216 protein-coding genes, 4 tRNA genes, 4 pseudogenes and 1 riboswitch (1 of these 225 only partly in view) are annotated in these 225254 nt (G+C 72.0%); of the genes and pseudogenes, 124 read left to right on the forward strand and 100 right to left on the reverse strand.

Annotated features, from left to right (window positions below):
• Positions 1–58 precede the first annotated feature (58 nt).
• The 8 genes from infA to truA all read left to right on the forward strand — a co-directional run bounded on the left by infA (position 59) and on the right by truA (position 4859).
• Positions 59–280, forward strand: a complete 222-nt coding sequence (gene infA, locus H7827_RS18110; protein WP_003948620.1) for a translation initiation factor IF-1 — start codon at positions 59–61, stop codon at positions 278–280.
• A 39-nt stretch (positions 281–319) separates the two neighbouring features.
• On the forward strand, positions 320–433 hold the full coding sequence (rpmJ, locus tag H7827_RS18115; RefSeq protein ID WP_009740505.1) for a 50S ribosomal protein L36: 114 nt from the start codon (positions 320–322) through the stop codon (positions 431–433).
• Between the two features lie 211 nt (positions 434–644).
• A complete protein-coding gene (rpsM, locus tag H7827_RS18120; protein ID WP_030736247.1) occupies positions 645–1025 on the forward strand; it encodes a 30S ribosomal protein S13 in 381 nt (126 codons plus the stop codon).
• Positions 1026–1092: 67 nt separating this feature from the next.
• Complete coding sequence (gene rpsK, locus H7827_RS18125; protein ID WP_019433438.1) at positions 1093–1497, forward strand: 30S ribosomal protein S11; 405 nt, start codon at positions 1093–1095, stop codon at positions 1495–1497.
• A 28-nt stretch (positions 1498–1525) separates the two neighbouring features.
• Positions 1526–2152: a 30S ribosomal protein S4 gene (gene rpsD / locus H7827_RS18130; RefSeq protein WP_030736244.1), complete on the forward strand. Its 627-nt coding sequence runs from the start codon at positions 1526–1528 to the stop codon at positions 2150–2152.
• Between the two features lie 137 nt (positions 2153–2289).
• Positions 2290–3312 (forward strand): DNA-directed RNA polymerase subunit alpha, encoded by a 1023-nt coding sequence (locus H7827_RS18135; RefSeq protein WP_386541059.1) that lies wholly within the window; start codon positions 2290–2292, stop codon positions 3310–3312.
• A 109-nt stretch (positions 3313–3421) separates the two neighbouring features.
• Positions 3422–3922: a 50S ribosomal protein L17 gene (gene rplQ, locus H7827_RS18140; protein ID WP_432746519.1), complete on the forward strand. Its 501-nt coding sequence runs from the start codon at positions 3422–3424 to the stop codon at positions 3920–3922.
• Between the two features lie 97 nt (positions 3923–4019).
• Positions 4020–4859, forward strand: a complete 840-nt coding sequence (gene truA, locus H7827_RS18145; RefSeq protein WP_432746521.1) for a tRNA pseudouridine(38-40) synthase TruA — start codon at positions 4020–4022, stop codon at positions 4857–4859.
• Between the two features lie 36 nt (positions 4860–4895).
• Here the strand turns inward: truA and H7827_RS18150 are convergent, their stop codons facing one another.
• Positions 4896–6026 (reverse strand): FAD-dependent oxidoreductase, encoded by a 1131-nt coding sequence (locus H7827_RS18150; RefSeq protein WP_432746523.1) that lies wholly within the window; start codon positions 6024–6026, stop codon positions 4896–4898.
• A gap of 55 nt (positions 6027–6081) precedes the next feature.
• Between H7827_RS18150 and H7827_RS18155 the strand changes: the two genes are divergently transcribed.
• The gene (locus H7827_RS18155; protein WP_432746525.1) at positions 6082–6768 is read left to right on the forward strand and encodes a TetR/AcrR family transcriptional regulator C-terminal domain-containing protein; all 687 of its coding nucleotides are present in this window, start codon (positions 6082–6084) and stop codon (positions 6766–6768) included.
• Between the two features lie 41 nt (positions 6769–6809).
• Here H7827_RS18155 and H7827_RS18160 read toward each other — a convergent pair whose 3' ends face one another.
• Entirely contained in the window at positions 6810–7673 is an 864-nt protein-coding gene (locus H7827_RS18160; protein WP_432746527.1) for a hypothetical protein, read from the reverse strand.
• Between the two features lie 38 nt (positions 7674–7711).
• The gene (locus H7827_RS18165) at positions 7712–8251 is read right to left on the reverse strand and encodes a hypothetical protein (RefSeq protein WP_432746529.1); all 540 of its coding nucleotides are present in this window, start codon (positions 8249–8251) and stop codon (positions 7712–7714) included.
• Positions 8252–8311: 60 nt separating this feature from the next.
• Between H7827_RS18165 and H7827_RS18170 the strand changes: the two genes are divergently transcribed.
• The 4 genes from H7827_RS18170 (at position 8312) to glmM (ending at position 12608) form a co-directional block, all read left to right on the forward strand.
• Entirely contained in the window at positions 8312–9931 is a 1620-nt protein-coding gene (locus tag H7827_RS18170) for an ABC-F family ATP-binding cassette domain-containing protein (protein ID WP_432746531.1), read from the forward strand.
• 219 nt (positions 9932–10150) lie between these two features.
• Entirely contained in the window at positions 10151–10594 is a 444-nt protein-coding gene (gene rplM, locus H7827_RS18175) for a 50S ribosomal protein L13 (RefSeq protein ID WP_030736222.1), read from the forward strand.
• 41 nt (positions 10595–10635) lie between these two features.
• Positions 10636–11151: a 30S ribosomal protein S9 gene (rpsI, locus tag H7827_RS18180; protein WP_030736219.1), complete on the forward strand. Its 516-nt coding sequence runs from the start codon at positions 10636–10638 to the stop codon at positions 11149–11151.
• 101 nt (positions 11152–11252) lie between these two features.
• Entirely contained in the window at positions 11253–12608 is a 1356-nt protein-coding gene (glmM, locus tag H7827_RS18185; protein WP_386541071.1) for a phosphoglucosamine mutase, read from the forward strand.
• 73 nt (positions 12609–12681) lie between these two features.
• Here glmM and coaA read toward each other — a convergent pair whose 3' ends face one another.
• A complete protein-coding gene (gene coaA / locus H7827_RS18190) occupies positions 12682–13653 on the reverse strand; it encodes a type I pantothenate kinase (RefSeq protein WP_046723701.1) in 972 nt (323 codons plus the stop codon).
• Between the two features lie 60 nt (positions 13654–13713).
• Between coaA and H7827_RS18195 the strand changes: the two genes are divergently transcribed.
• Together H7827_RS18195 and H7827_RS18200 are read left to right on the forward strand one after the other, a co-directional pair.
• Positions 13714–14481 (forward strand): glucosamine--fructose-6-phosphate aminotransferase, encoded by a 768-nt coding sequence (locus H7827_RS18195; protein ID WP_432746533.1) that lies wholly within the window; start codon positions 13714–13716, stop codon positions 14479–14481.
• The gene (locus H7827_RS18200) at positions 14478–14846 is read left to right on the forward strand and encodes a holo-ACP synthase (protein ID WP_386539812.1); all 369 of its coding nucleotides are present in this window, start codon (positions 14478–14480) and stop codon (positions 14844–14846) included. Before H7827_RS18195 ends, H7827_RS18200 begins: the two co-directional genes overlap by 4 nt.
• Before the next feature lie 146 nt (positions 14847–14992).
• Here H7827_RS18200 and H7827_RS18205 read toward each other — a convergent pair whose 3' ends face one another.
• Entirely contained in the window at positions 14993–16552 is a 1560-nt protein-coding gene (locus H7827_RS18205) for an NAD(P)H-hydrate dehydratase (RefSeq protein WP_432746535.1), read from the reverse strand.
• A 50-nt stretch (positions 16553–16602) separates the two neighbouring features.
• Between H7827_RS18205 and alr the strand changes: the two genes are divergently transcribed.
• Both alr and tsaE read left to right on the forward strand, forming a co-directional pair.
• Positions 16603–17760 (forward strand): alanine racemase, encoded by a 1158-nt coding sequence (alr, locus tag H7827_RS18210; RefSeq protein ID WP_432746537.1) that lies wholly within the window; start codon positions 16603–16605, stop codon positions 17758–17760.
• Positions 17761–17770: 10 nt separating this feature from the next.
• Entirely contained in the window at positions 17771–18265 is a 495-nt protein-coding gene (gene tsaE / locus H7827_RS18215) for a tRNA (adenosine(37)-N6)-threonylcarbamoyltransferase complex ATPase subunit type 1 TsaE (RefSeq protein ID WP_432746539.1), read from the forward strand.
• A 37-nt stretch (positions 18266–18302) separates the two neighbouring features.
• Here tsaE and H7827_RS18220 read toward each other — a convergent pair whose 3' ends face one another.
• A complete protein-coding gene (locus tag H7827_RS18220; protein ID WP_432746541.1) occupies positions 18303–18866 on the reverse strand; it encodes a L,D-transpeptidase in 564 nt (187 codons plus the stop codon).
• Positions 18867–18997: 131 nt separating this feature from the next.
• On the opposite strand from H7827_RS18220, the gene tsaB reads away from it, so the two are divergent.
• From tsaB to H7827_RS18255, 7 genes are all read left to right on the forward strand, one after another.
• A complete protein-coding gene (gene tsaB / locus H7827_RS18225; protein ID WP_375878600.1) occupies positions 18998–19663 on the forward strand; it encodes a tRNA (adenosine(37)-N6)-threonylcarbamoyltransferase complex dimerization subunit type 1 TsaB in 666 nt (221 codons plus the stop codon).
• Positions 19660–20160 carry a ribosomal protein S18-alanine N-acetyltransferase gene (rimI, locus tag H7827_RS18230; RefSeq protein ID WP_432746543.1) on the forward strand — a complete coding sequence of 167 codons (501 nt, stop codon included), beginning with the start codon at positions 19660–19662 and terminating at the stop codon, positions 20158–20160. Before tsaB ends, rimI begins: the two co-directional genes overlap by 4 nt.
• A gap of 11 nt (positions 20161–20171) precedes the next feature.
• Positions 20172–21302 carry a tRNA (adenosine(37)-N6)-threonylcarbamoyltransferase complex transferase subunit TsaD gene (gene tsaD, locus H7827_RS18235; protein ID WP_432746545.1) on the forward strand — a complete coding sequence of 377 codons (1131 nt, stop codon included), beginning with the start codon at positions 20172–20174 and terminating at the stop codon, positions 21300–21302.
• A 17-nt stretch (positions 21303–21319) separates the two neighbouring features.
• Positions 21320–21550, forward strand: coding sequence for a hypothetical protein (locus H7827_RS18240; protein WP_386539816.1), 231 nt, complete (start codon positions 21320–21322; stop codon positions 21548–21550).
• Positions 21547–22737 (forward strand): mandelate racemase/muconate lactonizing enzyme family protein, encoded by a 1191-nt coding sequence (locus tag H7827_RS18245; RefSeq protein ID WP_432746547.1) that lies wholly within the window; start codon positions 21547–21549, stop codon positions 22735–22737. The genes H7827_RS18240 and H7827_RS18245 overlap by 4 nt, the downstream gene beginning before the upstream one ends.
• On the forward strand, positions 22734–23243 hold the full coding sequence (locus tag H7827_RS18250; RefSeq protein ID WP_432746549.1) for a methylated-DNA--[protein]-cysteine S-methyltransferase: 510 nt from the start codon (positions 22734–22736) through the stop codon (positions 23241–23243). The genes H7827_RS18245 and H7827_RS18250 overlap by 4 nt, the downstream gene beginning before the upstream one ends.
• Before the next feature lie 80 nt (positions 23244–23323).
• On the forward strand, positions 23324–23992 hold the full coding sequence (locus tag H7827_RS18255) for a TetR/AcrR family transcriptional regulator (protein ID WP_432746551.1): 669 nt from the start codon (positions 23324–23326) through the stop codon (positions 23990–23992).
• 54 nt (positions 23993–24046) lie between these two features.
• On the opposite strand, the gene H7827_RS18260 is transcribed toward H7827_RS18255, so the two are convergent.
• The 3 genes from H7827_RS18260 to H7827_RS18270 all read right to left on the reverse strand — a co-directional run bounded on the left by H7827_RS18260 (position 24047) and on the right by H7827_RS18270 (position 25459).
• Positions 24047–24502, reverse strand: coding sequence for a DUF7144 family membrane protein (locus tag H7827_RS18260; RefSeq protein ID WP_386539803.1), 456 nt, complete (start codon positions 24500–24502; stop codon positions 24047–24049).
• Between the two features lie 77 nt (positions 24503–24579).
• The gene (locus H7827_RS18265; RefSeq protein WP_432746553.1) at positions 24580–25215 is read right to left on the reverse strand and encodes a GAP family protein; all 636 of its coding nucleotides are present in this window, start codon (positions 25213–25215) and stop codon (positions 24580–24582) included.
• Positions 25216–25386: 171 nt separating this feature from the next.
• Positions 25387–25459: transfer RNA gene (locus H7827_RS18270), tRNA-Arg, on the reverse strand.
• Positions 25460–25565: 106 nt separating this feature from the next.
• Here H7827_RS18270 and H7827_RS18275 point away from each other — a divergent pair.
• Complete coding sequence (locus tag H7827_RS18275) at positions 25566–26873, forward strand: L-fuconate dehydratase (RefSeq protein WP_432746555.1); 1308 nt, start codon at positions 25566–25568, stop codon at positions 26871–26873.
• Between the two features lie 107 nt (positions 26874–26980).
• On the forward strand, positions 26981–27379 hold the full coding sequence (locus H7827_RS18280; protein ID WP_400012149.1) for an NUDIX domain-containing protein: 399 nt from the start codon (positions 26981–26983) through the stop codon (positions 27377–27379).
• 105 nt (positions 27380–27484) lie between these two features.
• Here the strand turns inward: H7827_RS18280 and H7827_RS18285 are convergent, their stop codons facing one another.
• The gene (locus H7827_RS18285) at positions 27485–28498 is read right to left on the reverse strand and encodes a sigma-70 family RNA polymerase sigma factor (RefSeq protein ID WP_030736161.1); all 1014 of its coding nucleotides are present in this window, start codon (positions 28496–28498) and stop codon (positions 27485–27487) included.
• A gap of 418 nt (positions 28499–28916) precedes the next feature.
• Between H7827_RS18285 and H7827_RS18290 the strand changes: the two genes are divergently transcribed.
• The 3 genes from H7827_RS18290 to H7827_RS18300 all read left to right on the forward strand — a co-directional run bounded on the left by H7827_RS18290 (position 28917) and on the right by H7827_RS18300 (position 32973).
• Positions 28917–30173, forward strand: a complete 1257-nt coding sequence (locus H7827_RS18290) for a M6 family metalloprotease domain-containing protein (RefSeq protein WP_432746558.1) — start codon at positions 28917–28919, stop codon at positions 30171–30173.
• Positions 30174–30253: 80 nt separating this feature from the next.
• Entirely contained in the window at positions 30254–31753 is a 1500-nt protein-coding gene (locus tag H7827_RS18295) for an FtsW/RodA/SpoVE family cell cycle protein (RefSeq protein WP_432746560.1), read from the forward strand.
• The gene (locus H7827_RS18300; RefSeq protein ID WP_200366554.1) at positions 31750–32973 is read left to right on the forward strand and encodes a M20 metallopeptidase family protein; all 1224 of its coding nucleotides are present in this window, start codon (positions 31750–31752) and stop codon (positions 32971–32973) included. The genes H7827_RS18295 and H7827_RS18300 overlap by 4 nt, the downstream gene beginning before the upstream one ends.
• 255 nt (positions 32974–33228) lie before the next feature.
• Here H7827_RS18300 and H7827_RS18305 read toward each other — a convergent pair whose 3' ends face one another.
• Positions 33229–34023, reverse strand: a complete 795-nt coding sequence (locus H7827_RS18305; RefSeq protein ID WP_432746562.1) for a universal stress protein — start codon at positions 34021–34023, stop codon at positions 33229–33231.
• A gap of 210 nt (positions 34024–34233) precedes the next feature.
• Here H7827_RS18305 and H7827_RS18310 point away from each other — a divergent pair, with 210 nt between their 5' ends.
• The 5 genes from H7827_RS18310 (at position 34234) to H7827_RS18330 (ending at position 40434) form a co-directional block, all read left to right on the forward strand.
• Positions 34234–34890 (forward strand): TetR/AcrR family transcriptional regulator, encoded by a 657-nt coding sequence (locus H7827_RS18310; protein ID WP_432746564.1) that lies wholly within the window; start codon positions 34234–34236, stop codon positions 34888–34890.
• 94 nt (positions 34891–34984) lie between these two features.
• A complete protein-coding gene (locus H7827_RS18315) occupies positions 34985–36520 on the forward strand; it encodes an MFS transporter (RefSeq protein WP_432746566.1) in 1536 nt (511 codons plus the stop codon).
• A gap of 148 nt (positions 36521–36668) precedes the next feature.
• A complete protein-coding gene (locus tag H7827_RS18320; RefSeq protein ID WP_432746568.1) occupies positions 36669–37430 on the forward strand; it encodes a DeoR/GlpR family DNA-binding transcription regulator in 762 nt (253 codons plus the stop codon).
• Positions 37427–38374, forward strand: a complete 948-nt coding sequence (gene pfkB / locus H7827_RS18325; protein WP_432746570.1) for a 1-phosphofructokinase — start codon at positions 37427–37429, stop codon at positions 38372–38374. Before H7827_RS18320 ends, pfkB begins: the two co-directional genes overlap by 4 nt.
• Entirely contained in the window at positions 38371–40434 is a 2064-nt protein-coding gene (locus H7827_RS18330) for a PTS fructose transporter subunit IIABC (protein ID WP_432746572.1), read from the forward strand. The genes pfkB and H7827_RS18330 overlap by 4 nt, the downstream gene beginning before the upstream one ends.
• Before the next feature lie 15 nt (positions 40435–40449).
• Here the strand turns inward: H7827_RS18330 and H7827_RS18335 are convergent, their stop codons facing one another.
• Positions 40450–40827, reverse strand: a complete 378-nt coding sequence (locus tag H7827_RS18335; protein ID WP_386539790.1) for a VOC family protein — start codon at positions 40825–40827, stop codon at positions 40450–40452.
• A 103-nt stretch (positions 40828–40930) separates the two neighbouring features.
• Here H7827_RS18335 and H7827_RS18340 point away from each other — a divergent pair, with 103 nt between their 5' ends.
• A complete protein-coding gene (locus H7827_RS18340) occupies positions 40931–41296 on the forward strand; it encodes a winged helix-turn-helix transcriptional regulator (protein ID WP_432746574.1) in 366 nt (121 codons plus the stop codon).
• Positions 41297–41305: 9 nt separating this feature from the next.
• Here H7827_RS18340 and H7827_RS18345 read toward each other — a convergent pair whose 3' ends face one another.
• The 3 genes from H7827_RS18345 to H7827_RS18355 form a co-directional block, all read right to left on the reverse strand.
• On the reverse strand, positions 41306–42160 hold the full coding sequence (locus H7827_RS18345) for a bifunctional 5,10-methylenetetrahydrofolate dehydrogenase/5,10-methenyltetrahydrofolate cyclohydrolase (protein ID WP_432746576.1): 855 nt from the start codon (positions 42158–42160) through the stop codon (positions 41306–41308).
• A complete protein-coding gene (locus H7827_RS18350; RefSeq protein WP_386539787.1) occupies positions 42157–42759 on the reverse strand; it encodes a cyclodeaminase/cyclohydrolase family protein in 603 nt (200 codons plus the stop codon). Before H7827_RS18350 ends, H7827_RS18345 begins: the two co-directional genes overlap by 4 nt.
• Positions 42760–42963: 204 nt before the next feature.
• Positions 42964–44124 (reverse strand): P1 family peptidase, encoded by a 1161-nt coding sequence (locus H7827_RS18355; RefSeq protein WP_432746578.1) that lies wholly within the window; start codon positions 44122–44124, stop codon positions 42964–42966.
• A 90-nt stretch (positions 44125–44214) separates the two neighbouring features.
• Here H7827_RS18355 and H7827_RS18360 point away from each other — a divergent pair, with 90 nt between their 5' ends.
• Positions 44215–44889: an AMP-binding protein gene (locus H7827_RS18360; protein WP_432746580.1), complete on the forward strand. Its 675-nt coding sequence runs from the start codon at positions 44215–44217 to the stop codon at positions 44887–44889.
• Positions 44890–44916: 27 nt separating this feature from the next.
• Here the strand turns inward: H7827_RS18360 and H7827_RS18365 are convergent, their stop codons facing one another.
• Positions 44917–45411 carry a MarR family winged helix-turn-helix transcriptional regulator gene (locus H7827_RS18365; RefSeq protein WP_432746582.1) on the reverse strand — a complete coding sequence of 165 codons (495 nt, stop codon included), beginning with the start codon at positions 45409–45411 and terminating at the stop codon, positions 44917–44919.
• 118 nt (positions 45412–45529) lie between these two features.
• On the opposite strand from H7827_RS18365, the gene H7827_RS18370 reads away from it, so the two are divergent.
• On the forward strand, positions 45530–45940 hold the full coding sequence (locus H7827_RS18370; protein ID WP_030736113.1) for an organic hydroperoxide resistance protein: 411 nt from the start codon (positions 45530–45532) through the stop codon (positions 45938–45940).
• 29 nt (positions 45941–45969) lie between these two features.
• On the opposite strand, the gene mscL is transcribed toward H7827_RS18370, so the two are convergent.
• From mscL to H7827_RS18395, 5 genes are all read right to left on the reverse strand, one after another.
• The gene (gene mscL / locus H7827_RS18375) at positions 45970–46524 is read right to left on the reverse strand and encodes a large conductance mechanosensitive channel protein MscL (RefSeq protein WP_432746585.1); all 555 of its coding nucleotides are present in this window, start codon (positions 46522–46524) and stop codon (positions 45970–45972) included.
• 81 nt (positions 46525–46605) lie between these two features.
• Positions 46606–47250 (reverse strand): hypothetical protein, encoded by a 645-nt coding sequence (locus tag H7827_RS18380; protein ID WP_432746587.1) that lies wholly within the window; start codon positions 47248–47250, stop codon positions 46606–46608.
• Positions 47251–47339: 89 nt separating this feature from the next.
• Entirely contained in the window at positions 47340–48179 is an 840-nt protein-coding gene (locus tag H7827_RS18385) for an S-methyl-5'-thioadenosine phosphorylase (protein WP_030736103.1), read from the reverse strand.
• Positions 48176–48547 (reverse strand): FmdB family zinc ribbon protein, encoded by a 372-nt coding sequence (locus H7827_RS18390; RefSeq protein ID WP_432746589.1) that lies wholly within the window; start codon positions 48545–48547, stop codon positions 48176–48178. Before H7827_RS18390 ends, H7827_RS18385 begins: the two co-directional genes overlap by 4 nt.
• A gap of 109 nt (positions 48548–48656) precedes the next feature.
• Positions 48657–50222: a potassium/proton antiporter gene (locus H7827_RS18395; RefSeq protein WP_432747999.1), complete on the reverse strand. Its 1566-nt coding sequence runs from the start codon at positions 50220–50222 to the stop codon at positions 48657–48659.
• Positions 50223–50478: 256 nt separating this feature from the next.
• On the opposite strand from H7827_RS18395, the gene H7827_RS18400 reads away from it, so the two are divergent.
• On the forward strand, positions 50479–53226 hold the full coding sequence (locus H7827_RS18400) for a penicillin acylase family protein (RefSeq protein ID WP_432746591.1): 2748 nt from the start codon (positions 50479–50481) through the stop codon (positions 53224–53226).
• Between the two features lie 93 nt (positions 53227–53319).
• On the opposite strand, the gene H7827_RS18405 is transcribed toward H7827_RS18400, so the two are convergent.
• Positions 53320–53937 (reverse strand): 5-formyltetrahydrofolate cyclo-ligase, encoded by a 618-nt coding sequence (locus H7827_RS18405; RefSeq protein WP_386533705.1) that lies wholly within the window; start codon positions 53935–53937, stop codon positions 53320–53322.
• A gap of 54 nt (positions 53938–53991) precedes the next feature.
• On the opposite strand from H7827_RS18405, the gene galU reads away from it, so the two are divergent.
• From galU to H7827_RS18440, 7 genes are all read left to right on the forward strand, one after another.
• Positions 53992–54906 (forward strand): UTP--glucose-1-phosphate uridylyltransferase GalU, encoded by a 915-nt coding sequence (gene galU / locus H7827_RS18410; RefSeq protein ID WP_030736084.1) that lies wholly within the window; start codon positions 53992–53994, stop codon positions 54904–54906.
• Positions 54899–56206, forward strand: coding sequence for a molybdotransferase-like divisome protein Glp (gene glp, locus H7827_RS18415; RefSeq protein WP_432746592.1), 1308 nt, complete (start codon positions 54899–54901; stop codon positions 56204–56206). The genes galU and glp overlap by 8 nt, the downstream gene beginning before the upstream one ends.
• Positions 56203–56682: a cyclic pyranopterin monophosphate synthase MoaC gene (moaC, locus tag H7827_RS18420; RefSeq protein WP_432746593.1), complete on the forward strand. Its 480-nt coding sequence runs from the start codon at positions 56203–56205 to the stop codon at positions 56680–56682. Before glp ends, moaC begins: the two co-directional genes overlap by 4 nt.
• Positions 56679–57179, forward strand: coding sequence for a molybdenum cofactor biosynthesis protein B (locus H7827_RS18425; protein ID WP_400012176.1), 501 nt, complete (start codon positions 56679–56681; stop codon positions 57177–57179). Before moaC ends, H7827_RS18425 begins: the two co-directional genes overlap by 4 nt.
• A complete protein-coding gene (locus tag H7827_RS18430; protein ID WP_200366577.1) occupies positions 57176–57802 on the forward strand; it encodes a GNAT family N-acetyltransferase in 627 nt (208 codons plus the stop codon). The genes H7827_RS18425 and H7827_RS18430 overlap by 4 nt, the downstream gene beginning before the upstream one ends.
• Before the next feature lie 128 nt (positions 57803–57930).
• On the forward strand, positions 57931–58872 hold the full coding sequence (gene sepX, locus H7827_RS18435; RefSeq protein ID WP_432746594.1) for a divisome protein SepX/GlpR: 942 nt from the start codon (positions 57931–57933) through the stop codon (positions 58870–58872).
• Between the two features lie 52 nt (positions 58873–58924).
• Positions 58925–58998: transfer RNA gene (locus tag H7827_RS18440), tRNA-Ala, on the forward strand.
• Between the two features lie 236 nt (positions 58999–59234).
• Here the strand turns inward: H7827_RS18440 and H7827_RS18445 are convergent.
• The 3 genes from H7827_RS18445 to H7827_RS18455 all read right to left on the reverse strand — a co-directional run bounded on the left by H7827_RS18445 (position 59235) and on the right by H7827_RS18455 (position 62070).
• A complete protein-coding gene (locus tag H7827_RS18445; RefSeq protein WP_432746595.1) occupies positions 59235–59951 on the reverse strand; it encodes a hypothetical protein in 717 nt (238 codons plus the stop codon).
• Positions 59905–60819, reverse strand: coding sequence for a hypothetical protein (locus tag H7827_RS18450; protein ID WP_432746596.1), 915 nt, complete (start codon positions 60817–60819; stop codon positions 59905–59907). The genes H7827_RS18445 and H7827_RS18450 overlap by 47 nt, the downstream gene beginning before the upstream one ends.
• 234 nt (positions 60820–61053) lie before the next feature.
• Positions 61054–62070 (reverse strand): hypothetical protein, encoded by a 1017-nt coding sequence (locus H7827_RS18455; protein WP_432746597.1) that lies wholly within the window; start codon positions 62068–62070, stop codon positions 61054–61056.
• A 24-nt stretch (positions 62071–62094) separates the two neighbouring features.
• Between H7827_RS18455 and H7827_RS18460 the strand changes: the two genes are divergently transcribed.
• Entirely contained in the window at positions 62095–62373 is a 279-nt protein-coding gene (locus H7827_RS18460; protein WP_432746598.1) for a helix-turn-helix domain-containing protein, read from the forward strand.
• 204 nt (positions 62374–62577) lie between these two features.
• Here H7827_RS18460 and H7827_RS18465 read toward each other — a convergent pair whose 3' ends face one another.
• Positions 62578–63093, reverse strand: coding sequence for a hypothetical protein (locus H7827_RS18465; RefSeq protein ID WP_432746599.1), 516 nt, complete (start codon positions 63091–63093; stop codon positions 62578–62580).
• A gap of 315 nt (positions 63094–63408) precedes the next feature.
• Here H7827_RS18465 and H7827_RS18470 point away from each other — a divergent pair, with 315 nt between their 5' ends.
• The 3 genes from H7827_RS18470 to H7827_RS18480 all read left to right on the forward strand — a co-directional run bounded on the left by H7827_RS18470 (position 63409) and on the right by H7827_RS18480 (position 67558).
• On the forward strand, positions 63409–63930 hold the full coding sequence (locus H7827_RS18470; protein ID WP_432746600.1) for a hypothetical protein: 522 nt from the start codon (positions 63409–63411) through the stop codon (positions 63928–63930).
• Between the two features lie 588 nt (positions 63931–64518).
• On the forward strand, positions 64519–65343 hold the full coding sequence (locus tag H7827_RS18475; RefSeq protein WP_432746601.1) for a hypothetical protein: 825 nt from the start codon (positions 64519–64521) through the stop codon (positions 65341–65343).
• 634 nt (positions 65344–65977) lie between these two features.
• The gene (locus H7827_RS18480) at positions 65978–67558 is read left to right on the forward strand and encodes a fused MFS/spermidine synthase (RefSeq protein WP_432746602.1); all 1581 of its coding nucleotides are present in this window, start codon (positions 65978–65980) and stop codon (positions 67556–67558) included.
• On the opposite strand, the gene H7827_RS18485 is transcribed toward H7827_RS18480, so the two are convergent.
• The 3 genes from H7827_RS18485 to H7827_RS18495 form a co-directional block, all read right to left on the reverse strand.
• Complete coding sequence (locus tag H7827_RS18485) at positions 67547–68701, reverse strand: hypothetical protein (RefSeq protein ID WP_432746603.1); 1155 nt, start codon at positions 68699–68701, stop codon at positions 67547–67549. The two genes, H7827_RS18480 and H7827_RS18485, sit on opposite strands and share 12 nt — an antisense overlap.
• Positions 68701–69453: a polyprenol monophosphomannose synthase gene (locus H7827_RS18490; RefSeq protein WP_432746604.1), complete on the reverse strand. Its 753-nt coding sequence runs from the start codon at positions 69451–69453 to the stop codon at positions 68701–68703. Before H7827_RS18490 ends, H7827_RS18485 begins: the two co-directional genes overlap by 1 nt.
• 105 nt (positions 69454–69558) lie before the next feature.
• Positions 69559–70644: an epoxide hydrolase family protein gene (locus tag H7827_RS18495; RefSeq protein ID WP_432746605.1), complete on the reverse strand. Its 1086-nt coding sequence runs from the start codon at positions 70642–70644 to the stop codon at positions 69559–69561.
• Positions 70645–70779: 135 nt separating this feature from the next.
• Between H7827_RS18495 and H7827_RS18500 the strand changes: the two genes are divergently transcribed.
• Positions 70780–73134, forward strand: a complete 2355-nt coding sequence (locus tag H7827_RS18500; RefSeq protein ID WP_432746606.1) for a right-handed parallel beta-helix repeat-containing protein — start codon at positions 70780–70782, stop codon at positions 73132–73134.
• Positions 73135–73200: 66 nt separating this feature from the next.
• On the forward strand, positions 73201–74706 hold the full coding sequence (locus tag H7827_RS18505) for a cytochrome P450 (protein WP_432746607.1): 1506 nt from the start codon (positions 73201–73203) through the stop codon (positions 74704–74706).
• Positions 74707–74739: 33 nt separating this feature from the next.
• Here the strand turns inward: H7827_RS18505 and H7827_RS18510 are convergent, their stop codons facing one another.
• The 4 genes from H7827_RS18510 to H7827_RS18525 all read right to left on the reverse strand — a co-directional run bounded on the left by H7827_RS18510 (position 74740) and on the right by H7827_RS18525 (position 79607).
• Positions 74740–76092, reverse strand: a complete 1353-nt coding sequence (locus tag H7827_RS18510; RefSeq protein WP_386533664.1) for a carboxyl transferase domain-containing protein — start codon at positions 76090–76092, stop codon at positions 74740–74742.
• Positions 76093–76380: 288 nt separating this feature from the next.
• A complete protein-coding gene (locus H7827_RS18515; RefSeq protein WP_386533661.1) occupies positions 76381–76863 on the reverse strand; it encodes an HIT family protein in 483 nt (160 codons plus the stop codon).
• A gap of 69 nt (positions 76864–76932) precedes the next feature.
• Positions 76933–77583, reverse strand: coding sequence for an HAD family hydrolase (locus H7827_RS18520; RefSeq protein WP_432746608.1), 651 nt, complete (start codon positions 77581–77583; stop codon positions 76933–76935).
• Positions 77580–79607 (reverse strand): transketolase family protein, encoded by a 2028-nt coding sequence (locus H7827_RS18525; RefSeq protein WP_432746609.1) that lies wholly within the window; start codon positions 79605–79607, stop codon positions 77580–77582. Before H7827_RS18525 ends, H7827_RS18520 begins: the two co-directional genes overlap by 4 nt.
• A gap of 245 nt (positions 79608–79852) precedes the next feature.
• Here H7827_RS18525 and H7827_RS18530 point away from each other — a divergent pair, with 245 nt between their 5' ends.
• The 4 genes from H7827_RS18530 to H7827_RS18545 all read left to right on the forward strand — a co-directional run bounded on the left by H7827_RS18530 (position 79853) and on the right by H7827_RS18545 (position 82879).
• Positions 79853–80581, forward strand: coding sequence for a GntR family transcriptional regulator (locus tag H7827_RS18530; RefSeq protein WP_386533655.1), 729 nt, complete (start codon positions 79853–79855; stop codon positions 80579–80581).
• A 34-nt stretch (positions 80582–80615) separates the two neighbouring features.
• Entirely contained in the window at positions 80616–81071 is a 456-nt protein-coding gene (locus tag H7827_RS18535) for a PTS sugar transporter subunit IIA (protein ID WP_386533652.1), read from the forward strand.
• Positions 81068–81349 (forward strand): PTS sugar transporter subunit IIB, encoded by a 282-nt coding sequence (locus H7827_RS18540; protein WP_019433515.1) that lies wholly within the window; start codon positions 81068–81070, stop codon positions 81347–81349. Before H7827_RS18535 ends, H7827_RS18540 begins: the two co-directional genes overlap by 4 nt.
• A 123-nt stretch (positions 81350–81472) precedes the next feature.
• Positions 81473–82879 (forward strand): PTS ascorbate transporter subunit IIC, encoded by a 1407-nt coding sequence (locus H7827_RS18545; RefSeq protein WP_432746610.1) that lies wholly within the window; start codon positions 81473–81475, stop codon positions 82877–82879.
• Between the two features lie 81 nt (positions 82880–82960).
• Here H7827_RS18545 and H7827_RS18550 read toward each other — a convergent pair whose 3' ends face one another.
• The 7 genes from H7827_RS18550 to H7827_RS18580 form a co-directional block, all read right to left on the reverse strand.
• Positions 82961–83977, reverse strand: coding sequence for an iron-siderophore ABC transporter substrate-binding protein (locus H7827_RS18550; RefSeq protein ID WP_432746611.1), 1017 nt, complete (start codon positions 83975–83977; stop codon positions 82961–82963).
• 20 nt (positions 83978–83997) lie between these two features.
• Entirely contained in the window at positions 83998–84801 is an 804-nt protein-coding gene (locus H7827_RS18555) for an ABC transporter ATP-binding protein (protein WP_432746612.1), read from the reverse strand.
• A gap of 221 nt (positions 84802–85022) precedes the next feature.
• Positions 85023–86084 (reverse strand): FecCD family ABC transporter permease, encoded by a 1062-nt coding sequence (locus H7827_RS18560; RefSeq protein ID WP_432746613.1) that lies wholly within the window; start codon positions 86082–86084, stop codon positions 85023–85025.
• The gene (locus H7827_RS18565; protein ID WP_432746614.1) at positions 86081–87118 is read right to left on the reverse strand and encodes a FecCD family ABC transporter permease; all 1038 of its coding nucleotides are present in this window, start codon (positions 87116–87118) and stop codon (positions 86081–86083) included. Before H7827_RS18565 ends, H7827_RS18560 begins: the two co-directional genes overlap by 4 nt.
• A gap of 64 nt (positions 87119–87182) precedes the next feature.
• On the reverse strand, positions 87183–87722 hold the full coding sequence (locus tag H7827_RS18570; protein WP_432746615.1) for an MSMEG_1061 family FMN-dependent PPOX-type flavoprotein: 540 nt from the start codon (positions 87720–87722) through the stop codon (positions 87183–87185).
• A gap of 54 nt (positions 87723–87776) precedes the next feature.
• Positions 87777–88028, reverse strand: a complete 252-nt coding sequence (locus H7827_RS18575) for a type B 50S ribosomal protein L31 (RefSeq protein ID WP_030736007.1) — start codon at positions 88026–88028, stop codon at positions 87777–87779.
• An 83-nt stretch (positions 88029–88111) separates the two neighbouring features.
• Positions 88112–88438 (reverse strand): WhiB family transcriptional regulator, encoded by a 327-nt coding sequence (locus tag H7827_RS18580; protein WP_200366614.1) that lies wholly within the window; start codon positions 88436–88438, stop codon positions 88112–88114.
• A 218-nt stretch (positions 88439–88656) separates the two neighbouring features.
• Between H7827_RS18580 and H7827_RS18585 the strand changes: the two genes are divergently transcribed.
• On the forward strand, positions 88657–89514 hold the full coding sequence (locus H7827_RS18585; RefSeq protein WP_432746616.1) for a putative RNA methyltransferase: 858 nt from the start codon (positions 88657–88659) through the stop codon (positions 89512–89514).
• On the opposite strand, the gene H7827_RS18590 is transcribed toward H7827_RS18585, so the two are convergent.
• The 3 genes from H7827_RS18590 to H7827_RS18600 form a co-directional block, all read right to left on the reverse strand.
• Positions 89493–90332, reverse strand: coding sequence for a protein kinase (locus tag H7827_RS18590; protein ID WP_432746617.1), 840 nt, complete (start codon positions 90330–90332; stop codon positions 89493–89495). The two genes, H7827_RS18585 and H7827_RS18590, sit on opposite strands and share 22 nt — an antisense overlap.
• Before the next feature lie 7 nt (positions 90333–90339).
• Positions 90340–91278, reverse strand: a complete 939-nt coding sequence (locus H7827_RS18595) for a radical SAM protein (RefSeq protein ID WP_432746618.1) — start codon at positions 91276–91278, stop codon at positions 90340–90342.
• Between the two features lie 509 nt (positions 91279–91787).
• Positions 91788–92021, reverse strand: coding sequence for a hypothetical protein (locus tag H7827_RS18600; RefSeq protein ID WP_432746619.1), 234 nt, complete (start codon positions 92019–92021; stop codon positions 91788–91790).
• A gap of 136 nt (positions 92022–92157) precedes the next feature.
• Here H7827_RS18600 and H7827_RS18605 point away from each other — a divergent pair, with 136 nt between their 5' ends.
• From H7827_RS18605 to H7827_RS18620, 4 genes are all read left to right on the forward strand, one after another.
• The gene (locus H7827_RS18605) at positions 92158–93006 is read left to right on the forward strand and encodes a helix-turn-helix domain-containing protein (RefSeq protein ID WP_432746620.1); all 849 of its coding nucleotides are present in this window, start codon (positions 92158–92160) and stop codon (positions 93004–93006) included.
• Positions 92982–93197 (forward strand): DUF397 domain-containing protein, encoded by a 216-nt coding sequence (locus tag H7827_RS18610; protein ID WP_432746621.1) that lies wholly within the window; start codon positions 92982–92984, stop codon positions 93195–93197. The genes H7827_RS18605 and H7827_RS18610 overlap by 25 nt, the downstream gene beginning before the upstream one ends.
• Positions 93194–93337 carry a DUF397 domain-containing protein gene (locus tag H7827_RS18615; protein ID WP_432746622.1) on the forward strand — a complete coding sequence of 48 codons (144 nt, stop codon included), beginning with the start codon at positions 93194–93196 and terminating at the stop codon, positions 93335–93337. The genes H7827_RS18610 and H7827_RS18615 overlap by 4 nt, the downstream gene beginning before the upstream one ends.
• 126 nt (positions 93338–93463) lie before the next feature.
• Complete coding sequence (locus H7827_RS18620) at positions 93464–94537, forward strand: LLM class flavin-dependent oxidoreductase (protein WP_386533614.1); 1074 nt, start codon at positions 93464–93466, stop codon at positions 94535–94537.
• Positions 94538–94549: 12 nt separating this feature from the next.
• Here H7827_RS18620 and H7827_RS18625 read toward each other — a convergent pair whose 3' ends face one another.
• The 5 genes from H7827_RS18625 to H7827_RS18645 all read right to left on the reverse strand — a co-directional run bounded on the left by H7827_RS18625 (position 94550) and on the right by H7827_RS18645 (position 101170).
• Positions 94550–96418: a Dyp-type peroxidase gene (locus H7827_RS18625; RefSeq protein ID WP_432746623.1), complete on the reverse strand. Its 1869-nt coding sequence runs from the start codon at positions 96416–96418 to the stop codon at positions 94550–94552.
• Between the two features lie 133 nt (positions 96419–96551).
• Positions 96552–98216, reverse strand: a complete 1665-nt coding sequence (locus H7827_RS18630) for an extracellular solute-binding protein (protein WP_432746624.1) — start codon at positions 98214–98216, stop codon at positions 96552–96554.
• A gap of 14 nt (positions 98217–98230) precedes the next feature.
• Positions 98231–99106, reverse strand: coding sequence for a carbohydrate ABC transporter permease (locus H7827_RS18635; RefSeq protein ID WP_432748000.1), 876 nt, complete (start codon positions 99104–99106; stop codon positions 98231–98233).
• A 65-nt stretch (positions 99107–99171) separates the two neighbouring features.
• Complete coding sequence (locus H7827_RS18640) at positions 99172–100158, reverse strand: ABC transporter permease (protein WP_386533607.1); 987 nt, start codon at positions 100156–100158, stop codon at positions 99172–99174.
• 202 nt (positions 100159–100360) lie between these two features.
• A complete protein-coding gene (locus H7827_RS18645) occupies positions 100361–101170 on the reverse strand; it encodes an exodeoxyribonuclease III (protein WP_432746625.1) in 810 nt (269 codons plus the stop codon).
• Positions 101171–101332: 162 nt separating this feature from the next.
• On the opposite strand from H7827_RS18645, the gene H7827_RS18650 reads away from it, so the two are divergent.
• The gene (locus H7827_RS18650; RefSeq protein WP_386533601.1) at positions 101333–101827 is read left to right on the forward strand and encodes a GNAT family N-acetyltransferase; all 495 of its coding nucleotides are present in this window, start codon (positions 101333–101335) and stop codon (positions 101825–101827) included.
• A 41-nt stretch (positions 101828–101868) separates the two neighbouring features.
• Here the strand turns inward: H7827_RS18650 and H7827_RS18655 are convergent, their stop codons facing one another.
• Positions 101869–102858 carry an ABC transporter permease gene (locus tag H7827_RS18655; protein ID WP_432746626.1) on the reverse strand — a complete coding sequence of 330 codons (990 nt, stop codon included), beginning with the start codon at positions 102856–102858 and terminating at the stop codon, positions 101869–101871.
• Between the two features lie 93 nt (positions 102859–102951).
• Here H7827_RS18655 and H7827_RS18660 point away from each other — a divergent pair, with 93 nt between their 5' ends.
• The 4 genes from H7827_RS18660 (at position 102952) to H7827_RS18675 (ending at position 108146) form a co-directional block, all read left to right on the forward strand.
• Positions 102952–103548 carry a TetR/AcrR family transcriptional regulator gene (locus H7827_RS18660; RefSeq protein WP_432746627.1) on the forward strand — a complete coding sequence of 199 codons (597 nt, stop codon included), beginning with the start codon at positions 102952–102954 and terminating at the stop codon, positions 103546–103548.
• A gap of 36 nt (positions 103549–103584) precedes the next feature.
• The gene (locus tag H7827_RS18665; protein ID WP_386533708.1) at positions 103585–103968 is read left to right on the forward strand and encodes an ArsR/SmtB family transcription factor; all 384 of its coding nucleotides are present in this window, start codon (positions 103585–103587) and stop codon (positions 103966–103968) included.
• Positions 103952–106666, forward strand: coding sequence for a magnesium-translocating P-type ATPase (gene mgtA, locus H7827_RS18670; protein ID WP_432746628.1), 2715 nt, complete (start codon positions 103952–103954; stop codon positions 106664–106666). The genes H7827_RS18665 and mgtA overlap by 17 nt, the downstream gene beginning before the upstream one ends.
• A gap of 88 nt (positions 106667–106754) precedes the next feature.
• The gene (locus H7827_RS18675; protein ID WP_200366637.1) at positions 106755–108146 is read left to right on the forward strand and encodes an LCP family protein; all 1392 of its coding nucleotides are present in this window, start codon (positions 106755–106757) and stop codon (positions 108144–108146) included.
• 58 nt (positions 108147–108204) lie between these two features.
• On the opposite strand, the gene H7827_RS18680 is transcribed toward H7827_RS18675, so the two are convergent.
• The 3 genes from H7827_RS18680 to H7827_RS18690 all read right to left on the reverse strand — a co-directional run bounded on the left by H7827_RS18680 (position 108205) and on the right by H7827_RS18690 (position 112486).
• Positions 108205–108750, reverse strand: a complete 546-nt coding sequence (locus tag H7827_RS18680; protein ID WP_432746629.1) for a pyridoxamine 5'-phosphate oxidase family protein — start codon at positions 108748–108750, stop codon at positions 108205–108207.
• Positions 108751–108879: 129 nt separating this feature from the next.
• On the reverse strand, positions 108880–109065 hold the full coding sequence (locus H7827_RS18685) for a hypothetical protein (protein WP_386533584.1): 186 nt from the start codon (positions 109063–109065) through the stop codon (positions 108880–108882).
• Positions 109066–109141: 76 nt separating this feature from the next.
• Positions 109142–112486: a S41 family peptidase gene (locus tag H7827_RS18690; protein WP_432746630.1), complete on the reverse strand. Its 3345-nt coding sequence runs from the start codon at positions 112484–112486 to the stop codon at positions 109142–109144.
• A gap of 178 nt (positions 112487–112664) precedes the next feature.
• On the opposite strand from H7827_RS18690, the gene H7827_RS18695 reads away from it, so the two are divergent.
• Complete coding sequence (locus H7827_RS18695; protein ID WP_432746631.1) at positions 112665–114911, forward strand: MMPL family transporter; 2247 nt, start codon at positions 112665–112667, stop codon at positions 114909–114911.
• A 167-nt stretch (positions 114912–115078) separates the two neighbouring features.
• Positions 115079–115849, forward strand: coding sequence for a hypothetical protein (locus H7827_RS18700; RefSeq protein WP_386533577.1), 771 nt, complete (start codon positions 115079–115081; stop codon positions 115847–115849).
• Positions 115850–115920: 71 nt separating this feature from the next.
• Here H7827_RS18700 and H7827_RS18705 read toward each other — a convergent pair whose 3' ends face one another.
• The 3 genes and pseudogenes from H7827_RS18705 to H7827_RS18715 all read right to left on the reverse strand — a co-directional run bounded on the left by H7827_RS18705 (position 115921) and on the right by H7827_RS18715 (position 118701).
• A complete protein-coding gene (locus tag H7827_RS18705; RefSeq protein ID WP_432746632.1) occupies positions 115921–117558 on the reverse strand; it encodes a penicillin-binding transpeptidase domain-containing protein in 1638 nt (545 codons plus the stop codon).
• A 230-nt stretch (positions 117559–117788) separates the two neighbouring features.
• Positions 117789–118207: pseudogene (locus tag H7827_RS18710) on the reverse strand (site-specific integrase); the annotation flags it as partial.
• Positions 118208–118452: 245 nt separating this feature from the next.
• Positions 118453–118701, reverse strand: coding sequence for an ArsR/SmtB family transcription factor (locus H7827_RS18715; protein WP_432748001.1), 249 nt, complete (start codon positions 118699–118701; stop codon positions 118453–118455).
• 287 nt (positions 118702–118988) lie between these two features.
• On the opposite strand from H7827_RS18715, the gene H7827_RS18720 reads away from it, so the two are divergent.
• Entirely contained in the window at positions 118989–119942 is a 954-nt protein-coding gene (locus H7827_RS18720; protein WP_432746633.1) for an NmrA/HSCARG family protein, read from the forward strand.
• A 106-nt stretch (positions 119943–120048) separates the two neighbouring features.
• Complete coding sequence (locus tag H7827_RS18725) at positions 120049–120183, forward strand: hypothetical protein (protein WP_432746634.1); 135 nt, start codon at positions 120049–120051, stop codon at positions 120181–120183.
• A gap of 112 nt (positions 120184–120295) precedes the next feature.
• On the opposite strand, the gene H7827_RS18730 is transcribed toward H7827_RS18725, so the two are convergent.
• A complete protein-coding gene (locus H7827_RS18730; protein ID WP_432746635.1) occupies positions 120296–122041 on the reverse strand; it encodes a dolichyl-phosphate-mannose--protein mannosyltransferase in 1746 nt (581 codons plus the stop codon).
• 31 nt (positions 122042–122072) lie between these two features.
• Between H7827_RS18730 and rsmI the strand changes: the two genes are divergently transcribed.
• The 12 genes from rsmI (at position 122073) to H7827_RS18790 (ending at position 134670) form a co-directional block, all read left to right on the forward strand.
• Positions 122073–122951, forward strand: coding sequence for a 16S rRNA (cytidine(1402)-2'-O)-methyltransferase (rsmI, locus tag H7827_RS18735; protein WP_386533563.1), 879 nt, complete (start codon positions 122073–122075; stop codon positions 122949–122951).
• Between the two features lie 31 nt (positions 122952–122982).
• A complete protein-coding gene (locus tag H7827_RS18740; RefSeq protein WP_432746636.1) occupies positions 122983–123270 on the forward strand; it encodes a hypothetical protein in 288 nt (95 codons plus the stop codon).
• Positions 123271–123307: 37 nt separating this feature from the next.
• Positions 123308–124150 (forward strand): TatD family hydrolase, encoded by an 843-nt coding sequence (locus tag H7827_RS18745; RefSeq protein WP_432746637.1) that lies wholly within the window; start codon positions 123308–123310, stop codon positions 124148–124150.
• Positions 124143–125003, forward strand: coding sequence for a 16S rRNA (adenine(1518)-N(6)/adenine(1519)-N(6))-dimethyltransferase RsmA (gene rsmA, locus H7827_RS18750; RefSeq protein WP_432746638.1), 861 nt, complete (start codon positions 124143–124145; stop codon positions 125001–125003). Before H7827_RS18745 ends, rsmA begins: the two co-directional genes overlap by 8 nt.
• 302 nt (positions 125004–125305) lie before the next feature.
• Complete coding sequence (locus tag H7827_RS18755; protein WP_432746639.1) at positions 125306–126241, forward strand: 4-(cytidine 5'-diphospho)-2-C-methyl-D-erythritol kinase; 936 nt, start codon at positions 125306–125308, stop codon at positions 126239–126241.
• 2 nt (positions 126242–126243) lie between these two features.
• Positions 126244–128109 (forward strand): ABC-F family ATP-binding cassette domain-containing protein, encoded by a 1866-nt coding sequence (locus H7827_RS18760; RefSeq protein WP_432746640.1) that lies wholly within the window; start codon positions 126244–126246, stop codon positions 128107–128109.
• Between the two features lie 85 nt (positions 128110–128194).
• Positions 128195–129868: a PQQ-binding-like beta-propeller repeat protein gene (locus H7827_RS18765; protein WP_432746641.1), complete on the forward strand. Its 1674-nt coding sequence runs from the start codon at positions 128195–128197 to the stop codon at positions 129866–129868.
• Positions 129865–130554, forward strand: a complete 690-nt coding sequence (locus H7827_RS18770; protein ID WP_200366663.1) for a response regulator transcription factor — start codon at positions 129865–129867, stop codon at positions 130552–130554. Before H7827_RS18765 ends, H7827_RS18770 begins: the two co-directional genes overlap by 4 nt.
• A 588-nt stretch (positions 130555–131142) precedes the next feature.
• The gene (gene galT, locus H7827_RS18775; protein ID WP_432746642.1) at positions 131143–132198 is read left to right on the forward strand and encodes a galactose-1-phosphate uridylyltransferase; all 1056 of its coding nucleotides are present in this window, start codon (positions 131143–131145) and stop codon (positions 132196–132198) included.
• On the forward strand, positions 132195–133169 hold the full coding sequence (galE, locus tag H7827_RS18780; protein ID WP_200366665.1) for a UDP-glucose 4-epimerase GalE: 975 nt from the start codon (positions 132195–132197) through the stop codon (positions 133167–133169). Before galT ends, galE begins: the two co-directional genes overlap by 4 nt.
• Positions 133166–134302, forward strand: coding sequence for a galactokinase (galK, locus tag H7827_RS18785; RefSeq protein ID WP_432746643.1), 1137 nt, complete (start codon positions 133166–133168; stop codon positions 134300–134302). Before galE ends, galK begins: the two co-directional genes overlap by 4 nt.
• Before the next feature lie 35 nt (positions 134303–134337).
• Positions 134338–134670, forward strand: a complete 333-nt coding sequence (locus H7827_RS18790) for a hypothetical protein (RefSeq protein ID WP_200366667.1) — start codon at positions 134338–134340, stop codon at positions 134668–134670.
• Here the strand turns inward: H7827_RS18790 and H7827_RS18795 are convergent.
• Positions 134640–135542 carry a sterol desaturase family protein gene (locus H7827_RS18795; protein WP_432746644.1) on the reverse strand — a complete coding sequence of 301 codons (903 nt, stop codon included), beginning with the start codon at positions 135540–135542 and terminating at the stop codon, positions 134640–134642. The two genes, H7827_RS18790 and H7827_RS18795, sit on opposite strands and share 31 nt — an antisense overlap.
• 328 nt (positions 135543–135870) lie before the next feature.
• Between H7827_RS18795 and H7827_RS18800 the strand changes: the two genes are divergently transcribed.
• The 3 genes from H7827_RS18800 to H7827_RS18810 all read left to right on the forward strand — a co-directional run bounded on the left by H7827_RS18800 (position 135871) and on the right by H7827_RS18810 (position 138761).
• Positions 135871–136521 carry a LuxR C-terminal-related transcriptional regulator gene (locus H7827_RS18800; RefSeq protein ID WP_030735897.1) on the forward strand — a complete coding sequence of 217 codons (651 nt, stop codon included), beginning with the start codon at positions 135871–135873 and terminating at the stop codon, positions 136519–136521.
• Between the two features lie 183 nt (positions 136522–136704).
• Positions 136705–138084 carry a hypothetical protein gene (locus tag H7827_RS18805; RefSeq protein WP_432746645.1) on the forward strand — a complete coding sequence of 460 codons (1380 nt, stop codon included), beginning with the start codon at positions 136705–136707 and terminating at the stop codon, positions 138082–138084.
• A gap of 29 nt (positions 138085–138113) precedes the next feature.
• A complete protein-coding gene (locus H7827_RS18810; protein ID WP_432746646.1) occupies positions 138114–138761 on the forward strand; it encodes an eCIS core domain-containing protein in 648 nt (215 codons plus the stop codon).
• Between the two features lie 18 nt (positions 138762–138779).
• On the opposite strand, the gene H7827_RS18815 is transcribed toward H7827_RS18810, so the two are convergent.
• Both H7827_RS18815 and H7827_RS18820 read right to left on the reverse strand, forming a co-directional pair.
• Positions 138780–140942: an ATP-binding protein gene (locus H7827_RS18815; protein WP_432746647.1), complete on the reverse strand. Its 2163-nt coding sequence runs from the start codon at positions 140940–140942 to the stop codon at positions 138780–138782.
• Positions 140943–141071: 129 nt separating this feature from the next.
• Positions 141072–142070, reverse strand: a complete 999-nt coding sequence (locus H7827_RS18820; RefSeq protein WP_432746648.1) for an arsenic resistance protein — start codon at positions 142068–142070, stop codon at positions 141072–141074.
• 147 nt (positions 142071–142217) lie between these two features.
• Here H7827_RS18820 and H7827_RS18825 point away from each other — a divergent pair, with 147 nt between their 5' ends.
• Positions 142218–142478: a CopG family transcriptional regulator gene (locus H7827_RS18825; RefSeq protein ID WP_432746649.1), complete on the forward strand. Its 261-nt coding sequence runs from the start codon at positions 142218–142220 to the stop codon at positions 142476–142478.
• Positions 142475–142918 (forward strand): PIN domain-containing protein, encoded by a 444-nt coding sequence (locus tag H7827_RS18830; protein WP_200366677.1) that lies wholly within the window; start codon positions 142475–142477, stop codon positions 142916–142918. Before H7827_RS18825 ends, H7827_RS18830 begins: the two co-directional genes overlap by 4 nt.
• Positions 142919–142930: 12 nt before the next feature.
• Here H7827_RS18830 and H7827_RS18835 read toward each other — a convergent pair whose 3' ends face one another.
• The 3 genes from H7827_RS18835 to H7827_RS18845 are packed head-to-tail and all read right to left on the reverse strand — an operon-like array spanning position 142931 to position 145200.
• Positions 142931–143662 (reverse strand): nucleotidyltransferase domain-containing protein, encoded by a 732-nt coding sequence (locus tag H7827_RS18835; protein ID WP_432746650.1) that lies wholly within the window; start codon positions 143660–143662, stop codon positions 142931–142933.
• A gap of 55 nt (positions 143663–143717) precedes the next feature.
• A complete protein-coding gene (locus H7827_RS18840) occupies positions 143718–144650 on the reverse strand; it encodes an SDR family NAD(P)-dependent oxidoreductase (RefSeq protein ID WP_432746651.1) in 933 nt (310 codons plus the stop codon).
• Positions 144651–144702: 52 nt separating this feature from the next.
• On the reverse strand, positions 144703–145200 hold the full coding sequence (locus tag H7827_RS18845) for a MarR family winged helix-turn-helix transcriptional regulator (protein ID WP_432746652.1): 498 nt from the start codon (positions 145198–145200) through the stop codon (positions 144703–144705).
• 87 nt (positions 145201–145287) lie between these two features.
• On the opposite strand from H7827_RS18845, the gene H7827_RS18850 reads away from it, so the two are divergent.
• The 4 genes from H7827_RS18850 to H7827_RS18865 all read left to right on the forward strand — a co-directional run bounded on the left by H7827_RS18850 (position 145288) and on the right by H7827_RS18865 (position 148754).
• Positions 145288–146109, forward strand: a complete 822-nt coding sequence (locus H7827_RS18850; RefSeq protein WP_432746653.1) for a trans-aconitate 2-methyltransferase — start codon at positions 145288–145290, stop codon at positions 146107–146109.
• Complete coding sequence (locus tag H7827_RS18855) at positions 146106–146249, forward strand: hypothetical protein (RefSeq protein WP_432746654.1); 144 nt, start codon at positions 146106–146108, stop codon at positions 146247–146249. The genes H7827_RS18850 and H7827_RS18855 overlap by 4 nt, the downstream gene beginning before the upstream one ends.
• A gap of 121 nt (positions 146250–146370) precedes the next feature.
• A complete protein-coding gene (locus H7827_RS18860) occupies positions 146371–148206 on the forward strand; it encodes a rhamnogalacturonan lyase (protein WP_432748002.1) in 1836 nt (611 codons plus the stop codon).
• A gap of 143 nt (positions 148207–148349) precedes the next feature.
• Positions 148350–148754, forward strand: a complete 405-nt coding sequence (locus H7827_RS18865) for a rodlin (RefSeq protein WP_030735870.1) — start codon at positions 148350–148352, stop codon at positions 148752–148754.
• 202 nt (positions 148755–148956) lie between these two features.
• Here H7827_RS18865 and H7827_RS18870 read toward each other — a convergent pair whose 3' ends face one another.
• Together H7827_RS18870 and H7827_RS18875 are read right to left on the reverse strand one after the other, a co-directional pair.
• Positions 148957–149652 carry a TetR family transcriptional regulator gene (locus H7827_RS18870; RefSeq protein ID WP_386539233.1) on the reverse strand — a complete coding sequence of 232 codons (696 nt, stop codon included), beginning with the start codon at positions 149650–149652 and terminating at the stop codon, positions 148957–148959.
• A 7-nt stretch (positions 149653–149659) separates the two neighbouring features.
• A complete protein-coding gene (locus H7827_RS18875; protein ID WP_386539235.1) occupies positions 149660–150733 on the reverse strand; it encodes an acyl-CoA desaturase in 1074 nt (357 codons plus the stop codon).
• Positions 150734–150987: 254 nt separating this feature from the next.
• Here H7827_RS18875 and ppc point away from each other — a divergent pair, with 254 nt between their 5' ends.
• The 4 genes and pseudogenes from ppc to H7827_RS18895 all read left to right on the forward strand — a co-directional run bounded on the left by ppc (position 150988) and on the right by H7827_RS18895 (position 154761).
• Positions 150988–153741 (forward strand): phosphoenolpyruvate carboxylase, encoded by a 2754-nt coding sequence (ppc, locus tag H7827_RS18880; protein ID WP_386539236.1) that lies wholly within the window; start codon positions 150988–150990, stop codon positions 153739–153741.
• Positions 153742–153883: 142 nt separating this feature from the next.
• A pseudogene (locus H7827_RS18885) lies at positions 153884–154351 on the forward strand (DUF5753 domain-containing protein); the annotation flags it as partial.
• 2 nt (positions 154352–154353) lie between these two features.
• Positions 154354–154542 carry a DUF397 domain-containing protein gene (locus H7827_RS18890; protein WP_364242739.1) on the forward strand — a complete coding sequence of 63 codons (189 nt, stop codon included), beginning with the start codon at positions 154354–154356 and terminating at the stop codon, positions 154540–154542.
• A gap of 24 nt (positions 154543–154566) precedes the next feature.
• Entirely contained in the window at positions 154567–154761 is a 195-nt protein-coding gene (locus tag H7827_RS18895) for a DUF397 domain-containing protein (protein ID WP_432746655.1), read from the forward strand.
• Here the strand turns inward: H7827_RS18895 and H7827_RS18900 are convergent.
• Positions 154727–155871 (reverse strand): annotated as a pseudogene (locus H7827_RS18900) (dihydrofolate reductase family protein). The gene H7827_RS18895 and the pseudogene H7827_RS18900 sit on opposite strands and share 35 nt — an antisense overlap.
• Complete coding sequence (locus H7827_RS18905; RefSeq protein ID WP_432746656.1) at positions 155864–156601, reverse strand: helix-turn-helix domain-containing protein; 738 nt, start codon at positions 156599–156601, stop codon at positions 155864–155866. The pseudogene H7827_RS18900 and the gene H7827_RS18905 overlap by 8 nt, the downstream one beginning before the upstream one ends.
• A gap of 154 nt (positions 156602–156755) precedes the next feature.
• On the opposite strand from H7827_RS18905, the gene H7827_RS18910 reads away from it, so the two are divergent.
• The 4 genes from H7827_RS18910 (at position 156756) to H7827_RS18925 (ending at position 159428) form a co-directional block, all read left to right on the forward strand.
• Positions 156756–157511: a hypothetical protein gene (locus H7827_RS18910; RefSeq protein ID WP_432746657.1), complete on the forward strand. Its 756-nt coding sequence runs from the start codon at positions 156756–156758 to the stop codon at positions 157509–157511.
• A gap of 21 nt (positions 157512–157532) precedes the next feature.
• Positions 157533–158426, forward strand: coding sequence for an aminoglycoside phosphotransferase family protein (locus tag H7827_RS18915; RefSeq protein ID WP_432746658.1), 894 nt, complete (start codon positions 157533–157535; stop codon positions 158424–158426).
• An 83-nt stretch (positions 158427–158509) separates the two neighbouring features.
• The gene (locus tag H7827_RS18920; RefSeq protein ID WP_386539245.1) at positions 158510–158857 is read left to right on the forward strand and encodes a class I SAM-dependent methyltransferase; all 348 of its coding nucleotides are present in this window, start codon (positions 158510–158512) and stop codon (positions 158855–158857) included.
• Positions 158858–158885: 28 nt separating this feature from the next.
• Positions 158886–159428, forward strand: coding sequence for an HAD domain-containing protein (locus H7827_RS18925; protein WP_432746659.1), 543 nt, complete (start codon positions 158886–158888; stop codon positions 159426–159428).
• Positions 159429–159484: 56 nt separating this feature from the next.
• Here H7827_RS18925 and H7827_RS18930 read toward each other — a convergent pair whose 3' ends face one another.
• The 3 genes from H7827_RS18930 to H7827_RS18940 all read right to left on the reverse strand — a co-directional run bounded on the left by H7827_RS18930 (position 159485) and on the right by H7827_RS18940 (position 160801).
• On the reverse strand, positions 159485–160186 hold the full coding sequence (locus tag H7827_RS18930; protein ID WP_432746660.1) for a hypothetical protein: 702 nt from the start codon (positions 160184–160186) through the stop codon (positions 159485–159487).
• Positions 160187–160256: 70 nt separating this feature from the next.
• Positions 160257–160478: a FitA-like ribbon-helix-helix domain-containing protein gene (locus H7827_RS18935; RefSeq protein WP_432748003.1), complete on the reverse strand. Its 222-nt coding sequence runs from the start codon at positions 160476–160478 to the stop codon at positions 160257–160259.
• 5 nt (positions 160479–160483) lie between these two features.
• On the reverse strand, positions 160484–160801 hold the full coding sequence (locus H7827_RS18940; RefSeq protein ID WP_432746661.1) for a hypothetical protein: 318 nt from the start codon (positions 160799–160801) through the stop codon (positions 160484–160486).
• Positions 160802–160883: 82 nt separating this feature from the next.
• Between H7827_RS18940 and H7827_RS18945 the strand changes: the two genes are divergently transcribed.
• Positions 160884–161828 carry a DMT family transporter gene (locus H7827_RS18945; RefSeq protein ID WP_432746662.1) on the forward strand — a complete coding sequence of 315 codons (945 nt, stop codon included), beginning with the start codon at positions 160884–160886 and terminating at the stop codon, positions 161826–161828.
• A gap of 10 nt (positions 161829–161838) precedes the next feature.
• Here the strand turns inward: H7827_RS18945 and H7827_RS18950 are convergent, their stop codons facing one another.
• The 7 genes from H7827_RS18950 to H7827_RS18980 all read right to left on the reverse strand — a co-directional run bounded on the left by H7827_RS18950 (position 161839) and on the right by H7827_RS18980 (position 169976).
• Complete coding sequence (locus H7827_RS18950) at positions 161839–162321, reverse strand: hypothetical protein (protein ID WP_432746663.1); 483 nt, start codon at positions 162319–162321, stop codon at positions 161839–161841.
• Between the two features lie 44 nt (positions 162322–162365).
• On the reverse strand, positions 162366–162953 hold the full coding sequence (gene pth / locus H7827_RS18955; RefSeq protein ID WP_030735837.1) for an aminoacyl-tRNA hydrolase: 588 nt from the start codon (positions 162951–162953) through the stop codon (positions 162366–162368).
• 60 nt (positions 162954–163013) lie between these two features.
• Entirely contained in the window at positions 163014–163598 is a 585-nt protein-coding gene (locus H7827_RS18960; protein WP_432746664.1) for a 50S ribosomal protein L25/general stress protein Ctc, read from the reverse strand.
• 174 nt (positions 163599–163772) lie between these two features.
• Positions 163773–164750: a ribose-phosphate diphosphokinase gene (locus tag H7827_RS18965; protein WP_030735832.1), complete on the reverse strand. Its 978-nt coding sequence runs from the start codon at positions 164748–164750 to the stop codon at positions 163773–163775.
• Positions 164751–164882: 132 nt separating this feature from the next.
• Complete coding sequence (gene glmU / locus H7827_RS18970; RefSeq protein ID WP_432746665.1) at positions 164883–166349, reverse strand: bifunctional UDP-N-acetylglucosamine diphosphorylase/glucosamine-1-phosphate N-acetyltransferase GlmU; 1467 nt, start codon at positions 166347–166349, stop codon at positions 164883–164885.
• A 131-nt stretch (positions 166350–166480) separates the two neighbouring features.
• Positions 166481–168994 (reverse strand): SUKH-4 family immunity protein, encoded by a 2514-nt coding sequence (locus tag H7827_RS18975; RefSeq protein ID WP_432746666.1) that lies wholly within the window; start codon positions 168992–168994, stop codon positions 166481–166483.
• Positions 168995–169001: 7 nt separating this feature from the next.
• Complete coding sequence (locus H7827_RS18980) at positions 169002–169976, reverse strand: HNH endonuclease (protein ID WP_432746667.1); 975 nt, start codon at positions 169974–169976, stop codon at positions 169002–169004.
• A gap of 163 nt (positions 169977–170139) precedes the next feature.
• Here H7827_RS18980 and H7827_RS18985 point away from each other — a divergent pair.
• Positions 170140–170547: pseudogene (locus H7827_RS18985) on the forward strand (YwqJ-related putative deaminase); the annotation flags it as partial.
• Positions 170548–170622: 75 nt separating this feature from the next.
• Entirely contained in the window at positions 170623–171126 is a 504-nt protein-coding gene (locus H7827_RS18990; protein ID WP_432748004.1) for an SUKH-3 domain-containing protein, read from the forward strand.
• Between the two features lie 68 nt (positions 171127–171194).
• On the opposite strand, the gene H7827_RS18995 is transcribed toward H7827_RS18990, so the two are convergent.
• The 4 genes from H7827_RS18995 to H7827_RS19010 form a co-directional block, all read right to left on the reverse strand.
• A complete protein-coding gene (locus H7827_RS18995) occupies positions 171195–172178 on the reverse strand; it encodes a nucleoside triphosphate pyrophosphohydrolase (RefSeq protein ID WP_432746668.1) in 984 nt (327 codons plus the stop codon).
• Complete coding sequence (locus tag H7827_RS19000; protein WP_386539266.1) at positions 172175–172834, reverse strand: SurA N-terminal domain-containing protein; 660 nt, start codon at positions 172832–172834, stop codon at positions 172175–172177. The genes H7827_RS18995 and H7827_RS19000 overlap by 4 nt, the downstream gene beginning before the upstream one ends.
• Positions 172835–172958: 124 nt before the next feature.
• Positions 172959–174284: a DUF6716 putative glycosyltransferase gene (locus tag H7827_RS19005; RefSeq protein ID WP_432746669.1), complete on the reverse strand. Its 1326-nt coding sequence runs from the start codon at positions 174282–174284 to the stop codon at positions 172959–172961.
• A gap of 64 nt (positions 174285–174348) precedes the next feature.
• Complete coding sequence (locus H7827_RS19010; protein WP_432746670.1) at positions 174349–175476, reverse strand: acyltransferase family protein; 1128 nt, start codon at positions 175474–175476, stop codon at positions 174349–174351.
• A gap of 235 nt (positions 175477–175711) precedes the next feature.
• Here H7827_RS19010 and H7827_RS19015 point away from each other — a divergent pair, with 235 nt between their 5' ends.
• From H7827_RS19015 to H7827_RS19025, 3 genes are all read left to right on the forward strand, one after another.
• Positions 175712–178309, forward strand: coding sequence for an ABC transporter permease (locus H7827_RS19015; RefSeq protein WP_432746671.1), 2598 nt, complete (start codon positions 175712–175714; stop codon positions 178307–178309).
• A gap of 67 nt (positions 178310–178376) precedes the next feature.
• Positions 178377–178997 carry a TetR/AcrR family transcriptional regulator C-terminal domain-containing protein gene (locus tag H7827_RS19020; RefSeq protein WP_432746672.1) on the forward strand — a complete coding sequence of 207 codons (621 nt, stop codon included), beginning with the start codon at positions 178377–178379 and terminating at the stop codon, positions 178995–178997.
• A 93-nt stretch (positions 178998–179090) separates the two neighbouring features.
• On the forward strand, positions 179091–179687 hold the full coding sequence (locus tag H7827_RS19025; RefSeq protein WP_432746673.1) for a Uma2 family endonuclease: 597 nt from the start codon (positions 179091–179093) through the stop codon (positions 179685–179687).
• Here the strand turns inward: H7827_RS19025 and H7827_RS19030 are convergent.
• Positions 179677–180174, reverse strand: coding sequence for a hypothetical protein (locus H7827_RS19030; RefSeq protein ID WP_432746674.1), 498 nt, complete (start codon positions 180172–180174; stop codon positions 179677–179679). The genes H7827_RS19025 and H7827_RS19030 overlap by 11 nt on opposite strands.
• Positions 180175–180391: 217 nt before the next feature.
• Between H7827_RS19030 and mfd the strand changes: the two genes are divergently transcribed.
• On the forward strand, positions 180392–183934 hold the full coding sequence (gene mfd / locus H7827_RS19035) for a transcription-repair coupling factor (protein ID WP_432746675.1): 3543 nt from the start codon (positions 180392–180394) through the stop codon (positions 183932–183934).
• Positions 183935–184059: 125 nt separating this feature from the next.
• Here mfd and H7827_RS19040 read toward each other — a convergent pair whose 3' ends face one another.
• A complete protein-coding gene (locus H7827_RS19040; protein WP_432746676.1) occupies positions 184060–184692 on the reverse strand; it encodes a hypothetical protein in 633 nt (210 codons plus the stop codon).
• A gap of 178 nt (positions 184693–184870) precedes the next feature.
• Here H7827_RS19040 and H7827_RS19045 point away from each other — a divergent pair, with 178 nt between their 5' ends.
• The 3 genes from H7827_RS19045 to H7827_RS19055 all read left to right on the forward strand — a co-directional run bounded on the left by H7827_RS19045 (position 184871) and on the right by H7827_RS19055 (position 188690).
• Entirely contained in the window at positions 184871–186754 is a 1884-nt protein-coding gene (locus H7827_RS19045; protein WP_432746677.1) for an N-6 DNA methylase, read from the forward strand.
• A gap of 176 nt (positions 186755–186930) precedes the next feature.
• Positions 186931–187428: a hypothetical protein gene (locus tag H7827_RS19050; protein ID WP_432746678.1), complete on the forward strand. Its 498-nt coding sequence runs from the start codon at positions 186931–186933 to the stop codon at positions 187426–187428.
• Positions 187425–188690, forward strand: a complete 1266-nt coding sequence (locus H7827_RS19055) for a serine/threonine-protein kinase (protein WP_432746679.1) — start codon at positions 187425–187427, stop codon at positions 188688–188690. Before H7827_RS19050 ends, H7827_RS19055 begins: the two co-directional genes overlap by 4 nt.
• 87 nt (positions 188691–188777) lie before the next feature.
• Here H7827_RS19055 and H7827_RS19060 read toward each other — a convergent pair.
• Positions 188778–188850: transfer RNA gene (locus H7827_RS19060), tRNA-Gln, on the reverse strand.
• 190 nt (positions 188851–189040) lie between these two features.
• Between H7827_RS19060 and H7827_RS19065 the strand changes: the two genes are divergently transcribed.
• The 8 genes from H7827_RS19065 (at position 189041) to H7827_RS19100 (ending at position 197695) form a co-directional block, all read left to right on the forward strand.
• Positions 189041–190414, forward strand: coding sequence for a sensor histidine kinase (locus H7827_RS19065; protein ID WP_386541781.1), 1374 nt, complete (start codon positions 189041–189043; stop codon positions 190412–190414).
• The gene (locus H7827_RS19070) at positions 190395–191675 is read left to right on the forward strand and encodes a cytochrome P450 family protein (protein ID WP_410469062.1); all 1281 of its coding nucleotides are present in this window, start codon (positions 190395–190397) and stop codon (positions 191673–191675) included. Before H7827_RS19065 ends, H7827_RS19070 begins: the two co-directional genes overlap by 20 nt.
• A 241-nt stretch (positions 191676–191916) precedes the next feature.
• A complete protein-coding gene (locus tag H7827_RS19075) occupies positions 191917–192867 on the forward strand; it encodes a transglycosylase family protein (RefSeq protein ID WP_432746680.1) in 951 nt (316 codons plus the stop codon).
• Positions 192868–193209: 342 nt separating this feature from the next.
• Positions 193210–193355, forward strand: a riboswitch (cyclic di-AMP (ydaO/yuaA leader).
• 3 nt (positions 193356–193358) lie between these two features.
• On the forward strand, positions 193359–194048 hold the full coding sequence (locus H7827_RS19080) for a transglycosylase family protein (protein WP_432052825.1): 690 nt from the start codon (positions 193359–193361) through the stop codon (positions 194046–194048).
• A 271-nt stretch (positions 194049–194319) separates the two neighbouring features.
• Positions 194320–195600, forward strand: coding sequence for a phosphopyruvate hydratase (gene eno, locus H7827_RS19085; RefSeq protein WP_030735770.1), 1281 nt, complete (start codon positions 194320–194322; stop codon positions 195598–195600).
• A gap of 94 nt (positions 195601–195694) precedes the next feature.
• The gene (locus H7827_RS19090; protein WP_200366718.1) at positions 195695–196201 is read left to right on the forward strand and encodes an FtsB family cell division protein; all 507 of its coding nucleotides are present in this window, start codon (positions 195695–195697) and stop codon (positions 196199–196201) included.
• 4 nt (positions 196202–196205) lie between these two features.
• Positions 196206–196760: a DUF501 domain-containing protein gene (locus H7827_RS19095; protein ID WP_432746681.1), complete on the forward strand. Its 555-nt coding sequence runs from the start codon at positions 196206–196208 to the stop codon at positions 196758–196760.
• Positions 196761–196771: 11 nt separating this feature from the next.
• Positions 196772–197695, forward strand: coding sequence for a Ppx/GppA phosphatase family protein (locus H7827_RS19100; protein ID WP_030735763.1), 924 nt, complete (start codon positions 196772–196774; stop codon positions 197693–197695).
• Here H7827_RS19100 and H7827_RS19105 read toward each other — a convergent pair.
• A complete protein-coding gene (locus tag H7827_RS19105; protein ID WP_200366719.1) occupies positions 197692–197832 on the reverse strand; it encodes a hypothetical protein in 141 nt (46 codons plus the stop codon). The genes H7827_RS19100 and H7827_RS19105 overlap by 4 nt on opposite strands.
• Before the next feature lie 287 nt (positions 197833–198119).
• Between H7827_RS19105 and H7827_RS19110 the strand changes: the two genes are divergently transcribed.
• Positions 198120–199511: an NAD(P)/FAD-dependent oxidoreductase gene (locus H7827_RS19110; RefSeq protein ID WP_432746682.1), complete on the forward strand. Its 1392-nt coding sequence runs from the start codon at positions 198120–198122 to the stop codon at positions 199509–199511.
• Positions 199512–199559: 48 nt separating this feature from the next.
• Here H7827_RS19110 and H7827_RS19115 read toward each other — a convergent pair whose 3' ends face one another.
• The 6 genes from H7827_RS19115 to H7827_RS19140 form a co-directional block, all read right to left on the reverse strand.
• On the reverse strand, positions 199560–199775 hold the full coding sequence (locus H7827_RS19115) for a hypothetical protein (protein WP_432746683.1): 216 nt from the start codon (positions 199773–199775) through the stop codon (positions 199560–199562).
• Positions 199776–199913: 138 nt separating this feature from the next.
• The gene (locus H7827_RS19120; protein WP_432746684.1) at positions 199914–200339 is read right to left on the reverse strand and encodes a hypothetical protein; all 426 of its coding nucleotides are present in this window, start codon (positions 200337–200339) and stop codon (positions 199914–199916) included.
• 511 nt (positions 200340–200850) lie between these two features.
• Positions 200851–201069 (reverse strand): hypothetical protein, encoded by a 219-nt coding sequence (locus tag H7827_RS19125; protein WP_432746685.1) that lies wholly within the window; start codon positions 201067–201069, stop codon positions 200851–200853.
• 23 nt (positions 201070–201092) lie between these two features.
• A complete protein-coding gene (locus tag H7827_RS19130; RefSeq protein ID WP_432746686.1) occupies positions 201093–205493 on the reverse strand; it encodes an RHS repeat-associated core domain-containing protein in 4401 nt (1466 codons plus the stop codon).
• Between the two features lie 55 nt (positions 205494–205548).
• Positions 205549–205872: a hypothetical protein gene (locus tag H7827_RS19135; RefSeq protein WP_386536680.1), complete on the reverse strand. Its 324-nt coding sequence runs from the start codon at positions 205870–205872 to the stop codon at positions 205549–205551.
• Between the two features lie 25 nt (positions 205873–205897).
• Positions 205898–206539, reverse strand: coding sequence for a hypothetical protein (locus tag H7827_RS19140; RefSeq protein ID WP_432746687.1), 642 nt, complete (start codon positions 206537–206539; stop codon positions 205898–205900).
• A 156-nt stretch (positions 206540–206695) separates the two neighbouring features.
• Between H7827_RS19140 and H7827_RS19145 the strand changes: the two genes are divergently transcribed.
• Positions 206696–208006 carry a class I SAM-dependent methyltransferase gene (locus H7827_RS19145; RefSeq protein ID WP_432746688.1) on the forward strand — a complete coding sequence of 437 codons (1311 nt, stop codon included), beginning with the start codon at positions 206696–206698 and terminating at the stop codon, positions 208004–208006.
• On the opposite strand, the gene H7827_RS19150 is transcribed toward H7827_RS19145, so the two are convergent.
• Positions 207993–210527: an ABC transporter permease gene (locus H7827_RS19150; RefSeq protein ID WP_432746689.1), complete on the reverse strand. Its 2535-nt coding sequence runs from the start codon at positions 210525–210527 to the stop codon at positions 207993–207995. The genes H7827_RS19145 and H7827_RS19150 overlap by 14 nt on opposite strands.
• A gap of 73 nt (positions 210528–210600) precedes the next feature.
• Positions 210601–211380 (reverse strand): ABC transporter ATP-binding protein, encoded by a 780-nt coding sequence (locus H7827_RS19155; RefSeq protein WP_200366735.1) that lies wholly within the window; start codon positions 211378–211380, stop codon positions 210601–210603.
• A 458-nt stretch (positions 211381–211838) separates the two neighbouring features.
• Here H7827_RS19155 and H7827_RS19160 point away from each other — a divergent pair.
• From H7827_RS19160 to H7827_RS19170, 3 genes are all read left to right on the forward strand, one after another.
• Positions 211839–211920: transfer RNA gene (locus tag H7827_RS19160), tRNA-Leu, on the forward strand.
• A gap of 648 nt (positions 211921–212568) precedes the next feature.
• Positions 212569–213195 (forward strand): TetR/AcrR family transcriptional regulator, encoded by a 627-nt coding sequence (locus tag H7827_RS19165; protein WP_386536659.1) that lies wholly within the window; start codon positions 212569–212571, stop codon positions 213193–213195.
• Positions 213196–213320: 125 nt separating this feature from the next.
• Complete coding sequence (locus H7827_RS19170; RefSeq protein ID WP_386536656.1) at positions 213321–214184, forward strand: Bax inhibitor-1/YccA family protein; 864 nt, start codon at positions 213321–213323, stop codon at positions 214182–214184.
• Positions 214185–214261: 77 nt separating this feature from the next.
• On the opposite strand, the gene H7827_RS19175 is transcribed toward H7827_RS19170, so the two are convergent.
• The 6 genes from H7827_RS19175 to H7827_RS19200 form a co-directional block, all read right to left on the reverse strand.
• On the reverse strand, positions 214262–214567 hold the full coding sequence (locus tag H7827_RS19175; protein WP_364247328.1) for a hypothetical protein: 306 nt from the start codon (positions 214565–214567) through the stop codon (positions 214262–214264).
• Positions 214568–214670: 103 nt separating this feature from the next.
• The gene (locus H7827_RS19180; protein WP_386536653.1) at positions 214671–215144 is read right to left on the reverse strand and encodes a carboxymuconolactone decarboxylase family protein; all 474 of its coding nucleotides are present in this window, start codon (positions 215142–215144) and stop codon (positions 214671–214673) included.
• Positions 215145–215270: 126 nt separating this feature from the next.
• Positions 215271–215579: a nuclear transport factor 2 family protein gene (locus H7827_RS19185; RefSeq protein ID WP_432746690.1), complete on the reverse strand. Its 309-nt coding sequence runs from the start codon at positions 215577–215579 to the stop codon at positions 215271–215273.
• Between the two features lie 71 nt (positions 215580–215650).
• A complete protein-coding gene (locus H7827_RS19190; RefSeq protein ID WP_432746691.1) occupies positions 215651–216550 on the reverse strand; it encodes a hypothetical protein in 900 nt (299 codons plus the stop codon).
• 252 nt (positions 216551–216802) lie between these two features.
• Positions 216803–218023, reverse strand: a complete 1221-nt coding sequence (locus H7827_RS19195) for an acetyl-CoA C-acetyltransferase (RefSeq protein WP_386536644.1) — start codon at positions 218021–218023, stop codon at positions 216803–216805.
• Between the two features lie 140 nt (positions 218024–218163).
• Positions 218164–219282 (reverse strand): SGNH/GDSL hydrolase family protein, encoded by a 1119-nt coding sequence (locus tag H7827_RS19200; RefSeq protein ID WP_432746692.1) that lies wholly within the window; start codon positions 219280–219282, stop codon positions 218164–218166.
• Positions 219283–219472: 190 nt separating this feature from the next.
• On the opposite strand from H7827_RS19200, the gene H7827_RS19205 reads away from it, so the two are divergent.
• On the forward strand, positions 219473–220870 hold the full coding sequence (locus tag H7827_RS19205; RefSeq protein ID WP_200366747.1) for a cystathionine beta-synthase: 1398 nt from the start codon (positions 219473–219475) through the stop codon (positions 220868–220870).
• A gap of 305 nt (positions 220871–221175) precedes the next feature.
• Here the strand turns inward: H7827_RS19205 and H7827_RS19210 are convergent, their stop codons facing one another.
• Positions 221176–221637, reverse strand: a complete 462-nt coding sequence (locus H7827_RS19210; RefSeq protein WP_432746693.1) for a hypothetical protein — start codon at positions 221635–221637, stop codon at positions 221176–221178.
• Positions 221638–221737: 100 nt separating this feature from the next.
• On the opposite strand from H7827_RS19210, the gene H7827_RS19215 reads away from it, so the two are divergent.
• Positions 221738–222598, forward strand: coding sequence for a MurR/RpiR family transcriptional regulator (locus H7827_RS19215; RefSeq protein ID WP_386536637.1), 861 nt, complete (start codon positions 221738–221740; stop codon positions 222596–222598).
• A 57-nt stretch (positions 222599–222655) separates the two neighbouring features.
• Here the strand turns inward: H7827_RS19215 and H7827_RS19220 are convergent, their stop codons facing one another.
• A complete protein-coding gene (locus tag H7827_RS19220; RefSeq protein WP_432746694.1) occupies positions 222656–224002 on the reverse strand; it encodes a diaminopimelate decarboxylase in 1347 nt (448 codons plus the stop codon).
• Between the two features lie 109 nt (positions 224003–224111).
• Here H7827_RS19220 and hutU point away from each other — a divergent pair, with 109 nt between their 5' ends.
• On the forward strand, positions 224112–225254 hold the 5' portion of the coding sequence (hutU, locus tag H7827_RS19225) for a urocanate hydratase (protein WP_432746695.1). 519 nt of this gene lie beyond the right edge of the window; only the first 1143 of its 1662 coding nucleotides appear in the window; its start codon is at positions 224112–224114; its stop codon lies beyond the right edge, outside the window.

The raw sequence follows: 225254 nt of genomic DNA on the forward strand, positions 1-225254 counted from the left end.
GCACCCATGCGTTCAGGGCTGTCCAGGTAGCCGATCCCGGAAGGTGAAGCGCTCAAGTATGGCCAAAAAACAAGGGGCCATCGAGATCGAGGGCACTGTTGTCGAGTCCCTGCCGAACGCGATGTTCAAGGTAGAGCTCCAGAACGGGCATCAGGTCCTCGCGCACATCAGCGGCAAGATGCGGATGCACTACATCCGTATTCTTCCCGACGACCGGGTCGTGGTGGAGCTTTCTCCCTACGACCTGACCCGCGGGCGGATCGTCTACCGCTACAAGTAAATCCAGATCGTTCGTACCGACTCGGAGAACCTCACTCTCATGAAGGTCAAGCCGAGCGTCAAGAAGATCTGCGACAAGTGCAAGGTGATCCGCCGTCACGGGCGGGTCATGGTCATTTGCGAGAACCTGCGCCACAAGCAGCGCCAGGGCTGACGCAGACCGCCACCGCCTCGTACTCGTAGCAGTTCTTCGCGCGACGCCGCGACACGCATATATGTAGATACGCAGACACCCGACCCCTCGCCATTCAGCGCGGGGACGACACCCCCGGTCGGAGGCCGGGGACCCGGCTCGTAAAACTTCGTGAGTCTTACGGGAACGGTGCTGCGGAAGACCTCCGAAGAGCCCATCAGGAGCCACATTCATGGCACGCCTCGCAGGCGTCGACCTCCCGCGTGAAAAGCGCGTCGAGGTTGCCCTCACCTACGTCTTCGGCATCGGGCGCACCCGTGCTCAGGAGACCCTTGCCAGCACCGGGGTGAACCCCGACACCCGCGTGCGCGACCTTGCCGAGGAAGACCTCGTCAAGCTCCGCGAGTACGTGGACGCCAACCTCAAGACCGAGGGTGACCTCCGTCGCGAGATCCAGGCCGACATCCGCCGCAAGGTCGAGATCGGCTGCTACGAGGGTCTGCGTCACCGCCGCGGCCTGCCGGTCCACGGTCAGCGCACCAAGACCAACGCGCGTACCCGCAAGGGCCCGCGTCGCGCGATCGCCGGCAAGAAGAAGCCGGGCAAGAAGTAGTCCGCACCGGACGCTGTTCCAGCGGTCCGTGTTGTAGGACCGACCACCTCCACAGGAGTACGTGTATATGCCTCCGAAGGGCCGTACGGCTGGCGCCAAGAAGGTGCGCCGCAAGGAAAAGAAGAACGTTGCCCACGGGCACGCTCACATCAAGAGCACGTTCAACAACACCATCGTCTCGATCACGGACCCGTCCGGGAACGTGATCTCGTGGGCCTCCGCCGGCCATGTCGGCTTCAAGGGCTCGCGCAAGTCCACCCCCTTCGCCGCACAGATGGCCGCCGAGAACGCGGCCCGGCGGGCGCAGGAGCACGGCATGCGCAAGGTTGACGTCTTCGTGAAGGGCCCCGGCTCCGGCCGTGAGACCGCGATCCGCTCGCTCCAGGCGACCGGGCTCGAGGTCGGCTCCATCCAGGACGTCACCCCCACCCCGCACAACGGATGCCGCCCGCCCAAGCGCCGCCGCGTCTGACCAGGCCGAAGTAGGAGACAGATAGACAATGGCGCGTTACACCGGGGCCGACTGCAAGCGATGCCGTCGGGAGAAGCAGAAGCTCTTCCTCAAGGGGAGCAAGTGCGAGAGCGCGAAGTGCCCGATCGAAATCCGTCCTTACCCCCCGGGTGAGCACGGACGCGGGCGCACCAAGGACAGCGAGTACCTGCTTCAGATGCGTGAGAAGCAGAAGTGCGCGCGGATCTACGGTGTTCTTGAGAAGCAGTTCCGCGGCTACTACACCGAGGCCAACCGGCAGCAGGGCAAGACTGGCGAGAACCTGCTGCGGATCCTCGAGTCGCGACTGGACAACGTCGTCTACCGGGCCGGCTTCGCCAAGTCCCGGGACCACGCCCGTCAGCTGGTGCGGCACGGCCACATCCTGCTGAACGGCCGGAAGAACGACATCCCCTCGGCGCGGGTGTCCCCGAGCGACATCGTCGAGGTGCGGGAGTCCTCCCGTAACCTGACGCCGTTCGAGGTCGCCAAGGCCGAGGCCGGCGACAAGACCGTGCCGGCGTGGCTGGAGTCCATTCCGTCGCGTCTGCGGGTGCTGGTGCACGCGCTGCCCGAACGCCAGGTGATCGACACCCAGGTGCAGGAGCAGCTGATCGTGGAGCTGTACTCCAAGTAGTGGTGTGGGCGGAGTCACCCGGGGAGACCGGGGGCTCCGCCCGTACTCTTGAAACACATCGTGCGGTGTTCCGGCTGTCGGACACCGCTGTCGGGCTCGGCATCAAATAGTGGGTGCCGAAGACTGGAGTTCTTTTCATGCTGATCGCTCAGCGTCCCTCTTTGACCGAAGAGGTCGTCGACGAGTTCCGCTCCCGGTTCGTGATCGAGCCGCTGGAGCCCGGCTTCGGGTACACGCTCGGTAACTCCCTGCGGCGCACCCTGCTGTCCTCCATCCCGGGTGCGGCCGTCACCAGCATCCGTGTCGACGGCGTGCTGCACGAGTTCTCCACCGTGCCGGGCGTCAAGGAGGATGTGACCGACCTCATCCTCAACATCAAGCAGCTGGTCGTCTCCTCGGAGCACGACGAGCCCGTGGTGATGTACCTGCGCAAGCAGGGTCCCGGCCTGGTGACCGCGGCCGACATCGCCCCGCCGGCCGGGGTCGAGGTTCACAACCCCGACCTGGTGCTGGCGACCCTGAACAACAAGGGCAAGCTGGAGATGGAGCTGACCGTCGAGCGCGGTCGCGGCTACGTCTCCGCCGTCCAGAACAAGGCGGCGGGCCAGGAGATCGGCCGGATCCCGGTCGACTCGATCTACAGCCCGGTGCTGAAGGTGACCTACAAGGTCGAGGCCACCCGTGTGGAGCAGCGCACCGACTTCGACAAGCTGGTCGTCGACGTCGAGACCAAGGAGGCCATGCGTCCGCGCGACGCCATGGCGTCCGCCGGCAAGACCCTGGTCGAGCTGTTCGGCCTGGCGCGTGAGCTGAACGTCGACGCCGAGGGCATCGACATGGGCCCCTCGCCGACCGACGCGGCGCTCGCCGCCGACCTGGCGCTGCCGATCGAGGAGCTGGAGCTGACCGTCCGCTCCTACAACTGCCTCAAGCGTGAGGGCATCCACTCGGTGGGCGAGCTGGTGGCCCGCTCCGAGGCCGATCTGCTGGACATCCGGAACTTCGGTGCCAAGTCGATCGACGAGGTCAAGGCGAAGCTGGCCGGCATGGGCCTGGCCCTCAAGGACAGCCCGCCCGGATTCGACCCGACCACCGCCGCCGACGCCTTCGGGGCCGAGGACGACGGGGACACGGGCTTCGCGGAGACCGAGCAGTACTGACAGAGCGGTACTGAGCGGCCCTCGCGGCTGACAGTGGCCACTGCTGACCAGTGGCGCCCTGACACCGGTACCTGACACGGCCGGTGCAGACAGATGAAGGAGACAGACCATGCCGAAGCCCACGAAGGGTGCCCGGCTCGGTGGCGGCCCCGCCCACGAGCGGCTCATGCTGGCGAACCTCGCCACCGCGCTGTTCGAGCACGGCCGGATCACCACCACGGTCGCCAAGGCCCGCCGGCTGCGTCCGGTCGCCGAGCGGCTGATCACCAAGGCGAAGAAGGGCGACCTGCACAACCGTCGTCAGGTGATGCGCACCGTCACCGACAAGAGCGTCGTGCACACCCTCTTCACCGAGATCGGTCCGCAGTTCGCGAACCGTCCGGGCGGCTACACCCGGATCACCAAGATCGGCAACCGCCGCGGGGACAACGCCCCCATGGCCGTGATCGAGCTGGTGGAGGCCCTCACCGTGCAGCAGGAGGCGGTCGGCGAGGCCGAGGCCGCCACCAAGCGTTCGGTGAAGGAGACCGAGGCGACCGAGGCCGCCGAGGCGACCGAGGCTCCGGCCGAGGCCAAGGCCGAGGAGAAGAAGGACGAGACCGAGGCCTGATTCCGGTCCTGGTTGGTCTGTGCCGCTGGGCCTGTCACCCTTTCGGGGGAGACAGGCCCAGCGCCATGTGGGGCGTGCGGAGGAGAGGAAGTAGCGGGTGTCCGAGACGGTTCGGGTACGTCTTGACGTGTCCTACGACGGCGCGGCGTTCTCCGGCTGGGCGCGCCAGCGGGGGCGGCGCACCGTACAGGAGGAGCTGGAGGAGGCGCTGCGGGTCGTCACCCGCTCGGCGCGGGGGTACGAGCTGACGGTGGCCGGCCGTACCGACGCCGGGGTGCACGCGCGCGGCCAGGTGGCCCACGTGGACCTGCCGGCGGAGGTGTGGGAGGAGCAGCGGGAGAACCTGCACCGCCGCCTGACCGGCCGGCTGCCGCAGGACGTACGGGTGCGCCGGGTCTCCCGCGCCCCGGCGGATTTCGACGCGCGCTTCTCGGCGATCTGGCGCCGGTACGTCTACCGGGTGAGCGACCATCCGGGCGGGGTGGACCCGCTGCGGCGCGGCCATGTGCTGTGGCACAACTGGCCGCTGGACATGGCGGCGATGGACGCCGCCTCCCAGCGGCTGCTGGGCGAACACGACTTCGCGGCGTACTGCAAGCGGCGCGAGGGCGCGACGACGATCCGTACGCTGCGCCGGCTCAGCTGGGAGCGCGGCGCCGACGGGGTGCTGGAGGGCACCGTGGAGGCGGACGCGTTCTGCCACAACATGGTGCGCTCCCTGGTGGGCGCCCTGCTGTTCGTGGGGGACGGGCACCGGGACCCCGAGTGGCCGGGGAAGGTGCTGGCGGCCGGGGTGCGCGACTCGGCGGTGCACGTGGTGCGCCCGCACGGGCTGACCCTGGAGGAGGTCGGCTACCCGGCGGACGACCTGCTGGCGGCCCGCAGCCGGGAGGCGCGCAACGTACGCACCCTCCCGGCGTCGGCGGGCTGCTGCTAGACGCGATGGCTCGGCCCCGATGGGGCGCCGGCGATCTCAGCCCGCGGGGGCGGGTTCGGCGGGCCCCGTGGTGAAGAAGCGGACGAGATCCGCCGCCGCGGTGGGGGACAGCATCATCGCCTGGATCCGGGCGGACATCTCGGCGATGGGGCCGATCCTGGTGAACATCCCCTCCTCGTAAGCCCGGATCGCCTCCTCGGGGCCGGCGGGGCCGGCGGCGAGCCGGGCGGCGAGTTCGGCGCCGTCGAGCATGGCCTGGTTGGCCCCCTCGCCGACCGGTGGCATGAGGTGGGCGGCGTCACCGATGAGGGTGACACCCGGTCGGCCGGGCCAGCGTGTTCCGGTGGGCATCGCTTCGATCGCGCGCGGCGCGGGCGTGCCGTCCCCGGCTTCGATGAGCGCGGTCAGCCTCGGGTCCCAGTCGCCGAACAGATCCAGCAGGGCGCGCTTGTCGCGCCAGGTGTCGAGAGGGCGGCCGTCCGGACGCATCGTGATCCCGATCCGGAGGCTGCCGTCCCCCAGGCGTTGCGCCGCCAGGATCCGCTGCCCGCCGACGCACCAGAGGTTTCCGGGGCCGACCAGCTCGGCGAGGTCGGGACGGCGCCGGTCGGCGTCCACGACGGTCAGTTCCACGAGGGTCGCCACGTGGGACAGCCGTACGTCGGCCAGCAGCGGGCGGACGACCGAGCGGGCGCCGTCCGCGCCGACGAGGAGGTCGCAGCCGGAGCGGTGGCCGTCCTGGAAGGTCAGTTCCCAGCCCCCGCCGGGTCGGGGGCTCGCCGCGGTCAGGCGGCGCCCCCACCGCACCGCGTCACCGGGGAGACTGTCGAGCAGCAGATCACGCAGGACGCCCCGGTCGATCTCGGGACGTCCGGAGAACGAGCCGGGGTCCGGCACATGGTGGACCAGGGTGCGTCCGCTCGGATCGAGAAGGCGATGTTCCTCGCCCTCGGGGCGCGCCCGCGAGCGGAACCGGCCGGCCAGGCCCGCCGCGGCCAGGGCCTGTTGGCCGGACTCCGGGTGCAGATCGAGGGAGCCGCCCTGCGGGCGCGCCGACCGGCTCGTCTCGCGCTCGTACACCACCGCGTCGATGCCGTGCCGGCGCAGAATCCGCGCCAGGGTCAGCCCGCCCAGCCCGCCGCCGGCTATCGCCACGCGCATGCCCATCCCCATCTCCTTGCCGTACACTGTATTAGTGAATACACCGTACGGTAGCGAATGGATGTCCGTCTGGGAACGGCCCGAACCTCAGCCACGCGCGGCGCCGGTGCCGTTGAGCCGCGAGAAGATCGCGGCGGCGGCGATCCGGCTCGCCGACGCGGACGGCCTGGAGGGCCTGTCCGTCCGCAAGCTCGCCAAGGAACTCGGGGTCGGTCCGATGCGGCTCTACGACTACGTGGGCAACCGGTCCGAACTCCTCGACCTGATGGTCGACGTCGTCTACGCCGGTATCGCCGAGGCCGGCCGGCGGTCCGCGTGGCGCGCCACCGTGCTGGCCATCGCCCACGCGACCCGTGACGCCGCCCTCGCACACGAGTGGTTCGCCGACCTGCTCGGCGGCAGGCCCCACCTGGGCCCCCACGCGCTCGCCGTCGGCGAGGCGACCGCGGCGGCGCTGAGCCAGGCTCCGGGCGTACGCGGCATCGACGATCTCCAGCGGGCGGTGGGCGCCCTCAACGCCTTCCTCGTCGGAGCGGTCCGCACAGAGGTCACCGAGCGGCGTACCGCCCGCGCCAGTGGCACCGACGAGGCCGCCTTCCAGGCCGCTCTCGGCCCCTACCTCACCCGCATGCTCGACACCGGCAGATACCCCACCGTCGCCCGGCTCGTCATCGAAGGTGCCCACCTCGACGCCCGGGAGACCTTCGACCACAACCTGACCACCGTCGTGGACGGCATCAGCGGCTGACCGCCCGCACCCGCGCGGCGTTCAGGTTCGGGGGCGACGCGCTAGCTGTTGTTGCGGCGCTCCTCGACGAGGGCGGAGGCCGAGGCGGACGCCTGGGTCTCGCCGCGCAGGATGATGCGGGAGAAGGCGTGGTCGTTGCCGTCCCGGGCCGCCTGCTGGGCCACGGTGCCGTCGCCGCTGTCGGGGGTGCCGTCGCTGTTGCCCGCGATCGTGAAGTAGGCGTAGCGGCCCACCTGGTTGGTGGTGGTACGGCAGCCGCCGCGCTGGCAGAACTCGGGGCTGTCGCCCGCGGTGAGCGGCAGCAGGTTGCGCGTGTAGGCGGCGTTCGCCGCCACGGCGTCGTCCTCGGAGGGGAACTGGGCGACGCCGACCGTCACGGCGGCCCCCGAGCCGGTGAAGGTGGCGCGCAGCAGGGCGGCACAGCCGTGTTCGGTGAGCACAGCACCCAGCTCGGCGCTGACGCCCTCGGTGCAGTCCTCGGTGGCGTCGGTGCCGGTCTTGGTGTACTCGCGGCCCTCGACGGTCATGGTCTCGCCCGCGTAGAACTCGTCGGCCGTAAAGGGCGCGAGGTCCTTGTCGGCATCCGCTATGAACTCGCGCGGCTTGGGCAGCGGGGGAAGACGCGTCTCCTCGAACGAGGGATCGGCGGTGGGGCTGGCGGTGGCGTCGGTGCTGGTGTCGGCGGTCTGCCCGCCGCTGTCCCCGCCCGCCTGCCCGTCGGACCCGCCGTCCTGCCGCACGATGGCGAGCGCGACGACGGTTCCCACAGCCAGCGCGGCGAGCACGCCGCCCCCGACGACGAACATCCGCTTGCGCCGCCGCTTCCGCTCCGCCTCAACGGCGAGCGCGCCCCAGTCCGGAGCTCCCTGCTGACCCCACCCGGGTGCTCCCTGCCCAAAACTCATGCACGAATCCTAGCGGCGGCCAGGCGAGGGTGTCGTTGCTAAGGGTTGACGTAGAAGAGGTAGGTGTAGGTGTCCGATCGGCGACCCTCATCGTCGATGCTGAAGACGTTGAGATGGTTCGGGCCCGTCAGGGTGGGAGTGAGCCATATTTCGGCACTTTCGCCAGGTTCGACTTCGATGGTGCGGGGCCCGCTGGTGAAGGTCGAATAGGTGAAGGCGACGACGTTGTCGGCTCCGTTGGGGCCCAGGACAAAGGCCCCCGGCTGACGGAGCGAGCCGGTGTCGGCGGGCCAGCCGTTGGTGCCGTCCGGGAATACGTCACTCACGACAGTGGGCAGCGGAGGGCGGCTGCTTTCCGCACTCACCCGGATTGTGTCGCTGGTTCCCGCCGCGGCGGGCGCGGGGGCGAGAACCTGAGGGGCGATCGCCAGGGCCAGGGCCGTAGCGAAGACGCCATATCTCGATATGACATAAGAATGTCTGATATCCATCTGTCGTGTCATGGTGATGAGAGTAAGTGAAAAGTGATCAACTTGTGCGTTCAGTGAGACATATTGGCCATCTTGAATGTGCTTCATGTTGAGGGTATGAGCCGAAACCCGGTTGGGTCGGCCTCTCCCGGCTGGGAGCATGGGGGCATGGGGCATGTTGAGGTGGCGCATCTGGAGTACGTGCTGGCCGATGGGCGGGTGCTGCTCGACGATGTGTCGTTCCGGGTGGGGGAAGGGGCCGCCGTCGCCCTCGTCGGGGGGAACGGGGCCGGCAAGACCACCCTGCTGCGGCTGATCGGCGGTGAGCTGACCCCGCAGGCAGGCGGCGTCACTGTCAGTGGCGGCCTGGCCGTCATGCCGCAGTTCGTCGGCAGTGTGCGGGACGAGCGGACCGTACGGGACCTGCTGGTGTCCGTCTCCCCGCCCCCGCTGCGCGCGGCGGCCGGGGCCGTGGACGAGGCCGAGCTGGCCGTCATGACGCGGGACGACGAGGACGCGCAGATGGCGTACGCGCAGGCGCTCGCCGACTGGGGCGAGGCGCGCGGGTACGAGGCCGAGACGCTGTGGGACATCTGCACCACGGCGGCGCTCGGCGTGCCCTACGAGCGGGCCCAGTGGCGGCAGGTGCGCACCCTGTCCGGCGGGGAGCAGAAGCGGCTGGTGCTGGAGGCGCTGCTGCGCGGCCCCGAGCAGGTGCTGCTGCTGGACGAGCCGGACAACTATCTGGACGTGCCGGGCAAGCGCTGGCTGGAGGAGCGGCTGCGGGAGACCCGCAAGACCGTGCTGTTCGTCTCCCACGACCGTGAGCTGCTCGCCCGGGCCGCCGAGAAGATCATCAGTGTGGAGCCGGGGCCCGCCGGGTCGGACGTGTGGGTGCACGGCGGCGGCTTCGCGACGTACCACGAGGCCCGCGAGAAGCGGTTCGAGCGGTTCGAGGAGCTGCGGCGCCGCTGGGACGAGAAGCGGGCCCAGCTGAAGAAGCTGGTCGTGGACATGCGGCAGTACGCCTCGCGCAGCGATGAGATGGCGAGTCGCTATAAGGCGGCGCAGACGCGGCTGCGGAAGTTCGAGGAGGCCGGCCCGCCGCAGGAGCCGCCGCGCCGCCAGGACATCCGCATGCGGCTGCGCGGCGGCCGTACCGGGCTGCGGGCCGTCACCTGTCAGGGCCTGGAGCTGACCGGGCTGATGCGGCCGTTCGATCTTGAGGTGTTCTACGGGGAGCGGGTGGCCGTCCTCGGCTCGAACGGGTCCGGGAAGTCGCACTTCCTGCGGCTGCTGGGCGGGGGAGAGGTCACTCACAGCGGGGCCTGGAAGCTGGGGGCACGGGTGGTGCCCGGGCATTTCGCCCAGACCCACGCCCACCCCGAGCTGCTCGGGCGGACGCTGCTGGACATCCTGTGGACCGAGCACGCCAAGGCGCGCGGCCCGGCCATGTCCGCGCTGCGCCGCTACGAGCTGGACCGGCAGGCCGAGCAGCGCTTCGAGCGCCTGTCGGGCGGGCAGCAGGCGCGCTTCCAGATCCTCCTGCTGGAGCTGGAGGGCAGCACGGCGCTGCTGCTGGACGAGCCGACCGACAACCTGGACCTGGAGAGCGCCGAGGCTCTCCAGGCCGGCCTGGAGGCGTACGAGGGGACGGTGCTGGCCGTCACCCACGACCGGTGGTTCGCGCGGTCCTTCGACCGCTATCTCGTCTTCGGCTCGGACGGTGTGGTAAGGGAGACGTCCGAGCCGGTGTGGGACGAGCGACGGGTCGTGCGGGAGCGGTAGCCGGGGAGCCCGCGTTTTGACCGGTGCGGTGCGGTGACGGTAATCTGCCTGGCTGAATGCGTTTGGCTTGCTCGTTCTCACGTGAGGGGCCTTGCGCCGGTCTATCTGGTCGGTTTCCAGCGGTCCCGCTTCCGGTATGCGTCACCGGGTGCGGGCGGTGCTGTGATCACCGGGTGGCCTTGTCAGGACCCATTCACTGAAGAAGCGAAGGCTACGACCGTGCGTACGTACAGCCCCAAGCCCGGAGACGTGCAGCGTCAGTGGCACGTCATCGACGCCACCGACGTCGTCCTGGGCCGCCTGGCCTCACAGGCCGCCACCCTTCTGCGGGGCAAGCACAAGCCGGTGTACGCCCCTCACGTTGACACGGGTGACTTCGTCATCATCATCAACGCCGAGAAGGTGCACCTGTCCGGCAACAAGCGGACCCAGAAGCTGGCCTACCGCCACTCCGGTTACCCGGGTGGTCTGCGGTCCATCCGCTACGACGAGCTGCTGGAGAAGAGCCCGGAGAAGGCCGTCGAGAAGGCCATCAAGGGCATGCTCCCGAAGAACTCGCTCGGCCGTCAGGTTTTCTCGAAGCTGAAGGTCTACGCGGGTGACCAGCACCCGCACGCTGCTCAGCAGCCGGTCCCGTTCGAGATCACCCAGGTCGCGCAGTAGTCCCGGCCACCCCCTAAGACGAAAAGAATCTGAGGAGCATCGTGGCCGAGCCCACCACTGACGAGACCATCGACACCGAGGTGCCCGAGGTCCAGGAGTACACCACCGAGAGCGCGCCGGAGGAGTTCGCGACCTCCGACGAGGAGTTCGCCGAGCGCTTCGGCGAGCCGCTCCCGGGCGCCGGCACCGGCCGGCGCAAGAACGCCATCGCCCGCGTGCGCATTCTGCCGGGCACCGGCAAGTGGAAGATCAACGGTCGCACCCTGGAGGGGTACTTCCCCAACAAGGTGCACCAGCAGGAAGTCAACGAGCCGTTCAAGGTGCTCGAGCTGGACGAGCGCTACGACGTGGTCGCGCGCATCTCCGGTGGCGGCATCTCCGGCCAGGCCGGTGCGCTGCGTCTGGGTGTCGCCCGGGCGCTGAACGAGGCCGACGTGGAGAACAACCGCGCCGCGCTGAAGAAGGCCGGCTTCCTGACCCGTGACGCCCGCGCCGTCGAGCGCAAGAAGGCCGGTCTGAAGAAGGCCCGTAAGGGTACCCAGTACAGCAAGCGCTAACCCGATTGCTGCTGACGCCCCGACAGTGCTCACGCGCTGTCGGGGCGTTCTTTTATAAGGTTAACGACGCGGGTCAGCCTTGTGAACGTGGAGGAATGACAGTGGGACGACTCTTCGGTACCGACGGGGTACGCGGAATCGCCAACGCGGATCTGACGGCCGAGATGGCCCTCGGGCTGTCCGTGGCGGCGGCGGGCGTGCTCAGCGGGGACAGTGCCGGTGACGGTCGGCCCACGGCGGTGGTCGGGCGCGACCCACGGGCATCCGGGGAGTTTCTCGAGGCGGCGGTGGTGGCCGGGCTTGCCAGCGCCGGGGTGAACGTGGTGCGGGTGGGCGTCCTGCCGACCCCGGCCGTCGCGTACCTGACCGGCTCGCTGGACGCCGCCTTCGGCGTGATGCTGTCGGCGAGCCACAACCCGATGCCGGACAACGGCATCAAGTTCTTCGCGCGCGGCGGGCACAAGCTCGCGGACGCCCTGGAGGACCGGATCGAGGCCGCCTACCACGCGCACGCGGCGGGCGAGCCGTGGGACCGGCCGGTGGGTGCCGGGGTCGGCCGGGTCACCGAGTACGGGGCCGGGGCCGACGACTATGTGACGCACCTCGTGGGCGCGCTCCCCAACCGGCTCGACGGGCTGAAGATCGTGATCGACACGGCGCACGGTGCGGCCGCCCTGGTGGCACCGGGCGCGTTCGCGCGCGCCGGCGCCGAGGTGGTGGCGATCGGCGCGGACCCGGACGGGCTCAACATCAACGAGGGCTGCGGCTCCACCCACCTGGAGCCGCTGCGGGCGGCCGTGGTGGAGCACGGCGCCGATCTCGGCATCGCGGTGGACGGGGACGCCGACCGCTGCCTGGCCGTGGACGCGGCGGGGCGGGACATCGACGGCGACCAGATCCTCGCCGTGCTCGGGGTGGCGATGCGGGAGGCCGGCACGCTGCGCGAGGACACGGTGGTCGCGACGGTGATGTCGAACCTCGGTCTGTCCCTGGCGATGGAGCGCGAGGGGCTGCGGCTGCTCCAGACCTCGGTGGGGGACCGCTACGTGCTGGAGGAGATGCGGCGCGGCGGGTACGCGCTGGGCGGCGAGCAGTCCGGGCACGTCATCGTCACGGACCACGCGACGACCGGGGACGGCACGCTGACCGGGCTACTGCTGGCGGCGCGGGTGGCGGACACCGGACGGACACTGGCCGATCTGGGCACCGTGATGGAGCGCCTGCCGCAGGTGCTGATCAATGTGCCGGACGTGGACAAGGCGCGGGTGGGCCGTTCCCCCGAGCTGGCGGACGCGGTGACGGACGCGGAGCGCCAGCTCGGGGCGACCGGGCGGGTCCTGCTGCGGCCCTCGGGGACGGAGCCGCTGGTACGGGTGATGGTGGAGGCGGCGGACGCGGCGCAGGCGCGGGCGGTCGCGTCGGGCCTCGCGGACGCGGTGAAGTCGGCGCTGGGGTAGGGCGGGGACAGGGCGGGTCGAGGGGCTGTCTGTCCTCGTCGCTGTCCCTCTTCCCTCTTCCCCCTTCAGCTCCTCAGATCTTGCGCAGGCGGAGGCGGCGGACCGAGTGGTCCGCCGCCTTCTGCAGCACCAGGGTGGCGCGGCCGCGGGTGGGGGCGATGTTCTCGCGGAGGTTCGGCTCGTTGATGGTGCGCCAGGTGGTGAGCGCGTACTCCATGGCCTCGTCCTCGGGGAGGGCGGCGTGCCGGTGGAAGTGCGAGGCCGGGTTCTGGAAGGCGGTGGCGCGCAGCTGGCGGAAGCGCTCCAGGTACCAGGTCTCGATGTCGGCGGGGCGGGCGTCCACGTACACCGAGAAGTCGAAGTAGTCGGCCAGCCCCACCTGACCGGGGGCGGCGGGCTGCAGGACGTTGAGGCCCTCGATGATCAGTATGTCGGGGCGGCGTACGGTCAGCCGCTCGCCGGGGACGATGTCGTAGCTCAGGTGCGAGTACACGGGTGCGCTGACCTCGGCGCGGCCGGCCTTCACGTCGGCGACGAAGCGGGTGAGGGCGCGGCGGTCGTAGGACTCGGGGAAGCCCTTGCGGGACATCAGGCCGCGGCGTTCCAGTTCCGCCTTGGGCAGCAGGAAGCCGTCGGTGGTCACGCGGGCGACGTGCGGGTGCTCGGGCCAGCGGGCGAGGAGGGCCTGGAGCAGGCGCGAGACGGTGGACTTGCCCACGGCGACGCTGCCGGCCACGCCGATGACGAAGGGGGTGGCGGGCTGAGGGCCGCCGAGGAAGGTGCTGACGGCGTTGCGGAGCTGGTGGGTGGCGGCGACGTGGAGGTTGAGGAGACGGGAGAGGGGGAGGTAGATCTCCCGTACCTCGTCGAGGTCGATGACGTCACCGAGGCCGCGCAGGGCGTCGAGTTCGGGTGCGGTGAGGGGCAGGGGCGTACGGTCGCGCAGCGCGCTCCACTCGGCGCGGCTGAGGTCGATGTACGGGCTGGCCTGCGGGGCGGGGGAGCCAGGGGGGACGTCTGGGGGCGAAGTGGTCACGGGGAACATTGTGCGGGGGCGGGCCATGCCGGGCGTGGCGGGGGCGCGGGGGCGGGCTACTCTGCCCGCATGTGCGGCATCGTCGGGTACGCGGGGGCAGGGGGCCAGTCGGCCGAGGGTGTACTGCTGAGGGGCCTTGAGCGGTTGGGACGGCTCGGGGAGCCGGTGGGGGCGGAGGGTCCGGAGCGCTCGGCGGGGGTCGTGGTGCCGGCGGACGGAGGGCTCGGCGCGGCGTGGGGCGGCCCGGGTGGGCCGGGTGGGCCGTCACCTGCGGTGGAGAGGCTGCGGGAGGAGCTGGAGCGGCGGCCGTTGCCGGCGGGGATGTGCGGGATCGGCGGGCTGGGGGGCGTGCCGGGTCTTGACGGTGCCGGGCGGGTGGCGGTGGTGCTGGCGGGGGCGGTGGACGCGGGGGCGCTCGCTGGGGCGCGGGAGGAACTGTGGGGGCGCTCAGGCGCGCCGGGCGCGGTGGCGGGAGTGACGCCTGGGCCGGCGGCGGATGCCGAGGTGGTGGCGCGGCTGGTGGCCGAGGCGTTCTCCTCGTGCGGTGAACTGGTGGAGGCGGTACGGCAGGTGCGGGGGGTGCTGGCGGGCGGGTTCGCGGCGCTGGTGGTGCACGCCGATGAGCCGGACACGGTGGTCGGCGCGGCGGCCGGGGTGCCGCTGGTGGTCGGGGCCGCGGACGGTGCGGTGCGGCTGGCCTCGGGCGCCGGGGTGTGGGAGGACGGGGCGGTGGAGAGCGTTGTGGTGAAGGGCGATCAGGTGGTGCTGGTGCGGCGGGAGTCCGACGAGGTGCGGTGGGAGATCACCGACGGGTGGGGTGTGGTGGTGGCGCCGTGATCGTCGGGGTGGGGATCGATGTGGCGGAGATCGCGCGGTTCGGGGAGTCGCTGGAGCGTACGCCGCAGATGGCCGACCGGCTGTTCGTGACGGCCGAGTTGTGGTTGCCGAGCGGGGAACGGCGGGGGATCGCCTCGCTGGCGGCGCGGTTCGCGGCGAAGGAGGCGCTGGCGAAGGCGCTGGGGGCGCCGGGCGGGCTGCGGTGGACGGACGCGGAGATCTGCCAGGAGGACTCGGGGCGGCCGTGGTTGCGGGTGCGGGGGACGGTGGCGGAGCGGGCCGAGGCGCTGGGCGTGCGCTCGTGGCATGTGTCGCTGAGTCACGACGCGGGCGTGGCCTCGGCGGTGGTCATCGCGGAGGGATGATCACCAGTTCGAGTGAAAAGAGCTGGTGAGGGGTGTGCCGGTGGCGTGGGGTGGGGCAGTCTTGGGTCATGGCGGCCAAGGGGGCGGTCACGGAGGGGAGTCGGGGATCGGCTGGCTGGGGCCGATGACCGGCGGTCCGTGCGGAATCAGGGGAGGGGGAATGCTGATGGAGAGGGCGAGGCCGTGCCGTGGGTGCCGGTGCCGGTGCCGGTGCCGGTGACGCGGGCCCAGGCTCGGGGGAGGGCGGCGGCGACGGTGGTGGCGCTGGGCGGGGCGGGCGCCAGCGAGCCGGCGAGGCCGTGGAGATGGGCCGCCGCCGAGGCGGCGTCCAGGGCCGGGAGCCCCGAGGCGAGGAGGGAGCCCGCCAGGCCGGACAGCACATCGCCGCTCCCGGCGGTGGCCAGCCAGGGGGTGCCGGTGGGGTTCGCGCGCACCGGGCCCCGGGGATCGGGGCCGGCGATCAAGGTGGTGGACCCCTTCAGCAGCACCGTCGCCCCGTAGCGCTGGGACAGCTCGCGCACGGCCGCCAGCCGTGCGGACTCCACCCGCTCCCGGGTGGTGCCCAGCAGCGCCGCCGCCTCACCCGCGTGCGGGGTGAGGAGGGTGGGCGCCTCGCGGGTCCGCAGCCGGTCGGGGTCCAGCGCGCGCAGACCGTCCGCGTCCACCAGTACCGGCACCTCGGTGGCCAGCACCTCCGCCACGATCTCCCGGGCGGCCGGCTCCTCGCCCAGCCCTGGGCCCACCACCCAGGACTGCACCCGGCCGGCGTGGTGGGGGGACCCGGAGGAGACCAGCGTCTCCGGGTACCGGGCGAGCACGTGATCGCCCGCCGGTCCTGCGTAGCGGACCGCGCCCGCCCCGCCGTGCAGGGCCCCGGCCACGCACAGCACGGCGGCCCCGGGGTAGCGGGCGGAGCCGGCGGCGATACCCACCACGCCGCGCCGGTACTTGTCGCTCTCGGCCGAGGGCCGGGGCAGCAGGGCGGCCACGTCGGCGCTCTCCAGGGCGGCCAGCTCCGGCACAGCCGGCAGTTGGGGGGTGAGACCGATGTCGACGAGGTGCACCTCGCCGGCGTGGGTCCGGGCCGGGTCCACCAGCAGACCCGGCTTGAGGGTGCCGAAGGTGACGGTGAGCACGGCGCGCACGGCCGGACCGTTCACCTCGCCGCTGTCCGGGTCGACGCCGCTGGGCAGGTCGACCGCCACCACCGGGGCTCCGGCGTCGGCCACCCGCTGGGCCAGATGGGCGGCGTCGGGGCGCAGCCCGCCCCGGCCGCCGATGCCGACGATGCCGTCCACCACCAGGTCGGCCGAGCGCAGAAGAGAGGAGACGGACGAGGTGTCCGCGGGGGTGAGAACCCTGCCGCCGACACGGACCAGGGCGGCCAGACCGGCCGGGTGGGCCCGCTCGGGCGACAGCAGCACGGCGGTGACGGCCGCACCGCGGCGTACCAGCCGGGCGCCGGCGTACAGGGCGTCGCCGCCGTTGTCCCCGCTGCCCACCAGCAGGGCCACCTTGGCGCCGTACAGCCGGGCGGTGCGGGTGGGCCGGTCCCGGGTGGGCCGCCCGGTGGCGCTCGTCAGCAAGGTGGCGCAGGCGGCGGCCAGCCCGGCGGCCGCGCGGGTCATCAGGGTGCCTTCGGGCAGCCGGGCCATCAGGGCGCTCTCGGCGGCGCGTACGGTCTCCACGCGGTAAGCGGTCCTCATGGGCCCAGTCTGCGGCAGAGCGGGCGTTCTCTCCTGCGACACTTGAGCCTATGAGCGACCAAATGCCGCCGGAAAGTGCCCGGCTGCGTGCCGAGATCGATCTGGCCGCGCTGCGGTCCAACGTCCGCGTGCTGCGCGAGCGTGCGGTCGGCGGCGCGCAGGTGATGGCCGTGGTCAAGGCCGACGCCTACGGGCACGGTCTGCTGCCCTGCGCCCGCGCGGCACGTGAGGCCGGAGCCGCCTGGCTGGGGACCGCCACCCCGCAGGAGGCGCTGGCGCTGCGGGCGGCCGGGGACCGCGGCAGGCTGCTGTGCTGGCTGTGGACGCCCGGCGGGCCGTGGCGGGAGGCCATCGACGCGGACATCGACGTCTCGGCGAGCGCGCGCTGGGCGCTCACCGAGATCATCGCGGCGGCACGGGCCTGCGGTCGCACCGCCCGGGTGCACCTCAAGGCGGACACCGGCCTGGGGCGCAACGGCTGCCAGCCCGCCGACTGGCCCGACCTGGTCGCCGCCGCCCGCGAGGCGGAGGCCGAGGGCACCGTCGTGATCACCGGCCTGTGGTCGCACTTCGCGTGCGCCGACGAGCCGGGGCACCCCTCCATCGCCGCCCAGCAGGAGGCGTTCCGGACGGCACTCGATGTCGCCGAGCGGGCCGGGATCAGGCCCGAGGTGCGGCACTTCGCGAACTCGCCCGCCACCCTCACCCTGCCCGGCACCCACTACGACCTGGTCCGGCCCGGCATCGCCGTCTACGGCCTGTCGCCCTCCCCCGAGGTGGGCACGCCGCACGACCTCGGGCTGCGGCCCGTGATGACGCTGCGCGCCCGGCTCGCGCTGGTGAAGCGGGTGCCGGGCGGCCACGGCGTCAGCTACGGCCACCAGTACGTCACCCCCGGGGCGACCACCCTGGCCCTGGTGCCGGCCGGGTACGCGGACGGCATCCCCCGGCACGCCTCCGGCACCGGCCCCGTGCTGGTCGCCGGGAAGTGGCGGACGGTGGCCGGACGGGTCGCGATGGACCAGTTCGTGGTCGATCTCGGCGGCGACCTGGCCGAGGCCGGGGACGAGGCCGTCCTGTTCGGGCCGGGGGACAGCGGCGAGCCCACCGCCGAGGACTGGGCGCGGGCGACCGGCACGATCGGTTATGAGATCGTCACCCGGATCGGGGCGCGGGTGCCGCGCGTCCATCTGTCCGCCGGCGCGTAGCATCCACAGCATGACGACGTCTGCCGGAGAGGGCACCCGGATCACCGTTCACGGTCCCGAGCGGATGACGGCGCTGGGCCGCCGGCTCGGGGCCCTGCTGCGCGCGGGGGACCTGCTGGTGCTCAGCGGCGATCTCGGTGCCGGGAAGACCACGCTCACCCGCGGCATCGGCGAGGCCCTGGGCGTGCGCGGTGCGGTCACCTCGCCGACCTTTGTCATCGCCCGGGTCCACCCTCCGCTGGGGGACGGGCCCGCCCTGGTGCACGTGGACGCCTACCGGCTGGGCGGCGGGCTCGAGGAGATGGAGGACCTCGACCTCGACGTCTCGCTCCCCGAGTCCGTGATCGTGGTCGAGTGGGGCGAGGGCAGGGTCGAGGAGTTGTCGGGCGACCGGCTGCACATCGCCATCGCCCAGGACGGCGAGGACGCCAGGACCGTCACCCTCACCCCGGTCGGGGAGCGGTGGGCCGGGGTCGGGCTGACCGGGCCGGAGCCCGGGGCCTGACCCGCCGGGCCTCCGCCTGACACGTACCGGCGCCCGCCTACGGGACCACGATCACCGGGGTGCCGACCTCCGCGAACTCCCACAGCCGCGGGCTGTCCTCGGGGGACTGGCGGATGCCGCCGGTGCGGGCCTGTGCCGAGGGGTCGGGCAGCGACCCGTCCACGGCGGCCGAGAAGCCGAAGACGATCCCCTCGTCGTCGGAGTGGAAGACCACCACGTGCTGGATCGGCACCCCGTCCGAGCCGGGAATCGCCTCGTCGCGGCGGGTGACCTGGTACGCGCCGGGCTCCGGGTCGACGGTGCTGCGGTGCGCCGGGTAGGTGTGCAGCACCTCCTCGCCCAGCCCGTCGGGGGCCTCGGCCACCAGCCACAGGCGCTGCGCGGACAGCGAGTAGACCACCCGCACCCCGTCGCCCGAATCGGGCGGCAGCGCGGGGTTCTCGTCGTCGGCCCCGTCCGTCTCGGACGGCTTGTCCGGCACTATCTCCTCGACCGGCGTCGGATCCGGCTTGCCGCCCGCTCCGGGGCGGTCCGGGGCCGCGTTGGCCTGGTACGCGAAGAAAGCGACCACGGCGAGAGCCAGAACGGTGAGCGCGGCCACGGTGGGCCCTGGCCGGGAGCGTGAGTGACTGCGCGCCACAGTGGTGCTGCCGCCTTTCGCGGGATCCGGTGAAACCTGTGGTGACGCTATCAGCAGCATGGCCGGGCGCGAGAGACCGTACGCTTGCTGACGTGCTGCTGCTTGCCATGGATACCGCCACCCCCGCCGTCACCGTCGCGCTGTACGGGGAGGGCCGGGTGCTCGCCTCCTGGGAACAGATCGACGCCCGCCGCCACGGTGAGCTGCTGATGCCCGCCGTGGACCGCGTCCTGTCCACCGCGGGGCGGAAGATCAGCGAGGTCACCGGCCTGGTGGTCGGCAACGGCCCCGGCCCCTACACCGGGCTGCGGGTCGGTCTGGTGACCGCCGCCGCGCTCGGGGCGGCCCGTTCCGTACCGGTCCACGGGCTGTGCACGCTGGACGGCATCGCGCACGCCGCCGGGGCCGCCGGGCTCACCGGCCCGTTCGTGGTGGCCACCGACGCCCGGCGCAAAGAGGTGTACTGGGCGAGGTACGACGCCACCGGCACCCGCGTCGACGGGCCCGCCGTCGACCGCGCCGGGGAACTGCCCGCCGAGGTCACCGCGCTGCCCGCCGTGGGAGCCGGAGCCGTGCTGTACGCCGACGCCTTCGCGGACGTGCGCCGCGAACTGCCGCAGCACGCCTCGGCCGGCGCCCTGGCCGCGCTCGCCGCCCAGCGGCTGGCCGCCGGCGAGGAGCCGGCGCCGCCGCGTCCGCTGTATCTGCGCCGCCCCGACGCCCAGGTGCCCGCCGGGTACAAGGTCGTCACCCCATGACCGGGAGAGCCGTCACCCTGCGCGCGATGCGCTGGTGGGACATCGAACCGGTGCTGGCCCTGGAACGCGAGGTGTTCCCCGAGGACGCCTGGACCCCGGGGATGTTCTGGTCCGAGCTGGCGCTGACCGCCGGCCCGCGGCGCAGCAGGCACTACGTCCTGGCCGAGGACCCGGCGGGCGGCAGCCCGGCCGGGTACGCCGGTCTCGCCGTGGCCGGGGACCAGGCCGACGTGCAGTCCATCGCGGTGGCCCCCGCCCGCCAGGGCACCGGGCTCGGCGCCCGGCTGCTCACCGACCTGCTGTCCGCCGCCCGCGCGGCCGGCTGCGGCGAGGTGTTCCTGGAGGTGCGGGTGGACAACGCGCGGGCGCAGCGGCTGTACACCCGGTTCGGCTTCGAGCCGCTGGGCATCCGGCGCGGCTACTACCAGCCGGGCAACCACGACGCGCTGGTGATGCGCCGGTCGGCGCCCGGCGACGACCACCATGACGAGAGCTGAGATAGAGAGAGATGGCTGACGAACCGCTCGTGCTGGGCATCGAGACCTCCTGCGACGAGACCGGCGTGGGGATCGTGCGCGGCACCACGCTGCTCGCCGACGCGGTGGCCTCCAGCGTCGATGACCACGCCCGGTTCGGGGGCGTCGTGCCGGAGATCGCCAGCCGGGCGCACCTGGAGGCGATGGTCCCCACCGTCGAGCGGGCGCTGAAGGAGGCCGGGGTCGCGGCGAGCGACCTGGACGGCATCGCTGTGACGGCCGGTCCCGGCCTGGCCGGGGCGCTGCTGGTGGGGGTCTCGGCGGCGAAGGCGTACGCGTACGCGCTGGGCAAGCCGCTGTACGGCGTCAACCACCTCGCCTCGCACATCTGCGTGGACCAGTTGGAGCACGGTCCGCTGCCCGAGCCGACGATGGCGCTGCTGGTGTCGGGCGGTCACTCCTCGCTGCTGCTGGCGCCCGACATCACCTGTGACGTCCGGCCGCTGGGCGCGACGATCGACGATGCGGCGGGGGAGGCCTTCGACAAGGTGGCGCGGGTGCTGGGGCTCGGCTTCCCCGGCGGCCCGGTGATCGACCGGTACGCGCGGGACGGCGACCCGGAGGCGATCCGGTTCCCGCGCGGGCTGACCGGCCCCAGGGACGCGCCGCTGGACTTCTCCTTCTCCGGCCTGAAGACCGCGGTGGCCCGCTGGGTCGAGGCCAGGCGGCGGGCCGGGGAACCGGTGCCGGTGGCGGATGTGGCGGCCTCCTTCCAGGAGGCGGTCACCGATGTGCTGACCCGCAAGGCGGTCCGGGCCTGCAAGGAACAGGGTGTGGACCATCTGATGATCGGCGGCGGGGTGGCGGCCAACTCGCGGCTGCGGGCGCTGGCGCAGGAACGCTGTGACGCCGCCGGGATCACGCTGCGGGTGCCCCGGCCGAAGCTGTGCACGGACAACGGCGCCATGGTGGCGGCGCTCGGCGCGGAGATGGTGGCCCGTAACCGCCCCGCCTCCGGGCTGGATCTGCCCGCGGACTCCTCGCTGCCCGTGACGGAGACCCACATCCCCGGGCACGCGCACGCCCACCCCCACGCGCACGCCGACGCCCACACGCATGTGCACGAGCTGAGCGCCGCCAACCTGTACGGGGGCCAGGCGTGACCACGACCACCACTCTCATGTGGGAGGCGCGGGCCGCCGAGGGCAGGGGCGCCGAACTGCTCGCCTGGGTACGGCAGCAGGCGCTCGACCCCGCCCCCGCCCGCCGCGAGACGTTCACGGCCGCCGCCGACCGGGTACTGGTCATCACCTGGTGGGAGAGCACCGGCCCCGCCGAACTCCCCGACCCGCCGGCCGGTCTGCTGCACCGGCCCGTGCACCGCTGGCGCTTCCAGCAGGTCCCCGAGTGAGCCGCCCCGACCGGCCCGTGGTCACCGCGGTGGAGACCTTCCCGCTGGAGTCTGCGCTGCCGGACGGCGGTTACGGCACCGCCAAGGCGCCGGGCGACCGCCGGGTGGCGACGCTGGTCAAGGTCACCACCTCGGACGGGGTCCACGGCTGGGGGGAGTCCTTCGGGCCGCCGCGCCGGGTCGCGCCGTTCCTCGCCGAGTTCGGCGCCGCGCTGCTCGGACAGCCGGTGGCCGTCCGGGAGAACCGGCTGTTGGACACCCTGTCCACCGGCTACCACCACACCACCGGCGGCCCGCACGTCGCGGCGCTCAGCGGCCTGGACATCGCCCTGTGGGACGCCCAGGCCCGTACGTTCGGCGTGCCGGTCGGCGACCTGCTCGGCGGGCGGCTGCGGGAGAGCGTGGCCGCGTACGCGTCGAGCGGCTACGTGACCCCCGGCCGTGACCTGGGCGAACTGCGCGCCGTACTGGCGCGGAACGCCGCCGAGGGGTTCCGCGCGGTCAAGATCAAGATCGGTCTCTCCCCGGCCGAGGACCGGGCCCGCACCCAGGTGGCCCGGGAGGTCTTCGGCGACACCGGGCTGGTGATGGTCGACTACAACACCAACGCCACCGCCGCCTCCGCCCGCCGCTCCATCGAGCGGCTGCACGACCTGGACCCGTACTGGGTCGAGGAGCCGGTGCCGCCGCACGACCACGCCGGCTATCGCGAACTGCGCGCCGCCGCCACGGCCCGCGCCCTCCCGCCGCTGGCCGGCGGCGAGGCGCTGTACACCCGCTACGGCTTCCGCGAGCCCATCGCCGGGCGGCAGCTGGACATCGTGCAGCCGGACGTCGCCAAGTGCGGCGGGTTCACCGAGGCCCAGGCGATCCGCGCCATGGCCGCCGCCTGGAACCTCCGGTTGTCCCCGCACTGCTGGGGCACGGGCGTGGCGCAGGCCGCCACCCTCCAGCTGCTGTCGGCGGTGCCCGACGTCCCGTACGGCGCGGGCACCGGTGAGCCCCTGATCTTCGAGTTCGACCGGGGGCACAATCCGCTGCGCGAGGGCGTGCTGGCCGACCCGATCCGGCCGGCCGCCGGGGGCCGGGCCGAGATCCCCTCCGGCCCGGGGCTCGGGGTGAGCGTGGACGAGGAGTGGGTGCGGGCGCACCGGCTGGACGAGCACAGCGTGGCGGTGCGGCGGTGAGCGAGCCGGTGGTGCACACGGTCATCGACTCCCCGGTCGGGCCGCTGACGGCGGTCGCCGAGGAGACGGGGGCGCTGACCGGGCTGTACTTCCCCGGCCACCTGCGGATGCCGCCCCTCGCCGCCCTGGGGCCGCGTGTGGCGGGCGGCTTCGAGGCGGTGCGCGAGCAGCTCGGGGCGTACTTCGCCGGCCGGCTCACCCGCTTCGAGCTGCCGCTGGCGCCGCGCGGCAACGACTTCCAGCGCCAGGTGTGGCGGCTGCTGGTGGAGATCCCGTACGGCGAGCGGCGTACCTACGGGCAACTGGCGCGGGAACTGGGCGAGGTGTCGCTGTCGCAGGCGGTCGGTTCGGCCAACGCCCGCAACCCGATCTCGGTGATCGTGCCCTGCCACCGGGTGGTGGGCGCGGGCGGCGCTCTGACCGGGTACGCGGGCGGGCTGGAGCGCAAACGCTTCCTGCTGGAGCTGGAGGAGCCGCCCGAGGAGCGCGCGGGCCGGCTGTTCTGAGCCGGCGGAGGGGTACCCGGGCCGTGTCACCATAGGTGGGTCGTTGGTACCCGTTCCGTGACTGCGCCGAGGTGGATGCCGTGTCCGAGCCGGTGGCCCTTCCCCTGACCCCGTCCGGGCGGCGCCCTCCGCCGCAGCGCCGCAACGCGCGCTCCAACCGGGCGCGCATTCTGGCCACGGCCCGTCAGGAGCTGGGGCGCAACCCCGATGTGACGCTGGAGGAGCTGGCGCAGGCCGCGGGGGTCGTACGGCGCACCCTGTTCGGGCACTTCCCGGGGCGGGCGGCGCTGCTGGAGGCGCTGGCCGAGGAGGCGGCCGAGGCCATTCGCGGCGCGGTGGCGGCCGGGGCCGAGCGGGTGGCGGGGCCGCCCGAGCAGGCGCTGGCGCACCATGTGTTCGGCATGTGGCCGATCGGGGACCGCTACCGGCTGCTGCTGGCGCTGGCCCGCCGGGACCTGGGCGCCGAGCGGGTGGCCGTGATCCTCGCGCCGGCCAGGGACGCGGTGCGCTCCGTCCTGGAGCGCGGGCGGCGGGAGGGCGTCTTCCACTCCCCGCTGCCGCCGGCGGCGCTGAGCGCCGCGCTCGAGGCGATGACGCTGGCCCTGCTGGAGACGGTCAACACCGGGGAACTGGTGGACGACGGGACCCAGGTCGCGGTGGCCACGCTGATCTCGGCCGGGGTGCCGCGGCCGCGGGCGTCCGCGGTGGTCGCCGAGGTGGCGCCGGTGGCGCGCCCCGCTGCCGGCTGACGCCCCGGCCCCCCGCGCGCCCCGGGCAGGCCGCGCGGGGCCGGAACCCGGCGTTCACTCCCGGCGGGGCGGCCGTACGACGCACAGGGCCCAGATCACGAACGCGTACAGCGCGATCAGCACCACGGACCACAAGGGGTAGTAGGGGATCGTCAGGAAGGCCGCCAGCATCAGCAGGCCGGCGATCACCACCCCGGCGACCCGGGCCCACAGCGCCGCCCGGAACAGGCCGAGACCGACCAGGACGGCGACGATCCCCAGGATGAGGTTGATCCAGCCCCACCGCGTCAGGCTCATCTGGAACGCGTAGTCCGGGGTCGTGATGAAGATCTGGTTCTTCGCCAGCGCCATGGAACCCCGGAGGATGTCCATGATTCCGGCGATGACCAGCATGATGGCGGCGAACAGCACCAGTCCGTCGGCCCACAGTGAGCGCGCTTCGGCGGGGCCGGGCGAGCGGCCCCCGGGACCGCCCCCGGCCGGCCCGGTGGAATGCGGTGATGGCTCCATGCTCCGAAGGTCCCTCCCGGCACCCGCCCCTGACCACCGCAAGGGGGCCGTCCGGGTGACGGCGCCGGGCGGCGGCCTCACGCCCCGGACAGCACCAGCACGATGAAGAGCACGCAGACGCCGATGTTGATCAGCCAGCTGTGCCCGTTCATCCAGTCCCGCACGGCCGGCATGGCGGTCTCCGCCCGGCGGCGGAAGAGCGAACGCAGCAGCAGCGGCAGCGCGGCGATCAGCACCGTCAGCACGATGAACGGCAGGGCGGCGGCGAACCCGGAATGCCGTTGCTGCAGATGAACGCCCACGGTCAGCAGGACGATCAGGTCGGACGGCATCAGCGCGATGACCAGCAGCCCCACGGTGAACGCCCGCCCGGCATCGGCCGACATGAGCGTGCCGAGCCACTTGGGCGGCTCGGCGCTCTCCCGGCCGCGCCAGTTCTTCAGCGCCAGCAGGGCCAGCAGCCCCACCAGCACGTACTTGATGATGTTGCCGACCGAGCCCTTGTCGGACTCACTGCCCAAGTGCACGGCGTTGCCCAGCAGATGGGCCACCAGGAGCATCACCAGAACGCCGACCGTCACGGCCAGAGCCACGCCGCACAGGAAGGCCAGCGAGATCCGTGCCGCGCGGGGAACGGTGACGAAGATGATCGCCGAGATGATCTGGGGGCCGGCCATCATGGTGATGGCCAGCGGGAGGATGGGAAGGTCCATGGCGCCCGCGGGGTGTCGTCTGCTGCGTCCGTCCCGGAACCCGCTCCGGGACGGACCCGGAGAACATGGGTAACCCGCCCGGGTGCCGGTCAATCTCCGCCGTTCGGGCGGTGCCGCGCGGCCCGCGCGCCCACGATCCGGGCGCGGCGGCCGACGGCCGCTCATGAGCTGTGCCCCCGGCAGGATTCGAACCTGCGACACCGGCTTTAGGAGAGCCGTGCTCTATCCCCTGAGCTACGGAGGCGGGACGGCTGGTCGCCACCGCGGTCAGTGTAGCGGGTGGGCGGGGACGGCTTGGCGGCGGCGGATCTATGCTTCGTCGGATCCGTACCCGCGAGTGTGGAGGAGCGATGACCACGATCGTCAGTGTCGACGCGACAGATGTCCGGTTCCCGACCTCGGCGACCATGGACGGTTCGGACGCCATGAACAAGGACGGGGACTACTCCGCCGCGTACGTCGTCATCAGGACCGATGACCCGCAGCTGTCCGGGTTCGGCTTCACGTTCACCATCGGGCGCGGCAACGACATCTGCGTGCTCGCGGCGCGATTGCGCGGGCGGCCGCTGGTCGGGCGGAGCGTCGAGGAGGTGGTGGCGGACCTCGGCGGCACGTACCGCGAGCTGAAGTCCGACTCCCAACTGCGCTGGCTCGGGCCCGACAAGGGTGTGGAGCACCTGGCGCTGGCCGCCGTGATGAACGCCGTGTGGGACCTCGCCGGGCGGGTCGCCGGCAAGCCGCTGTGGCGGCTGCTCACCGACATGACCCCCGCCGAACTCGTCGACGTCGCCGACCTGAGCTATCTGTCCGACGTCCTGACCCGGGAGGAGGCGATCGGCCTGCTCGCCGAACTCGCCCCCACCCGCGAGCGGCGGGTGGCCGAACTGTCCGGCACCGGTTACCCCTGCTACACCACCAGCGCCGGCTGGCTCGGCTACTCCGACGACAAGCTGCGCCGGCTGTGCCAGGAGGCGGTGGACTCCGGGTACCGGCACATCAAGCTCAAGGTGGGCGGCAGCCTGGCGGAGGACGTCCGGCGGCTGCGCATCGCCCGGGAGGTCATCGGGTACCAGGACGCCCAGCTGATGATCGACGCCAACCAGGTGTGGGACGTGCCGCAGGCCATCGAGTGGGTCGGCGCGCTGGCCGAGTTCAAGCCGCTGTGGATCGAGGAGCCCACCAGCCCGGACGACATCCTCGGCCACGCCGCGATCCGCCGCGCCGTCGCGCCGATCGGGGTGGCGACCGGGGAACACGGCATGAACCGGGTGCTGTTCAAGCAGATGTTCCAGGCGGAGGCGATCGACTTCTGCCAGCTGGACGCGGCCCGGCTCGCCAGTGTCAACGAGATCATCGCGGTGTATCTGATGGCGAAGAAGTTCGGCGTGCCGGTCTGTCCGCACGCGGGCGGCGTCGGGCTGTGCGAGCTGGTCCAGCATCTGTCGGTCTTCGACTATGTGGCGGTGTCCGGATCGCTGGAGGGCCGGGTCACCGAGTACGTCGACCACCTGCACGAGCACTTCACCGACCCGTGCGTGGTGCGCGAGGGCGCGTACGTCCTGCCGTCCGCCCCGGGGTACAGCGCGCGGATGCACGAGGAGAGCGTGGCCGCCTACACCTACCCGACCGGCGCGTACTGGGCCGCCGCCACCGCCTGACCCGCGGCCCGGTGGGCGGGCCGCCCGTGCCGCGCGGTGGGGCATCGGGGAGGATGGCACCGCCCGCGCCGCCGGGACCGAGACATCCACCAGGGAAACGGACGACGATGACCATCATCGACAAGGTCGCATGGCTGCGTCTTGAGGACGGGAAGGTCCTGGGCGCGCGCTCCCGGGGCAAGGACACCTGCTATCTCCCCGGCGGCAAGCGCGAGCCGGGCGAGAGCGACACCGAGACCCTGGTGCGCGAGATCGCCGAGGAGCTGACCGTCTCCATCGACCCGGCCGGCGCGGTGCACGCGGGGACCTTCGAAGCACCGGCGCACGGCAAGGACTCCGGCACCACGGTGCGCATGACCTGCTACACCGCCGAGTACGAGGGAACGCTCGCGCCCAGCAGCGAGATCGAGGAGCTGATCTGGCTGGGGTACGCGGATCGCGAGCGGGTCTCCGCCGTCACGCGGCTGGTCTTCGACGAACTGCACGGTGCGGGGCTGCTGCGCTGAGCGTGCCGGGCCCCCACGCGTGACGGGGTCCCGGCGGTTTCCCGCCGGGACCCCGGTCCTTGCTCGCCGGTGGCCGCGTTGTCGTGCCGCGATCGGCGGGCGCTGTTACGCGGCGGCGTCGAATCCGGAATCGCTGGCCATCTTCTTCAGCTCCAGCAGGGCGTGCTTCTCTATCTGCCGGATGCGCTCACGGGTGAGGCCGTGCTGCTTGCCGACCTCCGTCAGCGTCCGTTCACGGCCGTCCTCGATGCCGTAGCGGGCGCGGATGATGGCCGCGGTCCGCTGGTCGAGGCGTCCGATCAGGTCCTCCAGACCCTCGCGGCGCAGCATCACCAGCACGGACTGCTCGGGCGATGCCGCCGAGGTGTCCTCCAGCAGGTCGCCGAACTGGGTCTCGCCCTCGTCGTCCACCGACATGTTCAGCGAGACCGGGTCGCGCGCCCAGTCCAGGACGTCCTGGACCCGCTCGGGTGTGGAGCCCAGCTCGGCCGCCACCTCCGAGGGCTCCGGCTCCCGGCCCTGCTCGCGGTTGAACTCCCGCTGCACGCGCCGGATCCGGCCCAGCTCCTCCACCAGGTGGACGGGCAGCCGGATGGTGCGCGACTGGTCGGCGATCGAGCGGGTGATGGCCTGCCGGATCCACCAGGTCGCGTACGTCGAGAACTTGAAGCCCTTGCTGTAGTCGAACTTCTCCACCGCCCGCACCAGGCCGGCGTTGCCCTCCTGGATCAGGTCGAGCAGCGGCAGGCCGCTGCGCGGGTAGCGCCGTGCGACGGCGACCACCAGGCGCAGGTTGGAGCGGATGAAGACGTCCTTGGCACGTTCGCCGGCTGCCACGATCGCCTCGAGCTCGTCGTGGGTGATGTCGGCGGCGGGCCCCTGGGTCACCGGCGGTTCCTCGCCGTTCAGCAGACGCTCCGCGAACAGCCCCGCCTCGATCGCGAGGGACAGCTCGACCTCTTTCGCCGCGTCCAGCAGCGGGGTGCGGGCGATCTCATCGAGATACATCCCCACGAGATCGCGCTCGGTGGCATCGCCGCCTGCACTGGACCGGACACTGCCCGTCGACTCGGCACCCTCCACGGTGTCCTTACGTCGGGCGACGGCACGGGTTGCCATACGTGCTCCCTTGCGAGTGATCGAATGCTGTTCGATTGACGCACTGGTCAACCCGGACGCCTGGGATGCCCCCTCGCCTCCCGCGTCCGTAACGAATCAACGACGGGAATCCGGACAGAATTCCCAAGCAGCGCATCTTTTTCTGCCGATGCAGTATCCTGCCCGCCCACGACGGGTCTGTGATCTTGTCCGGTACCCCATGTCGCACCTCACCCGTGCTCACCCCCACGTCGGTGAAGACGAACGGCGCCCTCCGATGGTTGCGCGAGTGCCCGCCACCCGGATGCGTCATTCGGCGCGCGGCCCCCCTTTTCGCGGCCGAAGGTGGATTCCCAACCGGCCTCCACCTCCGACCGGACCGCCACCGCCGCCGCCCGCACCCCGGGCGGCCGCCCGGCGGGGAAGGGCGAGAAGCGAGATGCCCCACATACCCAGCCGCCCCCGGCGAGCCTTCATCGCCGTCGGCGGATCCCTTGCCCTGGTCATGGGTTCAACACCGGGCACGGCCTCCGTACTCCCCGCCCACCTGCTGCGCGCCGCCGCCGCGGTGGAGGGCTCCTGCGCGCCCGCCGAGCACGAGGGGCTCAGCGTCGGCATGCCCACCTCACCCGGCTACAGCGCCACCACCGGCGTCGTCACCGCCCTCACCGTGTTCATCGACTTCCCCGGCTCCGAGGCGCGCGGGACGACGCAGGAACGGTTCGCCGAGTTCTTCCCGGCCACCAGCGAGTACTTCGCCACCAGCTCCTACGGGCGGCTCGACTACCGGGCCGAACCCGTCCACCGCTGGCTGCGGATGTCCCAGCCCTTCGAGGCGTACGGCATCGACCGCGGCGCCGGCTGGCACCCGGACGACCCGCAGGGCTACAACCGGCTGCTGACGGAGATCGCCGCCGCACTCGACGGCGAGGGCCTGGACCTGTCCGCGTACGACCTGGTCAACGTGCTGGCCACCGCGAACGCCGGCCCGCCCGCCACCGAGAAGGTGCTCTCCGTGTCCTTCCCCGGCCGCCCGCTGGCCCAGACCTCCTCCGGGACGCTCTCCAACGTCAGCTTCATCTGGAGCCGCCAGCCGGGCGAGAGCCCCTACCGGGTCCTGGTGCACGAGAACGGCCACGCCTTCGGCCTGCCCGACCTGTACTGGACCGGCCAGGACAGCGCCCCGCTGCTGGCCGGCCACTGGGACGTGATGGAACAGGACTGGGGACCCACCAACGACTTCCTGGCCTGGCACAAGTGGAAGCTGGGCTGGCTGCTGCCCCACGAGGTGGTGTGCGTCCCGGGCGGCGCCGGGGTCAGCGACCATCTGCTGCGGCCGGTCTCCGATCCCGCCACCGGGCTGAAGCTGCTCGCCCTGCGCACCGGGGACAGCGAGGCGATCGCCGTCGAGGTGCGCGCCCGCGGCGAACTCGACCGCGTCGTGTGCCGCCCCGGTGTCCTCATATCCCGGGTGGACGCCGCCGTCCCCACCGGCCAGGGCCCCGTCCGGGTGGAGGACGCCACCCCCGGCTCGCCCGGCTGCCAGGCGCTGCCCGACCCGCAGGTCACCGCGGAGCTGACCGACGCCCCCTTCGTCCCCGGCGAAACCTTCACCGACGAGGATGCCCGGATCCGCGTCGAGGTCCTCGCCGCCCACCCCGACGGCTCCCACCAGGTACGCGTCACCCGCTGGTGACCTGGGGGCATCACCCGGGGTAAGTTCGGCGAAAAGGCGAGCAGCCACCACGGCGACCAGGGGCGGGGCGGGACAGGGACATGGGGCGCAAGGGGCGGGGCGCGGACGGCGGCGGGAATCCGCGCGCCGACATCGGACGGTGGATCGCGCACCGCCGCAACACCGAACTGGTGCTGATCCTGTTCGCCGTCCTCATCTGCGCCGCCGGGCACGCCGCCGCGGGACTGGCCCTGTACGACGCGGTACCGACCGGCCTGCCCGCGTACGCCGCGGGTCTGGGCGGCGCCGCGCTCGCCGCCCACCTGGCGGTACGCCGCTTCGCCCGGCACGCCGACCCGCTGATCCTGCCGGTCACCGTCATGCTCTCCGGGCTAGGGCTGATCCTCATGGACCGCCTGGACCACTCCTACGCCCTGCGGTACGGCTCCGAGCCCGTCGCCGCCAACCAGGCCACCTGGACCGTCATCGGCATCGGCCTGCTCGTGGCCGTCCTCGTCGTGCTGCGCCACCACCGGCTGCTGGCCCGCTACACCTATGTCGGCATGGCGATCTCGCTGCTGCTGCTGATGGCCCCGGCGTTCTTCGGCGCCGACATGTACGGCGCCAAGCGGTGGATCAACCTCGGCCCGCTCTCCCTGCAGCCGGGCGAGTTCGTCAAGGTCATGATCGTGGTGTTCTTCGCCAGCTATCTGATGGCCAACCGCGACGCGCTGGCCCTGGTCGGCCGCCGCTTCCTCGGGCTGGCCCTGCCGCGCGGCCGCAACGCCGGCCCGGTGCTGCTGGTGTGGGGCGTCTCGCTGGTGGTGCTGTTCTACGAGCGTGACCTGGGCACCTCGCTGATCTTCTTCGGCGTGTTCATCGTGATGCTGTACATCGCCACCGAGCGCACCAGCTGGGTGGTGCTGGGCGGGCTGATGGCGGTGGGCGGCACGGTCCTGGTGGCCGCGACCCAGCCGCACGTCAAGGGCCGCGTCCAGGCGTGGCTGGACCCGATGGCGATCTATCTGCCGCCCGAGCAGCGCCCGCCGGGCCTGATCTCGGACCAGTCGGCGCAGGCGTTGTTCAGCTTCGGCACCGGCGGCCTCACCGGGACGGGCCTGGGGCAGGGGCACCCGGACCTGATCGGGTTCGCGGGGCGCTCCGACTTCATCCTGTCCACGGTCGGCGAGGAGCTGGGCCTGGCCGGGGTCACCGCGGTGATCTTCCTGTACGTGCTGCTGATCGAGCGGGCGCTGCGGACCGCGCTGTCGGTGACCGACCCGTTCGGGAAGCTGCTGGCGGCCGGTCTGGGCACGGTCATCGCGCTCCAGGTCTTCGTGGTGGCGGGCGGCGTCACGGGGCTGATCCCGCTGACCGGCAAGGCCCTGCCGTTCCTGGCGCAGGGCGGCTCCTCGACGGTGGCGAACTTCCTGCTGGTCGCGCTGCTGATCAGAATCAGCGACAGCGCCGGGAAGGCGTCCACCGAGCCGGAGGGCAACGCGACCATCCTCACCCCCGTGATCCGGGTCGACGACGACCCCGCTTCTCCCGCACGTCCCGCATCACCTGGCACAGCACCGAAGGAGCCCCGCGAACGATGACCACCACGACGAGCAGTGCCTCCCTGACCGACGACGCCGGCGCGCTGGCCGGTGAGCTGACCCAGCTGCGCCGCACGCTGCACGCCATCCCCGAGGTCGGCCTCGACCTGCCCCGTACCCAGGAGGCGGTGCTCACGGCGCTGGAGGGCCTGCCGCTGGAGATCACCACCGGGCAGGGCCTCAGCTCGGTGACCGGCGTGCTGCGCGGCGCGCTGCCCGGGCCCACCGTGCTGCTGCGCGGTGACATGGACGCGCTGCCGCTGGCCGAGCGCAGCGGCCTGGACTTCGCCGCCCCGGTGGAGCGGATGCACGCCTGCGGCCACGATCTGCACACCACCATGCTGGCGGGCGCCGCCCAGCTGCTGAGCACGCGGCGGGACCGGCTCGCCGGCAATGTGATCTTCATGTTCCAGCCGGGCGAGGAGGGCTACGACGGCGCCGGGCAGATGCTGGCCGAGGGCGTCCTGGACGCGGCGGGGACCGGGCAGCCCCCGGTGGCCGCGTACGCGCTGCACGTGATGTCGCACAGCTGGCCGGCCGGGGTGTTCACGGCGCGCGGCGGGCCGCAGATGGCTTCCTCGAACGTCCTGTCGGTGACGGTTCGGGGCGCGGGCGCGCACGGCAGTTCCCCGCACCGGGGGAAGGACCCGATCCCGCCGGCCGCCGAGATGGTGGGCGCGCTGCAGACCTGGATCACCCGGACCTTCGACGTGTTCGACCCGGTCGTGCTGACCGTGGGCACGTTCCACGCCGGCACGGCCACCAACATCATCCCGGACACCGCCGAGTTCCAGGCGACAATCCGCTGCTTCTCGCCGCAGAACCTGGAGCGGCTGCGGGCCGGCACGGTGGCGGTGTGCCAGGGGATCGCGGCGGCGTACGGGGTGGAGGTGGACGCCGTCTTCTCCGAGCAGTACCCGGTGACGGTGAACGACCGCGCGGAGACCGACTTCGCGGCGCACGCGGTGCGGGAGCTGCTGGGGGAGGAGCGGTTCGCGCCGATGGACAACCCCAGCCTGGGGGCCGAGGACTTCTCACGGGTGATCGACGCGGTGCCCGGGGCGATGATCTTCCTGGGGGCGACCCCGCTGGGCGCCGACCCGGAGACGGCGCCCAGCAACCACTCGCCGCTGGCGGTGTTCGACGAGTCCGTCCTGCCGGACGGCGCGGCGCTGTACGCCGATCTGGCGCTGCGGCGGCTCTCCGCGGCGGCGATCTGAGAAATCTGCCCCATATGTAGCGTTATGCCGTATGGGGTGGCATGCTGGAACTGGAGCCAAGGACCACCTCGATGAAGTGGAGAAGGTGCACAGCATCGAGGGCCCGGGAGTAAAACACCGGGTGGGGGCCCTTGGCTTCAGTGCTGCCCGGCGCCCCTCGCCGGGCATCGGCGCGTTCCGGGGCCGCCGGACCGCACGGACGCGCCCGTACCGCTCGGGTACGGGCGCGGGACGCCGGGCGCGAGCCGGGGGTGCTCAGGAGCGCGGGACGACCGCCACCGGGCTGTGCGCGTGATGCAGCAGACCGTGCACCACCGGGCCCACCCGGCTGCGGCCCCGCCCCACGACCACCAGCGCCGCGTCGGCCGCCGCCGCCAGCAGTACCGGTGAGGCGCTCCCCGCCACCGCCGTCTCGACCACCACCACCTGTGGATGGGCCGCCCGCCAGCGCGCCACGGCCGCCCCCACCGCCGTGTCGTGCTCCTCGCCCGCGTGCACGACCCGCAGCGGAACCCGGCGCCCGGCCGCCGCGGTGAACGCGAACTCCAGCAGCGCCTCGTCCGGCCGATCCAGATGCTTCAGCCCCACCACCACCTCGGCATCACCGCCGGGGTCGCCGTTTGCCGTACCGCCGGACGAGCGCACCACGACCACCGGGCACGCGGTGCTCCCCACGATGTGGCCGCTCACCGAGCCCAGCAGGAACCCGGCCAGCGGACTGAGCCCGCGCGAGCCGAGCACCAGCAGCTCCGAGTCGTGCGAGACGTCCAGCAGCGCCGTCCGCGGCCCGTCCGCCAGCGCCTCCAGGGACACGTTCAGCCGCGGGTGCCGCTCCAGCAGCGCCTCCTGCGCCTCGCGCAGCAGCCGCTGCGCCCGCCGCTGCTCGTCGCTGGCCCGGTCCACCACCGGCTCCAGGGGCGAGGCCAGGCCCCAGCCGTGCACCAGCCGCAGCCGCAGCCCGCGCCGTACCGCCTCTTCGGCGGCCCAGTGGGCGGCGGCCGAACCCTCCGCCGAGCCGTCCACCCCGGCCGTAACGGGAAGGAGGGTCATCACACACCTCCAGAGGGTGTTTTATGCACACATCACCTGATGTGGCCCATTATCCCTCGCGGGAGGACGGCCATGCCCGCGGCGCTGTGACCCACGGCACAGCGGGAGCCGAAATAACCGGGGAGGGCTTCCCCGTTTTGACTTCCGTATGTCCAAGCGGGGAGCCAGTCCCCACTTGCCCGATCACCCCGGCACCAGAAGGCGGCGACCATGACGAGCCAGTGCGCCACGGCGGCACGGACCCGGCCGCCCCGGCTGCGCGCGGACGCCGTGCGCAACCGGGAGCGGATCCTGGCCGCCGCGCGCGACGCCTTCGTCGCCGACGGCAAGGACGCCCCTCTGGACGACATCGCCCGGCAGGCCGGCGTCGGCAACGCCACCCTCTACCGGCACTTCCCCGACCGGGAATCGCTCCTCTACCACGTGGTGCTCTACGTCAACGACCGGATCACCGAGCGCGCACAGCGCGCCCTGGAAGAGGAGAGCGACCCCTTCGAGGCACTGCGCCGGACCGTCCTCGGCTCCACCGACGAGCGCATCGGCGCGCTCTGTCCCGTCATCGGCGTCAGCATCGACCCGGACGACCAGCGGCTGACCGCAAGCCGTGACCGCCTGCTCGACGTCTGCGGCCGGCTCGTGGAACGGGCCCAGCAGGCGGGCCAGCTGCGCCACGACGTGGGCGCGGGAGACCTGCTGATCGCCATCAGCCGGCTCACCCGCCCGCTGCCCGGCACCCGCTGCTCCGGCGGTGAAATCCTGGCCCGCCGCCATCTCCAGATCTTCCTGGACGGACTGCGTGCCCCGGCGCGCTCCGAGCTCCCGGGAACCGCCGCCCAGGTGGAAGACCTCGAAGACGAGTTCATCTGATCCACCCCGTCACGACACCACCGGACCCGGTGCGCCCAGCCGGGTCCTCTTTGCCCAGGTTTTACCGAGAATCACAACGTGAGGTAACTGCCCCATGCCACCGGAAGCATCCGTGAGCCCGGCCCCCGGCGCGCTCGATCCGCGCCGCTGGCGCATCCTGACCTTCATCGCCATAGCGCAGCTGATGGTCGTCCTGGACGCCACCATCGTCAACATCGCCCTGCCCTCCGCCCAGGAGGACCTCGCCCTGTCCGACGGCAACCGTCAGTGGGTCATCACCGCCTACGCCCTCGCCTTCGGCGGGCTGCTGCTCTTCGGCGGCCGCATCGCCGACCTGTGGGGCCGGCGCAACGCCTTCATCACCGGACTGGTCGGCTTCGCCCTGGCCTCCGCCCTCGGCGGCGCGGCACAGAACTCCGGCCTGCTGTTCGCCTCCCGCGCCCTCCAGGGCGTCTTCGCCGCCCTGCTGGCCCCGGCCGCCCTCTCCCTGCTCACGGTGATGTTCACCGAGGCCAAGGAACGCGCCAAGGCGTTCGGCATCTTCGGCGCCATCGCGGGCGCCGGCGGTGCCGTCGGCCTGCTGCTGGGCGGGGTGCTCACCGAGTACCTCGACTGGCGCTGGACCTTCTACGTCAACATCCCCTTCGCCATCGTCGCCATCGTCGGCGCGATCGCGCTGATCAAGGAGCCCGAGGGCTCCCGCAACCGCTCCCCGCTCGACCTGCCCGGTGTCCTCCTGGCCACCGGCGGCCTGGTCGCCCTGGTGTACGGCTTCAGCCGTGCCGAGGAAGCGGGCTGGGGCGACGGCGTGACCATCGGCATGTTCGTGGCCGCTGTCGTGCTGCTGACCTCGTTCGTGGCGGTCGAGGCACGGGTCGCGCACCCGCTGCTGCCGCTGCGCGTGGTGCTCGACCGCAACCGCGGCGGCGCGTACGCGGCCACCGGCATCGCGGTGATCGGGATGTTCGGCCTGTTCCTGTTCCTCACCTTCTACATGCAGCTGATCAAGGGCTACTCGCCGGTGGTCACCGGCGTCGCCTTCCTGCCGATGGTGGCGGGCATGATCACCGGCTCGACGCAGATCGCCACCCGGCTGATGCTGCGGGTGCCGCCGCGCCACCTGATGGTGCCCGGCTACCTCGTCGCCGCCGTCGGCATGCTGCTGCTGACCCAGATCGGGATGGACACCTCCTACCCGCTGCTGATCCTGCCCGCGATGGTGCTGATCGGCCTGGGCCTGGGCACCGCGATGATGCCGGCCATGCAGCTGGCCACCGGCGGGGTGCAGCCGGCCGACGCCGGGATCGCCTCCGCCATGGTCAACACCTCGCAGCAGGTCGGCGGTGCCATCGGCACGGCGCTGCTCAACACCATCGCCGCCTCCGCCACCACCTCCTACCTCGCGGCGCGTACCCAGGTGGGCATGAGCGAGCAGGCCCAGGGGCTGCTGGCACTGGAGGGCCAGGTGCACGGGTTCAGCCGGGGCATCTGGTGGGCGTTCGGCATCCTGCTGCTGTCCGCGACCATCGCCGGTGTGCTCATCAACGGCAAGGGCGCCTCGGCCGCGCGGGGCCAGGACGCCGCCGGTGAGGGCCGGGAGGGTGAGCCGGTTCCGGTGCTGGCGCACTGACCGGCGGACACCTCCCGTTCGTACGGACCCCCGTAGCCATCGTGGCCACGGGGGTCCGTTCGTTTCCGGATCTGTTTACTTTCCGGCAGTGCGCACGTAATCTGACGCCGAAACCACATGTTCGGGCGTAGAACGGACGCAAACACAGATGTACGCACCGGAGAGGCAGCAGGCCATCCTCCACCTCGCCCGCGAACGCGGCCGGGTCGAGGTCCTCGCGCTCGCCGACGAGTTCCAGGTCACCGCCGAAACCATCCGCCGCGACCTCAACGCCCTCGGCCGCGCCGGACTCCTGCGCCGCGTGCACGGCGGCGCCATCCCCGTCGGCCGCCTCGACTTCGAACCCGACCTCAGCGAACGCGAGAGCACCGCCGTCGGCGAGAAGGAACGCATCGCCGCCGCGGCCCTGGACCACCTGCCCCAGGACGGCAGCATCATCCTCGACGCCGGCACCACCACCGCCGCCCTCGCCGCAGCCCTCCCCCCGGACGCCGCCCTCACCGTCGTCACCCACGGCCTGCCGCTCGCCACCCGCCTCGCCGACCACCCCGGCATCGAACTCCACATCGTCGGCGGCCGCGTCCGGCACCGCACCCGCGCCGCCGTCGACGCCTGGGCGCTGCGCGCCTACGGCGAGATCACCGCCGACGTCCTCTTCCTCGCCACCAACGGCTTCGGCACCGACTCCGGACTCACCACCGTCGACCTCGCCGAAGCCGCCGTCAAACGCGCCCAGATCTCCGCCGCCCGCCGCGTCGTCCTCCTCGCCGACTCCCGCAAGTACGGCGAAGACCACTTCGCCCGGTTCGGCACCCTGGAACAGGTCGACCTGCTCATCACCGACACCGGCCTCGGCGACGACGCCGCACGCGCCATCGAGGACAAGGGAACGGAGGTCGTCCGCGCATGATCCTCACCATCACCCCCAACCCCAGCCTGGACCGCACCTACGAGATCCCCGCCCTGGAACGCGGCGCCGTACTGCGCGCCGGCACCGATCGCGTCGACCCCGGCGGCAAAGGCGTCAACGTCTCCCGCGCCGTCGCCGCCGCGGGCGTCCCCACCACCGCCGTCCTGCCACTCGGCGGCGCCGAGGGCGCGCTCCTCGCCGACCTGCTCACCGGACTCGGCGTCGACGTCATCGGCGTCCCCGTGGCCGGCTCCACCCGCGTCAACGTCTCCATCGCCGAACCCGACGGAACCCTCACCAAACTCAACGCCGCCGGCCCCCGGCTGACCGCCGCCGAGACCGAGACCCTGCTGGAAACCGCCCGCCGGCACGCCGGCCGAGCACGCTGGACCGTGTGCTGCGGCAGCCTCCCCGGCGGAGTCGGCAGCCACTGGTACGCCGACCTCGTCGCCCGCACCCACCGGGCCGGCGCCCGCATCGCCCTCGACACCTCGGGACCCGCGCTGCTGGCCGCACTGCGCGAACACCCCGACGTGATCAAGCCCAACGCCGAGGAACTCGCCGAAGCCGTCGGCCGCCCCCTGACCACCGTCGGCGACGCCGTCAAGGCCGCCGGCGAACTGCGCGCCGCCGGCGCCCGCGCCGTCCTCGCCAGCCTCGGCGCCACCGGACAACTGCTCGTCGACGACAGCGGCACCCACTTCGGCAGCGCCCACGTCACCGCCGTCCGCAGCGACGTCGGCGCCGGGGACGCCTCACTCGCCGGCTTCCTCACCGCCGGCGGCACCGGCCCCGCCGCCCTGGCCGCCGCACTGGCCCACGGCGCCGCCGCCGTACAACTCCCGGGCTCTGTCATGCCCACCCCCGACGACCTGCGACCGGAGACGGTGACCGTCACCACCGACGTACCGCTGGACCGCCCCCTCGATGGAGCCACGAGATGAACACTCCCCTGATCACCGCTGATTTGGTGGACCTCGACCTGACCGCCGGCACCAAGGACGAAGCGGCCCGGGCCCTGGCCCGCCGCATGGTCGCCGCCGGACGCGTCACCGACCTGGACGGCTTCCTCGCCGACGTCGCCGCCCGCGAGGCCCAGATGCCCACCGGGCTCGAAGGCGGCATCGGCATACCCCACTGCCGCAGCACACACGTCACCCGGCCCACGCTCGCCTTCGGACGCAGCGCGCGGGGCATCGACTTCGGAGCGGCCGACGGCCCCGCGACCCTCGTCTTCCTCATCGCCGCCCCGGCCGGCGCCGACCAGGACCACCTCAGCATCCTGTCCGCGCTGGCCCGCGACCTGATGCGGGCGGAGTTCACCGACGCGCTGCGCGCCGAGACCTCGGCGGCGCGGGCGGCGGCCCTGATCCGGGGCGAGGACCCGCAGGCCGAGGCCACCGACGCCGACGCCGACACCACGGACGAGGCGCCGGGGGAGTCGCACGAGACCGGCGGGACGGCGGACGACGCGGCGGACAGCGGCACCGACAGGGACGGGGCGGAACCGTTCCGGATCGTCGCCGTCACCTCCTGCCCCACCGGCATCGCCCACACCTACATGGCCGCCGAGTCACTCGAACGGGCCGCCCAGGCCGAAGGCGTACGGATCCACGTCGAGACCCAGGGCTCCGCCGGCTTCGAACGCCTGGACCCCGCCGTCATCGCCGCCGCCGACGCCGTGATCTTCGCCCACGACGTGGAGGTACGGGAACGGGACCGGTTCGCCGGCAAACCCACCGTCGACGTCGGGGTCAAGGCAGGCATCAACCGCCCCGCCGAACTCATCGCCGAGGCCCGACGGCGCGCCGCCGAGACCCCCGCCGGCGCCCCCACCACGGCCCCCATGGACCGGACCGGCGAATCCGCCGACAACGGCGACGGCTTCGGCACCCGGCTGCGCACGTGGCTGATGACCGGCGTCAGCTACATGGTGCCGTTCGTCGCCGCAGGCGGTCTGATGATCGCCCTCGGCTTCGCGCTCGGCGGCTACGAGATCAGCGACGCCCCCTCCGTCGCCGACCACTTCGTCTGGACCGAGGCCCACAGCTGGGCGGCCCTGCTCTTCCAGATCGGCGGCGCCGCCTTCGGCTTCCTCATCCCCGTACTCGCCGGCTACATCGCCTACGGCATGGCCGACCGGCCAGGACTCGTCCCCGGCTTCGTCGGCGGCGCGATCGCCATCACCATCGACGCCGGATTCCTCGGCGGCCTGGCCGCCGGCCTCGTCGCGGGCGCGGTGGTGAGAGCCATCCAGCGGGTCAACGTACCCGCCCCGTTGCGCGGCATCATGCCCGTGGTCGTCATCCCGCTCCTCTCGTCGGCGATCGTCGGCTTCCTGATGTTCATCGTCATCGGCAAGCCCATCGCCTCCGCCCAGTCCGGCCTCACCGACTGGCTGGAAGGACTCAGCGGCAGCAACGCCGTCCTGCTGGGCGTGCTGCTCGGCCTGATGATGTGCTTCGACCTCGGCGGCCCGGTCAACAAGGTGGCCTACGCCTTCGCCACCGGCGGCATCGCCGTCGCCGACCCCAGCGAAACCAGCCTGAAGATCATGGCCACCGTGATGGCGGCCGGCATGGTCCCGCCGCTGGCCATGGCGCTGGCCACCACCGTGCGCGGCAAACTCTTCACCAAGACGGAGAAGGAGAACGGCAAGGCCGCCTGGGTGCTGGGCGCCTCGTTCATCTCCGAGGGCGCCATCCCGTTCGCCGCCGCCGACCCGCTGCGGGTCATCCCGTCCGCGATGGCGGGCGGCGCGGTCACCGGCGCGCTCACCATGGCCTTCGACAACACGCTGCGGGCGCCGCACGGCGGGGTGTTCGTCGTCCCGCTGATCGGCAGCCCGTTCCTGTACCTGATCGCGATCGCGGCGGGCACGGCCGTCAGCACCGCCCTGGTCATCCTCCTCAAGAGCCGCCGCGGCACGAAGCCCGCGGCGGCGCCGGAAGCGGCCGGTACGACGGCGCCCGGGGCGGCCGCCGCGGCCCCGGTCCCGGCGTGAGCGACCCGGAGCCGGTCAGCGGTGGATGATCCGCCGCACCAGCTCCGGGACCCACTCGACGTACTCGACCTCCGCCCCGTCCGCGTGCCGCGCGTACAGGAAGCGCCCGGTGGGCGAGGGGGCGACGGGCGTGGTGATGGTCGCCCCCGCTCCGGCGAGGGCGGCCATCACCTCATCCAGGTCATCGACGACCACCGTGGCCGAGGCGTGCGCGTACTTCGCCCGCTCGCCCGGCGGACCGGCGATCACCAGCAGGTCGCCGATGGCGGCCAGCTCGACGGACTCGAAGCCGACCCGCAGGTCGGGGGCGGCGCCGGTCAGCCGCTCCAGCAGCGGGAGGGCCTGATCGAGGCTGTCGGACCACAGCCGGGCGTACGTCTTCAGAATGGCCATGCGGGTGCTCCCTGACGGGTGAGGTTTCCTAACGTTCCTCGGTAACCGTAGGGAAGTAAGCTCTGACCTGGAAGAACGCACTTTTCCGTGAGAAGGTCACCCGATGGAAACCGCCTCCGGCCCGGCCGAGAGCCCCGACCCGGTGCCCGCCCTGGCACGGGAGATCTTCACCGGCGTGGCCGGCAAGTGGGCGCTGCTCATCCTGGAGACGCTCGCCGACCGGACGCTGCGGTTCAGCGAACTCAAGCGTCAGGTCCCGGGCATCAGCCACAAGATGCTCGCCCAGACGCTGCGCGCGCTGGAACGCGACGCGGTGGTGCACCGCACCGTCCACCCCACCGTGCCGCCGAGTGTCGAGTACCGGCTCACCGAGGCGGGGCGCGAACTGCGCGGGACGGTCTTCGGCCTGTGCGCCTGGACCCGCCGCCACTACGCGGAGATCGAGGCCGCGCGCCGCCGCTCCGGGTGAGGCGGTGCGTCAGGCGGCGCCGGTGGCCTCCGCCGCGGCCCGCACCGTGTGCTGGAGCAGCAGCGCCGTGGTCACCGGGCCGACCCCGCCGGGCACCGGAGTGAGCGCCGCGGCCCGCCCGTCGACGGAAGCGGCGTCGATGTCGCCGGTGAGCCCGCCGTCCGGGGTGGGGTTGGTGCCGACATCGACCAGGATCACGCCGGGGCGGATGTGGTCGGCGGTGATCAGCCCGGGACGGCCGGCCGCCGCCACGACGATGTCGGCGGCGCCGGTGAGCGCGGCCAGGTCCTGGGTACGGGAGTGGGCGACGGTGACCGTCGCGTCCCGGTCCAGGAGCAGCAGAGCGGCCGGCTTGCCGACGACGGTGGAACGGCCGACGACGGCGACATGACGGCCCGCCACCTCGATCCCGTGGGCGTCGAGAACGGCGACGACCGCCTCGGCGGTGGCGGGGGCGAAGGCGGGCAGCCCGGCCGCGAGCCGGCCCAGGGAGAGCGGGTTGGCGCCGTCCACGTCCTTGGCGACCGCGATCTCGGCGGCCAGCTCCTGGGCGTTGGCCCCGGGCGGGAGCGGGGTCTGCAGGATGACGCCGTGGGTGGCGTGGTCGGCGCTGAGCCCGGCCAGCCGGGCGCCGATGTCGGCGGGCGTGGCCCGCGGGCCGAGGTCGGCGATGTCGCAGTGGATGCCGCACTTCTCGGCGGCCCGGGCGATGGACCGGACGTACCAGGCGCTGGACTCGTCGGCGGTCGCCGTGACGACGGCGAGGCGGGGCGGCGTACCGGACGCGGCGAGGCGGGCCGCCTCCGCCGCCGTACGTTCCCGCAGGCGGGCGGCGTACTCGCGGCCGGACAACAGGTCGGTCACGGGGCGATCTCCAGGCGTACGGCGTCGGTGAGCCGGGCGGCGCGGTCGGCGATGTCGTCGACGGCGGCGATGACCGCGGTCAGTTCGGCGCGCAGGGCTTCGTCCCTGATCCCGCCGAGGTTGATCTCGACATTGATCCGGGCGGTGGTGGCGGCGGCCCGGGCCGCCTCGGTGGCGGCGGCGATGTCGGTGATGACGTTGCGGTTGCCGATGGGCAGCAGCTCGGTGGCGAGTTCGACGACGGCCCTGGCCAGCCCGACCACCTCGGCCGGCGGCCGGGCGGCACCGGCGAGAGCATGGGCGACCGCGTCGGCCCGCTCACCCTTGGGCAGCCGGTACGCGTCGATGACGGCGGTGAACGCGGCGGCGTCCTCCTCCCCGACCCGAAGGGCGGCGGAGCGCACCGTATCCGTCCGCGCGATGATCCGCTCGACGGCGTCGCGGTGTTCGGCGTACTTCTCACCGGTGGTGTAGCGGGCCACCATGCCGAGCAGGGCGGCCCCCTGCGCGGCATGCAAGGCGGCGGCGGCACCCCCGCCGGGCGCGGGCACCCGGTCGGCGAGCTGGGACAGATACTCGGAGATCGTCTGATCGCGCACGCTGTGTCCTGAAGTTGAACGCGGAAATCACATCGGCCAAAGAACCCACCCGAACCCTACGGCGAACCCCGCTCGTGCGTGGTGTCGATGGAGGCACGCAGGCGCGTCGGGCGCTCGGCCGTGCCGGCCGACTCGCTCCTGCCGGTCATTCTGGCGGCCACTGGCCGGGAGGGGCCGGGGTTTGTCCCCGCCCCTGCGGCTCCGTCAGTTCTCGTACAGCTCGCGGTAAGCGGGGTAGCGGCCGCCCGGGGTGTCGCTTCCCGTGGCCGCGCGGATGCCCTTGACGATGGCGCGGGTGAGGACGTCGGCGCCGGCGCTGAGAAGTTCGGAGAGGATCAGCGCGCCCTCGATGGGCGTCTCGGGGTCGGGTGGGGTGCCGTCGGGGTGGGTGAGGGGGCGGGTGGCCGTGGCGAGGGTGAAGACGGTGTCGCCGTCGGTCATGAGGTGGACGGGGCGGATGGCCCGGGCCAGTCCGTCGTGCGCGGTGCCGGCGAGTTTCTGGGCCTGGGCGGGGGACAGGCGGGCGTCGGTGGCGATCACGGCGAGGGTGGTGTTCAGCGGGGGCCGGGCGGCGGTGGGGGAGTGGCCGGTGTTGGTGCGGTGGGCCTCGGCGAGCAGACGGCGGGCCCGCGCGTGCTGGGCCGGGGCAGGCAGCGGGTGGCCGGGGTCATCGGCGTAGAACGCGCCGGTGTCGGGGTCGATCGGCGAGCCGGCCGCGTTGACCGCGGCCAGCGCGGCGACGGTGATGCCGTTCGGCAGCACGGCGCTGGCCGTCCCGATCCCTCCCTTGAGCTTGAACCACGCCCCCGGGGGCCCTCCCCCCTCCCCCTCCAGCCGCCCCGGTCCCGCTCCGGTGGTGGCTCCGGTGCCCGCGCCGACCGTGCCCATGGCGACGGGCACGCCGGGGCCGGCCTCCTGGGATGCGGCGTGCTCGACGGCGGCGCGGCCCAGGGCCGCGTCCGGGCGGGCGCGCCAGTCGCCGCCGCGGCCCAGGTCGAACAGCACCGCCGCCGGGACGATCGGCACGACCTGACCGGCCTCCGGGCCGATCCGGAAACCCCGGCCGTGCTCCTCCAGCCAGCCGACCACTCCGGACGCGGCGTCCAGTCCGAAGGCGCTGCCGCCCGTCAGCACGACGGCGTCCACCCGTTCCACGAGATTCCGCGGGTCCAGGACATCGGTCTCCCGGGTGCCGGGGCCGCCACCCCGGACATCCACCGCGCCCACCGCGCCGCCCTCCGGGGCCAGCACCACCGTCACACCCGTCAGCCAGCCGTCCCCGACCCGCTGGGCATGACCGACCCGGATACCGGGTACGTCTGTCAGAGCGTCAGCGGGCCCCGTAGGCCACTCCGGATTACTCATATGAGCAGCATTACCACGCTCCGCAGTGAGTGGGCCAGGCGTACAGCGGTCGTTTAGCCGACGTCAATCGCCTCCCGTCAGGCTGCCGTCATGATGGTGGATCAACATGGCCCGGTCGACGTGCTCAACCACACCCAGCTCCTCGAACAGGGTGAGCGGGCGGCTGTGGCGCTGGCGAAGCTCGGCGTGCGCCCCGGGGACCGGGTCGCCGTCCTGCTCCCCATGTCCCTGGAGTCGGTGGTGGTGACCCTCGCCTGTATCAGGCTCGAGGCCCTGCGTCTGACGCTCCCGGTCGGGGACCACCTGGGCTTCATCCGCCATCGCATCCGCACCTCGGGCGCCAGGGTGGTGATAACCGCCGGGAGCTGTTCCGTCGACGGCACCGTCCGGGACGTCAAGTCCGGATTGGACCGCGCCTTATGGGCCTGTCCCGACGTCCACTCCGTCCTGGTGGTGCAGCAGCTGGCCAGGCCCGTGCCCTGGACCCCCGGGCGGGATGTGTGGTGGCACGAGGCGCTCGACGCCGGACCGGTCCCGGGCGGACCGTACGCTGGAGTCATGAGCAGCACCCCCGAAAAGCCCGTCGCCCCGTCGTCGTCCCGGCCGGCGCCGGCGGCCGTGCCCGCGGCGCTGATCTTCGACGACCCGCTGGAGCGCCGTTCCGCCGATGACACCGATCAGGGCTGGGGCGACCGTCCCGCCGAGGACGGCACGCCGGGCGATCTGATCCGGTTCCTGAACGAGAAGCCTCCGCACCACCTGTGAGGCCGTGCGCCCGGTAAGGGGCGTGGGTCAGTCGTCGAGGCGGGCGGTGTCCAGGGCTTCGGTGAGGCGGTTCAGCCGCTCCCGCAGCTCGGCCACCTCTGTCAGCGACAGGCCGGTGGCCGTGGCGATCCGCTGCGGGACCCGCAGCGCGGGTTCCCGCAGGGCGGTGCCCCGCTCGGTGAGGCGCACGGTCACCGAGCGCTCGTCCTCGGCGCTGCGCTCGCGGTGTACCAGGCCGGCCGCGTCCAGCCGCTTGAGCAGCGGGGACAGGGTGCCCGATTCCAGGCGCAGCAGTTCGCCGATCCGTTTCACGGGCAGTTCGCCGTGCTCCCACAGCACGAGCATCACCAGATACTGCGGGTAGGTCAGCCCCAGGTCCTTGAGCACCACCCGGTAGACGCTTCCGAACGCGCGCGATGCCGCGTGCAGGGAGAAGCAGATCTGGTGGTGCAGCCGCAGGACGTCCTCCCCCGGTGGTGGCTGCGGCGGGCCGGGTGAGGGGGTGGTGGGCTCGGTGCTCATGGTCACCACGATACCGGGGGTTCCTTGTCCGCGTTTTAGTTGTGCACAACTTAGTTGTGTGCTTAGGTTGAGGAGTCAGGAGAGCCGGCCATCGGCGAAGTGGATGAGGGAGACCGTCATGGAACCGCTGTACACCGCGATCGCGACCGCCAACGGACGTGAGGGGCGGGCCGTCAGCTCCGACGGTCAGCTCGACCTCACCCTCGCCCCGCCGCCCGCGCTCGGCGGCAGTGGCAAGGGCACCAACCCCGAGCAGCTGTTCGCGGCCGGTTACGCCGCCTGCTTCGCCAGCGCGCTGGGCGCGGTGGGGCGCCAGGAGAAGATCGACACCAGCGAGGTGTCCGTCACCGCCGAGGTCGGTATCGGCAAGGACGGCGTGGGATTCGGTCTCGCGGTGACGCTGCGTGTCGAACTGCCGGACGCGCTCGCGGGTGAGACCGGGGAGAAGCTGGTGGCCCAGGCGCACCAGGTGTGCCCGTACTCCCGGGCCACCCGGGGCAACATCGACGTGCGGCTCGTCGTCGAGTAGGAGGCGGCGGCGGGGGAGGCCGCCCGCCGTCAGCGGTTGCCGGAACCGGAGCCCGATGCCGTGTCGGTATCCGCGCCGGTGTCCTCCCCGCTCGCGCCGTTCGGGGCGCCGCGCTGGCCGACCAGTGCCGGCGCCCCTTCCGTGCCCGCTTCCGTGCCCGCCGCACGCTGGGCGATCAGCTCGTCGCGGATCTCGATGAGGATCTCCAGCTCGGTCTTGGAGACCGGCTCCTCGTGCAGCCCCGCCTTCGCGGCCCGGCGGGCGTTGAAGCGGTTCATCGGCATGATCATCAGGAAGTAGACGACGGCGGCCGTCATCAGGAAGGTCAGCGAGGCGGTCAGCACCGAGCCCCAGCGGATCGCCGCTCCACCCGCCGCGTCGCAGTCCCCCGTCAGGCACAGCTCGTACTTGTCGAGATCCTGCGTCCCGAAGGCGCCGATCATCGGGTTGATGACGCCCTCGACCACCGACGTCACAATTCCGGTGAACGCGGCGCCGACGACGACCGCCACCGCCAGCTCGATGACATTCCCGCGCATCAGGAATTCTTTGAATCCGCTCAGGATTCCCTTGGTCTCGCTCACTGCACTGTCCTTCTGGAATGTGATCCGCGTCGGACCCCGCACGGTGCACCACAATGGCATTCCGTGTCCAATCGGTTCGAACTACCATCGGGATACCGCCAGTTGTGCTCCGGATGCCGCACCCGCCAGCTCGGCCGCCGTGGCGGGGGAGACCGAGAGAATCAGCAGCGCGCCACGCTCACCGGAAAACCCCGCCTCACCTGCCGCCTGCTCGACCGGAACCTCGGTGACCTCCGCCCGGTGGGCGACCACCCGGGCCGGGTCCGCCGAACCGGGATCGGCGGCCAGGACATCCACCTCGTCGCCGGGCGCCAGCAGCCGGACCACCTGCGCGTCGGCGATCCGGACCGCAGCCGAGACCCGCTCGGCGGCCGGTGGCGCCTTCGTCGCGGCCGGCGGGCCCTCGCGGGCGTCGGCGACCGTCACCGTCACTGGCTCCCTCCCCGGGGCCGGCGCGTCGCCGGGCAGAGCCATCGCCAGCACGGCAGCCGCCACCGCGAGGCCCGCCGCCCCGCCACGGGCCCGGCCCCGTACCAGCTGCCGCAGCCCGAACCGCCGAACGCGCGGGCGCAGCGGCGCGAAGGCCGGCACCACGGGACGGGCGGAGCCGGAGCCGTGGCCGGAGTCGGACCCGGAGACAGATCCGGAGATGGAGACCGGAGAAGGCGGAGCAGCGGAAGTGGAGGGGGCGGGGGAATCGCGTGGGGGTGTTGTGGTCGCTGTCATGCGGCCACTGTGTCCCGCGGCGCGAGACCTCGCCGCAGGCTGGGGAAAACTCCGGGGCTGTGGATAACTCCGTCACCCACACGGGTGGGTCAGGGCAGCTCTATGCCCGGCTCCTGCCCCAGCAGGGCCGTCGCGCACCCGCAGTCGCGCTCACCCGTGACGGGCAGCGCGGCCACCGCGTCGAAGAGCACCTCGCGCAGCCGCCCGATGTTCTGGCCGAAGACCTCCAGCACCTCGGCGTGCGAGACGCCCTCGCCGCTCTCCGCCCCCGCGTCCAGATCCGTGACCAGGGTCAGCGAGGTGTAGCAGAGCTCCAGCTCCCGGGCGAGCACCGCCTCGGGGTGGCCGGTCATGCCCACCACGGACCAGCCCTGCGCGGCGTGCCAGCGCGATTCGGCGCGGGTGGAGAAGCGCGGGCCCTCGATCACGCACAGCGTGCCGCTGTCCACCGGCTCCCAGCCCCGCCCGCGGGCGGCGGCCAGCGCCACCCGGCGCCCGGTGGCGCAGTACGGGTCGGAGAACGTCAAGTGCACCACGTTCGGCACCTGGCCGTCCTCGCGCTGTTCGCCGTCGTAGTACGTCTGCGCGCGGCCCTTGGTGCGGTCCACCAGTTGGTCGGGCACCAGCAGCGTGCCGGGCCCGTACTCGGGGCGCAGTCCGCCCACCGCGCACGGGCCGAGTACCTGGCGCACCCCGAGGGAGCGCAGCGCCCACAGGTTCGCCCGGTAGTTGATCCGGTGCGGTGGCAGTCCGTGCTTGCGGCCGTGCCGCGGGAGGAACGCCACCCGGCGGCCGGCGATCTCGCCGAGGAAGAGGGAGTCGCTGGGCGCCCCGTACGGCGTCTCGACCGTGACTTCGGTCACATCGTCCAGGAAGGAGTAGAAACCCGACCCGCCGATGACGCCGATCTCCGCCTCGGCCGCGCTCATGCGGCGGAGGTCGAGCCGGCCGAGGACGAGGCCGAGGACGACGAGGACGCGGCGGGCGCCGGGGTGCCGCCGCCCGACGAGGACCCGGAGGACCCCGCGGAGGAGGCGTCGGAACCCGACTTCTTCTCGGTCTTGGCGCCGCTGTCCGCCTTCTGGGCCGAGGAGGCCGCCGGGCTGCTGCTCGACGAGCTGTTACGGCTGTCGTTGCGGTAGAAGCCGGAGCCCTTGAAGACGATGCCGACCGCCGAGAACACCTTCTTCAGCCGCCCCTGGCAGCTGGGGCACTCGGTGAGCGCGTCATCGGTGAACTTCTGCACCACTTCGAGGCCCTCTTGGCACGCGGTGCACTGATACTGATACGTCGGCACGTGATCCTCCTGGCACTCTTCTCCACCGAGTGCTAACGACGGTCCATCGTGCAACATTCCGGGTACGGAAGTCCACTGCCGACCCCCACCGGTCCCACAACGGCGCTCCTCAGTGCCGGGCGCCGCGCCGTACTCCCGTGCTGCCGCGCCCGCCCAGCCAGCCCACCAGCCGCCCGCCCCGGCTCACCGCGAGCAGCCGCCGTTCCACCTCGTCCCGCACCGGCTCCGTCGCCACCACCAGCAGTTCGTCCCCCTCCCGCAGCACCGCCGACGGGGCCGGTACGAAGCCCGTGCCGCCCCGTACCACCAGCATCACCGCCGCCCCGGCGGGCAGCCGCAGCTCCGCGATCTCCACTCCGGCCATCCGGGACCGCCGCGGCACCGCGCACGTCAGCAGATGCCCGAAGCCGCCGAGACGCTCCAGCGGCGTCGACTCGATGTCCAGTTCCACCCCGGCCCCCGCCTCGCCGCCCAGCCGCAGCCGGCGCGCCAGCGCGGGCAGCGTCGGCCCCTGCGCCAGGGTGAAGACCACCACCAGCACGAACACGATGTGGAAGATCCGGTCGCTGTCCGGCACCCCCGCCACCACCGGGATGATCGCCAGCACGATGGGGACGGCGCCGCGCAGCCCCGCCCACGACAGCAGCGCCTGTTCCCGCCACCGCTGCCCGAAGGGCGTCGTGCACACCGCCACCGACACCGGCCGCGCCACCAGCGTCAGCACCGCCCCGACCAGCACCGCCGGCCAGAAGTCCCGCAGCAGGTCGGACGGCTCCACCAGCAGTCCCAGCAGCACGAACAGGCCGATCTGCGCCAGCCACGCCAGGGCGTCCGCGAACCCGCGCGTCACCGGCCGGTGCGGCAGCCGCGCGTTGCCCAGCACAAGACCCGCGACATAGGTGGCCAGGAAGCCGCTGCCGCCCGCCAGCGCGCCCGCCGCGTACGCCAGCACCGTCAGCGCCACCACCGCGATCGGATAGAGGCCGGAGGCCGGCAGCGCCACCCGCCGCAGCGCCAGCTCACCCAGCCGCCCCACGGCCAGGCCCACGCCGAGGCCGATCGCCAGCTGAAGCGCCATCAGGGGTACCAGGACGTACCAGGCGTGCCCGCCGCCCGCCCAGCCCCCGCTCCAGGGGCCGCCCCCGCCCCCGCCCAGGTCGGAGAAGGCCACCACCAGCAGCACCACCGGCGCGTCGTTGAACCCCGACTCCGCCTCCAGCAGGCCGCTCAGCCGGCGCGGCAGCGGCACCCGGCGCAGGACGGAGAAGACCGCGGCGGCGTCCGTCGAGGACACCACGGCGCCCATCACCAGCGCGGACCGCCACTCCAGGCCCACCAGGTAGTGCGCGCCGGCGGCCGTGATCCCCACGCTCAGCGCGACCCCGGCGGTGGCCAGTACGGCGGCGGCCGGGACCGCGGGGCGGATGTCGCGCCAGCGGGTGGACAGGCCGCCCTCGGCCAGGATCACCACCAGCGCCGCGTACCCGAGCACCTGGGTGGTCTCCGGGTCGTGGAAGTCCAGGCCGAGGCCGTCCTGCCCCAGGACCACGCCGATGGCCAGATACAGCAGCAGGGACGGCAGTCCGCTGCGTGAGGTGAGCCGGACGGCGGCGACGGCGACCAGCAGGACCAGGGCGCACAGCAGCAGGAACTCGTTGAGGCGGTCGACCGTCAGCGTCGCGTCCTCTCGTCCTCGTCGCCCCCGGCCCGGTGCCCGCCCCTGTTCTCGCGGCCGTCGGCGCTTCCCGGGGGCCGCGCGGTTCCCGTGCCCGCCGGAACCCCCGTGACGCGTTGGCCATTGCGCTGATTCGCGCGGATTTCACCCTGCTATGACGCGCGCCCTCGCGGCGGGTGACTCCCCGTAGGCTCACCCCAGTGGCCGTATGTCTATGGTTGCTTCCATCCGCTCACCAGGCCTGTGAAGGACACAGATGCCCGCCAACAAGCCCTCGCGACGCCTCCGCGTGTTCGTGATCGCTGTCGTACTGATCGTCCTCTCCGGATTGGGGTACGGCGCTTTCTGGACCGTGAGCACCGTGCGGGCGTCCTACCCGCAGGTGTCGGGGGAGATAGAAATCGACGGGCTGAACGGCCCGGTCACCGTGCAGCGGGACGGCAACGGCATCCCGCGCCTGTACGCCGACACCGCCGAGGACCTCTTCCGCGCCCAGGGCTATGTGCATGCCCAGGACCGGTTCTGGGAGATGGACGTCCGCCGGCACATGACCTCCGGCCGGCTCTCGGAGATGTTCGGTGAGGGCCAGGTGGAGACGGACGCCTTCCTGCGCACCCTGGGGTGGCGGCAGATCGCGCAGCAGGAGTACGACGAGGAGCTGGCGCCGGAGACCAAGGCGTACCTGGAGGCGTACGCGGAGGGCGTGAACTCGTACCTGGGCGCGCGCAGCGGCGCCGAGCTCTCGGTGGAGTACGCGGCGCTCGGTTTCCTCAACGACTACGCGCCCGAGCCGTGGGACCCGGTCGATTCGGTGGCCTGGCTGAAGGCCATGGCGTGGGACCTGCGCGGCAACATGGAGGACGAGGTCGACCGCTCGCTGCTCGCCGGGCGGCTGAGCCCCGAGCAGATCGAGGAGCTGTACCCCGGCTACCCGTACGACCGCAACAACCCGATCGTCGAGGCGATCGGCGACCAGGGCGACGGCTCGGGGACCGCCGGCGACGGTTCGGCCGACGGTTCGGCCGACGGGTCTTCCGCCGATGACGCGGTGGGCGGGGTGGGGACGCAGCTGGGCGCGCTGGCCGCGACCCTGGACGAGATCCCGGCGCTGCTGGGCCCGGCGGGCCCCGGCATCGGCTCCAACTCGTGGGTGGTCTCCGGTGAGTACACGACGACCGGGCTGCCGCTGCTGGCGAACGACCCGCACCTGGGCCCCTCGCTGCCCTCGGTCTGGTACCAGATGGGCCTGTACTGCAACGAGGTGACGGCGGAATGTCCGTTCGAGGTGTCCGGGTTCTCCTTCTCCGGGATGCCGGGCGTGGTCATCGGCCACAACGAGGACATCGCCTGGGGCTTTACCAACCTCGGCGCGGACGTGACCGATCTGCGGCTGGAAAAGCTCAACGACGGCAACTATCTGCGCGACGGTGAGCAGAAGCCGTACGAGACCCGCACCGAGCTGATCAAGGTGGCGGGCGGTGAGGACCGCGAGATCACCGTGCGGTCCACCGAGAACGGCCCGATCGTCTCCGACCGGCACGACGACTTCGCCGAGACCGGCCAGACCGCGCCGGTGGACGCCGGCGCCCCGGACCGCGGCAACGGCTACGCCGTCTCGCTGAGCTGGACCGCGCTGGAGCCGGCCAACACCATGGACGCCGTCTTCGGCCTCAACACCGCCACCGACTTCGACGCCTTCCGGGCCGCCGCCGCCGACTTCGCCGTCCCGGCCCAGAACATGATCTACGCCGACACCTCCGGCAACATCGGCTACCAGGCGCCCGGCCGGATCCCGGTGCGCGGCGCGGGCGACGGCCGCTACCCGGCGCCCGGCTGGGACTCGGCGTACGACTGGACCGGCTACGTGCCCTTCGAGGAACTGCCCTGGGAGCTGAACCCGGAGCGCGGCTACATCGTCACCGCCAACCAGGCGGTCATCGACCCGGCGTCCTACGAGCACTTCCTCACCGAGGACTGGAGCTACGGCACGCGCAGCCAGCGGATCGAGGATCTGCTGGTGTCGAAGATCGAGGACGGCGGCAAGATCTCGATGGGCGACATGCAGTCCATCCAGATCGACAACAGCAACGAGATGGCCCGCGTCCTGGTGCCGTACCTGCTGGACATCGAGATCTCCGACCCCTACGTCCGCGAGGCGCAGGAACTGCTGGAGGGCTGGGACTACAGCCAGGACTCCGAGTCGGCCGCCGCCGCGTACTACAACGCGGTGTGGGCCAACACGCTCCAGCTCGCCTTCGGCCACAAGCTCCCCAAGGAGCTGCGGGTGGAGGGGCAGTGCCTGCGGGTGCGCCCGGCGGACGACTCGGCGCCGCTGGAGGACGCCAACGGCCAGGCGCTGTTCGACACGGAGTGCGGCGAGCGCTCCCCGGACTCGGCGTGGCCGGACGGCGGGGACCGCTGGTTCGAGGTGGTGCGCGTCCTGATCGAGGAGCCGGACAGCGACTGGTGGACGACCCCGGCCACCCGCACCGAGCCGGCCGCCACCGACCGCGACGAACTGCTGGCGCGGGCGATGCGCGATGCCCGCTGGGAGCTGACCGCGAAGCTGGGCAAGGACATCGACACCTGGAGCTGGGGCCGGCTGCACCAGCTGACCCTCACCAACCAGACCCTCGGTGAGGAGGGCCCGGGCCCGCTGCGCTGGATGCTGAATCGCGGCCCGTGGAACCTGTCGGGCGGCGCGGACGCCGTCAACGCCACCGCGTGGAACGCGGCGGGCGGCTACGAGACGACGTGGGTGCCCTCCATGCGGATGATCGTGTCGCTGGCCGACTTCGACGAGTCGCTGTGGATCAACCTGTCGGGCGCCTCGGGGCACGCGTACCACGAGCACTACACCGACCAGACGGGAATGTGGGCGCGCGGCGAGTTCCTGCCCTGGCCCTCCACCGCCGAGGCGGTCGCGGAACGCACCCGGGACACCCTCACGCTGACCCCGGGCGGCGCCCGCGAGGACACGGACGAGGACGCCGGGGACGAGTAACGGCGCAAGCGGACGGGGCGGGGCCGGTACGTCGTACGTACCGGCCCCGCCCCGTTGTCGTTCCGGCCCGCGGCCCGGCCCGCTCCGCCCCGCTCAGCGCGGGAAGCGGTGCACGCCCTCGGGGGTGACCGCCACCCGTACCGGACGGTCGTGCGGCTCCACCGGCAGCCGCCCGACCACCTCGTGCCCGTACAGCAGCACCACCGGCGCCGGATCCGCCCCGGCCGCCGCCAGCCGGGCCAGCACCCGGTCGTAGCTGCCGCCGCCGCGCCCCATCCGCACCCCGTGCGCGTCCACCGCGAGCCCCGGCAGCAGCACCACGTCCGCGTCCAGCACCGCCTCGCGGCCCAGCCGCTCCCCGCCCGGCTCCCGCAGCCGCATCCGGCCGCCGCGCTCCGTCTCCACCAGCGCGCCGGGCCCCTCGTACACGCCCCAGTCCAGGTCGTCGTCCGCCAGCAGCACCGGCAGCAGCACCCGCACGCCACGCTCGCGCAGCGCGTCCAGCAGCACGCCGGTGCCCGGCTCGTGGCCCACCGACACATACGCGGCGACCGTGCGCGCCGAAGCCAGCTCCGGCAGGCCCAGGGCGCGGTCGGCCAGCGCCACGGCGGCCTGCGCGACCTCCTCGTCGCTCAGCGCGGCCCGTACCGCCAGCAGATCGCGGCGCACCGCCCGCTTGCCGTCGGCCGTGGCCCCTGCGACATGATCCATTTCGTCATCCTCGCGTAAAGGGTCCAAGCACACTAGCTGGATAAAGTGACGGGCATGACATCACCTCGCCCCCGGATCAGCAAGGCTGTCATCGCTGCCGCCGGGCTCGGGACCCGGTTCCTCCCCGCCACCAAGGCCACCCCCAAGGAAATGCTGCCGGTGGTCGACCAGCCGGCCATCCAGTACGTGGTGGAGGAAGCCACCAGCGCGGGCCTCACCGACGTGCTGATGATCACCGGGCGCAACAAACGTCCCCTGGAAGACCACTTCGACCGCAACTACGAGCTGGAGGACGCGCTGCGCCGCAAGGGCGACCTCGACCGGCTCTCCCGGGTCCAGGAGTCCACCGCCCTGGCCACCATGCACTACGTCCGCCAGGGCGACCCCAAGGGCCTGGGGCACGCCGTACTGTGCGCCGCCCCGCACGTCGGCGACCAGCCCTTCGCCGTCCTGCTGGGCGACGACCTCATCGACCCGCGCGACCCGCTGCTCACCCGGATGACCGCCGTCCAGGAGGAGCGCGGCGGCTCCGTCATCGCGCTGATGGAGGTCGACCCCTCCCAGATCCACCTCTACGGCTGCGCCGCCGTCGAATCCACCGGGCAGGACGGCGTGCACCGCGTCACCGACCTGGTGGAAAAGCCCGACCGGGCCGACGCCCCCAGCAACCTCGCCGTCATCGGCCGCTACGTCCTGGACCCCGGCGTCTTCGAGGTGCTGCGCGAGACCCCGCCGGGCCGCGGCGGCGAGATCCAGCTGACCGACGCCCTCCAGACGATGGCCACCTCCGACGTGAGCGGCGGCCCGGTGTACGGGGTGGTGTTCAAGGGCCGCCGCTACGACACGGGCGACCGCGCCGACTATCTGCGCACCATCGTCCGGCTGGCGTGCGAACGTGAGGACCTCGGGCCCGAGTTCCGGGCCTGGCTGAAGACCTATGTCAACGAGGAGATGCGGGCACTTGAGTGACCTGTGGTCGGTCGATGACCACCTTGCCGACATCCTGCGCGCGATCCGCCCGCTGGACCCGATCGCCCTCCCGCTGCTGGAGGCCGACGGCTGCGTCCTGACCGAGGACGTGACCGTACCCACCGCGCTCCCGCCCTTCGACAACAGCTCCATGGACGGGTACGCGGTGCGCTGCGCCGATGTCGCCGCCGCGACGGCGGAGCGGCCGGTGGCGCTCACCGTGACCGGCGACATCGCGGCCGGCAGCGGCGAACTGCCCACGCTCCGGCCCGGGCAGGCGCTGCGCATCATGACCGGCGCGCCGCTGCCGCCCGGCGCCGAGGCCGTGGTGCCGGTGGAGTGGACGGACGGCGGCCTCGGCGGCGGCCCCGTCAGCGCGATGCCCGCCGGGCGGGTACGCGGCGGGGAGAGAGTCCGCGTGCACCGCCCCGCCGAACGCGGCGCGCACATCAGGGAGCGCGGCTCGGACGCCGCCGCCGGGGCGCTGGCGCTGCCCGCCGGCACCGTGCTCGGGCCGCCGCAACTGGGCCTGCTGGCCGCGGTCGGCCGGGCCTCCGTGGAGGTACGGCCGCGCCCGCGCGTCGTGGTGCTGTCCACGGGGAGCGAACTCGTCCCGCCCGGCACCGCCCTGCGCCCCGGACAGATCCACGACTCCAACAGCTTCACGCTGACCGCCGCCGCGCGGGCCGCCGGGGCCGCCGCGTACCGGGCCGCCACCGTCGCGGACGACCCCGAGCGGCTGCGCGCCGCCCTGGAGGACCAGCTCTCGCGCGCCGACCTCGTCATCACCAGCGGCGGGGTGAGCGTGGGCGCCTACGACGTGGTGAAGGAAGCGCTGCGCGGCAGCGTGGAGTTCCGGCGGCTGGCCATGCAGCCGGGCAAGCCGCAGGGCTTCGGCCTGGTGGGCAAGCAGCGCATCCCGCTGCTGGCACTGCCGGGCAACCCGGTCAGCTCGTACGTGTCCTTCGAACTGTTCGTGCGCCCCGCGCTGCGCGCCCTGGCCGGACACCCGCAGGTCGAGCGGGCCCGGGTACGGGCCCGCCTGGAGTGCGAGGAGCCGCTGGTCTCCCCGGCCGGGCGCCGCCAGTACCTGCGCGGCAGCTACACGCCGCCCGCACCCGGCGAACGCCTGGGCACCGTCCGGCCGGTGGGCGGCACGTCCTCGCACCTGCTGGCGGCGCTGGCCCGCGCGGACGCGCTGATCGAGATCCCGGAGGCGGCCACCGGCGCCGCCTCGGGGGCGGAGCTGACGGTGGTGCCGCTGGGCGGTGGGGCGCAGGAGTACGGTAGCTCCTCATGAGCAGCCCTCACCTGACCCATCTGGACGCCTCGGGCGCGGCCCGGATGGTGGACGTCTCGGCCAAGGACATCACCGTACGGACGGCGCGGGCCGTCGGACGGGTACGGGTGGCGCCCGCGGTGGTGGAGCTGCTGCGCGGCGCGGGGGTGCCTAAGGGCGACGCGCTGGCGGTGGCCCGCGTCGCGGGCATCATGGGCGCCAAGCGCACCCCCGAACTCATCCCGCTGTGCCACCCGCTGGCCCTGTCCGGCGTGGAGCTGGAGCTGACGGTGGCCGACGACGCGGTGGAGATCGCGGCGACGGTGCGCACCACGGACCGTACGGGGGTGGAGATGGAGGCGCTGACGGCGGTGTCCGTGGCGGCGCTGACCGTGGTCGACATGGTCAAGGCCGTGGACCCGGGCGCCGTCATCGACGGGGTACGGGTCGAGGAGAAGACCGGCGGCAAGTCCGGGCGCTGGAGCCGCGCCGAATGAGCGGCGGGCAGGGGGAACTGGGGTACCGGGCGCTGGCGGTGACCGCGTCCAACCGGGCCTCGGCCGGGATCTACCCGGACCGGGGCGGGCCGCTGCTGGTGGCGGCGCTGCGCGAGTGGGGTTTCACGACCGAGGGCCCGCAGGTGGTGCCGGACGGCGAGCCGGTGGCGGCGGCGCTGCGGGCGGCGGTGGCGGCCGGGTACGACGTGGTGCTGACCACAGGCGGCACCGGGCTGACGCCGGGGGACCGTACCCCCGAGGCCACCCGTTCGGTGATCGACTTCGAGGTGCCGGGCATCGCGGAGGCGATCCGGGCGGCGGGGCTGGCGAAGGTACCCACGGCGGCGCTGTCGCGCGGTGTCGCCGGGGTGGCGGGCCGGACGCTGATCGTCAATCTGCCGGGCTCGACCGGCGGGGTACGGGACGGTCTTGCGGTGCTGGCGCCGCTGGCCCGGCACGCGGTGGACCAACTGCGCGGCGGCGATCACCAGCCGTGAGCATTCCCTGGCCCGTGGAACTGCGGGACGGCGAGGTGGGGCTGCGGCCCATCCGCCAGCGTGATCAGCGGAGCTGGCGCGAGGTCAACCAGCGCAACCGGGAGTGGCTGCGGCCGTGGGAGGCGACGATCCCGCCCCCGCCGCCGGGCCACCTGCCCGGGCACCGGCCGACGTACCGGCAGATGGTCCGGCATCTGCGGGCCGAGGCGCACGCGGGGCGGATGCTGCCCTTCGTGGTGCTCTACCAGGGGCGCTTGGCCGGGCAGTTGACGGTGGCGGGGATCACCTGGGGGTCGATGTGCTCGGCGCACCTCGGGTACTGGATCGACCAGGACGTGGCCGGGCGCGGCGTGATGCCGGCGGCGGTGGCGATGGCCACGGATCACTGTTTCCGGTCGGTGGGGCTGCACCGGGTGGAGATCTGCATCCGGCCGGAGAACATGCCCTCGCGGCGGGTGGTGGAGAAGCTGGGGTTCCGCGAGGAGGGGATGCGGCCGCGCTATCTCCACATCGACGGAGCGTGGCGGGATCATCTGATTTTCGCGTTGACGGCGGACGAGGTGCCGGAAGGGCTGGTCGAGCGCTGGCACCGGCGGAACAGCCATCGACAAACGAACAATTAGAACGTGTATTCGGATAAGCCTTAACTCATCCATAAAATCCGAAGAAATGCCCGGTATGAGCCCCAGATCGTGCGACACACCGCGCTATTTGGCAGATGGACTCATGCAAACCCCTCTACCGTGTGAGCGTGAGCAGCAGTGGCCTCATCTTCGCAATGATCGTCGGGGCCTGGGCCGCGTACCTCGTGCCCATGTGGCTCCGCAGACAGGACGAGCTGAACGAGGCCCGTCCCACGGAACGCTTCAGCACCGCGATCCGGCTGCTGTCCGGCCGCGCGGCACTGGAGCGGCGCGCCGCCCGGCGTGCTGCGGAGGGGGACGCGACGCCAGGGGACCGCGACGCCGACGTGCGCGCGTACGCCGAACCGGTGACCGCGCTCGCCGCTCCGGAGCCCGCTCCGGCCCTGGAGCAGGTGCTCGAACCGGAGGCCGAACCCGAACCGGAACCCGTGACCGCCGCCCGCGCGAAGGTATTGGCCCGCCGGCGGCGTACCACGATGGTGTTGTTCGTGGCCTTCGCCGGGAGCGGCATCTTCGCGCTGAGCGCCGGGGGCGGCTCCCTGTGGATCCCGGCGATCCCGGGGGTGCTGCTGAGCGTGTACATCATCAACGTGCGGGCGCAGGAGCGCCGCCGGTACGCGGTCGCCATGGACCGCCGCCGTGCCGAGGACGCCGCCAGACGGCTGCGCGAACGTACCCAGGCGAGCGCGGTGGCCCGCCCCGAGCAGCCCTCGCGGGCCGTGGTGGAGCAGACCGACCACGCCGAATGGGTGGACCAGCAGCGCCGCAGGGGCCCGGCTCCCGAGGACGAGCCGACCGGCTGGGAGCCGGCCCCGGTGCCGCTGCCCACGTACGTCAGCGCCCCCGTCGCCCCGCGCACCACGCGCGGCGTCGACCTGGACGCCCCCGGCACCTGGAGCGCGGCCCGCTCCACGCCCGCCCAGCAGCCCCCGCAGCAGGGCCAGCAGCCCGCCGTCCCCGGGGCCGCGGGCGGCCAGCCGGGGCCGCAGCGCACCCCGCTGTTCGACCAGTTCGAGGAGGACGACCACCCCCGGGCGGCCGGCGAATGACCACGGATTTCGGGCCGCCCGGGGACGGGTGCTAGAGTTTCTCTCGTTGCAAGGGCCTGTAGCGCAGCCTGGTAGCGCATCTCGTTCGCAACGAGGGGGTCAGGGGTTCAAATCCCCTCAGGTCCACAACAAGGGCCGTTCACGAATCCAGGTGTGAGCGGTTGACGAGATCCCGTCCGGTCGATTCGATCGGGCGGGATCTTGGCGTTTCCGGGGCTTGTTCGAGGCGGTGTCCGAACGGGATCGGGTCCTGAGCGCGGTCACCTGGCGGACGTTGGCCCGGGACGGAGGTGGTCCGGATGTGGAGGGCGTGGCGGGGCCGCCGCTGGGCATGCGGGATGTCGCTGGCTGGTGCCGGGTCCTCAAGCGTTCGTGCTGGTTCTTGTTGGTCTGGGTGGGGGAAGCCCGTTGGTGATCAAGAGCTCCGGGGTGTGTCCGGTGGGTTCGGTGGGTTCACCCGGTTCGGTGGCGGTCGTCTGGTGGGTTGTGTTCTGCCAGGCGGACAGGCTGTTCAGGTTGATCACGCAGATCATCAGGGCGATGAGAATGGTCTGCGCGACGCGGCCGTGGGCGAGCCGTTTCCGGGGGTCGGCGATGTCGATGTCGTGGCCCTTGGCCCGGCCGTTGAGGCCTTCGGTGTTCGCTCTGATGGGGCGGTAGGCGTCTTGCCAGGCGGGGTGAAGGTAGTGCCGGTCCTGGCGGTATTTGTCGAGCTTGCCCAGGTCGCCGGGGTGGATGGTCATCGTAGGTTGCCAGCAGATCCTGGGCAGTTCTTCCATGGGCGGGGGTTGCAGGCGTTCGCCCTGGGGGGTGGGAACGGTGGGTTTGGCCGCTGTGTGGGCGGCGGTGGCTCGTGGGCTGGTGAGGTCCACGACGGCGGGCCGGGATGCGGCGATGTGGTGGACCTGGTTGAAGCGGGGGCATGCCACCGAGGGCGAGGGGCCGGCAGCGGGGCATTGCAGCCGGATCGCGCCGTGCGCGTCGGGGGACTGCTTGAGCTTGAGGAAGTAGGGCTCACGGGCGCTGATGCGCTCAGCGAGTTGTGCGTCGCGGGGCGATGCCGCGTGCGGCCTTGTCATCCAGGCCGGTGGTCGCGCGGGCCAGCGCGGTGGGCATGTGGGGGCAGGCCAGGGCGCCGTCGATGAGGAGAGCGCCGTGGTGGGTGCCCTGGACGCCGCGGTGTTCCTTCTTGTAGTCGAGGACGAGCTGGTATCCCAGGTGGCGAGCGGGTTTGGCGAAGTGGTCGGTGGTCTGGTCGGTGTAGGCGCGGTCGGCGGCCAGCAGCCCGGCCGGGAAGCCGAACGGAACCAGCTGGTTGAGGGCGTGGATGGCGTTCGGCCCGATACGTTTGCCGGGGGCATCCAGCACGAGGCCAAGCGCAAGCTGGGGGTGAGCGCTCACCCGCCGCCCCGCCTTCGGATGGCTGTGGGGGTGCCGGCGGGAGGCGGCAACCAGCAGGGTGGCGGAGTGCCCGAAGACGCCCTCCTTGGAACCGCCGCTGAAGTGCCAGCCCGCAGTGGACTCGAGCGAGCCGGTGCCCCGGTGGTCACTGGGCGGCTGGTGCCAGGAGGGAATAGCGGTGGTGTCGACGCCGATGTCGCCGCACCAGCCCTTGAAATGGCCTCGGCGGTGGGCGAGCCGGACAGTGACCAGCACCAAGCGGTCGCTGATCTCCTGAATCAGCTTCCGGCGCCGGACGCGCTCAACGTCTGTGTCTTCCCAGGCGGCGGCAACAAGCGCGGCCTCCGCAAGGGGCAGGCGGCGGCGCCGGTCGCAGCGGTACGGGTCGAGCGCGCTTGTCAGCCGGTCGAAGGCCCGGTAGACGCGGCGGGAGAACGCGATCCTGGCATGGACATCGCGGTGGTGGATGTCCGGGATGCCGAGCCAGGCTCGGGCGGGTGGTCGCAGTTCGTCGAGCAGGACCCGGCAGGTTGGCCAGGGACGCACTGCGGTGGTAGTGGAGGGACAGCAGCAGACCCACCAGAACCGTCCGGACCGGCAGCCCGCCCGGCCCGGGACGCCCCGCCAGTTCGGCGTCGATCAGGTCCAGCGCACCCGAGGAATACAGCAGCGCGTCCAGTTGGCCGACCTTCGAGTCCGGGATCTGAGCCGGAGCCTCGCCGACGGGCCTGGGCCGGCACTGCTTGATCTTCCCCGGGTTCCGCCATGCCCGGGGAACGGTCAACTCCCGTGCCCTCGCAGCAGCTTCACAGCTGTGGGCGTGTCCAGGGCGGGAACATGATGCTGAAAGCGGGCCAAAGAAGCGGCCGAGGCCAGGCCTGCGGTCTTTGCGATCAGGTCGTGGTCAATGCGCGCGGCCATCAGTTCGACGATCCACGTCGCCCGCAGCCGGCCCACCGCAAGCGCTGGCAGACCGTCGGGCGGGCGGTGATGCAGAGGCCAGGAGCTCACCAGATTCTTGGCGTATTCCACGGATCGGCGGGGCCGGAAAAGGTATCCAGCACCTGCGGCCTTCGCCAGATCCCCGAGCACGGACTCCCACCCTGCGCGGGCCGCGAGCGGGACGACACGGTCAACTCCGGTGTGCAGCACCGGACCTCCCCGCCGCAGGAGCCTCAGATGATGACCGCGACTGGCAGCCACCTCCTTCGGCGTCAACCCGAAGCCAGCCCCCAGACCAAGGAGAGCGAGAGCGTCGTTCCGCTGCTGACGGGGCAGATGCTCGGCCGAGTGCCGCAACCCGGCCAACTCGCCTTTCGTATAGGGCTGCTGAGGCATCGGATCAGCGTGCAGCCGGACCGGTGCGGCTTCCCCTCGCTCGCTCCAGGTCAGCGCGTCCCGCACCCGCAAAAGCCACGTCCGGTAGGTCTGCACCGACGTCGCCCGGATCTCCCCGGCACGCGAGAGGACGAACGCGTCGATGGTCTCATTCCGCAGCCAGACCTCCGGCTCCCGCTCCATGCCCATGCGTTCGGCCCACATCGCCAACGCCCCGGTGACGTGCAGCAACCGTCCCACGTCATAGGGCACCGCCGTCACGGTGGCGGCGACCACCGACCGCACCAGGGGCGCCACATCCGCCCAGAGGGCCGGTGCCTTCCTGGGCCGGTAACGGGTGATCTTCACAGAGGTGACCGGATTAAGAACCACGGTCCATCCATACCGGCTGGACAAGCAGCCATTCCTGGACAGGATCACTTCAACCGTTAGGACGGTGCGCACATGGTCGGCGGACACGCCCGCGCACGCTCCCCCAGACAGATGACCCGAGATCCGGAAGCCTGGCCCCACTCGCCCAGCGCCGACCCCGCCGCCGAAGCCGTCCGCTCCATCGCCCACACCCTCACCGCCGCCATGACCGAAGGCAGCTGGAGCCTGCGCCGGGTGGCGGCCGGCTCTGGCGTCAACCGGCAGGCCATCGCGGACCTCCTCGCCGGACGGTCCTGGCCCGACATTGCGACCGTCGCCCGCCTCACCGCCTTCACCGGAACACCGCTGTGGCCGACCGGGCCCGGAACTGACCGGAAAAGGGAACACTGAGCCTCGATTTCCGCCCGGAATCACATGACTTATGGCCGGGCACGACAAATTCGCGGCTCCACCCACCGAGCGGAGAAGACCTCTACTCAGCGGAGCGGAGCCAACTTCACATGGGTGCTCACGCAACCCGGCACCGCCGAGCTCGACTCTCGGCGGTACCAGTCGTTGCCGCCGGCAGCTCTCAGCTGCCGGCGGCACGTCTTCTCACCTCACCCGGGTGTCTCCTTCAGACGACCCGGACGCCGGGGCGATGGCGAACCACGCCGTGCGCTCCTCGATGAGCCGGCCCTCCTTCACCAGCTTCTTCAGCCTGGATCGAGTGGTCTCCACCCGCGTCGCCAGCGAAATGTCCTCACCAATCGCGGCAGCGATGTCCCGCACCCTCATCGCCCGACCCGCCCCCGCGAGCAGCACCAGAATCCGCTCCCTGCCCTCCTCCAGCCCGACAGGAGGCGGGGGCTCTTCCTCTACGGAACCGTCAACGCCGGCACTTTCCCCCGATGGGGAATGTTCAGGCTCAACCTCAACCGTCGGGGATCCCATTCCGTAGGCCGGAGCCGCATCCAGTGACAGCAGAACATCGCGAGCGACACTCAGCTGGCCCAAATCACTCTCCACCGCCGTCACCTTTTCGAGCAGGGCATCCAACTCCCCTCGCCGGACGGCTACCTTCAGGTCCAAACGTCTCAGAAGCGACTCAACAGCGGCATCAGATTCCATCCGCACCTCCCGGTTCGTAGGCACCTCTGGGCCAATGAACCACACCACCGTAGGGCAAGCTGCCAAAAGGACCCAGAAGTCGACCGACAATGCTCCAAAGCGACAACTGTCTTCCCCTATAGGACCATTGCTATGCCAAAGCTGACACTCTGCGCCAAGCCTGCGCCCAGCGGAGTCGGCATGTAATTCTCTTGGGGAGGTGCAATCCGGTAAGGAGTCCACCCCTTCTTTGGCGAACCTCGCCGCATGAAGAAATGATGATCGGCCTCAGTCTTCGGGCAACGCACGGGCGTTCGCAGGGATATCTTCCTAGTTATGACAGACCCGGCGAATCTCATTCCGACCCAGATGGTTCGACAGCTCGCGGAGGTGGCTCGGTCGGCGTCGAGTCCGATCACAGTGGTCAAACACGGGCGGCGCGAGGACCGCGCTGCCGCCTACGACCGGTTCATCCTGGCCTGCACTCGCGCTGTGCGCGAACGGCACCAGCACGACGGCATGGCTGAGGTGTGGTCCACATGGCAGTCCATCTATCTACGAGCCGACACGGCGGTCTGCAAGGCCGCCACCGCCTTGGTGGAGCGGGTGGAGATGGTGGCCGACCCCGGAGCTCGCGGCGACTTTGAGCGATTCAAGGACGAGGGCGAGGAGCGCATTGAGGATCAGGAACTGACGTTCTTTTACGGGCGTGACCTATCCCAGGACGAGGAGGTGCTGTTTATGCAGATGATGACCCCCTTCGTTCAAGCGGCCCGGCTCGATCTGGCGCGTCGTTGGTGGCACGGAGTCCTACCAGGGCCTGTACGGCGTTGGTATCTCACCAAGATGGTGGGATAGATGACGGCATCGTTGGGAGCCACCGTTGGCGGACGGTTAGGCCGCGTCGGTCCGAACCTCTGGTGCGTCAGTGTCCCTCAGCCAGAGCCGCTAACTTCGGTCAATCTCGGCTACTTCGGGGCATACCGCCGAACATATCGGCTGGCTGCCGCGAAGACGTCTGTACCACTTCCCGCTCTGAAACAAGAGAGCAGCCAGCCACCGACGGGAAGCGATCGTCCAGAAGCCGGGAAGAGATCTTGCAGTCGCTTCATCGAAGCAGGTCAGCCCAACTCGTGAACGTCCCACAACAAGGGCCGTTCCCAAGACCAGGTGGAACGGACAGACGGAATCCCGTCCGATCGATGATCGGGCGGGATCTTCGTGTTTTCCGGGCGCAGAGCAGACTGGGCAGTGACGAGACTGCTACATCCCACGCGTTGTGGCGGCCGTGTCGATCTCGTTCTACTGGGGAGAACCAACTTGTTCGTTGGCCTTGCGCGGGATCGATGCCGCAGGCCAACCCAGAAACGGGGGACACGAGTGATACGAGCGCGAAGGACGAGGAGTCTGCTCGCGGCGAGTCTGCTGGTCGCGGGGACGACTGTCGTGTTGGGCGGCACCGCGGGGGCCCAGACGGCCGAGGTCGAGGCGGCGGAGTGCGATACGACGATCATTGGTCAGGACGTGGACGGCCGTGTCCACAAGGCGTCCGGCACCAACGGCGTCATCGACGAGAGCTATCGGACCGCTGAGCCGGTCCCGTGGTCGCTGCGGGCGCTCTACTCGATCGGTGGTTCCGGTGGCGGGGGTTCGTGGGGCACCTCGTTCCTGGCTCCGGCGACCGACGGTGACCTGCGGGTGGTCAACCTCCGCGGCACCGAGGGCGACCCGACGATGACCGCGGGGTCTCACCACACCGTGGAGACCGGGTGGAATCCGCATGTGATGCCGGCAGGCAGTGGATTCAAGATGTACACGATCGAGCAGGACGGCGACATCCTGATGCGCGCGGTCGGGCCCGGCTCCGACGGTATGACGGAACTCGGCGACTACGAGACCCTGCCGGTGACGGCGGTGGACACGAAGGCCGCCGGGGTCTTCTGGATCCGTCTGGCGGACGGCACGGAACGCGACGTCATCTACGCGACCAACGGTGAGACCGGCGCGCTGCTTCAGATCATCGTCGACCCGGAAGACCCTGCTTCGGCGGAGAGTTACACGCTGGCCGAAACCGGGTTCGAGGCGTTCACCCACCTCAAGGCGGGCTTCTGCGGTGGGGAGTCCCTCTCGGTGGTCGCTGTGGACAGCGAGGCCGGCAATGCGCGCTGGTTTGAGCACGCCGACCCGTTGTCGCACAGCGGCGCCACTCTGAGCACAGGCCGGCCTGTCGGCACGGACGGTCAGTGGGAAGGCTGGACAGGCATCGGCTGAGTCATGAGCCAGACGTCACGGGTGTTGGGCCCTTGATGGTTCCGCCGGGCGGCGTGCCGTCGCCCGGCGGGACATGGTCGGCCGCGATCGCGCCGGCGGCGATCACGGCGTCTATCGCGGACCGTGGATGCGCGGGAAACCGTTGTTGGGCACGCCGTGATCCTTTCCGTTGGGTCGGTGACAGGAAGAGAGCATGGGAACTCCCTGGCGAGGGCGTCGCGGCTCAGGGCGTTGCAGGAATCCGACCGCACGAACGATGGCCCTGTCGCGGCGTCCATCGGCTCACCCTGGGCAGCCACGACCGATCGATGCGGCTCGCCGGGGGCCGGTGGTCCACACGAGCCGGTCCGGGCCGCACGGCCCGGCGCACGGACCCCACCGTGGCGAATGGCGGCTCCGCAACCTGGAGGACAGCCGATCTCGTGGCGCGCGAGCCGCGGGTGGCCTGCCCACGCTCTTCGGTCGCGTGTGGGAGACCTGGCAGGAGCTGTCTTCGATGGTTGCCCCGCAGCACGGTGATCCTGTGCTGACGCTCCCCGCGGGCCGCGTCGTGTTTCCCTCGCTCATCGTGTGACGCAGCCCGGCGTCGGGGGCGGGAAGACGGGGCGGCTGGGGGTTGTCGGTGGCTGGCAGGATGCGGGGGACGGGGATCGGGTCGGCGGTTCGGGCAGGTGGCAGGGTGACGGGCGTGGTGGATCAGGGGACGGAACGGCGGAGTGGGGGGCCGGGGATCGGGCCGCGGGTGGGGGCTGGGCTCGTTTTTGGGTCGTCGGCCGCCGTGTTGGTGGTCGAGTTGGTCGCGTTGCGGTTGTTGGCGCCGCATGTGGGGCTGACCATGGAGATGAACACCATGGTCATCGGTATTGCCCTGGCGGCGATCGCCCTGGGGTCGTGGGCCGGTGGGCGGGCCGCCGATGTGGTGGCGCCGCGGCGGGTGTTGGGGCCGTTGCTCGGGGCCTCTGGGGTGGCCGTCGCGGTGACGCCGGCGCTGGTGCGGTTGGCCGGGAACGCGGATGGGGCGCTGGCGCTCTTGGTGGGTGGGGCCTGTCTGTTCCTGCCCGCCGCGCTGCTCACGGCGGTGACGCCCATGGTGACGAAGCTGCTGCTGACCGATCTGGAGGTCACCGGCACCGTGGTGGGCCGGCTGTCGGGGGTCGGTACGGCCGGGGGCATCGCCGGGACCGTGCTGACCGGGTTCGTGCTGATCTCCGTCGTTCCGGTCAGCGTCATCCTGCTCGTTCTCGGCGTGGTGCTGGTGGTCGCCGGGGTGCTCGTCGATGTCTCCGTGCGGGACTGGCGGCGCGGGCGGCGGGTGCTGGTGACCGGTGCGGCCGTCGGCGGCACCATGGCGGCTGGCGTCACCGGGAGCGTGGCCGTTCCGAGCGGCTGTGACGCGGAGACCCGGTACCACTGTGCGGTGGTCGTGCCGGATCCCGCGCGGGAGAGCGGGCGGACGCTGGTGCTCGACGGGCTGCGGCACTCGTACGTCGATCTCGATGACCCCACGCATCTGGAGTTCCCCTACACGCGGGCGATCGCCTCGCTCATCGACACCGCGTACCCGCAGGGCGAGCCGCTGGACGCCTACCACCTGGGGGCCGGCGGGCTCTCCGTGCCGGTCTATCTGGAGGAGGTACGGCCCGGTTCGGACAGCGTGGTCTCCGAGATCGACCCGGGTGTGGTCGAGGTGGACCGCCGCTGGCTGGGTGTCGAGACGGGGGAGCGGCTGGACGTGCGGGTGGAGGACGGGCGGCTGGGGCTGCGGCGGATCGAGGACGGGTCGCGGGATCTGGTGGTCGGCGACGCGTTCGGGGGTGTCAGCGTGCCGTGGCATCTGACCACCCGGGAGGCGGTCGCGGACATCGAGCGGGTGCTGCGGCCCGGCGGTGTCTACACCGTCAACATGATCGATTACGGGGAGACGGCGTTCGTCCGTGCGGCGGTCAGGACGTTGCTGGCGGAGTTCGAGCACGTGGCGGTGGCGGCGGGACCGGGCGCGTTCGACGGGGCCGGTGGCGGCAACTTCGTGTCGGCGGCCTCCGGCAGCGCCCTGGACACGGCGGCGTGGGGCGAGCGGATCGCCGAGCGTGGCAGTGGCTGGCGGGTCGTGGAGGGCGATGAGCTGCGCGCGTGGGTCGGTGACGCCCAGGTGCTGACCGACGACTTCGCGCCCGTGGACCAGCTGCTCACCCCGCACCCGCCCTCACGGCGGTGACTGGGTGAGCACGAACCAGGCGCCGTACAGTCCGGAGCCCAGCGCGGCGGCCGACAGGGTGGCCGCGGTGGCGGGGCGGGGGAGCCGGGCCAGCCAGGTCGCCAGCGGCAGGAGCAGCGGGAAGGCCGGCATCAGCAGCCGGGGGCGGGAGGAGAAGTAGCCCTCGCTGACCAGGGCGCTCGCCGCGATCGCCAGCGTGAACACGAGCAGCGGCAGCGGCTGGCCCTGGCGGACGCACTGGATCAGCAGCACGAGCCCGCAGGCCAGGACGGCGAGCACCAGCAGCCCGTGGGCGGGGTCGGCGCGCAGCCGTTCGGTGAGGAAGCCCAGGAATCCGGCGCCGCCGTCGAAGCCGTTGCCCCAGTCCTTCTGGACGTCGAAGTAGCCGGTCGGGCTGCCCATGCGGGCGCCCACGAACGCCACGTAGCCCAGCCAGCCGAGCGGGGCCAGGGCCATGGCGGCCAGCACCCGTGGGCGTGGCCGGCGGGCTCGCCACAGTTCCAGCGCCCCGCCGGTCAGGACGGCGGCGACCACCGCCAGGCCCGAGGGGCGGGTGAGCCCGGCGGCCACGGCGAGGGCGCCGGCCGTGTACCAGCGGCCGGTGAGCACCGCGTACAGCGTCCAGGCGGCCAGCGCGGTGAACAGCGTCTCGGTGTAGGCCATCGACTGCACGAACGCGGGCGGCAGGGCGGCCCACAGGACGACCAGCACGAGACCCACGGCGCGCCGCCCGGTCACCTGGACGGCGACGGCGTGGATGCCCCAGGCGGCGGCGAGCCCCGCCGTCCAGCCGATGATCAGTCCGGCGTCGTGCGGGGGGACGGGCAGCACCGTGGTGAGGGCGCGTTCGAGGGCGGGGAAGAGGGGGAAGAACGCCAGGTCGTGTTCGGCCCGGCCGCCGATGTACTCGGTGTGCCCGTAGCCGTCCTCGGCGATCCTGGCGTACCACAGGGAGTCCCAGCGCTGGGCGAGGACGGTGTGCACGCTCTCGCCCTCGGCGGCCGTCCAGATCGCCAGGACCAGCAGCCCGACCGTGCGCACGGCGGCGTAGGCGAGCAGGGTCGGCCCGACCGCACGCAGCGCGCCGCGCGCCCCGGTGGGCGCCGGGCGCACGGCCGGTGCGGCGGTGCGTTCGGTGGTCATCAGCCGGCGGGGCCGGTGCGGCGCAGCAGCAGCCGCCAGGGCAGCAGGGCCGCCTCCAGCTGGACGGCCGCCGACATCTTGGAGGCTCCGTGGCGGCGTTCCTCGAAGCGGATGGGGATCTCCAGGGCGCGGCAGCCGGCCCGCAGGGCGGCGTGCTTCAGCTCGATCTGGAAGCTGTAGCCGGCGCTGCGGGCGTGGTCCAGGCGCAGCGAGGTCAGCGCGGTGGCGCGCCACAGCACGAAGCCGGCGGTGAGGTCGCGCAGCCCGGTACGCAGTACGGCCCCGGCGTACCGGTTGGCCCAGCGGGAGAGCAGCCTGCGGTGGACGGGCCAGGCGCCGGTGAGCTGCCCGCCGGGTACGTAGCGGCTGCCGATGACGAGGTCGGCGCCGGTGGCCTGGGCGCTGCCGAGCAGCTGGGGGATGTGGTGCGGCGGGTGGCTGCCGTCGGCGTCCATCTGGAGCACGTAGTGGGTGCCACGGGCGACGGCGGCGGCCATCCCGGCGGCGTACGCCCGGCCCAGCCCGTCCTTGGCCGCGCGGTGCAGCACCTGGATCCGGCCGGGGTGGCGCCGGCTCAGCTCGTCGGCGATCCGGCCGGTGCCGTCGGGGCTGGCGTCGTCGACGATGAGCAGCCGGAGCCCGGGCAGGGCCAGGCCGAGGAGCTCCGCGGCGATGCCGGGGAGCCCTTCGGCCTCGTTGTAGGTGGGCATCACGACGGTGAGGGAGGCATCCCGGCCGTCCGCTGCTGCCATGCGCTCACTCCCTGGATCTCCGAGAGCCGACACCGGTCATGGTCTCGCTCGGAGGAGGGGATGGCTGCTCTTGTGCGGCAATCGGGTGATGTGCCCGGGTGGGGCCTACCGGGCGGCGAAGAAGGCCCGGATGTCCTCGGCCAGGACGTCGGGGGTCTCCTGGGAGAGGAAGTGCCCGCCGCGGTCGAGTTCGCGCCAGTGGACCACGTGGTGGTCGCGCTCGGCCCAGCGGCGGATCGTCACATCGTGGGCCGAGACCAGGACGCCTGTGGGAACGGTGCCGCGTGCCGGGGCCTCGGCGGACCAGTCGGCGGCGGAGATCTCCTCGTAGTAGATCTGGGCGGCCGAGCCCGCCGTGCCGGTCAGCCAGTACAGGGAGACGTCGGTGAGGATCCGGTCGCGGTCCACCGGCAGGTGGGACAGTTCGTCGAACTTCTCGGTGATCCAGGCGAGCTGGCCCACCGGCGAGTCGTGCAGCGCGTACGCCACGGTCTGCGGGCGCTTGGAGTTGCACTGGAGGTAGCCGTCGTTGAAGTTCTGCATGTGTTCCCAGCGGCGCTGTTCGATCTCGGTGAGGCCCTCGAACTCGCCCTCCTCGCCTGCCGGGAAGGTCAGCAGCGCGTTGAGGTGGATGCCGATGACCCGGGCGGGAGCCTGTCGGCCGATGGCGGGGGCCACCCAGGCGCCGGTGTCGTACCCGTGGACGCCGAACCGCTCGTACCCCAGGCGGGACATGAGTTCCAGCAGGACGGCCGCCATCCGGGCCGCGTTCATGCCGGGTCCGGCCAGCGGGGTGGAGAAGCCGAAGCCGGGCAGCGAAGGGATGACCAGGTGGAAGCCGGAGAGCGGGCCGATGACGTCCAGGAAGTCCGTGACGTTGCCCGGCCAGCCGTGCAGCAGCAGCAGCGGGGTGGCGCCGGGGTCGGCCGAGGGGAGGTGCAGGAAGTGCAGCCGCTGTCCGTCGACGGTGGTGCGGAACTGCGGGTGCGCGTTCAGCTCCGCCTCCCGGGCGCGCCAGTCGAAGCCGGTGCGCCAGTGCTCGGCCAGCTCCTTCAGACGGTCCAGGGGGACGCCGCGTTCGCTGCCGACGCCGGGCAGTTCGTCCGGCCAGCGGGTGTGCGCCAGCCGGGCGGACAGATCGTCCAGCTGGGCCTGCGGAATGTCGATACGGAAGGGGTCGATCGAGGTCATGAACAGAACGCTAGGGGTACTTCGGGACACTTTCTGACCGTAAGTCCCCCGAAGAAAGCGCTTCCTACCTGTTGACCCCGTGGAGTGCGCTCGCTTTGACTGTGCCCGGCCAAAGCATGTGAGGGAGTGGTGGAGATGAGATCCCTGTCAGGGCGGATCAGAGCGGGAGCCGGAGGTCTGGCGATCGCGTTGCTGGCCGCCGGCGCGGGCACGGCGGTGGCCGCACCCGCCCCGGAGGCGAACAACGCACAGGTGTGGGAGGCCGTCACCTTCGGCCAGTCCACCGACCTCAACTTCGCGACCAACGTGCTGCCGGAGAAGATCGGCACCAACTACGCGGAACCCGAGCACCCCGGCACCATCGACGGGAAGATCGTCATGGAGAGCCGCGGCGGCAAACTCGCCCCCGGTCACGACGGGCTGACCTTCTACCAGACCGGCCTCGACCCCCGGACCGACAACTTCGTGCTCACCGCCGACATGACGGTGGAGCAGTTCGGGCCCGAGACCGGCGCGGCGCCCAACTCGCAGGACAGCGCGGGCATCATGGTCCGCGACGTCAACGGCGCACCCCGCCAGGACCCGATGGTCGCCGGCTTCGAGGAAGTGCCCGCCGCCTCCAACATCTTCGGCGCCGGGATGCTGCGCCAGGGCATCAGCGGCCTGGTCCGCACCGGGGTCACCGAGCCCTGGGGGAACCCGGGCAGCGCCCTGAAGGCCACCCCCTTCACCACCGACTCCCGGTACACACTGCCGGTCGGCACCCCGGTCAGTCTGCGTCTGGAGCGCACCGACACCGAGTTCGTGATGTCGGCGACCTTCACCCACGCCGGGGAGCCCGCCACCTTCGAGCAGCGGGTGACCGGCGCCGACTGGGTCCAGGACATCGACCCCGACCGCATGTACGTCGGCTTCTACGCCGCCCGCAACGCCAAGGTGACCTTCGAGAACGCCCACCTCGAACTGAGCGGGGCACAGACCCAGCCGCGCCCGCCCACCGAGCCGGTGCCCGTCCAGCCCGCGCTCACCCTGCACTCGGCGCCCGAGACCAGCACCGCCCAGTACACGCTGCGGGCCCGTACGAACACGGCCGGCACGGTCACCGTCACCGACGAGCGGGGCAAGCGGGTGGCCCACAAGCGGCTGGCCGCCGGGGAGTTCTTCTCCCACCCGGTCCGGCTGAAGGACGAGAGCACCGGCTACACCTTCACCTTGGTGACCGGTGAGGGCCAGACCGTCACCCGCACGCTCACCGTCACCCGCACCGCGTACGGGGAGCGCGGCGACGGCGCCGTCATCCACGCCTCGCCCACCGGTACGGCCACCGCGGCCGGTACCGCCGCCCGCCCGGTGGACCTGGAGACCGCCCTGCGCCATGTGGCCCCCGGCGGGCAGGTGCTGCTGCACGGCGGAACGTACGAGCCGGCCGGCACGCTGAACCTGTCCGCCTCCTACAGCGGGCTGCCCAACAAGCCGAAGACGCTCAAGCCGTACCGCGACCAGCAGGTGATCATCGACGGACGCGGCGCACTCCCCGTCGTGCTGCGGCTGGACGCCGACAACTGGCGGGTCGAGGGCTTCCGCATCACCCGGGCGGCCAGCAACGCGCTGCGGATGAGCGGCAGTCACAACGTCATCAGCGCGATGACGTTCAACTACAACGGGGACACCGGCTTCCAGATCACCGGCAGCGGTGAGGACCCGGCGTACTGGCCCCGGCACAACCTGATCACCGGCTGCGAGTCGCACGACAACCGCGACGCGAGCGACATCAACGCCGACGGGTTCGCGGCCAAGCTCGGCGTGGGCGAGGGCAACGTCTTCCGCGGGAACATCGCGCACCACAACATCGACGACGGCTGGGACCTGTACAACCGCACCAACGAGGGCGCCAACCTGCCCATCACCCTGGAGAACAACGTCTCCTACGCCAACGGCCGGCTCTCCAACGGCTACAACGAGGACAGCAACACCGGCAACGGCTTCAAGCTCGGTGGCGAGGGCCTGCCCGTGGACCACGTGGTGCGCGGCAACATCGCCTACGACAACAACATGGACGGCTTCTCGGACAACTTCAACCCCGGGCGGCTGACCCTGACGAACAACACCGCCTTCGACAACAAGCGGTTCAACTACCTGATCCGGTTCAGCCCCTACTTCTCCCCGGAGGAGCAGGGCGTCTACCGCGACAACCTCTCCTTCCGGACTCCGGGCGGCCGGGGCGGCGACGAGCCGGAGACGGACTTCATCGCCGGGGACGTCGATCGCACCAACGTGCTCTTCGACGGGGAGCGGGCCACGAACGCGGACGGTACGACGGTCGCGACGGCCGCCGACTTCCGCTCGCTCGAACTGCCCGAGCGGTACGCGCGCGGCCGGGACGGCACCCCTGAACACGGCGACTTCCTGCGCCCGGCGCAGCGTTCCCCGCTGAACAAGGCCGGTACGCACCGTTCGGTGATCGGCGCGCTGGACGGCTCGCGGCGCTGAGCGCGGCCACGGCGTCTCCCGGGGTCCCTTTGACCCCGGGGGACGCTGTAGGCAACGCTGATCACTGTGGCAACTTCCTTAACGTTAACTCCCGTTGGTGAACAGTGGCCCGAGCGCACGCCGGGGCCGGAACACATCTACCCTCTCCACGGTCCCGACTTCGCACGCGACCCCTTCTCGTACTACGACAACCTGCGCCGGCACGTCGGCGCGGTGGTGCCGGTATCGCTGGAGGAGACCCACCGCATCCGCGGTTATCTCGTCATCGATCACTCGGCCCAACTGGAGATCCTCCGGGACCAGCAGCAGATCTGGACCCGTGACCCGCGCTGGTACCGCGATCTCGCCGAAGGCGTCCTGCCCGCCGACCACCCGCTGATCGCCCAGATCACCTACCGCCGCAGCCGGCTGTGCTCCGAGGGCGCCGAGCACGCCACGCTGTCGGGCCCGGGGAACAAGGCGCTGGCCCGGATGGACACACTGCGCGTCGGTGACCTCGTCGAGGAACTCGCCGACCAGCTCATCGACTCCTTCTTCCAGGGCGGGGACCCGGAGGCGGAAACCGTCGAGGTCGACATCCTGCGGCAGTTCGCGCTGCCGCTGCCCCTGTTGGTGCTGACGCGGCTCGCCGGGATGGACGAGCGCGAGGCGCTGGCCTCGGGCACCGCCCTCCACGCGATGCTCTCCGGCTCGGCCGGACCCCAGCACACCAGGGAGGAACTGGCCACCCTGATGGCCGGCCTCGTGGAGCACAAGCGCAAGGAGCCGGGCCCCGACCTCGTCTCCTGGATGCTGCACCACAACCAGGACGGCGCGCTGACCCCCGCCGAGCTGAGCGAGGACGTCTGGCTGCAGATCGCCGTCGGGCGCGGCGCGAGCACCGCCTGGATCTGCAACACGCTGCTGGAGCTGATGACGAACGAGCGGCTCAACGAGGATGTCGCGGCGGCCCGCTGTTCGATGGACCAGGCGATGAACCACATCATGTGGACCGACGCGCCGATCCAGAACCTCATCGGCCGCTGGGCCACCCGGCCGACCTGGCTCGGCGGATTCCGGATCAACGCCGGCGACATGGCGATCATCAGCCTGGGGGCCGCCGCCGCCGACCCGGCGATGCGCTCGGTCGGCCTGGAGACCTCACGCACCAACAACGCCCATCTGGGCTGGGGCTCCGGAACCCACGGCTGCCCGGCCCCGGCCCGCGAACTGGGCGCGCTCATCGTGCGCACCGGCCTGGAGCGGCTGTGGGACCGCCTGCCGGACATGGAACTCGCCGTGCCCCGGGAAGCCCTGGAATGGTCGCAGCCGCACGTCGCCAGGACACCTCTGGCGCTGCCGGTGCGGTTCCCCCGGCCCTCCGCCGACCTGCCGAACGGCGCGTCGGAGGAGTGGACACTGACATCGGGTCCTTCGGAGACCGCGCCGGTTGCCCGGCCGGAGCCGCAGCACAGCCCCTTCACCTCCCCTCCGCCCCGGACGGCCTCCGCGACGGGGAAGGACGGGTCCGCCGCCCAGCGGGGCAAGCTGCCCCTGTGGCGCTCCCCGGCGGCGTGGTGGCCCAAGCGGTGACCTTCCGTGCGGAGGACGCCCTCGTCGGGGCGGTCACTCCGCGTCCGGCGTCCGGCGCTCCGGCGGCGTGCTGAGGACCGTGGCAACCCCCAGGGCCGCGAGGTCCTGGGGGCGCAGCCGCAGTGTGTCCGACAGCTGCGGCACCTGCTCGGGCGGCAGTTTGAGGATGGCCGCGGCCAGTTCGGGCGCGATCACCGAGCAGTAGCTGTCCGGGGTGGCCCAGGTGTTACCGGCCGCCGCCAGAGCCATCGCCCCGCCCGAACCGCCCTCGCCGATCAGCAGCGAGGTGATGGGGACCGGGGCGGTGGCCACCGTCGTGAACGTCTCCGCGATGGCCGGGCCGGCCCCGGCCCGCTCCGCGCGCGCGTCGTTGGCGGCGCCCGGGGTGTCGATGAGGGTGAGCACCGGCAGCCCCAGCCGCCCGGCCAGCCGGATCACCCGGCTCGCGGTGCGGAAACCGGCGGGCGTGGTGGCCGTACCGCGCTGGGCGACGTACACGATGCCGCGCCCCGCGCGCAGGCCGATCCCGCAGCGCAGTCCGGGGTCCTGGCCGCCGGCCCGGTCGCCGCTGAGCGGCAGCGGGCCGGGCCCCGGCTCGAAGTACGCGTCCAGGTAGGCGTCGGCGCGCGGGCGGCGCGGGTCGCGGGCCGCCTCCACCGCCGCCCAGCCGGTCCGGGGCAGCGGGGTGCCGGTCAGCGGGGCGGGTGGCGGCGGGGCGCCCGGGTGTGGGCGGGTCAGTGCCGTGACGTAGCCGGTGAGGGTGGTGCGCAGCCGCTCGGGCGGGACGATGGCGTCGATCTGCCCGGTGGCCAGCTGGCTCTCGGCGGTGTAGGCGGCCGGGTCGGCGTCCGGGGGCCGTACCCGGGACCCGGCGAAGCCGACCTGGGCGCCGGGCAGGGCGATCACCACATCCGCGGCGCCGCCCAGCACGGCCCAGCCGCCGCCGGTGGTCGGGTCGCACAGCACGGCCAGCTGCGGCAGCCCCGCGTCGCGCAGTGCCGCCGAATGCCGGGCCACCCGCTGCAACTGGGTCAGTGCCCGCATGCCCTCCTGCATCCGGCTGCCGCCGGTGGCGATCAGCGACACCAGCGGCAGCCGCCGCTCCAGGGCCGTCCGGTACGCCGTCTCCAGGCGGTCGCCGGTGCGTTCGCCCAGCGAGCCGCCGAGATAGCCGAAGACGAAGGAGATCAGCACCACCGGGACGCCGCCGAGTTCGGCCGTGCCGACCAGCACCGACTCGTCCTCGCCGGTGCGTTCGGCGGCGCGGGCCCGGGTCGCGTCGTAGCCGGGCCAGCCGATCGGGCCGTCCGCCGGCTGGGTGCGGGGGGCGACGGTCAGGGGGGTGAAGGTGCCGGGGTCGGTCAGGCGGTGGACGAGGTCACGCATGCGGGGCTCGCTTCATGCTCGTGCCCATGGCGTCGCAGGGCGGGGTGGTCGGACATCGCACCTCGGGGGGAGGCGCGGCGCCGTTCGGTCCGGGTCCTGCCCGGCCGTCGCCGGTGCGGGAAGGGACGCGGCCGTGGCGGGGAGTCCTTTCTGGCGGGCGGGGACGGTCGGGGCGCCGGGCATGATCCGTACCCACCCCACCACGGCGGGCACCACCGCCACCAGCACCCGCTGCGCACGCCGTCGGCCGCCGGAAGCCGCCCCGCGGCGACGGCTCACGGCGACGGCTCACGGCCGGGCGAGGACGGCGCGCAGCCGCCGGGCCAGGGCGGCGTTCTCCTCGGCGGAGGGCTCCAGGACACCGTTCTCGGCCATCAGGGACGCGAACTGCTGCCGGTGGTAAGGGACACCGGGCGGCAACCCGGCGATGTGCCAGTGCAGATGGGCGTTGCCCTGCTGACTGCCCAGGGACAGCAGATAGGTGCGCTCGGGCGCCAGAACCTCCTCCACGGCAAGCGCCGCCCGCCGTACGAGCGTCATCATCCGCAGATAACCGGCCTCGTCCATGTCCCGCACCACGTGTTCGAGGTGGGCCTTGGGGGCGACCAGGAGTTTGCCCGGGAGGGTGGGCCAGCGGTCGAGGAAGACGATGTGGGCGTCGTCCTCGTGGACCCTCACGTGCGCGTAACCAGGCTCCCCGGCGAGGAAGGAGCAGATGAAACAGGGGCCTTTCCTGGCCCGTTCGGCATAGCTGCTCGCGTCCCAGGTCATGGCGGGGGCCTTCCTCGCGGGGAACGGGCGCGGCCGGGGCACCGTGGCCCGGCCGCGCCCGTGGTGTCCCTAGAGAGTAGGGACGTTCCGCAGATCGTCCAGCACGCCGTGGGTGGCGTGGGCGAGTTCGGCGGGGGTGGTGGGGCCGCCGGTGTAGCCGATGACGGGCATCGCGGCGGCGAGGGCCGCGTCCACACCGGCCGGGCTGTCCTCGATCACCAGGCAGTCGGCCGGCGCGGCGCCCATCGTGCGGGCCGCGTGCAGGAACAGGTCGGGGGCGGGCTTGCCGTGCGCCACGTCGTCCGCGCTGAAGATCCGCCCGGCGAAGCGCGGCCACAGCCCGGAGTGGGTGAGCGAGTGCCGGATCCGCCGGTGGTTGCCGCTGGAGGCGACGCAGTACGGCAGGCCGCGCGCGTCCAGGGCGTCCAGCAGTTCCACCACGCCCGGCATGGTGTGCGGCCGGGCGGCGAACGCCTCGCTGACCCGGGCGTGGTACGTCACCAGCCAGTCGGGACCGACGGGGGTGGCGGCGTGGGCGCGGATCTGCTCGTACAGGTACGCCTCGGGCCGGCCCAGGAACCGTTCGCGCACCTCGTCGGGGGTGAGCGGCCAGCCGGCCTCGGTGGCCATCTCCGCGACCACGGCGGGGCCGATGGTCTCGGTGTCGACCAGCACCCCGTCGCAGTCGAAGATCACCAGCCGTACGGTGTCGCCGATCACGCGCGGGCCGCCTCGATGGAGGCGAGCGCGGCGGTGACGACGGCCTGGGGGGTCATGCCCTTGGCCTCCAGCGCGTCGTCGGCCGGGGCGGACAGGCCGAAGTCGTCGATGGTGACGGTGGTGCCGGCCTCGCCGAGCAGGTCGTGCCAGCCGAACGGCGAAGCCGCCTCGACGACGACGCGGGCGCGGACCGCCGGGGGCAGCACCCGGTCGCGGTACTCCCGGTCCTGGGCCAGGAACCACTCCTTGGCGGGCACCGAGACCACCCGGGCCGAGACGCCTTGTGCGGCGAGGGTCTCGCGGGCGGTCAGGGCCGGCGCCACCTCGCTGCCGCTGGCCAGCAGCAGCACGTCGGTGCCGTCCGCGACGACGTACGCGCCGCGCGCCACGCCCTCGCGCACGGCCGGGGCCGGGGTGGGCAGGACCGGCAGGCCCTGGCGGGCGAGCACCAGTCCGACCGGGCCGCGGTGGCCGAGCGCGGCGAGCCAGGCGGCGGCGGTCTCGGTGGCGTCGGCGGGGCGTACCACCGTCAGTCCCGGCATGGCGCGCAGCGCGGCGAGGTGCTCGACGGGCTGGTGGGTGGGGCCGTCCGCGCCGAGGGCGACGGAGTCGTGGGACCAGACGTGGATCACGGGCAGCCGCATCAGGGCGGCGAGCCGCAGCGAGGGGCGCTGGTAGTCGCTGAAGACCAGGAAGGTGCCGGCGAACGGGGCGTCGTAGCCGACGATGGCGATGCCGTTGAGGGCGGCGGCCATGGCGTGTTCGCGCACGCCCCAGTGGATGTTGCGGCCGGAGAGGTCCTCGGGGAGGAAGGAGCCGCCGCCCTTGATGGTGGTGCGGTTGGAGTCGCCGAGGTCGGCGGAGCCGCCCCACAGCGCGGGGTGCGCGGCGGACAGCGCCTGGATGACGGTGCCGGAGGCGTCGCGGGGCGCGATCGGCGTGCCGGGGGTGAACTGCGGGAGCGCCTCGGCGAGATCGGCGGCGGCGGGGGCGGTGATGGCGTGGGCGCGGGCGGCGGCCCGCTCGGGGTGCGCGGTCGCCCAGGTGGTGAGCGCCGTGTCCCAGGCGCGGTGCAGTGCGGCGCCGCGGGTCAGTGCGGTACGGGTGTGGGCGAGGACCTCGGCGGGCACGGTGAACGGCTCGGCGGCGACCCCCAGGCGTTCCTTGGTGGCGGCGACCTCGGCGGCGCCGAGCGGGGCGCCGTGCGCGGCGGGGGTGTTGATCGCGTGCGGGGCGGGCCAGGCGATCTGGGACTTCAGGACGATCAGGGCGGGGCGGCCGCGTTCGGCGCGGGAGGCGGTGAGAGCGGCGTCCAGCGCGTCGGTGTCGATGTCGCCGTCCGTGCCGAGGCCGACCTCGCGAACGGCCCAGCCCTGGGCGGCGAACCGGGCGCCGGTGTCCTCGCGGGTGGCGAGGTCGGTGCCGCCCTCGATCTGGATGCTGTTGTCGTCCCAGATGACGACCAGGTTGTCCAGCTCGTGCCGGCCGGCGAGCGCCCCGGCCTCGTAGGAGATGCCCTCCTGGAGGTCGCCGTCGGAGGCGAGGACCCACACGGTGCGCTCGGGGAGACCGGCCTCGGCGGCGCCCGCCAGGCGCAGCGCGTCGCGCTTGAGGGCCATGGCCATACCGACGGCGGTGGCGACGCCCTGGCCCAGCGGTCCGGTGGTCATCTCCACCCCTGCGGTGTGGCCGAGTTCGGGGTGCCCGGGGGTGAGCGAGTCCAGCTGACGGAACCGCCGCAGGTCCTCCAGCTCCAGGCCGTAGCCGGTCAGGTGGAGCTGGGTGTACTGCAGGATGCTGGCGTGGCCGCAGGACAGGATGAACCGGTCGCGGCCCTCCCAGGCGGGGTCGGCCGGGTCGTGCCGCAGGTGCCGCTGGTAGAGCAGGTGCGCGACCGGGGCCAGGGCCATCGCCGTACCGGGGTGGCCGGAGCCCGCCGCCTCGACGGCGTCCATGGCCAGGGCGCGGGCGACCGCGACCGCCTGGCGGTCGGCGGGGCCGAGTATGGATCCGGTTCCGGTCACGGCAGGGCTCCTCTGTGAGCTACGAGATCATGTCGTCATGATGACTTGAAACAACGTAACGCATCGCCGTTCAGCGATGCTAGAGGGTGTTTTGTCCCTTTTGTGTGGAGTAAGTTGCGGGGGATCTGACCGATTCCGGAAGCTTCCGCCGCGCAGTACGGTTACATCGAATTGACCTATTGACGTCCTCTGGGTTTCTAGTCATCATGACGTCTCGACGACACGTTCTCAGTGAGGAGGCGGCGGTGGCCGAGCACAAATACGCCCAGGTGCGCGACCATCTGCTGAACCGGGTCAGCGATCTCCCGGTCGGCGGACAACTGCCTCCCGAGGCGGCACTCTGCGAGGAGTACGCCGTGAGCCGCATCACACTGCGCCGGGCCGTCGACGATCTGGTCAACGACGGTTACCTGATCCGCCAGCACGGCAAGGGCACCTTCGTCTCCCGGCCCCGCTACGCCCTCAAGCACCGTGAGCGGTTCGTCAGCGAGGTCACCGGCTTCTTCACACAGATGACCCGGCAGGGCCACGCCGTCACCTCCGAGGTGCTGGCCCAGAAGCGGACGCGGGCCGGCAGCCGGCTGGCGGCCGCCCTGGACATCTCGCCGGCCGCCCCGGTCGTACGGCTGGAGCGGCTGCGCCGGGTGAACGGCGTCACGCACCATCTCGCCGAGTCGTTCGTGGCGGAGGAGCGGTTCCCCGACGTACTGGGGGCGGACTTCACCGCCACCTCCCTGTACGCCCATCTGCGGGCGCATCACGACGTGGTGCTCACGCGGAACGAGATCGTCGTCGGCCTGCACACCTGTGACGGGCGCGAGGCCCATCTGCTGGATGTCGCGGACGGCTCACCCCTGCTGCTGGCGACCTCCACGGTCTTCGACCTGGAGCGGCGGCCCGTGGTGCACGGGACGTCCAAATTCCTGCCGGAGAGCGCCGAGCTGTCCTTCGACATCCTCGCCGACGCCGACTAGCACCACGAGCACGAGAGATCACGGAGAAAGTGCCATGCTCAGCGAACTGCTGACCGAGGAGAAGATACGTTTCTCCGCCGACCGCCTCAGCTGGCGGGAAGCGGTGACCCAGGTCGCCGAACCCCTGCTGACCGCCGGTGACATCACCGCCGGGTACGTCGACGCCATGATCGCCTCCATCGAGGCGGGCGGCACCTACATCGACCTCGGTTTCGGCATCGCCCTGGCCCACACCCGCCCCGAGAAGGGCGCGGTGCGCACCTCGATCTCGATGCTGCGTCTCGAGGAGCCGGCCCCGCTGCTCGACCAGCCCGAGCACGCCGTCGATCTCTACTTCTGCTTCGCGGCGGTCGACGCCACCGCGCACACCCAGGCCATGTCCTCCCTGGCCCGCATTCTGTCGGACACCGAGACCCGGGAGGCGCTGCGCGCCGCCCGCTCGGCCGCCGACGTCCACCGGCTCATCACCGCATTCGAGGAGAAGAAATGAAATTCCTGGCGATGTGCAGCTCGGGCCTCGGCTCCAGCTTCATGGTCCACATGAACATCGACGAGGTCCTGGGCGAACTCGGCGTCAGTGGCGTCGAGGTCGACCACACCGACATCGGCTCGGCGGGCCCCGAGAGCGCGGATGTCTTCTTCGTCGCCAAGGACCTGGCGGACACCGCCGCCGGCCTCGGGGACGTGGTGGTGCTCGAAAGCATCATCGACAAGGAGGAACTGCGCGAGGCGGTCAAGGCGGCCGCTGTGCGCAAGGGCCTGCTGTAACCCTTCCCCGGCTCCACCGTCCCCCCGCTCGCTCCCCGATCCACAGCAAGGAACGTCTGTCCACTGCTGACGTCACCTGCATCGCGACCGAACCGCTCGTCGTGCCGTAGAAAGGCGCCACCCGTGAACGGCTTCCTCAACACCCTCGTGGACATATTCCGCGAACCATCCGTGATCATCGGCCTGATCGCCCTGCTCGGTCTGGTCCTCCAGCGCAAGTCCGCCTCGGACACCCTCAAGGGAACGATCAAGGCGTTCGTCGGCTTCCTCGTGCTGGCCGCGGGCGCGGGGGTCGTCTCCGGCGCCCTCACCCCGTTCGGCGACATGTTCCAGCACGCCTTCAACGTGCAGGGCGTGGTGCCGAACAACGAGGCCATCGTCGGTACCGTCCTCACCGACTTCGGCACCCAGGCCGCGCTGATCTTCTTCTTCGGCATGGTGGTGAACGTGCTGCTGGCGCGCTTCACCCGGCTCAAGTACATCTACATGTCCGGCCACGTGGCGCTGTACCTGGCCGCGATGACCGCCGTGATCCTGATGGCCAACGGCTTCGAGTCGTGGGAGGCCGTGCTGTGGGGCTCCCTCGCCCAGGGCATCGTCACCACCGTCTCGCCCGCCCTGGTGCAGCCGTTCATGCGCAAGGTCACCAAGCAGGAGAACGTGGCGCTGGGCCACACCGGCAACGTCGGCATCGCCACCTCCGGCTGGGTCGCCAAGCTGACCAAGGGTGACGCCACCAAGTCCACCGAGGACCTGAAGATCCCCTCCGGTCTGGGCTTCCTGCGCGACACCACGGTCGTCATCGCGCTGTCCATGGGTGTCATCTACCTGCTGGTGACGCTGATCGCCGGGCCCGGCTACGTGGAGAGCGAGCTCAGCGGCGGCCAGTGGTTCGTGATCTGGGCGATCATGCAGGCCGGTATGTTCGCGGCCGGTGTCACGATCATCCTGGCCGGTGTGCGGGTCGTGCTGGCCGAGATCATCCCCGCCTTCAAGGGCATCTCGCAGAAGCTGGTCCCCAACGCCAAGCCCGCCCTGGACGTGCCGATCGTCTTCACCTTCGCGCCCAACGCGGTGCTGATCGGCTTCCTGGCCAGCTTCGCGGCCGGTCTGATCGGCATGGGTGTGCTGGCGGCCGTCGGTGGCACGATCATCATCCCGGGCATCGTGGCGCACTTCATGACCGGTGGCGCCTCCGGTGTCATCGGCAACGCGGTCGGCGGCCGGCGCGGCGCCGTGCTGGGCTCGATTGCCAACGGTCTGCTGATCACCTTCCTGCCGCTGCTGATCCTGCCCCGCCTGGGCGATGTCGGCCTGGCGAACTCCACTTTCTCGGACGCCGACTTCGGTGTCGCCGGGTTCCTGGTGGGCAACGCCGCCAACTGGGGTCACATCGCGGTGATCGTGCTGGTGCTCGGCTCGCTGGTGGGTGTGCTGGTGGGCAGCGCGCTGGTGGACCGGCGGGAGAAGCGGAACGGACCGCCCGCGGACGAGGCAGCCCCGGAGCAGGAGACGCAGCCCGTCTCCTGACCCGGCCGGTCCTCGGAGAACGGCCCGGGCCCGTACGGTACGCACCGTACGGGCCCGGGCCGTCGGGCTTGTGGGCGCCGGTCAGGCGTTGCCGGCCGCCGCGTCGGAGAGCAGGGGGACCACCAGGTCCAGGGCGTAGGGCAGGGAGAGCACCGTGTTGGTGGCGAACGCCAGGGAGATCTCCGGGTCGTCCAGGACCAGCCCGCGGCCGTCGGCGACCGAGGGGATCGCCTGGTAGAGCGGGTCCTCGCTGATGTCGGTGGGCGGCACGCCGATCGGGGTGACGACGGTGACATCGGCGTCCAGCAGGTCCAGCCGTTCTTTGGAGACCGGGATGGAGAAGTCCTCACCGGCCAGCTCGTTGACGGCGGGGCCGTTGGTGAAGCCGAGCGCCTCCACGAAGTCCACCCGGCCGCTGCCTTGGACGTAGGCACCGTATCCGCCGGAGGTGACCGCGGAGACCACGATCGTCTTGCCCTCGAACTCGGGGTGGTCGGCGGCGGCCTGCGCGAACGCGTCCTCGGTGTCGGTGATCAGCCGCTCGCCGGCCTCGGCGCGGCCCAGCGCGGTGGCGATCATGGTGACCTGCTCGCGCCAGGAGATCTTGTACTGCTGGCCCCCTTCGGGGACGCCCACGGTGGGGGCGATCCGCTCCAGCATGTCGTACCGCTCCTGGGTCCCGCTGGAGTTGAGGTCCAGGATCAGGTCCGGGTCGAGCTCGGCGATGCGCTCCAGCTCGGGCTCCATGGTGCCGATCAGCTCGGGGGCCTCGTCGTACAGGCCCTCGGCCCAGGGGCCGACCCCTTCGCCGCCGAAGGCCAGCCAGTCGCTGGCTCCGACCGGCTGCACGCCGAGCGCCAGGGCGGTCTCGGCGTCGCCCCAGCCGAGGGCGACGACCCGCTGCGGCTCCTCCTCGATGGTGACGTCGCCGAAGGCGGTGGCGACGGTGACCGGGAAGGCGCCGCCGTCCGAGGAGGCGTTCTCCTCCTGGCCGGCGGGCCCCTCCGCGGTGTCGTCGGCGGAGCCGCAGGCGGCGAGGGGGAGGGCGAGGGCGGCGACGGCGAGCAGGGCCAGCCGCACACGGGGCAGATGTCTCATGCCGTTAGGTTAGCCTACCCTTACTTGGCTGAGTGATGCCGCCCCATCGGCACGATCAGCGGAGTCCCGGAGACGGGGTCGTCCACCAGCGTGCAGCGCAGCCCGAACACGTCCGACACCACCTGCTCGGTGACCACCTCGGCCGGCGGCCCCTCCGCCACGATCCGCCCGTCGCGCATCGCCACCAGGTGATCGGCGTACCGGCAGGCCAGGTTCAGATCGTGCAGCACCACCACCACAGTGGTGCCGGCCGAGGCGTTGAGGTCCGTCAGCAGATCGAGCACCTCGACCTGGTGGGTGATGTCCAGGTACGTGGTCGGCTCGTCCAGCAGCAGCAGATCGGTGCCCTGGGCCAGCGCCATCGCGATCCACACCCGCTGCCGCTGGCCGCCGGAGAGTTCGTCCACCGCCCGGTCCGCCAGCTCCGCCACATCGGTGGCCTCCAGTGCCTCGGCGACCGCCCGCTCGTCCTCCTCGCTCCAGCGCCGGAACCAGCCCTGGTGCGGATAGCGGCCCCGGCCCACCAGGTCGGTGACGGTGATGCCGTCGGGCGCCACCGGGGTCTGCGGCAGGATGCCGAGCGTGGTGGCGACCTCGCGGGTGGGGCGGGAGTGGATGGACGCGCCGTCCAGCAGCACCGAACCGGAGGCCGGGGTCAGCAGCCGGGCCAGACCGCGCAGCAGGGTGGACTTCCCGCAGGCGTTCGGGCCCACGATCATGGTGATCCGGCCCGGCGGTATGTCCAGGGACAGGCCCTTGACCACCTCGTGGCGGTCATAGGTGAGCCGCAGCTCCTCGGTGCGCAGTGTGTGCTGAACGGTCATGGGCGGAGGTTCTCCCTTGGACGGGCCCGGGGTGCGGGCGCGAATGCCGGCGCGAGTCAGGCCGTCTCTTTCGGATCTTCGCGGGGGCCACGACAACGGCTACGGCACCTCGCTGCGTTGCCGGAGTGCCCACAGGAAACCACCCTGAGGGCACTCCGGCGCCGTGCGATGCACCGCATCCGACGCCGCGACCCGATCCACGAAGATCCAAAAGACACGGCCTAGCCGCCGCGGCCGACGCGATTGGCGGTGGCCAGCAGCCACAGCAGATACGGGGCGCCGACCACGCTGGTGACCACGCCGACCGGGATCTGGTGCGGGCCGAGCAGATGCTGGCCGATGTAGTCGGAGAGCAGCACCACCAGCACCCCGGTGAGGGCGGCCGGCAGCAGCGCCGCGTCCTGGCGGCGCAGCAGGCCACGGGCGATGGGCGCGGAGACGAAGGCGACGAAGCCCACCGGTCCCGCGGCGGCGGTGGCGACCCCGGCCAGGGCCACGGCGCACAGCAGCAGGGCGACGCGGGAGGGTTCGGTGCGGGCGCCCAGGCCCCGGGCGGTGTCGTCGCCCAGCTGGAGCGCGGGCAGGGCGCGGGCGGCGAGCGCGGTCAGCGGGATCAGCAGGGCCAGGGCCAGCAGCAGGGGGCGGGCCTGGTCCCAGGACCGGCCGTTGAGGGAACCGGCGAGCCAGACGAAGGCCTGCTGGGCGACCATCGTCTCCGAACGCGTCATCACGTACGAGACGGTGCTGGTGAGGGCGGAGGCCACCCCGACGCCGATCAGCACCAGCCGGTAGCCGGTGACGCCGCGCCGCCAGGCGAGCGCGTAGATCAGTACGGCGGCGGTCAGCGCTCCGCCGAGCGCGGCCAGCGAGACGGCGGGGCCGCTCAGGCCCAGGATCACGAGGGAGATCACGGCCGCGGCGCTGGCCCCGGCGCTGATGCCGATCACATCGGGGCTGGCCAGCGGATTGCGCAGCAGGGACTGGAAGACGGCCCCGGCCACCGCGAACGCGGCGCCCACCCCGACGGCGGTGACGGCGCGCGGCAGGCGCAGCTCCATGATGATGAACGCGTCGCCCCTGCTGCCGCCCCCCGTGAGGGTGGCGAGCACGTCGGGCAGCGGGATCGACTTGTCCCCGGTCGCCAGCGACAGCAGGAACACGGCGATCGCCGCGGTCAGCAGTCCGGCGCAGACCACGAGGGTGCGCCGGTGCCGGGTCCGCCGGGCGTGGCGGATGGCGCCGATGGCGCGGGTGTGCGTCGTCGTTCGGGCGTGCGTCGTCACAGCGCGCCCGTCTTCCTGCGGCGGACCAGGGCGATGAACGGGGGGACGCCGATCACGGCCGTGACGATGCCGACCTGGAGTTCGCCGGGGCGGGCGACGAGGCGGCCCACCACATCGGCGGTCAGCAGCAACGTGGGGGCCAGCAGCGCCGAGTAGGGCAGGATCCAGCGGTAGTCGGGGCCGGTGAAGGCGCGGGCGATGTGCGGGATGACCAGGCCGACGAAGGCGATGGGCCCGGCGATGGCGGTGGCCGTGCCGCACAGCAGCACCACGGCGCAGGCCGCCAGGGCGCGCACCGCGCCCACCCGCTGGCCCAGTGACCGGGCGGTGTCGTCGCCCATGCTGAGGGTGTTGAGCCAGCGTCCGCTGACCAGCGCGCACAGTGCGCCGGCCACGATGAACGGCGCGGCCTGGGTGAGCAGGCCGTCCTCGGTCCTGGTCAGCGCGCCCACCTGCCAGAAGCGGTACTGGTCGAAGGCGTTGTTGCTGGTGAGGATGATGGCGCTGGTGACCGAGCCGAGCGCGGCGGTGGTGGCGGCACCAGCCAGGGCCAGCTTGATGGGGGTGGCGCCCTCGCGGCCCAGGGAGCTGACCCCGTAGACGAGCGCGAAGGCGCACAGCGCCCCGGCGAAGCCGAACCACACATAGCCGCTGAGGGTGACGATGCCCAGCGTGTTGATGGCGAGAACGACGAAGAGCGCGGCGCCCGCGTTGACGCCGAGGATGCCGGGGTCGGCCAGCGGATTGCGGGCCACGGCCTGCATCACCGCTCCCGCCAGGCCCAGCGCGACCCCCGCCAGCACCCCGATGACGGTGCGCGGGACGCGGACCTCATGGATGATCAGCTGCTGGGTGTCGGAGGGGTCGTAGGCGGTGAGCGCCTGCCACACGGTGTGCGCCGGAATGCTCGCGGTGCCGAGGGTGAGGGAGGCGATGACCGCGAGCAGCAGGGCCGTGGCCGCCGGGACGAGCCCGGCGGCGAGCAACGGGCGGGAGCGCGAGGACGGCGTGGCCGTCGTGCTGCGTATGCCCATGTGTCTGATCGCGTCTGTCTGTGCGCCGGTCTCCCAGTAAGGGAAGGCTACCCTAACATGCGCGTCAGTAGGTGACCTTCAGCTCCGAGAGGTCCTCGGGCCAGGACTCCTTGTCCCACAGGCCCGAGCGGCGCAGCGCGTTGGAGCAGTGCAGAAAGACCTCGTCGGTCTCCACGATCAGGGCCAGCGCCGGGCGGCGGCCCTTCAGCGCCATCCGGTCGAAGAACTCCCCGTCCCGTACCAGCGTGGCCCGGCCGTTGATCCGCAGCGTCTCGGCGGCCCCCGGGATCATGAAGATGAGCCCCACCTGCGGGTTGCTCAGCACATTGCGCCAGCTGTCGACCCGGCGGTTGCCGAGCCGGTCGGGTATCGCGATCGTGGAGTCGTCCAGCACCTGCACGAACCCGGGCGGATCGCCCCGCGGCGAGACATCGCAACTGCCGTCCGCCGCCGAAGTGGACAGGACGCAGAACGGGGAGGTGGCCAGCCACTTCCGCTCGAACGCCCCGAGTTCCTTCTTCACCTTGGCGATCACGGCAGGGTGCGGGGTGCCGACGATCTCGGGCAGTTCATCGGCGGAGGTGACCGCGTGCTCGTACATCATCCGGCCGATGCTCTCACCCGGCCCCCGGCGGGTGCGCAGGCGGGTGGCGGCAGTTCAGCGCTCCCGGCGCCCGTAGCGCTGCTCGAACTTCTGCACCTGGCCCTCGGAGTCCAGCACCCGGGCCTTGCCCGTGTAGAAGGGATGGCTCTCCGAGGAGATCTCCACATCGATCACCGGATACGTCTCCCCGTCGTCCCACTCGATGGTGCGGTCGCTGGTGGCCGTCGACCGGGTCAGAAAGGCGTACCCGGCGGAACGGTCCCGGAAGACCACCTGCCGATAAGGGGGATGGATGTCCGATTGCACGGTTCCTCCCGGACTGGGGCGGATGCCTCCCTTCATGCTCGGCGCGCCCGGACGCCCCCGCAACCGGAACGGGACGGTGCCGCCTACGCCGCGTCGGCGGCGCCGGCCCGGGGCTCCTCGCCCGCCGCGGTGGAGCGCTCGTACTCCGCGCGGGCCGTCTCCAGCAACTGCCGCCAGGAGGTGACCGTCGGCCGCCGGCGCAGCAGCGCCCGCCGCTCCCGCTCCGTCATCCCGCCCCACACCCCGAACTCGATCTTGTGGTCCAGGCCGTAGGCCAGGCACTCGGTCTTCACCGGGCAGCCGGTGCACACCGCCTTGGCGCGGTTCTGCTCCGCGCCCTGCACGAACAGTTCGTCCGGGTCGGTCTTGCGACAGATCCCGTTCTTGCTCCAGTCGGTTTCCCAACTCATCCCGGTGCCGTCCTCCCGCGGTCCCATGACCATTCCCAGCTGAGGACGTTACGGAATGCGACGGCATGGCAACACCCCCAGTCGGTCCCATCTGGCATGGCCCGAAGGGACTATGCCAAGGGCCAGGTCACTCTCAGGAGTGACGCCAGAGGCAACTGGGACGGGACGGACAGCCCGGAGATAGGGTGACGGTTGCCCCGCACCCCTCAGGGAATCCCGTGTCTGCCTCCGCGTCCTCTCCGTTCGCCGCGCTGCGGTGCCCGCTGTGCGGGCAGCCGCTCGCCCACCACGACACCAGCCTGCGCTGCCCGGACGGCCACACCTTCGACATCGCCCGGCAGGGGTACGCGAGCCTGCTGACCGGCGGCAAGGTGCCCGCCGGCGCCGATACCCAGGCCATGGTCGCCGCCCGGGACGCCTTCCTGGCCGCCGGTCACTACCGTCCGCTGGCCGAGGCCCTCGCCGCGGAGGCGGCCGGGGCACAGGTTCCCCGCGACGGGACCGTTCTGGACGCCGGAACCGGGACCGGCTACTACCTCGCCGCCGTCCTCGACGCGCTCCCCTCAGCGCAAGGAATCGGCCTGGATCTGTCCAAATATGCCCTGCGCCGCGCCGCCCGCGCCCACCCACGGCTGTCCGCCGCCGTCTGGGACGTGTGGCGCCCGCTGCCGCTGCCCGACCACCACGTCGATCTCCTGATCAACGTCTTCGCCCCGCGCAACGGCCCCGAGTTCCACCGCGTGCTGCGCCCCGGCGGCACCCTGCTGGTGATCACCCCCACCGCCCGCCATCTGTCCGGGCTGCCCCGCGAGCGCCTGGGCCTGCTCGCCATCGACCCCGACAAGGACGCGCGGCTGCGCCGCACCCTGGAGGGCCACTTCGAGCCCGTGGGCAGTCGCGTCGTGGAGTACCGGGCCGAACTGCCACCCGCCGACCTGGCCCACCTGATCGCCATGGGCCCCTCCGCCCACCACCTGGACACCGACGCCACCCGCGCGTGGCTTGCCGAACACCCGGGCCCGGTGCCGGTCGTGGTCTCCGTCACCCTCTCCCGTTACGACCCCCGCAAGGACTGATCCATCAGGCCGGGCCCGACGATCACCCCCCGGTGATTGGCCCATGCCTCGGCCGCCTCCGCCACGGCCTTGAGCCACGATTCCTCGGGCCGCCACTTGGCGAACGACCAGTACATGCGCGTGGTGGCAGCGGCGAAGGCGTCGATCGCCTCCGGAGCCGCGTCTTCCCACACCTTGCAGCCGGCCGCCCACGACTCGGCGGACTCAGGGCTGTGCCCGGATGACACGAGCTGCACGACGAGCATGCCCGGGTCGATGAAGGCCGCCCCGCGACCGGGCCACGACCAGTCCACCGCCCACGCTTCCCGCTCCCCGATCAGCAGGTTGCTCGGATTGATGTCGGTGTGCAGCAGGGCATCGCCCCGAAAGAGCTTTGCCTCTGTCTCATCGGCGGCGTACCTGTCCCAACGCTCCTCGGTCCAGTCGTGGGCCACTTCGGGAAGCCTGAGTTCGCCCATGCGGTTGAGCAGTTCGATGATGACCGGGAGATCCGGGGAACCCGGCTTGAAGTTCGCTCGCCTGCCGTCCACGAAGTCGAACCCCGAAACGATCCACTCATCGTCCTCCACCTGCCATCGCAGATCCGGCGAGATCGGCCGCACGAACGAATTGATCACCCTTTCCCGGATCATGGAGTCATTGCGCCCCCCCGGCCGGTTCCGCATCGCCTTGACGAAGAACGGACCGTTCTCACACTCGACCACAACCGTGACATCCGAGCTGTACCCGCGCGAGACGGGAGACCGGAGGCCCGTCAACCCGCCCGTGTACGGGAGAATCAGCGCCTCGAACTCAAGGTCGGAAAGCTCGCGTTTCATGGGTCCCTCAGTTCCTCGGGTCACAGCCGCTGAGCGGTCCCGGGCTGCACTCCTCATTGGGCGTACACCTGGGGCGGCACGCTGTATCGGGCTGGCAGGGCTGTTTGGGGTGGCAGTTGTTCTTGGGAGCGCAATCTTGCTTGGGTTCGCAGTTCCCCCAGTCCGCTCGGCGGGCCCTTGCCGCACCGACAGCGCTGCGAATGGACGCATTCGCCTCGGCCATGGCGGCGCTGCTGAGGATAGCGTCCAATGGGGCCTCCTGGACATTGCCGACGTTCAGCCAGCCAGAGAAGACACAGGGGGAGACCTCTCCGTTCGGGCCGATGGAAGCCCTGCTGGTACCGCACTGGCCACAGAGGTTCGCCAGGTCGGATCTCCCCTCCCGCGCACCCCGCCCGAAGGGACGAACGTGATCGGCGCCGATCCTGGTCACCCCCAGGGACTCAAGATCTCGCCGGGCCGCGTCGATGATGTGGCCGCTGTCGCCGACAATGCCGGCACGCAGCTCGATGCCGAGCCCGAGGGCCTTCTCGATGTTCGTCCGGGTCCGGGCGTGACTGCGTCGGCCGGTCATCGCGTTGTGCTGCTCGACCCGGTCCGAGTAGTAGGAGGTCGCCACCGATACCCCGTGGCGTTGGAACAGTTCCCACCACTCGTCGGTGACGCGCACGAGATTGCTGTAGATCTCGGTCCGTAGGCCGAGGTCCAGCGCGTGACGGACCAGTTCCTCCGCGTCGGGGTGCATGGTCGGTTCCCCACCGATGAACTGGACGCTGGTCACCCCACTGGCAGCCGCTTGATCAAGAAGGCTGATCCACTGCTCACCGGTCATGCTGCCGTGAGTCCCGTCAGGCCCGGACGCGTTGTAGCAGTGCACGCAGGAGAGCTGGCATTTCCGGGTCAGATCCAGCCAGAGAAATCGAGGTTCTTCCGCAGTGGTGATCATTTCAAGTCCCTTCTGTCGAATGGTGATCAGGCAGGGGATATTTGCCCGGATCGTTGGTCGATTGCGTCCCCGATACTCTTCTGGGCATTCCTGTGGTGCTGAGATGGCTCGGGCAGTGCGGAGCGCAGGCCCACAGGCCGTACGCGTAGCCGAGCGCGGGATGCCGGACAGTGCCCATCAGTCGTGCCGCACGCCAGACAGCGGGAAACCGATATCCGCATCGGATACAGGCGAGACCGCACTGTTGTCCCGGGGAGAGCCGCGAGATCGGCGGAAGACCGGGGTTCACCGCCCGATCACCGACAGGCCGAGGGCGGCGACTGCCACGGCGCCGGCCAGCACGTGGGAGACGACGGTGGCCTCCATGCTCGGCCCGGCGTCCAGCCCGCCGTGATGACACGCACAGGCACAGCCGGTTGGCGCGTCCGGACATGAAGAGTGAAACTCGCCGAGCCCCGGCTCTCGCGCCACAGCACAGACGCGGCTGACAGTTGTGGACCCGGCGGGCATCAGATCCGCTTCCTGCTGTGGTGGTTGCGCTCCTCAACCTTGGCCCGCAACAGATCCCCGGAATCGGCCGCCCGGAGGTCCTCGGGCAAGACGTCCCACTCTCGCCCGCCGCCCACCGGACGCAACTGATAGCTGGGACCGATGTGATCCATGACCACCCCGACCCGGTCCAGCCGGCTGTCCCTCGCCAGTTCACCGATCTTCGGCACGATCGTGGGGGTCTCGAACGTCATTGCGTGTCCCTCTTGCTGTCGTTCTGTATTCGGACGACTACAAGGATTGAACGGGCGGTATTACGCTGACCAGGGGAAAGGAGTGGCCCAGGTCACACGGGCCACGCACGGCCATTCGACAGAGGGCGGAACTTCCATGGCTGCGAGCAAGTCCACCTCCACCCGCAAGCCACACGCCAGGCGCCTCTTCATGGAAGAACTCGCGCTCCTGCGCGAGGAGTCGGGGATGTCCCTGGCCCAACTGGCGGAGAAGGTCTGCTTCGACCGCAGCTACCTCCACAAACTGGAGACCGGGCTGCGCCTGGGCGATGAGGCCACGAGCAGGGCACTCGACCAGTGCTACGGCACGGGGCGCCACCTTCAGCAACTGTGGAAGCTGGCGAAGGAAGAGGTGTTCCTGGACCGGTACAAGCGTTACATGAAGCTGGAGAGTGAGGCACTGGTCATGCACAACTACTCGGCCAGCACGATCATGGGGCTGTTGCAGACTGAGGAGTACGCCCGAGAACAGCAGCAGACCGCCTGGCCCAAGGACGAGAACGAGGTGGAGGAACAGGTTGCAGCGCGGATGGGCAGGCAGGAAGTGCTGATCCGGGAGAGCCCACTGCATCTGCGATCCATCCTTGATGAATCGGCACTGCGGAGGCAGCTCAGGGCTCCTGGGGCGTGGGCCCGTCAGCTCGGCCATCTGTTGAAGGCAGCGGAGCGCCCCAACATCACCATTCAGGTGTTTCCTTTCTCTGCTGGGCTGCAAGACCAGTTGGGCGGTTCTCTCACCGTACTGACAGTGCCCAATGGCACGTCCGTCGTGTACGAGGAGAGCAGCACGACAGGCGAGTTGATGGAAGAACCCGGCGAAGTGGAGACCCGCAAGCTGGCCTACGATCGCCTGCGCGATGCGGCCTTGACCCCGGTAGAGTCTGTGGCATTCATTCGTTCTCTGCTGGAGGAATGTGCAACATGCGAGCCGCCGGACTCGATCTGAGCGCCGCTGAGTGGCGCGCGAGCAGCTACAGCAACGCCAATGGTGGTCAGTGCCTGGAGGTCGCGGACGGCTTCCCCGGTATGGTCCCGGTCCGTGACAGTAAGTGCCCCGAGCGTTCCCTGACTGTTTCCGCCCCTGCGTGGGGGGCGTTCGTTACCAGTATCAGGGCGGAAGGTTCGCCTCTCGCATGACGCGGCGGCCGAGTGCGGGTAGCCCCGCGTGGCGCGCCAGCAGCTACAGCATCTCCAACGGCGGTCAATGCTTGGAGGTCGCAGACGGCTTTCCCGGTGTGGCCCCGGTCCGTGACAGTAAGTCCCCGAGCGGTCCCTGACTGTTTCCGCCCCCTCCTGGGCCGCGTTCATCACCAGAATCGCCCGTCACGGCTGGATGGGAATGAACCCGTCCCGGCGAAGGTTGACCTCCCGTACCGAGCCGCAGGAACAGGGAGGACGCCGCCGTGTCGGACGCCATCAGGGGAAGCAGCTTCGGGACGGCCCCCGTACCGCTGTCGGTGCTGGATCTGGCCACCGTGGGCAGCGGACGGACGGCGACCCAGGCGCTGGCCACCTCGGTGGAGCTGGCCAAGCTCACCGAGCGGCGCGGCTACCACCGGTTCTGGGTGGCCGAGCACCACTCGATGCCCGGTGTCGCCAGCTCGGCGCCCGCCGTGATCCTCGCCCACCTCGCCGCCCACACCGACCGCATCCGGCTCGGCTCGGGCGGCGTGATGCTGCCCAACCACGCCCCCCTGGTGATCGCCGAGCAGTTCGGCACGCTGGAGGCCATGGCCCCCGGCCGCGTCGACCTGGGTCTGGGCCGCGCCCCCGGCACCGACCAGGCCACCGCCGCCGCCCTGCGCCGGGGCCGCGCCGACGGCGCCGACGAGTTCCCCGAGCAGCTGGCCGAACTCGTCCGCTTCCTCGACGACGACTTCCCGCAGGGGCACCCCTACTCCCGCATCCACGCCGTCCCCGGCCCCATCCAGGGCCGGGTGCAGGGCGGGGTCCAGTCGGACCGCCGGCCCTCGGTGTGGCTGCTGGGGTCCTCCGGGTTCAGCGCACAGCTGGCCGGCCGCCTCGGACTGCCCTTCGCGTTCGCCCACCACTTCTCCTCGGCCCACACCCTGCCCGCCCTGGAGCTGTACCGGCACACCTTCCGCCCCTCCGAGGTGCTCTCCGAGCCGTACGCCCTGATCGGCGTCAACGCCCTGGCCGCCGAGGACCGGCACGAGGCGTACCGGCAGGTCCTCACCGGCGCGCTGTCGATGGTGCGGCTGCGCACCGGCCGGCCGGGCCTGGTGCCCAGCCCCGAGGAGGCCGAGAGCTACCCGTTCAGCGCGATGGAGCAGGACGTGGTGGACGAGTGGCTGAGCAACGTCATCCACGGAACACCGGACACCGTGAGGGAGGGCCTGGACGCGCTGGCCAAGCGCACCGGGGCCGATGAACTCATGCTCACCTCCATGGGCCACGGCGCCGAGGCCCGGCTGCGGAGCTACGAGCTGATCGCGGACGTCTACCAGCAGGGCTGATCCGGCCCGCCCTCAGTGGGCGGTGTCGGTGTGCCAGAGCAACTCCCCCTCCGCCGAACGGATCTCGACGTCACCGGTGGTGCGGGCCGTGAGGACCGCCCCCGGGTGACCGGCGGTCGGGGTCGCCCAGATCGCCTCGCCCTCCCCGGAGAGCAGGGCGAGTTCACCGTTGGGCCTGAACTGCGCCAGCACCGCGCCGCTGCCGGTCGTGGAGCGCCAGCGTTCGTGCTCCCGTTCGTCGTGGACGGTGAGGTCACCGCTCTCCTGGAAGCGCAGCCGCGCCTTGCCCGAGCTGATCACCTCCCCGCGCCGCAGCGTGAGCGGCGCGGTGTACCGCTGGTCCTCCAGCGGCCCGCCGCCCACCGGAATCACCCCCTCCGCCAGCCACTTCAGGGCGGAGAGCGAGGGCACGAAGGTGTACAGCGCGCCCTCGGTGCGCACGAACTTCTTGAAGTCCAGCCGGTGGTGCCCCGACTCGCCGACCGGGAAGGACCCGGAGCCCGCGCCGCCGATCACCGGATCCCGGCCGACCGGACTCTCCCGCTCGGGGAAGTCACCGGCCTCCACCCAGGTGCGCTGGATGAACTCGAACTGGGCGATGAGATCCGACTGATAGCTGATGAACAGCAGCCCGCGCGCGGCGTCCCGGCCCCCTGCCTCGGCGGTCGGGCCGAACGGGATGCCCCGGCGCAGCACCCGGCGGCCATCCAGGATGCCTTCCTGCGCCAGCGCCTCCTTGTCGTCCTCGGTGGCCTTGAGACCGTCCCTGGGGTTGGTCTTGCGCAGGTGCGAGAACAGCGGGGTGACCCGCCCGTCCAGATCGTCCCCGAACGACACGTCGTTGGTCGGGGACGCGCAGGGCGGGAGCGGAGTGTCCCGGTCGGGTGAGTGCGGCAGCGGGGTGCCCGAGGGCCAGCGGCCCATCATCCGGGCCGCCATCCACTCCTTGGTGGCGCCGGGCGGCGCCGCGCCCACCGCGCGCAGGGCCCGTACATGCTCCTGGGCCTGCTCCCACCAGCCCTCAACGTCCTGGGCGAGGCGCCGCACCACCTGGAAGGTGCCGTCCCGCATCCAGTCCGGCAGCCAGGTCACCACCCGGTGGTCCGGGGCGCGGCCGATGAGGAACTCGCCCGCGGCGATCAGCCGGGTGCCCGGCTTGCCCTTCTGATGGACCGGATCCTGGGGATCGGGGGCGTCGAAGCCCCGCACCCCGGGCTGGCTGATGCCGTCCCGGAAGCCGAAGTGCTCCTGTCCGCGCCGCGCGCCCGGCAGGGTGGCGGCGCGCTGCTCGAAGACGAGGAACACCTTGTGCCGTTCGCAGGCGGCCCGTTCCTCCTCCACGGCGGCGCGCAGCTCACCGGGCCGGTCCGCGGCGAGGGTGAGCACCGCGTGCACCGGCTCCTGGTGGCCGGCACCGAACAGCCAGTGCGCCGGGTCGCTCTCTCCCGTGTCGCCCAGCAGTTCCTTGCGCCGTGCGCAGCCCTGGGCCAGCGCCTCCTGGGTGCTGCCGGCCGGCACGTCGGTGAGCGGATCGCCGCCGATCAGCTCGGCCAGCCCCGGGTAGGTGAGGGACACGCCCCGCCACACGGCCGCGGCGTGCAGCGGGTCGGCCCCCTCGGCGGTGCGCCGGGCCCGGCTGAAGGCCTCGTTGAACGCCGTCACCTCGGCCGTCGTGGAGATCCGGTGGCGCAGCCGCCCGAGCCATTCCCTCGCCTGCCGCCGGTCGCCGAAGCGCAGCATCAGGAGCCGGACGTGGTCCTTCTTGAACCCGGCCAGGATGTCGCCCTGGATCTCGGTGCTCTCGCGCAGCGGCAGTTCGCTGTCGTCCGGGCTGTCGCCCCGTGCGGTGACCCGGCCGATGTCAGGTTGGATGTTCGCCATCACACGCCCCCCGTGTGTCCATACCAGCCACCTCCCGTGGTGACTGTGTGTCTCCCTTGACATGGATGACGTTACCGAACGTGAGGGCAGTTGGGGTGATTCCCTCCCGGAATCACCCCAACGAGTGGCCGGGCTATAGCTGATTGACGGCCGCGTACTCCTCCGCCAGCTCCGCGTCGACCTGATCCCCGCCCTGCGTACGCCAGGTCCGCACCGCCTCGTCCCACTTCTTCATCGAGTCGTGCCCCTGCACCACCGAGATCACCGTGTCCTCGAAGAGTTTGCGCATCCTGGTGTAGGGCCGCAGCGCGTCGCGCACCACGAGCCCACTGGTCAGCGGCGCGATCCCGGTCTCCACGTCCTGTGTCTGGAAGGCGTGCACCCGGCGCACCGCGTCCGGGTTGCCCGGGTAGAAGTGCACCGGCGGCGGCGCGGTGATGTACCTCACCGGCACCGTGCTCGGGTTCTCCGTCTTCGCCAGCTCCGTCAGCTCCAGATCGCCGTCCACCCGCTCGAAGTGCTCGCCCTCCACTCCGTAGTAGGTGCGCTCGTACTCCGTGGTCCCGAACGGCGCCGCCAGGTAGTTGATGATCCGCAGCAGCAGGGTGATCCGCTCCGGCGGCCCGGGCTTGAGCAGCGTGTACCCGTACGTCCCGCCGCTGAAGTGCGAGGTCGCCCCGGTGCCCAGGTCCGTCGGCGGGCGCAGCAGATCCACCGTGAAGGCGTCCCCGACCGCGATGTTCGCCGCCTGGTACCCGGGCAGGTTGTCCAGCTGGGCGCGCACCGTCCCGTTGAAGAACAGCGACTTCATCGTCTCGGTCGGCATCGTCGCCGTGCCCGGGTAGTACACCTTCTCCGTCACGTGCAGCCGCCGCGCGAACTCCACCGCCGCCCGGTACTCCTCGGTCAGCTCCGCCTTGACGAACGCGCCGTCCCGCATCCCGTACAGGTTCGGCGCCCCGTGCCACGACGACAGCAGCGGCACCCCGAACAGCCAGCCGCCCGAGGCCACCCCCAAGCCGTACTTCTTGCCGCCGGTGCCCCGCCTGAGGGTGTCGGTGAACTCCTCCGCCGTCCAGTCGTTGTAGGTGCCCTCCGCGAGCCGCGTCATCTCCTCGCGGTTCGACAGGATCGCGGAGCCGGTGCGCGGCCGGGTGATGGGCACCCCCATGATCCGGCCGCCCATCAGCCCCATGTCCCGCCAGGCGTAGGTCGGGAGGTTGGCCAGGTTCGGGTAGTCCCGCACGGCGGGGCCGCTCAGGTGCTCGCTCAGATCGGCGGCCACGTTCGCCGCGTAGTCGGCCACCCGCGGGATCCAGTTGCGCACCATCACCAGGTCGGGCATGTCCCCGCTGGCCATCATCGTGGCGAGCTTCGCGCTGAGGTTGCCGCTGGGCACCAGCTGGAGCTTCAGATCGACTCCGAGCGCCTCGTTGAGGGCGGCCCAGTAGCGGTTGGCGCCGGGTCCGCGCGGCGGCGCCTCGTACGTCTCCACCATCGCGGTCACCGTCTGGCCGCCGCCGGGCCGTTCGGGCACCGAGGACACCAGGTGGTCGGGGTAGCGCAGGAAGCCGGCGTCCACCCCGCGCGGGTCGGGCGGCAGATCGGGCCGCGGCCCCTCCACCGGTACGTACTCGGGCCACGGCACCGGTTCGGTGCCGGCGTTGCGGGCGCTGCGCACCTGCGAGGTGGCGCAGCCCACCAGCGCGGGCCCGGCGGCCAGCGCCGCCGAGGCACCGAGCGAGCCGCGCAGAAAACGTCGCCGGGAGGGAGCACCGGCACGGGGATTCACGGTCATGTCCGCTCCTTCGCTCAGCTCTTGATGGCGCCGGTCAGCACGCCCTTGGTGAAGTACTTCTGGATGAAGGGGTAGATGATCAGGATCGGGATCACCGCGACGACGACCGTGGCCATCTGGTACGTCTGCGGCGCCGCGACCGCGCCGGAGTCGGAGAGCGCGTCGGTGGTGTTGCCGCCCAGGTTGGCGCCCTTGGTGACCACCGTCTGGAGCACCGCCTGGAGCGGCCATTTCGAGGAGTCGTTGAGGTAGAGGATCGCGGAGAAGAAGCTGTTCCAGTAGCCGACCGCGTAGAAGAGGCCGATCACCGCGATGACCGCCCTGGACAGCGGCAGCACGATCCGCAGCAGCACGGTGAGTTCGCCGGCCCCGTCGATGCGGGCGGCGTCGTACAGCTCCTGCGGCAGTCCCTGGAAGAAGCCGCGCATGATGACCAGGTTGAAGACGTTGATGGCCACCGGCAGGATCAGCGCCCAGTACGAGTCGAGCAGCCCCAGGCCCTTGACGACCAGGTAGCCCGGGAGCATCCCGGGCGGGAAGAGGAAGGTGAACAGCACCATCAGCAGCAGCGGTTTGCGCAGGCTGAAGTGCTCGCGGGAGAGCACGTAGGCCAGGGTGATGGTCCCGAACAGGCTGACCGCCGTGCCGACCACCGTGATGCCCACGCTCACCGCGAGCGAGCGGGTGATGGTGCCGCCGGAGAGGATGTCCTGGTAGGCCTGGAGCGTCGGTTCGGTGGGGAAGAGGACCCAGCCGCCGTTCTCCGTCACCTCGGCCGGTGAGGCGAGCGAGGTGGAGAACACCACCAGGATCGGCACGAGGATCAGCGCGCAGATGATGACGAGGGAGACCGCCTTGCCCACCTGGGTGAGCGAGTGCGGCTTCTCCATCCAGGAGGGGCGGCGTTCCCTGGGGCCCGCCACGCGGTCCGCGAGCGTGGGCCGGCTGTCTCGGTTCACTTGTAGACCCCCTGCTCGCCCAGCCGGTGTGCGATCTTGTTGGCGCTGAAGACGAGCACCGCGCCGACGACACCCTTGAAGAGACCGGCCGCCGCCGAGTAGCCCCAGTCGGCGCCGAGTACGCCCTGGTAGTAGACGAAGGTGTCCAGCACCTCGCCGGCCTCGGGGCCCACCGCGTCGCGTTGCAGCAGGATCTGTTCGAAGCCGACGGTGAGGATGTCGCCGAGCCGCATGATGAGCAGCAGGATGACGATGGGCCGGATCGCGGGCAGCGTGACGTGCCAGAAGCGGCGGCGCGGGCCCGCCCCGTCGAGGGCGGCCGACTCGTACAGATCCTGGTTCACCTGGCTGAGCGCGGCCAGGAAGATGATCGTGCCCCAGCCGCAGTCCTTCCAGATGATCTGGACGACCATCAGGGGCTTGAACGCGTCCGGGTTGGCGAGCACATCGGTCACGAAGGCGACGTTGCCGCCGAACATCCCCGTGGGGCCGAGCAGTTGCTGGAACAGCGCGACCACGATGACCCAGGACAGGAAGTGCGGCAGGTAGACGACCGACTGGATCAGCTTGCGGACGCCGCCGCGCGCCAGGCTGTGCAGCAGCAGCGCCAGGGCGAGCGGCAGCGGGAAGAAGAACACCAACTGGAGTACGGCGATGGCCAGGGTGTTCCAGGCAGCCTGCCAGAAGGCGGCGTCCTCGAACATCCGCTGGAAGTTGTCCAGGCCGACCCAGGGGCTCTCCCACAGGCCCTGGAAGGGCACGAAGTCCTTGAAGGCGATGACATTGCCGAACAGCGCGGCGTAGTGGAAGACCAGGAAGTACGCGATGCCGGGGAGCGCGAGCAGCAACAGGGTGCGCTGGCCGCGCAGTTCCCTGCCCCATCGGGCGAGGCGGTCCGTCCGCGCGGGGGAGGCGGGCGGCGGGTCGGGCGGGTCGGCGGACGGGGCGGGGGAACCGCCGGTCCGCTCGATGGTGCTCGTCATCGAACACTCCCTCAGCTCGGTGCATCTAGCCAACGGAACCAACGGATTCAAACGGTTCACGGAAGGTAGAGCGATTGCTGAGGGAGGTCAACAGTTCGGACAGAACTGCCTGTTGAGAGGCATAGCAAACGTGTTGCTGCGCTGACCGGCCGCAGAGATCTGCGGCCGGTCAGATGTCAGGAACGCACAGAACCGAACGGGCTCAGCCCGGCAGGCCCTCGAAGACCGCCGTCACCGGGGCGTGGTCCGACCAGCGCTCCCCGTGCGTCGCCGCCCGCTCCACGTACGCCTTGACGCACCGGCCGGCCAGCCCCGCGGTGGCCGCCAGCAGATCGATCCGCCAGCCCGCGTCGTTGTCGAACGCCCGGCCCCGGTAGGACCACCAGGAGTAGGGGCCCTCCTGCTCGGGGTGCAGCGCGCGCACCACATCGGTGTAGCCGCCCTCGGCCGCGAACACCCGGGTCAGCCAGGCGCGTTCCTCCGGGAGGAAGCCGGAGTTCTTGCGGTTGGCGCGCCAGTTCTTCAGATCGGCCTCCTGGTGGGCGATGTTCCAGTCGCCGCACACCAGCACCTCGCGCCCCTGCGCGGCGGCACGCTCGCGCAGCCCGACCAGATACGGCAGGAACGCCGCCATGAAGCGCTCCTTCTCCGCCTGCCGCTCGGTGCCCACCTCGCCGGAGGGCAGGTAGAGGCTGGCGACGGTCAGGCCCGGCAGGTCGGCCTCCAGATAGCGCCCCGAGTCCTCGAACTCCGCGACCCCGAACCCGGTGCGCACGGCGTCCGGCTCGCGCCGGGTGAGCAGGGCCACACCCGCCCGGCCCTTGGCGGCGGCCGGCGCCCAGTACGCGTGCCAGCCGGCCGGCTCCCGTACCTCCTGGGGCAGCTGCTTCTCCTCGGCGCGCACCTCCTGGAGGCACACCACGTCCGCCTCGGTGGCGGTCAGCCACTCCCGGTAGCCCTTGGTGGCGGCGGCCCGCAGGCCGTTGACGTTGACCGTGGTGACGGTGTGCACAGTGAGTGCCCTCCCGGATGTTGCCCTGATGCGCGGGGTGCTGCGGATTCCGCGCGCGACCCTACGCCACCGACTCGGCCCGGGGACAACCCGGCCAGATGGTGATCAATCGCCGCAGGTGCCCGTACCGTCACGACCCTCCGGGTTTGTACGATGACCTGCATGAAGCTCGTCACCGCCCGCTTTGATCACCCCGACGCCCGGAAGCTCAACGACCGGGTGCAGGCGGAGTACGCGGAACGCTACGAGGACGAGGGTGACCTCACCCCGCTCGCCCCCGAGATGTTCGACCCGCCCGCCGGCCTGTACGTCCTGGCGTACGACGCCGACGGGGTCCCCATCGGCACCGGCGGCTGGCGCTCCCACGACGAGACCTCGCTCGGTGAGGGGTACGCGCTGGGCGACGCGGAGATCAAGCGGATGTACATCGTCCCCGAGGCCCGCGGGCACGGCTTCTCCCGGCTGATCCTGGCCCATCTGGAGGAGACCGCCCGCGCCGCCGGCCGGCGGCGGATGGTGCTGGAGACCGGTACCAAGCAGCCCGAGGCGATCCAGCTGTACGAGTCCAGCGGCTACGCCCTGGTGCCGGAGGGCGGCAAGTTCGGCTACTACCGCTTCCACACCAGCAGCCGCTGCTACACCAAGCCGCTCGCCTGACCGGGCGGTCCGGCCGGGCGAGCGGCTGATCGCAGGGTGGATCAGCGCGCCATCGCCGGGGCCGGGGAGGCGGGCGGAGCCTCCGCCACCGGGCCGCCCCGGCGGCGGTGGTGCACCACGGCCACCGCGGCCAGCCCGGCCACCGTCCAGGCCGTGAGCACCGCCAGCGGGTACGCCGCCCCCGCGCCGTCGAAGAACGCGACGTCGCGCAGCAGGGTCGCCCCCGAGCCGGTGGGCAGCAGCTGGCCCAGTGTCCCGACCGGGCTCGGCAGCATCTCCGGGGCCGAGGTGGCGCCCGACCAGGGGTTGCCCAGCATCATCAGGAGCACCGCGCCGGCCCCGATGCCGCGCGGCCCCAGCAGCGCCGCCAGCCCGGCCACCGTCGCCCCGCCCGCCAGCGCCATCAGCCCCAGCGAGGCGGCCACCGTCCACCAGTTCCCGGCCATCGCGCCCAGCCAGCTGTGGCCGATCAGCGCCCCGGCCACCCCCACCAGGGCCGCCGTGCCGGTCAGCGCCGCGATCGCGTACCGGCCGCGCAGCCGCAGCAGGGTGACCAGCGCGCCCAGGGCGATGCCCGCCATCGCCATCGGCAGCACGCTCACCCCGAAAACGGCGCCGCGCGGATCGCCGTCCGGGGTCGGTACGACATCGGTCACGGTGAGTTCGGTGCCCTCGGGCAGCCCCTGGGCGGCGACCTGCTCCAGCAACTGGGCGACGGAAGGGCTCGCGGCGGACGCGGTCAGCAGCTCGGCGCCCCGCGGGCCGAGCACCAGCGCGCCGTAGACATCGCGGTTCTCGATCGCGGCGGTGGCGGCCTCCGCGTCCGGATAGGTGTGCACCTCGAACGCGCCGCCGCGCGCGTCGAGCCCGGCCACCACGGGGGCCGTCGCCTCGGCGGGGCCGGCCACGCCCAGCGGCAGGTCGTGGGGGGCGGTCCTGGCCACCGGCCAGGCGAAGGCCCACAGGATGAAGGTGATGGCGAGCGGCAGCGCCACCAGGACGGTGATCAGCTTCCGGGTCTGGGTTGGCATGGCGGTGCTCCGGGGTCAAAGAGAATGAGCATTCGTTTTACGACCGGGGCGCGACGCTTGTCAAGAAGGAACGTTCGTTTTAGGCTCGCCGGCGTGGCCCGTGTCTCGCAGGAACATCTCGATGCCCGCCGCCGGCAGATCGTGGAGGGCGCCGCGCGCTGCTTCGCGCGCGACGGCTTCCACGCCACGTCCATGCAGGACGTGCTCAAGGAGACCGGCCTGTCCGCCGGAGCGGTCTACCGCTACTTCCCCTCCAAGGACGCCATCATCGTCGCCCTCGCCCTGGAGGTCCTGGAGCGGGTCGGCGGCTCCTTCTCCCGCGCCGCGGCCGCCGAGCCGCCCGTCCAGCCCGGGGACGTGCTGGCCGACACCCTGGAGGAGGTGCTCCAGAGCCTCGACGTGCCCCCCTCGCTGATCATCCAGGTGTGGGCGGAGACCCTGCGCAACCCCGAACTCGCCGCCGTCCTGCACCGGGGCATCAACACGGTGATCGCCTCCTGGACCGCCATCACCCAGAACTACCAGCGCCAGGGGCTCATGCGCGACGACATCCCCGCCGAGCACGTCGCCCGTACCGTCGCCGCCTGTGTGCAGGGGTTCTTGATCCAGCGTGCGCTGCTCGCGCCCGACCTCCGGCCGGACGTGCTGCGCGACGGTCTTCGGGGCCTGACCTCATTGACCCTAGACTGAGGCATTCGGAGGCGTTCCGATGGCGGAAGGTTCGTGGTGGGCACAACGGCGGGGCCGGCGGGCGGGCGTGACGATGACCCGTCACCCGAACTCCTGACGGAAGCCGCCGCCGCCTTCGGGCTGCTGGCCTCCACCGCCCGGCTGCACATCGTGTGGGCGCTCGCCGAGGGCGAGAGCGACGTGAGCGGTCTCGCCGAACGCGTCGGCGGCACCCTCCCCGCCGTCAGCCAGCACCTCGCCAAGCTCAAACTCGCCGGTCTGGTCCGATCCCGGCGCGAGGGCCGCCGCGTGGTCTACCTCGTGGACGACCCCGACGTGGTCACCGTCGTACGGCTGATGGTCGGCCAGCTCGCCGACCGCACTCCGGGCCGCTCCGCGGTGCCCCCGGCGCCCCGGCGCGCGCATGGCCTGGGGATCTGAGGCGTCCGCGCGCCCCGCCGCGCCCCCGCAGCTCACCGCCGCCCGCCCGGACACCACCGATCCGGCCGTCCTGAGCCGGCTGACCACCCTGGAAGTGCTGCGCGCGCTGGAGACCTCACCGCGCGGCCTGGACGAGCCCCGGGCCCAGCGGCTCCTGGAACGCTACGGCGAGAACACGCCACCCACCACCCACCCGCCCGGCCGGCTCCGCCGCTTCGCCCGCAGCCTGCGCGACCCGTTCAGCGCCGTCCTGCTCGTCCTGGGCGTGGTGTCCGCGGCCGTCTCCGCCTGGGCCACCGCCGCCGTCATCACCGTGCTGGTGGTCATCAGCTGCGTCCTGCGCTCCGCCGGCGAACACCGGGCCGAACGCGCCGCCGCCGGGCTGCGCGAACTGGTCGCCGCCACCGCGACCGTACGGCGCCGCCCCGCCCCCGGCGCGGAGCCGCGGGTGCGCGAGCTGCCGGTCGACCAGCTGGTGCCGGGCGATGTGGTGCTGCTGGGGCCCGGGGACGTGGTGCCCGCCGATGTACGGCTGCTGCGCGCCACCGGGCTGACCGTGCACCAGCCGGCGCTCACCGGCGAGTCCGCCCCCGTCACCCGGAACGCGCGGGACACCCCCGGCGCCCCGCCCTCCGGGGATCTCCCCGGGCAGCGGCACCTGTGCCTGCAGGGCGGCAGCGTGGCCACCGGCAGCGGTACGGGGGTGGTGGTCGCCACCGGCGCGGGCACGTTCTGGGCCCGGCAGTCCCGCCCGGTCCCGCGCCGGACCACCGGCGGCACCGTCTTCCACCAGGCGCTGGGCGGCGTCTCGTGGACCCTGATCCGGCTGATGCTGTGCGCCGCCGCGCTGGTGCTGGCCGCACACACCGTGCTGCGCGGCCCGGCCCTGGACACCGTGCCGCTCGCGGTGGCCGTCGCGGTGGCCCTCACCCCCGAGATGCTGCCGGTGGTGGTGAACGTGTCGCTGGCCAGGGGCGCGGTGCGGCTCGCCGGGGAGCACGCGGTGATGGTCCGCCGGCTGCCCGCCCTGCACGACCTGGGCGCCATGGAGGTGCTGTGCACCGACAAGACCGGCACCCTCACCCGGGACCGGCCCGTGCTGCACGGCGCGCTCGACCCCTGGGGCCGGCCCGACCCCGAAGTGCTGGGCTGGGCGGCCGTCAACGCCCACTGGACGCTGCACCTGGCGGAACTGCCCGCCCCCGACCCGCTGGACGAGGCCATCCTGCGGGCGGGCGGCCCCGGTGACCCCGACCCCGGCGATCCCTGCGGCCGGTTGACCGGCCTCGCCGCGCTGCCGTTCGACCCGGTACGCCGCCGGGCCACCGCCGTCGTCCGCGAGCCCGACCACCCCGGTACGCACACGGTGGTGGTGAAGGGTGCCGTGGAGGAGGTGCTGCCCCGCTGCACGCGCCTGCGTACGGAAGCGGGTGGGGAGCGGGCGCTGGACGAGGCGCGCCGGCTGGAGGTGCTGGCACTCGCCGAGCGGCAGGCGGCCGCCGGACTGCGGCTGCTGGCCGTCGCCATGGCCCGCCGCCCCGGCCGGACCGTACCCGCCGGCCTCACCCCCGAGTCCGCCGAACGCGAGCTGACCCTGCTGGGCTTCGTCGCCCTGCGCGACGAACTCGCGCCCGGGGCCGCCGAGGCGCTGTCCGCCCTCGCCCGCCAGGGGATAGCCGTCAAGGTGCTCACCGGCGACCACCCGGCCACCGCCGCCCGCGCCTGCCGCGACCTGGGCCTGGACCCGGGGCCGCCCGGCACGGTGGTCACCGGGGCGCACACCGAGACCCTCGACGACGCCGAGCTGGCCGAGCTGGCCGCCACCCGTACCGTTTTCGCCCGCTGCACGCCCGCCCACAAGGCCCGCGTCGTGGAGGTGCTGCGCGCGGCGGGGCACCCCACCGGGTTCCTGGGCGACGGCGTCAACGATCTGCCCGCGCTGCACGCCGCCGATGTCGGCATCTGCCCGCTGGGCGCCGCCGACGTCACCCGGGCCGGGGCGGACGTGGTGCTGGCCGGCAAGGACCTCACCGCGATCGGTCGCGCGGTGACCTGCGGCCGGGACACCACCCGCAACATCACCACCTATCTGCGGGTGGTGCTCTCCTCCAACCTCGGCAACGTCATCGCGATGATGGTCGCCGGGCTGCTGCTGCCTTTCCTGCCGATGCTGCCGCTCCAGGTACTGGTCCAGAACCTGTGCTTCGACGCCGCCCAGCTCGCGTTCGCCTTCGACCGGGCCGAGCCGCGGGCCGGGGCCCGCGACGGTCCCACCGTGCTGCGCCCGCGTGCCTTCACCGCGTTCGTGCTGCGCTTCGGTGCCCTCAACGCCGCCGCCGACCTGGGGACCTTCGCCGCGCTCGGCTGGCTGCTGAGTCTGCCCTCGGCGGCCGGCCTGGACACGCACGCGGTCTTCCACGCCGGCTGGTTCACCGAGAACCTGCTCACCCAGGCGCTGGTGATCTGGCTGCTGCGGCCGGGCTCCGCGCGCCGGATGCCGCCGCCCGTCGTGGCGGCCGTGGCCGGGCTCACCGCGATCGGGCTGCTGCTGCCGCTGTCGCCGCTCGCGCCCGCCCTGGGGCTGACCGCCACCCTGCCCGGCGCGTACTATCCGCTGCTGGGGGTGGTGCTCGTGCTGTACGCCGGAGCGCTGGGCTTCATCAGGGCGCGTTACCGGGGCGCCATTTCCATACTTTAGAGTTTGCGCAATCGGGGAACTGGTGTCCGTCCCAGGGCGTCGGATCGAACGACTCATGACGCGCGGAAATTCGTAACGGGGGAGCAGCGTGGCCGGCTCACATCGCTCGAAGAACGCGCCGACGCGACGCAAGCGCGGCACGGACGGCTCGGCGGGCGGGAGCAAGCGCGGCAAACGCGTGCTGCTGTGGACCGCGGGGGTCCTGGCCTTCGTCATCCTGGCCGGCGCCGGCGGCGTGTACTGGATATATCAGAAGCTCAACGGCAACATCACCTCCGCGACCATCGACGACAAGCTCGGCGAGGACCGCCCCGAGGACCTCAGCCCCGGCGCCAAGACCATCCTGGTGGCCGGCTCGGACACCCGTGAGGGCATGGACGACTACGGCGCGGTCGAGGGGATGCGCTCGGACACCCTGATGATCCTGCACATCGCGGAGAACCGGGAGTGGGCCACCGTGGTGTCCATCCCGCGCGACTCCTGGGTGGAGATCCCCTCCTGCGACATGGGCGACGGGGTGATGACCGAGCCGCACCACGCCAAGATCAACGAGTCGTACGCGCTCGGCGGCATCAACGGCGACGCGGGCGGCGCGGCGGCCTGCACCATCCGCACCCTGGAGCAGAACACCGGGCTGCGCATCGAGAACTTCGTCTCCCTCGACTTCCTCGGCTTCAAGGACATGGTGGACGCCCTGGGCGGCGTGGACATGTGCCTGGACGAGCCGATCGACGACGTGAAGGCGCACGTCACCCTGGAGGCCGGCTGCCAGACGCTGAACGGCGAGGACGCGCTCGGCTTCGTCCGGGTCCGCTACAGCGTCGGCGACGGCAGCGACATCGGCCGCATCGAGCGCCAGCAGGACTTCATGAACGCGCTGGCCGAGAAGGCGCAGTCCAAGCTCACCAGCCCCACCTCGCTGTACGGGTTCATGGACGCGGTCACCAAGTCGCTGACCACCGACCCCGAGCTGGCCAGCCTGGACGCCCTGTACAACCTGGCCACCGAGCTCCAGGGCGTGCCGGCCGACAAGCTGACCTTCATCACGGTCCCCAACTACCCGCGTGAGCTGGACGTCCCCACCGACAAGGCCAATGTGGTGTGGGACTACCCGGCCACCGAGATGCTCTTCACCTCGCTCGCCAAGGACGAGGAGATCACCAAGGAGCAACTGGAGCAGGCCGCCGAGTCCGCGCCGTCCCCAGCCGAGGTACGGGTGCGGGTGCTGAACGGCACCGGCACCACGGGTCAGGCCGCCGAGGTCGCCGACCGGCTGCGGAACCTGGGCTTCCAGGTGGTCTCCACCGGCAACGCCGACCCGGCCGAGACCACCACCATCAGCTACCCGGAGGGCCTGGAGGGCCACGCCGACGTCCTGGGATCGCGGGTGCCGGGGGCCGAGACCCGGCAGACCACCGACGATCTGCCCGGCGTGCTCACCCTGACCATCGGCGCCGACTTCGACGGCGTCCGGGGCTGACGGGGACGGGGCGACGGCGCACCGCCGCGGACGCGGCCCGGCCGCTGCGGCGCGCGGTTCAAAAGCGCCAGCGGGTCTGACCGTAGACGCCCTTGCGGAAGCCGAAGGCGGTGGCCGGGCGCACCTCGAACGCCGCCGCCCGCGGCCCCTCCCCGGCCTCCGTCCCGGTGGCGCCCCCGCCCGGCAGCACCAGGAACCCGGCCCGCACGGTGAGGTGCCAGTCCGGACCGTACTTGGCGAGGAAGGCGTCCGCGACGGCCTGGAGCAGGGCGTCGCCGGTGATCCGTTCGGCCCGCCCCTCCACCACCAGATCGGTGCCCCCCGTCAGGGAGTTGCACCCGGTGGTCAGCACGCAGGCGGGGTTGGCGGCCAGGTTGCGGCCCTTGCGCTCCCGCTCCCCGGTGGTGAAGTACAGCGCCCCGGCGTGGGTGACGGCCAGCACCGGTGTGACGTGCGGGGCGTGGTCCGGCCGTACGGTCGAGAGCCAGTACAGCTCGGCACGCTCCAGCATGGTCCAGGCCTCGGCCCAGGGCATGGCGCGCGCCTCCGGGCTGCTGTAGCGGACATCGAGCGAGGTCAGCGGCTCTTTGCGGGTGCTGGTCATGGTTCCACGGTGGACCGGGCCCGGTGGCCGCGCCACCGCGCGGCGGGCGGCCGGGGCGCGCGCCCGCGCACACCGCTCGTGCCCCCCACCCGGAGGTGGAGGGCACGGCGCACGGAAGGGCCGATGCGGTCAGGTGCCGCCCTGATCGTCCCGGTACCCCTGATCCTGGCCGGAGCTGTTCTGCTGCCTGCCACGCTCGGGGTTCTGGTCCTGGTTCTGGTTCTGGTCCTGCTCGTCCTTGTCCTTGTTCATGGCGTCCTTGGCGCGCTGCTGAAGCTCCTGCGCCTTGTCCTTGAACTGGTCTCCGATGCCCATGGGTGCTCCTTCGCGCAATCGGCAGAAAGAAATGTCCGTTGCATCCCTTTCATTCACCGTCCCACGAACGGCCTAATCACGCATCCGGGGCAGCGGTACGGGGCGGCAGCACGGGTCGCCGCCGGTCCGGAACGTCCCGGTAATCCGGCGGCGACCCCGGCGGATGCCGCTCCAGCAGGTCCAGCGCCGTGCGCACCGCCGTGTCCAGCACCCCGTACCGGCCTTCCGCCCAGTCCAACGGGGTCCGCCCGGAGGGAATGTCCGGCGCCACGCCCCAGTTCTCCACGCCCCAGCCGTAGCCCTCGAACCACGCCGCGTTCATCGGCACCGTGATCACCGTCCCGTCCCCGAGCCGGTGCCGCCCCGTGATGCCGACCACCCCGCCCCAGGTGCGGCTGCCGACCACCGGACCCACCCCCTGCAACCGGAACACCGCCGTGATCATGTCCCCGTCGGAGGAGGTCGCCTCGTCCGCCAGCGCCACCACCGGACCGCGCGGCGCGTCCGAGGCGTACGAGACGGGCTGCGCGTTGCGGGTCAGGTCCCAGCCCACGATGGTGCGGGTCAACTTCTCCACCACCAGCTCGCTGATGTGGCCGCCCGCGTTGCCCCGGACATCAACGATCAGCGCCGGATACGCGAACTCGCGCCGCAGATCCCGGTTGAACTGCGCCCACCCCGAACCCCCCATGTCGGGGATGTGCACATAGCCGCACTTCCCGCCCGACAGCTGCCGCACCACCGCGCGGCGCCGCGCCACCCAGTCCTGGTACCGCAGCGGCTGGTCGTGGATCAGCGGCACCACCGCCACCCGGCGGGTGCCCGCGCCGTCCTCCTCCGCGAACGTCAGCTCCACCGACGTGCCGCCGGTCGCCGCCAGCAGCGGATACGGGCCCGCCACCGGATCCACCGGGCGTCCGTCCACATGCGTGAGCGCCGCGCCCTCGCGCACCCCGGTGCCCGCCAGCGGCGAACGCGCCTTGGGGTCCGAGGACTCGCCCGGCAGGATCCGCGCCAGCAGCCACGCGCCGGCCTCCTTGGACCGGGTGAAATCCGCCCCCAGCAGCCCCTGCGCCCGCTGGTAGTGCCGCGGGCCCTCACTGCGCCGCGCCCCGGTCACATAGGCGTGCGAGGTGCCCAGTTCGCCCATCACCTCGCGCAGCAGATCGGCGAACTCGTCCGGCGTCGCCACCCGCTCCACCAGCGGCCGGTACTGCTCCAGCACCGCGTCCCAGTCGATGCCGCACATGTCCGGCTCCCAGAAGTAGGCCCGCACGATCCGGCCCGCCTCCGCGTACGCCTGCCGCCACTCCGTCGCCGGGTCCGCCTCGTGCACGATCCGGCGCAGGTCCAGGGGCACCGTCGAGTCGCCGTCGCCCAGCTCGGTGGCCGGCACCGCGCGCAGCTCGTCGTCCTCGCACACCACCATCCGCGTGCCGTCCGCGCTCAGCGCGAACCAGTCCACGTCCTCGGTCAGCTCGGTGCGCTTGGCCCGCACCGGATCGAAGTGCTCCAGCGTGGGCTTGCCCGAGGTGTCGTCCGGATTCAGGAAGGTCTCGCCCAGCGCGCCCGAGATCGGCCAGCGCAGCCACACCAGGCCGCCGCCGCTGACCGGGCACAGCGCCGAGTACTTCGAGGCGGACACCGGGAAGGGCACCACCCGGCTGGCGAGGCCCTCCGCCTCCACCCGCACCGAGCCGTCGGCGCCGGTCGCGCTGCTCGTCTCGTCCGGGTCCAGGCCGCCGGCCGCCGGGCGCCCCTCGGGGGTGATCGCGAACGGGGAACGGGTCGCCGAGGACAGCGGGACCAGATAGGGGCGCGACCCCAGCGGGAAGGACAGATCGCCGCTGTGCACGTCGTACACCGGGTCGAAGCCGCGCCAGGACAGGAAGGCCAGGAAACGGCCGTCGCTGGTGAAGACCGGCTCCTCGTCCTCGAAACGGCCGTCGGTGACATCCAGGACGGTGCGCTCGGCCTCCGCCCACCGCGCGATCTTGATCTGGGAGAGCGAGCGGCCGATGCCGGGATGCGCCCACGCCAGCCAGCGCGAGTCGGGGGAGAAGGCCAGATCGCGCACGGGGCCGTTGATGGAGCGGATCAGCTCCTGCGGCGTGGTCTCGTCCGGCTCCTCCTCCGCCTCCGGGACCGTCACGACCAGCAGCCGCCCGTCGTGCGAGGAGACCGCCAGCGTCCGGCCGTCGGGGGAGGCCACCAGCTCCAGCACCCGGCCCAGGTCCCCGGTGCGCAGCCGGCGCGGGTCCCGGCCGCCGCTGGCGCGCGGCAGATAGGCGATCTCGATGGCGTCGGCGCCGTCCGCGTCGGTGATGTACGCGATGCGGCCGGTATCGCCCAGCATCTCCGGCAGCCTGACCCGTACCCCGGGGGTGGCCGCGATGACCCGGGCCGGGCCGTCGCGGTGGGTGAGCCAGTACAGGCTGCCGCGCACGCACACGGCGGAGGCCCGGCCGGTGGTGTCCACGGCGAGCGAGTCGACGTGGCTGGCGGTGGGCACCTGGTAGCGGCGGCGCCCGGCGCGCGGGCCGCCGAGCCGGATGTCCAGGCGGCGCGGTACGGCGGCCGGGTCGCCCAGGTCCGCGGCCAGCCACAGCTGTCCGGCGCAGCTGTAGATGACGCGCTCGCCGTCGGTGGCGGCCTGCCGGGCGTAGAACGCGTCGTGATCGGTGTGCCGCCGCAGCCCGCTGCCGTCGGGGCGGCAGGAGTAGAGATTTCCGACCCCTTCGTGATCGGAGAGAAAGGCGATCCGGTCACCGACGAACATCGGGCACTCGATGTGGCCCGCGAGGTCCGGGAGGAGGCGCTCGCCGTGCAGCCACAGCTGCCCGGTCGCCCCGCCCCGGTAGCGCTTCCAGGCCGCCGGCTCGTGCGGTGCCTTGGCGGTCAGCAGCAGGGTGCGCCGCTCGCCGCCGCAGCCGCTGACCGCGATGTCGGCCACCGGGCCCCAGGGCAGCCGGTCGCCGGGCGCGCCGTCGAGCGGCACCTGATAGGCCCAGGTGAAGTGGGAGAACGGCTGATCGTGCGAGCCCACCGCCAGGATGCGCGGCTCCTGCGCCGGCGCGCCGCCCGGGTCCGCGGGGCTCTCGGGGGTCCAGCCGCACACCCGGGTGTCGGCCGAGCCCCAGTACGTCAGCCGGCGGGCCGGGCCGCCCGCGACCGGGGCGAGATGGATCTCCGGGTCCAGGGAGCGCCAGGTGGTGAAGGCGATGTGCCGGCCGTCGGGGGAGAAGCGCGGAGGGCCGAGGCGGGTGCGGTCCACGGTCAGCCGCCAGGCGCGTTCGGTGCGGTGTCCCGGCGCGGGCAGCGGCGCGAGCCACAGATCGTCCTCGGCGGTGAAGCAGACCAGTTCACCGTTCAGATGCGGGAACCGCAGATAGCTGTCTACGTGCTCGGCTTCGTCGCTCACGTGTCCATGCTTCGGTGCAGCATGCCCCAGGGCAACTCGTGAAGGATCAGTTCATGTGATCTAGGCCACATTATGGCAACTTCTCTCATCCTGCCCGCCGGGGTCGGCGTCTCGTGGCATGAACTGACACTTCTCTTTCCTGCACACGCCCTGATACCCGGACAGGAGAACCTGCCCCGTGGCTACGTTTCTATACAAGCTCGGCCGCCTGAGTTTTCGGCGGCGCCGGTGGGTGGTCGCGATCTGGCTCGCGCTGCTGGTCGGCGTCGGCGCCGCGGCGGCCACCGCCGGCGACCCCGCCGAGGAAGAGTTCTCGCTGCCCGGGACCGAGGCACAGCAGGCGTTCGACCTGTTGGCGGAGGAATTCCCCCAGGCCAACGCCGAGGCCCTCACCACCAAGGTCGTCTTCCAGGCGCCCGAGGGCGAGACCCTCAACGACCCCGCCAACCAGGCGGCCGTCCGCGCCGTCACCGACCAGCTGGCCACCGGTGACAAGGTCATATCCGTCACCGACTTCTACGAGGGCGGCCAGCTCAGCCCCGACGAGACCATCGGCTACGTCGACGTCACCTACGACGGCTCCTGGGCCGATGTCGACAACGACATGCGCGACCAGTTCGCGTCCGCCGTCGAGGCCGGCACCGACGCGGGCCTGACCGTCCAGTCCAGCGGCGAGCTCGTCACCGCCGAGATGAACATGGGCAGCGGCGAGATCATCGGCGTCGTCGTCGCCGCCATCGTGCTGGTCATCACCTTCGGCTCGCTGGTCGCCGCCGGCCTGCCGCTGCTCACCGCGCTCATCGGCCTCGGCATCGGCGTCGCCGGCATCGGCGCGCTCTCCGCCACCCTCGGCCTGACCGAGATGACCGGCATCCTCGCCACCATGATCGGCCTCGCGGTCGGCATCGACTACGCCCTGTTCATCGCCTCCCGCTACCGCGCCGAGCTGATGGCGGGACACAGCCGCGAGGAAGCGGTCGGCCGGGCCGCCGGCACCGCCGGATCCGCCGTCGTCTTCGCCGGCCTGACCGTGGTCATCGCGCTCTCCGGCCTGGCCGTGGTCGGCATCCCGATCCTCACCAAGATGGGTCTGTCCGCCGCCGCCACCGTCGTCGTGGCCGTCCTCGTCGCCCTCACCCTGGTGCCCGCCGCGCTCGGCATCATCGGCAAGCGGATCTTCGGCAGGAAGCACCGCGCGCAGAACCCCGAGACCGGAGTGCCCACCACCCTCGGCCGCACGGGCGAGGAGGACAAGGAGAACTTCGGCACCCGCTGGGCCAAGGGCGTGCTGCGCCGCCCCGTCCTGGTGCTGGTCGCCTCCGTCGCCGGTCTCGGCCTGATGGCCGCCCCGGTCGCCAGCCTGGAACTGGGCCTGCCCGACAACGGGACCGCCGCCACGGACACCACCCAGCGCCAGGCGTACGAGCTGCTGTCCGAGGGCTTCGGCCCCGGCTTCAACGGTCCGCTGATGATCGTCCTGGAGGCGCCGGACGGCGGCGACGTGATGGGTTCCGCCGACACTATCGCCGAGGCCATCAGCGGACTGGACGACGTGGTCGCCACCGCGCCCGCGTTCCCGAACGAGGCCGGCAACGTCGCGATGATGTCGGTCTTCCCCGGCAGCAGCCCCTCCAGCGCGGAGACCACCGACCTGGTCGCCGAGATCCGCGGCGACCTCGCCCCGCAGTTGGAGGCCGAGACCGGCGTGAACATCCTGGTCTCGGGCCAGACCGCCGCCCAGAGCGACTTCTCGCAGGTGCTCTCGGACGCGCTCGTCCCGTACCTGGCGCTGGTCGTCGGCCTCGCCTTCATCCTGCTGATGCTCGTCTTCCGCTCCGTGCTGGTGCCGCTGAAGGCCGCCCTGGGCTTCCTGCTCTCGGTGCTCGCCTCCCTGGGCGCCGTGGTCGCGGTCTACCAGTGGGGCTGGCTGGGCGCGTTCGGCGCCGAGCCGCAGCCGATCATGTCCATGATGCCGATCTTCATGATCGGTGTGGTCTTCGGTCTCGCCATGGACTACGAGGTCTTCCTCGTGACCCGGATGCGCGAGGCCCACGTCCACGGCGAATCCCCGCACCAGGCGATCATCACCGGCTTCAACCTCAACGCCCGGGTGGTCACCGCCGCCGGCATCATCATGATCTCGGTCTTCGCCGGCTTCATGACGATGGGCGAGTCCATGGTCATGATGATGGGCTTCGGCCTCGCGATGGCGATCCTGCTGGACGCCTTCGTGGTCCGGATGACGATCGTGCCCGCCGTGATGGGCCTGCTGGGCGAGCGCGCCTGGTGGATGCCCAAGTGGCTGGACCGCATCCTGCCCAACGTCGACGTCGAGGGCGAGACGCTGGAGAAGTACCTGGAGTCCACCGGCAAGGGGCGTCAGGCCGCCACCGCCAAGGAGCCCGAGCCGGCCGGCGTCAGCTGACCGTCCCGGAGATCCGGACCCCGGGAGACCGGAGCGAACGGAGCCCGGCCGTCCGTACCCGCGTGGTACGGGTGGCCGGGCTCCGGCCGTTCGCGGCTGGTTTTCCCTGGTACGTCCCGGGCCCCTGGGTTAGCATCGGCAGCCGGCGACCCCCGGGAGGGACCAGGATGCGACGCATCGTCACCACGGCCGCCCTCGTCCTGGCCCTGGCCGCCGCCACGGCCGGCCAGGGGCACGCGGACCCCGCCCCGGGCAGCGGAGCCTGCGTCCCCGAAGCAGACCTGGACACGGCGACCGGGCCGGGCACCGACCACGTGCTCGCCCTGGTGGACACCCTGCGCGCGGACGGCGCGGACGACCTCGCGGTCGACGCCGAACTGGCCGCCCGCGCCTGCCTGGTACGCGCCACCGCCGCCGGAGCCCCGATCCCCGACGCCGACCTGATCGACCTCGCCGCACCCGACGTGTACGTCATCACCACCGTGGGTGGCGTCGACCGCTGGGTGGCGATCAGCGCCTGGCGGTGGCAGGAGACCCCGGGCTATCCGATGCGCGGCGAACAGGGCGTCGCCACCTGGTTCGACGGCGAGATCCGGCCCATCCTCCAGGTGGTCCACCACGGCGGCACCACCCCCGCCTTCCCCAGCGTCAGCCGTGAGGACGCCGCCGCCGTCAACGGCCACGGTGTGGGCTTCCTGCTGACGCCGCGGCAGAACGCCACCGACACCGACGTCGCCACCGGCCGCACCGCCCTGGTCTTCGAAGGCACCGGCGGCTGCCGGGACATCACCGTCCGCTCCGCCTTCGCCCACACCTGGAACGACACCGGCATCAGCGGTCTGACCGTCGACGCCGAGGGCCCGGCCTTCGGCTGGACCTCCACCGAAGACCGGGCCCTCGCCCTCAGCCCGCCCACCACCGTGGGCGTCAACTGCTGAACATCGCGCCCCCAACGGAGCGCGCCGCCTTCCGTACCCGTCCCGCCGTCCGGCGCGACGGGCCCCTGCCGCTACGGAGCGGCGCTCAGGACCTGGGCCACGACCGGGCCCGCGTTGCTGCCGCCGTGCCCGGAATCCGGCACCACCGCCGCCACCGCCAGATCATTGCGGTACCCGGTGAACCAGGCGTTCGGCTTGTCCTGCCCGTCCACCTCGGCCGAGCCGGTCTTGGCGCCGATGTCCCCGCTCAGCCCGGCCATCGCCTCGGCGGCGGTGCCGTTCACAGCGGTGCGGTTCATCAGCGACCGCAGCTCCGCGGCGGTCGCCGCGGAGGGTCCTGCCGCCGTCGCCAGCTCCCGGCCGCCGATCTCGGCGGGCACCAGGTAGGGCTGCTTGAACGTGCCGGACTTCACGGTCGCGGACACCGACGCCATCGTCATCGGGTTCATCCGCACCCCGCCCTGGCCGATCAGGGAGGCCGCCATCTGCGCCAGCGACTGGGTGGGCACCGCCCCGTCCAGCGTGGACACGCCCACGCTCCAGGTCAGGCCGAGCCCGAACGCGTCCCGCGCGTGGTCCCCCAGGGCCTCGTCCGACAGCTCGCCCGCCTGGCTGATGAAGGCCGTGTTGCAGGACGCCGCGAAGGAGTCCGCGAACGTGCCGTCCTTGATCTCGAACTTGTCGAGGTTCTGGAACTTCCAGCCGCCGTGCTCGAAGTACTTCGGGCACGGGTGCTTCGCCCCGGCCGAGGCCAGCCCCTCGTCTATGAGCAGCGAGGCCGTCACGATCTTGAAGGTGGAGCCGGGCGCGTAACTGCCCTGCAGCGCGATGTCGAAGCTGTCCGCCGGAGCGTTGGCCACGCCCTGGATGGCGCCGGTGCTCGGCTGTATCGCCACCACCGCCGCCCGGTCCTTGTCCGCCACCGCCGCCTCGGCCGCAGCCTGGATCGCCGGCACGATCGTGGTCGGCACCTCGCCGGCCACCGGCTCCGCCAGCTCGATCAGCTCCTCGACCGTCCCGCCCTCGGCGTCCGTGATCCGGGTGACGACCGCCGGGCTGGCGCCCGAGTGGTCCGCGAACCGCTCGCCGATGTCCTCCAGCACGCCCTTGAGCGTCGGATGCGCCTGGGCGGTCAGCTCACCGCCCTCGGCGTCCAGCACGGTCACCGGCGGCAGTTCACCGCTGGGTCCGGTCTCGATGTGCTGCCCCTCCGCCAGCCCGGGGTACAGCACCGACGGCTCCCAGTCGACGACGATCTCACCCGAGTCGGCGTCCCGCACCACCGTCAGCTCGGAGTCGTAGCTCCACTCCCGCTCCGGCAGTTCCTCGTACGCGATGTTCGCCACCACGCCGAACGGCACCGAGCCGCCCTCGGGGGCGCCCGCGCTCAGCGTGAACCCGCTCACTGACGCGTCCTCGGCCAGCGCCGCCAGCGCCTGCGCCGCGGACCCCGCGTCGTCCGTCAGCGCCGCCGCACCGTCGGTGTCCCCGGCCGCCCAGGCGTCGAGGAAGTCCCCGGAGACCTCGAGCACTTCGGCCGCCGACGGCGGCGCGCTCTCCTCCGGTTCCGCGTCCGAGGTGGACGACGCGTTCTGCTGCCCGCCGTCGTCGCCGTCACCGCTCAGCATGCTGTAGGCACCGAATCCGGCGCCCGTCGCCATCACCACGAAAACCCCAGCGATGACGGCGACCTTCTGCCCGTTCCGCATCCCGTCCCTGCCCCTCGATCCACCCCGCGTGCGCAGCCTACAAGCAGCCGCTGACCCTCCGTGTTCAGACCCAGGTGCCCAGCCACATGCGGGCCCGCCAGCCGTCGACCGGAATCTCCTGGCCCGCGTAGATCGGGTAAAAGTAGATGGACTTCCCGAGTACGGACGCAGAATGGGTCTGACCTGGGGCGGGACCCCAGATCAGGGCCATGCGATGGGCTCTGGGGCCGTCAGACACTTCGGAAGGCGTTGTCCACGGCCCTCCGGGTGCGTCCCTCACTGCTCGGCATGAGGTGCGTGTACACCCGCAGCGTGAACCCTGGATCGCTGTGCCCGAGGTTCTGGCTCACCGCCCGGATGCTCTCCCCGGCATTGAGCGGAACCGAGGCGTAGAAGTTCCTGAGAGCGTGCATGCCGTGTTCCCGGGCGGACTCGTACCGCTCACCCTTCTCCGGAGAGGAATGATGCCAGAAACAGCCAGAACTGGTTTCAACTTGTGATCATTAAAGTGGCTTTCCCTGATGTGACTCCCCCCGCTTCCGGTGAAGATCAGCCGATTGGTCACCGGCGGCCCGTCCGGCTTGATCCAGGGAAGCGTGACTTCGACCGGCGGGAACTCCTCCATGTACAGCCTGAGCGCCTCAGCCAGTGTGGGGCACGTATGGGGGCTCTACTTCAGGTGGGGGCAACGGTCGCCAAGTGCTTGATCGATCTGGTGGAACACACCGCCCTGGTCGATGCCTGGGGGAATGATCGCGGCTGGCGTGGAAGGCGAGGCTTCGAGGATCGCGGAGGCAGGGATTGGTTCCTGCTTCAGTCACGCCCGCGATGTCGCGAGGAGTCTGGTGTGCCGTGCGCCGTTGGTCGCCTCGTGGCGCCCTTTCGTGATCGTCGCTATGTGCCGCGGAGCATCTCCGCGAGTCGCGACAGCGTGCCCTCGTTGCGTTTGTAGTGGATCCACTTGCCGACCCGTGTGGCCTGTACCAGGCCTGCCCGCTCGAGGGTTGCCATGTACGAGGAGACTGTCGATTGCGCCAGCCCCGACTTGGCCTGCAGATGGCTGACGCAGACTCCGACCTCGTCCCGGTCGGCTATCGGCTCCCACTGAGCGAACTCGCTGTGAGGGTCCCGCAGCCAGTCCATGATTTGCAGCCGTGCAGGGTTCGCCAGCGCCTTCAAGGCCTCGACCGCAGCCTGAGGGGGCTCGTTCTCCGCGTCGCCGCCTGAGTTCGTTGCCTGTGACGTCGCCACGGTCGCCTCCTCGCCTCTCACACACCATCGTATCTCGATATGACGAACCGAGTTCGCCCCCAGCCACACATTGACACATCGCGATATCGCGATATGGTCGTTGCGTTCACGCCCCTCCGGTATCTGCCGCGCAACTGCCGTCCGCCGCGAGCTCCGGGATACACAAGAGGAAGTACACGATGTCTGAGAGCAGCAAGCCGTTGATCGTCGTCGCGGGTGCCACTAGCAAGCAGGGAAGGAGCGTCGCCACCTCCTTGCTTGAGAGCGGCAGGTTCCGAGTGCGAGCCCTGACCCGAGACGCCGACTCTGCCCAGGCCCGGAGCCTGGCAGGACTGGGAGCGGAGATCGCCGAGGTTCCTCTCGCCCTGGGTCACCAGCGCGAGCTCGTCGACGCGTTCGGATCGGCCGAGGGGGCCTTCCTGATGACCCCGCCCATCGCGCCGCCCTCCACCGAGGAGTTCCTTCTCGGGCGCCAACTTGCCGATGCAGCGGTCGAGGCCGGAGTGGTACACGTCGTCTTCAGTGCTCTCGAGAACGTCGACGAGCGGTCCTCGGGCACCAAGTACGCCCCGCACTTCACCGATAAGGCGCTCGTCGCGGAGTACATCCGGACTCTGCCGATCGCGCACACCTTCATCATGCTCTCGTTCTTCTACACCAACGCGCTGGAGTACTACCCCCCGCGCGTTGATGGTGACACGGTGCTCATGCCTTTCTACCTCCCCGAAGACTTCCGTGCCCCGTTCGTGGACCCACTCACCGCGACCGGGCCGGCCGCTCTCGAGGTGTTCTCCAACCCCGACACCTACCGCGGCGCTTGTCTGCCGGTCGTGGGGGACGTCATCTCCCCAGCCGAGATGGTCGAGGAGTTCTCCCGCGTCACCGGACTCAAAGCCGAATACCGCAGCGCCTACTCTCGCGAAGACCTGCTGACCTACTTCCCCGCACTGGGAGAGAACCCTCTGCTGGTCGACGAAACCCTCGGCATGGTCCAGTACGCGGTCGAACTCGGATACTTCCGAGACGACCGCGACACGACGTGGAGCCGGCGCATCGATCCCAACACGCTGAGCTGGGAACAGTTCCTCCGCAAGACCGACTGGCATGGCCAGCCGGTCACCTTTGGTCACTAGACCCATCGCCGACGAGATCAGACACGCGCCATTCGGGAAGGCCTCGACGTTGTCCGAGCCCGTGGCGCGTGCCCCTACGCGCTGCCATCACGCCAACACCTACTGCGTGAACTGCGACCTGCTCGTCGGCCTCGACGATCTCCACGTGATGGACATCGACCCGGGTGATGGCGACCGATTGACTGTTCGGGTCGAGTCGGCGCGTCCGGCGAGCCGCAAGGGGAGGGGGCGGCTGTCATGACGCTGGATCGCTCGTGCGGGCCGCCTGGGGGCCGCCAGGTGATGCTCACAAAGAGCGGAGGGCTGCCAACAACGACTGGGATGGTGTGACGCGGGAGTCGGCGCTGGCCCTGCTACACCCAGGTGCCCAGCCACATGCGGGCCCGCCAGCCGTCGACCGGAATCTCCTGGCCCGCGTAGATCGGGTAGAAGTAGATGAAGTTCCACACGATCAGCAGCACCAGCACCCCCGCCGCGACCACGCCCAGCGCGCGCCGCCGCTCCGGGCAGCCGGGCGGCCCCAGCAGCGCCCCGATCAGCATCGCGACCGCCAGGCACAGGAACGGCACCAGCACCACGGCGTAGAAGGAGAAGATCGTGCGCTCCTGGTAGAGCAGCCACGGCAGATAGCCCGCCGCCACCGCGCACAGCACGGCGCCCGCCCGCCAGTCGCGGCGCAGCAGCCAGCGCCACAGCGCGTACACCAGCGCGGCGCAGGCCGTCCACCACAGCAGCGGGGTGCCCAGCGCCAGCACCTCGCGCACACAGCCCCCGGCCCGGTCGCAGCCGTCCTCGCCCGGGTCGCGCGACTCGTAGAAGTACAGCACCGGGCGGCCCATCACCAGCCAGCTGAAGGGGTTCGACTCGTAGGAGTGGTCCGAGGTCAGCCCCAGATGGAAGCTGTAGACCTCACTCGTGTAGTGCCACAGGCTGCGCAGCGGCCCCGGCACCCACTCCCAGGCGCTGGGCCCGGCGCCCTCGCGCTCCGCCCAGGTGCGGTAGTAGCCGCCCGAGGTCGCGAACCATCCGGTCCACGACGCCAGGTAGACGGCGAGGGAGACCGGCACCAGCGAGAGGAAGGCGGGCGGCGCGTCCTTGCGCAGGGCGACCAGTGGGCCGTGCGGGGCGCCGGCGGTCCGGCGGGCGGCGGCGTCCCACAGCACGGTGAGGATGCCGAAGGCGGCCAGCACGTACAGGCCGTTCCACTTGGTGGCGCAGGCCAGGCCCAGGCAGACCCCGGCGGTGATCCGCCACGGCCGCAGGCCGAGCCCGAGCCGTTCGGCGGTGGGCCGGTGCGGGCGCAGGACGGGTTCGCCCGCGGTGGGCAGCGCGGCGGCGAGCCGTTCCCTGGCCCGGTCGCGGTCCACCAGCAGCGCGCCGAAGGCCGCCAGCAGCCAGAACATCAGCACCAGGTCGACCAGCGCGGTGCGGCTCATCACGAAGTGCAGCCCGTCCACCGCCATCAGCAGCCCGGCCAGGCAGCCCAGCGCGGTGGAGCGGAACAGCCGGCGGCCGATGCGGCAGAGCATGAACACCGACAGGGTGCCGAGCAGGGCCACCATGAAGCGCCAGCCGAAGGGGTTCATGCCGAACGCCCACTCGCCGAGCGCGATCATCCACTTGCCGACCGGCGGATGCACGATGTACGCGGCGGCGTCGGTGGCCGGGACGTCGCCGTCGATGATGCGCTGGTTCGCGTCGTCCGGCCACACCGTCTCGTAGCCGTGCTGGAGCAGCGACCAGGCGTCCTTGGCGTAGTACGTCTCGTCGAATATGACGGCGTCCGGCTCGCCGAGCCGGGTGAAGCGCAGCGCCCCGGCGAGGGTGGCGACCAGCAGCGGGCCCAGCCACCCCATGGCGCGGGCCAGCGCGGCGGCCGGTCCCGGCGCGATCCCGAGGTAGCGCCACAGGCGCCCGGCCGGGGCGGGGTGGGAGGGCACCAGGCGCTCGCGCACCCCGCGCGGGCCGGGCGGGGGCCGGTAGCCGAAGGACCGCAGCCGCTCCGTCCAGCCGCCGCCGTCCGCGCCGCCGCCCGGCTCGGGGCGGGGCGGTGCGTCGGTCAGCGTCCGGCCGCTCTCGCTACTGCTCACGCGGGCCATCTTGACATCCGGGCCTGGGAGGATGGGGCGTATGACGGAGGAGACGCAGTACACGGCGTACGAGGGGGAGCTGGGCACCCTGGTGCTGGCGGGCACCCCGATCGGTGATCCGGCGGACGCCCCGCCCCGGCTGGGCGGCGAACTGGAGGCCGCGGACATTGTCGCCGCCGAGGACACCCGCAGGCTGCGCCGGCTGACCCAGGCGCTGGGGGTGCAGACCGGCGGCCGGGTGGTGTCGTACTTCGAGGGGAACGAGACGGTCCGCACCGCCGAGCTGATCAAGGAGCTGGTGCGCGGCGCCCGGGTGCTGCTGGTCACCGACGCCGGCATGCCCTCCGTCTCCGACCCCGGATACCGGCTCGTCGCCGCCGCCGTCGAGCGCGGGGTACGGGTGACCGCGGTGCCGGGGCCCTCCGCCGTGCTGACCGCGCTGGCGCTGTCCGGGCTGCCGGTGGACCGGTTCTGCTTCGAGGGGTTCCCGCCGCGCAAGCCGGGGGAGCGCTCCGCGCGGCTGCGCGAGGTCGCGGAGGAGCCGCGCACGCTCGTCTACTTCGAGTCGCCGCACCGGCTGGCCGCCACCCTGACCGCGATGGCCGAGGTCTTCGGCACCGAGCGGCGGGCGGCGGTGTGCCGGGAGCTGACCAAGACGTACGAGGAGGTACGGCGCGGGCCGCTGGCCGAGCTGGCCCGCTGGGCGGCGCAGGGGGTACGGGGTGAGATCACCGTCGTCGTCGAGGGCGCCCCGGCCGCCGGGACGGCCGAGGTGGACGCGGAGGAGCTGGCGCGCCGGGTGGCCGCCCGCGAGGAGGCCGGGCAGCGCCGCAAGGAGGCCATCGCCGAGGTCGCCAAGGAGGCCGGGCTGCCCAAGCGGAACGTCTTCGACGCGGTGGTGGCGGCCAAAGCGGACTAAAATGGGGTGAAGGTCTCCAAGGAGCCGCACCATGAATGTTCCGAATCCGAATCTCCCGCCGGAAATGGGCAGCGCAGAGGGATACACGACCCACGCCGCGTATTCCTTCGCCTGCCTGAGCTGCGGCTACGGCTGGGAGCAGAAATTCAGCGTCGAGCATCTGCGTGATCCGCACGGCCGCCCCATCGTCGAGTATTACGTCGGGGGAAAACAGGTCCGCTCGCCGCTCACCTATCCGACCTGCCCCAACTGTGACGGGCACCGGGTGCGGGTGATGCGGCCCGGGCGGGTGGCGGCCGTCCGGCGGGCCCGGGGCTGAGCACGGGGGCGCCGCACGGCGCCGTAGGATCGACCCCATGCCCAAGTCCGCCAAGGCGAAGGCGGAGCAGTCCGTACCGCCTCCGCCGCCCGAGCCGCTGGCCGTACCCGTCGCCGACGCGCACACCCACCTCGACATGCAGGACACCACCGTCGAGGAGGCGCTGGCCGCTGCCGCCGCCGTGGGAGTCACCCGGGTCGTGCAGATCGGCTGCGACGTCGACCGCGCCCACTGGGCCGCCGAGATCGCCGCCCGGTACCCCGACCGGATCTGGGCGGCCGTCGCCCTGCACCCGAACGAGGCACCGCGGCTGGGGGACGGGCTGGACGCCGCCCTGGAGGAGATCGCCTCGCTGGCCGGCCTTCCGCAGGTGCGGGCCATTGGCGAGACCGGGCTCGACTATTTCCGCACCGGCGAGGAGGGAAAGGCCGCCCAGCACCATTCCTTCCGCCGTCACATCGCCCTCGCGAAAGAGCACGGGAAAGCCCTGGTCATTCACGACCGGGACGCCCATGAGGACGTGTTGCGCATTCTCAAGGAAGAAGGCGCTCCCGAACGCACCGTGTTCCACTGCTTTTCCGGTGACGCGGCGATGGCGGAGATCTGCGCGGCCGAGGGCTATTACCTGTCCTTCGCGGGCAACGTGACCTTCGCCAGCGCCCAGCCGCTGCGCGACGCCCTGCTGGCCGCCCCGCCGGAACTGCTCCTGGTGGAGACGGACGCCCCGTTCCTCACCCCCGCCCCCTTCCGGGGCCGCCCCAACGCCCCGTACCTCATCCCCGTCACCCTGCGCGCCATGGCGGAGATCAAGGGCCTGCCGGAGGACGACCTCGCCGCGCACATCGCGGCCAACACGGTGCGGGTGTTCGGCGATGACTGACGCACTCGAGGGGGACCTGCTCAGCGCGGCCGACATCCGCGAACTCGCCGCGGCCCTGGGGGTCCGCCCCACCAAGCAGCGCGGCCAGAACTTCGTCATCGACGCCAACACGGTGCGCCGCATCGTGCGCGCCGCCGGTGTCGACGAGAACGATGTCGTGGTCGAGATCGGCCCCGGGCTCGGCTCCCTGACCCTGGCCCTGCTGCGCACCGCCGGACATGTCACGGCGGTAGAGATCGACGACACCCTGGCCGCCGCGCTCCCCGCCACGGTCGCCGCCCGGCTGCCGGAGCGCGCCGACCGGTTCTCCCTGGTGCACCGGGACGCGCTGCGCGTCACCGAACTGCCCGGCCCCGCCCCCACCGCGCTGGTCGCCAACCTGCCCTACAACGTGGCCGTCCCGGTGCTGCTGCACATGCTGGCGCTCTTCCCCGGCATCCGGCACGGCCTGGTGATGGTCCAGTCCGAGGTCGCCGACCGGCTGGCCGCGCCTCCCGGCTCGAAGGTGTACGGGGTGCCGTCGGTCAAGGCCGCCTGGTACGCGGACGTGCGCCGGGCCGGGGCGATCGGCCGCACCGTCTTCTGGCCGGCCCCCAACGTCGACTCGGGCCTGGTCGCCCTCACCCGCCGCGAACCGCCGGTGACGACGGCGTCCCGCGAAGAGGTCTTCGCGGTGATCGACGCGGCGTTCGCGCAGCGCCGCAAGACGCTGCGCTCGGCCCTGTCCGGCTGGGCCGGTTCCCCGGCGGCGGCGGAGGCGGCGTGCACGGCGGCAGGGGTCAGCCCGGGCGCGCGCGGCGAGGCGCTGTCGGTGGAGGACTTCGCCCGGATCGCGGAACACCGTCCCGCCTGACGGCGGGCGGATCGCGGGGCGTCGGGCGGGCCGGACGCGGCGGAACGCGGGGCCGGCCGGGTCGAGGACGGCCTGGAAGGCGCCCCGGGGGTCGCCGACCACAGGTGCGCGCACGGGCGTCGGCGGAGAACCCGGCCCGGTGTGCCGGTCACGGTGCCCGTCCGGGTTCCGGAACCCGGAACGTGCCCCGAGCCGATCCGGGACCGGTTTCACCGGGCCGGGCGGGGCACCCGGTCCCCCGGCCGGTTCTCTCCCGCCATCACCTGGGCGGGGCCCCGCCGGCACGCCCTAGGCTGTGGGGCATGTCCCATCCCGCCGCCTCCGTGCCGGCCGTCACGATCCGCGTTCCCGCGAAGGTCAATGTGCAACTGGCCGTCGGTCCGCCGCGCGCGGACGGCTATCACGACCTCGCCAACGTCTTCCTCGCGGTCGGCCTCCAGGACCGTGTCACCGCCCGCCCCGCGCCCCGGCTGTCCATCACCTGCGCAGGACCCGGCAGCGCCCTCGTCCCCCTCGACGGCACCAACCTCGCCGCCCGCGCCGCCGAACTGCTCGCGGAGCACACCGGCCGGGAACGGGCCGACGTCCACCTCCACATCGACAAGGACATCCCGGTGGCCGGCGGCATGGCCGGCGGCAGCGCGGACGGCGCCGCCGCCCTCCTCGCCTGCGCCGAACTGTGGGGCACCGGTACCCCCCGTGAGGAACTGCTCGAACTGGCCGGCCGGCTCGGCTCTGACGTGCCCTTCGCCATCGTCGGCGGCGCCGCCCTCGGCCTGGGCCGCGGCGAGCTGCTGACCCCGCTCCCGGTCGGCGGCACCTTCCACTGGGTGTTCGCCCTGGCCGACGGCGGCCTGTCCACCCCCGAGGTCTACCGCGAGTGCGACCGGCTGCGCGGCGAGGACCCCGCCCCCGCCCCGGAGGCGTCCCCCGCCCTGCTCGCCGCCCTGCGCGACGGCGACGCCTACGCCCTGGCCAGGGCGCTGAGCAACGACCTCCAGCCGGCCGCCATCTCCCTGCGCCCCTCCCTGGAGGACGTCCTGGAGGCCGGCAACGCCGCCGGCGCCCTCGCCGGACTGGTCTCCGGCTCCGGGCCCACCTGCGCCTTCCTGGCCCCCGACGCCCCCACCGCCGCCCGGATCGCCACCGTCCTGGAGGGCTCGGGCACCTGCCGCGCCGCCCGCGCCACCACCTCCCCGGCCCCCGGCGCCGGCGTTCTCACCATCTCAGGAGCCTGACCTTGTCCACCCCCTCTTCCTCCTCCCGCAACCTCGCCAACGTGGAGTCCGTCAGCAAGGTGTACGGCACCCGTACGCTCCTGGACGGCATCTCCCTGGGCGTCGGGGAGGGCGACCGGATCGGCGTGGTGGGGCGCAACGGCGACGGCAAGACCACCCTCATCCGCGTCCTCGCCAAGCAGGAGGAGCCGGACAGCGGCCGGGTCACCCACGTGGGCGGGCTGCGTCTCGGTCTGCTCACCCAGCACGACTCCCTCGACCCGGCCGCCACCATCCGGCACGAGGTCATCGGCGACCAGCCCGACCACGCGTGGGCCGGCGACGCCCGGGTGCGGGACGTGCTGACCGGCCTGTTCGGTGGGCTCGACCTGCCCGGCTTCCCGCAGGGCCTGGACACCGTCATCGGCCCGCTGTCCGGTGGTGAGCGGCGCCGCATCGCGCTCGCCAAGCTGCTGATCGCCGAGCAGGACCTGGTCGTGCTCGACGAGCCCACCAACCACCTGGACGTGGAGGGCATCTCCTGGCTGGCCGGCCATCTGCGCACCCGCCGTTCCGCGCTGGTGGTCGTCACGCACGACCGCTGGTTCCTGGACCAGGTCTGCACCCGGATGTGGGACGTGCAGCGCGGCGCGGTGCACGCCTACGAAGGCGGCTACAGCGACTACGTGTTCGCGCGCGCCGAGCGGGAGCGCATCGCCGCCACCGAGGAGGTCAAGCGGCAGAACCTGATGCGCAAGGAGCTGGCCTGGCTGCGGCGCGGCGCCCCGGCCCGTACCAGCAAGCCGCGCTTCCGGATGGAGGCCGCCAACGCGCTGATCGCGGACGTGCCGCCGCCGCGCGACACCGCCGAGCTGATGAAGTTCGCCAACGCCCGCCTGGGCCGCACCGTCTTCGACCTGGAGGACGTGACGGTACGGGTCGGCGGCCAGGACGGCGCGGGCCGCGACCTGCTGCGCCATCTCACCTGGCAGCTCGGCCCCGGCGAGCGGATCGGCCTGGTCGGCGTCAACGGCGCGGGCAAGACCTCGCTGCTGCGCGCCATGGCCGAGTCCGCCGCCGACCCCGAGGGCGACCGCGGCGGCTCGCCGCTGGTGACCGCGGGCCGCATCAGGACCGGCAAGACCGTACGGCTGGCGTATCTCTCCCAGGAGGTACGGGAGGTGGACCCGTCGTGGCGGGTGCTCCAGGCCGTGGAGTCCGTGCGGTCGCGCGTCGAGCTCGGCAAGGGGCGGGAGATGACCGCCTCGCAGCTGTGCGAGCGGTTCGGCTTCACCAAGGAGCGGCAGTGGACGCCGGTCGGCGATCTGTCCGGCGGTGAGCGGCGGCGGCTGCAGATCCTGCGGCTGCTGATGGACGAGCCCAACGTGCTGTTCCTGGACGAGCCGACGAACGACCTGGACATCGAGACGCTCACCCAGCTGGAGGATCTGCTCGACGGCTGGCCCGGATCGCTGGTGGTGATCAGCCACGACCGGTACTTCGTCGAGCGGACCACCGACCGGGTCTACGCGCTGCTGGGGGACCAGACGCTGCGGATGCTGCCGCGCGGCATCGACGAGTACCTGGAGCGCAGGTCGGCGTGGAAGGCACCGCAGGCGGCGCAGCCTGCGCCGGCCGCGGGAGGGGCCGGGGCCGCCCCGGCCGCCGCGTCCCCGGCCCAGCTGTCCCGCGCCGCGCAGAAGGAGATCCAGAAGATCGAGCGGCAACTGGAGCGGCTCGACGGCGAGGAGGCCGACCTGCACAAGGAAATGGCCGAACACGCCACGGACTTCGCGCGGGTGGCCGGCCTCGACAGCCGGTTGCGGGAGCTGTCGGCCCGCCGGGACGAGCTGGAGACCCGCTGGCTGGAGCTGTCCGAGGGCGCCTGAGAGCCCGTGGGCACGGGTACGGCCGTCCGTCGTGCCGGGGCGCGGTGGTAGAAAGAACGGGCGTGCCGCCGCCCAGGGGGAGTCCATGTCTCAGCCGCCACCGCCGTCCCAGCCGCCATCCACACCACCGCCGTCCCCCTATGGTCCGGCGACCCCGCCACCGGCCGGGCCCCCGAGCGGAAGCTTCGGCCCGGCCACCCCACCACCCCCGCCGTCCGCCGCGTGGGGGTACGGGGCGGACTCCGGGCAGGGCCCGCCGACCGGACCGCCGGCCGGCGGTTTCGGCCCGCCGACCTCGCCCGGCGCCCACCCGGCGCCCGGCACCCCGCTGCCCGCGCCCTCCCCGTACGGCGGGGGCTCGATCGAGGTCAGGAAGCCCCGGCGGCCCGGCTGGCAGTGGGCGCTGATGGGCGTGGCCGGGCTGCTCGCCCTCGCGCTGATCGGCGGCGGCACGGTGTGGCTGCTCACCGGCGACACGGCGGATGAGGGCGGGGACGGCGGCAACGGCGCGCAGACCGCGCCCGGCGAACAGGACCCGCTGCCCACCGAACCGGTCGACGCCTCCCTGGCCTGGCAGGAGCCCATCCCCGAGGTCGGCGACGGCCTGATCCAGGCCTCCGGCACCTGGATCTCCGGCGACCACCTGGTGCGGCTGATGCCGCAGGGCCTGGTCGCGTACGCCCTGACGGACGGCACCGAGGTGTGGACCGTGCCGCTGGAGCACCACGAGGGCGGCTGCAACGCCTCCGTCACCGCCTCCCAGGACCGGGTGGCGGTGCTCCAGGGCCTGGAGTGCGAGTTCCTGACGGTCGTGGACATCGCGGCGGGGGAGGAGCTGTTCACCCTGCGGCACGAGGCGAGCCGGAACTCGCTGGGCGGCGGCTGGGACTTCCCGGCGATCGTCGGCGACATCGTGGCGATCGGCACCGCCAACGGCGGCTCCGGCTACAGCATCACCGACGCCAAGAAGATCTGGGAGCCGCGCTCGGACGACGACTGCCGCGAGCGCAACTACGCCAACATCGACGAGACCCTGGTCGCCGTGATGACCTGCGGCGGGATGCTGGAGTTCGACCGGGGCAGCGTCCGCGCGACCGCACCGAGCGGCGAGGACCTGTGGGAGTGGGAGTTCGGCGCCGAACACGAGGGGGAGCCGTTCACCGTCGAGTCCGTCCTGTCCATCTCCCCGCTGGTGGTCGCCACCCGGGTCGGTGACATGACCGAGAGCCCGGTGCAGCAGATCTGGGTGATCGACGACGCGTACGAGGAGATCGCGCACGTCATCGACTTCGATCCGGAGCGCCAGGTGCGGCCGTGCCGGGTCAACATCCTGGACGACTGCCGCGGCGCGGAGGTCACCGACGGGTTCCTCTACCTCACCGGGCAGCCCTCGGTGGGGGGAGAGGGCAACTCGGTGGTCGCCTTCGACCTGAGCACCGGGACGGCACTGTACGACGTGAAGCCCATCAGCGGCGGCTATATCAAGCCGTTCGCGGTCGTGTACGGCCAAGTGCTCGCGTATCAGCTCGCCGACTCGCAGACTGAGGGCATGGTGGTCGCCATTGATCCCGAAACCGAGGAAGCCACCCCGCTGATGACGCTGGACCGCACGCAAAGGGATGTGGAATGGGCGATGATGAGTGATGTCATCGACGACGACACGATGCTGCTGTGGCACAACGGCGCCTTCGTCATGGTCAATGAGCGGTACTACACGCACGACGAGCCCGACACACCCGCCGCGCTGGTCTATCGATGAGCGTACGGGTCGTGGTCGTCGACGACCGGCGGCTGGTGGCGGAGGCGCTGGCCTCCGCGCTGCGGGTCCGCGGGCACCGGGTGCTGGGCGCGGGCGCGCCGGCCGGACGCGCGGCGGACCTGGTGCTGGGCAAGCAGCCCGAGGTGTGCCTGCTGGGTTCGGCCGCGCCGGAGGCGCCGGGGGCGCTGGATCTGGTGCAGCGGCTGCGCCGTGAGGCACCGCGGGTGGGGGTGCTGGTGCTGGGCCCGGTGCCCAGCCCGCGCGGGGTCGCGGTGGCCTTCGCGACCGGGGCGCGCGGGTATGTGCGCCACGACGAGCGCATCGAGGGTGTCGAACGCGCCATGGCCAAGGTGCGGGCGGGCGAGGCGGCGGTGGCGCCCGCGCTGCTGCGGGAGGCGTTCGGCGAACTGCTCAGCCCCAGCAGCGGCCCGGACGCGGAGGGGGCGCGGCTGGCGTCCCTGCTGACGGAGCGCGAGATCGATGTGCTGCTGCGGATCGTGGAGGGCGAGGACACCCGGCTCATAGCGGCCGGCCTGGGGGTGGCCCCGAGCACCGCGCGTACCCATGTGCAGCGGCTGCTGACGAAACTGGGCACGGCCTCCCGCCTGGAGGCGGCGGCCCTGGCCGTCCGCACCGGCCTGCTGAACCACCTCCCGCCGCGCACCGCCCCGCTGCCCCCGGGCTGAGCGCCGGGCCGGGGCGGCGGCCTCCGAGCGCGCGGGCGGCGTGTCGGGGCGGGCCCGCACCACGCGCCGGCGGACTGCCCGGCCCCACCCGGGAGTCCCGAGTGCCTGCCCGGGTCCTCCCGCGCCGCGATCGTGGCCGGGTGGCAGGTCATCGGCTGACCGCTTCGCCGGGCGCACGGCCCGTTTCCGCCCGGGACGCCCGCCGCCCGTCCGCCCCGCGAGCGTGTTCCGGTGCGGGCGCCCCGTGCGCGTGCCGTCGTCCGGCGCGGACGCCCCGCACCTTCGCCCGTTCGCCCGCCCGCGCTGCGCCGGCGCCGGGTGGGGCGCGAAGGGCCGGTGGGGAGTTCTGTTCTTCCTGGGCGTGTGGTGGTTCCTGCTGTCCGGTTCCGGGGAGTGATGTGCCGTGCGGTGGTGCGGCCGGTGGGGGACTCTCGCCCTTCGCGCGCCGTCGCCGGTGAGCGGCCCGCCGTGATCGTGCCGCCTTCCGCCGTCACTCCGGGGCACGACGGATGTGGTTGACGCCCGCTGCAGGGGTATGCTTCATTATGTTTGATTCTGTTGGAGTGGGTGCTGGCAAGTGAGGACGGCATGAAGAGGACCACGGTCAAGCTGGCCGATGGGCGAGAGCTGATCTATTTCGACTCCCGCGACGACGCCGACCGCACCGCGCTCGACCGGAGGCCGCTGGAGCTCGCCGCCCCCGCCTCCGAGATCCGGCGCGACCGGCTGCGGGGCGAGTCCGTCGGCTACGCGGCGCACCGCCAGAGCCGTACGTACCACCCGCCCGCCGACCAGTGCCCGCTGTGCCCCTCGCAGGGCGAGCGGCTGAGCGAGATACCGGCCGCCGACTACGACGTCGTCGTCTTCGAGAACCGCTTCCCGTCCTTCTCCGGGGACCTCGGCCGCTGCGAGGTGGTCTGCTTCTCGCCGCGCCACGACGGCTCCTTCGCCGATCTCACCCCGGAACAGGCCGCCCTCGTCCTGCACGCCTGGACGGACCGCACCGCCGAGTTCGCCGAGAACCCGGCCGTCACCCAGATCTACGCCTTCGAGAACCGGGGCGCCGAGATCGGCGTCACCCTCGCGCACCCGCACGGGCAGATCTACGGCTACCCGTTCCTCACCCCGCACACCGAGCGCGCCCTGGCGGCCGTCGCCGAGCACAAGCGCGCCACCGGCGGCGCCAACCTCTACGACGACCTGCTCGCCGAGGAGCGCGCCGACGGCTCCCGCGTCGTGCTCGCCACGGAGCACTGGACGGCCTTCGTCCCGTACGCCGCCCGCTGGCCGTACGAGGTGCACCTCTACCCCAACCGCCGCGTCCCCGACCTGCGGACCCTCGACGACGCGGCCCGCGCGGAGTTCCCCGCCGTCTACCTGGAGATCCTGCGCCGCTTCGACCGCGTCTTCGGCCCCGGCATGCCGCCCACCCCGTACATCTCCGGCTGGCACCAGGCTCCCTTCCGCGGCGTCACCGACGAGGCACGCGCCGATTTCGCCCTGCACCTGGAGCTGTTCACCATCCGCCGCGGGCCCGACAAGCTGAAGTACCAGGCGGGTTCCGAGTCCGGTATGAATGTGTTCGTCAGTGATTCCCTGCCGGAGGCCGCCGCCGCCCGGCTGCGAGAGGTGGCAACCGCATGAGCAACCGTTACCTGGTCACCGGCGGTGCCGGCTACGTCGGCAGCGTGGTCACCGCCCACCTGCTGGCCGCGGGCCACCGCGTCACCGTCCTGGACGACCTGTCCACCGGGTTCCGCGAAGGCGTCCCGGCCGGTGCCGAGTTCATCGAGGGCCGGGTCCAGGACGCCGCCCGCTGGCTGGACGGCGGCTACGACGGCGTCCTGCACTTCGCCGCCAGCTCGCAGGTCGGCGAGTCCGTGACCGACCCCGCGAAGTACTGGCGCAACAACGTCGGCGGCGCCATCGAACTCCTCGCCGCCATGCGCGCGGCGGGCGTGCGCACCCTCGTCTTCTCCTCCACGGCGGCGGTGTACGGCGAGCCCGCCACCACCCCCATCACCGAGGACGCGGCCACCGCGCCCACCAACCCGTACGGCGCCACCAAGCTCGCCGTCGACCACATGATCACCAGCGAGGCCGCCGCCCACGGCCTGGCCGCCGTCTCGCTGCGCTACTTCAACGTGGCGGGCGCGCACGGCGCGTACGGCGAGCGGCACGACCCCGAGAGCCACCTCATCCCGCTGGTGCTGCGCACCGCGCAGGGCCGCCGCGACAGCATCTCCGTCTTCGGCACCGACTACCCGACTCCCGACGGCACCTGCGTGCGCGACTACATCCACGTCGACGACCTCGCCGAGGCGCACCTGCTCGCCCTCACCGCCGCCAGGCCCTCCGAGCACCTGATCTGCAACCTCGGCAACGGCAACGGCTTCTCGGTCCGCGAGGTCGTCGAGACCGCCCGCAAGGTCACCGGCCACGAGATCCCCGAGACCGAGGCCCCGCGCCGGGCCGGCGACCCCGCCGTCCTGGTGGCCTCCGCCGACCGCGCCCGCGAGGTGCTCGGCTGGCGGCCCACCCGTACCGATCTGGCCGGGATCATCGAGGACGCGTGGACGTTCGCGCGCCGGCAGGAGAGCGAGAGCACCCAGTGACGCACGAGCAGCTGTACGGGGTCGCCCCCGAGGGCACCTGGACCGCCCCGGGGCGGGTCAACCTCATCGGCGAGCACACCGACTACAACGACGGCTTCGTCATGCCGCTCGCCCTGCCGCACAGCACCACCGCCACCGTCTCGCGGCGCGCGGACGGCGTCGTGCGTGTGCACTCCCGCGAGATAGCGGGACCGCCGGTGGTCATCGACACCGCGACCCTCGCCCCCGGCTCGGTCGGCGGCTGGGCCGTCTACCCGGCCGGAGTGCTGTGGGCGCTGAGCGAGGCCGGTCACGAGGTCGGCGGCGCGGACATCCACTACACCTCCGACGTCCCGGTCGGCGCCGGGCTCTCCTCCTCCGCCGCGCTGGAGGTGGTCACGGCCCTGGCGCTGAGCGACCTGTACGACCTGGGGCTGAGCCGCGAGGAGATCTCCCGGATCGGGCAGCGCGCCGAGAACGGCTACGTCGGCGCCCCGACCGGCATCCTGGACCAGATGGCCTCCGCCTGCTGCACGGAGGGCCACGCCCTGCACCTGGACACCCGGGACATGGCGCAGCGCCAGATCCCCTTCGACCTGGCCGCCGAGGGGCTGCGGCTGCTGGTGGTGGACACCCAGGTCAAGCACGCGCACGCGGACGGCGCGTACGGCAAGCGGCGCGCCTCCTGTGAGGCGGGCGCGGCGGCACTGGGCGTACCGGCGCTGCGCGACGTCCCGTTCGGTGAGCTGGAGGCGGCCCTGGCCCGGTTGTCCGACGAGGAGATCCGCCGCCGGGTGCGGCACGTCGTCACCGAGAACCACCGGGTGGAGCGGGTGACCGCGCTGCTGGACGCGGGCCGGGTCCGCGAGATCGGCCCGCTGCTGTTCGAGGGCCACGCCTCGCTGCGCGACGACTTCGAGGTCTCCTGCCCCGAACTGGACCTGGTGGTCGAGGCGTCGGCCGCCGCCGGTGCGCTCGGTGCCCGGATGACGGGCGGCGGTTTCGGCGGCTCGGCCGTCGTCCTGGTGGAGGAGGACGCGGCGGAGGTGACCGGAAAGGCCGTGTCCGACGCTTTCGCGGCGGCCGGTCACACCGCCCCGAGGATCTTTACCGCCATCCCGTCGCCGGGTGCCCGGAGGCTGCCCGTACGCTGATCGCCGTCCAACTCGCTTACGGGACGGGAGAGTTAGTGATCCGCGATCTCTACAACGTGCGTGCGGCGGCCGGCGGAGGGGCGACGGACGAGGTGATCCTCACCCCGATGTCCCCGCAGGAGGAGCAGCGGGCCCGGGTGGCGTTCATGGAACTCATCGCGCGGGAGCTGGAGGAGAAGAGCTGGGCGCGCTTCCCGGCGTACTCCCCCGAGGAGCGCACCCGCCTGACCGAGGTGGCACGGGCCCTGTGCGTCCGGCTCGGCCGGCCGGTGCGGGTCGACGTCCAGGACCCGTGCTCCATGCTGTTCTCCTTCGAGCGGGGCGCCGGTGAACCCGGTCAGCTCGATGTGGGCCGCCTGTCCCTCTGACGGCCCTGCCGGAACGGGTGCAGCATGCTGGCGACCACCGCGTCGGTCGGGGGGAACGACGCGGGGTCGTGCAGCCCGACCCGCTCGGGGCGGCGTCCCGGATACCAGGTGAAACTGCCGAAGAGGCTGTCCCAGATGGACAGATCGCTTCCGTAGTGGCCGGCCTCGGACAGTTCCGTGCTGTGGTGCAGCCGGTGCTGTTCGGGGCTGGCGAGGACGTAGCCGACCCAGCCGGTGCGGACGTCGATGTTCGCGTGCACGAAGAAGCCCTGGGCGACCACGAACAGGCCCACCGCGAAGACCGCCTGGGCCGAGAACCCGGCCAGCGCCAGGGCGAGTTGCACGATGCCCTGGGAGATCATGATGTCAAGGACGTGATTGACGCCGTTGTTGGCGACGTTCACCTTGTCCGGGGCGTGGTGCACGCCGTGCAGCCGCCACAGGTACTTGTTGGTGTGTCCCCAGCGGTGGATGAGGTAGCTGGCGAGCGAGCCGACCAGCAGCGCCAGCGGGATCTCGACGGCGAGCCCGAACCGGGGCACGTCGGGGGACAGCCGCTCCACACCGGCGAGCACGGCGAGTTCGGCGATCACGCTGCCGATGGTGGTGAAGGCGTAGTAGATCCCGTACCGGCCCCATTCGCGGCGGCTGGGGTGCCAGTCCGGGTTGTGCGGGATGAGCCGCTCCAGAAGGGCGAGGTACGCGATGGTGCCGACGAGGAAGGGCATGCTGGCGGTGCTCAGATCCCAGCCGAAGGCGAGCGTGGACGCGACGGTGGCGACGAGAGCGAACAGAAGGAGCGGATAAGCGGTTTTGCGGAGTAGTGAATTCGACCGGATGGGTACGTATTCTGTCTCGGGCAGAGTGTCCACGGCGGATGTTACCCAGAGGGTTGGTATACCACCCCTCCATCGGATAAGACCGCCTATAGGATGAATAGCGCTCGCGTGTGGCGCGCACCGCGCACAGCGTGGCGCCCCGCCGGGCGTGCGGCTCCGTCTTCGTACTCCTTTCCGGGATGGCCGACTTCCGCCAAACCCCTTCACCCAGACGTTTCCGCCCGTACATTGGAGGGACAGCATCGGTGGGGGCCGACAGCTGTTTTTCAGGGGGCGAGAGCGGTGGGTGCTACGGGACGGCGGCGGCCGTACCCGAATGCGCCCACCAGGCCCGCCCGTTCGCGTCAGGGGGCGGAGTCCGATGGATCGCATACGCGTATTGGTGGTGGACGAGCACCGCATCTTCGCCGAGTCGCTGGCCACCGCCCTCACGGCGGAGACCGACGTGGAGGCGGCGGCCGTCGGCACGGTTCCGGCAGCCGTGCACCAGCTGGAACGGGCCGGCTACGACGTCCTGCTGCTGGACGTCGACATGGCCGAGTCACAGACCCTGCTCACCCTCGTCCGCGAGCGCCACGGCGAGCTGCGCCCCGTGATGCTCGCGACCTACGACGACCCGCGGCGCGCCGCGCAGTCACTCACCGCGGGGGCCAACGCCTGGGTGGCCAAGGACAGTTCACTCGCCAGGCTGCTGGTGGTGGTCCGCGGTGTGCTGCGCGAGGAGACCCACGTCCCGCCCGCCCTGCTCACCGGCGTCTTACGCGAGCTGACCCACGACCGCCGCAACCGCACCGAGCACCAGCGGCTCGTCGCCTCACTGACCCCCAGGGAACTGGAGGTGCTGCGCTGCATGCTGTCGGGCCTGGGCCGCAAGGCGGTCGCCGAGCGCCTCTATCTCTCCCCGCACACCGTGCGCACCCACATGCAGAACGTCCTGGGCAAGCTGGGCGTCCACTCCACCCTGGCCGCCGTGGCCCTGGCCCGCCGCGCGGGCGTCCCGCCGGCCGACTGACCGGCCGCCCGGCCCCCGCCGGCACGCCTGCCTCAACAGGCAACAGGCGTGCCCCCACGGCTCTCGGCAGCCCTCGCGCCGCACCGTAACGTCCTCTCCTGGAGCAGAGCATCGTCAGCACAGTCCCGGGAGTGATCGGTGTACGCGCGCGAGGAATCAGGCAAGCATCGGGGAAGGCCGCCGGTGGCGAGCCCTTCGCGGGACGGCGCGGTGAACTCCGCGGCGTCCTCGATGCTGAACATCCAGCGGACCGCGGGCAACAAGGCGGTGTCGCGCGGGGTGACGGGCGCGCTCCCCGTGCAGCGCACGGGAGGGCAGGGAAGTTACAACTACCGGGGCAAGGAAGCCAAGTATCTCGAGGACGAGTACGGCCAGCCGGTTTCCGGCAAGACACACGAGAACGAGCATCCGATCGTGTACTCCGCCGCCGTACCCTCCAGCATCGGAGGGCCCCGGAGGAGCAACCCACAGGTCCGCAGGATCGAGGGCGGCATGCCCGGCTACTACGAGGAGTACAAGGCCCATAAGGCGCATATAGGTACCGGGACACGTAAGGAGTACGGGGAGTCTCCCTACCGGCAGGACGAATATCGGGACGCTCAGCGAGACGCCCTGATCTCGGCCAACAACCCCGCGAACGCCATGCACATGAGCACCGTGGAGTACGCCAACCAACACCGGCAGCGCGACAGGAAGAGCGGCAAGACGGTCCAGTTGCCGAACACCTTCCGTGATCTGCCACCCTCGGTGCCGCGAAAGCAGGCGAACGCCAGCTATGAGCGCATGCTGAGCGGTTTCACGGGCGGTGTTCCGTACCTCGACGACCAGGGCGAGGAGAAGCGTACGCGCCCTCTGATGCCGTACGAGCGTGCCGAGCTCGATGCGGGGCGGCGCGTGGCACAGGGCGGGGCGCTCCCCGGCCCGGCCGAGTCGAGCGCGTACATGCAGAAGTACGGTGCGCACTCGTACGATCTGCGCTCCGAAAGGAAGCACTACAAGCTGACGGATCCGCTCCAGGACTACCCCGATGTCCGGTCACGCAGTAAGAGTCCGAGGGAGCTGGACACCTCGTACTACCGGGAGCGCAGCAGCTCCGGCGCGGGCGAAAGCCAGCGCGATTCTCTCCGGAGACTGGCCAAGACCCCCTACCGCCCCGATCCCGGCCCGGCCAACCCCTACGACAGCGACGGGTACACCCCCGGCCCGAGTCCCCTGCGCCGGTCCAACAGCGTGTCCGGCCGCAGCCACGCACCCAGCGACCGTTCCAGCCGGTCGTCCTCCTACTACCCGCCCGTCAGCACCTCCGGCCGCTACCCGCCCAGCAGCTCCCGCAGCCGGGACATCGACCCCTACGCGTCCGGCAGCGGGACGGGTGGCCCCAGCCGCAGCTCCCTGCGCCGCTCCAACAGCGTCAGCGCCCCGCGGCCCAGCAGCAGCCAGGCGAGCTACGCCAGCGACTACGAGGACGAGCCCGTCTTCAGCCAGAGCAGCAGTTTCCGTGCTCCGAGCCTGTCCCGCAGCAGCTCACGGCGCGACCGCGACCGCGAAACGCGCTACTACTGATCACCGACCAGCGAGGTACAGGCTCAGGCATGCGAGCGCAGAAGCAACCGGAGCAGTCGGGCCGCGCGGGCGCGGCCCGGCCCGCCCGGACCGTACGGCGGCCGGCGGCGCCGGCCGGCCCCCAGGCGGTGCTGGCCCTCCAGCGGCTGGCGGGCAACGGCGCCGTCTCCCGGACGCTGCGGGTGCAGCGGGAACGGGCGGCGGCCGAGCAGGACCAGCACGAACACGGCGCCGGCTGCGGCCACGATCAGCCGGTGCAGCGGGAGGCGGCGCAGGTCCAGGCCGTGACCCGGAAGCCGGGCAGTCCGGTGGACCCGAAGATACGCGGCAAGGCGGAGAAGGCGCTGGGCACCACCTTCCGGCGGGTGGAGGTGCACAGGGGCGCGGACGCCCAGGCATCGGCCGCCGCGATGGGGGCCCGCGCCTACACCACCACCGACCGTGGCCGGCAGCACATCGTGCTGGGAGCGGGCGCCGACAACCCGCACACCCTGTACCACGAGCTGACCCACGCCGATCAGCAGGCGAAGGGGCCGGTGGAGGGCACGGACACGGGCGGGGGGATCAGCCTCTCCAGCCCGGGGGACAAGGACGAGCGGGCGGCGGAGGCCAAGGCCGACGAGATCGAGCGGATGCCCGACGAGCCGGAGCACGACCAGGGCCACGCGCAGGGGTGACCCGGCCCGCTCCGCCGGTCACCAGCTGCCGATCTCCTTCACCAGGCGCCCGGCCTTGCGGTACTCCCGCCGGGCGCCGGTCAGCAGGTCCTCGGAGGTGACCGCGGAATCGCGGGCCGCCGCCGCGTAGGCGGCGGTCATGACGGCGCTGCGGATCGCGCCGCCCGACAGCTCGAAGTCCCTGGCACACGGGGACGGATCGATGTCCTCGGCGCACGGCACATGGGTCAGGCTGTGCCGCCACAGCGCGAGCCGCTGCTCCTTGTCGGGGAAGGGGAAGTCGACCACCAGGTCGAGCCGGCGGGTGAAGGCCTCGTCGATGTTGGCGCGCAGGTTGGTGGTGAGCAGCGCGATGCCGCTGAACGCCTCCAGGCGTTGCAGCAGATAGGCGCTTTCCAGGTTGGCGTACCTGTCGTGGGAGTCCTTGACCTCCGAGCGCTTGCCGAAGACCGCGTCGGCCTCGTCGAAGAGCAGCACCGCGTCGGTGCGATCGGCCTCGGTGAAGATCCGCTCCAGGTTCTTCTCGGTCTCGCCGACGTACTTGTCGACGACCGAGGAGAGCTGCACGACGTACAGGTCCAGGCCCAGATCGGCCGCGACCACCTCGGCGGACAGGGTCTTGCCGGTGCCGGACTCCCCGGCGAACAGCGCGAGGACGCCGCGCCCCCGGCCGCCGCCGGCACTCAGCCGCCAATCCCCCAGGACGCGTTCGCGGTGCCGGGCGCGCTGGGCGAGTTCGTGCAGCTGCTCCCGCGTGGCCTCGGGCAGCACCAGATCGTTCCAGCCGACATCCGGCATGATCCGGCGGGCGTGCTGTTCGAGGCCGGACGCGGACTGCTGCCGGGCGGCCAGCCGTACATGCGCGGCGGTCAGCGCGGTGCCGTCCAGGGCGGCCAGGCCGCGCGCGGAGTGGGCGGCCCGGCGGATGCGGTCGCCGCCGAGCCGGTAGGCGGCGACGGTCGCGGCGAGGTCGAAGCCGGGGTCCTCGGCCGGTTCGAGGCCGAGCGCCTCCGCCCACAGGCCGGCGGGCTCCGAGCTCGGCCTCGGCGCGTCCAGGACCAGCGGGTCGGGGTCGCACCACTGCGGGTCGTACGCGGCCGGGCCGGTGAGGATCACCGGGACGCCGCCCACGTCGAGCGCCTTGATCAGCTCGGCGGGCTGTGCCGGCAGCGGCGACACCACGATCGCGCAGTCCCGCAGCCTGGCCTCCAGGAGGAGCTGGGGCAGCGGGGTCGTGTCCGCGGCGTCCGGGGAGGACGGTGTCCTCGCCGCCGTGGTGAGGTGCAGCGCGGGGCGGCCGGCGGCGGCGAGCGCGGCGACGGCGCAGGCCAGGCCGTCCCCCTCGCGCCGCTCCCGCAGGTAGACCAGCGGCGGGCTGTCCTCGGCGAGGAGTTCCGCGAGCCGGTGGGTGAGGGAGGCGTCGGCGCCGGGCGGAGCGGTACCGGCCGGAGCGGCGGCGGAGTCCGGGGCTGGCGCGGGAATCTGAGGGACCGGCAGCGGACGGATCTGTCCGTCCAGGACGGCGTCGGGGGTGTCGTTGCCCAGCAGATGGGCGGCCAGCCGGTCGGGTACGCGCAGCGGCCGGCTCAGGAACGGCGCGTCGGGTTCCCCGACCCGCACCAGGCCGAGCCAGGACAGCGGCGCGGTGGGGTGGAACCGGTCACGCGCCCCGGCGTCCAGGAGGGACAGGCCGCACACGTCAAGGGCCAGGCCGATGGTCGCCCGCCGGCGGCTGACATCGTCGTTGAGGTAGGCGTACAGCGTCTCGAAGTCCCGGTCGAGATCCGGGGCGAGGGCGATGAGCAGGAGCGCGGCGTCCAGTTCGGACAGCCCCATCCGTACGGTCAGCGAGGCGATCCGGTCGGCCGGCCCGACCGGTTCCGAGCTGAGCAGCGGGGCGTCGGTGTCCGCCCCGTCCCGCTCCCGCCCGGGCCCGCGCAGCACATGCCCGACCGCTTCCTCCGGCAGGTGCAGGCCGCGCAGCGGGTCGCCCGCCGTGGGGTCGTCGGCGGAGCGCAGGTCCACGAGGGCGGCCACCCGCTCGCGCAGCGCGGCGAGCCGGGTGAGCAGCGGCAGGGCCGGATCGGGGCGGGACGGTGGGCCCTCGGGGACGGCCGGGGCCGGGTCGCTCGTCGTGCTTCCGGGCGGGTCCGTGCGGACCTCATCCACCTTGCGGTTCACCGTCGTTCTTTCCTCTGTGGCCGGTCGGCGGCGCGTTCGGTGCCGACGGTGCCCATTGTGCGGAGGGGTCGCGCGGGCCCACAAGGGCGGTGGGGGACGGCTGGGGGGAGGGTGGTGTTGCCCTCGCGGTCAGCCCGGCTGCCCGTTCCGGCCGGGGGAGGCCAGGGGCAGCAGCCGGGGCACCGCCCGGACGTAGATCACCATCCCCACCACCTCCACCAGCGTCTGGGTGACCACCACCACGGCGGCGATGGCCAGGGCGTCGGGCAGCGCCAGGGCGAGGGGCAGCACGACCAGGGAGTTGCGGGTGGCGCCGGTGAAGACGACGGCGCGGCCGTCCGCCGTGCCCAGGCGGAAGAGACGGCTGACGCCCAGGCCGGCGAAGGCCATCACGACCAGGAAGAGGACGTAGAACGGGACCACCCGCGCCACGTCGCCCAGGCTGTCGCCGAGTTTCGGCACCTGCGAGGCGACCACGGTCAGCAAGGTGGCGGCCATCAGCGGCACCATCGCCGTCCCCATCGCGCCGGCGACCCGCTGCCCCGCGCGCCGCCGCGCCGCCCACGCCTGGGTGAGCCAGGCCAGGGTCAGCGGGATGACGATCAGCACGGTGAACGCCTCGACGAACGGGCCGGCCTCCACGACACCGCCCAGGTCCGGGCCCATGAAGAGGAACAGCAGGCCGGGCAGCAGCACCATCTGCGCGAGCAGCAGCAACGGGGTGGCGGCGAGCAGCCGTTCGGCGCTGCCGCCCGCCAGACCGCTGAAGACGATCACGTAGTCCACGCACGGGGCGAGCAGCACCAGCAGCACGCCCAGCCGCACGGCCCGGTCCTCGGGCAGGAACGGGAACATCGCGGCGACCACCAGCGGCACCACCGCGAAGTTCACCACCAGCGCGGCGGCCAGGAAGCGCCCCGCGCGCAGCGAACGCAGCAGTTCGGCGGCCGGCACCTGGAGGAAGGTCACGTAGAGCAGGGCGGCCAGGACGGGGTTGATGGCGTGTTCCAGGCCCGGGCCGGCACCGGGCGCCAGCCGTCCGACCAGGGCACCGGCGGCCAGTGCGCCCAGATAGACGGGAACCTGGTGCCGTTCCATGGCCGCGACCGGGCCGGATGACGGTGACAACGTACGTGCTCCTGGGGAAGAGGGAAGGGGGACCAGGACACCCGGGAGCGGGCACCGCTCGGCCACCGGGTGGACTGGGTGGCGCTCCCTCCCCGCCGGTACGCCGGTGAGCATACGCCAAACTGATGTATGGACTACCCTTGGTACATGACTATGAAGCGGACCAATGTCTACGCCGATCCCGAGGACCTGGCGATCATCAAGGAGGCCGCCCGGCGGCGGGGCGTCAGCGAGTCCGAGATCATCCGCCAGGGGATCCATCTCGCGGCCATGGCCAACCGAGTCTGGGACGAGCCCTTGTTCTCCCGCGTGTACGAGGGGCCGGGACACACCCTGGCCAAGGAAGAGGTCCGGGACGCGGTCAGGGACGCGGTGGCGCGGGAGAGCGGCTCAGAGGCCGCCGCGTGATCATTGTCGTCGCCGACACCTCGGGGCTCCTGGCCGCTCTCGACAGACGTCATCCGGAGCACGGGGCCGCCAACGAGGCCATCCTGACCGCCGGCCTGCTGGTGATGTCCCCGCTGCTCCTGGCGGAACTGGACCATGTCGCCACGCGCGAGCTGGGGCGGGCGGCGGCGATGACCTCCGTCGACGACATCCGGCGCTGGATGCGCAAGGGCCGGGTCTTCGTGCCCGAGATCACCGAGGACCACCTGGCCGCTGCTCAGTCCGTGCGCGTCCGTTACCACGGACTCGACCTCGATCTGGCCGACGCGGTGAACGTCGCGCTGGCTTCCGACTACGACACGGACGCGATCCTCACGCTCGACCGCCGGGACTTCCGGGCGGTGCGGCCGCTCGGCCGGCACAAGGCTTTCCGGGTGCTGCCGGACGATCTCCCGCTCTGAGCGCGCACCGCGTCACAGTTCGGGCGCGAGCGTCGCCGCCAGGGCCGGGTCGTGGTGGCGCAGTTCGGTCAGCAGCGCGTCCCGTACCGCCGCCAGGGCGCGGGTCAGCGACCGGTCCGAGAGGTCGGGGGGCAGGGAGGCCAGCAGCGGGGTGGTGATCTCCGGGGGCAGGCGATCGGCGCCCTTGGCGTAGGAGCTGGGCAGGCCCAGCCGGTGGGCGGCCAGGGTCAGGACGTGGCCACGGGCGGCGCCGATCCAGTGCTCGGCCTGCCAGGGGCGGGCGCGGGCGATGGCGATGCGGGCGTGCAGCAGGTGGTGCCAGCCGAGCCCGGCGAGATGGGCGACGTCGACCCCCGCGCCCGGGCGGGGCGCGGCGGGCTCGCCCCACAGGGCGAGGAAGCCACCGTCGCCGACCCGGCCGAAAGCGTCCCGCGGGGTGAACCCGAGATCCGCCTCCAGCCCGCCGGGCAGCAGGAAGGCGCGGTAGACCGCCTCGCCCGGGCGCAGGTCGAAGTGGTGGACGGCGCCGAGCGCGCCGTACAGGTACCTGCTCCAGCGCGCCACCACCCCGGCCACGGGGACGCCCGCCGCGACCCCGAGGAGCAGGTCGATGTCGGACCAGGCGTCCTCCTCGCCCCGCGCCGCCGAGCCGGTCAGGGCGGCGGCGGTGATGTCCGGGTCGTGCTCCGCCCGGCGCAGGAGGAGTTCACGTACCCGCCGCCGTTCTTCCGTCGTCGTCCGCATGGTGCGACGGTAGTGCGGCCCGCGGGTGTGCCGCCCGGTGTGCCGCCCGCTGCCGTCAGGCGAACGCGTCCTGTCCGGTGAGTTCGGCCGACAGCGTCCACAGCCGGGCGGCCTGCTCCGGGTCGGTGGCCCACTCCCGTACGGACTCGGGTCCGGCGATGTCGCAGTCCACGCAGTACACCCCGCCCTCGCCCGCCAGGTGCGGGGAGGTGGCGGCCCAGGTCTGGGTGGCGGCGCCCTGGGCGGGGGTCTTGAAGTCGGCGCGGACGGTGCCGTGTGCGTCGGTCCAGCCCAGCTCGGCCATCTCCCGGGCGGCGAGATGGCGCTGGAGGGTGGTCATGATGGGCCCGGGGTGCAGGGAGAAGGCGCGCACACCCGCGTCCCGGCCGAGGGTGTCCAGGTGCCGGGCGAACAGCGCGTTGGCGGTCTTGGCCTGCCCGTACGCCAGCCACTTGTCGTAGCCGCGGGTGAACTGCACGTCCTCCCAGCGGACGCCGGAGCGCATGTGGCCGGCCGAGGAGACGGCGATGACCCGGGCGCCGCCGTCCCGGGCGAGGGCCGGCCACAGCCGGTTGGCGAGCGCGTGGTGCCCGAGGTGGTTGATGGCGAACTGGGCCTCCCATCCCGGGCCCACCCGGGTCTCGGGGCAGGCCATGACGCCGGCGTTGTTGATCAGGATGTCGAGGGAGCGGTCGGTGTCCAGGAAGGCGTCGGCGAAGCGCCGTACGCTCTCCAGGTCGGCGAGGTCGAGTTCGGCGACCTCCGCGAGCCCGTCGAGGGCCTCGCGCGCCGCCGCCGGCCGCCGCGCCGGGACGACGACGTGGGCCCCGGCCCCGGCCAGGGCGCGGGTGGTCTCCAGGCCGAGACCGGCGTATCCGCCGGTGACGATCGCGAGCTGTCCCGACAGGTCGATCCCGTTCACGACATCCCGCGCCGTGCTGTGCGCGCCGAACCCGGAACCGATGCTGTGCTGTGCGGTGGTGGTCATCCCCCCACCGTACGAACGCGAGTGCGCTCCAGGGCAAGTGTGCGGCGCGGGCTCAGGCGGGGGTGTTGTCGAAGGGCGCGGTGAGGGTGCGCAGCAGGGTGGCCAGGTTCTGGCGCTCGGGGGTGCTGAGGCCGTTCAGGATGGCGCGCTCCTGGTCGAGCAGACCGGCCAGGGCGGCGTCCGCGTGGTGGCGGCCCGAGGGGGTGAGGCGGACGAGGACGCCGCGCCGGTCGCTGGGGTCCGGGAGCCGTTCGACCAGGCCCTTCTTGGCGAGCCGGTCGATGCGGTTGGTCATGGTGCCCGAGGTGACCAGGGTCTGGGTGAGGAGGGCGCCGGGGGAGAGCTGGTAGGGGGTCCCGGCCCGGCGCAGTGCGGTGAGGACGTCGAACTCCCACGACTCCAGCTCGTGTTCGGCGAACACCTGGCGCCGTGCGCGGTCGAGGTGGCGGGCCAGCCTGCTGACGCGGCTCAGTACCTCCAGCGGCTCCACGTCGAGATCGGGGCGCTCCCGGCGCCAGGCCGCGACCAGTCGATCGACCTCGTCCTTCATGGGGAGCAGTGTAGTAGTTCTGTCGACGTGAAGTCTCTTGAAGCCGTTTATCTTGACATCGAGATAAACCCGGGGCAGGGTCGGACCATGAACGATCTGTGGGATCCCGGTCAGTACCAGCGGCACAGCGGCCACCGCACCCGGCCGCTGCTCGATCTGCTCGCCCGGGTGCCCGGGCTGCCCGGGCACCCGCCCGGGCCCCGGATCGCCGACCTCGGCTGCGGACCCGGCGCGCCGACGCGACTGCTCGCCCGGCGCTGGCCGGACGCCGCCATCACCGGGTACGACAACTCCCCCGCGATGCTCGCCGAGGCCGCCGCCCACGCCGGCCCCACCGACGGCGGCGGCTCGGTGGACTTCGCCCCCGCCGACCTCGCGCGGTGGACCCCGCCGCCCGCCTCCCACGAGCTGATCGTCTCCAACGCCGCCCTCCAGTGGGTGCCGGGACACCCGGAGCGCTTCGCCGCGTGGATCGCCGGCCTCACCCCGGGCGGGGTCCTCGCCTTCCAGGTGCCGGGGAACTTCGACGCCCCCAGTCACACCCTCATGCGCGACCTGGCCGCGAGCCCGCGCTGGCGCGACCGGCTCGCCGGGGTGCTGCGGGAGCCGCGCCCGGTGCTCAGCCCGGCCGGGTACGCCGAGGCGCTGACCGGGCCCGGCGGGGCGGCGGACGTCGACATCTGGGAGACCACCTACCTCCAGCGGCTGACCGGCGAGGACCCGGTGCTCGACTGGATGCTGGGCACCGGACTGCGGCCCGTGCTCGCCGCCCTGGAGGACGACCCGCAGGACCGGGTGGACTTCCTCTTCGCGTACCGGGACGTGCTGCGCACCGCCTATCCGGCGGGGCCGGGCGGCGTCACGCCGTACCCGTTCCGGCGGATCTTCGCCGTGGCGGTGGCGCCGTGATCACCGGGCTCGACGCGCCCGCCGCGCGGCCGGCCGCGTACGGAACCGCCGTCGTCCCGGACGACGCGCTGCCGGGGTGCCGGCGCTTCCCCACCGAGGACCCGGTCGGCGACCGGCTGGAATTCCTCGAACCGCAGTGAGCGGTCCGGCAACCTTCCGGTGGGTTGTGGCGACTTCTTTTCGCTTGAGTCGCCTCCCACTTCCCGAGGAGAGAACGTGGCAGCTCCACGCCATCCCCGTCGCCGCCGCACCTGGGTGCTGATGGGCGCCGCCGTACTCGCCGGGGTGCTCGCCGCCCCGACCGCGCCCGCCGCCGCCGACGACCCGTCCGCCGGGGGAGCCCCGGTGGCCGCCTCCCAGCTGGAGAACCTCGACCGCGGTCTGGTCAGCGTCCATTCCGGCGGCAACAACCTGGTCAGCTGGCGCTACCTGGCCACCGACCCGGACAATGTCGCCTTCAACGTCTACCGGGGCAGCGTCAAGGTCAACGACCAGCCCATCACCGGCACCACCAACTTCCTGCACCGCGACGTCCCCAACAGCGCCGACTACCGGGTGCGGGCCGTGGTGGGCGGTGCCGAGCAGGACTGGTCCCCGCACGCCATCCAGTTCCGTTCCGGCTCCTACGACGTCCCGATCCAGCAGCCGCCCGGCGGCTCGGGCTACACCTACAACGCGAACGACGCCTCCGTCGGCGACCTCAACGGCGACGGCCAGCTCGACATCGTCCTCAAGTGGGACCCGTCCAACTCCCAGGACAACGCCAACGACGGGGTCACCGGTACCACGATCATCGACGGCTACACCCTGGCCGGTCAGCGGCTGTGGCGGATCGACCTGGGCCGCAACATCCGCTCGGGCGCCCACTACACCCAGTTCCAGGTGTACGACTACGACGGCGACGGCAGCGCCGAGGTGGTCATGAAGACCGCCGACGGCACCGTCGACGGCACGGGCCGGGTCATCGGCAACGCCTCCGCCGACCACCGCAACAGCGCGGGCCGGGTCCTGGACGGCCCCGAGTTCCTCACCGTCTTCAACGGCCGGACCGGCGCCGCCATGGCCACCGTCGACTACGTCCCGGCCCGTGGCAGCGTCAGCTCCTGGGGCGACAACTACGGCAACCGGGTGGACCGCTTCCTGGCCGGCACCGCCTACCTCGACGGCTCCCGCCCCTCCATCATCATGGCCCGCGGCTACTACACCCGGACCGTCATCGCCGCCTGGGACTGGCGGGACGGCCGGCTGACCCGCCGCTGGACCTTCGACACCAACAGCTCCACCAACGTCGGCCAGGGCTACGACGGGCAGGGCAGCCACAGCCTGTCCATCGGCGACGTCGACGGGGACGGCCGCGACGAGATCGTCTACGGGGCGATGGCCGTCGACGACAACGGCACCCGGCTGTGGACCACCCGCACCGGCCACGGGGACGCCCAGCACCTGGGGAACTTCAACCCCGGCACCGCGGGCCTGGACTACTTCAAGGTCTCCGAGTCCGGCGGACAGCCCTCCTCCCTGTACATCAACCCCGCCAACGGCCAGATCCGCTGGCAGACCGCCGCAGGCGGCGACAACGGGCGCGGGGTGGCCGGCAACATCTGGTCCGGCTCGGTCGGCGCCCAGATGTGGTCCTCGCGCGACGGCCAGCTGCGCGACGTCACTGGCCGGGAGATCGGCCGCAAGCCCTCCAGCACCAACTTCCTGGTGTGGTGGGACGGCGACCCGGTGCGCGAGCTGCTGGACGACACCCGCATCGACAAGTACGGGCCCAGCGGTGACACCCGGCTGCTGACCGGCTCCGGCGTGGCCTCCAACAACGGGACCAAGGCCACCCCCGTGCTCTCCGGCGACATCCTCGGCGACTGGCGCGAGGAGGTCATCTGGCGCACCAGCGACAACCGCGCGCTGCGGATCTACTCCACCCCCATCGAGACCGACCGCAAGATCACCACGCTGCTCCACGACCGGATGTACCGCACCGGCCTCGCCTGGCAGAACACCGCGTACAACCAGCCGCCGCACACCAGCTTCTACCTGGGGCAGGGGATGGGTACCCCGCCCCGGCCCACCGCCCTCGGCGCCACCGGAGGGTGAACAGGTAATGGTTGAAGCCTGCATTTCCCCTGAAAGGGGCACGTAATAGGTCCGACCGAGTGAACAATGACAACCGATCCTGCTCAGCCGTGTTGTTCAGGATGCTCCCGCAGCGGGGCATCCACACACGGAAGGAACATCTCGTGAAGAAGACCCTTGCCACGGTCGCCGTCGCCGCCTCGGCTGTTGGTATGGCGGGCGCGGCCGCTGCTCCGGCGATGGCCACCGACAACCAGCTGGGCCCGATCTCGTCCAACGGCAACGCCTCGGACCAGATCTACGGCAACACCACGACCAGCGGCAAGTTCTCCCCGAACTTCGCGCTGATCAACGGTTCGCTGAACAAGCCGTGCATCGCGGTTCCGCTGAACAGCGTCGACGTCCAGAACGTCGTTGGCCTGGTCAACGTCGGCATCCAGGACCTGCTCACCCAGAAGCAGAACCAGACCTGCGCCGAGAACTCCAGCTCCGTCCAGGGCGACGCGCCTCTGTCGCACGTCCTCACCGGCCTGGGGATCCTCTCCAACAACGGTGTCGGCAACGGCTGATCCAGCTCCGGCTGACCTATCGCCGGGACATCCGGCGGCGGGGCCGCACGACCTCCGGTGCGGCCCCGGCGTCCCCGGCGTTGCCCCGCATCAGAACCGCCCTCCGGCTGCCGTGCAGCCGGAGGGCGGTTCTCCGTGTTCCAGGACCGGGCTGCCCGGGCTGCCCGGGCGATGCGGGGCCGGGACCCGCGGGCCGGGCGGCTCACACCCGGCGGTGGCCCACCAGGCGGGGGGAGTGCTCCAGGCCCTGCAGGCCGTTCCACGCGAGATTCACCAGGTGCGCCGCGACCTCGGACTTCTCCGGCCGCCGCACGTTCAGCCACCACTGCCCGGTCAGCGCCACCATTCCCACCAGCGCCTGGGCGTACATCGGCGCCAGCTTCGGATCGAAGCCGCGCGCCTTGAACTCCAGGCCGAGGATGTCCTCGACCTGGGTGGCGATGTCCCCGATGAGGGAGGCGAAGGTCCCGGTGGCCTGGGCGACGGGGGAGTCGCGCACCAGGATGTGGAACCCGTCCGTGTACTGCTCGATGTAGTCCAGCAGCGCGAAGGCCGCCTGCTCGCACAGCTCGCGCGGATGCCCCGCGGTCAGGGCCCCCTGCACCATGTCCAGCAGCCGGGTCATCTCGCGGTCCACGATCACCGCGTACAGACCCTCCTTGCCGCTGAAGTGCTCGTAGACCACCGGCTTGGAGACGCCGGCCTTGGCGGCGATCTCCTCCACCGAGGTGCCCTCGAAGCCGCGCTCGGCGAACAGGGTGCGACCGATGTCGAGCAACTGCTCACGGCGCTCGGTGCCGGTCATCCGCCGGCGCGGGCGCCGGGGCGGGCGCTCCTTGCCCGTGCCACTTCGGACCGCTCGCTGATTGCCGTTGCTGCTGCTCTCGTCGGTCGCCACCCCACCATCATGCCGTCTTCGAGGGCGCGCCTTCCCCGGGGTTTCGCTCGGTGGACGCGCCGGCGGCCGTCGCGGGGGCCGGCTGCGGCTCCTCCCGCGCGGCCTCGTCCCCCGCGTCCGTGCCCTGCGCCCGCCGCGCCGCCAGCCGTTCCGGCTTCGGCCAGCGCACGTCGTACACCCAGCCCGCCTTCTCGAACCAGCGGATCAGCCGGGCGCTGGAGTCCACCTGATGACGGTCCACGCCGTGCCGCGCGCAGGTCGGGTCGGCGTGGTGCAGGTTGTGCCAGGACTCCCCGCAGGACAGCACCGCCAGCCACCACACGTTGCCGGAACGGTCCCGCGAGCGGAAGGGCTGCTTGCCGGTGGCGTGGCAGATCGAGTTGATGGACCAGGTGACGTGGTGCAGCAGGGCCACCCGCACGAGCGAGCCCCAGAAGAACGCGGTCAGCGCCCCCTGCCAGGACCAGGTGGCCAGACCGCCGATGAGCGCGGGCAGCGTCAGCGAGACGGTGGCCCACAGGACGAACTGCCGCGAGATCCGCCGGACGTCCGGGTCCTTGATCAGGTCGGGCGCGTACTTGTGCTGCGGGGTCTGCTCCACGTTGAACAGCCAGCCGGTGTGCGCCCACCACAGGCCCTTGAGCAGCGCGGGCACGGTCTCCCCGTACCGCCAGGGGGAGTGCGGGTCGCCCTCGGCGTCCGAGTGCTGGTGGTGCTTGCGGTGGTCGGCGACCCAGCGCACCACCGGGCCCTCCAGTGCCAGCGAGCCGGCGATGGCCAGCGCGATGCGCAGCGGACGCCTGGCCTTGAAGGCGCTGTGCGTGAAGTGCCGGTGGAAGCCGACGGTGATGCCGTGGCAGCCGACGAAGTAGAAGGCGACGAGCAGCCCGAGATCCAGCCAGCTCACCCCGCGGCCCCAGGCGAGCGGGACGGCCGCGAGCAGGGCCAGGAAGGGAAGCACGATGAAGGCGGTGAGGGCCACCTGCTCCACCGAGCCGCGGCGTTCGCCGCCCAGGGTGCCGGACGGCGCGGAGTCGGGGGGCGCGGCCTGGGAAGGTACGAGGTCGGGGCTGGTCGTCATGAGGCGGCGTTCCTCGGGTGAGGGAAATGGGGATAGGGGGGACGTAGAGGCTGATGTCCTCCTCCACGGCTTACCTACGGGACCGTAACCTACGGCGACGTTTGTATCGCAATCCGTGAGGTCATCTCACGCCCTGAAGCGCCCCCGCCCAGGCGGGGCGGCCTCATTACCATGGGGGTCCGTCGGACAACGCGGTCCGTGACCAGCCAGATCCCTGTCCATTCAGCTTCATTCAGCTGCGAGGAGCCGCAACTGTGAGCAGTGCCGACAGCAAGCCGGAGAGAGCGGAAAGCCCCGAAAGTGGTAGTGCCCTGCGCGCGGATATCCGCCGTCTGGGGGACCTTCTCGGGGAGACGCTGGTCCGGCAGGACGGTCCTGAGCTGCTCGATCTCGTCGAGCGGGTCCGTTCCCTCACCCGTACGGACGGCGAGGCCGCCGCCGCCCTGCTCGGGGACACGGATCTCCAGACGGCGGCCAAGCTCGTACGGGCGTTCTCCACGTACTTCCACCTCGCGAACGTGACCGAACAGGTGCACCGCGGGCGCGAACTCGCCGCGCGGCGGGCCACCGAGGGCGGGCCGCTCTCGCGCACCGCCGACATGCTCAAGGAAGCCGACCCGGCGCACCTGCGGCAGACCGTGGCGAACCTCGGGGTACGCCCGGTGTTCACCGCGCACCCCACCGAGGCCGCCCGGCGCTCGGTCCTCACCAAGCTGCGCAAGATCGCCGAACTGCTGGAACGGCCCGAGGCCGAGCACGGCGGCGACCGGCGCCGCACCGAACTGCGCCTGGCCGAGAACATCGACCTCATCTGGCAGACGGACGAACTGCGCGTCACCCGCCCCGAACCCACCGACGAGGCCCGCAACGCCGTCTACTACCTGGACGAGCTGCACCACGGCGCGGTCGGCGACCTCCTGGAGGACCTGGCGGCCGAACTGGAGCGCGCCGGCGCCCCGCTCCCGGCCGGCACCCGCCCGCTGACCTTCGGCACCTGGATCGGCGGCGACCGCGACGGCAACCCCAACGTCACCCCGTCGGTGACCTGGGACGTGCTGCTGCTCCAGCACGAGCACGGCATCACCATGGCGCTGGAGCACATCGACCAGCTGCGCAGCGCGCTGTCCAACTCCATCCGCAACAGCGGCGCCACCCAGGAGCTGCTGGACTCGCTCGCCGCCGACCTGGAGGCGCTGCCGGAGATCACCCCGCGCTACAAGCGGCTCAACGCCGAGGAGCCCTACCGGCTGAAGGTGACCTGCGTCCGGCAGAAGCTGCTGAACACCCGCACCCGGCTGGCGGCCGGCGCCACCCACGTACCCGGGCACGACTACCTGGGCACCGGGGAGCTGCTGGCGGACCTGTCCGTCGTCCAGCGCTCGCTGCGCGAGCACCGCGGCGCCCTGATCGCCGACGGCCGCCTCGAGCGGCTGATGCGGACGGTGGCGGCGTTCGGCCTCCAGCTGGCCACCATGGACGTGCGCGAGCACGCGGACGCCCACCACCACGCGCTCGGCCAGCTCTTCGACCGACTCGGCGAGGAGTCCTGGCGGTACGCGGACATGCCGCGCGAGTACCGCGCCAAGCTGCTCGCCAAGGAACTGCGCTCACGCCGCCCGCTGGCCCCCTCCCCGGCACCGCTGGACGCCGCGGGCGCCAAGACCCTGGGGGTCTTCGGGACGATCGGCAAGGCGCTGGAGGCGTTCGGCCCGGAGATCATCGAGTCGTACATCATCTCGATGTGCCAGGGCGCGGACGACGTCTTCGCCGCGGCCATCCTGGCGCGCGAGGCAGGGCTGCTGGACCTGCACGCGGGCTGGGCCAAGATCGGCATCGTGCCGCTGCTGGAGACCACGGACGAGCTGCGGATCGCGGACGAACTGCTGGACGCGATGCTGTCCGACCCGTCCTACCGCCGCCTGGTGGCGCTGCGCGACGACGTGCAGGAGGTCATGCTCGGCTACAGCGACTCCTCGAAGTTCGGCGGGATCACCACCTCCCAGTGGGAGATCCACCGCGCGCAGCGGCGGCTGCGCGACGTGGCGCACCGGCACGGGGTACGGCTGCGGCTGTTCCACGGCCGCGGCGGCACCGTGGGGCGCGGCGGCGGCCCGACGCAGGACGCGATCCTGGCGCAGCCGTGGGGCACGCTGGAGGGCGAGATCAAGGTGACCGAGCAGGGTGAGGTCATCTCGGACAAGTACCTGGTGCCCTCCCTCGCCCGGGAGAACCTGGAACTGACCGTGGCGGCCACCTTGCAGGCCTCGGCCCTGCACACCGCGCCGCGCCAGTCGGACGAGGACCTGGCGCGCTGGGACGCGGCGATGGACACCGTCTCGGAGGCGGCGCACGGCGCCTACCGGAAGCTGGTGGAGGACCCGGACCTGCCGGCGTACTTCTTCGCGGCCACCCCGGTGGACCAGCTCGCCGAGCTCCACCTGGGCTCGCGCCCCTCGCGCCGGCCCGACTCGGGGGCGGGGCTCGACGGACTGCGGGCCATCCCGTGGGTGTTCGGCTGGACGCAGTCGCGGCAGATCGTGCCGGGCTGGTTCGGGGCGGGCACCGGACTTCGGGCGGCCCGCGAGGCGGGACTGGAAGACACGCTGAGCGAGGCGTTCGGTCGCTGGCACTTCTTCCGGAACTTCCTGTCCAACGTGGAGATGACGCTGGCGAAGACGGACCTGCGGATCGCCCGGCACTACGTGGACACGCTGGTGCCGCAGGAACTCCAGCACATCTTCGACGTCATCGAGGCGGAGCACGCGCTGACGGTGTCCGAGGTGCTGCGCATCACCGGGGAGTCGCAGCTGCTGGACGCCAACCCGGCGCTCCAGCGCACCCTGCGCATCCGTGACGCGTACCTGGACCCGATCTCCTATCTCCAGGTGTCGCTGCTGCACCGCCAGCGGGAGGCGGCCGAGCGGGGCGAGGACCCCGATCCGCTGCTGACCAGGGCGCTGCTGCTGACGGTGAACGGGGTGGCGGCGGGGCTGCGCAACACCGGCTGACGCCCGTACCCACCCCGAAGGCCCCGCCCGGCCACCGCGCCGGGCGGGGCCTTCGGGCTGTGGTGGGCTCAGCCCACCCACTTCAACCGGGCCGTGCCCTCGCCGCCCAGGAACCGGGTGAAGAGAAACGGAACACGCCCGAGCGCTGTTCGCCCAGGGGTTTCCGCCCCTGCTGCCGCACGATCTGGAAGCCCGGGTGTCCTTCCGCATCAGACGGCAGGCCGTGCTGTACCGGGATACACCGGCTCCCCTGACCGCGATCCTGCACGAGGCAGCGCTGCGGATGAAGTTCGGCGGGGTCGAGGTGACGCGGAACCAGCTCAGGCACCTGATGGAGCTGACGGAACGGGATCACATCCGTATCCACGTCATCCCCTTCGATGCCGGGGCGTTCCCCGGTTCGGGACAGTCGCTGTTCTACGCGGTGGGGCCGGTGCCCCAGCTTGACACGGTTCAACTGGACCAGTCCCACGGTACGGTGTTCATCGATGCTGAGGCGCAACTGGAGAAGTACCGTGCTCTCTGGGAGCGTATGCGGGCCGTGGCCCTCGATCCGGAGGAGTCGCGTTCCTTCATCCAGGACATCGAGATGAGTCTGGGGAGGACTTGAGCATGGGCGCCGAGGACTGGCAGATCTCTTCCTACTGCCAAGAGGGAAACAGCTGCATCGGTCTCTCCGCAACCGACGGTGGCGCGATCCGTCTCCGCGAAAGCGATCGGCCAACTGAGGTGTTGGTCGGCCCGGATGTCCGGGTGGCCGCCTTGCTTGCCGCTATCAAGGGCGGGAAGCTTGGGCGATAACTCGAGTCCAGAGGGTGAGGTGTCATGCAAGCCCACACGTGGCAGCCGTCTTCATTCCGCGGTGAAGGAAACGCCTGCCTCCAAGCGTCTGCCGATGGTGTGGATGTCCGTCTTCGCGAGAGCGCCGAACCCGCCGTTGAACTGGTGGCGACGCCTGGGCGGGCGGCCGGGTTTCTGGCCGCTGTCAGGCGGGGGGATCTGCCAGCACATGGGCGTTGACGGCTCGTACCTCGTCAGCCAGGGCGGATAGTTCGACGACCCGTACCCCAGCGGCGGCAAGCGTCTCCGCTCCGTCGCAGTCCGCGAACAGCAGCGGTTCCCGCCACGCGAAGACGACGGTGCCAACGCCGGCCCGCAGGATGTGCTGGGTGCAGGACACCGGGCGGGACGCGCGAGTGCTGCATGGTTCCAGCGAACTGTAGAGGGTGGCCGTGGCCAGCCGGGGATCGTCCGGCGCAAGCTTGGCCAGGGCCGCTTCCTCGGCATGGTTGTCGGGCGAGCCCTCGCGGGAGAAGCCGGTGGAGAGTACGGCCCCGTCGACCCCGACGATGACGGCCCCGACCGAGAAGGTCCGTGAGACCGGGCATTGGCGGGACAGGGCGATGGCCTCGCGCATCCACCGTTCGTGACCGGGCTCCTTCATGAGCGCGCGCCTTCCCCCGGCAGGTAGCGCAGCAGCACGCAGTCACCGATCTGCCGTGTCTCGGCCAATCGCATGCGGTTTCCTGCATTCTGCGGGAAGGGCCCGGGGCCGGCAAAGCGGGGGGCCGCCGGATCGCCGACGAGGAACGGCGCGATCACCAGGTGGAGTTCGTCGGCGAGACCCGCCCGGAGGAACTGGGTATGCAGGGTGCTGCCGCCTTCCACCATCAGACGCCTCACCCCGCGCTCCGCGAGATCGGCCAGTACCCGTTTCAGCTCAAGTGGTTGCCCACCGTTCAGGACGGTGGCGACATCGGCCAGCCGGTCCGCGGCCTTGTGCACACTTCCACCGTCACAATAGACAAGCTTGTCCATCGCGCCTGTCGTGAAGAACTTGGCCTCCGGGCTGAGGTCGCCGGTGCCGCTGATGGTCACCTTCACCGGACTTTCGCTCCGGCCCGCCGCGACGCGCGCCCTGCTCCGGGCTTCGGACCGCACCAGCAGGCGCGGGTTGTCCCGGCGGATGGTGTTCGCGCCCACCAGGATGGCGTCACAGGTGGCTCGTACATCATCAACCCGGTCGAAGTCCTCATCATTCGACAGGAGCAGGCGCTCCTCGCTCGCGTCATCGATGTAGCCGTCGACGGAAGCCGCGCAGGACAGCAGCACGTACGGAAGATCAGCCATGAGGCAACTCCGGGGTGGTGGTGGACAGCATGGTCTCGATGAAGCGCACGTAGTCTTCCACGCCTGAGCACCTGTTCAGACGGGTGAGCTGCTCATCAGTGATCCACGGTCGCAGGCCGCGATCCTGCTCAGCCGCCGCGTGGAAGCGCCGCGCGGCGCCGCCGGTGGGAGGGATGGGCAACACCGGCACCCGAAGTGACCGGGCGAGACGGATCTCCTCCTCAGTGCCCTGTCCTCCTCCCGCCACAATCACGTAGTTCACGCGGCGCACGACGTTGCCGTGGCCGAACAGGCCAATCGCGCGCACGAATTCCTGAGGCCGGTAGTGATCGGCGATGTAGGTCATCACTTCGATACCGATACCCAACGGTCCGTGCTGAACCTGGCAGCCGTGTGCCGTGACCAGCCCGGCCAAGGAACGAACGCTCTCATCGAGCAGGGTGGGATCACAACCGGCTGCCCGGCTTCCACAGATCGCTATCCGGAACAGCGGACGGGGAGGGCCGGGTCGATCCGGGTCCCCTCCGGTCGTGAGCAGAGAGTCCAGCGCCTCCGCGTTCACCCGGAGGGCACGGGCGAGACGTGGGCGCATCCACGGTTGCGGCGTAGCCCGGCCGCTTTCCCAGCGCACGATCGTCGAACGGTCGACGCCCAGCAGGCCGGCCAGCGCCTCCTGCGTCAGCCCGACCGCCTGGCGGTGGCGTGCAAAGCGGTCTCGTCTTGCGGCCATCGCATCAACTCCCCAGACCAGCGGGCCAAGAGCCACCTGGATGCCTCATCGATACCCCGATTTCGCCCTGGCATGGGGCATGTTGTCCAGGTCTCCTTGATGCAGCGCATCCGGCAACCCGCCGGCTGCCAGGGCCTTCAAGGAGGTCGCGCACATGACCACAACCACCCCACCCGTTATCGGCGTCGAACTGCCCCAAGCGTTCGACGTCCGCTGGTCCCGCCTGCCGGGCATCACCGTGAGCGGCCGGTACATCACCATCGACCCGGCCCAGTACTTCTTCCGCTTCGACTCCGCCTCCTGGTTGGTCTGCGACTGGGAGCTGGTCCGCGACCAGCTCCTGGGCACGGAGGAGACGTCGGACACCGCCCTGGAGCAGACCGCTCTGGAGTTCATCCGCACCCACGGTCGCACCACTGCCGACGCCACCGAGGTACTCGCCATCGCCTTCGAGGTGTACTCCTACCTCTTCCGCGACGAACTGCTCCCGGTCGGCGGTCTGGAACAGATCGGACCGGGTGAACTGCGGATGCTCCGGGAAGCCGCAACACTCATGGCGCTGAACAAGGTCGAGCCTGACGGGACCATCTCCAACGTCGGCCCGTGCTGGTTCTTCCCCGCCGCCACCTCTGTCGTCTTCGATCTGGACGGGGCGACGGGCGGCATGATTGACGAGGTATACCACAGCACGTGGTTCAACGAGTCGCGCCGCGTGGAATCCATCAAGGCCCACACCGCGCTCGGCGGTCGGCTCGTGCACGGCTGCCAGTCCGTGCCCGACCAGTCCGGCGGCGCCTGCCTCCCGTACGGCGCGTCCGTGGAGACATTCCGCACCGATCTGCGGTCCTTCCGCGACGCATGGCTGGCAGCGGTGTACGCCTGTCGCATCAGCGCCCCGACCGAAAACTGACCGACGAAGAGAAGTGAACCCATGGACACCACGGACGTGACGGCCATGCTCCCCCTCCTCCTGGACGATGCCGGCCTGCCCGCGGGCCCCGACCGGCGGCCGATTCGGGTGTGGGCACGCTCCGGCGTGGAACGCCTCACGTTCCCGGGCGGCACGTCCGTGGTGCTCAAATACGCCGAGGCACCCTTCCACCGAGAAGATCACGCACTTGGCGTGGCCGCCGCTGCCGGGCTGCCGGTGCCGGCCGTCCATGCCGCCCGGCACGACGGGCCGCTGCTGGGGATGCTGATCGACGACCTCGGTGAGCCCGTTCGCGAAGCCGATGACCAGGACGGTGCTGCGGCGGCGGTGCGGATCCACCGCGTCACCATCGCCCCCGGCCTGGCTCGCCTGGGCGAATCGCAACTGGCCGCGCTGCCGGAGAAGATCGTCCGCCGCCTCGCCCGTCACGGCGGCCCCGAGCATGCTCGTGCGGCCGGGGCGGCCTTGCGGCAGACCGCCCCGGTCCGTGTTGCCGGAGCTGAACTGCCGCCGTTCGGCCTGGTGCACTCCGAGTTCCACCCCACCTCCGTGCACATCGGAACGACCGGGCTGCGGGTGCTGGACCTCGCACGGGCCTTCGCCGGTCCCGGCCTGCTGGACCTGGCTTCCTGGCACGGCACCATCACCCACCCCGATCCCGACCGCACCCGCGACTTCCTCACCGCCTACGTCGAAGCAGGTGGCCCGGAGGAGACCCTGTCCGACCGAGGCGGCTTGGAAGCCGCAGCCTGGGCCCTGGGCTGGCACCGCGTCTGGGTGGCCGAATGGTTCACCCAGCAGATGGAGATGGGCTGGGCAGAAGGAGCCGAAGATACATGGCTGAACGTCATCACCCGCCACCTCGTGGACGCCGCCGGACTGCTGCAAGCCTGACCCCGCCCGGCCGTCTGGAACTCACCAGGCGGCCAGGAGCCGGCCCAGACGCCTCCATCCTGGGCGATCTGATCGGGGCCCTTGTGGTCGAACTCGGCTGCGGCAGCGGCCACAACCTCGCCCATCTCACTACTCATGGTGCCCGCTGTATCGGCATCGATCACGACCCCGCGAAGATCCACCGTGCCCGCGTCCTGTACGGGTACCTTCCCCGGCTTTCCTTCGTCCAGGCTGACGCCGCCGCCCACCTGCACCGCCTGCCGCCCGGCACCGTGGATGTGTGTCTTTCCATCTTCGGAGCCTTCTCCTTCACGGACCCTCGCCCGCTGTTCATCGCCGTCACCACTGCGCTGCGGCCCGGCGGCCGGCTCTTGGCCAGCCTGCGCGCGGACGACCGCCACGACCACGTGACCCTGTGGACCCGGCGCTGACTCAAAGGCCTCCTCAAAGGAGAACCGGATGCTTCTGTACCTCGACATCGACGGAGTACTCATCCCCGGACCGGACGACCACGGCAATACCCCCAGCACGCACACCATTCACCATGTAACGCCCACGGGCTACGACACACCTGTGACGATCTGGCTCAACCCTCGCCACGGCTCGCAGATCCAGGACCTGCTCGCGGACACCGGACTCGCGCCCGTGTGGTGCACCAGCTGGCGCTCCGACGCCTCGCGCCTCATCGCGCCCCTCCTCGGATTCCCGGCCTGGCCCCATGTCCCATTGCCCCGGCTGCCGTTGACGACCAGCCACCCTGGCGGCTACCTGTGGAAGCGCGACTACCTCGCCCGGCACGCCGCCGATGCTCCCCTTGCCTGGATCGACGACGACTTCACTACCAGCGACCACACGTGGGCCGTCGCCCGAACAACCAGCGGTCGGCCCACACTCCTTGTCCAGCCCGAACACCGCCTTGGTCTCCAGGCCGGCCATCTGCTGACGATCAAGTCCTGGGCCGCTACCGTCACCGCTGCCGGGCCGGCGAGCCACTCAGCCTGAAGGTAGTCCGTATCAGTTGTCCAGCACCCACACGTGGTGGCAGTGAACTGTCGGGGCTAAAGAATCGGCCCGTAGCCGTAGTACGCGATGACCTCGGATCCGTCCAGGGTGAGCCGTACGGGGTGGCCGGGAGGTAGGGCCGGGCCGGGGAGCTCCGGCAGGTCGGCGGGGAGCAGCCCCCCGGGGAGCTGGAGGGTGTGCGGCTTGTCAGCGGGGGTGTGGAGGGTGAGGGAGAGTGCCGCGTCCGCGGTCAGCAAGGGGCGGGCAGCCCAGCGCAGTTCGTGCGGGTCCGCGGTGATCAGGCGGGCGGTGTGCGCGCCGTCGGGGAAGGCGGCGTCGAGCCGGTAGTAGCTGTAGGTGTCGTCGCTGGTGAGCGCGGTGGCCGGGCGGCGCAGCACCTCAAGTCCGGCGCGGGCGGTGGGGTGGTGGGGGTCGGTGCGCAGCACGGCCCGGTACAGGTGCAGGGCCTCGCCCTGCCGGCGGGCGATGGCGGCGTCGGGGTCGCCCAGCACGTACCGCCGTTCGATCTGCTGGGCGAGTACCCCGGCCAGCAGGACGGCGGCGGACGCGTCGTCGGGGCGGGCGGTCAGCGCCGCCCGCAGCCAGGGCTCGCCGGGCCAGTGGGGTAAGGGCCATGCCTCGCCGTCCGGTTCGTCCGGGAGGAGACAGAGCAGCCGCCCCAACTCCCGGGCGGCTTCCGGGTTTCCGGTCACGGCCTCGTTGTGCAGCGCGGCCAGTCGGTTCTCATCGATCACCACGATCCCGCACCCTACCGAGCGCCGGGCCATGCGACGGTCAACAGCGGTCGGGGCGGATTGTCCAGGACAGTCATTGACGGGCTTCGCGAGTCTCGGCGATGACCCGTCGCACGTCGTCGGCGGTGACGCTGGAACGTGCGGCGATGCCGCCCGCCTCGGCCGCGGCCTCTTCGAGGGTGAGGTCGGCGGCTTCCCTCTCCGGCAACTGCGGTACGTGGGCCTGAAGTGATGGCCCGAACCGCAGGTCGTACTCGCCCGCGACCGGCGGGGGAGCGGCGCGGTCGCCTCGCATCGGGGTCACTCGGTGGCCTCCGGCGCGGGTGCGGGACCCAGGTCGCCTTCGGGCTCCTGGGTGATGGCCGCGTGCAGGGCCGGGTCGGCGTAGATCTCCGCGCTGTGGCGCCATTGGCTGAGGAGCGGGGCCAGGGGATTCGGATGGTCCAGGGCTGCCGCACCTTGGGCGGTCGAGACCAGCTCACCGATGAAGCTGTCGAGGTCTCGCTCCGGGAGGAAGGTGCTCCAGGGCAGTGCGTCGGGCAGAACATCGCGGAGTATCGCCACATTGCCGCCGCGCACCAGTTCGCTGAAGGGCACGCTGTCGTAGGTGGCGGGCATGGCATCCACACTACGGCGGATGTCGCGCTTCGCAGCACGAAAGGCGTTGAGTGCGTGGCCCGATGCGGTTACTGTCAGCAGCATGAGCAGCGATGCACCTGACAGTGGGCGTGAGAAGTGGCTGGCGCCGGTCGCGGCGGGGGTCACCGTCGTGTTGTGGGCCTCGGCCTTCGTCTCCATCCGCAGCGCCGGGGAGGCCTATTCGCCCGGCGCGCTGACCCTGGGCCGGCTGCTCTTCGCCGTGCTGGCGCTGGGGGCGGTGTGCCTGGTGCGCCGGGTGGGATGGCCCCCGCGGGCCGCCTGGCCGTGGATCGCGGCCTCCGGCTTCCTGTGGTTCGGCGTCTACAACGTCGCCCTCAACTGGGGCGAGCAGCAGGTGGACGCGGGCACCGCCGCCATGCTGGTCAACATCGCGCCGCTGCTGGTCGCGCTCATCGGCGGCCGGATGCTGGGGGAAGGGCTGCCGCGCACGCTGCTGCTCGGTATGGGTATCTCCTTCGCCGGGGCCGTGGTCGTGGGCCTGGGCATGTCCGGCCAGGGCGACGCGTCCACCACCGGTGTGCTGCTGTGCCTGCTGGCGGCGGTGACGTACGCGGCCGGGGTGGTGCTGCAGAAGCCCGCGCTCGGGTACGCGGGGCCGCTCCAGGTGGTCACCTTCAGCGCCCTGGTCGGCATGGTCGCCGCGCTTCCCTTCAGCGGCGCGCTGGTGTCCGAACTGGCCGACGCGCCCGTCTCCGCCACCCTCAACATGGTCTACCTGGGCCTGCTCCCCACCGCCCTGGCCTTCACCACCTGGGCGTACGCGCTGGCCCGCACCACCGCCGGGCGGATGAGCGCCACCACCTACGTGGTGCCCGCCCTGGTGCTGCTGATGTCCTGGGTGCTGCTGGGTGAGGTGCCCGGCGTGGTCGGCCTCGCGGGCGGCGCGCTGTGCCTGGCCGGGGTCGCCGTCTCCCGGTACCGGCCCCGGGCGCGTACCGGTCCGGCCGTACCGGAGCCGGCCGTGGTGCGGGAACACGCCGGCTGACCCGCCCGGTTCACCACAGGGCGAACGCCGCCGCCAGCAGCGCGATGCCCGCCCCCGCCGTGGCCCACGCGGTGCGGTACATCCGCAGACCGCCGCCGATCACGATCCCGGCCAGCAGCAGCGAACCGGCCAGCGGCAGGCAGGCGTACAGCACCCCCGGCGCCCCGGTGCGGACCACCTCCGCCGTCCCGGGGCGCAGCGCCACCTCCAGCGTCTCGCCCGGCTCCCGGCCGATCCGCTGGTACAGGGCAACGGTCTCACCCGAGGGGCCGAACGTTCCCGTGCAGCGCTCCCGGTCGCACGCTGCGAGCGTCAGCGGGCCCGCCGCCCCCTCCGCTGACCGCAGCGCGTCCCGCGCGGTGTCCCAGGAGCTCCAGGCGCCACCGGTGACCATCAGCAGGGCCAGCAGCGTCATCAGGATCATCCGGGTGAGCAGGAGCGCGCCGAACGCGCTCTCCCCTGCTCGCCGCAGTCGGTCGCGTCGGACGGGCATGGCGCAGATCCTTGGCCAACGCCCTGCGCCGGGTCAACCCCCGGTCAGCCGTTGTACGCGCCCTGCGCCCGCTCCAGACCGTCCGTGATCAGGGATTCCACGGCGTCGGCGGCCCGGTCCACGAAGTAGTCAAGTTCCTTGCGTTCGGTACTGGAGAAGTCCTTGAGTACGAACGCCGCGACATCCATCCGCCCCGGCGGGCGGCCCACCCCGAAGCGCACCCGGTAGTAGTCGCGGCCCAGGGTCGCGGTCAGCGACTTCAGCCCGTTGTGGCCGTTGTCGCCACCGCCCCGCTTGAGGCGCAGCACCCCGTAGTCGATGTCGAGTTCGTCGTGGATGGCGATGACGTGCTCGGCGGGGATCTTGTAGAAGGCGCTCAGCGCGCCGGTGGGGCCGCCGGAGACGTTCATGTACGTCATCGGCTTGGCCAGCACCACCCGGTGGCCGGCGAGACGCCCCTCCGCCACCATCGCCCGGGACTTGTGCGCCTTGAAGCGGGCGCCGATCCGGTCGGCCAGCAGGTCGGCCACCATGAAGCCGACGTTGTGGCGGTTGCCCGCGTACTGCGGACCGGGATTGCCCAGGCCGGCGATCAGCCAGGGGGACGGAGCGGGAGAGGTGCTTTCACTCATGCCCCGCATCCTTCCATCCCCGCCGTCACCGGCCCGGGCTCACTCCGTGTGCCTACGGTGTCAGGCGGCGGACTCTTCGCCCTCGGCACCCGCGGCCGGCTCCTCGGCCTGCGGCTGCACGACCTGCACGACGATGTCGTCGCCGTCGATCGCCAGGGTGGTGCCCTTGGGCAGCGGCACGTCCTTCGCCAGCACCGAGTCGCCGGTGTTCAGGCCCTGCACGGAGACGGTGAGGGACTGCGGGATGTCGGTGGCCTCGGCCTCGACGGGCAGCGCGGACAGCACGTGCTCCAGCAGGCCGGCGCCCGGCGCCAGGTCGCCCTCGGTGAGGAGCTGCACCTCGACGTTGACCTTCTCGCCCTTCTTCACGACCAGCAGGTCGAGGTGGACGAGGAAGCCCTTGAGCGCGTCACGCTGGACGGCCTTGGGGATGACCAGCTCTTCGCGGCCGGCGATGTCCAGGGTGATCAGGACGTTGGAGTTCTTCAGCGCCAGCATGGTGGCGTGGCCCGGCAGGGTGACGTGCACGGGGTCGCCGCCGTGACCGTAGATGACGGCCGGGACCTTGTCCTCGCGGCGGATACGGCGCGACGCGCCCTTGCCGAACTCCTCGCGGACCTCGGCGGCGATCTTCACATCAGCCATGGTGGTTCTCCCTCAGGCTCGGGTGGTATGGATACGGCACATGTCACCCGGCCCTGGTGGGACCTGCTGCGTGGAACACGAGCGCGTCGATAACGGACGCCCCCCGCTGGGGGACCTCCCTCGCCGAGCAACCCGGGCAGTGTACCCGGCGAGGAAGGCCCTGCCCGAATCCGGTTACGCGTCGCCCTCGAAGAGGCTGGTCACCGAGCCGTCCTCGAAGACCTCGCGCACCGCGCGGGCGATGGTCGGGGCCATCGACAGCACGGTGATCTTGTCGAGTTCCACCTCGCTGGGAGTGGGCAGCGAGTTGGTGAAGATGAACTCCGAGACCTTGGAGTTCTTCAGCCGGTCGGCCGCCGGACCCGACAGCACACCGTGGGTGGCCGCCACGATGACGTCCTCCGCACCGTTGGCGAACAGGGCGTCCGCCGCCGCGCAGATGGTGCCGCCGGTGTCGATCATGTCGTCGACCAGGACACACACCCGGCCGTTCACATCACCCACGACCTCGTGCACGGTCACCTGGTTCGCCACGTCCGGGTCGCGCCGCTTGTGCACGATCGCCAGCGGGGCGCCCAGCTTGTCCGCCCACCGGTCCGCGACCCGGACCCGCCCGGCGTCCGGGGAGACCACGGTCAGCTTGGCGCGGTCGACCCGGCCCCCGATGTAGCTGGTGAGCACCGGCAGCGCGAAGAGGTGGTCGACGGGGCCGTCGAAATAGCCCTGCACCTGGTCGGCGTGCAGGTCCATGGTGATGATCCGGTTGGCGCCGGCCGTCTTGAGCAGATCCGCCATCAGCCGGGCCGAGATGGGCTCACGGCCGCGGTGCTTCTTGTCCTGCCGGGCGTAGCCGTAGAACGGAATGATCACGGAGATACTGCGCGCGGAAGCACGTTTGAGCGCATCGATCATGATCAGCTGTTCCATGATCCACGTATTGATCGGCGCCGTGTGGCTCTGGATCAGAAAACAGTCGGCGCCGCGCACCGACTCCTGAAAACGTACATAGATCTCGCCGTTCGCGAATTCCCTGGCCGTCGTCGGGACCAGTCCCACGCCCAATTCGGCGGCGACCTCCTTCGCCAACTCTGGGTGGGCGCGGCCGGTGAAGAGCATCATTTTCTTCTCGCCGGTCGTCTTGATCCCGGTCACAGTGTGTCTCCTTGGAGTCCGCTTCTGCGCGTATCGGCCCGTTCGGGGCACCTCTACGGTACTTCCCGCCCTTCGCCGCCGCTTGGCGCGGTTCGCCCTTCGGACAGCGGAGGGAGGGACCCGACCTGCGGATCAGTTCTCGGAGGGCTTGTGCTCCCGCGCCGCGGAGGCCGCCTCGGCCGCCCGCGCCGCCGGGGAATCCGGGCGCTTACGGGCCACCCAGCCCTCCACATTCCGCTGCTGACCACGCGCCACCGCCAGTGAACCCGGCGGCACATCCTTGGTGATGACGGAACCCGCCGCCGTATAAGAACCGTCCCCGACCGTGACGGGCGCCACAAACATATTGTCCGAGCCGGTCTTGCAGTAAGAGCCGATCGTGGTGTGGTGCTTCGACTCCCCGTCGTAGTTCACAAAGACGCTCGCCGCACCGATGTTGGTGAAGTCACCGATCGTGGCGTCACCGACATACGACAGATGCGGCACCTTCGTCGACTCCCCGACCGTGGAGTTCTTCATCTCCACGAACGTGCCCGCCTTCGCCGCGCGGCCCAGCACCGTACCCGGGCGCAGATAGGCGTACGGGCCCACGCTCGCCCCGTCGCCGATCCGCGCGCTGTCCGCCACCGTGTTGCTCACCGTGGCGCCCTCGCCCACCGAGGTGTGCGTGAGCCGCGTGTTCGGGCCGATCTGCGCACCGCCCCCGATGTGCGTGGTGCCCAGCAGCTGGGTGCCCGGGTGGATCACCGCGTCCGGCTCGAAGGTCACCGTCGCGTCGATGAACGTCGTGGCCGGGTCCACCACCGTCACCCCGTCGAGCATCGCCCGCTCCAGCAGCCGGTCGTTCAGCAGCCGCCGGGCCGCGGCCAGCTGCACCCGGTTGTTGATCCCGGCGATCTCCGTGTGCCCGGCCGCCCGCGACGCGCCCGCCCTGTGGCCGGCCGCGCGCAGGATGCCCAGCACATCGGTCAGATACTCCTCGCCCTGGCTGTTGTCCGTGGAGACCTGGGCGAGGGCCTCGCCCAGCAGCCGCGCGTCGAACGCGAAGACCCCCGAGTTGATCTCCCGGATCGCCCGCTGCGCCTCGTCCGCGTCGCGCTGCTCCACGATGGCCGTCACCGCGCCACCGGCCGCCGCGTCCCGCACGATCCGGCCGTAACCGGTGGGGTCGGGCACCTCGGCGGTCAGCACCGTGACCGCGTTGCCCTCCGCCTCGTGCGTACGGGCCAGCTCCGCCAGCGTGTCCGCCGTCAGCAGTGGGGTGTCGCCGCAGGTCACCAGCACGGTGCCGGACAGCTCACCGGCCCCGCCCAGTTCGGCGAGCGCGGCGCGGACGGCGTGCCCGGTGCCGTTCGGGTTCTCCTGCACCGCCGTCAGCGCGGCCGGCGCGACCTCCGCCAGATGCGCCGCGACCTGCTCCCGCGCATGGCCCACCACCACGACCAGCCGCTCGGGCTCCAGCTCCGCGGCGGCGGTCACCACATGGCCCACCAGCGACCGGCCGCAGATCTCGTGCAGCATCTTGGGGGTGGCGGATTTCATGCGGGTCCCCGCACCCGCTGCGAGAACGATGACGGCTGCCGGGCGAACGGAGCTCACGTGACTGTGCCCTTCGATGGAGATGGCCGGTTCCCGCAGGATAACCGCAAGGTCACCGCGGGGCCCCCGAGCGGGGCGCCCGCCCCGTCCGGACGGGGGGACCCGGGCACCGGGCCGGGCGCCCACGCCCCTTACAGCAGTCCGTCCCACATCTGCTCCAGCAGTACCGACCACCAGTTCTCCGGGTCGGCCGCCGCCTGCGGGTCGAGCGAGGCCAGCTGCGCCTGGAAATCGGTCGTCCAGTGCCCGGCCTGCTCCGGGTTCAGCCCGTACCGCAGCCGCCACATCCGCCCCAGCAGCGCCAGACAGCGCACGAACTGCGGCAGCGAGGCGTTCACGAACTGCGGCGTCACCGGTGTCCCGCCCGGTCCCGCCTCCAGCGGCACCGCCACGATGTGGGCCGTGCCGTACTGGACACACAGCTGCTTGCCGAAGTCCGTCCCCATGACGAGGTACGAACCGGCGTCCGGGGCGGGCTGGATGCCGCGCTCCGCCGCCACCTCGGCGAGGGTGGGCACGAGCCGGCCCGGCTGCGCGTACGCCCAGAAGATCGGCGCTATCTCCAGCGGCAGCCCCGACCACAGCAGGGTGTGCGCCACGATCTCGGGCACCCCCTGCCGGGAGACCGACTGCTGGTCGTAGCGGAAGATCGCCTGCGGACCGAACGCGTCCGCCAGCTCCTGGCCGATCACGTCCAGACCCACCGCCGGGGCCGGCTGCTGCTGCGGCAGCGGGGCCCGCACGGGGGCGGAGCGCGGCGGCCCGTCGGCGAACTGCTGGAGCTCGTCCTGGTGCTCCACCAGATGCCGGACGCCCGCCTGCCGCGAGGTGTGGTCGTGGCCGTACGCGGCGGTGTGGGTGATGCGCACCTGCGGCCAGTTCTCGCGGATCATCCGGGCGCAGTAGCCGCCGGGCAGCTCGCACGACTGCAGCTCGGTGTGGAGTTCGAGGACCTGCTGCGGCGGCACGTTCATGGCGTGCAGTTCGTGCAGCAGCTGCCACTCCGGGTGCGGCATGCCCGGCGCGGAACGGCGGATCAGCTGCTGCTCGGAGCCGTCGGGCGCGCGGTAGCGCAGTACCGCCATGTACCCGGAGCCCACCGTGGGCATGCCGGGCGGCGGAAAGCCGTACCCCTGGCCCTGGGACGGCGGCGCGTGCTGCCCCAGGGGCGGCGGCGTGCCGGGGCCGCCCGGCGCCTGGATCGCGGGGCCGGGCGGTGGCGGCGGCGGGGTGCCGTGGCCCGGGCCGGCCGGGGCCGGCGGCGGGAACGGGACGCCGCCGGTGTCACCGGCACCGGGAGTGCCGGGGGCGGGGGAGAGCATCGTGGCGGCGGCGTGCACATTGCCGCCGGGACCGCCGGGGACCCCCGGGCCGCTCGGCGGGCCGGGCGGCGCCTGGGAGGGGCTGGGCGCGGTGGGCCGGGAGGCCGCCGCCTTCAGCGCGGCGATCTCCTCCGGGCTGACCTGCTGGGTGGGGACGTAGGCGTCGTCGCCGCCGTTCGCCGCACCCGGCAGGGCCGGCGCGGGGGGCGGCGGCGGGGGCACGGAGGCACCCGGCCGGGAGGGGGCCGGCGGCGGGCCGCCCTGCGGGGCGGTGGGCGCCATGGCCGCCTTGGCGGTGTCGGCGGACGCCAGATCGGCGGCGCCGCCGCCCGTACCGCCCGGCAGTGCGGGCGCCGGCGGCACCGGCGGCAGCTGGGGCGGCTGGGCCGAACCCGCCGGGGGCAGGGCGTCGTGCAGCTGGGTCTTGGGCAGCGCGCTGCCCTGCGGCAGCACGGAGGTACGGGCCTCGGAGGCCGGCGCGGACCCGGGGGCGCTCCGGTCGTCCCTGCCGAGTCCGGCGGGCGGCTCGCGGTCCAGCACGACCGGCGGCGAGAAGACGGTGGCGGGCGGAGCCACGGACGGGATGTCCGTGCCGCTGCCCGAGGTGTCGGTGGCGTCCCACACCGAGCCGCCGGCCGAGGGCGGCCCCGCGGTGTCGGTGCCGGCCCACGGATCGGCCTGCGGCTCCGGTCCTGACGCCGCGCCCGCGTCGGCGGCCGGGGGCTCCCCGGCCGTGTCGGTGCCCGCCCACGGGTCGGGGTCGGCCGCGGGTGCCGGCTCGGTGCCGTCCGCCTCGGAGCCGTGCTGCCCCGTGGCGTCGTCCCCCTCAGCCCACCCGCCGGAGCCGGAAGCGGCCCCCGTCGTGTCGGTGCCGGCCCACGGGTCGGGGTCGGCCGCGGGCCGCGCGTCCGGTGCGGACGGAGAGAGCGAGCCGCTGTCCGCCCCCGCGTCCTCGGCGGCGTCAGCCCCGTCGGCGGCCGCCGCGGCCCGGTCCGCCGCCTCCTGGAGCCAGTCCGGCGGCGTCAGCAGGAACGACGTCGCCTCCAGGTCCATCCGGCCCTGCGGCTCGGCGGCCGGGGCGGCGGCGAGGGCCGCACCGTACGTCTCCTCGTACCGCCGTATCACCTCGCTCACCGGCAGCGCGGGCCACAGCGTCGACTCGCCGCTGTCCCGGGCGATCACCAGCTTCCCGCCGCAGTCCTCGGCCCAGGCCACGAAACCCAGATCGAACTCGCGCACCCGCACCTCGCGGCTGCGTTCCCCGGTGGCTGAGCCGTTCACCCAGCGGTCGGCGCGCTCCTGCGCCTGTGCGAAGGTCACCATCGCCGCCTCACCCCTCCACCGGGACGGCGCGGGCGAAGCCGCCGTCCACCATCAGATCGGCCACCGTCTCCAGCTCGGGCGGGCTGCCCGCCAGCCGCAGCAAGAACGCGTCGAAGTCGGCCCCGCACGGCAGCAGCAGGGTCTCCACCCGCTCCTGGACGGTCAGCCCGTCACGGTCGCGGGCGTCGTCGTAGGCGCACAGCCACACCGAACCGATGTCCTCGCCCTTGACCTTCACGGCGATGATCCCGCCGTGCACGAAGGCGACCCCGAGATAATCCTTCGTCAGATGATCACGCAGACATTTGTTGATGTAGACGAGATCGTTGACCGCCGCCTCCTCCCTGAGGGTGAAGAACGGCTGGTCGATCAGCAGCCCCAGCTCGGCGTCGAGCGCCAGGCCCACCGGGGCGCAGCCACCGGCCGCCTTGAGGAAGGAGCGGTAGGCGCCCGGCAGCGGGTACCCCAGCTTTTCCTCGGCCGCGCGCAGCCGGTCCTCCTCCACCGCCACCGAGTACGGGGCGGCGAAATGCACCGGCTTCGGGTCCTGGAGCGGGCGGGTACCGCGCTTGTCCTGGTCCACCGCGGTGGTCGCCAGACCGGCGTGGTGCCGCAGCAGCGCCTTGACCTCGACGGGTATGAGTTCGAGGCGGCGGGAGCGGGCCACGTGGTGCCAGGTCCAGCCGTGCGGCGTGGCCACCGGCGGCAGATCGGCCCACAGTTCGTGACCGGCGGCGTGCAGCGCGGCGTTGGCCGACACGTAGTCGGTCAGCCGCAGCTCGTCGATGCCGAAGCCCTCGGGGGGCTCGGCGATCTCGGCCGCCGCTCTCGCGAACGGGGAGAAATCCGGGAATCCCTCCGCGTCCACCCGGACGCCCTGCGGGAAACGGGCCGCCCGTACCGGGTCGGGGAACTGCACCAGCTGTCCCGCATAGGCCCCGTTCGGTGGCGCGGCATGCTGCCCGAGCCGACCTGTCGTCATGGCGTTTGGCCCCCTGCTGCTCCTGCGCGGTCACGCTGTTGCCCGACAGCCTACGAGGTCCATGTGTCATGGGCACCGTCCCAGGGCTGCTTAACCGGTCGTGACAACGGCTTGTGGCAAGCTGATCGGCATTGTGGGGAGGCCCGGGGGAGAAAGCACGAGGATGCCGGTGACGCTGGATCTTGAGGGTCAGGACGGCCAGGCGGACGCCGGGCCGGTCGTCCCCGTGCTGCGGCACCGGCGCGACGGCATCCTGCCCACCACCGCCGCCGCGCTGTCCCTGCCGGGACGCGAACACCCCCTCAAGGGCGCGGCCGTGCTCCGCTCGGCCCAGGACGCCCCGCGGCTGCACCCGCTGGTACGGGAGTTACTGAACGCACTGGGCCCGGCCGACCGCGAACGGCACGCCGGACGCTGCCCCGAGGTGGCGCTCATCTCCCGGCACCTGAGCCAGGGCGGCGACGCCCGGCTGCTGCGCGGCGCGGTGATCACCACCCGGCACATCAGGGAGGACGGCGACCCGCAGCACGGCACGTACGCGCCGCACTGCCGCTCGTGCGCGGCGCTGCTGGCGCACTTCGGGGTGGAGAGCGTCAGCGAGGGAGCGCCGGGGGCGGACCTCACCGGACCCACCCTGACCCTGCGGATGCCGGAGGAGGCCCGCGCCGGCGGCGGTCCCGGCCACGGCTTCGACCTGGACCAGGCGCTGGGCTACGCGGGATGGCAGCCGGGCCGCCGCATGATCGAGCAGGCGGAACGCTGGGCCGACACGCTCAGCGGGCACCGCTCGCCGCTGGGGCACCCGCACGCGCTGTTCCCCGCGGCGTTCGAGACCTGGGCGGAGTTCGGCGGCCTGCGGCTGCACCCGATGGGACCGGGGCGCCGGTACGCGCCCGGGTCGGTCGTCATCGACCCGCTGCGCGGGCTGCACTGGGCGCGCACCCTGAACGATCTGGGGCAGGCGCTGGGGACCGAACTGTGCCCGCTGGGCGCGGAGGGCGGCGGAACGGCGCTGCTGGCGATGGACCGGGAGGCGCGGATGTACGCCCTGGACCACACCGGCGACTGGTACCTGGGCCCCGACCTGCGGACCGCGCTCACCACGTTGCTGAGCGGGGCGGAGCCGGGCCGGCTGATCAACCCCCGCTGATCAACCCTTCGCTGATCGACCCTTCGCCGATCGGCCCCGGGCCCGGCGGCGCTCCGCCGGGGTGGGCGTCAGGACGTGGGGGTCTCCGCCGCGCGGATCGTGTCGCGGAAGGCGCGGGCGGTCGTGCGCAGCGCGGTTTCCGGGTCCACCCCGGCCGCCTCCGCCTCGGCGGCCAGGGCCAGCAGCCGGGCGCCGAAGTCCCCGGGGCCGGTGGGTGCGGGGAGTTCGGCCGGGAGGCCGGCCGTGCGGGCGCGGCCCGCCAGCTTCGCGGCCAGCGCCAGTCCCGGCTGGCTCAGCGGGATGCCCTCGGTCACCGACTCCCGCCGCTTCTCCTCGGCCTTGGTGCGCAGCCACAGCTTCCGTACGTCCTCGGGCGTCTCGGCGTGCTCGTCGCCGAAGATGTGCGGGTGCCGGTGGACCAGCTTGGCGACCAGGCCGCCCGCCACGTCGTCCACGTCGAACGGCTCCTCCGCGTCCTCCTGCGCGATCCGCGCGTGGAAGACGACCTGGAGCAGGACGTCGCCGAGCTCCTCGCGCAGCTCGGTGCGGTCGCCCGCCTCGATCGCCTCGACCAGCTCGTACATCTCCTCAAGACCGTGCTTCGCCAGGTCCCGGTGGCCGCGCGTGGAGGACCAGGGGCACTCGCCGCGGATGCGGTCCATCACCTGCACCAGGTCGAGCAGCCGGGCACCGGGCAGGTCGTACGCGCCGGGCAGCAGTTCGAGCGCGGGCATGGTGTGCCGTCCGGAGCCGGCGAGGGCGGCCAGCTCGTCGGTGAGCCGCCGTTCGCCGTCCGCGCCCGCCAGCACCACGACCGTACGGCCGCCCGCGCACTCCTCCAGCAGCCCGGCGCCGCCCGGGGCGGCGCCCGCCACGGTGACCCCGGCCTCTTGGAGATAGGGCAGCAGTGGGTGGCCGCCGTCCCGCGCGTACACGCGGTCGGCGGCGCGCAGCAGCTGCCAGGCGGGCCAGGACAGCAGCCCGGGCGCCACCCGGTGGCTGGTGGTGAGCAGGACGATACGGCCGGGGCCGGCCGGGGCGGAGTCGGTCACCCGTCGAGCGTAACCGCCTGCTGATCACGGTCGGCGGTCCGCAGCCAGGGCTCCTGGAGGTCCACCAGGGAGACGGTCTGGGCGTCCCAGGTGCCGTACCGGGGGTTGATGTCCACCCCGACCTCCTGCGCCGTCTCCGCGAGCAGCGCGCCGACCTTCTCGCCGCCCAGCGGGTCCGTCAGGACGCCGAGTTCCTCGGCGATGCCCTGGATCTGGAGGTTGCTGCGCAGCACGTCGTCGATCTGGCCGGAGGTCAGCGGCAGGCCGCCCTGCCCGCTGAGGGCGCTCTGCGCCAGCGCCTCGGGGCCGCCCGCGTTGGCCTCGGCGTCCGCGCGCGCCTCCTGCACCTGGCGGCGGGTGACCTCCACGCCCTGGGACTGGGCGGCGCGGTCCACGACCTGGAGGTACACGAGGAAGTTGACGGTCTCGCGGGTGAGCGTGCTGCTGGTGGAGATCAGCTCGTCGGCGTCGGGCTGCTGGCGCTGGGCGGCGCGCACCGCCTCGACGTGGCCCTGGACCTGGGAGATGGAGATCCGTTCCCCGCCGACGACGGCTGCCGCTCCCGGATGGGCGCCGGTGGAGCACCCGGTCAGCAGGGGCGCGGCCACCAGCAGGGCGGCGGCGGTGACGGACAGGGCAGTGGTGCGGCGCTTCATTGCGGCTCCCCGCGGGGTGGCGTGGTGTCCGGTTCGGGTCGGATCGATCTTAAGCAGGCCGCACGGTGGTGACTACCCTGCGCAGCGCGGCTTTCCACCCGGTCCCGCCCCGGCCGGGAACGGTTCAGCCCTTGGCGAGCCGCCGGATCACCGGGGCGACGCGCTTGCGGCCGACCTGGTAGAGGCCGCCGGCGCCGCGCCGGATGAGGCGGCGCACGGCGGTGGGGGCGCGGTCGTGGCTGGGCGGCAGTGCCTTGCCGTCCAGGCCGAGTCCGCGCCGGGACAGCAGCGTCTCCAGGTAGTCGGCGGCGCTCTGCGGCGTGTAGTAGGGGTGGGTGGGCGCCCGGGTGCCGGGGGCGGTGGCACGCAGTTCGGCGATGCGGGCGCGGGCGGCGGCGTACGGGTCCTGGTGGCCGACGCCGCGGCTGGCGGCCCACCCGGGGTCGACGGCGGGGATGAGGCCCTTGTCGAGTTCGGCCCAGGAGGCGAGCAGCCCGGAGTGGATGAAGTAGTGGTTGCCGTGGGCCTCGCGCACCCCGTAGTCGGTGAGGATGGCGGTGGGGATGCCGCGGTGGATGGACTCCATGGCGGCGGTGGAGGAGACCGTGACCAGCAGATCCGTTCGGTCCAGGACCTCTCCCATGTCGCCGTAGACGAGGGTGAGGTTGGCCGGCGGGTTCGGCAGTTCCTCGTACAGCGACTGGTACGAGTGGCGTTCGGTGTGGGTGACGGCCTCGCCGGGGCGGTTGCGCAGCTTGATGAGGACCTCGCGGTCCGGGTGCAGGCGCGCGTGCCGGGCCAGCTTCTCCAGCATCCCGAACCGGGCGGCGCGGGTGCCGGGTACGGAGGGCTGGACGGCGAAGGTGACGGTGAACGGCCGGGCGCCGGTGGGCTGCCGGTCGCGTCCGTGGGTGCCGAAGACGGCGGGCGGGTCGTACGGGTCGCCGCCCAGGAAGGGCAGGCCCGCCTCCACGATGTCCTCGGGGTCGGCGCCGATGCTGCGGTAGACGGAGCGGAAGCGTTCCGCGTCGTGGGCGCAGTTGGCGAGTATCAGGTCGGAGCCGACCCGCAGCAGCAGCCCGTCGACCAGGTTCTCGTAGACGACGCCCACATAGCCGGTGACGAGCAGCGGGCGGTGCGGGCTGCCCTCCCAGGCCACGCCGAGGGAGTGGATGAGGGAGAGCACCGTGCCGCCCGTGGTGCCCAGCACCACCAGGTCGGCGGTGTGCACGGCCGGATCCTCGAGCAGTTCGACGCAACTGACGACGGCGGTGGTGTCGGGCACGATGCCCACCTCGGCGATCTGCCGTTCGGTGGGGGTGGTGGCGACGGCCAGGAAACGGGCGTCGATCGCGTGCTCGGGGGCGATCCGGCGGGCGACCGACGCCGCCCATTTCCAGCGGCTGTCGGAGTCGGCGAGGACGACGACGCGTGGGGTTCCGCTTCCCATCTCTTTTCTACGTTTCCCTTCGATGGGACGCGAGGTCCTCGGTCGTGCTGGGCGCCGTTCCTGTCTACACCGGCCGCGCGACGTCGAGTTGGCGTTCAGGTGAACCGGAGGTGGCGCCCTTGTCGGCGCCGGGCCCCGGGTCGCGCGGCGCGGGGGCCGTCCCGGTCCTGAACAGCCACCCGATCCGGGGCTGCACGAGGGGCCGCAGCAGCCACCGTACGGGCGGGGTGGCCAGCGCGGTCGCCAGCGCGAGGGCGAACAGCAGCAGTGCTGCCTGCTCGGGCCAGGGGCCGACCCAGTCGACGCCGTAGCGCTCCAGCAGCGGGCGCAGCATCAGGGGGTGCAGCAGGTACATGTACAGGCCGCCGGCGCCGAGGTAGCTGATGACGGGGAGGTGGCGGCGGGGGACGAGACGGATGAAGGCGAGCGCGACGACGAAGCCGACGGCGAGGGCGCCGGCCCGGGTGACCCAGGCGAAGGGGGCGTCCAGCAGGTGGCCCTGGCCGTAGGGGCCCTTCATGGACAGCCAGCCGAGTTTCACCTCGTGCCGCACCACCCAGGCGATGACGAGGGTGGCGGCGATGACGCCCAGCGCCGCGTACCGGCTCCAGCGGGCCACCATGGCGTCGCGGAACCAGCCCTGCCGCAGCCGCCAGCCGAGGAGGAAGAACGGCAGGAAGGTGAAGGTGCGGGAGAGCGAGAGGTAGGCGCCGATGTCGGCGATGTAGCCCACCAGCAGCGCCACGAACACGGAGGTGGCGAGCGGGTACCGCAGCTGGGCGAGGTAGGGCAGGGCGGCGCGCCAGCACAGCAGGGAGAGCAGGAACCACAGCCCCCAGCCGGGTTCGGCCGTGTAGAAGGTCCACTCGCCGCCGTCGTAGTGGTGGCGCTGGAGGCTGTGGAGGAGTCCGATGGCCAGGTAGGGCACGAGGACGGACTCGATGAGGCGGCGGGCCTCGCGGGGGGTGAGCGTGTCGGCGCGCGAGAAGTAGCCGGCGACCATGACGAACACGGGGACCCGCATCGCCCAGGAGGCGATGTACAGCCAGCGCAGTCCGTCGCGGTCCGCGACGGAGTCCATCACATGCCCGAAGACCACGAGGACACCCGAGAAGTACCGGATGTTGTCCCAGTGCGGGTCGCGGCTGGCTCGGCGGGCGCGGGACCGCTGCCGGGGGATGGGCAGGCGCATGGGGTGACCTCGGGTGACGGGACGGCGGGAGGGGGCCGGGGGAGGCTAGCGGGGCGGGGGCGTCGTTGGATGCACGGCGGGGAACGGGGGGATGAACGGGACGCACCGGTCGGGGGAAGCCCCTAGGTGGCGGGCCGGCGAGGTCGTTCCGCAGGGCGACGACGGGTGCGGGCGGGGCTTCTAGCCTGAGGTGCGGAGCGGGACCAAGGGTTGTGAGGACGGGGGAGGGCGGGGCATGACGGTGCTCAGGACATCGGTGCGCAACTTCATGGCCCACAAGGGCCGGATGGCGCTGTCGGGGATGGCGGTGCTGCTGTCGGTGGCGTTCGTGTGCGGGACGCTGGTGTTCACCGGGACCATGACGACCACCTTCGACAAGCTGTTCGCCCGCACCGCCTCCGATGTGATGGTCGGTCCGGTGGAGCGGCCGGGCGGTGGGGGTTTCGACGTTCCCTCGGCGGTCGGCAAGCCGGACACGGTGCCCGCCGCGCTGGCGGCGGAGGTGGCGGCCGTTCCGGGGGTGGAGCGGGTCACCGGCACGGTCTCCTCGCCGCTGGTGGTCGTCGTGGACGCGGCGAACGAGAACATCGGGCCGACGACGGGCGCGCCGACCATCGCGAGCGCCTGGTCCGAGGTGGAACTGCGTTCGATGGAGGTGCGGGAGGGGGCGCCGCCGCGCGGGCCGGACGAGATCATGGTGGACGCCGACACGGCGGGCAAGAAGGGCCTGGCGGTGGGCGATCCGCTGCGGGTGCTGACCGCCTTCGGCGACTTCCCGGTGCGGATCAGCGGCATCGCGGCGTTCACGGTCACCAACCCGGGCGCGACGGTCCTGTACTTCGAGGGGCCGGTGGCGCGGCAGGTGCTGCTGGGCGGCGAGGACGCGTACACCGAGCTGTACGTCGACGGGGACGGGTCCCGTACGGACGAGGAGCTGCGGGACGCGGTGGCGGCGGCGGTCGGCGCGGAGGACTACCGGCTGCGCACGGCACAGGAGTACGCGGACGACAGCAAGGACGCCATCGGCGAGGTGATGTCGGTGGTCCAGTACGTGCTGCTGGGCTTCGCCGGGATCGCGCTGCTGGTCGGGGTCTTCCTCATCGTCAACACGTTCTCGATGCTGGTGGCGCAGCGCACCCGGGAGATCGGGCTGCTGCGGGCGATCGGCTCGGGGCGGGGGCAGGTCAACCGCTCGGTGCTGATCGAGGCGCTGCTGCTGGGGCTGATCGGTTCGGTGCTGGGGTTCGGGGCGGGGATCGGCCTGGCGGTGGGGCTGATGGTGGTGCTGCGGGAGTTCGGCATGAACCTCAGCACCGACGATCTGACCATCGGATGGTCGGTGCCGGTGAGCGGGGTGGTGCTGGGCACGGTGGTGACGCTGCTGGCCGCGTACATCCCCGCCCGCCGGGCCGGGAAGATCACGCCGATGGCGGCGCTGCGGGAGGCCGGCACCCCGGGGGACGTCCGGGCCGGCCGGGTGCGGGCCGCGGTGGGCGGCGTGCTGGCGCTGGGCGGGCTCGGGCTGCTGGCCGCCACCGCCACGGTGGAGGCCGCCTCGCAGGGCTGGGGGTATCTGGCGCTGGGCATCGTGCTGAGCCTGCTCGGCCTGATCCTGGTGGCCCCGGCGCTGGTCGGCCTGGTGGTACGGGTGCTGGGCGTCCTGCTGCTGCGGGTCTTCGGCCCGGTGGGACGGCTGGCGGAGCGGAACGCGCTGCGCAACCCCCGCCGTACCGGGGCCACCGCCTCCGCGCTGATGATCGGATTGGCGCTGGTGTCGGCGCTGTCGGTGGTGGGCGCCTCGATGGTGTCCTCGGCGACGGACGAGATCGACCGGTCGGTGGGTGCCGACTTCATGGTCAGCCCGGTCGACTTCGGCCCGGTGCTGCCGGACGTGGGCGCCGCCGTGGCGGGCGTGCGCGAGAGCGACGGCGGCCCGCTCGCCTCCGTCACCGAGTACCGGATGCTGTCCGCCGAGATCACCACGGCCGACGGGCGGGTGACGGAGCGGCAGCTGTCCGCCGCGCAGCCCAGCATGCTGACGGACCTGACGGTGGGCACGGTCGCCGGCGACCTGGAACGGGCGTACGAGCCCGACGGCATCGCCGTCGACGCGGACGCGGCGGCCGAGCTCGGGATCGGCGTCGGTGACGAACTGACCGTGGCCTTCGAGCGGGGCGCGAGCGCCGTGCTCACCGTGCGCGCGATCACCGAGAAGTCCACCCTGGAGGGCGGCACCTGGGCCCTCTCGCTGGAGACCGCGCGGGCCCATGTACCGGACGAGGCGCTGCCGCTGCCGCTGATGCTGTTCGTCACGGCGCAGGACGGGCGGGCGGACGAGGCCCGCACGGCGCTGGAGACGGCGCTGGAGCCGTACCCGCAGATGGAACTGCTCGACCAGTACGAGCTGAAGAAGCAGATCCGCGCGCAGATCGGGCAGTTGCTGAACATGGTGTACGGACTGCTGGCGCTCGCCGTCATCGTGGCGGTGCTGGGCGTGGTGAACACCCTGGCGCTCGCGGTGGTGGAGCGCACCCGGGAGATCGGGCTCATGCGGGCGATCGGGCTCTCCCGGCGGCAGCTGCGGCGGATGATCCGGCTGGAGTCGGTGGTGATCGCGCTGTTCGGCGCGCTGCTGGGGACCGGGCTCGGGCTGGCGTGGGGCGCCGCGGCGCAGCGGCTGATGGCGCTGGAGGGGATGCCGGTGCTGGAGATCCCGTGGCCGGTGATCACGGCGGTGTTCGCGGGCGCGGCGCTGGTCGGCCTGGTGGCGGCGCTGGCCCCGGCGTTCCGGGCCGGGCGCATGAACATCCTGACCGCCGTCGCCACCGAGTAGCCGGCCGGGGTACGGGGTCGGGGTGCGTCGGGGCCGGTCGTGAGCGTATGGTGTACGCTTTTCGGCCGTGCCCCGTCCCCGCTCCCTGACCCCGCACCAGCTCGCCACCGCGGCGCTCACCGTCATCGACCGCGACGGCCTCCCCGGCCTGTCCATGCGCGCGGTGGCCACCGAACTGGGCATCGCCACCATGTCCCTGTACCGCTACGTCCCGGACCGCCAGGCCCTGGAACGGCAGGTGGTGGACCTGGTGCTCGGCACCGTCCACACCGCGCCCCCGCCCGGCGAACCCTGGCAGCGGCAGCTCGCCCAACTCCTGGACCGGGTACGCGCGGCGGTCGCCGCACACCCCGGGGTGGTCCCGCTGACGGTCAGCCACCGGCACACCTCCGCCGCCGTCCAGCTGTGGTCGGAGGCGGTCCTGCGCGTCCTCACCTCCGCCGGCTTCACCCCGCGCCGCCGCGCCCTGGCCCTGCGCGCCCTGCTCGCCTACCTGACCGGCGCCCTGCAGAACGAACACCTGGCCCCGCTCTCCGGCGAGGCCACCACCGCCCTGGCCGACCTGCCGCCCGAGGCCTACCCGCTGCTGTCCCGCACCGCGACCGAGGCCGCCCGGGTCCCGGCGGCGGAGGAATTCCACGCCGGCCTGGACCTCCTCCTGGCGGGCCTGAGCGCCGCACCCCGTTGACGTGTCCCGCGTAGCAGAATCGATTCGGGTCGCACCGGCGGATTTCATGATGGAGCGAGGCGACATGGCAGACGAGTCCGGCGGGAGGACGACATGACGGTTGCCCCCGAGCGCACGGACCAGCTCGTGGTGACGCGCCCCAAGACCCTCATGGATCTGGCCGAGCTGACCAACGAGCTGCTGCCCGGCTACCGTTCGGAAATCCTCGAAGGGCAGCTCGTCGTGAATCCCCCCGTGGACGGGCCCCACGGCTCCTCGCTGACCGGCCTGACGCTGGCGCTGGCCTCGTTGCACGGTGGTGAGACCCGGGTCACCCAGGCCATCGGGCTCTGGCTGCCCACCGGCCGGGAGGACCACGCGGCTCCCGACCTGGCGGTGGTGGACGACGACTACCAGGACCACCTCGTCGGCCACAACTGCTACCGGCCGTCCGTCTTCCGGATGGTCGTCGAGATCACCTCCTCCAACTGGCGCGACGACCTGGAGCGAAAGCGCGCGGCGTACGCCGAGGCCCAGGTGCCCGTCTACGTGATCGGCGACCGCAAGCACGGCAGGGTCCTCGTGCTCACCGACCCGGTGGGTGGCGAGTACCGCACCCGGTCCGTGTACCGGCCGGGGGAGTCGCTCGTGCTCCCCGAGTCCATCGGAGCGAAGATCGAGATCGAAGCGGATCTGCTCCTCAAGCGCTGAACAGCCAGCGCACCCGCGTGTCGCCCTCCGGGGTGCCGTAGGCCGTCACGCTCAGGCCCGACTGCGAACGGGTCAGCGCCGGGGCGTGGTCGGGCGGGGACCACTGAAGGGTGTGGTCCGCCGAGCTCTCCGGCGCGGTCGGCGGGTGGTGCAGGGCCGCCGTGTCCAGGCCGTGCTGCTCGGTCAGCCAGTCCTCGAAATCCGGGCCCCGCACCGTGAAGACCGCCGCGAAGTCCGCCGCCCGGCGCGCGCAGCGGGCGTCCGCGACCTCCTGCGGCGGCTCGAAGCCGGCCGCCGTGTACGCCTCCTCGCAGGAGCTCTCCCGCCAGCCGCCCGCCACATGGTTCACCGCGCGGTCCAGGTACCACTGGCCGGCGAACGCGGTCAGCGTGATGCCCAGGGCGATCGCCGCCAGGGTGCCGAAGGCGGGCGGGCGCCCCGGTCTGCGGCGGCGCGTGCGCGCATACGTGCCCGGCTGCCTGTACACACGACCACCCCGTAGTTCCGAACGTGAAACGACCCACAGGGTTCGTTCCCCGTCCCCGCCCCTTCTACCGTCGGTCACCAGGTGTATCCATCCGCTTGCACGATGCACCCATTTGGGTGGAGGTGTGGAGGCGTAGGCTGGGGGAAACCCGGTGCGCTGCGCGTACCGGGCTGTTGTGCGTGCCTGCCCGCCCCGTGACCGGACCGGATGGACCTCCATGAGCCTGCACGGCCTGCTCGATGCCGTCGTCGAAGACCCCGCCCTCGCCGAGGCGGTCACCGCCGCGCGCGCCGGCACGCGCCGGCAGGTGGATCTCGTCGGACCGCCCGCCGCCCGGGCGCTGTCCGTCGCCGCCCTGGCGCGCGGCGCCGGACGTACCGTGCTGGCCGTCACCGCCACCGGTCGGGAGGCCGAGGACCTGGCCGCCGCGCTGCGCTCGCTGCTGCCCCCGGACGGCGTCGTCGAGTACCCCTCCTGGGAGACGCTGCCGCACGAGCGGCTCTCGCCGCGCGCCGACACCGTCGGCCGCCGGCTCGCCGTCCTGCGCCGCCTGGCCCACCCGAGTGCGGAGGACCCGGGCGCCGGCCCCGTCTCCGTCGTGGTCGCGCCGATCCGCTCCGTGCTCCAGCCGCAGGTGGCCGGGCTCGGTGACCTGGAGCCGGTCAGCCTGCGGGGCGGGCAGAGCGTCCAGCTGGAGCGCGTGACCGCCGCGCTCGCCGCCGCCGCGTACCAGCGGGTGGAGCTGGTCGAGAAGCGCGGCGAGTTCGCCGTGCGCGGCGGCATCCTCGACGTCTTCCCGCCCACCGAGGAGCACCCGCTGCGGGTGGAGCTGTGGGGCGACGAGATCGAGGAGATCCGCTACTTCAAGGTCGCCGACCAGCGGTCCCTGGAGATCGCCGAACACGGCCTGTGGGCGCCGCCGTGCCGTGAGCTGCTGCTGACCGACACCGTACGGGAGCGGGCCGCCGTGCTCGCCGAGGAGCACCCGGAGCTGGGCGAACTGCTCGGCAAGATCGCCGAGGGCATCGCGGTGGAGGGCATGGAGTCCCTCGCCCCGGTTCTGGTCGATGACATGGAGCTGCTGCTGGACGTCCTGCCCGCCGGGGCGATGGCCGTGGTGTGCGACCCGGAGCGGGTCCGCACCCGGGCGGCCGACCTGGTCGCCACCAGCCAGGAGTTCCTGATGGCCTCCTGGGCGGCCAGCGCCGGCGGTGGGGACGCGCCCATCGATGTCGGCGCCGCCTCGCTGCGCGGCATCGCCGAGGTGCGCGAGCACGCCGCCGAGCTGGGCATGCCGTGGTGGACGGTCAGCCCGTTCAGCGCGGACGCCACCGCCGAGGACGACACCGTCCGGCTGGGGCTGCGGGCCGCCGAGTCCTACCGGGGCGACACCGCGCGGGCGCTCGCCGACACCAAGGGCTGGCTGGCGGACGGCTGGCGTGTCGTCTACCTCACCGAGGGCCAGGGCCCGGCCTCCCGCACCGCCGAGGTGCTGTCGGGCGAGGGCATCGCGGCCCGGCTGGCGGCCAGGGGCCTGCCGGGCGAGATCGCGCCCGCGCTGGTCCATGTGGCCTGCGGCGCGATCGAGCACGGCTTCACCGATCCGGCGCTGCGCCTGGCGGTTCTCACCGAGACCGATCTCACCGGCCAGAAGGCGGCCGGCCGCGACGGCGCCCGGATGCCGGCCCGCCGCCGCAAGACGCTGGACCCGCTGACCCTGGAGGCCGGCGACTACATCGTCCACGAGCAGCACGGGGTGGGCCGCTACATCGAGATGGTGCAGCGCACCGTGCAGGGCGCGACCCGCGAGTACCTGCTGGTGGAGTACGCCCCGGCCAAGCGCGGCCAGCCCGGCGACCGGCTGTTCGTCCCCACCGACCAGCTGGAGCAGGTCACCAAGTACGTGGGCGGCGAGGCGCCGACCCTGCACCGGCTGGGCGGCGCGGACTGGACCAAGACCAAGGCGCGGGCGAAGAAGGCGGTCAAGGAGATCGCCGCCGACCTGATCAAGCTGTACTCGGCGCGGATGGCGGCCCCCGGGCACGCCTTCGGCCCGGACACCCCCTGGCAGCGGGAGCTTGAGGACGCCTTCCCGTACGCCGAGACCCCCGATCAGCTCACCACGATCGGGGAGGTCAAGGAGGACATGGAGAAGTCGGTCCCGATGGACCGGCTGATCTGCGGCGACGTCGGGTACGGCAAGACCGAGATCGCGGTGCGTGCCGCGTTCAAGGCGGTGCAGGAGGGCAAGCAGGTGGCGGTGCTGGTGCCCACCACCCTCCTCGTGCAGCAGCACTTCGGCACGTTCTCCGAGCGGTACGCGCAGTTCCCGGTGGCGGTGCGGGCGCTCTCCCGCTTCCAGTCGGAGTCCGACTCCAAGGCGGTGCTCGAAGGGCTGCGCGAGGGGTCGGTGGACGTGGTGATCGGCACCCACCGGCTGTTCTCCTCGGAGGTGAAGTTCAAGGACCTCGGTCTGGTGATCGTGGACGAGGAGCAGCGGTTCGGCGTCGAGCACAAGGAGCAGCTGAAGAAGCTGCGGGCCAACGTGGACGTGCTGACGATGTCGGCGACGCCGATCCCGCGCACCCTGGAGATGGCGGTGACCGGCATCCGGGAGATGTCGACGATCACCACGCCGCCGGAGGAGCGGCACCCGGTGCTGACGTTCGTCGGCCCGTACGAGGAGAAGCAGATCGGGGCGGCGCTGCGGCGTGAGCTGCTGCGCGAGGGCCAGGTCTTCTACATCCACAACCGGGTGGAGTCCATCGACCGGGCGGCGGCGCGGCTGCGCGCGATCGTGCCGGAGGCGCGGATCGCCACGGCGCACGGGCAGATGAGCGAGTCGGCGCTGGAGCAGGTGGTGGTGGACTTCTGGGAGAAGAAGTTCGACGTGCTGGTCTCGACGACGATCGTTGAGTCCGGTATCGACATCTCCAACGCCAACACCCTGATCGTGGAGCGCGGCGACACCTTCGGGCTCTCGCAGCTGCACCAGCTGCGCGGCCGGGTGGGCCGGGGCCGCGAGCGCGGCTACGCGTACTTCCTGTACCCGCCGGAGCGTCCGCTGACGGAGACCGCGCACGAGCGGCTGGCGACGATCGCCCAGCACACCGAGATGGGCGCGGGCATGTACGTGGCGATGAAGGACCTGGAGATCCGGGGCGCGGGCAATCTGCTGGGCGGGGAGCAGTCCGGGCACATCGCCGGGGTGGGCTTCGATCTGTATGTGCGGATGGTCGGCGAGGCGGTGGCGGACTACCGGGCGACGCTGGAGGCCGGTGGCGGCGAGCCGGAGGAGGCGCCGCTGGAGGTGAAGATCGAGCTGCCGGTGGACGCCCATGTGCCGCACGACTACGCGCCGGGTGAGCGGCTGCGGCTCCAGGCGTACCGCTCGATCGCGGCGGCGACGACGGAGGAGGACATCGCGGCGGTGCGCGAGGAGCTGACCGACCGCTACGGTCCGCTGCCCGAGCCGGTGGAGAACCTGCTGCTGGTGGCGGGGCTGCGAATGCTGGCGCGGTCCTGCGGGGTGGGGGACATCACGCTCCAGGGCAACAAGATCCGCTTCTCGCCGGTGGAGCTGCGCGAGTCGCAGGAGCTGCGGCTGACCCGGGTGTACCCGGGGTCCGTGGTGAAGCGGGCGGCGGGGCAGGTGCTGGTGCCGCGCCCCGCGACGGCGAGGGTCGGCGGGAAGCCGCTGACGGGGCGGCAGCTGCTGGCGTGGACGGGCGAGTTCCTGACCACGATCCCGGGGTCCTGACCCAGGAGCGCACGAGCACGCGGAAGGAGCCCGGGGTACGTACGCGCCGTACGTACCCCGGGCCCCTCGGCGTCCGCCCGCCGCTCCCTCCGTTCAGCGGCGGGCGGACGCCAAGGGGCGGCGCCTCAGAGCTCGAACTTCCAGACCGCTTCCTCGTCGAGGAGGTCGGAGATCTCGACGGTGAAGGACGTGCTGCCCGGGGGAAGCGCGAAACCGTACTCGGCGGTGACGGTGACGCCCGGGTCGACCTTGCTCTGGAAGCCCATGCTGATGTCGCCGTCGTAGATGTCCTCGACCTCGATGCCGTTCTCGTCGTAGGCGAACGGCATGATGAAGGCGGTCTCCAGGCGCTCGGTGCCCGTGTTCGTGAGGGTGAACTCGACCTTGTAGGCGTCGTACTCGTCGGCCTCGATGAACGCGTACTCGCCCGGGGCGAAGGCTTCGGGGGCCTCCGCGCTGATCTCGATCCCGCTCTCCTCCCACACCGCCATGTCGTCGACGGTGAAGTAGTCCGAGCCGCTCCCGGCCGCCGCGTCGTCCGCCGCCTCGTCCTCCCCGGTGTCCTGGTCCGGGGTCTCCTCCTGCGTCGTGTCGCTGTCCGCCGGGGTCGCCGCCCCCTCGTTCTTGGTCGGCTTGTCCTCGCCGCAGGCGGTCAGCGCGCCCATGGCCAGGGTGACGGCCGCGAGTCCGGCCAGGGCCTGGATCCGGCGGCGGCGGAAGGAGGTACGGGGCTGCTGCGGCGTGGCGGTGGCGGTCATGACGGGTCCCCTCCCAGGGTGTTGTCCCGGCTCTTCGTGAACCGATGGCGTAACTACAACACAGCCTGTGAACCGAGTCAACACGGGAAATGAGTGCCCGATATGGACTGACCGTGTATCGAGAGGGCACTCTGGGGTAGGTAAGGTCCGTTACACACACGGACGGGGGATGGCGGGGATGGGAGTGATGCAGGTGCCGGACCACACCACCGAGGTCACCGCGGCCGGGATCGCCCGCCTCGCCGGCGTCGGCCGCGCCGCCGTCAGCAACTGGCGGCGCCGCTACGAGCACTTCCCCCGGCCCGTCGGCGGCACCGAGACCAGCCCCACGTTCTCCCTCGCCGAGATCGAACGATGGCTGCGCGACCAGGGCAAACTCGCCGAGGTGCCGCCGCGCGAACGGCTGTGGCAGCTGATCGAGTCCGACCCGGCGGGCCACAGCGCCGCCCTGACCGCGCTCGGCGAGCAGTACCTGGGCCACGGCGCCGGGACCCCGGGAGGCGGCGGCCCGCCCGACACCCCCCTCGCCCGCGCCGCGGCCCGCGTCGCCGCCGGGAGCGACCCGGCCGAGGCGTACGAGTTCGCGCTCGGCCGCTACACCGACGGCGCCGCCGCCCGGCTCACCCTCACCCCGCCCGAGACCGCCGACCTGATGGCCGCCCTGGCCGGACCGGCCCACTCCGTCCTCGACCCGGCCTGCGGCGCGGGCGGCCTGCTCGCCGCCGCCCGGCGCGGCCCCGCCGCGCCGCCCACCGAGCTGTACGGCCAGGACGCCGACCCGGTGCTCGCCCGGCTCGGCGCCCTGCGCCTGGCCCTGCGCGGCTCCGCCACCGTCCAGGTCCGCGACGGCGACTCCCTGCTCGCCGACGCCTTCCCGCACCTCACCGTCGACGCCGTGCTGTGCCACCCCCCGTTCAACGAACGCCACTGGGGCCACAGCGAGCTGACCTACGACGCCCGCTGGGAGTACGGCCTGCCCGCCCGCGCCGAATCCGAACTCGCCTGGGTCCAGCACGCCCTGGCCCGGCTGCGCCCCGGCGGCACCGCCGTCCTGCTGATGCCCCCCGCCGCCGCCTCCCGCCGCACCGGACGCCGGGTCCGCGCCGCCCTGCTGCGCCGCGGGGCGCTGCGCGCCGTCATCGCGCTGCCCGCCGGCGCCGCCCCGCCGCACAGCCTCCCGCTCCATCTGTGGGTGCTGCGCAAGCCCGACGGCACCACCGCCCCCGACCCTCGGCTGCTGGTCGTCGACACCGCCACCACCCACCGCCCGGCCGGCGGCGGCCGCGCGGGCCTGGACTGGCCCGGGCTGCGCCGCACGATCCTCGACGCCTGGCAGGAGTTCCGGTGCGCGGGCGACATCGGCCCCGTCCCCGGCACCCGCCGGGCGCTGCCGGTCATCGACCTCCTGGACGACGAGGTCGACCTGGCCCCCGCCCGCCACCTGCCGCCCCCCACCGAGGCCACCGGGACCGCCGCCCTGGCCGCCGTGCAGGAGGAACTGCGCGGCACCCTGCGCCGTACCGCGTCCCTGGCCGCCGCCGTCCACCCGGACGAGGGAAGCGGCACCGCGCCCGGCGCGCACTGGTCCACCGTCACCATCGGCGAACTCGTCCGCGCCGGCGCCCTCGAACTGCACACGCACTCCGCCGCCGGAGAGCCGCCGCCCGCCACCCGCGCCGGGGACGTCCTCGTCCCGCTGCTGCTGGACGGCTCCGCCACCCATGTCGTCACCGACGCCGCCGCGGGCGAACCGCCGGACCGCCGGCTGTCCCTGCTGCGCCCGGACACCGCGGCCCTGGACCCCTGGTTCCTCGCCGGGTTCCTGCGGGGCACCGCCAACACCCGGCAGGCCAGCAGCTACGCCTCCAGCGCGACCCGGGTGGACGTCCGGCGGCTGAAGGTCCCCCGGCTGCCGCTGGAGACGCAGCGCCGCTACGGGCGCGGCTTCCGTGATCTCGCCGCGTTCGAGGACGCCCTCCAGCACGCGGCCGATCTCGGACGGCAACTGGTCCAAGGCACCGTCGACGGCCTCACCGAGGGAACCCTGCCGCCCGGAGACTGAGCACCCCCGCCCCGGATATCATCCTTCCCCGCGGAAAGCGGGAGCCGAACGGGTGACGGGGAGAGCACATGTACGGGTATGGGCCGTCTTCGCCCCCGGGCCCGCCGCCGGTTCCGGTTCCTGGGCCGGCCCCGGCCGCCGCACCGCGCCGCGGCCCCGGCGCGCGGGCGCTCATCATGCGCACCCTGTTCGCCTGCTTCCCCGCGCTGTCGCTGGGCCTGCTCTCCTGGGTGCCCATGCTGCGCTTCGCGCTGCAGCGCAGGCGCACCCTGGACTGGGCGGTGCTGGGCCTGTACGTCCTGCTGACCGTCGGCCTGCTGGTGTGGCTCGACCTCCTGCCCACCACCGAGACCGAGGAGGGCGAGGTCGCCGAGGTGTCCGCGCTGGTCGGCTTCTTCTGGCTCTCGCTCATCGTCGCCGCCACCGTCCACGCGGTCCGCGGTGACCGCTTCGAACGCCCGGGGCGGGTGCCCGCCGTGCCGCACCCGGTCGCGTACCCCGCTCCGTACTACGGGCCCCCCGCCCCGTACGGGCCGCCGTCCCCGTACGGTCCGCCGCCGGCCGCCGCCCCCGCGCCGCCCACCGCCGCCTCGCCCCGGATGCGGCAGGTCGCCGACGAACTCGACGAGCTGGGCGCCTACCTCAGGAAAGAGGAAGAGGGCGGGCACCGGTGACCCCCCGCGTGCTGGCCGGCCGCTACCGGCTGACCGAGCCGCTGGGCAAGGGCGGCATGGGGGAGGTCTGGGCGGCCCAGGACTCCGCGCTCGGCGGGCGGAAGGTCGCCGTCAAGCTGCTGCACGCCAACCAGCTGTCCTCCCTGTCCGGCACCACCGACCCCGAGGAACTGCGCCGCCGCTTCCTGCGCGAGGCCCGCGCCACCGCCCGCATCGACCACCCGGGCCTGGTGGGGGTGCACGACGCCGGCAGCGAGGGCGATGAGCTGTACCTCGTCATGCAGCTCATCGACGGCAGCGACCTCTCCGACCACCTGGCCGAGCACGACCCGTACCCCTGGACCTGGGCGGTCGCCGCCCTCGCCCAGCTGTGCTCGGCGCTCGCCGCCGTGCACGCCGTGGAGATCGTGCACCGCGATCTCAAGCCCGGCAATGTGATGATCCGGATGGACGGCCGGGTGACCATCCTCGACCTGGGCATCGCCGCCGTCCGCGGCGAGCACGAGGAAACCCGGCTCACCCGCACCGGCGCCCTGCTCGGCACCCCCGTCTACATGGCTCCCGAACAGGCCGTCGGCGGCCCGCCGGTCGGTCCGGCCGCCGACCTGTACGCGCTCGGCGCCATCGGGTACGAACTCCTGACCGGGCAGGCGCCCTTCCGCGCCCCGAACGCGGCCGGTCTGCTCTACAAGAAGCTGCACGAGGAGCCGCCGCCGCTCCAGCAACTGCGCCCCGACATCCCGCCCGGGCTCGCCGTGCTCCTTCACCGGCTGCTCGCCAAGGACCCGTCCGGCCGCCCCGCCGACGCGCACGAGGTGTTCGCCGCGCTCACCCCGCTGCTGCCCGCCCCGGGCGCGGCCGGCGCGCCGCCCGCCGTCCCCATGGACCCCACCCGCCCCTTCTGGCACCCGATGGCTCCCTGGCCCGCCACCCGGCCGCGCGCCCGCGAACAGGACCTGTCGGCCGTGGTGGAGGAGGTGCGGCGGCTGCTGGACCGGCACCAGTACGCGCAGGCGGCCGAGCTGCTCAGCCACACCGTGCCCCGGGCCGCCGCCCGCTACGGCCAGCACTCCCCGGTGGTGCGCACGCTGCGCAAGCAGTACGCCGCCACCTTGATGGCCACCGCCCAGTACGGCCGCGCGCTGCCGGAGATCCAGCGGCTGCTCCAGGACTTCACCGCCGAGCGGGGCCCGTACGACCAGACCGTGATCCAGCTGCGTTCCGACGAGGCGGAGTGCCTGTCCCGGCTGGGGCACCGGTAGCCGGGAGCTGTGCCGGCGCGGGCCCGAGGGGGGAGGGGTGCTGGGGCGAAGGGCCCGGCCGCCTGCCGGACCCCCGCCTCCGATGGGCTCCGCCGGCTGGACTCGAACCAGCACTACAAGGATTCAAAGTCCTGCGGGCTACCGATTACCCCACGGCGGATCGCCGGGACAGACCCTACCCGAGCCGACCCCGCCGACCGGAATCCGAGGCCGTGAACGGCACTTCGGCCCACCGCCGCACCCCCCTCCCGGGGCGGGACGCCCGCGGTCCGCGCCGATGCCCTCCCCTCCCGGCACCGATCCCTCCCGGCGCCTGAAAACGTGTGGACCGCGCCCTTAGGGTGGGTGGTATGAGCGAGTCGGGGGCGGAGAGTACCGGGGAGGCGGGGCCGGGGGGCGCCGCGCTGTGGTGGTGGGAGCGGCGGCGCGGCGTCCTGCTGGACGGGGCGCTGGCCCTGGCCTCGGCGATCGAGTGCGTCGTCCAGAGCGTCGTCTTCGCCGGCCGTACGGGGCTGCCGGTGGTGCCCACCGCGCTGTTCGGGGGGCTGGCCGGGTCCGTGCTGCTGGTCAGGCGGCGCTGGCCGCTGGCGGTGATCCTGGTGGCCATCGCGGTGCTGCCGGCCCAGATGGGCATGGGCATGGCGGCGGTGGGCCTGTACACGCTGGCCACCACCGAGGTGCCGCGCCGGATCATCGGGGTCATGGCGTCCATGGTGTGCGTGGGCACCGCCCTGGTGACCTTCCTGCTCATCGAACAGGACGCCGGGCTGCGCGAGCAGCCGATACCCATGTGGTTCAAGCCGTTCGTGGCGGCGCTCTTCGCGGTGGCGATCACGCTGCCGCCCGTGCTGCTGGGGATGTACGTCCGCGCCAGGCGCCGGCTCGTGGAGTCGCTGCGCGACCGCGCGGACGGTCTGGAACGGGAGCTGGGGCTGCTGGCCGAGCGCGCCGAGGAGCGCGCCGAGTGGGCGCGCGGCGAGGAGCGGCGCCGGATCGCCCGCGAGATGCACGACGTGGTGGCGCACCGGGTGTCCCTCATGGTGGTGCACGCGGCGGCGCTGCAGGCGGTGGCGCCCAAGGATCCGGACAAGGCGGCGAAGAACGCGGGCCTGGTCGCGGACATGGGGCGGCAGGCGCTGACCGAGCTGCGGACGATGCTGGGCGTGCTGCGGACCGAGGAGAAGCCGCGCGAGGCGGCGGGTGCGGCGGGCGGCGAGCCGGAGAGCGCGGCCGACGCGGCGGCCCGGCTCGCGGAGATCGCGGCGGCCGGGCGGCGCGGCGCGCGGGGTCCGCGGCTGAGCGAGGTGGCCTCGCTGGTGGACCAGTCCCGGGCGGCCGGGATGGCCGTGGAGCTGTCGGTGGAGGGGGATCCGCGCGGGTACGCGGCGCAGGTGGAGTCGACCGCGTACCGGGTGGTGCAGGAGGCGCTGACCAATGTGCACAAGCACGCGGCCGGCGCCGCCGCGCGGGTGCGGCTGGCGCACCGCGACGGTGAGGTGGCGGTGCAGGTGCTGAACGAGGCCCCGCTGGGCGGCGGCCAGCCCGGCGCGCCGGCGGCGCTGCCCTCCGGCGGCAACGGGCTGCTGGGCATGCGGGAGCGGGTCACCGCGCTGGGCGGCGGGTTCGTGTCGGGTCCGCTGGACGGGGGCGGTTTCCGGGTCTCGGCGGTCATCCCGGACCGGGACAGGTCCCCGGCCGCACCCGGTGTCGGACTCGCGTCGTAGCGTCGTACGGGTGCAGACGACTCCCTCCCCTCCCCTCTTCAGCCGGGAATTCGGCGCCGACCCGTACCCCGCGTACGCCTGGCTGCGGGAGAACGCCCCGGTGTACAAGGCGGAGCTGCCCAGCGGGGTGGCGGCCTGGCTGGTCACCCGGTACGCGGACGCCCGCGCCGCGCTGGCCGACCCGCGGCTGAGCAAGAACCCCGACCGGCACAGCGCGCAGGCGCACCACAGCGGCCGGGTGGGCATCCCGGGGGAGCGCGGCGCCAATGTCATGACGCACCTGCTGAACATCGATCCGCCCGATCACACGCGGCTGCGCCGGCTGGTGGCGAAGGCGTTCACCCCGCGCCGGGTGGCGGCCTTCGAGCCGCGGGTGCGGGAGCTGACCGGCTCGCTGATCGCCTCCTTCGCGGGGCGGGGCGAGGCGGACCTGATCCATGAGTTCGCCTTCCCGCTGCCGATCTACGCCATCTGCGACATGCTCGGCGTCCCCCGGGAGGACCAGGACGACTTCCGCGACTGGGCCGGGATGATGCTGCATCCGTCGGGAAAGCGGGGCGGAGTCGGGCGCTCGGTGAAGCGGATGCGGGCCTATCTCGGCGATCTGATCCACCGTAAGCGCGCCGATCTGGGGGACGATCTGATCTCCGACCTGATCCGCGCCTCCGACCACGGCGAACACCTGACGGAGGACGAGGCGGCCGCGATGTCCTTCATCCTCCTGTTCGCCGGGTTCGAGACGACCGTCAACCTCATCGGCAATGGCCTGTACACGCTGCTGCGCCACCCGGCGGAACTGGCCGATCTGCGGCGGTCGCTGGCGGCGGGCGAGGAGGCGCTGCTGGAGAGCGCGGTGGAGGAGTTGCTGCGGTACGACGGCCCGGTGGAGCTGGCGACGTGGCGGTTCGCGCGGGAGCCGCTCGTCCTGGGCGGGCAGCGCGTGGAACGGGGCGATCCGGTGCTGGTGGTGCTGGCCGGCGCGGACCGCGATCCGCGCCGGTTCGAGCGGCCCGATGTGCTGGATCTGGCCCGGCGCGACAACCAGCATCTGGGGTACGGGCACGGCATCCACTACTGCCTGGGGGCGCCGCTGGCGCGGCTGGAGGGGCGGGCGGCGATCGGGATGCTGCTGAGCGAACTGCCGGATATCCGGCTTGCGGTGGATCCTGACGATCTGCGGTGGCGCGGTGGCCTGATCATGCGAGGACTCCGCTCACTGCCGGTAGAGTTCACATCCAGCCATGTGACGGAGAGTCAGTAGTGTGATCTGTATGTGATCTCGGTGGGATCAGCTTGTGATCGCACCGGAGGGCGGGCTAGGTTCTGCGCTCAACTGCACCACCGCGCCGCAGCGGCCGGACAGTACGCACCACCGCAGCACACCGCAGTACCGCACCAGCGCAGTACCGCACCACCGTTTCCATGTCGTTCGCACGAGAGGCAGTCACATGCGCTCCGGCACAGGTCGTCATCGTCGTCCCAAGCAGGCCCCCGCTTTCGTGGTGGCCGCGGGAGTCACCGGAGCGGGCATCGCCCTGCCACTGCTGGGCGCCACGTCCGCCAACGCCGTGACCCCCGAGACCTGGGACGCCGCCGCCGCGTGCGAGAGCGACGGCGTGTGGACCGCCAACACGGGCAACGGCTACTACGGCGGGTTCCAGATCCCGCTGGCGCAGTGGGAGGCGCACGGGGGCACCGACTTCGCCAAGCGGCCCGACCTCGCCTCGCGGGCGCAGCAGATCACGGTCGCCGAGCGGATGCTGGCGGCGCAGGGCAAGGCCGCGTTCCCCGGCTGCGCGGTGACCACCGGTCTGTGGCAGGAGTACCGCGCCGGCGGCCAGGAGGAGACGGACGTCACCGCAGAGGTGCCCGGCGCCACCGAGAGCGGCATCGGCGAGATCCTCCCCAGGGAGACGGCGGACACCGAGGACGAGGCGGACGCCGGCTCCGGCGCGGGGGCGACGGACGACGCGGCGGCCGGCGGGGCCGGCGACAAGAGCACCGGGAAGCCCGCGGACAAGAGCGCGGACGCGGCGGCCGACGCCGCCGGCGAGCAGCGGGAGGACAGCTCCGCCGCCGACACCGGGACGGACGGCGGCTCCGGCTCCGGCCGCCACCGGGGTGAGGCCGCGCCCGAGCCGGACGCCCAGCCGGGTGAGAACACCGACGGCACCGGACGGCACGCCGAACGCCCAGCGGACCGCGACGGGGAGCGCACCGACCCGGCCACCGGCGAAGCCCCCGAGGAGGGCGCCGAGGAGGCCGCGGCGGAGGACGCCGCGTCCGGCGCGTACGAGGTGCTCACCGGCGACACGCTCTCGGAGATCGCCGACGCGCTCACGGTGGACGGCGGTTGGCCGGCGCTCTACCAGGCGAACGAATCGGTCATTGGGGACAACCCTGACCATATAGTCCCCGGTTTGCAGCTTGAGTTGGGCGGGAAGGGCGCATAAAGGACCGATGCGGACGGCGACTTCCGTACCGGGTTAAGTGTGACCATCGTCTCGTTATGCGGCAATGCCGCCCGACTGGTCCGCACTGTCCGATTCCCCGTTGACCTGCGGAGACATCCCCCGTTCGGAGTCAAGCCCAGGCCGCGCCGCGATCTTCATCGTTCTTGAATCGTTAGTCGGCCTGTGTTTAGTGTCCAGCGCTCGGATTTACACACCGGGCGCCCTGGCCGTACGCCGAATCCTGCCGCCGGCCGGGGGACCACCACTGCGCCACAACCGCTTGGCAGGAGCGGGGGACCCAGTCCGTCACCCGGCGGCCGTCAGGCGGCCGGGCGGCGGAACGCCGTACCGAGACCGATCCGTTCCCCGGAACGGGCCGGACCCGGGGCGGCTTGGGGTGAAGCCGGGACGGATCCGTCCGCCCCGGCCGGGCAACTCACTGACCCGAACCCGACAGCTCACCTCGCAGGCGTCCGGTGAGAAGGATCGTCATGCTGTTCTCCGGTAAGGGCCGTCACCGCCGCCCCTCCAAGCCCACCCGTCTCGCGGCCGCCGCCGGCGTCACCGGTGCCGCCGTCGCCATCCCCCTGATCGGTGCCACCGGCGCCCAGGCCGCCTCCGTGGACACCTGGGACGCCGTCGCCCAGTGCGAGTCGGGCGGCGACTGGTCCATCAACACCGGCAACGGTTACTACGGTGGCCTGCAGTTCTCGAACTCCTCGTGGGCGGCGGCCGGGGGCACCCAGTACGCCCCGCAGGCCGACCAGGCCACCAAGGAGCAGCAGATCGCCACCGCCGAGCAGCTGCTGTCCATGCAGGGCCCCGGCGCCTGGCCGGTCTGCGGCGCCCGTGCGGGCCTGTCCGCCGGCGGCCCGGCCGCCGAGGTGAACCCGGACGCCGGCGCCACCACCGAGGCTCCCGCCCCGGCGCAGGAGGCCCCGGTCGAGGAGACGCCGGCCCCGGTCGAGGAAGCCCCGGCCCCGGCCCCGCAGTCCACCGAGAACACCGAGGAGAGCGCCCCCGTGGCGTCCGGCGACACCTACACGGTGGTGGCCGGCGACTCGCTGTCGAAGATCGCCGCCGCCCACGGCGTCAGCTGGCAGCAGCTGTACCAGCAGAACAAGTCGGTCGTCGGGGATGACCCCAACCTGATCTTCCCCGGCCAGCAGCTCGCCCTGTGAGCTGACCCGAAGGACCGGCGAAACGATCCTCCCGCCCGGCGCGGGGTGGCGAGCGGCAGCGCAACCTGCCGTTCAGCCACCCCGCGCCGGGTTTTCTTCCGCTCGTAAACAAAAAGATGCCTGCCCGGAAAACCGTCTCTGACCAGCGACAACACCCCCAGCGGCACAGTTTGTGGCGAGCTTGTGAGCGGTGGCACGACGGGAGCCGGTTAGGCTCAGAGGGTTTCAAGACGCCATAAGACAGACGTCCATCCAGACGAAGGAGAACCTTGTGCCGTCCATCGACGTCGTCGTAGCCCGCGAGATCCTCGACTCGCGAGGCAACCCCACGGTCGAGGTCGAGGTTGGCCTCGACGACAGCAGTACCGGCCGCGCCGCCGTCCCCTCGGGCGCCTCCACCGGAGCCTTCGAGGCGCTGGAGCTGCGCGACGGAGACGCCGGCCGCTACCAGGGCAAGGGCGTGGAGAAGGCCGTGCTGGCCGTCATCGAGCAGATCGGCCCCGAGCTGGTCGGCTATGACGCCACCGAGCAGCGCCTGATCGACCAGGCGATGTTCGACCTCGACGCCACCGCCGACAAGTCCTCGCTCGGCGCCAACGCCATCCTCGGCGTCTCGCTGGCCGTGGCGCACGCCGCGTCCGAGTCCCGCGACCTGCCGCTCTTCCGCTACCTGGGCGGCCCCAACGCGCACCTGCTGCCGGTGCCGATGATGAACATCCTCAACGGCGGTTCGCACGCGGACTCCAACGTCGACATCCAGGAGTTCATGATCGCCCCGATCGGCGCCGAGTCCTTCTCGGAAGCCGTGCGCTGGGGCGCCGAGACGTACCACACCCTCAAGTCCGTGCTCAAGGAGCGCGGGCTGTCCACCGGCCTGGGCGACGAGGGCGGCTTCGCCCCGAACCTCGACTCCAACCGCGAGGCCCTCGACCTGATCATCGAGGCCATCCAGAAGGCCGGCTACACCCCCGGCCAGGACATCGCGCTCGCCCTGGACGTGGCCGCCAGCGAGTTCTACAGCGACGGCGTCTACACCTTCGAGGGCAAGACCCGCACCGCCGAGGAGATGACCGCGTACTACGCCGAGCTGGTCGAGGCGTACCCGCTGGTCTCCATCGAGGACCCGCTGCACGAGGACGACTGGGAGGGCTGGCACACCCTCACCGTCCAGCTGGGCGACAAGGTGCAGATCGTCGGCGACGACCTGTTCGTCACCAACCCCGAGCGCCTCCAGCGCGGCATCGACTCCGGCACCGCCAACGCGCTGCTGGTGAAGGTCAACCAGATCGGTTCGCTGACCGAGACCCTGGACGCCGTCGAGCTGGCCCAGCGCAACGGCTACCGCTGCATGATGTCCCACCGCTCCGGCGAGACCGAGGACGTCACCATCGCCGACCTGGCCGTCGCCACCAACTGCGGCCAGATCAAGACCGGCGCCCCCGCGCGCTCCGAGCGCGTCGCCAAGTACAACCAGCTGATGCGGATCGAGGAGATCCTGGACGACGCGGCCGTGTACGCGGGCCGCAGCGCCTTCCCGCGCTTCCAGGGCTGACAACCCCGGCCGCCGGTGCCACCGTCCCCGCCACCCGTCCCGTACGGTGGCGGGGACAGCTGTTGGTACGGGACGGCGTGACGGGGAGGCTGATGTGGCGGCGGACCGGGACCGGTTCTCCACCGCGACCCGGATCAGGGCGCTGGGCGAACAGGCCGCGGCCCGGGTCTACCGGGCACAGAACAAGCGGCTGCGCCGCCCCGTGCGCCGCAGCCGGCTCACCGGCCGCGCGGCGCTGCTGGCGCTGGTCATCTGCGCCCTGATCGTGGCGCTCGCCTACCCGCTGCGCGAGTACGTCTCGCAGCGCTCGGAGATCGGCGACGAGCGGCGCAAGGCACAGGACGCCGAGGAGCGCGTGGAGGAGCTGCGGGACGAGAAGGCCCGCTGGCAGGACCCGGCGTTCGTGGAGCAGCAGGCGCGCCGTCATCTGCACTACGTACGCCCGGGGGAGACCGGCTACATCCTCCCCGCCCCGCCCGGCGCCCAGGAGGACGGCGAGGCGGAGCGGCTCCGCAACCGGAGCGCGCCCGCCAACCGCCCTTGGTACGACAATCTGTGGGACGGCATCGACAAGGCCGACCGAGCGGCCCCCGTCCCCTGACACGATGAGAGCGATGACGAACAACACCGAGAGCGACACCGCGACCGACCGCGACACCGCGGCGGTGGCGGCCCAGCTGGGCCGGCTCCCGCGCGGACTGCGCGGGGTCGCGCACCGCTGCCCGTGCGGCAACCCCGATGTGGTGGAGACCGCGCCGCGCCTTGAGGACGGCAGCCCGTTCCCCACCACGTACTACCTGACCTGCCCGCGCGCCGCCTCCGCGATCGGCACCCTGGAGGCGAACGGGGTGATGAAGGAGATGACGGCCCGGCTGGCGACCGACCCGGAGCTGGCGGACGCCTACCGGGCCGCGCACGAGGACTACCTCGCGCGCCGGGACGCCATCGAGGTGCTGGAGGGCTTCCCGAGCGCCGGCGGGATGCCGGACCGGGTGAAGTGCCTGCACGTGCTGGTGGCGCACTCCCTGGCGGCGGGCCCCGGGGTCAACCCACTGGGCGACGAGGCACTCGACATGCTTCCCGAGTGGTGGAAGAAGGGGCCGTGCGTGAGCGCGGACGGTACGGAGTGCGCGGCGACGGCGGAGGGGGCGGGCGCGTGAAGGCGGCGGCGATCGACTGCGGCACCAACTCCATCCGGCTGCTGATCGCGGACGCCGATCCGGCCACCGGGGAACTGAAGGACCTGGACCGCCGGATGGAGATCGTCCGGCTGGGCCAGGGCGTGGACCGCACCGGGCGGCTGGCCCCCGAGGCGCTGGAGCGCACCCTGGAGGCGTGCCGGCGGTACGCGGCGGCGATCGAGGGGCACGGCATCGAGGCCGGGCGGATCCGCTTCGCGGCGACCTCGGCGACCCGGGACGCGCAGAACCGCGCGGACTTCGTGGACGGCGTCCGGGAGATCCTGGGCATCGAGCCGGAAGTCATCACGGGCATGGAAGAGGCCGCCTTGTCGTACACCGGCGCCACCCGCGAGCTGGCCGGCGCCGGCACCGCCCTCGTGGTGGACATCGGCGGTGGTTCCACCGAATTCGTACTGGGGAACCGCGAGGTAACGGCGGCCCGCAGCGTGAACATCGGCTGCGTGCGGCTGACCGAGCGGCACGCGCTGAGCGACCCGCCGACGGCCGCTCAGATCGCCGCCCTGACCGCCGACATCGACGCGGCCCTGGACGAGGCCCAGGAAGCCGTCCCGCTGACCGGGGCGGACACGCTGGTGGGCCTGGCGGGCTCGGTGACCACGGTGGCCGCGATCGCCCTGGAGCTGCCCGCCTACGACCCCGCGGCGATCCACCACTCCCGCGTCCCGGCCGCCACGGTCGGGGCGATCTCCGACCGCCTGCTGGCGTCCACCCACGCCGAACGCGCGGCGATCCCGGTGATGCACCCCGGCCGCACCGACGTGATCGGCGCGGGCGCGCTGATCCTGTCGCGGATCATGGCGCGCAGCGGTGCGGCGGAGGTGGTGGTCTCCGAGAGCGACATCCTCGACGGCCTGCTGTGGAGCACCGTGGAGCGGCGGCCCGGGAGGGCTTAGCGCCACACGGTGCAGGAGGCCAGCGCCAGGAGCGGCGCCCCGATCACCAGCAGACAGCCCGCGCCCACCAGCAGGCGGTCGATCGGGGCGGCGAACCGGTGCGGCGGGGCCGGGGGACGGACGGAGAACTCGGGCACGGTGAACGGTCCTTCCGGTGATCGGGGAGGTTTTCACCGTAGGGCAGAGAACTTCGTGAAGTTTTTCACATGGGCGTGCCGCGGGGAGTGGGTGACAACGGCCTAATCGTGATCCACAGGACCCCGCAGCGCTCCCCAGAGCACCGGTGCCGCACCCCCTCGCGGGACAACCCCGCAGGTCGCGGCGGTAAGGGGTGGAAAGGGGCGCGCAGTGTATCAGAGGGGTCCGGAATCCTTGTGAAGGGCCTCACGAGGTCCCCCCCGGGGGTGGGTGGATACTCGATGGCATGAGCACCACGGAGCGTCCCCGAATCCTCGTCGTGGGTGGCGGGTACGTCGGTCTGTACGCCGCGCGCCGCATTCTGAAGAAGATGCGATACGGCGAGGCGACTGTCACCGTCGTCGACCCGCGCTCGTACATGACGTACCAGCCCTTCCTCCCGGAGGCTGCCGCAGGCAGTATCTCCCCGCGGCACGTCGTGGTGCCGCTCCGTCGCGTTCTGCCCAAGGCCGAGGTCCTCACCGGCCGGGTCACCTCCATCGACCAGGACCGCAAGGTCGCCTCGGTGTCGCCGACCGTCGGCGCCCCGTACGAGCTGCCCTTCGACTACCTGGTGGTCGCGCTGGGCGCCGTCTCCCGCACCTTCCCGATCCCCGGCCTCGCCGAGCAGGGCATCGGCATGAAGGGCGTCGAGGAGGCCATCGGCCTGCGCAACCACGTCCTGGAGCAGCTCGACAAGGCCGACTCCACCACCGATGAGGAGATCCGCCGCAAGGCGCTCACCTTCGTCTTCGTGGGCGGCGGCTTCGCCGGCGCGGAGACCATCGGCGAGGTCGAGGACATGGCCCGCGACGCCACGAAGTACTACCCGACCGTCAAGCGCGAGGACATGCGCTTCGTGCTGGTCGACGTGGCCGACAAGATCCTCCCCGAGGTCGGGCCCAAGCTCGGCGAGTGGGGCCTGGAGCACCTGAAGAAGCGCGACATCGAGGTCCACCTGAAGACCTCCGTCAACTCCTGCGTGGACGGCCACGTGGAGCTGTCCAACGGGGTGATCGCCGACTCCAACACCATCGTGTGGACGGCCGGCGTCAAGCCCAACCCGGCGCTGGCCCGCTACGGCATCGCGCTCGGCCCGCGCGGCCACGTGGATGTCGACGGCCACCTCCAGGTCCGCGGCACCGACTACGTGTGGGCCGCCGGCGACAACGCCCAGGTCCCGGACCTGGTGCTGCGCGCCCAGGGCGTGGAGAACGCCTGGTGCCCGCCGAACGCCCAGCACGCGCTGCGCCAGGCCAAGGTCCTGGGCGACAACGTGATCTCCGGGATGCGCGGCTTCCCGCAGGGCGAGTACAAGCACGCCTCCAAGGGCGCGGTGGCCGGCCTGGGCCTGCACAAGGGCGTGGCGGCGCTCAAGTTCGGCAAGATGACGCTGCGCTTCAAGGGCCGCATCGGCTGGTACCTGCACCGCGGCTACCACGGCATGGCGGTCCCGACCTGGAACCGCAAGATCCGCGTCTTCGCCGACTGGACCCTGGGGATGTTCCTCAAGCGCGAGGTCGTCTCCCTGGGCGCCATGGAGAACCCCCGCGAGGAGTTCTACGAGGCGGCGGCCCCGGTCACGGCGGCTGCCGAGGCCAAGAAGGCCGCCGAGAAGCCCAAGGCGACCGCGAGCTGACGCGACGACACCTGTGAGGAAGGGCCCCACCGAACGGTGGGGCCCTTCTCATGTCCACGCGTCGAGCCGCAGCAGCACCTGGTGGTTGTGGTCCGTGTGCCAGTACACCTCCCCGGCCACCCGCTCCCCGGGGGCCGGCAGCACCATCCCGTGCGGCATCCGCGACACCTTGGCCAGGCCGAGCGCCTCGGGCCACCCGTCCAGTTCCACGAAGGACCCGAAGGGCCGGGCCTCGATCACCACCCCGGTCACCCGGGCGCCCACCGGCAGTCCCGTCGCGGTCCCCTTCTAGGCAGCCTCGGCCCGCCGGGCCCGCTCCTGATACCAGTCCACTGCGCATCCTCCCTGACACCATGCAGCAGCCCACCGCGTGGATCCCGCGCTTCCCGGCACGGCGCCCTCTCAGCGGGGCATCTGCCAGCCGCTGTCCGTCATCCCCGTGAAGTCGAAGAACGCCTTGCGCTGCTCGGCGTCGGTCGCCACCGCCTCGTACGGAGCGGGGTCGAAGATGTCCACCAGCTCGTCGGTGATCTTCTTGGCCGCCGGGTCGACGAGGTACAGATGCCTGCCCCCGGAGGCGTGCAGCAGGCTGGAGGACATGGTGTCAGGGCGGGCTCCCTGGCAGCAGAGCAGGAGCCCTTCGTCCTCCATGTCCAGCTGAAGCTTGGCAAGACAGATGCCGTACGTGTTCCCCTCGTACGTCGTGCGGACCCCCGACTCCCGCGTCACCTCGACGCGGAACGGCGGCCCGTGGTCCGAGAGCATGAGCCGCAGTTCCTCACCCCGCCCGCCACCGTCGGAGGCCAGGAGCGACACGGATTCATCCATCGCGATCTCCCTCCCGTGGTCTCTGCGAAACGGCGGGACGAACGCCGTTTCGCGGCGGGCTATGAATTCTCTCTGTGGGGTCACTTGTGTGTGGGCCCTCAGCTCGCCTCCGCAAGACTCCATGGAGACGATAAACGCGAGCGACCCATCGGTCCATACTGTGCAGGTGATCGCAGTCTGGCCAGAGAAAATGATCTGTACTGCCGCCAAATAATTGTCAATATCGCGGATCTCGAGAATTTTCAGAACCTTGGCTTGCGAAATATCCGGAATGATGAGTGAATCACCGGCGGCCACCCCATTCGCCTCTCGCTGGAGACTCTGCTCGCTCGGGTTCCGCGTCGCACCAGTTGTGGTCAAGGCGCTCTGTCTTCGACGCCGGTTTCGATCTGAAGGTGGCCATCTGGGAAAGAAGAAGACATTGCGGTCGCCATCAGAATCCCATTTCGACCGAATCCCGCCTCTTTCGGCTCGTCAAGGATGCAGCCGCGAGCCGTAGCCGTCCACCGGGTCATTCGTCCCAGGCGACCACCCACTGAGATTCCTCGAAAAACTGTTCGAGTGAAGAATAGTCCTCGACCCAGTAGTCCCCGATCCCGGTGTGAAAATCATGGTCACTGGCCAGGAGAATGAGGAAGCTCGGTGGGTCGTCCGGGAGTTCCTGAACTCTCACCCAGCTGTTCTGGTCGGCACCGGACATGATGTGCCCCACAATGCCCAACTTGATCACAGGGCACACTCTGGCGTTTCCCCTCAGTCGATCAGAGGCACGTGGTTGTTCACGAACGGCCTCTTGTCTCCGGCGTTCTCGAACATCTCGAAGTGTACGTGCGGAACATCAGGCCAGTGGCCTCCTTGGAGGGAGTCCTGGTCCATGCGGAACTGGCGCAGCCCGTCGGAACTCCGGAACACGCCCCGGCCTTGCCCGAGTTCCCGATACCCGTCCCCGAGAAAGTCGATGCCGGACTGGAGCGCTTCGTCGGCCGTCATGGGGTGCTGGCTGACCAGACTCCCCCTGCCTTGCCGCGTTTCGGCGACCGCAGGATGTTCACAGGACATCAGCCCCAGGGGGTCGACCCAGGTATGCGGGTTGTGCACGTAGGTGACCGGGTTGGGCGCGGGCGTCAGGCCGAGAGGGTCCGGTGAGAGGTACCGTGCGGTCGCCGGATCGTAGTAGCGGTGGTAGTTGTAGTGGAGACCCGACTCGGTGTCGTGATACTGCCCCGGAAACCGGAGCGGAGTGAAGGCAGAGGCATTGCTCTTCCACGCTGTGGTGCCCCACAACGTCGCACGGCTCTGCCATGCCAGCTCGCCCTGCTCGCCGATCAGTTCCGACGGAGTGCCGACCAGGTCCGTGACGATCGCGAAGAAGCGCCGGTCAATTTCTTGTTGGGTGGAGGCATCCGTCATGCGTTCCGTCTGGGCCAGTGGGCGCAGACCCTCGTAGTCCCACGTGATGGTGAACAGCGCATGCCGGGCGGAGGCGGTGACGGTCTGCTCGACCAAGGCGGAGCCGTCCCAGGCGAAGTCGATGTGCTCCATCACCCGTCCGCTGCCGTCATTCGCCAGTTGCTGCTTGGCGACGCGCCGACCCAGAGGGTCGTACTGATAGCGCCACTCCGTGCCATCCGGGGTGATCACCGAGGCCAGACGGTCCTCGGCATCCCAGGTGTAACGCCAGACGTCCGGCTTCTTCGAAAGACGTGACCGCCGCCGCATGGTGATGCGCCCGGCCGCGTCGTGCTCGTACCGAATCCGCCCGGCCCGGGTGAGGCGTGTGCCCCCGTACTCCCGCTCACCCTGGACATCGGCAGATCCCCGCTGATGAGGCCACTCGGCCCAGGTCTGGTTGCCGGCCTCGTCGTAGGCATACGCCTCGGTCCAGCCATCGGCCTGAACGGCGGTGACCCGGCCCGCCGGATCGAGTTCGAACTCGCGCCGCTCGACGCCTCCCGTCAGCACGGCGGCGAGGTGGCCGTCCGGGCGGTAGTCGTATGACCGGGTGTACGCGGTCCCGGAGGCGGCCGTGACCTCCTCGGCCGTGAGACGTCCGGTCGGCGCCCAGGTCTGTGTGAGGGCGAGTGCGCTGTCGACACGTCGCGTTGTGGGGCGGCCTGCCGCATCACGCTCGAAGGCGATGGTGTGCCCGGAGGTCGTCAACGTGGTGCCGCGCCCGGCCGCGTCGAAGCCCCATTCGCTGGAAGCGCCAGAGGGTGTGATCCGGTGTGTGCGGCGGCCGCAGGCGTCGTAGACACTTCTGAGTACCCGGCCGTTGCAGGACTCGGAAAGCACGCGTCCGGTCGCGTCTCGTTCGATGACCAAGGCGGCATGCGCGTTTTCGGCCCTTGCCAGTCGGCCGAGTACGTCGTAGACATACTCGGTGGAAGCCCCGTCGGCCTCCTTGCGGGTTACCCTGCCCGCGAAGTCGCGCTCGAAGACCGTCGTCTGGCCCAGCGCGTTGGTGCGGGCGGTGAGACGGCCTTCGGGGTCTCGGTCGTACGTCACCCGGGAGCCGTCGAAATCCGTCTCGGAGACCAGGCGGCCGGCAGCGTCATAGGTATAGTCCCAGGTCAGGCCCTGCGGGTTGGTTACCCGACGAACTCGGAGCGCGGCATCGTGGGCGTACTCATAGCGCTGGCCCCCCGGTTCGGTCCGCGCCGTGAGCGTGTCGAAGGGGCCATAGGTATAGGTCGTCTGATTGCCGTTGGCGTCAGTGTGCCGGAGGCAGTTCCCCTCACTGTCGTAGGCCCAGGTCTGTTCGGCTCCGTCCGGCGCGACGGTCCGGACCTTATGGCCTTCGACATTCCACCAGGTGAACGTCACCGCCCCGGCTGGGTCCGTCACCACCGTTTCACGGCCGAAGGCGTCCAGTTCGCGGACGGTCCGGTTGCCGAGAGGGTCGGTGATTTCGACAGGCAGGCCGGCACCGTTGCAGCTCATTCGGGTCGTTGCCCCCGACGGATCAGTCCGCGCTACGAGCCCGCCGGACTCGTCGTAGGCGAATCGCCGTGTGGCTCCTCCCGGATCGGTGGCGCCCGTGCAATTCCCGTACTGGTCGAACTCGTATTGGAAAGTCGAACCATCAGGCAAACGCACCGTGCTTGGTCTTCCCGACTCGTGGTAGTCGTATCGGGTCGTCCGGCCTTCCGGGTCCGAGACCACGACGGGCTGGCCGAACCCGTTGTTCACGAACCGCGTGGTGTGGCCGAGTGCGTCGGTGAGTCCCGTGACGTGGTGGTACTCGTCGTAGGTCGTGTGGGTGCTGTTGCCCAGCGGGTCGATCTCCGTAATGACATTGCAGTGATCATCGATCACATAGCGGGAAACCGCTCCTTCTGCCGTGGTGAGGGTAGTGACACGGGCATGTGGCAAGGTCGGTTCGGTGCCGTCGTATTGCAGGGTGAGAGAGAAGTGCCCCGCGTGGCCGCCCTCAGCGACGCAGCGGTCCCGTTCGTCGTACGTGTAGGCGTAGCTGTGTCCGTTGGTGTCTCTCCACGACGTCACTCGCTGTCGATGGTCGTAGGCGAACCGCAGAGGCAAGCCACTTGAATTGACAACCTCTGTGAGATGACCTTCGGTATAGCCGTACTTCTTGAGAACGATGCGCTCATCGTCCTTGCTGAGCACCAGCGCGGTGACACGACCGGGAGTGTCGGTCTCGACGCAGATGTGATAGCCGCCGGAGTGCCGGAGGGCGGTGGGAGTGCCGTAGCGGTCGTAATCGATGTCGATGGTATTGCCGTTGCGGTCGGAGATTCGCAGCAAAGGCGCGACGCCGAGGTTTGTGAAGGCGGAGAACACTCGGGTCTGCCCGGTCAGAGGGTCGCTGACCCGGTAGCCGAGCTCGCCCCCATGCCCATCAACCTCAGCGGCGCGGACCAACGGCCATCGAGGCCCCGCGACCGGTAGGACGGGGACTCCGGTTTTCTCCGGATGTGGGTAGGCCAGCAACATGCCGTCCTCCGTGACGAACACGATGCCTTCGTCGTCACGCTCCAGTCGCTGGTCGAGGGTGGAGGACCAGGAGGGTCCGAACCAGAAACCCGCCCGGTAACCGGACTCCACACGCCGGGTGAACGCCAACGGCAACGTCCCCGGCAGCACAACATCCACCTGCGGCAAGAACATCCGTCCCGTCGCCATGTCCACGGGGTCGGTGTCCCCGCGGCGGATGAGATTGCGCATCCGGTCGTACGTGCCCTGGGCGGCCTCCCCGAGGCCCTGGCGAGCTCTGCCGGCCGTCTGCCGAAGACCCGCGGCCATACTGCCCAGGCTGGTGCGGGCGGTGCGGGCGCCCGCACCCACCAGGCGGCCGCCCGGGAGGACGTCCAGGACGGCGAAGCCGACGTCCCACAAGGAGGCTTCGCCTTTTGAGTATTTGACCAGGGTGTCCGCCAGGGCGACCAGAGCCACCGCCAGCAGGATGCCGGCGATCAGCGGGCCGCCGATGAACAGGGCCGCGATGCCGACGATGGTGCCGATGATCTGGGCGACCTGCACGATCGTGTCCCAGTTGTCGGCGACCCAGTCGACGACCTTCTCCCACCACTTCTTGTTCTTGATGCCCGCGTCGGAGGCCGTGCGCAGATCCGACACACACAGCGAAGCGGCCTCCTGGCGGGCCTCCTTCGCCTGCTGGGCCAGCAGCTTCGCCGCGTCGAGCCGGCCCTGCGCGCCGGTGACCGCCGACTGGGCGTCCTCGTGGTCGCCCTCCGCGTCGGTCAGTGCGCGCCGCACCTCGGCGCGCACCTCGCCCTCGTCCGGCGGTTCGGCCTCCTCCTGCGCGGTTTCCAGCGAGGAGGCTGCCGTCTCCAGCCAGGTCTCGGCGGAGGTGAGGTCCGACTGCGCCTCGACCGCGTCGTCCAGCGCGCGATCCGCGTCCGCCTGGGCCTGGCGCAGCTTGGGCCAGTACGTGGCCAGCGCCTGGCCGGCGAGTTCGTGCGACTCGTGCAGCTTGGCCAGGTTGGGCGGCACCTTCTCCATCTGCTCGCCGAACGCGTCCGCCGTCTCGCCGGTGAACGTGTCGAGCAGACTGTCCCCCATCAGGTTGCGCAGCTTGTCCTGCGCGTCGGCCACGTCGTCGGCGAAGGCGAGGAGTTTGTCCGCCAGTTCCTCGACCCGGTCCGGATCCCCCGGAGTGGGGTCCGAGGTCATTCCGACCGGTGACCAGTCCGATGCCCGTCCCACGTTTGTGCTCCCCCCCGTTGATTCAGACGGCCTGTTGCTGTCCGCCGCCGCCTGACCCGTCCTCACTCAGCTCTGCCGCGTACTCGCCGTCCACGTCCGAGAAGAACGTGATGATGTTCTGCGTGATCTCCTTGATCGAGGTCAGCTGCTCGTCGATCTCACCCCGGCCGTCACGCCAGTTGTCGACGAAGCTGTCCAGCGCGTCGACCACGCCGCTGTCGCCCAGATCGTCCTCGTAGCCGTCGAACGTTCTCCCCAGACCGTTCATGCGGGACTTGATCGAATCGACCTCGCCGCCGAAGGACTCCAGTGCCTCGAACGGAATGCCCAGGTGCTCGCCGGACATGATCCCTCCCCCGGGAAACTCTGCGTCAGATGAACCGGAACGTCGACGTCACCGCGTCGAACACGTCGAAGAAGGAATCGGTCAGCTCCAGATTCCTCGTGGTGCCCGAGATCAGGGCGATCTGGTGACCCGTGCCCGGCACCGGCACGAAGGTCTGCATCATGGCCACCCGCATCACCCGCCGGTCCCCGGCGGGTGCGACATCCTCCACCCCCCGGGTCCTGGCGACCTGCCCCACCCCCGCGATCTCCGTGACGGACACCGCACGCCACGGGTCGCCCGCCGTGCGCGCCCGGATCTCCTTCAGCTGGCCGGCCACCGAGCCCGGATCCGTCGGCAGCGGCGCGCCGCCCTCGGTGCGCGGGCTCAGCAGGGTCACGGTCAGGGTGGCCGTCACCAGCGCGTCCTCGTCGCCGAAGGCCTGGGCCATGCACCCGATGTACGCGGCCCCGGCGTCCCAGGCGTTCGCCGCCTCGCGGCGCAGGAACCGCTCCATCACCTCACGGTGCCCCGCCACGTCCGGACGCAGCCGGACCCGCTCGTCCATCAGCCGGCGGATCGCCTGGTCCCTCAGCTCGGGGCGGATCTCGAACTCCCACCAGCCATCGGGCACCGTGATCGAGAACCCGGACCGCTCGACCTGGACCGCTTCCACCCTCTTGCCCATGGCCGCGCTCTCCCCCTGTTGATCGTCCGTCGCCCACGGTACCCGGGTTCGCGGCGCCGCGCCGCCCCCACAAGCGGCGGAATCGCGAGGCGGTGCGGGGGGTTCCTGCCATGGTGGGCGGGATTGTCCCGATCCCCGTGACGGAGGTGTGTCCGCATGGCCGTTGCCCCTCGACTAGTCGCTCTCGCCGAGCAGATGCTCGGCACCACTGTGCCGGTACGGATCCGGGCCTGGGACGGCAGCGAGGCGGGGCCGCCGGACGCGGGCGGGCCCGTCATCGTCGTCCGGCACCGGCGCGCGCTGCGCCGGCTGCTGTACAAGCCGGGCGAGATCGGCCTGGCCCGCGCCTGGGTGGCCGGGGACATCGACGTGGAGGGCGACCTCTACGCGGTGCTCGACACCCTCGCCCCCCTCATCTGGGAGCGGGCGGACGCCGGTCTCGCCGCGCCCGGCGGGCGGCGCCGGATCGCCGCGGCGCGCGAGTTCGCCGCGCTGGCCGGCCCCGGGCTGCCGCCGGCCCCGCCCCGCGAGGAGGTGCGGCACCGGCGCGGCGGCCCGCTGCACTCGCTGCGCCGCGACCGGCGCGCCATCTCGCACCACTACGACGTGGGCAACGACTTCTACCGCCTGGTCCTGGGCCCGTCCATGGTCTATTCGTGTGCCGTGTGGGACGACAAGACCCCCTCGCTGGAGGAGGCCCAGAGCGCCAAGCTGGATCTGATCTGCCGCAAGCTCGATCTGCGCGAGGGTCAGCGCCTGCTGGACGTCGGCTGCGGCTGGGGGGCGCTGGTGCTGCACGCCGCCCGGCACTACGGGGTGCGCGCCACCGGCATCACGCTCTCCGGCGAGCAGGCGGCCCACGCCCGCCACCGGATCGCCGAGGAGGGCCTGGAGGAGCGGGTGGAGATCCGGGTCCAGGACTACCGCGAGACGGGGGACGGCCCGTACGACGCGATCTCCTCGGTCGGCATGGCCGAGCACGTCGGCTCCGACCGCTACCGCGAGTACGCCGCCCGGCTGCACGATCTGCTGCGCCCCGGCGGCCGGCTGCTGAACCATCAGATCGCACGACGCCCCGCTCCCGGTGGGGAGCGGGGCGAGAAGGCGTACCGGGTGGACGCCTTCATCGACGCCTACGTCTTCCCCGACGGGGAGCTGGCGCCGGTCGGGCGCACCGTGTCCCTGCTGGAGGAGGCCGGTTTCGAGGTCCGCGACGTGGAGGCGCTGCGCGAGCACTACGCCCTCACGCTGCGCGAGTGGGTGCGCAATCTGGAGAGCCGCTGGGCCGAGGCGACCCGGCTGACCTCCCCGGGCCGGGCCCGGGTGTGGCGCCTGTACATGGCCGCCTCGGCCCTGGCGTTCGAGCGGGCGCGCATCGGTGTGAACCAGATCCTCGCGGTGCGGATGACCCCCGACGGGGTGTCCGGCCTGCCGCTGCGCACCCGCGACTGGATCACTCCGTCTTGATCGCCTGGAGCATGTTGAGCTTGGCGGCGCGCCTGGCCGGCCACAGGGCGGCCAGGACGCCGACCAGGGCGGCCAGGGCGAGGAAGAGGCCCATCCGGCCCCAGGGCAGCACCAGTTCGTAGGTGTCCATGCTGGTGGCGATCATCTCGCCGACGGCCCAGCCGAAGAAGACGCCCAGGCCGACTCCGAGCACCCCGCCGAACAGGGCGATGACCACCGACTCCAGGCGGACCATCCGCTTGGTGCCGCGCCGGTCCAGGCCGATGGCGCGCAGCATGCCGATCTCCTGCTGGCGTTCGAAGACGGACATGGCCAGCGTGTTGATGACGCCGAGGATGGCGACGATGACGGCCATGGCGAGCAGCCCGTACAGGATGTTCAGCAGCAGCGTGAACGCGAAGGCGATGTCCTCGGAGATGTCCTGCCTGTCCTGGACGAGGATGGCCGGGTTGCTGCCGAGCGCCTCCTCCAGCGCGGACTTCGTGGCGTCGGAGACACCGGCGGTGGTGCTGAGCATCACCTGGAAGTCCTGCACGCGCTGCATGTGCGGGGTGATGGTGGCGTTGTCGAGCAGGACGCCGCTGATCATCTCGTTCGCCTCGTAGACGCCCGTGACGGTCAGCTCGCCGGTGGCGCCGTCCTCGTAGGTGACGCCGAAGCTGTCACCCACCTGCCACCCGTGCTTGTCCGCCATGTCGGTGTCGATCACCGCGTTGTCGCCGCTCAGCCCGTCGAAGGAGCCGGAGGCGAAGGGCAGGTCGAACAGCTGCGCGATGGAGTCGCCGTTGACGCCGATCAGGTACTCGTCCTTGGCGCCGCCGTCCAGGTAGGCGGGCGCCATGCGAAGGGGCGAGACGGCGGTGGTGTCGGGGCGCTCGGCGAGTGTGTCCGCGATCTCGGGAGCCAGGGGGGTGAAGTTGGCGGTGGACACCACGTAGTCGGCGGTGATCGCCTCGGCGGCCAGCTTGTCGATGGCCTTCTGGGTGCTGCCGGCGATGACCGTCATGCCGGTGATCAGCGTCAGCCCGATCATCAGGGCGGAGGCGGTGGCGGCGGTACGGCGCGGGTTGCGCACCGCGTTCAGCCGCGCCAGTTTGCCGGAGACCCCGCCCAGCCGCAGCAGCGGGGAGGCGGCGGCGATCACCGGGCGGGACAGCAGCGGGGTCAGCACGAACACGCCGATCACCAGCACGGCCGCGCCCAGGCCCATGGTGGCGCCCTTGTCGTTCTGGTTGATGCCGGCCAGCACCAGGGCACCACCGCCGGCGGCCAGGATCGAACCGATGGTGTTCCGTACCAGCAGGCCGCGCTTGGTGGCGGTGGCGTGCACGCTGCTCATGGCGGCGACCGGCGGGATCTTCGCGGCCCGGCGGGCCGGGAGGTAGGCGGCCAGCATGGTGACGCCGACGCCGACCACGATGGAGGCGATCACGGTGGAGCCGGTGACGATCAGTGGCCCGTCGGGGATCGTCAGCTCGAAGGCGTTCATCAGCCCGCGCAGCCCGGCGGCGATGCCGATGCCGGCCAGCAGTCCGGAGACCGCGGCGACCACGCCGACGACGAGCGCCTCGATGAGGACGGAACGGGTGACCTGGCGGCGGCTGGCGCCGACCGCGCGCAGCAGGGCCAGTTCCTTGGTGCGCTGGGCGACCAGCATGGTGAAGGTGTTGGCGATGATGAAGATGCCGACGAACAGCGAGATGCCCGCGAAGATCAGCAGCGCGGTCTGCATGACGCTCATCTGGCTCTTGATCACCTCGGCCTGGTCGTCCGCCAGCTGCTGGCCGGTGATGGCCTCGGCATCGGCCGGCAGCAGCGCGGTGACCTCGTCCTTGAGCTGCTGCTGGGAGGTGCCCTCGGCGGCCTCGACCGTGATCTGGCTGTACGCGCCGGGGGCGGTGTAGAGGCTCTGCGCGGTGTCGTTGTCGAACAGCACCAGGGTGCCGCCGGCCGCCACGTTGCCGTCGTCGGTGGTGAAGACACCGGTGACGGTCTCCTCACGCACCGGGCCGTTCACCGAGAGACGGACGGTGTCGCCGACCTCGTAGCCGGTGCGCTCGGCGGTCCTGGCGTCGAGGGCGACCTCACCGGCGGCCTCGGGGGCACGGCCGGAGGCCATCGGGTACCGCGCGTCCTCGCCCTCCGCGTCCGGGTAGTAGTTGGAGCCCCGGGCGTCGAAGCCGCTGCCGACGAGCTTGCCGTCCTTGTCGGCGAGCGCGGCGAACCCGGAGGCCTCGCCTATGGCGTTGCCGGTGCCCGGGAGCGCGGTGACCTCGGTCAGCAGGTCCTGGCCGAGGTAGGCGGCGGCGCCCGGACCGGAGGCGTCCGCGTCGTTGTCGGGCCGTACGGCCACATCGACGTGGGTCAGGCCCTCTTCGGCGCTCTTCTGGTACGCGATGGAGATGGTCGAGGTGAACACCAGGGTGCCGGAGACGAACGCCACGCCGAGCAGGACGGCGAGGGTGGTCATCAGCAGCCTGGCTTTGTGCGCGAGCACATTGCGCAGGGCGGTACGGAGCATGGAGCGGTCCCGGGAGGTGGTGGGTGAAGTCTGCGGAGGGGTGGGCGGGCCGAAGCGGTGCGCGCCGGGCGGATCAGCTGGTACGGCCCCGGGCGTCGTACTGCTTCATGTGCTCCAGCACCCGCTCGGCGGTCGGGTCGGCCATGTCGTGCACGATGCGGCCGTCGGCGAGGAAGACCACCCGGTCCGCGTACGCGGCGGCGACCGGGTCGTGGGTCACGATCACCACGGTCTGGCCCAGCTCGCGCACGGAGTTGCGCAGGAAGCCCAGCACCTCGGCGCCGGCCCGCGAGTCGAGGTTTCCGGTGGGCTCGTCACCGAAGATGATGTCCGGCTTGCTGGCCAGGGCGCGGGCCACGGCGACGCGCTGCTGCTGGCCGCCGGAGAGCTGCGCGGGGCGGTGCTTGAGCCGCCCGGACAGGCCGACCGTCTCGATGACGCGGTCCAGCCACTCCTGGTCGGGCTTGCGGCCCGCGATGTCCATGGGGAGGCGGATGTTCTCCAGGGCGTTCAGGGTCGGCAGGAGGTTGAACGCCTGGAAGATGAAGCCGATCCGGTCCCGGCGCAGCTGGGTGAGCTTCTTGTCCTTGAGCCCGGTCAGCTCGGTGTCCCCGATGCGGGCGGACCCGGCGGAGATGGAGTCGAGCCCGGCCATGCAGTGCATCAGGGTCGACTTGCCCGAGCCGGAGGGGCCCATGATCGCGGTGAACTCGGCCGCCCGGAACTCCACCGACACGTGATCGAGGGCGACCACCTTGGTCTCGCCCTCTCCGTAGATCTTGGTGAGGTCCGTGGCCCGGGCCGCCGCGGAGCCGGTCGGCGTGGTCGGGGTCTCGGTGGCGATGGTGGACACGGTGGTCTCCTGTCGAACGGTGCGGTGGGCCGGCGGGTCGGCGGTTCGGTGAACCCCCGTGCCGATGAGCCGGTGATCCGGTGCGGCGATGGGCGTCGAACGGGCGCGGACGGCGTGCCCACGAAATCCCACGCCCTATCCTTCCGGCCGCGCGCCCCCCTGGGATCCGTCCCGCTGGTGGTTGTGGGGCCTTCTTGAGGGGTACGGACCGAGCTCGTCCGTCATCCCTGGGGATGACGTCACCCCTGGTGCTCCCGAGGGTTGATTTGCGTCATTCCTTGGGGGTGGAGGGTGCGCGGAGGGGCCGGTGAGGGGCCGGTCCAGAGCTGATGACCCATCAGGGGCTCATAAAATCAGACAACAACGGTGCCAGGCACCGGTGTTAGCAGCTCGTGACCCCGATAAGCTCGGACACGCCCTGTTGCGCACACGCGCTTGGTACGGCTTGGGGATTCTGTGCCCGGATGGTGGAATGCAGACACGGTGAGCTTAAAACTCGCTGACCTTCGGGTCGTGCCGGTTCAAGTCCGGCTCCGGGCACACCACCACCCAAGCCTCTGACCTGCGGGGACGGCCACATTCCGGCGCCTTGGCGCCGTAGATTCGGACACCGGTCCGAGGCCGACTCGCGGACGGTGAACAATTCCCGTCCCGGGCGCCGCTGCCCGCTGTGGAAGGACTCATCGCCGTTCCCTCCCGTTACGCCGGAGGTACCGTCTGAATGTCCCGTTCGGATGGGAGAGTTCATCATGTCCGAGAGCTCCGAGAGCTCCGGCAGCGGCGACCACCGGTACGACGCGGCGAGGGGACTCGCCCAGCGTGCCCCATCTCGTACAGCGCCATCACCAAGGTCGAATCCGGCCACCGCACCGTCACTCGGACCCTGACGGCGGCCTGCGCACGGCGCTGCGGGCCCCGGGTCACGGACCTCACCGGGCGGCCGTACTTCGACGCACTCGTACAGGGCCGGCTGGAGTCGCTGATCCAGCCCATCCGCCATGCCATCGCCGACCCCGCGCTGCCGGGGGGAAGGCCATCCTGCCGGCCGTGCGGTGGTCGCCGTCCCGCGTGCCGTCTGACCTGGAATGACCGGGGGCGCTACCACCGCGCACCCACCCGTCTTGTGCCAGCAGGCGGCAAGTGCCGTTCAGCGGCATAAAAAGGGCTCTCCGTGCGTAGACTCTCGGCGTGACCGACACCGGACTGACCCTCCGCGAACGCAAAAAGCTCAGGACCCGGCGCGCCCTGGTGGACGAGGCGCTGCGGTTGTTCAGCGAGAAGGGGTTCGCCGAGGCGACGCTCGACGAGCTGGTGGACGCGGTGGATGTGTCCCAGCGCACCTTCTTCCGCAACTTCAGCTCGAAGGAGGACGTGGCCCTCGCCCCGGAGCGGGAGTTGTGGGCGGCGTATCTCTCCGAGATCGACCGGCGGGCGGGCGGCGGGGCTCCCACCCTCGGCGAGTTCCAGGAGATGCTCTTCGGCGCCGTCGCGGGGATGGCCGAGGGCTGGGAGCAGCGCTTCGTGGTCAGCCGGGCGCTGTGCGACCGGACCCCCGCTCTGGTCGCGCAGAGCCTGGAGCACTGCGCCCAGGTGACCGATCAGGTGCTCGAGAGGACCACGGAAGAGGGACAGCGGGCGGCGTTGCCGCAGCGGCTTCTCTTCGAACTGATGCTCTCCGCGTGGCGGCACGCGCTCAGGGAGTGGTCCGCCGCCCACCGGGCCGGCGACACGGGCCCCGGCCGGGACGCGCTGTATGAGCGGATGCGCTCCGCTTTCGCCGCCATTCCCGAGGTGGCCGCCTTGACACGTCGGTAACGACCTGCGAGGGAGGGAACCTTCTCACCTCTTTTCAGCGTTATCACGGGTGCACTAGCGTGCGGTCTTTGCGAACGCATTACTCTGATACGCAAGGCCGTGCCGTGCGGCCATGGAGGAGTGAGATGAGGAGCAGCAACCCGGTCTTCACGCGTCGGGGGTTCAGTCGGGACGGCGGCTACGCCGGCTTCAACGCCGGACCGCAGCCGCAGACCGGGACTCCGTACGCGGGCAGCCCGAGCAACCCCTACGCGCAGCCAGGGAATCCCTATGCGCAGCCCCAGGTAGGCCCCGACGGCAGTGTGATGGCGCCGGGCGCGCCCGGCACCCGTCCGGGTGTGATGACGATCGACTCGGTCGTCTCGCGTACCGCCCTGACCCTCGGCTCGGTCGTCGTCGCGGCGGCCTTCGCCTGGATCATGGACCTTCCCCTCGGCGTGGGCATCCTCTTCGCCCTCGTCGGCATGGGTCTCGGCCTGTGGCAGTCCTTCAAGCGTGAGGCCTCGCCCGCGCTGATCCTTTCGTACGCGGTGGCCGAGGGCCTGTTCCTCGGTGTCATCAGCAACTACATCAACCAGTGGGCGCCCGGCGCCGCGATGCAGGCCGTGCTCGGCACGATGGCGGTCTTCGCCGGTGTGCTGTTCATGTACAAGCAGCGCATCATCAAGGTGAACGCCCGCTTCACCAAGTTCGTGATGGCGGCAGCCATCGGCTTCACGCTGCTGATGGCCGTGAACCTGATCGTCGCCCTCATCGGCGGCGGTGACGGTCTGGGGCTGCGCTCCGGTGGCTTCGGCATCCTGTTCGGTGTCATCGGCATCATCCTGGGCGCCTGCTTCCTGGCGCTGGACTTCAAGATGGTCGAGGACGGCATCGCCTACGGTGCCCCCGAGAAGGAGTCCTGGCTGGCCGCCTTCGGTCTGACCATGACCCTGGTCTGGATCTACCTGGAGTTCCTGCGGCTGATCGCCATCCTCCAGGGTGACTGAGCCACAGCCGGACGGCAGCGGTCGTACGGCTTGAGGGCCCCACGGGACATCTCCCGTGGGGCCCTCCGTCGTTTCGCTCAGGGGCGCGCCGTCTCCCGGCGTAGCACGTCCCGGGCGGCGGCCACCGCGTCCGGGTCGGGGTGCTCGCGCAGGGCCCGCACCAGGTCGTGCCCGGCGACGGCGAGCTGGTCGCCGACCGCGAACACCCCGTGGTCGGGCATGACGCGCGGCTCGGCCCCGGGGCGTTCGATCAGCTGGGCGCGGCGGGACAGCTCGCGTGCCCGCGCGAGGCCGTCGGCCGCCGCTCCCTGTCGCAGCCGGCTCTCGGCCAGCCCCCGCAGCCGTCCGGCGGCCTGCTCCACGGCCTCCTCCAGGGCGGTCAGCTCCTGGCGGTAGGCGCCGGAGCCGGTGTCGGTCCCGGCGCTGGCGTCGGTGTCGGTGTCCGCGTTGTTCACGGGCCCGACTGTACCGACCCGGCCGTATCGGTCAGCCGAACTGGCCGGGGGTGTAGTCGCCGGCCGGCTGGCGGACGAGGACGTTGAGCCGGTTGTAGGTGTTGATGATGGCGATGAGCGACACCAGGGCGGCGAGCTGGTCCTCGTCGTAGTGCTTGGCGGCGGCCGCCCACGCCTCGTCCGTGACACCACCGGCCGCGTCCGCGATCCGGGTGCCCTGCTCCGTCAGCTCCAGGGCGGCGCGCTCGGCCTCCGTGAAGACCGTGGCCTCCCGCCAGGCGGCGACCAGGTGGAGCCGTACGGCGCTCTCCCCGGCCGCCGCGGCGTCCTTGCTGTGCATGTCGGTGCAGAAGCCGCAGCCGTTGATCTGGCTGGCGCGGAGCTTCACCAGCTCCTGGGTCGCCGCAGGGAGGGACGAGCCGGTGATGACCTGGCCGGCCGCGTTGATGTGCCGCAGGGCCTTGGCGGAGACCTGGTTGGCGAAGAGGTTGAGACGGGCGTCCATGGTGAGCTCCTGTGGTCCGTTCCGCTTTCGGTGGGTGCTTGCACCTGGGTGACACCGCGGGCGGCGGGAGTGTGACCGTGACGGATGTGTCCCGCGTCACACAGGCCGGTTCGTGTGCACCGGCCCTCAGGCCTGGCCCGTCTCGAAACGGGAGATCCGTCCGTTCTCCGCCACCTCGAACCGCCAGGCGGTCCGCATCTCGCCCCAGGTGTCGTTGCGGAAGCGGACGATCAGTGAGCGGCCGTCCTCGGACTCCGACTCGATGTCCATGTGTCCGCCGGCACCGAAGATCTCCTGGTCGGTCCACTGCTGGAGATCGCGGTCCGAGCCGTCGTCGGACATGGTGGCGTCCGGGGTCAGGACGCCGTGGAAGGCTTCGCGGTCGCCCGCGTTCACCGCCGCCACGAGGGCGCGTACGGCAGGGTCGGTCAGCATGCCCCCACTGAACACCGGGAACGGGGGCGCCGCAGCCCGGCGCGGACCGGTCAGGTGGGGAGCGGGAGAGCTCAGGTGGAGACGATGCGGTCGGCCAGCAGGTAGACGCTGTCCTGTCCGCAGGCGAAGGTCAGGGCGTACGCGCCGGAGATGCCCGAGCCGCCCATCAGGACGGGGGCCTCGCCGTCCCGTACCGCCGCGGCCAGCCGCTCGGCGGTCTCCTGCTGGCTGGGGGACAGGCACAGGGTGGTGCCGTCCTCGAAGAGGTACACGTCCAGGGTGCCCAGTGGCCCGGGGCGGACGTCCGCCAGCGGGGTGCGGGCCTCGGCCAGCTGGCTCAGCTGGTCGGTGGTGCGGCGCTGCTGCTCCTCGATCCCGGGGCGCGGGCCGGTGGCCTCCACGGGGTCCCCGGACAGGCTGTAGCCGGGGTGCGAGGGGTGCCGGCGGCGGGCGGCGGCCAGCTCGGCGGACTCGCCGTCCTCCCCGGCGGCCTCGCGGTTGCGGTCACGCTCACGCTCGCGCTCGGCGGCCGACTGCTGGTGCTGCTCGGCCGCGCTGCACAGGTCCTGCTGCCGGGGGACGAACACCGTTCCGTCGCCGGCCTCCTGCCCGGAGTCGCTGAGCAGGTACCGCTCCAGCAGGGCGTCCAGCAGATCCTCGTCCGCCTCGGCCACCTCGTACTCCAGGCCGCGCCCCGCGAGCAGCGCGCCCGGCCCCTCGCTCTCCCGTGCGTCCTGCTCGGCCCAGAAGGCGCGGGCCTCCGCCAGCTCCCGCTCGCGCTCGTCGGCCAGTGCCTCGGCGACGGCGGCGCGGATCTCCTCGGCCGGTACGGGCCTGCGGGCGGCCGGGAGCTGCGCGCGGCGCAGGCCCGAGACCTCGGTACGCAGGCCGCGGACGGTGTGCAGGGCAGCCGCGCTCAAAGCCACGGAGGTGCCTGCGGTCACCAGCAGGATGACGGATATGGCGCTCACGGACTGTCTCCCAGTGCTCTCGGTCCCTGACTTCCTATCTCAGGTTTCCGGGACGCGGCCACGCCGGGCAGGGTGAAACGTCACGAAATGGACAGGACCTCAGTCCCGACGCCCACCCCGCCCGCCCCGCTGACCTGCGCATTCGCCCGGGATGGCGGCGTGCATCACATCCCGGGCACACTTCGGTATCGCCCCCGCGACCCTGGCGTGATCACTCGCGGATCGCGGAAGCGGAACCTCTCTTTTATCACCTCAGCTGAGTCGCTCCAGCACCATGGCCATGCCCTGACCGCCGCCCACGCACATCGTCTCCAGGCCGAACTGCTTGTCGTGCCACTGGAGCGAGTTGACGAGGGTGGTGGTGATACGGGCGCCGGTCATCCCGAACGGGTGACCCACGGCGATGGCGCCGCCGTTGACGTTCAGCCGGTCGATGTCGATGCCCAGATCCCGGTAGGAGGGGATGACCTGCGCGGCGAACGCCTCGTTGATCTCCACCAGGTCGATGTCCCCGATGGTCAGCCCGGCCCGCTCCAGCGCCCGCCGGGACGCCTCGACCGGCCCGTACCCCATGATCTCGGGGGAGAGCGCGGACAGGCCGGTGGACACGATCCGCGCCAGCGGGGTCAGCCCCAGCTCCCGCGCCTTGGTGTCGGACATGATCACCAGCGCGGCGGCGCCGTCGTTCAGCGGACAGCAGTTGCCGGCCGTGACCAGACCGTCGGGGCGGAAGACCGGCTTCAGGCCCTGCACCCCCTCCAGCGTGACCCCGGGGCGCGGGCCGTCGTCCTTGCTGACCACCGTGCCGTCCGGGAGCGTGACCGGGGTGATCTCGCGCTGCCAGAAACCGTCCGCGATCGCCTTCTCGGCGAGGTTCTGCGAGCGGACCCCGAACTCGTCCATCTCCTGGCGCGTGACGCCCTTGTGGCGGGCGAGGTTCTCGGCGGTCTGGCCCATGGCGATGTAGATGTCGGGCAGCGCGCCGTCCTCGCGCGGGTCGTGCCAGCCCACGCCGCCCTGCTCGGCGCGCTCCGCCGAACGGGCCCGGGCCGGGTCGAACAGCGGGTTGCGGGTGCCGGGCTGGCCGTCGCTGCTGCCGTGCGCGAAGCGCGAGACGGTCTCCACCCCGGCCGAGATGAAGACGTCGCCCTCGCCGGCCTTGATGGCGTGCAGCGCCATGCGCGTGGTCTGGAGCGAGGAGGAGCAGTAGCGGGTGACGGTGGCGCCCGGCAGGGTGTCGTGGCCCAGCTGTACGGCGACCACGCGGGCCAGGTTGTGGCCCTGCTCGCCGCCGGGCATGCCGCAGCCCAGCAGCAGGTCGTCGATGTCGGCGGGGTCCAGCTCGGGCACCTTGGCGAGCGCGGCACGCACGATTCCGGCGGTCAGATCATCGGGGCGGACATCTTTCAGCGAGCCCTTGACGGCCCGCCCGATCGGGGTGCGGGCGGCGGAGACGATCACTGCTTCTGGCATGGAGTTCCTCCGGAGTGCTGTGCATCGTGCGGATGCGGTGAACGCGCCCTCATAAGCTACCGGCAGGTAACCCGGCCGCGTCCAGACCCAGGACTTGTCCGATGGACAGCGCGGGCCGGGCGGGATCCGTCGGACAAGCCTCAGGGAGACAGCCGTTCCGACGGCCCCGGTCGCTCCGAGCGCTCCGCGGGTTCCGGGTCCTCCGGGATCTCCGGCCGCTCCGAGGTCTCCGACTCCTCGGGCCGCGGCAGCTGCCGGCGCCGCCGCCGCTTCAGCAACGCCCACGGCGTACGCCGCGCCGCGCTCTCCTCCCCGGCCGCGCTCACCTCCGTACCGCTCTCCGCCGCCGCCCTGGCCGCCGCACGCTCCACCGGCAGATAGCCCTCCCGGCGCCGCGGCTCCACCCGCTCCTCCTCCGGCCACACCCCGAGCGAGGCGCACAGCGTCGGCAGCACCGCCATCGCCGCCGTGGCGTACCCGGCCGCCGAGGGGTGGTAGCGGTCCGGGCCGAACAGCTCCCCGGGATGCGCCGCGAACTCCGGGCCCAGCAGATCCCCCAGCGACACCGTGCGCCCGCCCAGCTCCACCACCGCGATCGTCTGCGCCGCCGCCAGCTGCCGGCACACCCGGCGCGCGATCCAGCGCAGCGGCTGCGCCACCGGCTCCACCGAGCCCAGATCGGGGCAGGTGCCCACGATCACCTGGCAGCCCGCCGTCCGCAGCCGCGCCACCGCCTGGGACAGATGCTTCACCGACTCGGCCGGGGACATCCGCCCGGTGATGTCGTTGGCGCCGATCATCAGCACGCACACATCCGGGGCCGGGGCCCGCCCCGGCTCGGTGAGCAGCATCGACACCTGCCGCTCCAGATCGTCCGACTTGGCACCGGACAGCGCCACGTTGTGCAGTTCCACCGGCCGCTCGGAGACCGCCGCGAGACCCGAGGCCAGCAGCGCGCCCGGCGTCTGGGTGGGCCGGTGCACCCCCATCCCGGCCGCCGTCGAGTCGCCCAGCATCGCCAGCCGCCACGGCACCGCCGCCCGCGGCCCCGCGGTGGGCCCCGACGCGTACTCCGCCCCGTATACGCCGTCCGCCAGCGGCGGGGGCTCCTCCCGGCCATTGCGCAGCAGTTGCCGCCGCGCCAGCTGTACCTCCGTCAACACCAGACCGACCGCGGCACCGCCCAGCAGGCTGATGCCACCACCGCCGTACGCCGCCGCCGTCGCGATCCGCCGCGCCACGCGCTCTCTGCTGGACATGGGGCCGCTGCGCCTCCCGTCTCGTCCGCCGTCCGCCGGCTTCCGCTTCCTGCGGTTCCCCGCTGCCGTCTCTGCTCTGTGTGTCTGCCCAGGGTGCTGGGCCGCGCAACGCGCGTCCACGTCCACGCGCGGGGCAATAGGGTGCACTCAGTGGGTGGACGAACCCGCCCCGGGATGTGCGGAGACCACAGTGCAGTATCACGAGTCGATGATCGACCTTGTCGGCAACACCCCGCTGCTCAAGCTCACCAGCGTGACGGAGGGGATCCAGGCCACGGTCCTGGCCAAGGTCGAGTACTTCAACCCTGGCGGCTCGGTCAAGGACCGGATCGCCCTGCGGATGATCGAGGCGGCCGAGGAGTCGGGCGAACTGCTCCCCGGCGGCGTGATCGTCGAGCCCACCTCCGGCAACACCGGGGTGGGCCTGGCCATCGTCGCCCAGCGCAAGGGCTACCGCTGCGTCTTCGTGTGCCCCGACAAGGTCTCCACCGACAAGATCAACGTGCTGCGCGCGTACGGGGCCGAGGTCGTCGTCTGCCCGACCGCCGTCGACCCCGAGCACCCCGACTCGTACTACAACGTCTCCGACCGCCTGGTGCGCGAGACGCCCGGCGCCTGGAAGCCCGACCAGTACTCCAACCCGAACAACCCGCGCTCGCACTACGAGAGCACCGGGCCCGAGCTGTGGGAGCAGACCGCGGGCCGGATCACCCACTTCGTGGCGGGGGTCGGCACCGGCGGCACCATCAGCGGCACCGGCCGCTACCTGAAGGACGTCAGCGACGGCCGGGTGAAGGTGATCGGCGCCGACCCGGAGGGCTCGGTGTACTCGGGCGGCTCGGGGCGCCCGTACCTGGTGGAGGGCGTCGGCGAGGACTTCTGGCCGACCGCGTACGACCGCACGGTGGCCGACGGGATCGTGGCGGTCTCCGACAAGGACTCCTTCCGGATGACCCGGCGCCTGGCCCGCGAGGAGGGGCTGCTGGTCGGCGGCTCCTGCGGGATGGCGGTCGTCGCCGCGCTGGAGACGGCGCGCGGGCTCGGCCCGGACGACGTGGTCGTGGTGCTGCTGCCGGACAGCGGGCGCGGCTACCTCAGCAAGATCTTCAACGACGAGTGGATGGCCGACTACGGCTTCCTGGAGGGCGGCGAGCCGCAGACCCGGGTCTCCGACGTGCTGCGCCGCAAGGAGGGCGGGGCGCTGCCCTCGCTGGTGCACATGCACCCCGAGGAGACGGTCGGCGAGGCGATCGACGTGCTGCGCGAGTACGGGGTCTCGCAGATGCCGGTGGTCAAGCCGGGCGCCGGGCACCCCGATGTGATGGCGGCGGAGATCGTCGGCTCGGTGGTGGAGCGGGAGCTGCTGGACGCGCTGTTCACGGGGCGCGCCGCGCTGGAGGACCCGCTGGAGAAGCATCTGTGCGCGCCGCTGCCGCACGTCGGCTCCGGGGAGCCGGTGGCCGATCTGATGGCGGTGCTGGAGTCGGCGGACGCGGCGGTCGTCCTGGTGGAGGGCAAGCCCACCGGGGTGGTCAGCCGGCAGGACCTGCTGGCGTTCCTGGCAGCCGGCGGGCGGTCCGAGAAGTAACGCGCGGACCGGCTCCCGGGACACGGGTGGCGACACCGGTACGGGCAATCGATCCCGAAGTGTCACGGCCGGGCAACGCGTCGTTAACACCGGTCCGGCACTGTTGTGGATGTCGGCACCAAGGACCTCCGGAGCGGCTCCCGGACCTCCCTGGTCGCCCGGACGCGCGGCCCCGACCCGGCCCGTGTCCTCGCGGGGACCGCCGTCGTCCCGCCCCTGGTGTTCTCACCGGGGTGCGGCGGTCCCCGCCCACTTCTTCCTCCGGCGCAGCTCCTGACCCGGCTCCGCCGCTTCGCGGGACCGGGTTAGTCGCCGTGGTCGGACCGGCGGAGGGAACCGCCGACGGTATAGCAGGCGTTGATGCCCACGATGCCGCCCCAGCAGACCACGAGCCCGGCCAGGCCCAGGTTGGCGGCGGCGATCGCCGACAGCGGGACGGCCAGGACCAGGGAGACCACGGCGAGGGCGAACGCCCCGGCCGGGCCCTCCAGGACGGATCCTGAGCGCTGTATCCCCTCGGGCTGCCCGCCCCTGGCCACCACCATCTGCTGTTCGGCGACCTGGCGGCGGACCCTCCCCCAGACTTCGTCCGGGGGTGCCCCCATGTCCACGGTGGCGTCGATGCGCTGCTCCACTTTTTCCAGGAAGGACTCGATCAGCGCGGACTCGTAGGTCGAGCCAGGTTCCCCGGGGGCGCCCCCGGACGAAGTCTGGGGGCGCGTTTGTACGGCCGCGTCGAGGTCATGCGCCGGCTCGGGGTCGCTCATGGGCGCCACCGTACGCGCGCGGGGGCGCGTGGGCACTGGGGTTAACCCCACTTCGCCGCGATCGCGCCGCCGGGACGGGCCGCTGCATAGACTTATGCAGATGAGTGAGACGGCGAGCGCGCGGGCGGGCGCGCGGCTGCGGACCCTGTTCGAGGGGCACCGGCTGACCCCGGCCCAGCGGCGGATCGCGCACTGCATGGTGCGGCAGCCGCAGGAAGCGGCGTATCTGTCCAGCGTGGAGCTGGCGCGGCTGGCGGGGGTGAGCCAGCCGTCGGTGACGCGGTTCGCGGTGGCGCTGGGCTTCGACGGCTACCCGGCGCTGCGGCGGGCTCTGCGCGCGCCGGTGGCGGAGGACGGCGGGGAGCCCGGGGGAGCCGAGGGGCCCGGGGCGAATGTCTATCAGCGGGCGGTGGCGTCCGAGATCGAGAATCTGCGGCAGCTGGCGGCGTCGCTGGCCGATCCGGGTCCGGTGGCGGAGGCGGGCCGGCTGCTGGCCGCCTCCCGGCCGCTGCCGGTGCTGGGGCTGCGGGCGGCGGCGGCCCAGGCGCGCGGCTTCGCGTACTTCGCCGCGAAGGTGCACCCGGAGGTGCGGCTGCTGGACGAGGGCGGTTCGATGCTGGCCGACCGGATCGACGCGGCGGTGGCGGCCGGGGCGGGCGCGCTGCTGTGTTTCGCGCTGCCCCGCCACCCGCGCGAGACGGCGCGGGCGCTGGAGCTGGCGCGGGCGGCCGGGCTGCGGGTGGTGACGGTGGCCGACAGCGCCTTCGCCCCGGTGGTGCACCCGGACGATCTGCTGCTGCCGGCCCCGGTGAGCACCACGCTGGCGTTCGACACGGTGTGCGCGCCGATGCTGCTGGGCCGGGTGCTGCTGGAGGCGATGTGCGACGCGCTGCCGGACGCGCCGGCCCGGCTGGAGTCCTTCGACGCGAGGGCGGCGGAGCGGGCGCTGTTCCTGGAGTGAACGGGCCGGGGCGCCGGGCGGGTACGGTCCCGCACGGCCCTGTCACGGATCGTCCTGTCACAGGTCTCCGCCGGATTCGGCGACCACCTCCGCCAGGGTCTGGGCGCGGCGCAGCATGGTGAAGGCGAGGGTCCCGTCCGGCTCGTACGCGTAGCCGTAGACGGCCGGGCGGGGGAGCGAGTTGTAGGCGAACGGGGTGGAGAAGTAGTAGGCGCCGGTGTCCAGCAGCGCGGTCAGGTCGCCGGGGGCCAGCGGGGGCAGGGCGCGGTCGCGGGCCACCAGGTCGCCCGCGAAGCAGCACGGGCCGGCCACGTCCTGGCGCAGCGGGACACCGGTCTTGGGGCGGCCCTTGGCGTCGTACGCGGCCACCCGGATCGGCCAGGCGTCCGGCGCGAACACGGTGCGGGTGGCGACCTGGGCGCCGGCGTGGGTGACGGCGATGGGGCGTCCGCCGGCGTTCTTGGTGTACTCCACCCGGGTGAGGATCAGCCCGGATTTGGCGAGCAGGGACCGGCCGAACTCGGTGACCAGGCCGTACCGCCCGTCGAAGAGCCCCGGCACCTCGCGGCGCAGCAGGGCGGCGTACGCGGCGAAGGTGGGGTCGGTCTCCTCGCTGTCGAAGTTGACGGGGAGGCCGCCGCCGATGTCGAGGGTGTCGACCTGCCGGCGGCCGAGGGCGGTGTTGATCTCCTCGGCCAGTTCGTGGGTGGCGCGCACTCCGGCGGCCATCCGTTCCAGGGGGATGCCCTGGGAGCCGACGTGGCAGTGCAGCCGGGTGAGCCAGGGGTGTTCGGCGAAGGCGCGCAGCACCCGGGCGCGGGCTCCCTCGTCGCGGAGCGCGACGCCGAACTTGGAGGTGGCGGTGGCGGTGCTCATGGCGTCGATGCTGCCGCCGCCCAGCTGGGGGTTGACGCGCAGCCCGATCGGGCCGTGGCCGCCGGTGGTGCCGGGGCCCGCGTCGATCAGCTCGGCGATCCGGTCGAGTTCCTGCGGGTTGTCGGCGTTGACGGCGATGCCCTGGGCGAGGGCTTCGCGCAGTTCGGCGCGGGTCTTGGCGGGGGAGTCCAGTACGACGCGGTCCGGGGGGAATCCGGCGGCGGTGGCCAGGGCCAGCTCGCCGGGGCCGGCGACCTCGGCTCCCATGCCCAGGCCGCCCAGCCGGCGCAGTACGGGGGCGAGTGACGCGGCCTTGACGGCGAAGGTGTGCAGGACGTGTTGACCGGGCGCCGTCACCTCATCGAAGGCAGCATGGAGGGCGGAGACGGTGTCCCGCATGTCCTGGAGGTCGAGGAGGCCGATGAGCGGGCTGTGGTCGTCGAGGAGCTCGTGGGTCACGGCCGCGGCGACGGCCAGATCCCGGCGTTCTGTGCGGTTGGCAGGCGGAACGGCAGGGACAGCAGACATACGACCACATAAGCATGATCGGGGCCGCGATGGGCAGAAGGGTTGTTGACTGAAACTATTCAGCGCCATAGGTGTCTGAATATCTATCCTCAGCAGGGAGGCAGGGGCGATGTCAGGACCGCGACCCGTGCGCGCGCCGCGCGGCAGCGAGCTGAGTGCCCGGGGGTGGCAGCAGGAAGCCGCTCTGCGCATGCTGCACAACAACCTCGACCCCGAGGTCGCCGAGCACCCCGACGAACTGGTCGTCTACGGCGGCACCGGCAAGGCCGCCCGCGACTGGGCCTCCTTCGACGCCCTCACCCGCACCCTGCGCACGCTGCGCGGCGACGAGACGCTGCTGGTCCAGTCCGGCCGCCCGGTGGGCGTGCTCACCACCCACGAGTGGGCGCCCCGGGTGCTGCTGGCCAACTCCAACCTGGTGGGCGACTGGGCCAACTGGGAGGAGTTCCGCCGCCTGGAGCAACTGGGCCTGACCATGTACGGGCAGATGACCGCGGGCTCCTGGATCTACATCGGCACCCAGGGCATCCTCCAGGGCACCTACGAGACCTTCGCCGCCGTCGCCGCCAAGCGGTTCGGCGGCACCCTGGCCGGCACCATCACCCTCACCGCAGGCCTGGGCGGCATGGGCGGCGCCCAGCCGCTGGCCGTCACCATGAACGACGGCGTCGTCATCTGCGTGGACTGCGACCCGCGCGCCATCGCCCGGCGCATCGAACACGGCTACCTGGACGTCCGCGCCGACTCCCTGGAGGACGCGGTGCGGCGCGCGGAGGAGGCCCGCGACGCGCGCCGCCCGCTGTCCATCGGAGTGCTGGGCAACGCGGCGCAGGCCGTACCCCGGCTGCTGGAGCTGGGCGCCCCCATCGACATCGTCACCGACCAGACCAGCGCCCACGACCCGCTGGCCTATCTGCCGGTGGACACCGCCTTCGAGGACATGGCGGACGAGGCGCGTCGCGACCCGGCCGGCTTCACCCGGCGGGCCCGGGAGTCGATGGCCCGCCACGTCGCCGCGATGGTCGGCTTCCAGGACGCGGGCGCGGAGGTCTTCGACTACGGGAACTCGATCCGGGGCGAGGCGCAGCTGGCCGGGTACGAACGGGCGTTCGCCTTCCCCGGCTTCGTCCCCGCCTACATCCGGCCGCTGTTCTGCGAGGGCAAGGGGCCCTTCCGCTGGGCGGCCCTGAGCGGGGACCCGCGCGACATCGCCGCCACCGACCGGGCCGTCCTGGACCTCTTCCCCGAGAAC

The organism is Streptomyces sp. JH002 (genome assembly GCF_050916115.1).
In the GTDB taxonomy this organism is placed as follows: domain Bacteria; phylum Actinomycetota; class Actinomycetes; order Streptomycetales; family Streptomycetaceae; genus Streptomyces; species Streptomyces xiamenensis.

Excerpts from the sequence above, each read along its gene's own strand:
- H7827_RS18285 (WP_030736161.1), bottom strand. The coding sequence starts at position 28,498 with ATGGCAACCCGTGCCGTCGCCCGACGTAAGGACACCGTGGAGGGTGCC.
- rpsM (WP_030736247.1), top strand. The coding sequence starts at position 645 with ATGGCACGCCTCGCAGGCGTCGACCTCCCGCGTGAAAAGCGCGTCGAG.
- H7827_RS19110 (WP_432746682.1), top strand. The coding sequence starts at position 198,120 with ATGAGCACCACGGAGCGTCCCCGAATCCTCGTCGTGGGTGGCGGGTAC.
- H7827_RS18155 (WP_432746525.1), top strand. The coding sequence starts at position 6,082 with ATGTCCGTCTGGGAACGGCCCGAACCTCAGCCACGCGCGGCGCCGGTG.
- H7827_RS19135 (WP_386536680.1), bottom strand. The coding sequence starts at position 205,872 with ATGTCCGGCGAGCACCTGGGCATTCCGTTCGAGGCACTGGAGTCCTTC.
- H7827_RS18745 (WP_432746637.1), top strand. The coding sequence starts at position 123,308 with ATGCCCAAGTCCGCCAAGGCGAAGGCGGAGCAGTCCGTACCGCCTCCG.
- H7827_RS18850 (WP_432746653.1), top strand. The coding sequence starts at position 145,288 with ATGAACGATCTGTGGGATCCCGGTCAGTACCAGCGGCACAGCGGCCAC.
- H7827_RS18875 (WP_386539235.1), bottom strand. The coding sequence starts at position 150,733 with ATGACGACCAGCCCCGACCTCGTACCTTCCCAGGCCGCGCCCCCCGAC.
- H7827_RS18770 (WP_200366663.1), top strand. The coding sequence starts at position 129,865 with ATGAGCGTACGGGTCGTGGTCGTCGACGACCGGCGGCTGGTGGCGGAG.
- H7827_RS18290 (WP_432746558.1), top strand. The coding sequence starts at position 28,917 with ATGCCCCACATACCCAGCCGCCCCCGGCGAGCCTTCATCGCCGTCGGC.
- H7827_RS18425 (WP_400012176.1), top strand. The coding sequence starts at position 56,679 with ATGAGCGGCGGGCAGGGGGAACTGGGGTACCGGGCGCTGGCGGTGACC.
- H7827_RS19170 (WP_386536656.1), top strand. The coding sequence starts at position 213,321 with ATGAGGAGCAGCAACCCGGTCTTCACGCGTCGGGGGTTCAGTCGGGAC.
- H7827_RS18595 (WP_432746618.1), bottom strand. The coding sequence starts at position 91,278 with ATGATCACCACTGCGGAAGAACCTCGATTTCTCTGGCTGGATCTGACC.
- H7827_RS18310 (WP_432746564.1), top strand. The coding sequence starts at position 34,234 with ATGACGAGCCAGTGCGCCACGGCGGCACGGACCCGGCCGCCCCGGCTG.
- H7827_RS18240 (WP_386539816.1), top strand. The coding sequence starts at position 21,320 with ATGTGGGAGGCGCGGGCCGCCGAGGGCAGGGGCGCCGAACTGCTCGCC.
- H7827_RS19045 (WP_432746677.1), top strand. The coding sequence starts at position 184,871 with ATGGGAGTGATGCAGGTGCCGGACCACACCACCGAGGTCACCGCGGCC.
- H7827_RS18835 (WP_432746650.1), bottom strand. The coding sequence starts at position 143,662 with ATGCGGACGACGACGGAAGAACGGCGGCGGGTACGTGAACTCCTCCTG.
- H7827_RS18305 (WP_432746562.1), bottom strand. The coding sequence starts at position 34,023 with ATGACCCTCCTTCCCGTTACGGCCGGGGTGGACGGCTCGGCGGAGGGT.
- H7827_RS18685 (WP_386533584.1), bottom strand. The coding sequence starts at position 109,065 with ATGGGCATCGGAGACCAGTTCAAGGACAAGGCGCAGGAGCTTCAGCAG.
- H7827_RS19080 (WP_432052825.1), top strand. The coding sequence starts at position 193,359 with ATGCTGTTCTCCGGTAAGGGCCGTCACCGCCGCCCCTCCAAGCCCACC.
- H7827_RS19095 (WP_432746681.1), top strand. The coding sequence starts at position 196,206 with ATGAGAGCGATGACGAACAACACCGAGAGCGACACCGCGACCGACCGC.
- H7827_RS18980 (WP_432746667.1), bottom strand. The coding sequence starts at position 169,976 with ATGACGACAGGTCGGCTCGGGCAGCATGCCGCGCCACCGAACGGGGCC.
- H7827_RS18370 (WP_030736113.1), top strand. The coding sequence starts at position 45,530 with ATGGAACCGCTGTACACCGCGATCGCGACCGCCAACGGACGTGAGGGG.
- H7827_RS18845 (WP_432746652.1), bottom strand. The coding sequence starts at position 145,200 with ATGAAGGACGAGGTCGATCGACTGGTCGCGGCCTGGCGCCGGGAGCGC.
- H7827_RS18280 (WP_400012149.1), top strand. The coding sequence starts at position 26,981 with ATGACCATCATCGACAAGGTCGCATGGCTGCGTCTTGAGGACGGGAAG.
- H7827_RS18905 (WP_432746656.1), bottom strand. The coding sequence starts at position 156,601 with ATGGCCGCAAGACGAGACCGCTTTGCACGCCACCGCCAGGCGGTCGGG.
- rplQ (WP_432746519.1), top strand. The coding sequence starts at position 3,422 with ATGCCGAAGCCCACGAAGGGTGCCCGGCTCGGTGGCGGCCCCGCCCAC.
- rsmI (WP_386533563.1), top strand. The coding sequence starts at position 122,073 with ATGACGGAGGAGACGCAGTACACGGCGTACGAGGGGGAGCTGGGCACC.
- H7827_RS19000 (WP_386539266.1), bottom strand. The coding sequence starts at position 172,834 with ATGAAGCGCCGCACCACTGCCCTGTCCGTCACCGCCGCCGCCCTGCTG.
- rpmJ (WP_009740505.1), top strand. The coding sequence starts at position 320 with ATGAAGGTCAAGCCGAGCGTCAAGAAGATCTGCGACAAGTGCAAGGTG.
- H7827_RS18950 (WP_432746663.1), bottom strand. The coding sequence starts at position 162,321 with ATGCCCGTCCGACGCGACCGACTGCGGCGAGCAGGGGAGAGCGCGTTC.
- H7827_RS18720 (WP_432746633.1), top strand. The coding sequence starts at position 118,989 with ATGTCTGAGAGCAGCAAGCCGTTGATCGTCGTCGCGGGTGCCACTAGC.
- H7827_RS18925 (WP_432746659.1), top strand. The coding sequence starts at position 158,886 with ATGCTTCTGTACCTCGACATCGACGGAGTACTCATCCCCGGACCGGAC.
- H7827_RS19210 (WP_432746693.1), bottom strand. The coding sequence starts at position 221,637 with ATGAGCGACCCCGAGCCGGCGCATGACCTCGACGCGGCCGTACAAACG.
- H7827_RS18335 (WP_386539790.1), bottom strand. The coding sequence starts at position 40,827 with ATGGCCATTCTGAAGACGTACGCCCGGCTGTGGTCCGACAGCCTCGAT.
- H7827_RS18840 (WP_432746651.1), bottom strand. The coding sequence starts at position 144,650 with ATGACCACCACCGCACAGCACAGCATCGGTTCCGGGTTCGGCGCGCAC.
- H7827_RS18150 (WP_432746523.1), bottom strand. The coding sequence starts at position 6,026 with ATGGGCATGCGCGTGGCGATAGCCGGCGGCGGGCTGGGCGGGCTGACC.
- alr (WP_432746537.1), top strand. The coding sequence starts at position 16,603 with ATGAGCGACCAAATGCCGCCGGAAAGTGCCCGGCTGCGTGCCGAGATC.
- H7827_RS18555 (WP_432746612.1), bottom strand. The coding sequence starts at position 84,801 with ATGACCGTTCAGCACACACTGCGCACCGAGGAGCTGCGGCTCACCTAT.
- H7827_RS18340 (WP_432746574.1), top strand. The coding sequence starts at position 40,931 with ATGGAAACCGCCTCCGGCCCGGCCGAGAGCCCCGACCCGGTGCCCGCC.
- H7827_RS18485 (WP_432746603.1), bottom strand. The coding sequence starts at position 68,701 with ATGACCACCGAACGCACCGCCGCACCGGCCGTGCGCCCGGCGCCCACC.
- H7827_RS18405 (WP_386533705.1), bottom strand. The coding sequence starts at position 53,937 with ATGGATCATGTCGCAGGGGCCACGGCCGACGGCAAGCGGGCGGTGCGC.
- H7827_RS18600 (WP_432746619.1), bottom strand. The coding sequence starts at position 92,021 with ATGACGTTCGAGACCCCCACGATCGTGCCGAAGATCGGTGAACTGGCG.
- H7827_RS19065 (WP_386541781.1), top strand. The coding sequence starts at position 189,041 with ATGAGCGAGTCGGGGGCGGAGAGTACCGGGGAGGCGGGGCCGGGGGGC.
- H7827_RS18890 (WP_364242739.1), top strand. The coding sequence starts at position 154,354 with ATGGGCGCCGAGGACTGGCAGATCTCTTCCTACTGCCAAGAGGGAAAC.
- H7827_RS18565 (WP_432746614.1), bottom strand. The coding sequence starts at position 87,118 with ATGGGCATACGCAGCACGACGGCCACGCCGTCCTCGCGCTCCCGCCCG.
- H7827_RS18550 (WP_432746611.1), bottom strand. The coding sequence starts at position 83,977 with ATGAGACATCTGCCCCGTGTGCGGCTGGCCCTGCTCGCCGTCGCCGCC.
- H7827_RS18170 (WP_432746531.1), top strand. The coding sequence starts at position 8,312 with ATGGGGCATGTTGAGGTGGCGCATCTGGAGTACGTGCTGGCCGATGGG.
- H7827_RS18625 (WP_432746623.1), bottom strand. The coding sequence starts at position 96,418 with ATGGCGAACATCCAACCTGACATCGGCCGGGTCACCGCACGGGGCGAC.
- moaC (WP_432746593.1), top strand. The coding sequence starts at position 56,203 with ATGAGCAGCCCTCACCTGACCCATCTGGACGCCTCGGGCGCGGCCCGG.
- rsmA (WP_432746638.1), top strand. The coding sequence starts at position 124,143 with ATGACTGACGCACTCGAGGGGGACCTGCTCAGCGCGGCCGACATCCGC.
- H7827_RS18940 (WP_432746661.1), bottom strand. The coding sequence starts at position 160,801 with ATGCCCGCCACCTACGACAGCGTGCCCTTCAGCGAACTGGTGCGCGGC.
- H7827_RS18205 (WP_432746535.1), bottom strand. The coding sequence starts at position 16,552 with ATGAGGACCGCTTACCGCGTGGAGACCGTACGCGCCGCCGAGAGCGCC.
- H7827_RS18470 (WP_432746600.1), top strand. The coding sequence starts at position 63,409 with ATGACAGACCCGGCGAATCTCATTCCGACCCAGATGGTTCGACAGCTC.
- H7827_RS19180 (WP_386536653.1), bottom strand. The coding sequence starts at position 215,144 with ATGGACGCCCGTCTCAACCTCTTCGCCAACCAGGTCTCCGCCAAGGCC.
- H7827_RS19120 (WP_432746684.1), bottom strand. The coding sequence starts at position 200,339 with ATGGATGAATCCGTGTCGCTCCTGGCCTCCGACGGTGGCGGGCGGGGT.
- pth (WP_030735837.1), bottom strand. The coding sequence starts at position 162,953 with ATGAGTGAAAGCACCTCTCCCGCTCCGTCCCCCTGGCTGATCGCCGGC.
- H7827_RS18160 (WP_432746527.1), bottom strand. The coding sequence starts at position 7,673 with ATGAGTTTTGGGCAGGGAGCACCCGGGTGGGGTCAGCAGGGAGCTCCG.
- H7827_RS18730 (WP_432746635.1), bottom strand. The coding sequence starts at position 122,041 with ATGGCCCGCGTGAGCAGTAGCGAGAGCGGCCGGACGCTGACCGACGCA.
- H7827_RS18535 (WP_386533652.1), top strand. The coding sequence starts at position 80,616 with ATGCTCAGCGAACTGCTGACCGAGGAGAAGATACGTTTCTCCGCCGAC.
- H7827_RS18315 (WP_432746566.1), top strand. The coding sequence starts at position 34,985 with ATGCCACCGGAAGCATCCGTGAGCCCGGCCCCCGGCGCGCTCGATCCG.
- H7827_RS18705 (WP_432746632.1), bottom strand. The coding sequence starts at position 117,558 with ATGCGGAACGGGCAGAAGGTCGCCGTCATCGCTGGGGTTTTCGTGGTG.
- H7827_RS19010 (WP_432746670.1), bottom strand. The coding sequence starts at position 175,476 with ATGCGCCTGCCCATCCCCCGGCAGCGGTCCCGCGCCCGCCGAGCCAGC.
- H7827_RS18540 (WP_019433515.1), top strand. The coding sequence starts at position 81,068 with ATGAAATTCCTGGCGATGTGCAGCTCGGGCCTCGGCTCCAGCTTCATG.
- H7827_RS18630 (WP_432746624.1), bottom strand. The coding sequence starts at position 98,216 with ATGACCGTGAATCCCCGTGCCGGTGCTCCCTCCCGGCGACGTTTTCTG.
- H7827_RS18460 (WP_432746598.1), top strand. The coding sequence starts at position 62,095 with ATGACCCGAGATCCGGAAGCCTGGCCCCACTCGCCCAGCGCCGACCCC.
- H7827_RS18490 (WP_432746604.1), bottom strand. The coding sequence starts at position 69,453 with ATGGCAGCAGCGGACGGCCGGGATGCCTCCCTCACCGTCGTGATGCCC.
- H7827_RS18515 (WP_386533661.1), bottom strand. The coding sequence starts at position 76,863 with ATGACCTGGGACGCGAGCAGCTATGCCGAACGGGCCAGGAAAGGCCCC.
- rpsK (WP_019433438.1), top strand. The coding sequence starts at position 1,093 with ATGCCTCCGAAGGGCCGTACGGCTGGCGCCAAGAAGGTGCGCCGCAAG.
- H7827_RS18605 (WP_432746620.1), top strand. The coding sequence starts at position 92,158 with ATGGCTGCGAGCAAGTCCACCTCCACCCGCAAGCCACACGCCAGGCGC.
- H7827_RS18610 (WP_432746621.1), top strand. The coding sequence starts at position 92,982 with ATGCGAGCCGCCGGACTCGATCTGAGCGCCGCTGAGTGGCGCGCGAGC.
- H7827_RS19040 (WP_432746676.1), bottom strand. The coding sequence starts at position 184,692 with ATGACCGCCACCGCCACGCCGCAGCAGCCCCGTACCTCCTTCCGCCGC.
- rpsD (WP_030736244.1), top strand. The coding sequence starts at position 1,526 with ATGGCGCGTTACACCGGGGCCGACTGCAAGCGATGCCGTCGGGAGAAG.
- H7827_RS18385 (WP_030736103.1), bottom strand. The coding sequence starts at position 48,179 with ATGAGCGCGGCCGAGGCGGAGATCGGCGTCATCGGCGGGTCGGGTTTC.
- rimI (WP_432746543.1), top strand. The coding sequence starts at position 19,660 with ATGACCGGGAGAGCCGTCACCCTGCGCGCGATGCGCTGGTGGGACATC.
- H7827_RS18640 (WP_386533607.1), bottom strand. The coding sequence starts at position 100,158 with ATGACGAGCACCATCGAGCGGACCGGCGGTTCCCCCGCCCCGTCCGCC.
- H7827_RS18655 (WP_432746626.1), bottom strand. The coding sequence starts at position 102,858 with ATGCCAACCCAGACCCGGAAGCTGATCACCGTCCTGGTGGCGCTGCCG.
- H7827_RS18570 (WP_432746615.1), bottom strand. The coding sequence starts at position 87,722 with ATGATGTACGAGCACGCGGTCACCTCCGCCGATGAACTGCCCGAGATC.
- H7827_RS18580 (WP_200366614.1), bottom strand. The coding sequence starts at position 88,438 with ATGAGTTGGGAAACCGACTGGAGCAAGAACGGGATCTGTCGCAAGACC.
- H7827_RS19150 (WP_432746689.1), bottom strand. The coding sequence starts at position 210,527 with ATGCTCCGTACCGCCCTGCGCAATGTGCTCGCGCACAAAGCCAGGCTG.
- H7827_RS19140 (WP_432746687.1), bottom strand. The coding sequence starts at position 206,539 with ATGGGCAAGAGGGTGGAAGCGGTCCAGGTCGAGCGGTCCGGGTTCTCG.
- H7827_RS18500 (WP_432746606.1), top strand. The coding sequence starts at position 70,780 with ATGAGATCCCTGTCAGGGCGGATCAGAGCGGGAGCCGGAGGTCTGGCG.
- H7827_RS18960 (WP_432746664.1), bottom strand. The coding sequence starts at position 163,598 with ATGGCTGATGTGAAGATCGCCGCCGAGGTCCGCGAGGAGTTCGGCAAG.
- pfkB (WP_432746570.1), top strand. The coding sequence starts at position 37,427 with ATGATCCTCACCATCACCCCCAACCCCAGCCTGGACCGCACCTACGAG.
- H7827_RS18510 (WP_386533664.1), bottom strand. The coding sequence starts at position 76,092 with ATGCGTGACCTCGTCCACCGCCTGACCGACCCCGGCACCTTCACCCCC.
- galE (WP_200366665.1), top strand. The coding sequence starts at position 132,195 with ATGAGCAACCGTTACCTGGTCACCGGCGGTGCCGGCTACGTCGGCAGC.
- H7827_RS18275 (WP_432746555.1), top strand. The coding sequence starts at position 25,566 with ATGACCACGATCGTCAGTGTCGACGCGACAGATGTCCGGTTCCCGACC.
- H7827_RS18910 (WP_432746657.1), top strand. The coding sequence starts at position 156,756 with ATGACCACAACCACCCCACCCGTTATCGGCGTCGAACTGCCCCAAGCG.
- H7827_RS19025 (WP_432746673.1), top strand. The coding sequence starts at position 179,091 with ATGACGGTTGCCCCCGAGCGCACGGACCAGCTCGTGGTGACGCGCCCC.
- H7827_RS18800 (WP_030735897.1), top strand. The coding sequence starts at position 135,871 with ATGGATCGCATACGCGTATTGGTGGTGGACGAGCACCGCATCTTCGCC.
- H7827_RS18650 (WP_386533601.1), top strand. The coding sequence starts at position 101,333 with ATGAAGCTCGTCACCGCCCGCTTTGATCACCCCGACGCCCGGAAGCTC.
- H7827_RS19215 (WP_386536637.1), top strand. The coding sequence starts at position 221,738 with ATGAGTGAGACGGCGAGCGCGCGGGCGGGCGCGCGGCTGCGGACCCTG.
- H7827_RS18135 (WP_386541059.1), top strand. The coding sequence starts at position 2,290 with ATGCTGATCGCTCAGCGTCCCTCTTTGACCGAAGAGGTCGTCGACGAG.
- H7827_RS18765 (WP_432746641.1), top strand. The coding sequence starts at position 128,195 with ATGTCTCAGCCGCCACCGCCGTCCCAGCCGCCATCCACACCACCGCCG.
- H7827_RS19130 (WP_432746686.1), bottom strand. The coding sequence starts at position 205,493 with ATGACCTCGGACCCCACTCCGGGGGATCCGGACCGGGTCGAGGAACTG.
- H7827_RS18360 (WP_432746580.1), top strand. The coding sequence starts at position 44,215 with ATGATGGTGGATCAACATGGCCCGGTCGACGTGCTCAACCACACCCAG.
- H7827_RS18700 (WP_386533577.1), top strand. The coding sequence starts at position 115,079 with ATGCGACGCATCGTCACCACGGCCGCCCTCGTCCTGGCCCTGGCCGCC.
- mgtA (WP_432746628.1), top strand. The coding sequence starts at position 103,952 with ATGGCCTGGGGATCTGAGGCGTCCGCGCGCCCCGCCGCGCCCCCGCAG.
- H7827_RS19050 (WP_432746678.1), top strand. The coding sequence starts at position 186,931 with ATGCGCACCCTGTTCGCCTGCTTCCCCGCGCTGTCGCTGGGCCTGCTC.
- H7827_RS18260 (WP_386539803.1), bottom strand. The coding sequence starts at position 24,502 with ATGGAGCCATCACCGCATTCCACCGGGCCGGCCGGGGGCGGTCCCGGG.
- tsaE (WP_432746539.1), top strand. The coding sequence starts at position 17,771 with ATGACGACGTCTGCCGGAGAGGGCACCCGGATCACCGTTCACGGTCCC.
- galU (WP_030736084.1), top strand. The coding sequence starts at position 53,992 with ATGACATCACCTCGCCCCCGGATCAGCAAGGCTGTCATCGCTGCCGCC.
- H7827_RS18740 (WP_432746636.1), top strand. The coding sequence starts at position 122,983 with ATGAATGTTCCGAATCCGAATCTCCCGCCGGAAATGGGCAGCGCAGAG.
- H7827_RS18825 (WP_432746649.1), top strand. The coding sequence starts at position 142,218 with ATGACTATGAAGCGGACCAATGTCTACGCCGATCCCGAGGACCTGGCG.
- H7827_RS18300 (WP_200366554.1), top strand. The coding sequence starts at position 31,750 with ATGACCACCACGACGAGCAGTGCCTCCCTGACCGACGACGCCGGCGCG.
- H7827_RS19200 (WP_432746692.1), bottom strand. The coding sequence starts at position 219,282 with ATGTCCAGCAGAGAGCGCGTGGCGCGGCGGATCGCGACGGCGGCGGCG.
- H7827_RS19195 (WP_386536644.1), bottom strand. The coding sequence starts at position 218,023 with ATGCCAGAAGCAGTGATCGTCTCCGCCGCCCGCACCCCGATCGGGCGG.
- H7827_RS18975 (WP_432746666.1), bottom strand. The coding sequence starts at position 168,994 with ATGGTGACCTTCGCACAGGCGCAGGAGCGCGCCGACCGCTGGGTGAAC.
- H7827_RS19145 (WP_432746688.1), top strand. The coding sequence starts at position 206,696 with ATGGCCGTTGCCCCTCGACTAGTCGCTCTCGCCGAGCAGATGCTCGGC.
- H7827_RS18810 (WP_432746646.1), top strand. The coding sequence starts at position 138,114 with ATGCGAGCGCAGAAGCAACCGGAGCAGTCGGGCCGCGCGGGCGCGGCC.
- H7827_RS18935 (WP_432748003.1), bottom strand. The coding sequence starts at position 160,478 with ATGCGAGGCGACCGCGCCGCTCCCCCGCCGGTCGCGGGCGAGTACGAC.
- H7827_RS18295 (WP_432746560.1), top strand. The coding sequence starts at position 30,254 with ATGGGGCGCAAGGGGCGGGGCGCGGACGGCGGCGGGAATCCGCGCGCC.
- coaA (WP_046723701.1), bottom strand. The coding sequence starts at position 13,653 with ATGTTCCCCGTGACCACTTCGCCCCCAGACGTCCCCCCTGGCTCCCCC.
- H7827_RS18590 (WP_432746617.1), bottom strand. The coding sequence starts at position 90,332 with ATGAAACGCGAGCTTTCCGACCTTGAGTTCGAGGCGCTGATTCTCCCG.
- H7827_RS19005 (WP_432746669.1), bottom strand. The coding sequence starts at position 174,284 with ATGGGAAGCGGAACCCCACGCGTCGTCGTCCTCGCCGACTCCGACAGC.
- H7827_RS18365 (WP_432746582.1), bottom strand. The coding sequence starts at position 45,411 with ATGAGCACCGAGCCCACCACCCCCTCACCCGGCCCGCCGCAGCCACCA.
- H7827_RS18860 (WP_432748002.1), top strand. The coding sequence starts at position 146,371 with ATGGGCGCCGCCGTACTCGCCGGGGTGCTCGCCGCCCCGACCGCGCCC.
- H7827_RS18715 (WP_432748001.1), bottom strand. The coding sequence starts at position 118,701 with ATGGACTGGCTGCGGGACCCTCACAGCGAGTTCGCTCAGTGGGAGCCG.
- mfd (WP_432746675.1), top strand. The coding sequence starts at position 180,392 with ATGAGCCTGCACGGCCTGCTCGATGCCGTCGTCGAAGACCCCGCCCTC.
- H7827_RS18380 (WP_432746587.1), bottom strand. The coding sequence starts at position 47,250 with ATGACAGCGACCACAACACCCCCACGCGATTCCCCCGCCCCCTCCACT.
- H7827_RS18195 (WP_432746533.1), top strand. The coding sequence starts at position 13,714 with ATGTGCGGCATCGTCGGGTACGCGGGGGCAGGGGGCCAGTCGGCCGAG.
- H7827_RS18465 (WP_432746599.1), bottom strand. The coding sequence starts at position 63,093 with ATGGAATCTGATGCCGCTGTTGAGTCGCTTCTGAGACGTTTGGACCTG.
- H7827_RS18990 (WP_432748004.1), top strand. The coding sequence starts at position 170,623 with ATGCCGGAGGAGGCCCGCGCCGGCGGCGGTCCCGGCCACGGCTTCGAC.
- H7827_RS18330 (WP_432746572.1), top strand. The coding sequence starts at position 38,371 with ATGAACACTCCCCTGATCACCGCTGATTTGGTGGACCTCGACCTGACC.
- H7827_RS18355 (WP_432746578.1), bottom strand. The coding sequence starts at position 44,124 with ATGAGTAATCCGGAGTGGCCTACGGGGCCCGCTGACGCTCTGACAGAC.
- H7827_RS18615 (WP_432746622.1), top strand. The coding sequence starts at position 93,194 with ATGACGCGGCGGCCGAGTGCGGGTAGCCCCGCGTGGCGCGCCAGCAGC.
- H7827_RS18945 (WP_432746662.1), top strand. The coding sequence starts at position 160,884 with ATGAGCAGCGATGCACCTGACAGTGGGCGTGAGAAGTGGCTGGCGCCG.
- H7827_RS18265 (WP_432746553.1), bottom strand. The coding sequence starts at position 25,215 with ATGGACCTTCCCATCCTCCCGCTGGCCATCACCATGATGGCCGGCCCC.
- H7827_RS18320 (WP_432746568.1), top strand. The coding sequence starts at position 36,669 with ATGTACGCACCGGAGAGGCAGCAGGCCATCCTCCACCTCGCCCGCGAA.
- H7827_RS19185 (WP_432746690.1), bottom strand. The coding sequence starts at position 215,579 with ATGCTGACCGACCCTGCCGTACGCGCCCTCGTGGCGGCGGTGAACGCG.
- tsaD (WP_432746545.1), top strand. The coding sequence starts at position 20,172 with ATGGCTGACGAACCGCTCGTGCTGGGCATCGAGACCTCCTGCGACGAG.
- H7827_RS18445 (WP_432746595.1), bottom strand. The coding sequence starts at position 59,951 with ATGACAAGGCCGCACGCGGCATCGCCCCGCGACGCACAACTCGCTGAG.
- H7827_RS18755 (WP_432746639.1), top strand. The coding sequence starts at position 125,306 with ATGTCCCATCCCGCCGCCTCCGTGCCGGCCGTCACGATCCGCGTTCCC.
- H7827_RS18680 (WP_432746629.1), bottom strand. The coding sequence starts at position 108,750 with ATGACCAGCACCCGCAAAGAGCCGCTGACCTCGCTCGATGTCCGCTAC.
- H7827_RS18915 (WP_432746658.1), top strand. The coding sequence starts at position 157,533 with ATGGACACCACGGACGTGACGGCCATGCTCCCCCTCCTCCTGGACGAT.
- galT (WP_432746642.1), top strand. The coding sequence starts at position 131,143 with ATGAAGAGGACCACGGTCAAGCTGGCCGATGGGCGAGAGCTGATCTAT.
- H7827_RS19220 (WP_432746694.1), bottom strand. The coding sequence starts at position 224,002 with ATGTCTGCTGTCCCTGCCGTTCCGCCTGCCAACCGCACAGAACGCCGG.
- H7827_RS18480 (WP_432746602.1), top strand. The coding sequence starts at position 65,978 with ATGCGGGGGACGGGGATCGGGTCGGCGGTTCGGGCAGGTGGCAGGGTG.
- H7827_RS18165 (WP_432746529.1), bottom strand. The coding sequence starts at position 8,251 with ATGAAGCACATTCAAGATGGCCAATATGTCTCACTGAACGCACAAGTT.
- H7827_RS18495 (WP_432746605.1), bottom strand. The coding sequence starts at position 70,644 with ATGACCTCGATCGACCCCTTCCGTATCGACATTCCGCAGGCCCAGCTG.
- H7827_RS19015 (WP_432746671.1), top strand. The coding sequence starts at position 175,712 with ATGACGGTGCTCAGGACATCGGTGCGCAACTTCATGGCCCACAAGGGC.
- H7827_RS18895 (WP_432746655.1), top strand. The coding sequence starts at position 154,567 with ATGCAAGCCCACACGTGGCAGCCGTCTTCATTCCGCGGTGAAGGAAAC.
- infA (WP_003948620.1), top strand. The coding sequence starts at position 59 with ATGGCCAAAAAACAAGGGGCCATCGAGATCGAGGGCACTGTTGTCGAG.
- H7827_RS18635 (WP_432748000.1), bottom strand. The coding sequence starts at position 99,106 with ATGGAGAAGCCGCACTCGCTCACCCAGGTGGGCAAGGCGGTCTCCCTC.
- H7827_RS18400 (WP_432746591.1), top strand. The coding sequence starts at position 50,479 with ATGCCCGCCAACAAGCCCTCGCGACGCCTCCGCGTGTTCGTGATCGCT.